This window comes from Pseudomonas sp. Marseille-Q8238, from assembly GCF_965111915.1.
This window is the reverse complement of sequence record NZ_CBCOPI010000001.1, coordinates 572,107-802,792: the sequence shown is the minus strand read 5'-3', so window position 1 is coordinate 802,792 and position 230,686 is coordinate 572,107. Positions and strand designations below refer to the sequence as shown.

At 61.5% G+C, this 230,686-nt stretch carries 202 protein-coding genes, 7 tRNA genes, 3 rRNA genes, 1 pseudogene and 2 riboswitches (1 of these 215 cut by a window edge); of the genes and pseudogenes, 89 read left to right on the top strand and 124 right to left on the bottom strand.

Annotated features, from left to right (window positions below):
* Positions 1–14, bottom strand: the start of a protein-coding gene (locus ACWPW0_RS03535) for a GNAT family N-acetyltransferase (protein ID WP_454254448.1). 556 nt of this gene lie to the left of the window's left edge; 14 of the gene's 570 nt are visible here — the first part of the coding sequence; it begins with the start codon at positions 12–14; the stop codon falls past the left edge of the window.
* A gap of 68 nt (positions 15–82) precedes the next feature.
* Here ACWPW0_RS03535 and ACWPW0_RS03530 point away from each other — a divergent pair, with 68 nt between their 5' ends.
* The 3 genes from ACWPW0_RS03530 (at position 83) to ACWPW0_RS03520 (ending at position 2,885) form a co-directional block, all read left to right on the top strand.
* Positions 83–1,000 carry a histone deacetylase family protein gene (locus ACWPW0_RS03530; protein ID WP_454254447.1) on the top strand — a complete coding sequence of 306 codons (918 nt, stop codon included), beginning with the start codon at positions 83–85 and terminating at the stop codon, positions 998–1,000.
* 72 nt (positions 1,001–1,072) lie between these two features.
* On the top strand, positions 1,073–1,561 hold the full coding sequence (locus ACWPW0_RS03525; protein ID WP_454254446.1) for a TM2 domain-containing protein: 489 nt from the start codon (positions 1,073–1,075) through the stop codon (positions 1,559–1,561).
* Between the two features lie 79 nt (positions 1,562–1,640).
* Complete coding sequence (locus ACWPW0_RS03520) at positions 1,641–2,885, top strand: TIGR03862 family flavoprotein (RefSeq protein WP_454254445.1); 1,245 nt, start codon at positions 1,641–1,643, stop codon at positions 2,883–2,885.
* Between the two features lie 200 nt (positions 2,886–3,085).
* Here ACWPW0_RS03520 and ACWPW0_RS03515 read toward each other — a convergent pair whose 3' ends face one another.
* Positions 3,086–4,525, bottom strand: coding sequence for a TolC family outer membrane protein (locus ACWPW0_RS03515; RefSeq protein ID WP_447589039.1), 1,440 nt, complete (start codon positions 4,523–4,525; stop codon positions 3,086–3,088).
* Between the two features lie 208 nt (positions 4,526–4,733).
* Positions 4,734–4,840, top strand: a riboswitch (TPP riboswitch).
* Positions 4,841–5,096: 256 nt separating this feature from the next.
* Between ACWPW0_RS03515 and thiC the strand changes: the two genes are divergently transcribed.
* Both thiC and ACWPW0_RS03505 read left to right on the top strand, forming a co-directional pair.
* Positions 5,097–6,992: a phosphomethylpyrimidine synthase ThiC gene (gene thiC, locus ACWPW0_RS03510; protein ID WP_454254444.1), complete on the top strand. Its 1,896-nt coding sequence runs from the start codon at positions 5,097–5,099 to the stop codon at positions 6,990–6,992.
* Between the two features lie 169 nt (positions 6,993–7,161).
* A complete protein-coding gene (locus ACWPW0_RS03505) occupies positions 7,162–8,802 on the top strand; it encodes an autotransporter outer membrane beta-barrel domain-containing protein (protein ID WP_454254443.1) in 1,641 nt (546 codons plus the stop codon).
* A gap of 216 nt (positions 8,803–9,018) precedes the next feature.
* On the opposite strand, the gene ACWPW0_RS03500 is transcribed toward ACWPW0_RS03505, so the two are convergent.
* A complete protein-coding gene (locus tag ACWPW0_RS03500; protein ID WP_454254442.1) occupies positions 9,019–9,702 on the bottom strand; it encodes a response regulator transcription factor in 684 nt (227 codons plus the stop codon).
* A 352-nt stretch (positions 9,703–10,054) separates the two neighbouring features.
* Here ACWPW0_RS03500 and ACWPW0_RS03495 point away from each other — a divergent pair, with 352 nt between their 5' ends.
* From ACWPW0_RS03495 to cytX, 4 genes are all read left to right on the top strand, one after another.
* Entirely contained in the window at positions 10,055–11,989 is a 1,935-nt protein-coding gene (locus tag ACWPW0_RS03495) for a sensor histidine kinase (protein WP_454254441.1), read from the top strand.
* Positions 11,990–12,093: 104 nt separating this feature from the next.
* A complete protein-coding gene (locus ACWPW0_RS03490; protein ID WP_454254440.1) occupies positions 12,094–13,932 on the top strand; it encodes a ShlB/FhaC/HecB family hemolysin secretion/activation protein in 1,839 nt (612 codons plus the stop codon).
* An 11-nt stretch (positions 13,933–13,943) separates the two neighbouring features.
* Entirely contained in the window at positions 13,944–19,691 is a 5,748-nt protein-coding gene (locus ACWPW0_RS03485; RefSeq protein WP_454254439.1) for a hemagglutinin repeat-containing protein, read from the top strand.
* Between the two features lie 212 nt (positions 19,692–19,903).
* Positions 19,904–21,196 (top strand): putative hydroxymethylpyrimidine transporter CytX, encoded by a 1,293-nt coding sequence (gene cytX, locus ACWPW0_RS03480; RefSeq protein WP_454254438.1) that lies wholly within the window; start codon positions 19,904–19,906, stop codon positions 21,194–21,196.
* Positions 21,197–21,226: 30 nt separating this feature from the next.
* Here the strand turns inward: cytX and ACWPW0_RS03475 are convergent, their stop codons facing one another.
* Positions 21,227–21,973: an RsiV family protein gene (locus tag ACWPW0_RS03475; RefSeq protein ID WP_454254437.1), complete on the bottom strand. Its 747-nt coding sequence runs from the start codon at positions 21,971–21,973 to the stop codon at positions 21,227–21,229.
* Positions 21,974–22,155: 182 nt separating this feature from the next.
* On the opposite strand from ACWPW0_RS03475, the gene ACWPW0_RS03470 reads away from it, so the two are divergent.
* The 7 genes from ACWPW0_RS03470 to ACWPW0_RS03440 all read left to right on the top strand — a co-directional run bounded on the left by ACWPW0_RS03470 (position 22,156) and on the right by ACWPW0_RS03440 (position 28,302).
* Complete coding sequence (locus ACWPW0_RS03470) at positions 22,156–22,773, top strand: NUDIX domain-containing protein (RefSeq protein WP_454254436.1); 618 nt, start codon at positions 22,156–22,158, stop codon at positions 22,771–22,773.
* A complete protein-coding gene (locus ACWPW0_RS03465) occupies positions 22,764–23,216 on the top strand; it encodes a DUF1249 domain-containing protein (RefSeq protein WP_454254435.1) in 453 nt (150 codons plus the stop codon). Before ACWPW0_RS03470 ends, ACWPW0_RS03465 begins: the two co-directional genes overlap by 10 nt.
* Before the next feature lie 141 nt (positions 23,217–23,357).
* Positions 23,358–24,173 (top strand): 3',5'-cyclic-AMP phosphodiesterase, encoded by an 816-nt coding sequence (cpdA, locus tag ACWPW0_RS03460; protein ID WP_454254434.1) that lies wholly within the window; start codon positions 23,358–23,360, stop codon positions 24,171–24,173.
* 168 nt (positions 24,174–24,341) lie between these two features.
* Positions 24,342–26,414, top strand: a complete 2,073-nt coding sequence (gene tssI, locus ACWPW0_RS03455) for a type VI secretion system tip protein TssI/VgrG (protein ID WP_454254433.1) — start codon at positions 24,342–24,344, stop codon at positions 26,412–26,414.
* Positions 26,415–26,501: 87 nt separating this feature from the next.
* Positions 26,502–27,242, top strand: a complete 741-nt coding sequence (locus ACWPW0_RS03450; RefSeq protein ID WP_454254432.1) for a DUF4123 domain-containing protein — start codon at positions 26,502–26,504, stop codon at positions 27,240–27,242.
* 26 nt (positions 27,243–27,268) lie between these two features.
* Entirely contained in the window at positions 27,269–27,775 is a 507-nt protein-coding gene (locus tag ACWPW0_RS03445; protein ID WP_454254431.1) for a DUF3304 domain-containing protein, read from the top strand.
* Positions 27,760–28,302 carry a DUF3304 domain-containing protein gene (locus tag ACWPW0_RS03440; protein ID WP_454254430.1) on the top strand — a complete coding sequence of 181 codons (543 nt, stop codon included), beginning with the start codon at positions 27,760–27,762 and terminating at the stop codon, positions 28,300–28,302. The genes ACWPW0_RS03445 and ACWPW0_RS03440 overlap by 16 nt, the downstream gene beginning before the upstream one ends.
* Positions 28,303–28,325: 23 nt before the next feature.
* Here the strand turns inward: ACWPW0_RS03440 and ACWPW0_RS03435 are convergent, their stop codons facing one another.
* Entirely contained in the window at positions 28,326–28,592 is a 267-nt protein-coding gene (locus tag ACWPW0_RS03435) for a hypothetical protein (protein ID WP_454254429.1), read from the bottom strand.
* A gap of 339 nt (positions 28,593–28,931) precedes the next feature.
* Here ACWPW0_RS03435 and ACWPW0_RS03430 point away from each other — a divergent pair, with 339 nt between their 5' ends.
* The 10 genes from ACWPW0_RS03430 (at position 28,932) to ubiM (ending at position 40,966) form a co-directional block, all read left to right on the top strand.
* Positions 28,932–31,007, top strand: coding sequence for a T6SS phospholipase effector Tle1-like catalytic domain-containing protein (locus ACWPW0_RS03430; protein WP_454254428.1), 2,076 nt, complete (start codon positions 28,932–28,934; stop codon positions 31,005–31,007).
* Positions 31,008–31,163: 156 nt separating this feature from the next.
* Positions 31,164–31,769, top strand: coding sequence for a YqiA/YcfP family alpha/beta fold hydrolase (locus ACWPW0_RS03425; RefSeq protein ID WP_454254427.1), 606 nt, complete (start codon positions 31,164–31,166; stop codon positions 31,767–31,769).
* Positions 31,770–31,835: 66 nt separating this feature from the next.
* Positions 31,836–33,734, top strand: coding sequence for a DNA topoisomerase IV subunit B (gene parE / locus ACWPW0_RS03420; protein WP_454254426.1), 1,899 nt, complete (start codon positions 31,836–31,838; stop codon positions 33,732–33,734).
* The gene (locus tag ACWPW0_RS03415; protein ID WP_454254425.1) at positions 33,731–34,732 is read left to right on the top strand and encodes an esterase-like activity of phytase family protein; all 1,002 of its coding nucleotides are present in this window, start codon (positions 33,731–33,733) and stop codon (positions 34,730–34,732) included. Before parE ends, ACWPW0_RS03415 begins: the two co-directional genes overlap by 4 nt.
* Complete coding sequence (locus ACWPW0_RS03410) at positions 34,729–35,259, top strand: retropepsin-like aspartic protease family protein (RefSeq protein ID WP_454254424.1); 531 nt, start codon at positions 34,729–34,731, stop codon at positions 35,257–35,259. Before ACWPW0_RS03415 ends, ACWPW0_RS03410 begins: the two co-directional genes overlap by 4 nt.
* A 13-nt stretch (positions 35,260–35,272) precedes the next feature.
* Positions 35,273–37,531, top strand: coding sequence for a DNA topoisomerase IV subunit A (gene parC / locus ACWPW0_RS03405; RefSeq protein WP_447589002.1), 2,259 nt, complete (start codon positions 35,273–35,275; stop codon positions 37,529–37,531).
* A gap of 213 nt (positions 37,532–37,744) precedes the next feature.
* A complete protein-coding gene (locus tag ACWPW0_RS03400) occupies positions 37,745–38,446 on the top strand; it encodes a PqiC family protein (protein WP_447589000.1) in 702 nt (233 codons plus the stop codon).
* 52 nt (positions 38,447–38,498) lie between these two features.
* Positions 38,499–38,741 (top strand): exodeoxyribonuclease VII small subunit, encoded by a 243-nt coding sequence (locus tag ACWPW0_RS03395; RefSeq protein WP_447588998.1) that lies wholly within the window; start codon positions 38,499–38,501, stop codon positions 38,739–38,741.
* Positions 38,738–39,625: a (2E,6E)-farnesyl diphosphate synthase gene (ispA, locus tag ACWPW0_RS03390; protein WP_454254423.1), complete on the top strand. Its 888-nt coding sequence runs from the start codon at positions 38,738–38,740 to the stop codon at positions 39,623–39,625. The genes ACWPW0_RS03395 and ispA overlap by 4 nt, the downstream gene beginning before the upstream one ends.
* 162 nt (positions 39,626–39,787) lie before the next feature.
* Positions 39,788–40,966 (top strand): 5-demethoxyubiquinol-8 5-hydroxylase UbiM, encoded by a 1,179-nt coding sequence (gene ubiM, locus ACWPW0_RS03385; RefSeq protein WP_454254422.1) that lies wholly within the window; start codon positions 39,788–39,790, stop codon positions 40,964–40,966.
* Positions 40,967–41,150: 184 nt separating this feature from the next.
* Here the strand turns inward: ubiM and ACWPW0_RS03380 are convergent, their stop codons facing one another.
* Positions 41,151–42,092, bottom strand: coding sequence for a LysR family transcriptional regulator (locus ACWPW0_RS03380; RefSeq protein ID WP_454254421.1), 942 nt, complete (start codon positions 42,090–42,092; stop codon positions 41,151–41,153).
* Positions 42,093–42,250: 158 nt separating this feature from the next.
* Here ACWPW0_RS03380 and ACWPW0_RS03375 point away from each other — a divergent pair, with 158 nt between their 5' ends.
* The 3 genes from ACWPW0_RS03375 to ACWPW0_RS03365 are packed head-to-tail and all read left to right on the top strand — an operon-like array spanning position 42,251 to position 47,671.
* Entirely contained in the window at positions 42,251–43,951 is a 1,701-nt protein-coding gene (locus ACWPW0_RS03375) for an AMP-binding protein (RefSeq protein ID WP_454254420.1), read from the top strand.
* Positions 43,948–44,385 carry a hypothetical protein gene (locus tag ACWPW0_RS03370; protein ID WP_454254419.1) on the top strand — a complete coding sequence of 146 codons (438 nt, stop codon included), beginning with the start codon at positions 43,948–43,950 and terminating at the stop codon, positions 44,383–44,385. Before ACWPW0_RS03375 ends, ACWPW0_RS03370 begins: the two co-directional genes overlap by 4 nt.
* Positions 44,386–44,389: 4 nt before the next feature.
* Positions 44,390–47,671 (top strand): carboxyl transferase domain-containing protein, encoded by a 3,282-nt coding sequence (locus tag ACWPW0_RS03365; RefSeq protein WP_454254418.1) that lies wholly within the window; start codon positions 44,390–44,392, stop codon positions 47,669–47,671.
* Between the two features lie 143 nt (positions 47,672–47,814).
* Here ACWPW0_RS03365 and ACWPW0_RS03360 read toward each other — a convergent pair whose 3' ends face one another.
* Positions 47,815–48,762, bottom strand: coding sequence for an MrcB family domain-containing protein (locus ACWPW0_RS03360; protein ID WP_454254417.1), 948 nt, complete (start codon positions 48,760–48,762; stop codon positions 47,815–47,817).
* Positions 48,763–49,222: 460 nt separating this feature from the next.
* Here ACWPW0_RS03360 and dxs point away from each other — a divergent pair, with 460 nt between their 5' ends.
* Positions 49,223–51,118 carry a 1-deoxy-D-xylulose-5-phosphate synthase gene (dxs, locus tag ACWPW0_RS03355; RefSeq protein ID WP_454254416.1) on the top strand — a complete coding sequence of 632 codons (1,896 nt, stop codon included), beginning with the start codon at positions 49,223–49,225 and terminating at the stop codon, positions 51,116–51,118.
* Positions 51,119–51,299: 181 nt separating this feature from the next.
* Here dxs and ACWPW0_RS03350 read toward each other — a convergent pair whose 3' ends face one another.
* The 12 genes from ACWPW0_RS03350 to nrdR form a co-directional block, all read right to left on the bottom strand.
* Positions 51,300–51,719: an MFS transporter gene (locus ACWPW0_RS03350; protein WP_447588981.1), complete on the bottom strand. Its 420-nt coding sequence runs from the start codon at positions 51,717–51,719 to the stop codon at positions 51,300–51,302.
* Positions 51,716–52,327, bottom strand: a complete 612-nt coding sequence (gene ribA / locus ACWPW0_RS03345) for a GTP cyclohydrolase II (protein WP_447588979.1) — start codon at positions 52,325–52,327, stop codon at positions 51,716–51,718. The genes ACWPW0_RS03350 and ribA overlap by 4 nt, the downstream gene beginning before the upstream one ends.
* A 121-nt stretch (positions 52,328–52,448) precedes the next feature.
* Positions 52,449–53,102 carry a retropepsin-like aspartic protease family protein gene (locus tag ACWPW0_RS03340; protein WP_447588977.1) on the bottom strand — a complete coding sequence of 218 codons (654 nt, stop codon included), beginning with the start codon at positions 53,100–53,102 and terminating at the stop codon, positions 52,449–52,451.
* Between the two features lie 166 nt (positions 53,103–53,268).
* Positions 53,269–53,766, bottom strand: a complete 498-nt coding sequence (locus ACWPW0_RS03335; protein WP_454254415.1) for a phosphatidylglycerophosphatase A family protein — start codon at positions 53,764–53,766, stop codon at positions 53,269–53,271.
* A complete protein-coding gene (gene thiL / locus ACWPW0_RS03330) occupies positions 53,759–54,724 on the bottom strand; it encodes a thiamine-phosphate kinase (protein WP_454256689.1) in 966 nt (321 codons plus the stop codon). The genes ACWPW0_RS03335 and thiL overlap by 8 nt, the downstream gene beginning before the upstream one ends.
* 99 nt (positions 54,725–54,823) lie before the next feature.
* Complete coding sequence (gene nusB, locus ACWPW0_RS03325; RefSeq protein WP_447588973.1) at positions 54,824–55,309, bottom strand: transcription antitermination factor NusB; 486 nt, start codon at positions 55,307–55,309, stop codon at positions 54,824–54,826.
* The gene (ribH, locus tag ACWPW0_RS03320) at positions 55,306–55,782 is read right to left on the bottom strand and encodes a 6,7-dimethyl-8-ribityllumazine synthase (RefSeq protein ID WP_447588971.1); all 477 of its coding nucleotides are present in this window, start codon (positions 55,780–55,782) and stop codon (positions 55,306–55,308) included. The genes nusB and ribH overlap by 4 nt, the downstream gene beginning before the upstream one ends.
* 232 nt (positions 55,783–56,014) lie before the next feature.
* Positions 56,015–57,094, bottom strand: coding sequence for a bifunctional 3,4-dihydroxy-2-butanone-4-phosphate synthase/GTP cyclohydrolase II (gene ribBA / locus ACWPW0_RS03315; protein WP_447588969.1), 1,080 nt, complete (start codon positions 57,092–57,094; stop codon positions 56,015–56,017).
* Between the two features lie 13 nt (positions 57,095–57,107).
* Positions 57,108–57,770, bottom strand: coding sequence for a riboflavin synthase (locus ACWPW0_RS03310; RefSeq protein ID WP_454254414.1), 663 nt, complete (start codon positions 57,768–57,770; stop codon positions 57,108–57,110).
* A 25-nt stretch (positions 57,771–57,795) separates the two neighbouring features.
* On the bottom strand, positions 57,796–58,257 hold the full coding sequence (locus ACWPW0_RS03305) for a 6,7-dimethyl-8-ribityllumazine synthase (RefSeq protein ID WP_454254413.1): 462 nt from the start codon (positions 58,255–58,257) through the stop codon (positions 57,796–57,798).
* 90 nt (positions 58,258–58,347) lie between these two features.
* Positions 58,348–58,502: riboswitch (FMN riboswitch) on the bottom strand.
* A gap of 90 nt (positions 58,503–58,592) precedes the next feature.
* On the bottom strand, positions 58,593–59,723 hold the full coding sequence (ribD, locus tag ACWPW0_RS03300) for a bifunctional diaminohydroxyphosphoribosylaminopyrimidine deaminase/5-amino-6-(5-phosphoribosylamino)uracil reductase RibD (protein ID WP_454254412.1): 1,131 nt from the start codon (positions 59,721–59,723) through the stop codon (positions 58,593–58,595).
* Entirely contained in the window at positions 59,720–60,184 is a 465-nt protein-coding gene (nrdR, locus tag ACWPW0_RS03295; protein ID WP_192331693.1) for a transcriptional regulator NrdR, read from the bottom strand. The genes ribD and nrdR overlap by 4 nt, the downstream gene beginning before the upstream one ends.
* A 192-nt stretch (positions 60,185–60,376) precedes the next feature.
* On the opposite strand from nrdR, the gene ACWPW0_RS03290 reads away from it, so the two are divergent.
* The 4 genes from ACWPW0_RS03290 (at position 60,377) to ACWPW0_RS03275 (ending at position 63,107) form a co-directional block, all read left to right on the top strand.
* A complete protein-coding gene (locus ACWPW0_RS03290; RefSeq protein ID WP_454254411.1) occupies positions 60,377–60,814 on the top strand; it encodes a YbaY family lipoprotein in 438 nt (145 codons plus the stop codon).
* Positions 60,811–61,479, top strand: coding sequence for a class I SAM-dependent methyltransferase (locus ACWPW0_RS03285; RefSeq protein ID WP_447588962.1), 669 nt, complete (start codon positions 60,811–60,813; stop codon positions 61,477–61,479). Before ACWPW0_RS03290 ends, ACWPW0_RS03285 begins: the two co-directional genes overlap by 4 nt.
* Before the next feature lie 185 nt (positions 61,480–61,664).
* Positions 61,665–62,537 carry a thioredoxin gene (gene trxA, locus ACWPW0_RS03280; RefSeq protein WP_454254410.1) on the top strand — a complete coding sequence of 291 codons (873 nt, stop codon included), beginning with the start codon at positions 61,665–61,667 and terminating at the stop codon, positions 62,535–62,537.
* Positions 62,538–62,669: 132 nt separating this feature from the next.
* Entirely contained in the window at positions 62,670–63,107 is a 438-nt protein-coding gene (locus tag ACWPW0_RS03275) for an acyl-CoA thioesterase (RefSeq protein ID WP_447588959.1), read from the top strand.
* Here the strand turns inward: ACWPW0_RS03275 and ACWPW0_RS03270 are convergent.
* Positions 63,095–63,460: a hypothetical protein gene (locus ACWPW0_RS03270; RefSeq protein WP_454254409.1), complete on the bottom strand. Its 366-nt coding sequence runs from the start codon at positions 63,458–63,460 to the stop codon at positions 63,095–63,097. The genes ACWPW0_RS03275 and ACWPW0_RS03270 overlap by 13 nt on opposite strands.
* A gap of 127 nt (positions 63,461–63,587) precedes the next feature.
* Here ACWPW0_RS03270 and ACWPW0_RS03265 point away from each other — a divergent pair, with 127 nt between their 5' ends.
* The 5 genes from ACWPW0_RS03265 to ACWPW0_RS03245 all read left to right on the top strand — a co-directional run bounded on the left by ACWPW0_RS03265 (position 63,588) and on the right by ACWPW0_RS03245 (position 67,747).
* Positions 63,588–64,175, top strand: a complete 588-nt coding sequence (locus ACWPW0_RS03265) for a DUF2796 domain-containing protein (RefSeq protein ID WP_454254408.1) — start codon at positions 63,588–63,590, stop codon at positions 64,173–64,175.
* 125 nt (positions 64,176–64,300) lie between these two features.
* The gene (locus ACWPW0_RS03260; RefSeq protein ID WP_454254407.1) at positions 64,301–65,008 is read left to right on the top strand and encodes an ABC transporter ATP-binding protein; all 708 of its coding nucleotides are present in this window, start codon (positions 64,301–64,303) and stop codon (positions 65,006–65,008) included.
* A gap of 1 nt (position 65,009) precedes the next feature.
* The gene (locus ACWPW0_RS03255; RefSeq protein WP_454254406.1) at positions 65,010–66,272 is read left to right on the top strand and encodes an ABC transporter permease; all 1,263 of its coding nucleotides are present in this window, start codon (positions 65,010–65,012) and stop codon (positions 66,270–66,272) included.
* 9 nt (positions 66,273–66,281) lie between these two features.
* Positions 66,282–66,794: a DUF3299 domain-containing protein gene (locus tag ACWPW0_RS03250; protein WP_454254405.1), complete on the top strand. Its 513-nt coding sequence runs from the start codon at positions 66,282–66,284 to the stop codon at positions 66,792–66,794.
* A 257-nt stretch (positions 66,795–67,051) separates the two neighbouring features.
* Positions 67,052–67,747, top strand: coding sequence for an OmpW/AlkL family protein (locus ACWPW0_RS03245; RefSeq protein ID WP_447588948.1), 696 nt, complete (start codon positions 67,052–67,054; stop codon positions 67,745–67,747).
* A 107-nt stretch (positions 67,748–67,854) separates the two neighbouring features.
* Here the strand turns inward: ACWPW0_RS03245 and ACWPW0_RS03240 are convergent, their stop codons facing one another.
* From ACWPW0_RS03240 to ACWPW0_RS03220, 5 genes are all read right to left on the bottom strand, one after another.
* Positions 67,855–68,805 (bottom strand): NAD-dependent epimerase/dehydratase family protein, encoded by a 951-nt coding sequence (locus ACWPW0_RS03240; protein WP_454254404.1) that lies wholly within the window; start codon positions 68,803–68,805, stop codon positions 67,855–67,857.
* On the bottom strand, positions 68,798–69,682 hold the full coding sequence (locus tag ACWPW0_RS03235; RefSeq protein ID WP_447588944.1) for a sugar nucleotide-binding protein: 885 nt from the start codon (positions 69,680–69,682) through the stop codon (positions 68,798–68,800). The genes ACWPW0_RS03240 and ACWPW0_RS03235 overlap by 8 nt, the downstream gene beginning before the upstream one ends.
* 142 nt (positions 69,683–69,824) lie before the next feature.
* The gene (locus tag ACWPW0_RS03230) at positions 69,825–71,174 is read right to left on the bottom strand and encodes a DUF1329 domain-containing protein (protein ID WP_454256688.1); all 1,350 of its coding nucleotides are present in this window, start codon (positions 71,172–71,174) and stop codon (positions 69,825–69,827) included.
* Between the two features lie 29 nt (positions 71,175–71,203).
* A complete protein-coding gene (locus tag ACWPW0_RS03225; RefSeq protein WP_454254403.1) occupies positions 71,204–73,018 on the bottom strand; it encodes a DUF1302 domain-containing protein in 1,815 nt (604 codons plus the stop codon).
* 126 nt (positions 73,019–73,144) lie between these two features.
* Positions 73,145–73,816 carry a TetR/AcrR family transcriptional regulator gene (locus ACWPW0_RS03220; RefSeq protein WP_447588941.1) on the bottom strand — a complete coding sequence of 224 codons (672 nt, stop codon included), beginning with the start codon at positions 73,814–73,816 and terminating at the stop codon, positions 73,145–73,147.
* Positions 73,817–73,902: 86 nt separating this feature from the next.
* Between ACWPW0_RS03220 and ACWPW0_RS03215 the strand changes: the two genes are divergently transcribed.
* From ACWPW0_RS03215 to ACWPW0_RS03185, 7 genes are all read left to right on the top strand, one after another.
* Positions 73,903–75,492, top strand: a complete 1,590-nt coding sequence (locus ACWPW0_RS03215; RefSeq protein WP_454254402.1) for a xylulokinase — start codon at positions 73,903–73,905, stop codon at positions 75,490–75,492.
* On the top strand, positions 75,489–76,121 hold the full coding sequence (locus ACWPW0_RS03210) for a class II aldolase/adducin family protein (RefSeq protein WP_454254401.1): 633 nt from the start codon (positions 75,489–75,491) through the stop codon (positions 76,119–76,121). The genes ACWPW0_RS03215 and ACWPW0_RS03210 overlap by 4 nt, the downstream gene beginning before the upstream one ends.
* Before the next feature lie 16 nt (positions 76,122–76,137).
* The gene (locus ACWPW0_RS03205) at positions 76,138–77,601 is read left to right on the top strand and encodes an aspartate aminotransferase family protein (RefSeq protein ID WP_447588936.1); all 1,464 of its coding nucleotides are present in this window, start codon (positions 76,138–76,140) and stop codon (positions 77,599–77,601) included.
* Positions 77,602–77,604: 3 nt separating this feature from the next.
* The gene (locus ACWPW0_RS03200; protein WP_454254400.1) at positions 77,605–78,216 is read left to right on the top strand and encodes a hypothetical protein; all 612 of its coding nucleotides are present in this window, start codon (positions 77,605–77,607) and stop codon (positions 78,214–78,216) included.
* A 237-nt stretch (positions 78,217–78,453) separates the two neighbouring features.
* The gene (locus ACWPW0_RS03195) at positions 78,454–79,488 is read left to right on the top strand and encodes an AraC family transcriptional regulator (RefSeq protein ID WP_447588933.1); all 1,035 of its coding nucleotides are present in this window, start codon (positions 78,454–78,456) and stop codon (positions 79,486–79,488) included.
* Positions 79,489–79,675: 187 nt separating this feature from the next.
* On the top strand, positions 79,676–81,058 hold the full coding sequence (locus tag ACWPW0_RS03190; RefSeq protein WP_454254399.1) for a flavin-containing monooxygenase: 1,383 nt from the start codon (positions 79,676–79,678) through the stop codon (positions 81,056–81,058).
* Positions 81,059–81,083: 25 nt separating this feature from the next.
* Positions 81,084–81,932, top strand: a complete 849-nt coding sequence (locus ACWPW0_RS03185; RefSeq protein WP_454254398.1) for an SDR family NAD(P)-dependent oxidoreductase — start codon at positions 81,084–81,086, stop codon at positions 81,930–81,932.
* An 88-nt stretch (positions 81,933–82,020) separates the two neighbouring features.
* Here the strand turns inward: ACWPW0_RS03185 and ACWPW0_RS03180 are convergent, their stop codons facing one another.
* The 8 genes from ACWPW0_RS03180 to ACWPW0_RS03145 form a co-directional block, all read right to left on the bottom strand.
* Positions 82,021–83,511: an aldehyde dehydrogenase gene (locus ACWPW0_RS03180; protein ID WP_454254397.1), complete on the bottom strand. Its 1,491-nt coding sequence runs from the start codon at positions 83,509–83,511 to the stop codon at positions 82,021–82,023.
* Positions 83,512–83,678: 167 nt separating this feature from the next.
* The gene (gene argE, locus ACWPW0_RS03175) at positions 83,679–84,842 is read right to left on the bottom strand and encodes an acetylornithine deacetylase (RefSeq protein WP_454254396.1); all 1,164 of its coding nucleotides are present in this window, start codon (positions 84,840–84,842) and stop codon (positions 83,679–83,681) included.
* Positions 84,835–85,512 carry a DUF1028 domain-containing protein gene (locus tag ACWPW0_RS03170; protein WP_447588924.1) on the bottom strand — a complete coding sequence of 226 codons (678 nt, stop codon included), beginning with the start codon at positions 85,510–85,512 and terminating at the stop codon, positions 84,835–84,837. Before ACWPW0_RS03170 ends, argE begins: the two co-directional genes overlap by 8 nt.
* Positions 85,513–86,362: 850 nt before the next feature.
* The gene (locus ACWPW0_RS03165; RefSeq protein WP_454254395.1) at positions 86,363–87,997 is read right to left on the bottom strand and encodes a GMC family oxidoreductase; all 1,635 of its coding nucleotides are present in this window, start codon (positions 87,995–87,997) and stop codon (positions 86,363–86,365) included.
* Positions 87,994–89,391 (bottom strand): purine-cytosine permease family protein, encoded by a 1,398-nt coding sequence (locus tag ACWPW0_RS03160; protein ID WP_454254394.1) that lies wholly within the window; start codon positions 89,389–89,391, stop codon positions 87,994–87,996. The genes ACWPW0_RS03165 and ACWPW0_RS03160 overlap by 4 nt, the downstream gene beginning before the upstream one ends.
* A 132-nt stretch (positions 89,392–89,523) precedes the next feature.
* The gene (locus ACWPW0_RS03155) at positions 89,524–89,955 is read right to left on the bottom strand and encodes a RidA family protein (protein WP_447588918.1); all 432 of its coding nucleotides are present in this window, start codon (positions 89,953–89,955) and stop codon (positions 89,524–89,526) included.
* Positions 89,956–90,009: 54 nt separating this feature from the next.
* On the bottom strand, positions 90,010–91,338 hold the full coding sequence (locus ACWPW0_RS03150; RefSeq protein WP_454254393.1) for a flavin-containing monooxygenase: 1,329 nt from the start codon (positions 91,336–91,338) through the stop codon (positions 90,010–90,012).
* Between the two features lie 471 nt (positions 91,339–91,809).
* On the bottom strand, positions 91,810–92,709 hold the full coding sequence (locus tag ACWPW0_RS03145) for a LysR family transcriptional regulator (RefSeq protein WP_447588916.1): 900 nt from the start codon (positions 92,707–92,709) through the stop codon (positions 91,810–91,812).
* A 168-nt stretch (positions 92,710–92,877) separates the two neighbouring features.
* On the opposite strand from ACWPW0_RS03145, the gene ACWPW0_RS03140 reads away from it, so the two are divergent.
* The 5 genes from ACWPW0_RS03140 to ACWPW0_RS03120 all read left to right on the top strand — a co-directional run bounded on the left by ACWPW0_RS03140 (position 92,878) and on the right by ACWPW0_RS03120 (position 98,368).
* Positions 92,878–93,678, top strand: a complete 801-nt coding sequence (locus ACWPW0_RS03140) for a carbon-nitrogen hydrolase family protein (protein ID WP_454254392.1) — start codon at positions 92,878–92,880, stop codon at positions 93,676–93,678.
* A gap of 354 nt (positions 93,679–94,032) precedes the next feature.
* The gene (locus tag ACWPW0_RS03135; RefSeq protein ID WP_447588913.1) at positions 94,033–95,406 is read left to right on the top strand and encodes an aspartate aminotransferase family protein; all 1,374 of its coding nucleotides are present in this window, start codon (positions 94,033–94,035) and stop codon (positions 95,404–95,406) included.
* A 258-nt stretch (positions 95,407–95,664) separates the two neighbouring features.
* Positions 95,665–96,651, top strand: coding sequence for an ABC transporter substrate-binding protein (locus ACWPW0_RS03130; RefSeq protein WP_447588912.1), 987 nt, complete (start codon positions 95,665–95,667; stop codon positions 96,649–96,651).
* Positions 96,652–96,743: 92 nt separating this feature from the next.
* Entirely contained in the window at positions 96,744–97,547 is an 804-nt protein-coding gene (locus ACWPW0_RS03125) for an ABC transporter permease (protein ID WP_447588911.1), read from the top strand.
* On the top strand, positions 97,535–98,368 hold the full coding sequence (locus ACWPW0_RS03120) for an ABC transporter ATP-binding protein (protein WP_447588909.1): 834 nt from the start codon (positions 97,535–97,537) through the stop codon (positions 98,366–98,368). Before ACWPW0_RS03125 ends, ACWPW0_RS03120 begins: the two co-directional genes overlap by 13 nt.
* A gap of 280 nt (positions 98,369–98,648) precedes the next feature.
* On the opposite strand, the gene ACWPW0_RS03115 is transcribed toward ACWPW0_RS03120, so the two are convergent.
* Positions 98,649–99,005: a DUF1937 family protein gene (locus ACWPW0_RS03115; RefSeq protein ID WP_454254391.1), complete on the bottom strand. Its 357-nt coding sequence runs from the start codon at positions 99,003–99,005 to the stop codon at positions 98,649–98,651.
* Positions 99,006–99,065: 60 nt separating this feature from the next.
* Positions 99,066–100,298 carry an ethanolamine utilization protein EutH gene (gene eutH, locus ACWPW0_RS03110; protein WP_447588906.1) on the bottom strand — a complete coding sequence of 411 codons (1,233 nt, stop codon included), beginning with the start codon at positions 100,296–100,298 and terminating at the stop codon, positions 99,066–99,068.
* A gap of 477 nt (positions 100,299–100,775) precedes the next feature.
* Here eutH and ACWPW0_RS03105 point away from each other — a divergent pair, with 477 nt between their 5' ends.
* A complete protein-coding gene (locus ACWPW0_RS03105; RefSeq protein WP_447588904.1) occupies positions 100,776–101,555 on the top strand; it encodes a DeoR/GlpR family DNA-binding transcription regulator in 780 nt (259 codons plus the stop codon).
* Between the two features lie 41 nt (positions 101,556–101,596).
* Here ACWPW0_RS03105 and ACWPW0_RS03100 read toward each other — a convergent pair whose 3' ends face one another.
* The 5 genes and pseudogenes from ACWPW0_RS03100 to ACWPW0_RS03080 form a co-directional block, all read right to left on the bottom strand.
* Entirely contained in the window at positions 101,597–102,928 is a 1,332-nt protein-coding gene (locus ACWPW0_RS03100) for a methyl-accepting chemotaxis protein (RefSeq protein WP_454256687.1), read from the bottom strand.
* Between the two features lie 66 nt (positions 102,929–102,994).
* A pseudogene (locus ACWPW0_RS03095) lies at positions 102,995–103,342 on the bottom strand (cache domain-containing protein); the annotation flags it as partial.
* A 638-nt stretch (positions 103,343–103,980) separates the two neighbouring features.
* Entirely contained in the window at positions 103,981–105,396 is a 1,416-nt protein-coding gene (locus ACWPW0_RS03090) for an FGGY-family carbohydrate kinase (protein WP_447588900.1), read from the bottom strand.
* Positions 105,397–105,424: 28 nt separating this feature from the next.
* Complete coding sequence (locus tag ACWPW0_RS03085) at positions 105,425–106,663, bottom strand: NAD(P)/FAD-dependent oxidoreductase (protein WP_454254390.1); 1,239 nt, start codon at positions 106,661–106,663, stop codon at positions 105,425–105,427.
* Positions 106,650–108,059, bottom strand: a complete 1,410-nt coding sequence (locus tag ACWPW0_RS03080; protein ID WP_454254389.1) for an FAD-dependent oxidoreductase — start codon at positions 108,057–108,059, stop codon at positions 106,650–106,652. Before ACWPW0_RS03080 ends, ACWPW0_RS03085 begins: the two co-directional genes overlap by 14 nt.
* A gap of 710 nt (positions 108,060–108,769) precedes the next feature.
* Here ACWPW0_RS03080 and ACWPW0_RS03075 point away from each other — a divergent pair.
* Positions 108,770–110,383, top strand: a complete 1,614-nt coding sequence (locus tag ACWPW0_RS03075) for an NADP-dependent glyceraldehyde-3-phosphate dehydrogenase (RefSeq protein WP_454254388.1) — start codon at positions 108,770–108,772, stop codon at positions 110,381–110,383.
* Positions 110,384–110,449: 66 nt separating this feature from the next.
* Here ACWPW0_RS03075 and ACWPW0_RS03070 read toward each other — a convergent pair whose 3' ends face one another.
* Positions 110,450–110,953 (bottom strand): single-stranded DNA-binding protein, encoded by a 504-nt coding sequence (locus ACWPW0_RS03070; RefSeq protein ID WP_173203066.1) that lies wholly within the window; start codon positions 110,951–110,953, stop codon positions 110,450–110,452.
* 9 nt (positions 110,954–110,962) lie between these two features.
* Positions 110,963–112,357, bottom strand: a complete 1,395-nt coding sequence (locus ACWPW0_RS03065) for an MFS transporter (RefSeq protein WP_447588893.1) — start codon at positions 112,355–112,357, stop codon at positions 110,963–110,965.
* A 135-nt stretch (positions 112,358–112,492) separates the two neighbouring features.
* On the opposite strand from ACWPW0_RS03065, the gene uvrA reads away from it, so the two are divergent.
* Positions 112,493–115,348 (top strand): excinuclease ABC subunit UvrA, encoded by a 2,856-nt coding sequence (uvrA, locus tag ACWPW0_RS03060; RefSeq protein ID WP_454254387.1) that lies wholly within the window; start codon positions 112,493–112,495, stop codon positions 115,346–115,348.
* A gap of 107 nt (positions 115,349–115,455) precedes the next feature.
* Here the strand turns inward: uvrA and ACWPW0_RS03055 are convergent, their stop codons facing one another.
* Positions 115,456–118,530 (bottom strand): MexW/MexI family multidrug efflux RND transporter permease subunit, encoded by a 3,075-nt coding sequence (locus ACWPW0_RS03055; protein ID WP_454254386.1) that lies wholly within the window; start codon positions 118,528–118,530, stop codon positions 115,456–115,458.
* Complete coding sequence (locus tag ACWPW0_RS03050; protein ID WP_454254385.1) at positions 118,517–119,626, bottom strand: efflux RND transporter periplasmic adaptor subunit; 1,110 nt, start codon at positions 119,624–119,626, stop codon at positions 118,517–118,519. The genes ACWPW0_RS03055 and ACWPW0_RS03050 overlap by 14 nt, the downstream gene beginning before the upstream one ends.
* A 252-nt stretch (positions 119,627–119,878) precedes the next feature.
* On the opposite strand from ACWPW0_RS03050, the gene soxR reads away from it, so the two are divergent.
* Positions 119,879–120,340 carry a redox-sensitive transcriptional activator SoxR gene (soxR, locus tag ACWPW0_RS03045; RefSeq protein ID WP_454254384.1) on the top strand — a complete coding sequence of 154 codons (462 nt, stop codon included), beginning with the start codon at positions 119,879–119,881 and terminating at the stop codon, positions 120,338–120,340.
* A gap of 114 nt (positions 120,341–120,454) precedes the next feature.
* Here the strand turns inward: soxR and ACWPW0_RS03040 are convergent, their stop codons facing one another.
* The 55 genes from ACWPW0_RS03040 to tyrS form a co-directional block, all read right to left on the bottom strand.
* Positions 120,455–121,894, bottom strand: coding sequence for a catalase (locus ACWPW0_RS03040; RefSeq protein ID WP_454254383.1), 1,440 nt, complete (start codon positions 121,892–121,894; stop codon positions 120,455–120,457).
* 173 nt (positions 121,895–122,067) lie between these two features.
* Positions 122,068–122,454, bottom strand: coding sequence for a 50S ribosomal protein L17 (gene rplQ, locus ACWPW0_RS03035; RefSeq protein WP_160082900.1), 387 nt, complete (start codon positions 122,452–122,454; stop codon positions 122,068–122,070).
* A 43-nt stretch (positions 122,455–122,497) separates the two neighbouring features.
* Positions 122,498–123,499: a DNA-directed RNA polymerase subunit alpha gene (locus ACWPW0_RS03030; RefSeq protein WP_447588881.1), complete on the bottom strand. Its 1,002-nt coding sequence runs from the start codon at positions 123,497–123,499 to the stop codon at positions 122,498–122,500.
* Positions 123,500–123,521: 22 nt separating this feature from the next.
* Positions 123,522–124,142 (bottom strand): 30S ribosomal protein S4, encoded by a 621-nt coding sequence (gene rpsD, locus ACWPW0_RS03025; protein ID WP_447588879.1) that lies wholly within the window; start codon positions 124,140–124,142, stop codon positions 123,522–123,524.
* Between the two features lie 16 nt (positions 124,143–124,158).
* Entirely contained in the window at positions 124,159–124,548 is a 390-nt protein-coding gene (gene rpsK, locus ACWPW0_RS03020; protein ID WP_021702690.1) for a 30S ribosomal protein S11, read from the bottom strand.
* A gap of 30 nt (positions 124,549–124,578) precedes the next feature.
* A complete protein-coding gene (rpsM, locus tag ACWPW0_RS03015; RefSeq protein ID WP_447588877.1) occupies positions 124,579–124,935 on the bottom strand; it encodes a 30S ribosomal protein S13 in 357 nt (118 codons plus the stop codon).
* 133 nt (positions 124,936–125,068) lie between these two features.
* The gene (gene rpmJ / locus ACWPW0_RS03010) at positions 125,069–125,185 is read right to left on the bottom strand and encodes a 50S ribosomal protein L36 (RefSeq protein WP_101497939.1); all 117 of its coding nucleotides are present in this window, start codon (positions 125,183–125,185) and stop codon (positions 125,069–125,071) included.
* A gap of 31 nt (positions 125,186–125,216) precedes the next feature.
* Complete coding sequence (gene secY, locus ACWPW0_RS03005; protein ID WP_447588875.1) at positions 125,217–126,545, bottom strand: preprotein translocase subunit SecY; 1,329 nt, start codon at positions 126,543–126,545, stop codon at positions 125,217–125,219.
* Positions 126,546–126,980, bottom strand: coding sequence for a 50S ribosomal protein L15 (gene rplO / locus ACWPW0_RS03000; protein ID WP_160082916.1), 435 nt, complete (start codon positions 126,978–126,980; stop codon positions 126,546–126,548).
* 3 nt (positions 126,981–126,983) lie between these two features.
* Complete coding sequence (gene rpmD / locus ACWPW0_RS02995) at positions 126,984–127,160, bottom strand: 50S ribosomal protein L30 (protein ID WP_008089798.1); 177 nt, start codon at positions 127,158–127,160, stop codon at positions 126,984–126,986.
* Positions 127,161–127,162: 2 nt separating this feature from the next.
* Positions 127,163–127,690, bottom strand: a complete 528-nt coding sequence (gene rpsE / locus ACWPW0_RS02990; protein ID WP_447588872.1) for a 30S ribosomal protein S5 — start codon at positions 127,688–127,690, stop codon at positions 127,163–127,165.
* A gap of 3 nt (positions 127,691–127,693) precedes the next feature.
* Positions 127,694–128,044 carry a 50S ribosomal protein L18 gene (rplR, locus tag ACWPW0_RS02985; protein ID WP_447588870.1) on the bottom strand — a complete coding sequence of 117 codons (351 nt, stop codon included), beginning with the start codon at positions 128,042–128,044 and terminating at the stop codon, positions 127,694–127,696.
* A 10-nt stretch (positions 128,045–128,054) separates the two neighbouring features.
* Positions 128,055–128,588, bottom strand: coding sequence for a 50S ribosomal protein L6 (gene rplF / locus ACWPW0_RS02980; protein ID WP_447588868.1), 534 nt, complete (start codon positions 128,586–128,588; stop codon positions 128,055–128,057).
* 12 nt (positions 128,589–128,600) lie between these two features.
* Complete coding sequence (gene rpsH, locus ACWPW0_RS02975; RefSeq protein WP_437884582.1) at positions 128,601–128,993, bottom strand: 30S ribosomal protein S8; 393 nt, start codon at positions 128,991–128,993, stop codon at positions 128,601–128,603.
* 181 nt (positions 128,994–129,174) lie between these two features.
* On the bottom strand, positions 129,175–129,480 hold the full coding sequence (rpsN, locus tag ACWPW0_RS02970) for a 30S ribosomal protein S14 (protein WP_447588866.1): 306 nt from the start codon (positions 129,478–129,480) through the stop codon (positions 129,175–129,177).
* A gap of 13 nt (positions 129,481–129,493) precedes the next feature.
* Positions 129,494–130,033, bottom strand: a complete 540-nt coding sequence (gene rplE / locus ACWPW0_RS02965) for a 50S ribosomal protein L5 (RefSeq protein ID WP_447588864.1) — start codon at positions 130,031–130,033, stop codon at positions 129,494–129,496.
* 19 nt (positions 130,034–130,052) lie between these two features.
* A complete protein-coding gene (gene rplX, locus ACWPW0_RS02960) occupies positions 130,053–130,367 on the bottom strand; it encodes a 50S ribosomal protein L24 (protein WP_447588862.1) in 315 nt (104 codons plus the stop codon).
* An 11-nt stretch (positions 130,368–130,378) separates the two neighbouring features.
* Entirely contained in the window at positions 130,379–130,747 is a 369-nt protein-coding gene (rplN, locus tag ACWPW0_RS02955) for a 50S ribosomal protein L14 (RefSeq protein ID WP_003289207.1), read from the bottom strand.
* Between the two features lie 22 nt (positions 130,748–130,769).
* The gene (gene rpsQ / locus ACWPW0_RS02950; RefSeq protein ID WP_447588860.1) at positions 130,770–131,036 is read right to left on the bottom strand and encodes a 30S ribosomal protein S17; all 267 of its coding nucleotides are present in this window, start codon (positions 131,034–131,036) and stop codon (positions 130,770–130,772) included.
* A 2-nt stretch (positions 131,037–131,038) separates the two neighbouring features.
* Positions 131,039–131,230, bottom strand: a complete 192-nt coding sequence (gene rpmC, locus ACWPW0_RS02945; RefSeq protein ID WP_016490538.1) for a 50S ribosomal protein L29 — start codon at positions 131,228–131,230, stop codon at positions 131,039–131,041.
* On the bottom strand, positions 131,230–131,643 hold the full coding sequence (gene rplP, locus ACWPW0_RS02940) for a 50S ribosomal protein L16 (RefSeq protein WP_160082936.1): 414 nt from the start codon (positions 131,641–131,643) through the stop codon (positions 131,230–131,232). The genes rpmC and rplP overlap by 1 nt, the downstream gene beginning before the upstream one ends.
* A gap of 12 nt (positions 131,644–131,655) precedes the next feature.
* A complete protein-coding gene (rpsC, locus tag ACWPW0_RS02935) occupies positions 131,656–132,342 on the bottom strand; it encodes a 30S ribosomal protein S3 (protein WP_160082938.1) in 687 nt (228 codons plus the stop codon).
* A 13-nt stretch (positions 132,343–132,355) separates the two neighbouring features.
* Positions 132,356–132,688 carry a 50S ribosomal protein L22 gene (gene rplV / locus ACWPW0_RS02930; RefSeq protein ID WP_002555485.1) on the bottom strand — a complete coding sequence of 111 codons (333 nt, stop codon included), beginning with the start codon at positions 132,686–132,688 and terminating at the stop codon, positions 132,356–132,358.
* 13 nt (positions 132,689–132,701) lie between these two features.
* The gene (gene rpsS, locus ACWPW0_RS02925; protein WP_010486981.1) at positions 132,702–132,977 is read right to left on the bottom strand and encodes a 30S ribosomal protein S19; all 276 of its coding nucleotides are present in this window, start codon (positions 132,975–132,977) and stop codon (positions 132,702–132,704) included.
* A 16-nt stretch (positions 132,978–132,993) separates the two neighbouring features.
* A complete protein-coding gene (rplB, locus tag ACWPW0_RS02920) occupies positions 132,994–133,818 on the bottom strand; it encodes a 50S ribosomal protein L2 (protein ID WP_447588855.1) in 825 nt (274 codons plus the stop codon).
* 14 nt (positions 133,819–133,832) lie between these two features.
* Complete coding sequence (gene rplW, locus ACWPW0_RS02915) at positions 133,833–134,132, bottom strand: 50S ribosomal protein L23 (protein ID WP_447588853.1); 300 nt, start codon at positions 134,130–134,132, stop codon at positions 133,833–133,835.
* Positions 134,129–134,731, bottom strand: coding sequence for a 50S ribosomal protein L4 (rplD, locus tag ACWPW0_RS02910; protein WP_447588851.1), 603 nt, complete (start codon positions 134,729–134,731; stop codon positions 134,129–134,131). Before rplD ends, rplW begins: the two co-directional genes overlap by 4 nt.
* Positions 134,732–134,745: 14 nt before the next feature.
* The gene (gene rplC / locus ACWPW0_RS02905) at positions 134,746–135,381 is read right to left on the bottom strand and encodes a 50S ribosomal protein L3 (protein WP_447588849.1); all 636 of its coding nucleotides are present in this window, start codon (positions 135,379–135,381) and stop codon (positions 134,746–134,748) included.
* An 83-nt stretch (positions 135,382–135,464) separates the two neighbouring features.
* The gene (gene rpsJ / locus ACWPW0_RS02900; protein ID WP_003186070.1) at positions 135,465–135,776 is read right to left on the bottom strand and encodes a 30S ribosomal protein S10; all 312 of its coding nucleotides are present in this window, start codon (positions 135,774–135,776) and stop codon (positions 135,465–135,467) included.
* A gap of 152 nt (positions 135,777–135,928) precedes the next feature.
* Entirely contained in the window at positions 135,929–137,122 is a 1,194-nt protein-coding gene (tuf, locus tag ACWPW0_RS02895; protein WP_447588830.1) for an elongation factor Tu, read from the bottom strand.
* A 30-nt stretch (positions 137,123–137,152) separates the two neighbouring features.
* Positions 137,153–139,255, bottom strand: coding sequence for an elongation factor G (fusA, locus tag ACWPW0_RS02890; RefSeq protein WP_447588846.1), 2,103 nt, complete (start codon positions 139,253–139,255; stop codon positions 137,153–137,155).
* Positions 139,256–139,285: 30 nt separating this feature from the next.
* Entirely contained in the window at positions 139,286–139,756 is a 471-nt protein-coding gene (gene rpsG, locus ACWPW0_RS02885; RefSeq protein ID WP_003246741.1) for a 30S ribosomal protein S7, read from the bottom strand.
* A gap of 104 nt (positions 139,757–139,860) precedes the next feature.
* Positions 139,861–140,232 (bottom strand): 30S ribosomal protein S12, encoded by a 372-nt coding sequence (gene rpsL / locus ACWPW0_RS02880; RefSeq protein WP_021217014.1) that lies wholly within the window; start codon positions 140,230–140,232, stop codon positions 139,861–139,863.
* 156 nt (positions 140,233–140,388) lie between these two features.
* Entirely contained in the window at positions 140,389–144,585 is a 4,197-nt protein-coding gene (gene rpoC, locus ACWPW0_RS02875; protein WP_454254382.1) for a DNA-directed RNA polymerase subunit beta', read from the bottom strand.
* 65 nt (positions 144,586–144,650) lie between these two features.
* Positions 144,651–148,724, bottom strand: a complete 4,074-nt coding sequence (gene rpoB, locus ACWPW0_RS02870) for a DNA-directed RNA polymerase subunit beta (protein WP_447588840.1) — start codon at positions 148,722–148,724, stop codon at positions 144,651–144,653.
* A gap of 218 nt (positions 148,725–148,942) precedes the next feature.
* Positions 148,943–149,308 carry a 50S ribosomal protein L7/L12 gene (gene rplL, locus ACWPW0_RS02865; protein ID WP_447588839.1) on the bottom strand — a complete coding sequence of 122 codons (366 nt, stop codon included), beginning with the start codon at positions 149,306–149,308 and terminating at the stop codon, positions 148,943–148,945.
* A 79-nt stretch (positions 149,309–149,387) separates the two neighbouring features.
* A complete protein-coding gene (rplJ, locus tag ACWPW0_RS02860; RefSeq protein WP_192331643.1) occupies positions 149,388–149,888 on the bottom strand; it encodes a 50S ribosomal protein L10 in 501 nt (166 codons plus the stop codon).
* Between the two features lie 212 nt (positions 149,889–150,100).
* Complete coding sequence (gene rplA, locus ACWPW0_RS02855) at positions 150,101–150,796, bottom strand: 50S ribosomal protein L1 (protein ID WP_447588837.1); 696 nt, start codon at positions 150,794–150,796, stop codon at positions 150,101–150,103.
* Positions 150,796–151,227 carry a 50S ribosomal protein L11 gene (gene rplK, locus ACWPW0_RS02850; RefSeq protein ID WP_447588835.1) on the bottom strand — a complete coding sequence of 144 codons (432 nt, stop codon included), beginning with the start codon at positions 151,225–151,227 and terminating at the stop codon, positions 150,796–150,798. Before rplK ends, rplA begins: the two co-directional genes overlap by 1 nt.
* Positions 151,228–151,344: 117 nt before the next feature.
* Positions 151,345–151,878, bottom strand: a complete 534-nt coding sequence (nusG, locus tag ACWPW0_RS02845) for a transcription termination/antitermination protein NusG (protein ID WP_447588833.1) — start codon at positions 151,876–151,878, stop codon at positions 151,345–151,347.
* Positions 151,879–151,887: 9 nt separating this feature from the next.
* Entirely contained in the window at positions 151,888–152,256 is a 369-nt protein-coding gene (gene secE / locus ACWPW0_RS02840; RefSeq protein ID WP_447588832.1) for a preprotein translocase subunit SecE, read from the bottom strand.
* Positions 152,257–152,306: 50 nt separating this feature from the next.
* Positions 152,307–152,382, bottom strand: a tRNA-Trp gene (locus tag ACWPW0_RS02835).
* Positions 152,383–152,435: 53 nt separating this feature from the next.
* Entirely contained in the window at positions 152,436–153,629 is a 1,194-nt protein-coding gene (gene tuf, locus ACWPW0_RS02830; RefSeq protein ID WP_447588830.1) for an elongation factor Tu, read from the bottom strand.
* Between the two features lie 85 nt (positions 153,630–153,714).
* Positions 153,715–153,790, bottom strand: a tRNA-Thr gene (locus ACWPW0_RS02825).
* A 26-nt stretch (positions 153,791–153,816) separates the two neighbouring features.
* Positions 153,817–153,890, bottom strand: a tRNA-Gly gene (locus ACWPW0_RS02820).
* 24 nt (positions 153,891–153,914) lie between these two features.
* Positions 153,915–153,999 (bottom strand) — tRNA-Tyr (locus ACWPW0_RS02815).
* A gap of 143 nt (positions 154,000–154,142) precedes the next feature.
* Positions 154,143–154,820, bottom strand: a complete 678-nt coding sequence (locus ACWPW0_RS02810; protein ID WP_447588828.1) for an SPOR domain-containing protein — start codon at positions 154,818–154,820, stop codon at positions 154,143–154,145.
* Between the two features lie 8 nt (positions 154,821–154,828).
* Positions 154,829–155,581: a pantothenate kinase gene (locus tag ACWPW0_RS02805; protein ID WP_454254381.1), complete on the bottom strand. Its 753-nt coding sequence runs from the start codon at positions 155,579–155,581 to the stop codon at positions 154,829–154,831.
* A complete protein-coding gene (gene birA / locus ACWPW0_RS02800; protein WP_454254380.1) occupies positions 155,571–156,533 on the bottom strand; it encodes a bifunctional biotin--[acetyl-CoA-carboxylase] ligase/biotin operon repressor BirA in 963 nt (320 codons plus the stop codon). The genes ACWPW0_RS02805 and birA overlap by 11 nt, the downstream gene beginning before the upstream one ends.
* A gap of 136 nt (positions 156,534–156,669) precedes the next feature.
* A 5S ribosomal RNA gene (rrf, locus tag ACWPW0_RS02795) occupies positions 156,670–156,785 on the bottom strand.
* 142 nt (positions 156,786–156,927) lie between these two features.
* A 23S ribosomal RNA gene (locus ACWPW0_RS02790) occupies positions 156,928–159,819 on the bottom strand.
* A 246-nt stretch (positions 159,820–160,065) separates the two neighbouring features.
* Positions 160,066–160,141 (bottom strand) — tRNA-Ala (locus ACWPW0_RS02785).
* Positions 160,142–160,172: 31 nt separating this feature from the next.
* A tRNA-Ile gene (locus ACWPW0_RS02780) sits at positions 160,173–160,249 on the bottom strand.
* A gap of 93 nt (positions 160,250–160,342) precedes the next feature.
* A 16S ribosomal RNA gene (locus tag ACWPW0_RS02775) occupies positions 160,343–161,879 on the bottom strand.
* Together the 16S, 23S and 5S rRNA genes with 2 tRNA genes alongside form the textbook arrangement of a ribosomal RNA operon.
* 530 nt (positions 161,880–162,409) lie before the next feature.
* Positions 162,410–163,627, bottom strand: coding sequence for a tyrosine--tRNA ligase (gene tyrS, locus ACWPW0_RS02770; RefSeq protein ID WP_454254379.1), 1,218 nt, complete (start codon positions 163,625–163,627; stop codon positions 162,410–162,412).
* Between the two features lie 181 nt (positions 163,628–163,808).
* Between tyrS and ACWPW0_RS02765 the strand changes: the two genes are divergently transcribed.
* Positions 163,809–165,239: a peptidoglycan DD-metalloendopeptidase family protein gene (locus tag ACWPW0_RS02765; protein WP_454254378.1), complete on the top strand. Its 1,431-nt coding sequence runs from the start codon at positions 163,809–163,811 to the stop codon at positions 165,237–165,239.
* A 4-nt stretch (positions 165,240–165,243) separates the two neighbouring features.
* Entirely contained in the window at positions 165,244–166,338 is a 1,095-nt protein-coding gene (locus ACWPW0_RS02760; RefSeq protein ID WP_454254377.1) for an anhydro-N-acetylmuramic acid kinase, read from the top strand.
* Between the two features lie 77 nt (positions 166,339–166,415).
* Here the strand turns inward: ACWPW0_RS02760 and erpA are convergent, their stop codons facing one another.
* Entirely contained in the window at positions 166,416–166,766 is a 351-nt protein-coding gene (gene erpA, locus ACWPW0_RS02755) for an iron-sulfur cluster insertion protein ErpA (protein ID WP_447588820.1), read from the bottom strand.
* A gap of 89 nt (positions 166,767–166,855) precedes the next feature.
* Complete coding sequence (gene argC, locus ACWPW0_RS02750; protein ID WP_454254376.1) at positions 166,856–167,890, bottom strand: N-acetyl-gamma-glutamyl-phosphate reductase; 1,035 nt, start codon at positions 167,888–167,890, stop codon at positions 166,856–166,858.
* Between the two features lie 136 nt (positions 167,891–168,026).
* Between argC and hemJ the strand changes: the two genes are divergently transcribed.
* The 4 genes from hemJ to ACWPW0_RS02730 are packed head-to-tail and all read left to right on the top strand — an operon-like array spanning position 168,027 to position 171,285.
* Positions 168,027–168,452 (top strand): protoporphyrinogen oxidase HemJ, encoded by a 426-nt coding sequence (hemJ, locus tag ACWPW0_RS02745; protein ID WP_447588816.1) that lies wholly within the window; start codon positions 168,027–168,029, stop codon positions 168,450–168,452.
* Positions 168,453–168,487: 35 nt separating this feature from the next.
* The gene (locus tag ACWPW0_RS02740; RefSeq protein WP_447588815.1) at positions 168,488–169,450 is read left to right on the top strand and encodes an NAD(P)H-dependent flavin oxidoreductase; all 963 of its coding nucleotides are present in this window, start codon (positions 168,488–168,490) and stop codon (positions 169,448–169,450) included.
* Between the two features lie 53 nt (positions 169,451–169,503).
* Entirely contained in the window at positions 169,504–170,478 is a 975-nt protein-coding gene (locus tag ACWPW0_RS02735) for a DUF805 domain-containing protein (protein WP_454254375.1), read from the top strand.
* Positions 170,479–170,496: 18 nt separating this feature from the next.
* Complete coding sequence (locus tag ACWPW0_RS02730) at positions 170,497–171,285, top strand: SDR family NAD(P)-dependent oxidoreductase (protein WP_454254374.1); 789 nt, start codon at positions 170,497–170,499, stop codon at positions 171,283–171,285.
* Positions 171,286–171,324: 39 nt separating this feature from the next.
* On the opposite strand, the gene ACWPW0_RS02725 is transcribed toward ACWPW0_RS02730, so the two are convergent.
* The gene (locus tag ACWPW0_RS02725; RefSeq protein WP_454254373.1) at positions 171,325–172,806 is read right to left on the bottom strand and encodes an AAA family ATPase; all 1,482 of its coding nucleotides are present in this window, start codon (positions 172,804–172,806) and stop codon (positions 171,325–171,327) included.
* A gap of 87 nt (positions 172,807–172,893) precedes the next feature.
* On the opposite strand from ACWPW0_RS02725, the gene ACWPW0_RS02720 reads away from it, so the two are divergent.
* Both ACWPW0_RS02720 and coq7 read left to right on the top strand, forming a co-directional pair.
* Positions 172,894–173,232: a histidine triad nucleotide-binding protein gene (locus ACWPW0_RS02720; protein ID WP_447588810.1), complete on the top strand. Its 339-nt coding sequence runs from the start codon at positions 172,894–172,896 to the stop codon at positions 173,230–173,232.
* 111 nt (positions 173,233–173,343) lie between these two features.
* On the top strand, positions 173,344–173,991 hold the full coding sequence (gene coq7 / locus ACWPW0_RS02715; protein WP_447588808.1) for a 2-polyprenyl-3-methyl-6-methoxy-1,4-benzoquinone monooxygenase: 648 nt from the start codon (positions 173,344–173,346) through the stop codon (positions 173,989–173,991).
* 142 nt (positions 173,992–174,133) lie between these two features.
* Here the strand turns inward: coq7 and ACWPW0_RS02710 are convergent, their stop codons facing one another.
* Positions 174,134–174,565, bottom strand: coding sequence for an OsmC family protein (locus ACWPW0_RS02710; protein WP_454254372.1), 432 nt, complete (start codon positions 174,563–174,565; stop codon positions 174,134–174,136).
* Between the two features lie 223 nt (positions 174,566–174,788).
* Between ACWPW0_RS02710 and crp the strand changes: the two genes are divergently transcribed.
* A complete protein-coding gene (gene crp / locus ACWPW0_RS02705; RefSeq protein WP_447588804.1) occupies positions 174,789–175,433 on the top strand; it encodes a cAMP-activated global transcriptional regulator CRP in 645 nt (214 codons plus the stop codon).
* 52 nt (positions 175,434–175,485) lie between these two features.
* Here crp and trpC read toward each other — a convergent pair whose 3' ends face one another.
* From trpC to rpe, 14 genes are all read right to left on the bottom strand, one after another.
* Positions 175,486–176,322 carry an indole-3-glycerol phosphate synthase TrpC gene (trpC, locus tag ACWPW0_RS02700; protein ID WP_454254371.1) on the bottom strand — a complete coding sequence of 279 codons (837 nt, stop codon included), beginning with the start codon at positions 176,320–176,322 and terminating at the stop codon, positions 175,486–175,488.
* Positions 176,319–177,368 carry an anthranilate phosphoribosyltransferase gene (gene trpD / locus ACWPW0_RS02695; protein WP_447588800.1) on the bottom strand — a complete coding sequence of 350 codons (1,050 nt, stop codon included), beginning with the start codon at positions 177,366–177,368 and terminating at the stop codon, positions 176,319–176,321. The genes trpC and trpD overlap by 4 nt, the downstream gene beginning before the upstream one ends.
* Complete coding sequence (locus ACWPW0_RS02690) at positions 177,368–177,961, bottom strand: aminodeoxychorismate/anthranilate synthase component II (protein ID WP_454254370.1); 594 nt, start codon at positions 177,959–177,961, stop codon at positions 177,368–177,370. The genes trpD and ACWPW0_RS02690 overlap by 1 nt, the downstream gene beginning before the upstream one ends.
* A gap of 328 nt (positions 177,962–178,289) precedes the next feature.
* Entirely contained in the window at positions 178,290–179,660 is a 1,371-nt protein-coding gene (gene pelG, locus ACWPW0_RS02685) for an exopolysaccharide Pel transporter PelG (RefSeq protein WP_454254369.1), read from the bottom strand.
* Positions 179,660–181,180 carry a GT4 family glycosyltransferase PelF gene (gene pelF, locus ACWPW0_RS02680; protein ID WP_454254368.1) on the bottom strand — a complete coding sequence of 507 codons (1,521 nt, stop codon included), beginning with the start codon at positions 181,178–181,180 and terminating at the stop codon, positions 179,660–179,662. The genes pelG and pelF overlap by 1 nt, the downstream gene beginning before the upstream one ends.
* On the bottom strand, positions 181,177–182,166 hold the full coding sequence (locus ACWPW0_RS02675) for a HEAT repeat domain-containing protein (protein ID WP_454254367.1): 990 nt from the start codon (positions 182,164–182,166) through the stop codon (positions 181,177–181,179). Before ACWPW0_RS02675 ends, pelF begins: the two co-directional genes overlap by 4 nt.
* Positions 182,144–183,514, bottom strand: coding sequence for a PelD GGDEF domain-containing protein (locus ACWPW0_RS02670; RefSeq protein ID WP_454254366.1), 1,371 nt, complete (start codon positions 183,512–183,514; stop codon positions 182,144–182,146). Before ACWPW0_RS02670 ends, ACWPW0_RS02675 begins: the two co-directional genes overlap by 23 nt.
* 5 nt (positions 183,515–183,519) lie before the next feature.
* Positions 183,520–184,041 carry a penicillin-binding protein activator LpoB gene (locus ACWPW0_RS02665; protein ID WP_447588790.1) on the bottom strand — a complete coding sequence of 174 codons (522 nt, stop codon included), beginning with the start codon at positions 184,039–184,041 and terminating at the stop codon, positions 183,520–183,522.
* A gap of 26 nt (positions 184,042–184,067) precedes the next feature.
* Positions 184,068–187,676, bottom strand: coding sequence for a tetratricopeptide repeat protein (locus ACWPW0_RS02660; protein WP_454254365.1), 3,609 nt, complete (start codon positions 187,674–187,676; stop codon positions 184,068–184,070).
* Positions 187,654–190,383, bottom strand: a complete 2,730-nt coding sequence (locus ACWPW0_RS02655) for an endo alpha-1,4 polygalactosaminidase (protein WP_454256686.1) — start codon at positions 190,381–190,383, stop codon at positions 187,654–187,656. Before ACWPW0_RS02655 ends, ACWPW0_RS02660 begins: the two co-directional genes overlap by 23 nt.
* 46 nt (positions 190,384–190,429) lie before the next feature.
* Entirely contained in the window at positions 190,430–191,404 is a 975-nt protein-coding gene (locus tag ACWPW0_RS02650; protein WP_454254364.1) for an NAD-dependent epimerase/dehydratase family protein, read from the bottom strand.
* A 202-nt stretch (positions 191,405–191,606) separates the two neighbouring features.
* Positions 191,607–193,097 carry an anthranilate synthase component I gene (trpE, locus tag ACWPW0_RS02645; RefSeq protein ID WP_447588787.1) on the bottom strand — a complete coding sequence of 497 codons (1,491 nt, stop codon included), beginning with the start codon at positions 193,095–193,097 and terminating at the stop codon, positions 191,607–191,609.
* A gap of 94 nt (positions 193,098–193,191) precedes the next feature.
* Complete coding sequence (locus ACWPW0_RS02640) at positions 193,192–193,983, bottom strand: phosphoglycolate phosphatase (RefSeq protein ID WP_454256685.1); 792 nt, start codon at positions 193,981–193,983, stop codon at positions 193,192–193,194.
* Between the two features lie 44 nt (positions 193,984–194,027).
* On the bottom strand, positions 194,028–194,702 hold the full coding sequence (gene rpe / locus ACWPW0_RS02635; RefSeq protein WP_447588785.1) for a ribulose-phosphate 3-epimerase: 675 nt from the start codon (positions 194,700–194,702) through the stop codon (positions 194,028–194,030).
* A 222-nt stretch (positions 194,703–194,924) separates the two neighbouring features.
* On the opposite strand from rpe, the gene ACWPW0_RS02630 reads away from it, so the two are divergent.
* Positions 194,925–195,878, top strand: coding sequence for an alpha/beta hydrolase family protein (locus ACWPW0_RS02630; protein ID WP_454254363.1), 954 nt, complete (start codon positions 194,925–194,927; stop codon positions 195,876–195,878).
* A 66-nt stretch (positions 195,879–195,944) separates the two neighbouring features.
* On the opposite strand, the gene ACWPW0_RS02625 is transcribed toward ACWPW0_RS02630, so the two are convergent.
* Genes ACWPW0_RS02625 through ACWPW0_RS02615 form a run of 3 tightly spaced genes read right to left on the bottom strand, consistent with a single transcriptional unit; the run spans position 195,945 to position 198,421 of the window.
* Complete coding sequence (locus ACWPW0_RS02625) at positions 195,945–196,712, bottom strand: TerB family tellurite resistance protein (protein ID WP_454254362.1); 768 nt, start codon at positions 196,710–196,712, stop codon at positions 195,945–195,947.
* A complete protein-coding gene (gene murU / locus ACWPW0_RS02620) occupies positions 196,713–197,399 on the bottom strand; it encodes an N-acetylmuramate alpha-1-phosphate uridylyltransferase MurU (protein WP_454254361.1) in 687 nt (228 codons plus the stop codon). It abuts the gene before it with no gap.
* On the bottom strand, positions 197,396–198,421 hold the full coding sequence (locus ACWPW0_RS02615; protein WP_454254360.1) for an aminoglycoside phosphotransferase family protein: 1,026 nt from the start codon (positions 198,419–198,421) through the stop codon (positions 197,396–197,398). Before ACWPW0_RS02615 ends, murU begins: the two co-directional genes overlap by 4 nt.
* Before the next feature lie 127 nt (positions 198,422–198,548).
* On the opposite strand from ACWPW0_RS02615, the gene ACWPW0_RS02610 reads away from it, so the two are divergent.
* From ACWPW0_RS02610 to ACWPW0_RS02545, 14 genes are all read left to right on the top strand, one after another.
* The gene (locus ACWPW0_RS02610; RefSeq protein WP_454254359.1) at positions 198,549–201,359 is read left to right on the top strand and encodes an LPS-assembly protein LptD; all 2,811 of its coding nucleotides are present in this window, start codon (positions 198,549–198,551) and stop codon (positions 201,357–201,359) included.
* The gene (locus ACWPW0_RS02605) at positions 201,340–202,632 is read left to right on the top strand and encodes a peptidylprolyl isomerase (protein WP_447588773.1); all 1,293 of its coding nucleotides are present in this window, start codon (positions 201,340–201,342) and stop codon (positions 202,630–202,632) included. The genes ACWPW0_RS02610 and ACWPW0_RS02605 overlap by 20 nt, the downstream gene beginning before the upstream one ends.
* A 125-nt stretch (positions 202,633–202,757) precedes the next feature.
* Entirely contained in the window at positions 202,758–203,756 is a 999-nt protein-coding gene (gene pdxA / locus ACWPW0_RS02600; RefSeq protein WP_454254358.1) for a 4-hydroxythreonine-4-phosphate dehydrogenase PdxA, read from the top strand.
* A gap of 102 nt (positions 203,757–203,858) precedes the next feature.
* Positions 203,859–204,659, top strand: coding sequence for a 16S rRNA (adenine(1518)-N(6)/adenine(1519)-N(6))-dimethyltransferase RsmA (gene rsmA, locus ACWPW0_RS02595; protein WP_447588770.1), 801 nt, complete (start codon positions 203,859–203,861; stop codon positions 204,657–204,659).
* Positions 204,660–204,686: 27 nt separating this feature from the next.
* Positions 204,687–205,067, top strand: a complete 381-nt coding sequence (gene apaG, locus ACWPW0_RS02590) for a Co2+/Mg2+ efflux protein ApaG (RefSeq protein WP_454254357.1) — start codon at positions 204,687–204,689, stop codon at positions 205,065–205,067.
* Positions 205,067–205,885 carry a symmetrical bis(5'-nucleosyl)-tetraphosphatase gene (locus ACWPW0_RS02585; protein ID WP_447588766.1) on the top strand — a complete coding sequence of 273 codons (819 nt, stop codon included), beginning with the start codon at positions 205,067–205,069 and terminating at the stop codon, positions 205,883–205,885. The genes apaG and ACWPW0_RS02585 overlap by 1 nt, the downstream gene beginning before the upstream one ends.
* Positions 205,886–205,999: 114 nt before the next feature.
* Positions 206,000–206,329 carry a thiosulfate sulfurtransferase GlpE gene (glpE, locus tag ACWPW0_RS02580; protein ID WP_447588764.1) on the top strand — a complete coding sequence of 110 codons (330 nt, stop codon included), beginning with the start codon at positions 206,000–206,002 and terminating at the stop codon, positions 206,327–206,329.
* 463 nt (positions 206,330–206,792) lie between these two features.
* Positions 206,793–208,715 (top strand): PrkA family serine protein kinase, encoded by a 1,923-nt coding sequence (locus ACWPW0_RS02575; protein WP_454254356.1) that lies wholly within the window; start codon positions 206,793–206,795, stop codon positions 208,713–208,715.
* Positions 208,716–208,818: 103 nt separating this feature from the next.
* Complete coding sequence (locus ACWPW0_RS02570; RefSeq protein WP_447588760.1) at positions 208,819–210,090, top strand: YeaH/YhbH family protein; 1,272 nt, start codon at positions 208,819–208,821, stop codon at positions 210,088–210,090.
* Between the two features lie 10 nt (positions 210,091–210,100).
* The gene (locus ACWPW0_RS02565) at positions 210,101–211,660 is read left to right on the top strand and encodes a SpoVR family protein (RefSeq protein ID WP_447588759.1); all 1,560 of its coding nucleotides are present in this window, start codon (positions 210,101–210,103) and stop codon (positions 211,658–211,660) included.
* Between the two features lie 122 nt (positions 211,661–211,782).
* Positions 211,783–213,009, top strand: a complete 1,227-nt coding sequence (locus ACWPW0_RS02560) for a multifunctional CCA addition/repair protein (protein WP_447588757.1) — start codon at positions 211,783–211,785, stop codon at positions 213,007–213,009.
* Positions 213,010–213,180: 171 nt separating this feature from the next.
* On the top strand, positions 213,181–213,678 hold the full coding sequence (locus ACWPW0_RS02555; protein WP_447595521.1) for a YfiR family protein: 498 nt from the start codon (positions 213,181–213,183) through the stop codon (positions 213,676–213,678).
* A complete protein-coding gene (locus ACWPW0_RS02550) occupies positions 213,675–214,934 on the top strand; it encodes a diguanylate cyclase domain-containing protein (RefSeq protein ID WP_454254355.1) in 1,260 nt (419 codons plus the stop codon). Before ACWPW0_RS02555 ends, ACWPW0_RS02550 begins: the two co-directional genes overlap by 4 nt.
* A 16-nt stretch (positions 214,935–214,950) precedes the next feature.
* A complete protein-coding gene (locus ACWPW0_RS02545; protein ID WP_454254354.1) occupies positions 214,951–215,439 on the top strand; it encodes an OmpA family protein in 489 nt (162 codons plus the stop codon).
* Between the two features lie 134 nt (positions 215,440–215,573).
* Here ACWPW0_RS02545 and folK read toward each other — a convergent pair whose 3' ends face one another.
* Positions 215,574–216,101, bottom strand: coding sequence for a 2-amino-4-hydroxy-6-hydroxymethyldihydropteridine diphosphokinase (gene folK / locus ACWPW0_RS02540; protein ID WP_454254353.1), 528 nt, complete (start codon positions 216,099–216,101; stop codon positions 215,574–215,576).
* Positions 216,098–216,451, bottom strand: coding sequence for a dihydroneopterin aldolase (gene folB / locus ACWPW0_RS02535; RefSeq protein ID WP_454254352.1), 354 nt, complete (start codon positions 216,449–216,451; stop codon positions 216,098–216,100). Before folB ends, folK begins: the two co-directional genes overlap by 4 nt.
* 75 nt (positions 216,452–216,526) lie before the next feature.
* Here folB and plsY point away from each other — a divergent pair, with 75 nt between their 5' ends.
* Positions 216,527–217,096, top strand: coding sequence for a glycerol-3-phosphate 1-O-acyltransferase PlsY (gene plsY, locus ACWPW0_RS02530; protein ID WP_447588747.1), 570 nt, complete (start codon positions 216,527–216,529; stop codon positions 217,094–217,096).
* 20 nt (positions 217,097–217,116) lie between these two features.
* On the opposite strand, the gene tsaD is transcribed toward plsY, so the two are convergent.
* Positions 217,117–218,142 carry a tRNA (adenosine(37)-N6)-threonylcarbamoyltransferase complex transferase subunit TsaD gene (gene tsaD, locus ACWPW0_RS02525; protein ID WP_447588745.1) on the bottom strand — a complete coding sequence of 342 codons (1,026 nt, stop codon included), beginning with the start codon at positions 218,140–218,142 and terminating at the stop codon, positions 217,117–217,119.
* Positions 218,143–218,345: 203 nt separating this feature from the next.
* On the opposite strand from tsaD, the gene rpsU reads away from it, so the two are divergent.
* The 9 genes from rpsU (at position 218,346) to ACWPW0_RS02480 (ending at position 229,064) form a co-directional block, all read left to right on the top strand.
* Entirely contained in the window at positions 218,346–218,561 is a 216-nt protein-coding gene (gene rpsU / locus ACWPW0_RS02520) for a 30S ribosomal protein S21 (protein WP_021702507.1), read from the top strand.
* Positions 218,562–218,728: 167 nt separating this feature from the next.
* The gene (gene dnaG / locus ACWPW0_RS02515) at positions 218,729–220,696 is read left to right on the top strand and encodes a DNA primase (RefSeq protein WP_454254351.1); all 1,968 of its coding nucleotides are present in this window, start codon (positions 218,729–218,731) and stop codon (positions 220,694–220,696) included.
* A gap of 67 nt (positions 220,697–220,763) precedes the next feature.
* Positions 220,764–222,608 (top strand): RNA polymerase sigma factor RpoD, encoded by a 1,845-nt coding sequence (gene rpoD, locus ACWPW0_RS02510; RefSeq protein WP_447588740.1) that lies wholly within the window; start codon positions 220,764–220,766, stop codon positions 222,606–222,608.
* Between the two features lie 95 nt (positions 222,609–222,703).
* Positions 222,704–226,063, top strand: coding sequence for a bifunctional diguanylate cyclase/phosphodiesterase (locus ACWPW0_RS02505; RefSeq protein ID WP_454254350.1), 3,360 nt, complete (start codon positions 222,704–222,706; stop codon positions 226,061–226,063).
* Positions 226,064–226,078: 15 nt separating this feature from the next.
* A tRNA-Ile gene (locus tag ACWPW0_RS02500) sits at positions 226,079–226,155 on the top strand.
* 138 nt (positions 226,156–226,293) lie between these two features.
* The gene (locus ACWPW0_RS02495) at positions 226,294–227,358 is read left to right on the top strand and encodes a tyrosine-type recombinase/integrase (protein WP_454254349.1); all 1,065 of its coding nucleotides are present in this window, start codon (positions 226,294–226,296) and stop codon (positions 227,356–227,358) included.
* Between the two features lie 169 nt (positions 227,359–227,527).
* A complete protein-coding gene (locus ACWPW0_RS02490) occupies positions 227,528–227,650 on the top strand; it encodes a hypothetical protein (protein WP_454254348.1) in 123 nt (40 codons plus the stop codon).
* A gap of 300 nt (positions 227,651–227,950) precedes the next feature.
* Positions 227,951–228,781 carry a hypothetical protein gene (locus ACWPW0_RS02485; RefSeq protein WP_454254347.1) on the top strand — a complete coding sequence of 277 codons (831 nt, stop codon included), beginning with the start codon at positions 227,951–227,953 and terminating at the stop codon, positions 228,779–228,781.
* 16 nt (positions 228,782–228,797) lie between these two features.
* Complete coding sequence (locus ACWPW0_RS02480) at positions 228,798–229,064, top strand: HigA family addiction module antitoxin (protein ID WP_454254346.1); 267 nt, start codon at positions 228,798–228,800, stop codon at positions 229,062–229,064.
* Between the two features lie 399 nt (positions 229,065–229,463).
* Here ACWPW0_RS02480 and ACWPW0_RS02475 read toward each other — a convergent pair whose 3' ends face one another.
* Entirely contained in the window at positions 229,464–230,528 is a 1,065-nt protein-coding gene (locus tag ACWPW0_RS02475) for a type IV secretion system protein (RefSeq protein WP_454254345.1), read from the bottom strand.
* Positions 230,529–230,686: the final 158 nt, after the last annotated feature.

Here is a 230,686-nt window from a genome sequence, read left to right as displayed (position 1 = left end):
ACGATGGGTTCCACGTGCGCTCCTTGAGCCCTGAGTCAGGCGCACAGCATACTGCCTGCCGTGTTATCGCGAGAGCCGCCCGATGCCCCTGCCGCTGGTCTATCACGACGACTACAGCCCGCCCTTCCCCGCCGGCCATCGTTTCCCGATGGAGAAATTCCGTCTATTGCGCGACCACTTGATCGACAGCGGCCTAACCACCGATGCCACGCTGCTGCGCCCGGCGCTGTGCCCAGCCGACGTGCTGGCACTGGCGCACTGCCCGGACTATATCGCGCGTTTTCTCGGCGGCGACCTCAGTCCAGATGAGCTGCGCCGGCTCGGCCTGCCCTGGAGCGAAGCGCTGGCCCGGCGCACCATTCGCGCCGTCGGCGGCTCGCTGCTGACAGCCGAACTGGCCTTGCAACATGGCATTGCCTGTCACCTCGCTGGCGGCACCCATCATGCCCACTACGACCATGCTTCGGGCTTTTGCATCTTCAACGACCTGGCGGTGATTGCCCTCCACCTGCTGGAAAGTGGCAAGGCCGGGCGCGTGCTGATCTTCGACTGCGACGTACACCAGGGCGATGGCACCGCACGTATCCTCGACGGCATCGCCGATGCCGTGACCGTGTCGCTGCACTGCGAGCAGAATTTCCCCGCCCGCAAGGCGCATAGCGATTGGGACATTGCCCTGCCCAAGGGCATGGGTGACCACGACTACCTCAAGGTGGTCAACGACAGCCTGGGTTATCTGCTGGCGCTGTATCAGCCGGATATCGTGCTCTATGACGCCGGTGTCGACGTGCACCGCAACGACGCCCTTGGCTACCTGAACCTCAGCGATGCTGGCATTGCCGCACGCGACGAGGCGGTGTTCGACCACTGCCTGAGCCGTGACATTCCCGTACTCGGTGTGATTGGAGGCGGTTACGACAAGGACCGTGCTGCCCTCGCCCGGCGCCATGGCATCCTGCACCACAGCGCTGCCCGAGCCCTGGCCCGTGTCACCGGTTGACCCGCCGCACACGACTATCTGGCCATCCATCACCGTTGCTAGAATCGCCCGCCCACCGCCCGGACCGATTCAATGCACGCGCAGCCTTATCAACCTCCGACATCGAGCGGCGTTGCCGAATGCGTGTATTGCCGCTACTGCGCCGGCCCGCTGACACCGGTGGACAATCAGTGCCCGCAGTGCGGCGCCAAACAGAACCTCAACGCCAAGAACAGGGTACTTGCCGGCCTGCTCGCCCTGTTTCTCGGTGGCCTGGGGATTCACCGCTTCTACCTGGGGCAATGGTGGGGCGTGTTCTACCTGCTGTTCTACTGGACTGGCATTCCCTCCATCGCCAGCTTCATCGAGGCCATTGTGTTCCTCTGCCGAGACCAGGCGACCTGGCTGACCAAATACGGCAACGTCAAGCACAGCAGCCTGTTCAACGTGTTTCTCGGCGTTCTGATGAGCCTCATTCTCGCTACCACCGCCCTCGCTGCCTATGCCACTTATGTTGCCTATGTCACTTACCAACAGCGCCTTGATCCACTGCTGTTGCAGCCCCTGGAAAGAACGTACTGACCACAGGCTGGGAGTTCGCCCCCGCTCCGCGCCGTGGCTCGTATAGAATTCTCCACCTCGCTTCCAACCAGATCGCCCCATGACTGCATCCACGCCACGCCCACCCTATTCGGTTGCCGTTATCGGCGGCGGCCCCGCCGGGCTGATGGCGGCCGAGGTTCTCGCCCAGGCGGGGGTACAGGTCGACCTGTACGACGCCATGCCCTCGGTGGGGCGCAAGTTCCTCCTGGCGGGCGTTGGCGGCATGAATATCACCCATTCCGAAGCCAAGCCCGCCTTCGTCAACCGTTACCGCGAACGCCGTGAAGACGTCGGGCGACTGCTCGACGGCTTCGATGCCGACGCCTTGCGGCAATGGATTCACGACCTGGGTATCGACACCTTCGTTGGCAGTTCGGGGCGCGTATTCCCAAAGGACATGAAGGCTGCTCCGCTGCTGCGTGCCTGGCTCAAGCGCCTGCGCGACAGCGGGGTGCAAATCCATACCCGACAGCGCTGGCTGGGCTGGAACGGCCAGGGCGGATTGCGCCTGCATGGTCCCGCAGGCGAACACAGCATCGAGCCCGACGCCACCGTCCTGGCTCTGGGCGGCGGCAGTTGGGCACGCTTGGGCTCGGACGCTGCCTGGGTACCGCTGCTGGCCGAGCGCGGGGTTACCCTGGCGCCATTGCAGGCCGCCAACTGCGGTTTCGATGGCGCCAGCTGGAGCGCGCTGCTGCAGGAAAAGTTTGCCGGCGCACCACTGAAGAACATCACCCTGCGTCTCGCCCAGGAGCCCGCTCGCCGTGGCGAGTTCATCCTCACCCGCAGCGGCGTGGAAGGCAGCCTGGTGTACGCGCTGTCCGCCGAGATCCGCGAGCAGATCAACCAGAGTGGCCGTGCCACGGTATGGCTGGACCTGCAACCTGATCGTACCCAGGACAAGGTCGAGGCCGCGCTGGCCAAGCCGCGCGGCAGCCGCTCCATGGCCAAGCACCTGCATGGCCAGCTGGGTATCGACGGGGTCAAGGCCGCCTTGCTGCGTGAGCTGACCAGCGCCGAGCAGTTCGCCGATCCGACCCGGCTTGCTGCCGCGATCAAGGCCCTGCCCCTGACGTTGCTGAGCCCACGGCCGCTGGACGAAGCCATCAGCACAGCGGGCGGCGTAGCGTTCGAGGCGCTGGATACACACCTGATGCTGAACGCCGCACCCGGCGTGTTCTGCGCCGGCGAGATGCTCGACTGGGAGGCTCCCACGGGCGGTTATCTGCTCACCGCCTGCTTCGCCAGCGGCCGTGCCGCCGGGCTGGGGGCACTGCACTGGCTGCAGAGTCTGCGAGTCTAAAAGCGGCTCCCAAGCGGCTCGGGATTTTGCCGGGGCTTGTTCTGGCCCATATTTGTTGGGCATCGGTGGGCTGAAGCGGAGCGCCGCGCGGGCACCCTGCGCACGGCAACCGTGAACCCGCTAACCGGCCTCGACGCTCAACCTGCAAAGGCAACAGGCACAAAAAAGCCCGGCAATCGCCGGGCTTTTTCTCAAGCACCTCAGTACGTGGTGCGATTCTTCAGCTGGGCCTCGGCTGCACGGGCCAGGTCCGGCGGCAGGAAGTCCTGGTCTGGGTTGTAGTCGGGCTTGAGGAACGCCGACAGCGCATCCAGATCGGTCGGGGCCAGGGTGCCTGCTGCCTGTTTCAGGCGCAGGTTGTTGAGGATGTAGTCATAACGTGCGTTGTTGTAGTTGCGCACCGAGCTGTACAGCTGGCGCTGCGCATCCAGCACATCGACGATGTTGCGCGTACCCACCTGGTAGCCGATTTCAGTAGCTTCCAACGCACTCTGGTTGGAGATGATCGACTGCTTGCGCGCTTGCACGGTTTCCACGTCGGTGTTGACCGCACGGTGCAGGTTGCGGGTATTTTCCACCACCTGGCGACGCAGGCTTTCGCGCTGCTGCTCGGTCTGGCTCAGGCGCTGGTAGGACTCGCGCACCTGTGAGCTGGTCAGGCCGCCGCTGAAGATCGGAATGCTCAGTTGCACGCCGATGGTGGTCTGCTCGACGTCGCTACCGTAGCGCGTCGGATTACCGGCATTGTTACTGAAACCCAGTGCATCGTTGTCGCCGCGCTGGTACTGGGCAATCGCATCGACCGTCGGCGCGTGGCCGGCCTTGCGCTGACGCAGGGTCTCCTCGGCCGCATCCACCGCGTAGTTGCTGGCTTGCAGGTTGAGGTTCTGCTGGGCGGCGGTATCGACCCAGGCCTTGGCGTCGTTCGGCACCGGCGCGAGGATTGGCAGGGTGTGCAGGATGCCCTCGATGGAAGCGTGTTCGCGGTTGGTCAAGGTGACCAGCGCCTGGAAGGCATCCTCGACGCTGCGTTGCGCGATGATCCGGTTGGCACGGGCGGTATCGAAACCGGCCTGCGCCTCGAGCACGTCGGTCTTGTCCGACAGGCCGACGTCGAAACGCTCGTTGGCCTGGTCCAGCTGACGCTTGAACGCTGCTTCCTCGGCCTTGGTCGAGGCCAGGTTGTCCTGGGCGCGAAGCACGGCGAAGTAGGTTTCGGCGCTCTGCAGGATCAGGTTCTGCTCGGTCGCGGACAACTCCAGACCAGCCTGTTCACCGACCGCCTTGGCTGCCTGGTACTGGAACCAGCGATCCGCGCGGAACAGCGGCTGGCTGAGCGTAGCGCGGTAAGACAGGCCGCTGCGCGAGAAGGTCGCCGACGGCTCGTCGAGCTTGGTGCGGGTGTCGTTCAGGTCGGCACCGCCGCTGATGTTCGGCAGCAGCCCGGCACGCGCCTGGGGCACGATCTCGATGCGCGCCTGGTAATCGGCGCGGGAAGCGGCCAGATCGGCGTTGTTCTGCACGGCTTCGTTATAGATGGTGACCAGACCGGTTTTACCGGATTGGGCGGCATCTTCCGCCCAGGCCATCCCGGCGGTGGCGGCAGCTACTGCGAGGGTCAGAGAGAGTCTGCGTAGCATGATCAATCCTAGATACGGAGGGAATCGGGCAAGGCTAAGGGGGTGGCCTGCGGCGGTCAAGATGACATTCATCAGACAACAGCCTAGCTTGCAACATGCTTTGTTGCCTGGCTGCAACAATAGCGGTGCCGGGCTTGCCGCCGAATGGCCGGAACAGCCGTTTGACGGCAACGTTGGTGTTCTGCTGCCCGCTTGATTAGACTGGCTACCGTTCTTGTCGGGGTGCCCAGAATCGTGGGCTGAGATCGGATAGTTCCGGATCCCGTTGAACCTGATCAGGTTAAGGCCTGCGTAGGGAACAAGAGGTATCCGCCGCTGCGTCAGCAGAACGGATTTCCCCCACACCGCATTCGTGGTGTGCCCGCGCCCAGGCTGTCCGATCGTGCCGGCGCTCTATCAGGCCGTTGAAAACCAGCTGCGTTGCCAGCGCTTTTTGCCTTGCGCTGACCGCCTTGCCTACGTTCTTCAACGACCTGCCGTGCGACTCCTGCATGCTCCGACAGCCACGGCGTGGCGTTGCTTCATCACGCGCCTATCAGGTTCTCCCCGACATCCAGCCGAGGAGCCACCGATGAGCGTCAAACAACAACAGCATCTGAGCCAGAATTTAAGTGAATCGGCCCAGGTCGATCAGCAGTCGATCCAGCCCCTGCCGCGTTCGCAGAAAATCTATGTGCAGGGCTCGCGTGCGGATATCCGCGTGCCGATGCGCGAAATCAGCCTGGATGTCACGCCCACCGCTTTCGGCGGCGAGATCAACGCGCCGGTCACCGTCTACGACACCTCCGGCCCCTATACCGACCCGGACGTCACCATCGACGTCCGCAAGGGCCTGGCGGACGTACGCAGCGCCTGGATCGACGACCGTGGCGACACCGAGCGCCTCGATGGCCTGTCCTCCGAGTTCGGCCAACGCCGCCTGGCCGACGCCGAGCTGACCAAGATGCGCTTCGCCCATGTGCGCAACCCACGCCGCGCCAAGGCCGGCAAGAATGTCAGCCAGATGCACTACGCCCGCCAGGGCATCATCACTCCGGAGATGGAATACGTCGCCATCCGCGAGAACATGAAGCTAGCCGAGCACCGCGCCGCCGGCCTGCTCGACGCGCAACATGCCGGGCACAGCTTCGGCGCCAGCATCCCCAAGGAAATCACGCCCGAGTTCGTCCGCGAGGAAATCGCCCGCGGCCGCGCCATCATCCCGGCCAACATCAACCACGTGGAGCTGGAGCCGATGATCATCGGCCGCAACTTCCTGGTGAAGATCAACGGCAATATCGGCAACTCGGCGCTGGGCTCCTCCATCGAGGAAGAAGTGGCCAAGCTGACCTGGGGCATCCGCTGGGGCTCGGACACGGTCATGGACCTGTCAACCGGCAAGCACATCCATGAAACCCGCGAGTGGATCATCCGTAACTCGCCGGTGCCGATCGGTACAGTGCCGATCTACCAGGCGCTGGAAAAGGTCAATGGCGTGGCCGAAGACCTGACCTGGGAGCTGTTCCGCGACACCCTGATCGAACAGGCCGAGCAGGGCGTGGACTACTTCACCATCCACGCCGGCGTGCTGCTGCGCTATGTGCCGCTGACCGCCAAGCGGGTCACCGGCATCGTCAGCCGTGGCGGCTCGATCATGGCCAAGTGGTGCCTGGCGCATCATCAGGAAAACTTCCTGTACACGCATTTCGACGAAATCTGCGAAATCATGAAGGCCTACGACGTCAGCTTCTCGCTGGGTGATGGCCTGCGCCCGGGCTCGATTGCCGACGCCAACGACGCCGCGCAGTTCGGCGAGCTGGAAACCCTCGGCGAGCTGACCAAGATCGCCTGGAAACACGACGTGCAATGCATGATCGAAGGCCCCGGCCACGTGCCGATGCAGTTGATCAAGGAAAACATGGACAAGCAGCTGGAGTGCTGCGACGAGGCGCCGTTCTACACCCTCGGGCCTCTGACCACCGACATCGCGCCAGGCTATGACCACATCACCTCGGGCATCGGCGCGGCGATGATCGGCTGGTTCGGCTGCGCCATGCTCTGCTACGTCACGCCCAAGGAGCACCTCGGCCTGCCGAACAAGGATGACGTCAAGACCGGCATCATCACCTACAAGATCGCCGCGCACGCCGCCGACCTTGCCAAGGGACACCCCGGTGCGCAGATTCGCGACAACGCGCTGTCCAAGGCGCGCTTCGAGTTCCGCTGGGAAGACCAGTTCAACCTCGGCCTCGACCCGGACACCGCGCGCAGCTACCACGACGAGACGCTGCCCAAGGACTCGGCCAAGGTGGCGCACTTCTGCTCCATGTGCGGGCCGAAGTTCTGCTCGATGAAGATCACCCAGGAAGTGCGCGACTACGCCAAGGAAAACGGCCTGACCGACGAGCAGAAGGCCATCGAGGCCGGCTTTGCCGAACAGTCCGAGCGCTTCAAGGATGAAGGTGCGGTGATCTACCGTCAGGTCTGACAAGCCGCTTGCCCCTGTTCCCGCTCATAGTGGCGGGAGCAGGGCGCGCTAACGTTTGGCGCCCCTTCGCGGTTCGCTCAGGTTTGCTCAGTTTTAGCCCGCCTCGCACAAGGTAGCGTATGGCCATCATTCGGCTGTCCGCCCTCCTTACTCCTGCGAGTTCTACTTCATGTTCTCCACCTTTTCGTTCAAGAAATGCGCATTGGCCTGTGCCCTGAGCACCGCCGTGCTGCAATCGGCCTTCGCTACTCCGGCCTTTTACACCTTCAGCATCGATGACTCCAACGCCACCACCGGCAGCTGGACACGACCCAGTGGGCAGGCCGGTACCTACAACTACGCGGCTGTCTATTTCACGCCGACGCTGGACGTCACTAACCTGAAGTTCGGTCAGAGCGAAGCGGGCGTCGATACGGTCATGTACATCTACAAAGGTGTGTTCGATCCCAATCAGCCTACAGGCTTCCTTGGGTACAACGACGACACCCTTGAGTCCGCGCACCAGGCGATCCTGGGCAGTGGCACCACCATCATGTGCGGCCAGGAAAATTACTGTCCGCAAGTCACTCAGACGGTCACCGCAGGTGAGGTCTACAGCATCGTAATCAGCACCTACTCACCTGGGGCCAACCTGACCAGTGGCGGCGTACTGAACATGACCTTCTACACCACCGGCGATGGTGTTTTCTACTCCGCACCTCCAGTAGTACCGGCAGCGGGCGGGGTATTCGATTCAGCCAACCAGCTGAGCAACAGCCCGGCGCTCAGCGCTGCTCGCGTCATCGATGCCACGCCCGAACTGCTGGCCCTGTTCGCCGGCCTGAATCCTCAGCAACGCTCCGATGCTGCGAGCCAGAGTCTGCCGCTGGTGCTCGGTGCGACCACCAGCGCCATCAGCAACAGCCTGTCAATGATCAACAACGTCATCCAGGCACGCCAGGACAGCACCAGCGGCCTATCGTCCGGTGATGTGACGCTGGGCGGCGAACACTTCTGGATCAAGAGCTTCGGTTCCTGGGCCAGCCAGGACGCTCGTAACGGGGTGTCCGGTTTCGATGCCGACAGCAAGGGCATAGCCTTGGGGCTCGATGCCGCGGTATCGGAAAACACCCGCCTGGGCCTGGCCTTCGCCTATGCCAAGACCGATGTCGACGGCGACTCGCGCGTCGCACCGCAGAGCGCGCAGATCGACACCTACCAGTTGATCGGGTACGGCACCTACTCGCTGAGCGCTGATACCCGATTGAATGTCCAGGTCGACGTCGGCCAGAACCGTACCGAAGGCCGCCGCCAGATCAACTTTACCGGCGACACAGCCAAGGCCGATTACGACGGCTACAACGTGCACCTCGGCCTGGGCATTGATCACAGCCTGCGTCTGACCGAACAACTGACGTTCGTGCCGTCGGCGCGGGTTGACTACACCTGGATCACCGAGGACGGCTACCGGGAAAAGGGTGCTGGCCTGCTCAACCTGGAAGTCGACGACCGCGACAGCGAAGCCCTGGTCTTCAGCCTGGACGGCAAGCTCGATTACCGCCTGACCAACGCCACGGTCCTGAGCGCCAACCTCGGTGCCGGTTACGACGCAATCAACGAGTCTGCCTCGATGACCTCCACTTATGCAGGAGCGCCGGGCGCGGCCTTCCGCACCGACGGCCTGGACCTCGAGCCCTGGCTGGCTCGTGCCGGGCTTGGCCTGAGCCATACCCTGAACAACGGCACCGAAGTCAGCCTGCGCTATGACGCCGAGGCGCACAGTGGCTTCATCAACCAGGGCGCGCAAGTCAAGGCACGCTGGGCGTTCTGATTCTCTGGTGCAGCAGAGCCGGGCGCGCCCTTGGGCGTAGCCCGGCTTTTTGCCTGGTGGGCAGATGATCGCTCTGCAAACAACTCTCTCGCAGGCACGCGATGGAACGGCGACCAGCCGCTCACCCAGCAAGCGCTCATACAAGCCTGAAAGGTGCCGATGAAAAGGCCGCCGCTGACACGGCATGGCCGGCAACGGCAAGGTCGTGAAACAGGCTCAGGCCTGGACCTGCGCCTCGGCATAGAAGCAGTACCCACTGTTACGCAGGGTATTCACCGGCAATTCCTGGGCACTGGCCTCCAGCACCTTGCGCCGCAGCCGACGCATCTGCGTATCCAGCCGGCGCTGGTCGTAGCTCAGGTAATCGCCGCCAAGGGCCTGAATGATCTGCTTGCGGCTGATGCTCTGCCCCGGGTTTTCCATAAGGCAGTGCAGCACCAGCAGATCCTGCTGGGACAGGGCAATGGTCGGGCCATTGGGGACCTGCAAACGCCGCGGACCCAGTTCAAGGCGCCAGGAAACGGCTTGACCACTCAACTGCAGCCGGCGACAAAGCGCCTCCAGGGTGGCAGTCAGCTCGGCGAGGTCACAGCCCTTGCCCAGATAATGATCGGCCCCGATGCCCAGCCCTTCGATCTTGTCCGGCGTGGTGCTGCGCGCACTGAAGACAACGATGCCGAGGCTGTCACCGGCCTGGCGCAAACGCTGGATCAGGGCAAGCCCACTGCCATCCGGCAAACCAACATCGATCACCGCCAGCCGATGGTGACCCGGCACGAAGGCACGCTCGAACTCAGCCAACGAAGCCACGAAGGTTACGTTGTAGCCGATCTCGCCGAGAAACTCGGCGAGCTCCGCACCAAGAACCGGGTCGTCTTCAAGGAAAATCAAATCGATCATGGGGTCTGTTCCCGTTTCGTTCACGGCCGTGACGGCGCCTTCTCTAGCGTGAGGCAAGGCACGAGACACGACGTCTGGTAGCCCAAATGAGCCGTCGAGCAACGCCGTATCGCGCTAGAACAGGCCCAGCCCCAGGGCTGCACGTAACGCGGTTCGAGAACGAAACGGGGGCAGGCCCTTGCCAAACTCATTCAGTGGCGGCTTTCATAGCCCTCTCGCGCCGGCTTTTCAAGCCCAGGCTCTTACACATCGGTTGGTAATGCGCCCACTCCCTCCCCTACTGCTACTGCTCCTTTTGTTGCTGCCACTGTCTGCCTCGGCGACTTCGCTGCACCTGGACGCCAGGCACACAATGATCGATACGGCCGGTCATCTCGACGTACTGGAGGACCCCGAGGCTCGACTGGATGCAGCGCAGGCAAATGCAGCCGATGGCTGGCATCGACTACCGAATAGCCTGAATGCCGGGTATACCCCGATTACCCAGTGGTTGCGCCTCAGGGTGCAAGTCGACAAACCCGTGCCAGGCGGCTGGATGTTGCGACTGAGCAATGCCCTGCTGGACGACGTGGAGGTCTATGCCGAGTTAACCCCCGGCGAGTGGCAGCTACTGGGCCACAGTGGCGAAAATGTCTCACGCGATCAGTGGCCGGTCGGCTATCGCAGCGCGGTCATTCCCTTCGCACCTGAAACGACCGGCCAGCATGTGCTGCTGGTGCGCCTGCAAAGCAAGAACGCCATGGTCACGCGTCTGGAGGTCTGGCAACGCCTGGCATTCGACAACCACTCACGGCGCGAGGGGTTGTTTTTCGGCCTGCACTTCGGCTTCTACCTGCTGCTGATCGGCCTGCACGCGATCTTCTGGCTGGCCACACGGACCCCCATGAGCGGCCTGCTGCTTCTCTACCTCGGCCTGAGCGTATTGAACGAGGTATTGAGCCTTGGACTGGTCCAGCAGATCACCGGTCTGCCCGTATTCTGGAGCGACCGCCTGCTGGGTATGGGGTTCGCCATCAATCTGTTGTTCGCCTTTCGCATGTCCGTCAGACAGCTGGGAATGCCGACGCTTTATCCGCTGACCACCCGCTGGCTGGACCGCGTGATGCAGAGCGTGGCAGGCGCCTGCCTGGTTCTGGCACTGGCCGGCTACTACGCCTGGAGCGTGATGCCGGTGCAGTTGATGGCCCTGCTGTTGATCGTCGGGTTCACCAGCCTGTGCACCTCCCTGCTGTGGCGTGGCTATCGGCATGCCCGATTTTTCGCCCTGGCGTTCGGGGTGTACTACCTTGGCGTACTGATTGGCTTCCTGCGCAACCTTGGCTACATCCCGGTCAATGCCTGGACCGAATACACCTCCGCCCTGGGCACCATGCTGCACATGATTCTGTTGAGCCTGTGGCTGATCGGCCGCTATGAACGCAAGCGACGCATTCGCGAACGCTGGCAGGCCAACCTGGCGGCCAACCTGGCCCACGAACACAGCCTGCACCTGGCGCGCAAAGTGGAACAACGTACGACCGATCTACGCCAGGAGATCCAGCGTCGGGAATTGCTGGAGCAGGAGTTGCGCAATGCGCTGGAGCTCGAGCAGCGGGTGCGCACCGAGCAGCATGATTTCGTCGCCATGGTTTCCCACGAGTTCCGCACCCCGCTGGCGATCATCACCACGTTGTCCCAGCGCCTTGAGCAGAGCCTACCGGCGCAGGGGCCGAGAAATGCCGAACGCTGCCAGCAGATCCGCGACGCAGCCTCGCGTTTGCTGGCGCTGGTAGACGAATACCTGAGCGATGACCGCATGAGTGAGTCCCAGGTCGAGCTCAAATATGCCCCCTGTGATTTGCCGGCACTGCTGGGGGAACTGAGCGGTGACTTCGCCCCTGGTCGCATCCGCTGCAACCTGAGCCAGGCCCCGCAACAGCTGGTAACCGATATAGGCCTGCTGCATATCGCCCTGCGCAACCTGCTGGCCAATGCCGATCGCCACACGCCCGCCGGCGAGGCGGTGGAGGTCGATGTACACGAAGCAGGGCAAACCCTGCTCATCGACATCCGTAATGTCTCTGCCAGCATCCCCGCGCATGAGCGGGAGCAGGTATTCCGTAAGTATTTCCGAGGCCAGAGCGCGCGCCACGCACCCGGCGCCGGGCTCGGCCTCTACCTGGTCAAACGCATCTCGCAGCTGCTGGGCGGTGATATCACCCTGTTGAGTGCAGAAGGTGAACAAGGGGTGTGCTTCAGGCTGCGTCTACCGCAAACACCGTCCCTGCCGGACACAAAAGCCGACTAATTCACTAGGTTATCGCTTAGATTTGCTCAGTCCTCTGGACCGAAAGCTCAATAGACTCGATTGCACAATGCCATCACCCGTGCAGTTGAGTGACTGGAGCTTTCATGCCCGAGATCGTCCCCCCTGTTTCCGCCAGCGCTCTGCCCAAGGGGCGCGACGTTTCAAGCCTGGCACGCCCGGCCAGAACCAAGCCAGCAACCATCCGCACCACCATGGCAATGCCCGGCCTGACGACCAGCCGCCTGGCAAGCCTCTGCCTGCTGATCTTCTTCGGACACCTGGGCACCGCCCAGGCGCAAACCCCCAGTGATGTGGAAGCGGCAGCCCGCCAGGCCGAGCGCCTGCAAAACGAGATGAACCAGCGCATCCAGCAGCAGCGCCTGCAGGACCTGCAGTCAGACCAGCCGCCCACGCGCCTGCAGGTTCAGCCGCCTCAGCCCCGCCCTCGTGAATCTGGTCAGTGCCGGGATATCAACAACGTCGTGATCCTGCACGCCGAGCTGCTGAGCGAACGCGTTCGGCGCGACCTGCAGAATGCCTACCAGGGCCGCTGCCTGGGCGTCTCGGAAATCGAACAACTGCTGGCCGATGTGACCGCCGCCTATATGTCCCGCGGCTACGTGGCGGCACGCGTCTACCTTCCCGGCCAGGACCTGAGCCAGGGCACCCTGACCGTCGAGGTCGAGGAAGGCCAGCTCGAACGTATCGACATCAACGACGGCGGCAAGCGCTCCATCTCGCCAGGCAACGTGGTCCCCGGCAAGGTCGGCGAACCGCTCAACCTGCGCGATCTGGAACAGGCGCTGGACCAGATCAACCGCCTGGCCTCGAACAACGCGACCATGGAAATCCTGCCGGGCAGCGAGCCGGGCGACAGCGTGGTGCGCTTCAACAACAACCCGAGCCGCCCCTATCACCTGAACCTGACCTACGACAACAACGGACAGAAGGCCACCGGGCGCAACCAGCTCGGCGTCAACCTGGGGCTGGACAACCCGCTGGGTTTCAATGACTTCCTCAGCCTGACCCATCGCCGTGCCCAGCCTTACCGCAGCGGCCAGCGCGCCTCCTATTTCAACAACCTCAGCTATGTACTGCCCTGGGGCTACAACACCTTCAGCCTGAGTGCATCCGACTCCGAATATGCCAGCCAACTGAAGGCCCCGAGCGGTGCCAAGCTGCGCACCAACGGTGACTCGCAGACCTATACGCTGCAGATGGATCGCGTGCTCTGGCGTGGCCAGTCGAGCCAATGGAACCTCTCCGGCGGCCTGACCCAGAAAGAGCAGGACAACTACCTCGAAGATATCCTGCTGCAGGTCAGCAGCCGTCGGCTCAGCGTCTTCGACCTCGACTCCAACTACACCACCCGCCTGTTTGGCGGCGCCTTCAGCCTGAACCTGGGGCTTGCCCGTGGCCTGCACCTGTTCGGCTCGCTCAAGGATGCCTCCAACCTGCCTGACTGGGCCCCGCGTGCGCAGTTCACCAAATACAAGTATGGCGCCGGCTTCTACCGCCCCTTCCAGGCGCTCGGCCAGGAGCTGAGCTTCAACAGCCAGTTGAGCGGCCAGTACGCCCTCGACGTGCTGTACGGCTCGGAGCGGATGTCCCTTGGCAGCCCCTACACCGTGCGCGGTTTCAACGAAGAATCCATCGCCGGGGATCACGGCTACTACTGGCGCAACGAACTGGCCCTGACCCGCTCCTTCAGCCTGCCCAACGGGCGCCCGGCATTGCTGCGGCCTTTCGTCGGCATCGACTACGGCAAGGCCTGGAACCGCGAGGACGAATCGGCTGGCCACCTCACCAGCGCCTCCCTCGGTATCGGCCTGATGACCGGCCCGGTCAACCTCAACCTGACCCTCGCCCACCCCATCGACTCCCCGAAGTATGAAAGCGACCAGGGCGACACCCTGGCCTTCAGCCTCGGCCTTTCCCTCTGACGGAGGATGACATGAACCACATCTATCGCATCGTCTGGAACAGGGTCCGCCACGCCTTCATGGTGGTAGCGGAAAATACGCGGCGCAGCGGCTCTGGCGCAGGCCGGGGCGCCGGTGGTCCGATTGGCTCGGTCGGCGTCTTCGTGCTGAGCGCGCTCGGCGCGGCAGTCTTCGTCAATACAGCGCAGGCTGGCGGAGTCGAAGTCGCCAGTGGCAACACCCAGGTCTTCCAGGCGCCGAACGGCGTGCAGGTGATCGACATCGCCACCGCCAATGGCGCCGGGGTTTCACACAACCGCTACCTCAACTACAACGTCGACCCCAGCGGGCAGATCCTCAACAACAACTCCGCGCTGACCCGCGCTGGCGCCCTGCAGTCGCAACTCGGCGGGCAGATCGTGCCCAACGTCAACCTGACCAATGAAGCTCGCGTCATCCTCAACGAGGTGGTCGGAACCAATCGCTCCACCCTCGCCGGCTACACCGAGGTGGTCGGCGGCAAGGCCGACGTCATCGTCGCCAACCCTTACGGCATCACCTGTTCCGGCTGCGGCTTCATCAATACGGATCGCGCCACGCTGACTACCGGTGTCCCGATCATCGGCAGCAACGGCAGTGTCGCCGGCTTCCAGGTCCGCCAGGGTGACATCCTGGTCGAAGGCAATGGCCTCGACGGACGCAACCAGAAAGTCCTCGACCTGGTCGCCCGCTCAGTGAAGATCGACGGCCAGATCAACGCCCAGGACCTGCAGATCGCCGCCGGCAGCAACGACTACGACTACGCCAACCGCAGCGCCAGCGCCACGGCACCCACCGGCGACACGCCGCTGTATGCCATCGACTCCACGGCACTGGGCGGCATGTATGCCAACCGCATACAGTTACTCGCCACCGAGAACGGCGTGGGCGTGCGCATGCGCGGTGAAGCCGCCGCCAGCGCCGATGACTTCATGCTCAGCGCCTCGGGCAAGATCGAGATCAACACCCGTATCAGCGCCGAACGCGACCTCAAGGTGAATACGGTCGCCAGCGCCGGCATCGAGGCCAACGCGGCAAGCCTGAGCAGCCGCCGCGACCTGGAAATGCGCGGTGGTAGCGTCACCCTCAGCGACAGCGAATTGAGCAGCGGCACCAGCAGCCAGGCTGGCGCGCTGACGGTCAATGCCACCAATGGCGACCTGAAGCTGAATCGCAGCCAGGCGCACAGCGCCGGCACCCTCGGCCTGCAAGCATCGAAGAAGATCACCAGCGACGCTCAGAGCGAGATCAAGAGCGTCGGCGACTTCACTCTCAAGGCCGGCACCGCCGTCGACCATGCCGGCAAACTGCTTGGCGCGGCCAAGGGCAAGGTCGAGGCTGGCACCAGCGTGACCAACAGCAACGTGATCCACGCGGCCGATACGCTGCAGGTCAATGCCGTCAACATCATCAACACCGACACCGCCGGGATGTCCTCGCTGGCCGACCTCAAGCTTGATGCCAGCACCGGTATCGACAATGCTGGCGCGCTCTATGCCGGCCAGCACATGGACCTGAAGGCCGGTAATACCCTGCGCAATCGTTCCACCGGCACGCTGGACAGCAATGACACGCTGTCTGCCACCGCCGCGAATCTGATCAACAACGGTGCCATCGTCAGCCTGGGCGACATGCACCTCAAGGCCAGCCAGTCCTTCACCAACGAAACACTCTGGAGCGGCGGCACGCTGACCAAGAAGGATGGCTCACCAAGCTATGGCAGCGTGATCAGCGAGGACAAGATCGCCAATGAAGGCGCCTTCGACAACGGCATGAATGCCTGGATGTACGACGAATCCTTCCAGTACAACGAAGAGCTGGTCGGCTTGACCATGGCGCAACTTCAGGCCCTGCAGAAGGCGCAGATCATCGCCAGTGGCGCCGGTAGCACACTGACCATCGACTATGGTGCCAGCGGTTTGAACCGGGTCGGGGTGATCTCCGCGCCGACCGTGGAAATCAAAGGCACCGGCACCTTCACCAACGAGGAACTGGCGCTCTACCACTACGAGAAGGTGCTGCGCTGGATCAGGATCGATGACGAAGCCAGTGGCGACGACACCTTCATCGCCTGGGCGCGCACCCGCCCCGATGCAGCCTATGCCCCAACGGGCGACCCGGATGACGACAGCTACAACTGGGACAACTGGGAGCCAGGCTCCCTCAGCGGCTGGACCCGGACCCGCCGCATCGACGGCGATAGCTGGCCCACTGTGCTGGCCGACGAGGCCCGCGAAATGGCGGTGGCCGGCGGCACGCTCAAGAACGCCAGCGTCATCGCACGCAGCGGCGCGGGCATCTTCGCCACCAGTCTGACCTTTGAGGGCGGCACCCTGGTCAACGCCGGCTCGCCCTGGCCGGATGATCAGGACAAGGCACGCCTGGATGGCCAGATTGGAGCATCGGTCAACGCACCGAACATCAACCTGCCGGGCAACCCCAACGGCTACTTCGTGCCCAGCAAGAACCCGGGGGCCAAGTACCTGGTGGAGACCAACCCGATCTTCGCCGTCGGCTCGAACTTCGTGGGCTCGGATTATCTGGCCCAGCGCTACGGCTTCAACCCGGACACCGTGCAGACCCGCCTCGGCGATGCCAACTACGAGGCCTACCTGATCCGCCAGCAGTTGATCCAACAGACCGGCAACAACGTGATCGCAGGCTATGACAACGAAGCCGACCAGATGCAGCGCCTAATGGACCAGGCCTACACCCAGGGCCAGGCACTCGGCCTGATCTTCGGCCAGGCCCCGAGCGCCGAACAACTGGCCGCGCTGACCGAAGACATCGTCTGGATGGAAGAAACCGTGGTCAACGGCCAGAGCGTGCTTGCTCCTCGGGTCTACCTGGCCGCCAGCACCGTGGCCGCGCTCGACAGCGGGGCGGTAATCGCCGCTCGTGATACGCGTATCAGCGGCGAAGGCCTGAGCAACACCGGCGGTACCATTTCCGGTAGCGGCAGTCTCACTGTCAACACCCGTGACGACATCACCAACACCAGCGGCACGATCAAGGGGGGCGATGTAAGCCTGACCTCCAGCGAGGGCAGCATCCGCAACGAAACCCTGGCCATCGGCACGGGCGACGCCACCACCTACACCACGGCCATCGGCAAGACCGGCAGCATCGAGTCAACCGGCAACCTGAACCTGGATGCGGCACGCAATATCGAAGTGATCGGCGCCGATGTCAGCGCCAAGGGCAATGTATCGCTGAATGCCGGCGGCGATATCGTCGTCGACACCATCGTCGACAAGAACACCAGCACCAGCTACACCGAGAGTAGCGGCTTCCTCAGTTCCAGCAGCACCCGAACCTCGGTCGGCACCGAAACCAACGTCGGCTCGCGCTTGAATATCCAAGGGGACCTGACAACCCGTAGTGGTGGCGATACCACGATCGCCGGTAGCCAGGTCGATGTCGGCGGCAATATGGATGCCGAGGCAGAGGGCAGTTTCAATGTCGTCGCACGCCAGGACAAACTGACCGTCGACACCCAGACCAAGACCTCCGGCCTCGGTGTCGGTGGTGGCCTTTACGGCACGCAGAAAACCACCACCAACGACTTCACCGGAACCAACGCGGGCTCCACGCTCAACGTGGGCGGCAATGCCAATGTTCGGGCGGGCGAACAGATCGTTCTGCAAGGCTCGGATGCCAACATTGCCGGTAACGCCAACCTCGATGGCCGGGAAGGCATCAGCGTACTCGATGGTCTGGACGAGCGACGCACGAGCCAGGTGGTAGAGACCACGACCTTCCTCAAGGTGGACGGTTCCGGTGGAGCATCGACAGGTACCAGCGCCGCCGCCAACGTGCAGGGCGCGAGTGCTAGTGCGGAAGCCAGCGCCAGCTCCAGCGCCAACCTGAAACTGATGGAAACCAGCAAGACGGTGACCAACAGCGGCAGTAACACCAGCGTGGCCTCCAACCTCAACGTCGGTGGCAACCTGCAGATGCAGAGCGATCGCAGCGTGACGGTACAAGGCTCCAATGTTGCCGCTGGCGGCGACCTCGATGTCCAGGCTCGGGATATCCAGGTCCTCACCGGACGCAACGAGAGCTGGAGCGAAAGCCAGACCGACCGCACTTCACTCGGTATCTACACCGACTCCAAAGCCAGTGCCGGCGCTTCCGCCACGGCCAACAGCAATGGCTCCGGTAACGTACAGACGAACGTCAAGGCAGAAGTCACCGCGACCGCCGGCGTTCGCACCGAGAACGAGCAGTCCTCCAGCTATGACCTGACCAACACCGCCTCCACCCTCAAGTCCGGCGGCAACATGAACCTGCAGGCCAAGGACACGGCAACCTTCCAGGGTGCCCAGGTGTCCTCCGGCGGCGACATGAACATCGACGCCAAGGACATCAAGAACGTCGCGGCACAGGACATCAGCACCCGCAGCGACAGCGCCTCTACCCATACCGCTGGCGTTTATGTCGGCGGCAGCGCCGAAGCCAGTGCCAAGGCCGGGGTCGATGAGAATGGCCAAGCCAGTGCATCGGCCGGCGCCAGCGCCGAAGCCAGTGCCGGCCTGCGTCAGAGCACCGAGAAGAGCGACAGCAAGAGCACGTCGATCACCCAGGTCACCAATACCTTCTCTTCCGGTGGCAACTTCACCCGCACGGCGCAGAACACCATCGTCGACCAGGGCACCCAGGTCGATGCCGGTGGCAACATCACCCAGTCTGCTCGCGAGATCCGCGACGAAGCCGTGTCCAACCAGAGTTATTCGAGCGACAGCTCGTACAGCCATGACGCGCGCGTTGGTGCGTACGTGGGCGCCGAAGCCAAGGCCAGCACGGACGAAGGCGCCAGTGCCGGCACCGGCTATGGCGCCAAGGCCTCGGTAGAGGGCTCGGCGAAGAATGCGGCCTCGCAGTCCAGCACGGCCGTGACCAGTGGTTTCAAGGCCGGCGGCAGCATCTCGTCCGCCTCCACCGAGCAGACCACCCTGGTTGGTACCCGTTTCGAAGCCGGCGAGGACATCAACATCCAGGCCGGCTCCCTCGACGTTCAGGCGGCGCGCAATACCAGCAGCAGTTCGAGCAGCAGCAAATCGTTGGATGCCGAGGTGAAGGTCGGCACCGACGGCGGCAGCGTCAAGGCCAACTATGGTCAGGAAAATGCCAACGAGTCAGCCTCGGACGCCAGCGCCGCAAGCTTGAATGCGGGTGGAAAGCTCACCATCAAAACCACTGGCGATGCGCGCTTCGAAGGCACCGAGTTGTCCAGCGGTGGCGATACACGCATCGACGCGGGTGGCAATGTCGACTTCCAGGCAGCGCGCAGCGAATCGAGCAGTTCGTCGAGCAACCTCTCGGCCAACGCCAGCTTCTCGAAGAGCGAGGAAGGCGACAAGAACGGTGAAGCCGGCCTGGCGGGCGGTATCAGCCAAGGCAAGAGCAGTCAGGTGCAAGGCGGGACGATCAACGCCGGGGGCGCGGTACAGATATCCTCCGGTGGTAACACCAACCTTGAGGGCACGCAGGTACGCTCGGAAGGTGATACCCGTATCGGCGCCGGTGGCAAGGTCAACCTGGGTTCAGCAACCAGCACCTCGTCAGAGTTCGGTGTTCAGGCCGGCGTCTCGGCTACTGCATCGAGCAGCAAGAAGGATGGCGATCAGGGCAGCAGCTCGGTCTCCGGCGCCGTTCAAGGTGGTGCAAGCCGCAGCAGCCAGGGCAGCACGATTCAGTCGGGTGGCAAGACCAGCATCGAAGAGGGACGGCGCAACTGAGGCACGGCTGCTCGATCGAGCAATCGTTTGCAAACCGGCGCGGGCGCTAAGCCCGCGCCGGGGCTGTCATCGATAGGGTGTAGCGCGCCGCCTCTTTTTGTAGGAACCTCCCATGCAGCAGCCTGCTGGCGTGTGATCTTGCGCAGCGGCAAGGCGTCTTTCTGCTTCCTGCAGGCCATTCGGCCATCATCCATTCGACGAGTCTCCCCTCCATGCCCCTTCCTTCCGGCACCTATGCCCCCGGCGTCGCTATTGCGACTGCCCAGCGTGTGTTTGGCGCGCGCGATATGTTCTCCCTGTGGTTCTCCCTCGGCGTAGGGTTGATGGTGCTGCAACTTGGCAGCCTGCTGGCGCCCGGACTGGGGCTGGCGGGCGGGATCGGCGCGATTGTGCTCGGCACTGCGGTTGGTGTGCTGCTGCTCGGTGCCGTGGCTGTGATCGGCACCGATACCGGACTGTCGTCGATGTCCGCCCTGAAGCTCAGTCTGGGTGGTCAGGGCGCCGTACTGCCGGCACTGCTCAACCTGCTGCAACTGGTCGGCTGGGGCGCCTTCGAGATCATCGTCATGCGCGATGCCGCCAGCCTGCTGGCCGGCAAGGTATTCACCGAAGGCAGCGCACTGACCAGCCCCTGGCTGTGGACCCTGTTCTTTGGTGGCCTGGCAACAGTATTGGCCGTCACCGGCCCGCTGACCTTCGTCCGCCGCGTATTGCGCAAATGGGGTATCTGGCTGCTGCTGGGCGCCTGTAGCTGGCTGACCTGGAACCTGCTCGACAAGGCTGACCTGGGCGCGTTGTGGGCCCGCGCGGGTGACGGCACGCTGCCCTTCGCCCTGGGCTTCGACATTGCCATCGCCATGCCGCTGTCCTGGCTGCCGCTGATCGCCGACTACTCACGTTTCGGCAAAGCCGCCGGTCGTGTGTTCGCCGGCACGGCAGTGGGCTTTTTCTGCGGCAACGTCTGGCTGATGAGCCTGGGCGTTGCGTATACCCTGGCGTTCGCGCCGAGCGGCGAGATGAATGCCCTGTTGCTGGCACTCGCCGGCGCGGGGCTGGGCATTCCGCTGCTGCTGATCCTGCTCGACGAATCGGAAAACGCCTTCGCCGACATCCACTCCGCAGCGGTTTCCAGCGGCACGCTGGTCGCGCTGAAGGTCGAGCACCTGGCACTGGGCATTGGCGCGCTGTGCACGCTCATCGCGCTGTTCGCGCCCTTGGCCGAGTACCAGAACTTCCTGCTGCTGATCGGCTCGGTGTTTGCCCCATTGTTCGGCGTGGTGCTGGTCGATCACTTCATCCTGCGTCGTCGCCGCGCCGAGCGCGCGCCACGCGTCGGGCTGCGCTGGGACACGCTGATCGCCTGGTTCTGCGGAGCCGCGGCCTATCACCTGCTGGCTCAGTTAGCCCCGGAAATCGGCGCTACCCTGCCGGCTCTGTTGCTCGCTGGTGGTTTGCAGTTCGTACTCGGCAAGCTGCTAGGAACGACAGCGGCTCTGCAGGTGTAGTTGGTGGGCTAAAGCGAAACGTCAACAACCCTAGCCGCGCCCCGGAAAGTAGTAAGGCTTGAGAATGCCATTGAGGCGCGAGTAGGGAATCTTCACTTCCGGGTGACCCAGCGAATAGGGCGCGATGCGGTCAACGTCATACTTGAGCAGCACCGTGCCGTAGAGCAGGCCGATATTGGCGGTGCGTTCAAAAGGCCAGGTCTTCTGGAACTCACTGTCATCGGCATATCCACGCGTCGCCAGCCAGGCCTGATGAGCCAGACGTGCGGCGTCCCAGAAGGCCGTTTCCTCGCCTGGCACGAGCATGTCCTGCAATGTCAGGACTTTTTTCAACTGCCGATCGTAATTGATGAAGGCACGCCCCGGAACGCCATGCGCGCCTCCGGTAAAGCGGTAACTGGACAGCTCGATTATCACCAACCGGTCATGTTGCTCGATTATCTTGGCCTGCAGATAACTGGTCCAGCCAGGCTGGGCCGTAGCGAGGAAGTCACGTTCGTGAATCTGTAGCGACTTGGCCACCGGGTCACCCGGCAGCTCGCGGGTCAACTCCAACAGATCATGCTCGATGCGCGCAGCCAGCAGCGGATCATCCTTGGGCAGTTGCAGGTCGATATTCACCAACGCACAATCGGCACCTGTACAGCCGGGAGCACGATGTTCCCAGCGCTGATGCGTGGAAGCCATCGACTGCGACCCTTCGGGCTTGAACAGTCCCTGACAGGCGCCTAAGGTCAGGGGAAGCGCGGCGAGGCAGATGAGTTTCAGAAGACGCATGCGGTTTCCTTGTCGTGCGATGCAAGCTGGCAGTTTCGACTATTCGGACTGGGGAGCGTTCCCGCGCCACAGTCTGACAACTTCCATTTTCCCTGTCTGCGGCGAATCCTCCAAGGAGGCTGCGCCCGGTAACTCAGCGCGCTAGGATGGCGCCCATAACGTTCATCCGAGAGTGCACCTGCATGCCTGAAGCCTTTACCCCCGGCACCGACGACGTCGAGATCATCACGCGCGAAACCTGCTTCAAGGGCTTCTATAAGCTCGACCGCCTGCAACTGCGCCATCGCCAGTTCTCCGGGGCCATGGGCCCGCAACTGAGCCGCGAGCTGTTCGTGCGCCATGACGCCGTCTGCGTGCTGCCTTACGACCCACAGCGCGATTGCGTGGTCCTGATCGAACAATTCCGCGTGGGCGCGCTAGGCAAGGTCGCCAACCCCTGGTTGATCGAACTGGTCGCCGGCCTGATCGACAAGGACGAACAGCCCGAGGAAGTCGCTCGCCGCGAAGCGGTCGAAGAGGCGGACCTCAACCTTGGCGCACTGTGGCCGATCACCCGTTACTTTCCCTCTCCCGGTGGCTCCGATGAGCACGTACACCTGTTTCTTGGCCGCTGTGACAGCCAGGGAGCTGGTGGTGTACATGGCCTGGCTGAGGAAGGTGAAGACATCCGGGTCCGTGTCTGGCCCCTGGAAGACGCCTTGCAGGCCATCCGCGACGGGCGCATCAACAACGCGGCCAGCATCATCGCCCTGCAATGGCTGGCGCTGAACAGAACAGAAGTGCGGGGACTGTGGTCATGAATCTGCTGCGCGAGCGCTATCGGGTCGATCTGATCGAACTGCAGGCCGCTTGCGAGGCCAACTATGCACGCCTGCTGCGCCTGCTGCCGGATATGCGTGTGTCTGCCGGCGAGCGACGTGTAGCCCTGAGCCAGGGTGACATGCTGCTGGGCGTGCTGGTCATCCGTGTGCTGGAAACCTGTCCCTACACCACCACCGTGCAAGTGAGCCAGGAGCACAGCCTGCCCTGGCTCCCGGTGCCGCGCCTGGAAGTGCGCGTGTACCACGACGCACGCATGGCCGAGGTGGTGAGCGCGGAGAACGCCCGCCGCCTGCGCAGCATCTACGCCTATCCGAATGCGGCCATGCACCAGCCGGATGAGAAGACCCAGCTCAATCTGTTCCTCGGAGAATGGCTCAGCCATTGCCTGGCCTGCGGACACGAAATGGCCAGCGTTCTGTAAGGGCTTTCACGCCATTTCAGATGCCTCTCCGGGACTCGATGCACAACCGTACACGGCAAATGTGACCTGTTCACGGTTAGCGGGTTTACCGAATCCCGTTCCAGCCACCATAATCCTGAGAACCCGCTCAGGAGTCGCACTTTGTCGCGCCCCTCTCATCCCGCCAGCGATTCATCAGTGCTGGTTGTTCAGCTATCCGACAGCCATCTGTTTGCCGAAGAGAACGGCAAACTGCTTGGCATGGATACCTGTGACAGCCTGCAACGTGTCATCGAGCGCGTGCAGGAAGAGCAGCCACATATCGACCTGATGCTGGCCAGCGGCGACCTCTCCCAGGATGGCTCGCTGGCGTCCTATGAACGCTTTCGCCAACTGACCACCTCGGTCGCCCAGCGATCGCGCTGGTTCCCCGGTAATCATGACGAAGTACCGGCCATGCGCCAGGCCTGTAGCGGTAGCGACCTGCTCGAGCCGGTGCTGGATATCGGCAACTGGAGAATCACCCTGCTCGACTCCTCGATTCCCGGTGCAGTCCCCGGCTACCTCGACGATCAGCAACTGGCCCTGCTTGAGAATGCGCTCAGCGAAGCACCACAGCGCCACCACCTGGTGTGCTTCCACCACCACCCAGTCTCCATCGGCTGCGCGTGGATGGAGCCCATTGGCATCCGCAACCCAAACGCGTTGTTTGCCGTAATCAACCGTTTCCCACAGGTCAAGGCCGTGCTCTGGGGCCATGTGCACCAGGAGTTCGACCAACTGCGCAACAACGTACGCCTGCTCGCGTCCCCCTCGACCTGCGTGCAGTTCGCCCCCGGCAGCGAAGAGTTTCAGGTCGATACCACGGCCCCCGGCTACCGTTGGCTGCGCCTGCATGACGATGGCCGCCTGGAGACTGGCGTATCGCGGGTCACCGGCATCGACTTTGTCGTCGACTACAGCATCAAGGGTTACTGAGCACTCTTGCGCGCGGGCAACCCCGTCACTCATTACTGCCCGTGATCACTCAAGGCCAGCACCGAATAAGCGTGACGAAGGTCTTGCCCCCACCGTTTCCACCTTGATCCGCGCCGACAACCTGTGCACCCTGTGGGCCAGCCTCGACTCAAGGACGGAGACAACGGCATGCTGGGAAGCAACCACCCCCGCTTTACGCTGGTATTCGACAATCAGCCCCATGACCTGCAGGTACTCGCCTTCAATGGTCACGAAGCGCTCAATCAGCCCTATCGTTTCGACATAGAGCTGGTCAGCGAACGTCCCGATCTCGACTTGAGCAGCCTGCTCAGCCAAACCGCATTCCTCTCTCTAGGGCCTGATACAGCTGGCATTCATGGTTTGATCCATAGCGCCACACAAGGCGAGTGCGGTAATCGCCTGACCCACTATCACCTGAGTCTGCAGCCCAAACTGGCCTGGCTTGCATACCGCACCAACCAGCGAATCTTTCAGCACCTGACCGTGCAGCAGATCATCAGCCAGGTACTCGAAGAGCATGGCATCCTGGCAGGGAATTATCGTTTCCAGCTCAGCGCAGCCTATCCCGAGCGCGACTATTGCGTGCAATACGACGAGAGCGACCTGCATTTCATCCAGCGCCTGTGCGAGGAAGAAGGCATCCACTATCACTTCCAGCACAGCCGGAGTGATCACGCGCTGGTGTTCGCTGACGATCAGACCGCCTTTCCACGCCTGACACCCGTCGCTTACCAACAAGACTCCGGCATGGTGGCCGACAAATCGGTAATCAAACGCTTCAGCGTCCGTCTGCAAACCCGCACCAGCCGAGTTACGCGCCGCGATTACAACTTCGAAAAGCCGCGCCTGCTCCTGCAGGCCGAGCAAAAGGTCACAGCACAACCCAACCTCGAAGACTACGACTACCCCGGTCGTTTCACTGACCGCGCCCGCGGCAAACACCTTGCCCAGCGCAGCCTGGAACGGCATCAGGCCGACTACCAACTGGCCGAGGGCTTTAGCGATCATGCCGAACTTGCCAGCGGTCACTTTCTTGATTTGCAGGCGCATCCGCGTGACGAATGGAACCAGTTGTGGCTGCTCACCAACATCCGCCACGAGGGCAAGCAACCGCAGGTATTGGAAGAGTTCGGCAGCTCACAGAAAAGCGCCAAAAATCTCGGCGATGACTTCCAGCAGGGCTACCGAAACCACTTTACCGCCACCCCATGGGATGTGCTTTACCGCCCAGCACTGGAGCATCCCAAGCCTCGTGTTCTCGGCAGTCAAAGCGCCGTGGTCACTGGCCCGAAGGGTGAAGAAATCCACTGCGACCCCTATGGTCGCATCAAGGTGCAATTTCACTGGGACCGCGAAGGCCAGGCCAACGACAAGACCAGTTGCTGGTTGCGGGTATCCAGCAGTTGGGCGGGGGATCGTTACGGCGGCATCGCCATCCCCCGAGTCGGCATGGAAGTGTTGGTGACCTTTCTCGAGGGAGATCCAGACCAACCCCTGGTGACGGGCTGCCTTTACCATGCGGAGCACGTCGTGCCTTATGGCCTGCCGGCCAACAAGACCCGCAGTGTCTTCAAGACCCTCAGTTCGCCTGGTGGCGGCGGTTACAACGAGCTGCGCATCGAAGACCGCAAGGGCGCCGAGCAGATCTACCTGCATGCTCAGCGCGACTGGGATGAAAACATCGAGCACGACCAGAAAATCCGCGTCGGCCACGAGCGTCACGACACGGTCGAAGCCAATAGCTACAGCGAATTCAAAGCCGAAGAACACCGCACCACGCACGGCGACCGGAAAACCGAGGTGCGCGCCGACGACCACCTGACCATCGCGACCAACCAGCACACCAAGCTGGGTAATGCGCAACTGGTTGAGGCCGGTAGAGAAATCCATCTCAAGGCCGGCGAGAAGGTCGTCATCGAGGCTGGTATCGAGCTGACCCTCAAGGCAGGCGGTAGCTTCATCAAACTCGACCCCAGCGGGATCACACTGATCGGGCCACACGTCCGCATCAATAGCGGTGGCGCACCAGGCAAGGGCAGTGGCATCAACATCAAACCACCCTTGCAACCTGGACTAGCGGCACAAGACAGAGCGGGTGAGCTTCTCAAGCAGGCATCGCAGATGCCTCTCAGCGCCTGCACAGACAAGCCACAACAGGCGGTATGCGAAGAATGCCTGTTGATTGCCCAGAGAAAAGTACAAGCCCTGGTTCCACGCTGAGCCGGCCCGCCACTCAAGGATGAGAACATGTACCCAACGCCAACCGCGTGGCTGCTCTACTTATGCGAGCAGGCCCGCGCTGAACGCTTGCCCCATCTCGACATACTGATCAACTCCACAGGTCTGGACTCCTCAACTCTGGAGGAACTTGCCGAACTGGTTCCCCAGCCCCAATACGCCAACCTGCTGGACGGTACACCTGAGCAGGCGCTGCAAGGCCCACGCCTGATTCGCCTGGCGTATGAAGAAAGCAGTCACTACGACTGGCTGCACACCTTGATCGAAACTACCTATGGCGATTTCAGGGTGCTCGCGCTGCTGAGCCCCTGGCCTTTCGATGACCTGAGCCAGCATCTGTGCACATGTACCCAGGCCGAATGGAACCAGGGAGAAGACGGTGGCCTGCTGCGCTACTGGGAGCCCCGCTTGCTACGCCCCATCAGTGAAGCACTTACCCCCGAACAAAGCCGCTGGTTTCATCGAGCCGTCATTAATTGGTACTGGCTAGATCGGGACAACAAAACAGAGCAACTGACCGGTTGGCTCGACCGCTCCACACAGCCACAACCAACACAAGCGTTTATGCTAAGTAACGAGCAAGTCGCCGAACTGATTGCCTGGACAGAAGCGGAAGACTTTCGCATGGGTACCGGCATCAAGCCGCAGGACTGTGGCCTGGGCAGCCGAGAGATGCTGGCCCGCCACCTTTTCCACGCCCAGCGCGACGCCGATCGAGCATCGATTTACGACAGCGAGCAGCGCAGGGCGCATATCAGGCAATGGCTGCTTAGCAACTCCAATGTCGCGCCACAGGCCCCTCAAGCATGAACGGTCTGGCACCATGCAGACACAGCATGTGCGCCCTGCTCCTGCTGACCCTGACAGGCTGCACACCGAGCAAATCCTACACGCTCCCAGCCCCCATCAAGGGCTACAACCACACCTCTGCCGGCATCAACCACTTCAGCGTCAACGGAGCTGGAGGGCCGAATATCGGACCACATCAGGGCGGAGGAAAACAAAGTTGCTGTGGTGAGCTCCCTCGCCAATGGCGGCCTGGGCTCAAGGTACTGGTGAAATGGGAAAAAGACTCGGATCCATATGCTTATGGAAAATGGCCCGAGCCGATGTTCTCCGAGGCCTGGAGCAAGCGCATGGAGGAGCATCGCAGCCGCTACACCCATCATCAGGCAACCGTAGACGTTCCCTATTACGACCAGAACGTTTGCTCCATCAAAGCTCATTTCCTGCCCTGCGACCAAGTGCAGGTCAATACCACCTGCCTAACCCCGGAACATCCGGACTACCCCTACAAGGAATTATTTTCCATCAAGGAGCCAAAGGAGTGCCCTTCGCCATGACACACGGAATAGTGCCAATTACTTGCCTGCTCGCCTGCCTGCTTGTCCTGACAGGCTGCACACCAAGCAAACCCTACATGCTTCCCGCCCCCGTCATGGGCTACAACCACACCTCTGCCGGCATCAACCACTTCAGCGTTGATGGGGCGGGCGGGCCCAATGTCGGCCCATTTAGTGGAGGGGGAGCGCAAACCTGCTGCGGCATGCTTCCACGCGAGTGGCGACCAGGCCTCAAAGTCGTAGTGAAGTGGGAGAAGGACCCTCTCCCTTATGAGTCTCGCGACTGGCCAGAACCCATATTTTCCGAGGCATGGAGTAAGCGTATGGAGGAACACCGCAGCCGCTACACCTATCACCAGGCCATCGTTGAAATCCCTTACTACGAAAAAAGCTGCGGCATCCAAACTCATTTCCTGCCCTGCGACCAGGTGCAGGTCAACACAATCTGCATGACCCCAACCCACCCGGACTACCCCTACAAGGAACTGTTTTCTATCAAGGAGCCAAAGGAGTGCCCTGCGCCATGACACAAGGACGTGACACCCCAGCCTCAACTGAAATAGCCCCAACTTTTACCCAGACAGGGTTCCCGAAAACCGATACGGCGATCCTGGCCAACCTCGACAAACGGAAACGTGACGAGCGTAGCGCCCAGGCCTGCGCGCGCCAGCAAGCCCACCAGCAGGGCAAAGCGCCCGATCCTCAAACCTGTCACCGGTCGCTGCATCTGTCCTTGTTCTTCGACGGCACCAACAATAACCGTGAAGCCGATCTCCGCGAGCCGCGCAGCACCAGCAATATCGCCAGGCTCTACCATGCATCCATCGATCACACTGTAAAAAGTCTGGAGAGCAATGAAAACGCGCCCCCCAAAACGCCCTCAGTAGAAAGTCACTTCCGCTATTACTGCCCCGGCGTCGGCACCGTATTCCCCGACATTGGTGAATACACCCCCTGCCAGTTTGGTCTGATAGGAGCCAACAACGGCGAGTTCAGAATCAACTGGGGGATTACCCGGCTTGTAGACATGCTCCAGAGAGTGCTTACGGGATTACCACTCGATGATCCCCAAACACTGGATCTTGTCAAACAGATGGGCACCCATTGGTGGCTGACCGAAGCCTTCAGCAACGGCCGGCGCAATCGTGAAAATACTATGCGCCCCTTGATGAACGAGCTGGAAAGCAAGTTGCTGGAGCGCAAGGTCCAGGGGAAAAAGCCGGAGCTGCTCTCTATTCGCCTGTATGTCTACGGTTTTTCCCGGGGTGCTGCCCAGGCACGCGCCTTCTGCAACTGGCTGCTGGAACTGGTGCGCCAGCCGGATGCCAGCGGAACAGCTCCCTATCGGTTTGCCGGCCTACCAATCTCCATCGAATTCCTCGGGCTGTTCGACACCGTGGCCGCCGTCGGTCTGGCCGACAGCGTTCCCTTTGCCGCCGGGCACATGGCCTGGGCCGGTGGCACCATGCGCCTGCCGGACGAAGACACGCGCCTTCCCGACGACCAGCGCTTCCTCAAGCGTTGCGTGCACCTGGTGTCGGCTCATGAGCAGCGTGCCAGCTTCCCTCTGGACTCAATCCGTCGGCGCGAACGCAAAGCCGACGGCAGCCTCGACATGGACAGGCCATCCCGCTACCGCGGCAACACCATCGAGTACGTTTATCCCGGCATGCACTCGGATATCGGCGGCGGTTATCCAGCAGGCGATCAGGGCAAGGCCATGCGCTCACGCGACTTGCTATCCCAGGTTACCCTGCACCATATGTACAAGGAGGCGTTTGATGCTGGAGCTCCCTTACAGGTACTGCCCGACGCGCTCACAGGCGAACTATTAGCACTTGAGCCCCTGCTAGAAATAAACGACGAGTTCAAAGCCGAATTCAACATCTCCGAACAAATCATCACCCGCTTCAACGCCTGGCAAGCACACGCCAGCAAGACCAGCAAGAAACTTCCTCTCGAAGCCGTCGTCCGTAACGAAACCGAGTTGATTACCGGTTGGCGCATTGCGCGCTACCACGGCGGCGTCAAGAAAACCGGGTTTTACGGGAATATCACCAGTGATGACGAGCCCAAGAACATCTGGAAAGCCAAGGAAAGACTTCACGAACACAGACACGACGAACTGGCCCGCCAGCGCAAAGGCGAGGAGTTCGTAACATGCCAAACGCGTCTGGAAGCCAATCGTGCAGTGAGCCCGGGGGACTGCAAGGGCTATACCAAAACCACGATCAAAGGGATCGTCACCTTCGACAATGACCTGCAGTTGATCGGCGGACTGCCGGCCTACAAGGCACTCAATCTCGAAAAGGCCTATGAGCCCATGCTCGACAAACGCCAGCTGGAAGGTGCCGCCGCCGAGTTTTCGCGCGACTATCTCGGCCAATGGGGCCCCGTCCGCGATGAGATCTCTATCACTGAGGCCGTGATCAATGCCTTTTCGGGGATCGTGTACCTGATCAACGAGGAAGATGAAGCCGAGCAGTTCAAAAGCATCCACACCAACGGCACGGCCTGCCACAAGGCCCTGTTCACCGAGAATGGGGCGATCCTGCCAGGGCAGGAACTGCTCGTCGGGCTGTTCGATGATCACGTCCATGACTCCCGCGCCTGGTTCATGAACAGTTCCCCAATGGGGGCGCGGGAAACCTGGACCGACTATTTCCGCTATCGCCTGGTGCACTTCGACAACGAGTCGAACAAGAGCATGACCCCGCTGCTAACCGCAAGCCGAGTGGTTGGCTTGGCGATTGCCGTCAGCAGCATTGGCCTCTCGGTCAAGCGCCGCGACCCACGCTACCTGCTGGGTCTGATACTCCCGACCGTGGCGGTGCCAGTGATTCGCGGCAAGCTGCCCATGCCCGGCCAGCCGCTTCAACCCAGCACACCGTTGATCAGCGCCTTCGACCCATTGACTGGCATTGCCTACCCCATGATGAGCGGGATCGAGAAACTGCGGACCTACACACGTGAACCCGGCAATGCGCTGCAGGCAATCGATGCGATGCCCGCCCCGCAGCCGCTGACCGCCCAAACCGCCAACACACCGGAGCTGCAAGCCATTTTCAAGGCCCATCAGGCCGCAGAAGCAGAGGCGGCCCAGGCCAAACCACCCAGCCTGTTCAATACCGTTTCCGGGCAACTCGCCTCGGCAACCCAGTCATCTGCCACAGCGCCCGGTTGGTTGGAGCAAGCAGGGAACGCCATCGGCAAACATATCGAAACCAGTTGAAGACCCACGCCGGCCGGAAATCTGGGCTCCCCCCTTTCCGGCCGCCGTGCTTATCGGAGCAAGGCTGCAGAGCCACCACTACAACACCGCCGATAACAGTCCGCATCACTCCCCAGCTTGCAGCCTGGCGCTGCGAGCTAGTAGCCTCCCCACCCCATGACCAGCATCCTTTATATCCACGGCCTCAACAGCTCGCCCGCCTCCACCAAGGCCAGCCAGTTGATTCGCGCCGTCCAGCACGCGGACCTGAGCGCACAGTTGCGTGTTCCGGCCCTGCATCATCATCCACGCCAGGCCATCGAGCAGTTGCAGGCCGGCATTGCCGAACTGGGCCGGCCGCTGCTGGTAGGCAGCTCCCTGGGTGGCTATTACGCCACCTACCTGGCACAACAGCATGGCCTCGATGCCCTGCTGATCAACCCGGCCGTTACGCCGCACAAGCGTTTCGACGGTCACCTCGGCCCGCAGACCAACCATTACACGGGTGAAACCTGGCAGCTCACCCACGATCATGTGCAGGCCCTCGCCGAACTGGAAGTTGCCCCGCCGCGTGATCCCCAGCGGTACCATGTGTGGCTGCAGACGGCTGACGAGACCCTCGACTACCGCCACGCACAGGCTTACTACGCAGGCTGCACGCTGGATATCCGTGAAGGTGGCGACCACAGCTACCAGGGTTTTGCCGAGCGCCTCCCGGAAATACTGTCCCTGGCTGGCTTTGCCCCGGCAATCTGGCAAGATTTCGACTTTTCTACCCTTTGAGTCCGCGCTGCACGCCTTCGCGCCTGCCTGCCCGCGTCCTGACCAACTGACTTAGCAAGAGACCCCATGGCCCAGCAGAACACCTACAACGCCGATGCCATCGAAGTCCTCTCCGGCCTCGACCCGGTGCGCAAGCGCCCGGGCATGTACACCGACACCTCGCGGCCCAACCACCTGGCCCAGGAAGTCATCGACAACAGCGTCGACGAAGCCCTCGCCGGGCACGCCAAGTCGGTGCAGGTGATCCTGCATGAAGACAACTCGCTGGAAGTGCTCGACGACGGCCGTGGCATGCCGGTGGACATCCACCCCGAAGAGGGCGTGCCCGGTGTCGAGCTGATCCTCACCAAGCTGCACGCGGGCGGCAAGTTCTCCAACAAGAACTACCAATTCTCCGGCGGCCTGCACGGTGTGGGCATCAGCGTGGTCAACGCCCTGTCGACCCGCGTGGTGGTCACGGTCAAGCGTGATGGCAACGAATACCAGATGAGCTTCGCCGACGGCTTCAAAGCCACCGACCTGGCCGTGGTGGGCACAGTCGGCAAGCGCAACACCGGCACCAGCGTGCACTTCTGGCCGGACGCCAAGTACTTCGACTCGTACAAATTCTCGGTCAGCCGCCTCAAGCACGTGCTCAAGGCCAAGGCCGTGCTGTGCCCCGGCCTGGAGGTGACCTTCACCGACAAGGCCAGCGGCGAGACCGTGCAATGGCACTACGAGGACGGCCTGCGCTCCTACCTGGCCGACTCGGTCAGCGAATACCTGCGCCTGCCCGAAGAACCCTTCGTCGGCAGCCTGGCCGGCAACAAGGAAGCGGTGGACTGGGCTCTGCTGTGGCTGCCCGAAGGCGGCGAGAGCGTGCAGGAAAGCTACGTCAACCTGATCCCCACCGCGCAGGGCGGCACCCATGTAAATGGACTGCGCCAGGGCCTGCTGGATGCCATGCGCGAGTTCTGCGAATTCCGCAACCTGTTGCCGCGCGGGGTCAAGCTGGCACCGGAGGACGTCTGGGAACGCATCGCCTTCGTCCTCTCGATGAAGATGCAGGAGCCGCAATTCTCCGGGCAGACCAAGGAGCGTCTGTCATCGCGCGAGGCGGCAGCCTTTGTCGCCGGCGTGGTCAAGGATGCCTTCAGCCTGTGGCTCAACGCCCACCCGGAAACCGGCCTGGCCCTGGCCGAGTTGGCGATCAGCAACGCCGGCCGCCGCCTCAAGGCCGGCAAGAAGGTCGAGCGCAAGAAGATCACCCAGGGACCGGCACTGCCCGGCAAGCTGGCTGACTGCGCCGGCCAGGACCCGATGCGTTCGGAACTGTTCCTGGTCGAAGGTAACTCCGCCGGCGGCTCGGCCAAGCAGGCGCGCGACAAGGAGTTCCAGGCGATCATGCCGTTGCGCGGCAAGATCCTGAACACCTGGGAAGTCGACGGTGGCGAAGTGCTCGCCAGCCAGGAAGTCCACGATATCGCCGTAGCCATCGGCATCGATCCCGGCTCCAACGACCTGACCCAGTTGCGCTACGGCAAGATCTGCATCCTCGCCGACGCCGACTCCGACGGCCTGCACATCGCCACCCTGCTCTGCGCCCTGTTCGTGCGCCACTTCCGCCCACTGGTGGACGCCGGCCACGTCTATGTCGCCATGCCGCCGCTGTACCGTATCGACCTGGGCAAGGACATCTTCTATGCCCTGGACGACGCCGAACGCGACGGCATTCTTGATCGTCTGGTCGCGGAAAAACGCCGCGGCAAGCCACAGGTCACCCGCTTCAAGGGCCTGGGTGAAATGAACCCGCCACAACTGCGCGAAACCACCATGGACCCCAACACCCGGCGCCTGGTGCAACTGACCCTGGAAGACTTCGAGGGCACGCGCGAGATGATGGACATGCTGCTGGCGAAGAAACGCGCCGGCGACCGCAAGAGCTGGCTGGAATCCAAAGGCAACCTGGCCGAGGTTCTGGCATGAGGTTAGGGTCTGCTCCCCTGGCCACCACGCTGCTGGGACTGCTGCTGAGCACCGCCCTGCAGGCCGCCGAAACGCCACTGGTCGAACTCAAACTGGTAGCCGAGCACCCGGTGAATGGTATGAGCAATGGCCACCTCTCCGGCCTCGCCCGGTGCGCCGATGAATGGCTGGCCGTCTCCGACCGCGACGATAATCGCCTGTATCGTCTGCAGGAACAGGAAGGCGCCTGGCTGGCCGAGGCAGAAACCTTCGAGGCCCCGCCCCCGCCACCCAGCGGCCTGCCCTGGGGCCTGCGCATGCGCACCTGGGCTGCCGGCCTGGTCCGTGGCGGCGATCTGGACTTCGAAGGTCTGACCTGCGACAGCGCCGGCAACCGCTACCTGGTCAGCGAAGCTCACGCCGCGGTCCTGCAGATCACCCCCGGCGGAACGGCCGACTGGCTCAACCTGCCAGCGAGCCTGATACGCCAGGCGCGGGCCAGTGGCATGCTGCTGCACTTCAACGCCCTGCTCGAAGGGATTGCCGTCGACCCTGCAGGCGAGCGCCTGTGGCTGGCCGCCGAGCGCGAACGGCGCGGGCTGCTGGTGCTGCACAAGAAGAACAACAGCTGGCGCTGCGCCGGCAGTTGCGTGCTGCTGTCCCAGGCGGGCCAGGAGCCATCGCTGAGCCAGCCGGATCGCGGCATCAGCCTGCCGCGTGATTTTGCCGATGTTAGTTACTTCAACGAAAAACTCTTCACCCTGGAGCGTGGCGCCTACCGCATCTGCCGCCGCAACCTGGCTGACGGCAAACTGGAGAAGTGCTGGTCATTCGCCGCCGAGGCGCTCACCGACGCCCGCCGCTATCCGGTCGCCTACGGCATGGCCGAAGCGCTCTGGCTGGACGACAAGGCGGCGTGGATTGGCCTGGATAACGGTGGAAAAGCCCGAGGCGACGGTGAAAACCGTCCGATCGTCTGGCACTTCGCCGCGCCCAAGGGCGGCTGGAACGCGCCGTGAGCGAGCAGCAACCTGCCGGCAAACGCGCCGGGCGAGTGATGTTGATCCTCGCCTGGGGCGCCGGCCTGCTGCTGGCCACGCATTTCTTCGGCAAGTGGGAAGATCGGCAGAACAACCCCAACCAGCAGCCACAGTCCGTGCATGGCGGCGACTACATCGAAGTGCGCCTGGCCAGCGGCCGCGGTGGCCATTACCTGCTCGACGGGCAAATCAACGGCGAGACCGTGACCTTCCTGCTGGACACCGGCGCCAGCGCCGTGGCGATTCCTGCCGAGCTGGCCAAACGGCTTAACCTCAAGCCCGGCTCTCCCGTTACCCTGAGCACGGCCAATGGCCTGTCCGCCGGTTTTCGTACGCGCCTGAGCAGCGTGCAGCTCGGCGATATCCACTTGCGCGACGTGGCCGCGCTGATCGCCCCCGGCATGGACGGCGACCAGGTACTGCTCGGCATGAGCGCCCTCAAGCAACTCGAATTCACTCAAAAGGGCGGCACCCTGGTGCTGCGCCAATCGACTTCTCTGAAATGACCATGAGGCACGCATGAGCGATTCCCTCGATTTGAGCCTGGAAGGCGTGGAACGACGTTCCCTCGCCGATTTCACCGAGCAGGCTTATCTCAACTACTCCATGTACGTGATCATGGACCGCGCGTTGCCGCATATCGGCGACGGCCTCAAGCCGGTGCAGCGGCGGATCATCTACGCCATGAGCGAGCTGGGCCTGGACGCCGACTCCAAGCACAAGAAATCGGCACGTACCGTCGGTGACGTACTCGGTAAATTCCACCCCCATGGCGACAGCGCCTGCTACGAAGCCATGGTGCTGATGGCCCAGCCGTTCAGCTATCGCTACACACTGGTCGACGGCCAGGGCAACTGGGGTGCGCCGGACGACCCCAAGTCCTTTGCCGCCATGCGCTACACCGAGGCGCGCCTGTCGCGCTATTCGGAAGTGCTGCTCAGCGAGCTGGGCCAGGGCACCGTCGACTGGGTGCCGAACTTCGACGGCACCCTCGATGAGCCAGCGACCCTGCCGGCGCGCCTGCCCAACCTTTTGCTGAACGGCACCACCGGCATCGCCGTGGGCATGGCCACCGACGTACCGCCGCACAACCTGCGAGAAGTCGCCGCCGCCTGCGTACGCCTGCTGGACGAGCCGAACGCCACCGTCGAGCAACTGTGCGAGCACGTCCTCGGCCCGGACTACCCGACCGAAGCGGAAGTCATCACCCCGCGCGCCGACTTGCTGAAGATCTACGAGACCGGCCGTGGCTCGGTGCGTATGCGCGCCGTGTACCGCGTCGAGGATGGCGACATCGTGGTCACCGCCCTGCCACATCAGGTCTCCGGGGCCAAGGTGCTGGAGCAGATCGCCGCGCAGATGCAGGCGAAAAAGCTGCCGATGGTCGCCGACCTGCGCGACGAGTCGGACCATGAGCACCCGTGCCGCATCGTCATCATCCCGCGCTCCAACCGTGTGGATGCCGACGAGTTGATGCAGCACCTGTTCGCCACCACCGAGCTGGAATCCAGCTACCGGGTCAACACCAACGTCATCGGCCTGGACGGCAAGCCGCAGGTCAAGGATCTGCGCACCCTGCTGACGGAATGGCTGCAGTACCGCGTCGGCACCGTGCGCCGCCGCCTGCAGTTCCGCCTGGACAAGGTGGAACGCCGCCTGCACCTGTTGGAAGGTTTGCTCACCGCGTTCCTCAACCTCGATGAAGTGATCCACATCATCCGCACCGAGGACTCGCCGAAGCCGGTGCTGATGGAGCGCTTCGGCCTCACCGACATCCAGGCCGACTACATCCTCGACACCCGCCTGCGCCAGCTCGCGCGCCTCGAGGAAATGAAGATCCGTGGCGAGCAGGACGAACTGGCCAAGGAGCGCACCAAGCTGCTGGCCCTGCTCGGCAGCGAAGCCAAGCTGAAGAAACTGGTACGCCAGGAAATCCTCGACGATGCCGAGAAGTACGGCGACGCACGCCGCTCACCGATCGTCGCCCGCGCCGAGGCCAAGGCACTTTCCGAAACCGAGCTGATGCCGACCGAGCCGGTCACCGTGGTGCTCTCGGAAAAAGGCTGGGTGCGCTGTGCCAAAGGCCACGACATCGACGCCACCGGCCTGTCGTACAAGGCCGGCGACGGTTTCAAGACCGCCGCGCCGGGCCGCTCGAACCAGTACGCGGTGTTCATCGACTCCACCGGACGCAGCTACTCGCTGGCGGCGCATTCGTTGCCGTCCGCCCGTGGCCAGGGCGAACCGCTCACCGGTCGCCTGCAACCGCCACCGGGCGCAACCTTCGACTGCGTCCTGCTGCCGGACGACAACGCGCTGTACGTGATCGCTTCGGATGCCGGCTACGGCTTCGTGGTCAAGGGCGAGGACCTGCAGGCCAAGAACAAGGCCGGCAAGGCCCTGCTCAGCCTGCCCGCCGGCGCCCTGGTGGTGCCGCCCAAACCGTTGGCCAATCGCGAGGAAGACTGGCTGGCCGCGGTGACCACCGAGGGCCGTCTGCTGCTGTTCAAGGTCGCCGACCTGCCACAACTGGGCAAAGGCAAGGGCAACAAGATCATCGGCATCCCCGGTGACCGTGTCGCCAGCCGCGAGGAATACCTCACCGACCTGGCCGTGCTACCGACCGGCGCCACCCTGGTGCTGCAAGCGGGCAAACGCACGCTGTCGCTCAAGCCGGATGACCTGGAACACTACAAGGGCGAACGCGGCCGGCGCGGCAACAAGCTGCCACGTGGCTTCCAGCGCGTCGATGCACTGCTGGTGGAAACCCCGAGCTGACAGGCATCTGTGGGCGCGCAAGGCTGCCAGGCTGTGCGCGCCGATCCTGTATGACTCGAGACCCATCAGCATTGCGAAAACCGCACCTCGAGCCCCGTAGGGCGCTTCGGACTGGAGTCCGAGGGCGCTTTGACGGATGATAGGCGGCCGCGGGCTCGACGCCCGCGCCGTGTATCAATACCGGCCGTTTGCCGGGACCACAAGGGTGAAAAAATGAGTGTGTTGCGCCTCCCCGTTGCTCTGCTGCTGACCGGCCTGCTGGGTCTGGCTGGCTGTACGGCGCACAAAGCGATTCCGCTGTACCAGCTCGACGGCGGCAGCCCGAGCGTACCGAAGCAGAGTCAAGGCCTGGCCGTATTGCTCGGCCCCGTCTCCATTGCCGATTACCTGCAACGTGAAGCCTTCCTCCAGCGCCAGGCCGACGGCAGCCTGGTGCCCGCTGACGATGCCCGCTGGGCCGGCAGCCTGGCGTCGGACATCGACCAGGTCCTGTTGCGCCAACTGGCCTCGCGCCTGGACAGCCAACGCCTGGTATTGGCACCAGCCAATGCCGGCTTCACCCCCGATGTTCAAGTGCTGCTGACCATCAGCCGCCTGGATTCCGGCCCCAATCACCCCGCCGTACTGGAAGCCCAGTGGCGCCTGCTCGACCGTAGCGGCAAGCTGCGTGACAGCCGCCTGCTGCGCCTGGAACAGGCCCATACCGGCAGCCCGGCCGAACAGGTACGCGCGCAGAGCGTGCTGCTGCGGCAACTGGTCGAGCAACTGGCCACGGCCATTGAGCCTCTGCGCAACCAGCCCATCGCCGAAGCGCCAAAGCCGGCTCCCGCGCCCGTCCGACCGCCCAAGCCCCAGGCGCCACAGCCGCCCCTGCTCGAGCCGGTTCGCAGCAACAACGAAGTGCTGCGCTTCTAAGCCATCCCCGTCCCTCGCGGCACTGAGTGCCGCGCCTCACGAGATCATTGCCATGGCCCGCAAGAAAGCCGCCATCGACTTCGAACAATCCCTCGCCGACCTGCAGCAACTGGTCGAGCGCCTGGAAGGCGGCGAACTGTCGCTGGAAGACTCGCTGACTGCCTTCGAGCAGGGCATTCGCCTGACCCGTGACTGCCAGGCCTCCCTGGCCCAGGCCGAGCAGAAAGTGCAGATTCTCCTGGAACGCGACGGCGAACTGGAGGAAGCCCCCTTCGACGCGGACCAACAGGCATGATTGCGGCCTACCAGCAACGTTGCCAGGCACGTGTCGACGCCACCCTGGAAACCCTCTTCGAAGCCCCGCGCAGTGAACTCGCCCGCATTTACCAGGCCATGCGCTACAGCGTGGTCAACGGCGGCAAACGGGTTCGCCCGCTGCTGGTCTACGCCGCCTGCGAAGCACTGGACGGCGACCTGGACCACGCCGACGGCGCAGCCTGCGCAGTTGAGCTGATCCACGCCTACTCGCTGGTGCACGACGACCTGCCCGCCATGGACGACGACGACCTGCGTCGCGGCCAGCCGACCACCCACAAGGCCTTCGACGAAGCCTGCGCGATCCTCGCCGGCGACGGCTTGCAAAGCCTGGCCTTCGACGTGCTCGCCGGTAACCGCCACAACCCGCCCCAGGCCGACCTGCGCCTGTCCATGGTCATGAGCCTGGCACGTGCTGCCGGCCCCGCAGGCATGGTCGGTGGCCAGGCCATCGACCTGGAGTCGGTCGGCCATCCGCTCGACAAACCGGCCCTGGAAGTCATGCACCGGCACAAGACCGGCGCCCTGATCGAAGCCAGCGTGCGCCTCGGCGCCCTGGCCAGCGGCAAGGCCGATGAGGCCTCGCTGCAAGCGCTGCAGCACTATGCACAGGCCATCGGCCTGGCATTCCAGGTGCAGGACGACATCCTCGACGTGGAAAGCGACACCGCCACGCTGGGCAAGACCCAGGGCAAGGACCAGGCCCACGACAAACCCACCTACCCGGCCCTGCTCGGCCTCGATGCTGCCAAGGCCTATGCCCTGGAACTGCTCGACCAGGCGCTCCAGGCACTCACCCCGTTTGGCACCAGCGCCGAGCCGCTGCGCGAGCTGGCGCGGTATATCGTCGAACGGCGCAACTGAGCCTGCAGCCCATCAAGCCTCAAAAGCCCCCGGTGCGCATGGCGCACCCTACGGCTTGAACTGCAAGTGCCTGGTACCGCCACGCAACATGATCTCGGGCAATAACCCACGCCTGCCTACACCCTAGACTCCGGCCATCGTCCAAGGCAGGAGTGCCATTGCATGAATGTGGATATCGCCATCGTCGGCGCGGGCCCGGCGGGTCTGTGCCTGGCCCGTTCGCTGTCCGGGCACGGACTGTCCATCGCGCTGATCGAACGCCAGGCACGTGCGGAGCTGGCCGAACCGGCATTCGATGGCCGTGAGATCGCCCTGACCCATGCCTCTCAGCACATCCTCCAGCACCTCGGGCTGTGGCAGCGCTTCGCAGCGGACGACATGGCTCCGCTGCGCGATGCGCAAGTCCTCAACGGCCCGTCGCTGTTCGCCCTGCGTTTCCAGGCCGAACAGGTCGGCCAGCAGCGCCTTGGCTATCTGGTGGCGAACCAGGCGATCCGCCGCGCCGCCTATCAGGCCGTGGCCGAATGCGACGATGTGCAGTGGCTCGACGAGGCCCAGATCGACGACCTGCACACCGACAGCAGCGGCGCCAGCCTGCGCCTGAAGGATGGCCGCGAACTGCGTACCCGCCTGCTGGTGGCAGCCGACAGCCGTTTCTCGGAAACCCGCCGACGCCTGGGTATCGGTGCGCGCATGCAGGACTTCGGCAAGAGCATGCTGGTCTGTCGCATGCGCCATGAACGCTCGCACCGGCAAACCGCCTGGGAATGGTTCGGCCACGGCCAGACCCTGGCCCTGCTGCCCCTCAACGACAACTGCTGCTCGGCGGTACTGACCCTGCCGCCGCGCGAGATCGACGCCCTGCAGGCACTCGACGAAGACGCCTTCGCCCGCGAGATGGAGCGCCGCTTCGACCAGCGCCTGGGGGCGATGCAACTGATCAGCAGCCGTCACGCCTATCCGCTGATTGGCGTGCGCGCCGAGCGCCTGTGCGCAGCCCGTAGCGCGCTGATCGGCGACGCGGCCATCGGCATGCACCCGGTCACCGCCCATGGCTTCAACCTCGGTTTGCAAAGCCAGCAGCGCCTGGCTGCTGCGGTGCTGGAAGCCCACTGTGCAGAGCGAGATATCGGCGCACCCGACCTGCTAAGGCGCTATGCCCGTGCCCAGAGCCTGGCCAGTTGGCCGTTGTACCAGGCCACCCGCCTGCTGGTCGGCTTGTACACCGACGACCGCCCGCCAGCCCGCCTGCTGCGCAGTGCCGGTCTACGCCTGGCACAAGGCATGACCCCGCTGCGTGGCGCCATCGCCCGACATCTGACGGCCACGCCCGCGCGCTAATCCGAGATCTGGCCACCGTAAGAGAGGTCGAGGCATCGCAACGGTGGGCTAAAGCCCACCCTACGCGTAGGCTCAGGCTTTGTAGGGTGGGCTTTAGCCCACCAACCGGTACGTCATGACACGAAAAAGTCGAATGCCCGCAGTAGCCTCGGTCCGGCCATCCATGCCGAAACGTCAACAGACCCTAGTGCTGGAAAGCCTGCCCGTCCCGACGCGTCGCAGCCAACTGTATTAACTGGCCACGCAACCACCGATTGCCCGCCTCGCTCTCGGCTTCGCGCGACCAGTACAGGTTGAGGGTCACCGGCGGCAGTTCCAGCGGCAGCTCCAGCAACCGGTTGGGTAGGCCGACGTTGACCAGCTCGGCGTACTGCCGGGTCATGGTCAGCAACCGCTCGCTCTGCGCCACCAGCAGTGCCGCCGACAGGTAGTGCTGGCAGCGCTGGCGCACATCGCGCACCAGGCCCAGGTGCCCCAGGGCCAGGTCCTCCACGCAGATGCCACGTCGGCGCGACGTCACCGCGACGTGTTCGGCGGCCAGGTAGCGCTGCACCGTCAGTTCTCCCGTGAAGGCCGGGCCGGCCACCACGCAGAGCGGGTCCTGGCGCAGCATCTGCTGGCGCAATTCGGCATCGGTCGGGCGGGCGATCTCGATGGCCAGGTCGATACGCCCCGCCAGCAGCTCGCGTTTCAGCTCAGCCCAATGCACGCTGCTGCTGCGCACCTCCAGTTGCGGCGCAACTTGATGCAGGTGCGCGATCAGCATGGGCAGCACCACCGGTTCCATCTGTTCCGGCATGTTCAGGGCGAAGCTGCGTCGATCACGCAACGGATCGAAATGCTGGCCCCGGCTGACACTGCGCAGCAAGCCGCTCAGGGCATCCTCGATACCGGGCGCCAACTGGCGCGCCAACGGCGTCGGCGCCACGCCACGGCCCTCACGCACGAACAACGGATCATCCAGTTGCTCACGCAGGCGGCCCAGCGCATGGCTCACCGCAGACTGGCTGAGGCTGAGGATTACGGCGGCCCGCGTGAGGTTGCGCTCGCGGTAGATCACATCGAACACGCGGAACAGGTTCAGGTCGATACGCCCCAGCGCCGACCATTCATGCTGTTGATTCATGGTTATGCACCTTTAGCGAGAATGCCCACAGCCTAGCAGGCACGCCCGCTACAGGAACCATGCATACAATTCATGGATAGCGATGAATAAGCATCAGTTCTACGCCCCGTTCGCGGCTGCCTAAGATGGCGCCAGACAAGAACAACAGGGTCTCGCTCATGAACCAAGCCACCTACCTTGACCAGTTGGCCGCGCTACAGGCCGCTGCCTGGCCTGTCGGCGTGCCACGCGACGCGCACTACCCGCACGGTCAACAGCCCCTCAGCGAATACCTGCGGAGCTGGGCACGCCTGCAACCGGAGGCCCCTGCCCTGGACTTCTACGGCCACAGCCTCAGCTATGCCGAACTGGACCGCCTCTCCGACCGCTGCGCAGCCCTGTTCACTGAGCTTGGCGTAGCCCCTGGCGACCGCATTGCACTGTTCATGCCCAACTGCCCGCAGTTGCATATCGCCTTCTACGCGATCCTCAAGATCGGCGCCGTGTATGCCCCGGTCAGCCCGCTGTCCAAGGCCCTGGAGCTGAGCTACCAGCTCAAGGACAGCGGCGCACAGGTGGTCTTCTGCTTCGACCAGCTGCTGCCGGTGGTGCGCGCGGTGCGCGAGGAGTGCCAACTGACCCAGGTACTCGCCACCAGCCTGTCCGAGCTGCGCCCGACCACCCCGAGCATCCCGGTGCCGGACCTGTTGCTGGCGCCGAAAGTCAGCGGCGAGGACTTCATCGACTTCTACCCGGCGCTGGACGCCTGCCAGGCGCCCACGCCGCAGTACCATCCGCGACTCGACGACATCGCCGCGCTGAACTACACCGGCGGCACCACCGGCCTGCCCAAAGGCTGCGTGCACACCCATGGCGACATGCTCTACACCTGCGCCAGCTTCCTGCCCGTGGCGCTCGACCTGCAGCGCGACAGTGTGATGCTCAACTTCCTGCCGGAGTTCTGGATCGCCGGGGAAAACGCCGGCCTGCTGTTCCCGATCTTCAGTGGCGGCCGCCTGGTGCTGCTGGCGCGCTGGGATGCCACGGCATTCATGAGCGCCGTGCAGCATTACCGGGTCACCCACTGTGGCCTGCTGGTCGACAGTGCCGCCGAGGTGCTCGACCACCCGCAAGTCGCCGACTACGACCTGCGCTCGCTGCGCCGCACCGGCAGCATTTCCTTCATCAAGAAGCTGACCCGCGACTACCGCGCACGCTGGCGCGAGCTCACCGGCTGCACCCTGTTCGAATTCAGCTTCGGCATGACCGAAACCCACACCTGCGACACCTTCACCTATGGCATGCAGGAGGATGACTTCGACCTCACCAGCGCACCGACCTTCGTCGGCCTGCCGGTACCGGGCACCGAGTTCAAGGTCTGCGACTTCAACACCGGCGAGCTGCTGCCGCTGGGCAGCGAAGGCGAGTTGTGCGTGCGCACGCCATCGCTGCTGCACGGTTACTGGCAACGTCCGGAGGAATCCGCCGCCGTTCTCAAGGACGGCTGGCTGCACACCGGCGACCTCGGCCAGATCACCGAGCAGGGCTTCATCCGCTACCTCGGCCGGCGCAAGGAAATGCTCAAGGTCAACGGCATGAGCGTATTCCCCAGCGAGCTGGAAGCCATGCTCGGTCAACACCCCGCCCTGCTCGCCAGCGCCGTGATCGGCCGCACTGATGCCACCAGCGGTCAGCGCCCGGTGGCCTTCGTCGTGCTCAAGCCGGGCAGCGGCGAAAGCGCCGACAGCCTGCTCGCCTGGTGCAAAGAGGCCATGGCCAGCTACAAGGTACCGGAGATCCGCGTGGTCGAATCCCTGCCCATGACCGCCACCGGCAAGGTCAAGAAGAACGAACTCGAGCAGGAGCTGGAACGCGTATGAACGCTGCTCTGGACGCCCAGACTCTGAGCCTGGTCAAACAGACGGCCCCAGCACTCAAGGCACAGACCGCGGCCATCAACCAGCAGGTTTACGCCAACCTGGCGGCCGAGCATCCCGCGGCCCACGAGCTGTTGCGCCAGGCGAATTTCCCGCCGCTGGCCGCCATCGTGGCCAGCTACGCCGCGAGCCTCGACAACCTCGAGCCCTTCCTGCGCCATGCGCCGAAGATCGCCCGCGTGCACCAGCGCATCGACCTGCAGGACGTGCACTTCGACATGCTCGGCAAGGCCCTGCAAGACGCCCTGCACAGCGTGCTCGGCACCAGCGTGGCGAAAGACGCCCTGCTCGCCTGGGGCGCCGCCTACCACCACCTGGCCGCCATCCTGATCCGTCTGCAGCGCGAACTGCCGCCGCTGCCTACCACGAGTGAGTGACACCATGTTCCAAGCCCTGCTGATCGCCAACCGTGGCGAAATCGCCATCCGTATCGCCCGTGCCTGTGCCGACCTGGATATCCGTTCGGTCGCCGTCTTCGCCGAGGACGACGCCGCCAGCCTGCACACACGCAAGGCCGACCTCGCCATACCGCTCAAAGGCCGTGGCGTGCCGGCCTACCTGGACATGGACCAGCTGATCGCGATTGCCGTCGCACAGGGTTGCGACGCGATCCACCCTGGCTACGGCTTTCTCGCCGAGAACGCCGAGTTCGCCCGTCGCTGCGCCACGGCCGGCATCCGCTTCGTCGGCCCGGCACCCGAGGTGCTCGAGCTGTTTGGCGACAAGGCCGCCGCCCGCGCATTGGCCGAACGCTGCGAAGTGCCGTTGGTCGCCGGCCTCAACCAGGCGGTGACGCTGGAGCAGGCCCGCGACTTTCTGAACAGCCTCGGTGCCGGGGGAGCAGTGATGCTCAAGGCCCTGGCCGGCGGCGGCGGACGCGGCATGCGCGCGGTGTTCAGCGAGGCCGAACTGGCCGAAGCCTACGCCCGCTGCCAGTCCGAAGCGCAGGCGGCGTTCGGCAACGGCGCGCTGTATGTCGAGCAACTGGTCAGCCAGGCACGGCACATCGAAGTGCAGGTGCTGGGCGACGGCAGTGGCGCGGTCAGCCACCTGTGGGAGCGTGACTGCAGCCTGCAACGGCGCAACCAGAAACTCATCGAGATCGCTCCCAGCCCCGGCCTGGCTGCCGACGTGCGTGAGGCGATCATCGCCTGCGCGCTGAAACTGGCCGGCGAGGTGAACTACCAGGGCATCGGCACCTTCGAATTCCTCCTCGACGAGGGCCAGGCCGGGCGCTTCTATTTCATGGAAGCCAACCCGCGGGTGCAGGTGGAACACACCGTCACCGAGCAGGTCACCGGGGTCGATCTGCTGCAAACGCAACTGCGCCTGATCGCCGGGGCGTCCCTGGCCGAGCTGGGCCTGAGCCAGGCACCTGCTCTCGATGGCTATGCCGTGCAACTGCGCATCAACCTGGAAACCCAGCTCGCCGACGGCAGCACCCGCCCGGCGGTTGGCACCCTGAGCGCCTACGAGCCGCCGAGTGGCCCCGGCCTGCGCGTCGATGGCTACGGCTACGCCGGCTACCCGGTCAGCCCCAGCTACGACTCGCTGCTGGCCAAGCTGATCGCCCATGGCAGCGACTACCCAGCCGCCCTGCGCCGGGTCTATCGCGCCGCCTGTGAATTCCGCCTGGAAGGAGTGGCCAACAACCTGCACCTGCTGCAGAACCTGCTGCGCCGCAATGAGGTGCAGAGCAACCAGGTCAGCACCCGTTTCGTCGAAACCCACCTGACCGACCTGCTCGCGCCCCAGCAGCAGGCGCATCCTCACCACTACTTCAACAACACCGCGGCCAGCACCAGCGCCCAGCGCCAGCAGGTCGATGCCCCGGCCGGCACCCTGGCGCTGAACACGCCGAGCACCGGCGTGGTGGTGTGCCTCGAGGTGGCCGAGGGCGACAGTGTCGCCGCTGGCCAGGATGTCGCCGTATTGGAAGCGATGAAGATGGAGTTCGTGGTCAAGGCCACGCAGAGCGGCATCGTCCGCGCCATCGCCGTACAGCCGGGCGACGCCCTGGGCGAAGGCCAGGCGTTGCTGTTCATCGAGCCCGCCGAGGTCAGCGCCGCAGATGGCCAGGACGAACAGAGCCTGGACCTGGCGCACATCCGCGCCGACCTCGCCGAAGTACTGGAACGCCATGACCGCCTGACCGATGCGCGCCGCCCGCAGGCCGTGGCCAAGCGCCGCAAGACCGGCCAGCGCACCACCCGCGAGAACCTCGCCGACCTGCTCGACGAAGGCAGCTTCATCGAATACGGCGCCATGGCCCTGGCCGCCCAGCGTCGTCGCCGCTCGCCGGAAGAACTGCTGGAGTTGAGCCCGGCCGACGGCCTGGTGGCCGGCATCGGCACGGTCAACGCCGGGCAGTTCGGCAAGGAGCAGGCGCGTTGCATGACCATCGCCTACGACTACACGGTATTCGCCGGCACGCAGGGCGTGATCAACCACAAGAAGACCGACCGCATGCTCGGCCTGGCCGAACAGTGGCGCCTGCCGCTGGTGCTGTTCGCCGAGGGCGGCGGCGGTCGCCCGGGCGATACCGACTTCGTCGGCGTGGCCGGGCTCGATTGCCACACCTTCGTCGGCCTGGCCAGGCTGTCCGGCCTGGTCCCTACAATAGGGATTGTCTCGGGCCGCTGCTTCGCCGGCAACGCCGCGCTGCTGGGCTGCTGCGACGTGATCATCGCCGCCAAGGACGCCACCCTCGGCATGGCCGGCCCGGCGATGATCGAAGGTGGCGGCCTGGGCAGCTTCACGCCCGAGCAGGTCGGTCCGGTATCGGTGCAAGGCCCCAACGGGGTGATTGACGTACTGGTCGAGGATGAGACCGAAGCCGTGGCCGTGGCCAAGCAATACCTGTCCTACTTCCAGGGCCCGCTGAGCGACTGGCAATGCGCCGACCAGCGTGAGCTGCGCCACCTGATCCCGGAAAACCGCCTGCGCGTCTACGACATCCGCCAGGTCATCGAAACCCTGGCCGACAACGGCAGCGTGCTGGAACTGCGTCGCCAGTTCGCACCGGGGCTGATCACCGCCTTCATCCGCATCGAAGGCAAGCCGTTCGGCCTGATCGCCAACAACCCAGGCCACCTGGGCGGCGCTATCGACGCAGTATCCGGCGACAAGGCCGCACGCTTCATGCAACTGTGCGACGCCTTCGATATCCCAATGCTCTCGCTGTGCGACACCCCCGGCTTCATGGTCGGTCCGGAGGCGGAGAAGCAGGGCACGGTGCGCCACGTCTCACGCATGTTCGTCGCCGCCGCCAGCCTCAGCGTGCCGTTCTTCACCGTGGTGCTGCGCAAGGGCTACGGCCTCGGCGCCCAGGCCATGGCCGCCGGCAGCTTTCACTCGCCGCTGTTCACCATCGCCTGGCCCAGCGGCGAGTTCGGCGCCATGGGCCTGGAGGGCGCGGTGCGCCTGGGCTTCGCCAAGGAGCTGGAAGCCCAGCCGGATGAGGCGGCCAAGCAGGCGCTGTTCGCCAAGCTGGTGGCCAAGGCCTACGAAAACGGCAAAGGGCTGAACATGGCCAGCTACCTGGAGATCGACGCGGTGATCGACCCGCTGGAAACCCGTGCCTGGCTGCTGCGCGGCCTGAATGCGGTGCCCAAGGCACCCGCGCGGGAAGGCAAGAAACGGCCGTTTGTCGATACGTGGTAAGTTTTAGCGTCCACATAGACAACCCTTCCCCACGTTAGGGGAAGGGCGACGTCGATACGGCATTAAGTTTTCCTATAACGACTGAGACCTGACTAAGCGACGCACTCTAGCTCGAGAGTGAAACGAGCGACTTACGCACATGGTTAAGCCACCACATACACTGCCTTAAACTCCTCTACTCGACCTACAAACTCTGTTTTGTGGATCATCCGATGACAGTTCGAGCAGAGAACTGTGAAGTCTTTTCTAGGATCCAAACCTATTTTTCTACCTTTCAGGGTGCTTACTGGTGTCAGGTGATGAGCTTCAATAAAACCCTTGCCAAGCGCACCATATTTCTTCTCAAAATCAAATCCGCAAGACCTGCACACATAGCCTTGTAATTCCTTTACTTTCTTTGCGAGCTTTTGATTTCTCTCAATACGCTTATGCTCGCGGAGCTCAGTACATTCCTCAATACTCAAGTACTCCTCATCATCCTCAGCTATCACAGAGGATTGCTGCGAGCTTTGATTTATGACAAGCGCCAGATACAGATCAATAAATTCATTAAGCTGAGCCTCCAACTCCGAGTTACTTGGCAATGCGCCAACCTGATAATACCTAGAGTAGATAGCACCACTCTCATACAACTCACCAAGACTCATTTTACGAACAGACTTCAGATCTATTGGGCCGATCACTAGGGCAGGCGACTCATACGGAACCTTAGCCACATAATTAACCGCTTTAACTTTTAAAGCATTTTTTACTGAGCTTCCGTACTGCCGCTTAATATCAGTCACTCCCTGATTTAGCGAGAGATACAAGCCACTGCCATCCTCACAAAATAGATAAACCAAATAGAATCCCTTTTGTGGAGTATCTGTTACTGTTTTATCAAGAATTGCTACCCACGGAACACTGGTCCACACACCTTTCCCTGCACTACCTTTTACTAAAAATCGATCATAGGAACCGAGATAGCTATTTATAATTTTCGGGAGTCCCGTGCGTATAAATTCGGCTAGAGGATTTCCTGCAAATGAGTTGGACTCCTTCTCTGCTACGTATTCAGATAGGATTTTTTCTAGCGCTTGTTTCAGGTTCACCAATAACTCCCTTTGGAGGGTTAACTATAAATAGGCGCTAGTGCGCCTTTAAACACACCACGGAGCGCGCCACACTTCTCCGCAGAGCTGGTGCGAGACTTGTTAATCAGGGCGTCACAATAGGAAGGGATATTCGGCACCTAGCTCTGCAATTCCTTTTGCCAGGCTACTGGCATGCTGCTGAGCGTAATAGCGTGCACAGCCCAATACAACGGTGTAATGGCCACTTGCTACAAAGCAAGTGGCACGCTGACTGAAACCGCCGATGGAAAGCAGTGAGCCGGGGTACGCTGGCCGGCGCTACATATTGTCGCGGGCCAGCTACAGCGCCTAAGTGCGGTAGGGTTACCCGCCGCCGCACACGTGCCGCCGCCCCCATCGGCGAAGCCAGGGGTGGATAAATACCGGGCAGAAAATAGGGTAAACTCCCGCATCTTTTATACCTATAACGATTCGCCTGATGCCCACGACGTTCCACGAGATACCCCGCGAACGCCCAGTCACGCCGCTGCTGGACCAGGCCGACACGCCGATCGGTCTGCGCCGCCTGGCGGAAACCGAGCTGGAAACCCTCGCCGACGAACTGCGCCAGTACCTGCTGTACAGCGTGGGGCAGAGCGGCGGGCATTTCGGTGCCGGCCTCGGTGTGATCGAGCTGACGATTGCCTTGCACTACGTCTTCGATACCCCGGACGATCGCCTGGTGTGGGACGTCGGCCATCAGGCCTACCCGCACAAGATCCTCACCGGCCGCCGCGAGCGCATGGCCAGCCTGCGCCAGAAGGACGGCCTGGCCGCCTTCCCGCGGCGCAGCGAGAGCGAGTACGACACCTTCGGCGTCGGCCACTCCAGCACCAGCATCAGCGCCGCCCTGGGCATGGCCATCGCCGCGCGCATGACCGGCAGCAAGCGCAAAAGCGTGGCGGTGATCGGCGACGGTGCGCTGACCGCCGGCATGGCCTTCGAGGCACTGAACCACGCCTCCGACGTCAAGGCCAACATGCTCGTGGTGCTCAACGACAACGACATGTCGATCTCCAAGAATGTCGGCGGCCTGTCCAACTACCTGGCCAAGATCCTCTCCAGCCGCACCTACGCCAACATGCGCGAGGGCAGCAAGAAGGTCCTGTCCAAGCTGCCGGGCGCCTGGGAAATCGCACGCAAGACTGAAGAACACGCCAAGGGCATGCTGGTCTCCGGGACGCTGTTCGAGGAGCTGGGCTGGAACTACATCGGCCCCATCGACGGCCATGACCTGCCCACCCTGCTGGCCACGCTGCGCAACATGCGCGACCTGGAAGGCCCGCAGTTCCTGCATGTGATCACCAAGAAGGGCAAGGGCTTCGCCCCGGCCGAGGCCGACCCGATCGGCTACCACGCGATCACCAAGCTGGAGCCGATCAACGCGCCTGCCGCGCCGAAGCAAGACGCCGGGCCGAAATACTCGGCGGTGTTCGGCCAGTGGCTGTGCGACACGGCCGCCGTCGACCCGCGCCTGGTCGGCATCACCCCAGCGATGAAGGAAGGCTCCGACCTCGTGGCCTTCAGCGAACAGTACCCGGATCGCTATTTCGATGTAGCCATTGCCGAGCAGCACGCGGTGACCCTGGCTGCCGGCATGGCCTGCGACGGCGTCAAGCCAGTGGTAGCGATCTACTCCACCTTCCTGCAACGTGCCTACGACCAACTGATCCACGACGTGGCCGTGCAGCACCTCGACGTGCTGTTCGCCATCGACCGTGCCGGCCTGGTCGGCGAAGATGGCCCGACCCACGCCGGCAGCTTCGACCTCTCCTACCTGCGCTGCATCCCCGGCATGCTGGTGATGACGCCGAGCGACGAGAACGAATTGCGCCGCATGCTCACCACCGGCTATCTGTTCGATGGCCCGGCGGCAGTGCGCTATCCGCGTGGCAGCGGCCCGAATGCCACGCTGGAGCCCGGCCTGCAGCCGCTGGAGATCGGCAAGGGCGTGGTACGTCGCGAAGGCAAGCGCGTCGCCCTGCTGGTGTTCGGCGTGCAACTGGCCGATGCGCTCAAGGTTGGCGAAACGCTGGATGCGACGGTAGTCGACATGCGCTTCGTCAAACCACTGGACGAAGCACTGGTGCGCGACCTGGCGGGGCGTCACGAACTACTGGTGACCATCGAGGAAAACGCCATCATGGGCGGCGCGGGCAGCGCAGTCAGCGAGTTCCTCGCCGAGCAGAACCTGCTCACGCCAACCCTCCACCTCGGCCTGCCCGACAGCTATGTGGAGCACGCCAAGCCGGCACAGATGCTGGCCGAGTGCGGCCTCAATGAAGCCGGTATCGAGCAGGCAATCCGCCAGCGCCTGGCACTGCTGAAAGGCTGAATACAGGCGGTGCGCGTCCTGCGCACCGCCCTGCTATCGACAAAAAGAACGCTTGAGACTGCTCTGCGGGCGCCGGATTTGCGCCTGCGCGCATCCGGACATGAAGCCAGCACACGCACGCCTGGGCGTTCCCGGCAGTACGAATACCGGATCGTGCGTTGGGCCCATCAAACCATGAAGATCAGTCGGCGAAGGGCGGCACGCGGTACAGGCAAAGAATGATCACGCTGGTCAGCGCCAGGAGGAACAGGGCGACCGCATTGAGGCCACTGAACAGCGCTACGGCAGCGATCCAGGCCGGCAGGCCGGCGGCCAGAAAGCCCACCCGTCGGCGACGTGCCAGCTCGATCCAGGCGGCGGGCTCTTCTGGCGTACCCAACACCTTCGGCATGCCGATCAACGCGCGCTTGTAGGCGGAAAAGATCGGCAGGGTGACAAACATCGAGGCAATACCCGCGATGAAGAAGGGTACCTCCAGCACAGGGAATACCTTGGCCTGACTGCCGAACACCAGACTCAACACGAACAGCGGAGCAAGACTCAGCGCCAGGTAGCGCCACCACTCCAGAGCGAGCCGGCGACGCACCTCGGCGCGGGTCATTCGGCCTCTTCCTGATGCAGGGCGCCGAGCATGTGCCCGAGCTTGCCGGCCTTGGTCGCCAGGTATTTGCTGTTGTGCGGGTTGAGGCCGAACTGCAGCGGCATGCGCTCGGCGACGCGAATACCGAAGCCCTCGAGAGCGTTGACCTTGCGCGGGTTGTTGGTCATCAGGCGGATGGCGCTGATGCCGAGGTGATCGAGCATCGGCAGGCAGATCGAGTAATCACGCTGGTCGGCAGCGAAGCCCAGACGTTCGTTGGCTTCGACCGTATCGGCACCACCGTCCTGCAGCTCGTAGGCGCGAATCTTGTTCAGCAGGCCGATGCCACGCCCTTCCTGACGCAGGTACAGCAGCACACCGCGCCCCTCATTGGAGATGGCCCGCAGCGCCGCCTCCAGCTGTGCGCCACAATCGCAGCGCTGGCTGAACAGCGCATCACCGGTCAGGCATTCGGAATGCAAGCGCCCCAGTACGGGCTCGCCATCCGCGACATCACCGAGGGTCAGCGCCACATGTTCCTTGCCGGTCTCCTCATCGAGGAAGCCATGCATGGTGAACACGCCGAAAGGCGTAGGCAGTTTGGAGGCGGCGACGAAGACAACGGACACCGGATGCTCCTGTAGAGTTGTCGGCGGGAAAGAACGGCATTGTATCAGCAGCATCTGCTAGCAGCGCAGCGTGAATTGTGGCGCATAACCATCGAGCCCCTCGATTGAAGGCCTCGCGTGTTTAAAGCTTGGACTCCAGCAGCAGCACGCCATTGTCCTCGCGCCAGCGCACCTGATTCAGAAAGCTCATGCCCAGCAATACCTCACTGGGCGCATTGCCTTCGAGAACCGCCGCTTCGACGCCCAGCACTTCGATGGCGCCGACCTTGACGCTGTCGAGCTTGACCCGCCAGGCCTTGACGTTACCGCCGGCGGTGCTGGCGATCAGCGGGCGCCCGGTGGCACGGTAGTCGATACCGAGGCGACGGGCCTGATCTTCGTTCATCGCCACCGATGTGGCGCCGGTATCGACCAGAAACTGCACCGGATGACCGGACAACGAACCCGCCACCCAATAATGCCCGCCATTGGCCCGGCTGATGCTGACCGTGACCTTCTGCGGCGTGCTGCTGCCGCTCTGCCGGTATTCACGGGACAGGCTGTAGCTGCGCTCGACGCCATCGACACGCAGCACGGCACCCTTGCTGTTGGCGCTGACGACTTCGACACCACCCGGCCCGACCTGACCGGCACGAACCAGTTTGCGCTGACCCTCGACCAGCAACACTGCCGCATCGGGGAACAGACCGACCACCTGGACCTGGGTCTCCTCTGCCTGCACCACGCCGGCAAACACCAGCAACAGGCTGGCCACGAACAACTCAAGGCGACGCATCGACATGCTCCATGTGTCTATCGAAGAGGTAAGGCACGTCCAGCTGCAACGTAACGGCCAACGTTCATCAGTATTGGCAAAGCCCATCAGCCAGGGCAATCCTGGCAACGCAGTAATGCGATAGCGGTCCGGCTATAAGGCCTGCCACCTCATCCAAAGCCTGCTCTCAGGTCAACCAAATCACCTGCAGCCAGACAAGCAGCTGCATGGTCAGCCAGGCGAACACACCGGCCAGTACATCGTCGAGCATGATGCCGACACCACCATGCACGTGCCGGTCGATCCAGCGGATCGGCCAGGGCTTGAGAATGTCGAAGAAACGGAAAACCAGGAAGCCGATCAGCAACCAGTACCAGCCCTCGGGCACCAGCCACAGGGTGATCCACATGCCGACCATCTCGTCCCAGACGATGCCTTCGTGGTCATGCACGCCCATGTCCTCGGCCACCTTGCCGCACAGCCAGAAGCCGAACAGCATGGTGATGCCGAGCATCAGCCAGTACCCCCAGTCCGGCAGCATCTGCCACAACGGGATAAAGGGAATCGCCACCAGCGAGCCCCAGGTGCCCGGCGCCTTCGGCAAGGTGCCGGAGCCGAAGCCGAATGCCAGGAAATGCCAGGGATTACGCCAGACCTGGGGCTGAACCTTTACTGCGTCAGTCATCCGTGTTTCCGAAATGTTGATAGCCCGTGCGGGGTGGAGTGATGAGCTGGCCATTGCCATCCACGAGCTGTACGCCCTGCCCGTCCAACACTCGACCAATCACCTGCATTGCAGGCCACTGGGCCTGAACAGCCACAAGGTGCTCCTCGGGCAGGGTAAATGCCAGTACGTAATCGTCGCCACCAGCCAGCGCACAATCGGTCGCAGCCTCGCCGGCAAACAGGCGTAGCGCGGTGGATAGCGGGATTTGCTCTCGCTCGATCTGCAGAGCGACAGCGGATGCCAGGGCAACATGCCCGCAGTCGGCGAGCAGGCCATCGGAGATATCCAGCGCTGCCGTGGCCTTGCCACGCAGCAACTCGCCCAACTCCAGCTGAGGAAGCGGCGACCAGTACTGTCGCAGCAGCGGCTCAGCCTGATCCGCCGGCGCCTCACGCTGCCCCAGCACCAGCGGCAAGGCACCGGCGGCATCGCCCAATACGCCACCGACGCAGAGCAGGTCGCCAGGTCGGGCGCCGCTACGGGTCAATGCCTGGCCAACGGGCACACGACCGAAAACGGTCAGAGTCAGGCTCAATGGACCACGGGTGGTGTCACCACCGACCAGCGCCATCCGGCAGGTTTGCGCCATCTGCGACAAGCCGGCGGCGAATGCGTGCAGCCACGCCGACTCAGCAGTGTCCAGCGTGAGCGCCAGGGTAAATGCCAGTGGCGTCGCCCCCATGGCCGCCAGATCGCTGGCAGCCACCGCCAGCGCACGCTGACCGAGCAGGAAGGGATCACAGGAAAGGGGGAAGTGCACACCGACAACCAGGGTATCGGTAGAAACGGCGAGTTGCTCGCCAGCAGGAATGTTCAGCAGGGCACAGTCATCGCCAATGCCCAGGGCGACCGCTTCGCCCGCCTGCGCGCACGGCGCGGCGGCGAAGAAACGGCGGATCAGCTCGAACTCACCCACCGTAACAACCCAGCAACGCCCCATCTGTGACGGGGCGTATCCAGCAGGTCGGCTGGTGCGCGCGGCGCACCCTACGCAAGCGCTGCCGGCTCATGCCCGTTAGCGCCTGTGTGCGTTGACTTCGGCGGCACGCAGGCGCGGTGCCAGCTTGTCCAGCACACCGTTGACGAACTTGTGTCCGTCGGTGGCGCCGAACACCTTGGCCAGCTCGATGCCTTCGTTGATCACCACGCGGTACGGCACATCGACCCGGTTGAGCAGTTCCCAGGTGGACAGGCGCAGGATCGCCAGTTCAACAGGGTCCAGTTCTTCCAGCGCACGGTCCAGGCACGGCACGATGGCCTCGTCGATCTCGGTCTTGCGCTGTGGCACGCCATGCAGGATCTCGCGGAAGTAGGCACCGTCGACACCGCTGAAATCGTTGTCGACACGGAACTGCGCCTCGATTTCGTTGAGTGACTGCCCAGCCATGTGCCACTGATACAGGGCCTGCATGGCCAGGCTGCGCGCGACGCGACGCGTGGCGATCTTGCCCTTGGCTTTGGGCTGCGGGGCGTCCTGGCTGTCGTCGTGATTAAGGCTCACTTGGCCTCCAACTGCGCCAGCAGACTGACCATTTCCAGGGCGGACAGCGCAGCTTCGGCGCCCTTGTTACCAGCCTTGGTGCCGGAACGCTCGATGGCCTGCTCAATGGAGTCGACCGTCAGCACGCCGAAGGACACCGGCACGCCGTATTCCATGGAAACCTGGGCCAGGCCCTTGGTGCACTCGCCAGCCACGTATTCGAAGTGCGGGGTGCCGCCACGAATCACTGCGCCCAGGGCGATGAGAGCCGCGTATTCGCCACGCTGGGCGACTTTCTGAGCAACCAGGGGAATTTCGAAGGCACCCGGCGCGCGAATGATGGTGATGTCACTCTCGCTCACGCCATGGCGTACCAGGGCGTCGACCGCGCCGCTGACCAGGCTTTCTACAACGAAGCTGTTGAAGCGGCCAACCACCAGGGCGTAGCGGCCTTTGGGGGCGATGAAAGTACCTTCGATGGTCTGCAGGGTCATGGCGAGTCTCAGTCTGTATAAAGAGCCGGAATGCCACCGGCACTCCGTTGTTGAAAATTAGCCCACTACGAGCTTGTGGTCCTGCTCAAAGGCTGCGAGCTAGAGCCGGACTAGGCGGAAATGGCCGAGGGACCGGACTGGGCCCGCACTCGGGTTTACATACGGTAAATGAGCATCCCGAGGCCATTTCCAACGACGTACGGCCGACGCGCAGTAGTCTTTGGGCTGGGCCCTACTCAGCGGGCAGGTATTCTACTACTTCCAGGTCAAAGCCGGATATCGCGTTGAACTTCATCGGCGAGCTCATCAGGCGCATCTTGCGCACACCGAGGTCACGCAGGATCTGCGAACCGGCACCGACCGTGCTGTAAGTCGACGGATTGGCCGGTTGCTGCCGTCCGACCAGGGCCAGCAGCTCAGGGCCGGTCAGCGGATTACCCAGCAGCAGCACCACGCCGCTACCCGCCTTGGCCACCTCGGCCATCGCCGCGCGCAGGCTCCAACGGCCTGGCTGATTGACCAGGAACAGGTCGCGCAGCGGGTCCATGTTGTGCACGCGCACCAGGGTTGGCTCCTCGGGGCAGACCTTGCCCAGGGTCAGCGCCATGTGCGCGGTGTCTTCCACGCCGTCGCGGTAGGTCACCAGGTTGAACTGGCCCAGCTCGGTGTCCAACGGCTGCTCGCTGATGCGCTCGACCGTGCGCTCATGGATCAGGCGGTAGTGGATCAGGTCGGCGATGGTGCCGATCTTGATGCCGTGCTGCTGGGCGAACTCTTCCAGCTCCGGGCGACGGGACATGGTGCCGTCGTCGTTCATGATTTCGCAGATCACCCCGCTCGGCTCGAAACCGCCCATGCGCGCCAGGTCGCAGGCCGCTTCGGTGTGGCCGGCACGCGCCAGTACGCCACCCGGCTGGGCCATCAACGGAAAGATATGGCCCGGGCTGACGATATCGTTGGCGACGGCGCTCTTCGAGGCCGCGGCCTGCACGGTGCGGGCACGGTCGGCGGCAGAAATGCCAGTGGTGACGCCTTCGGCGGCCTCGATGGAGACAGTGAACTTGGTGCCGAAACCGGAGCCATTGCGCGGTGCCATCAGCGGCAGCTTGAGCAGCTCGCAACGCTCTTTGGTCATCGGCATGCAGATCAGGCCACGGGCAAAGCGCGCCATGAAGTTGATGTGTTCGGCGGTCACGCATTCGGAGGCGATGATCAGGTCACCTTCGTTCTCGCGGTCCTCGTCATCCATGAGGATGACCATCTTGCCGGCACGGATGTCTTCGACCAGTTCTTCAATGCTGTTCAGGGCCATGATGGCAATTCCTTCAATTCTTCAGGTAGCCGTGTTCGGCCAGAAAGCTTTCACTGATGCCGGAAGCGGCGGGCTCGGCAGCCTTGTCGCCGAGCAGCAGGCGCTCCAGGTAGCGAGCCAGCAGGTCGACTTCGAGATTGACCTGCCGACCGGGGCGGTAGTCATCCATGATGGTCTCGACCAGGGTGTGCGGCACGATGGTCAGCTCGAACTCGGCGCCATTCACCGCGTTTACCGTGAGGCTGGTGCCGTCGACGGTGATCGAGCCCTTGAGCGCAATGTACTTGGCCAGCTCACGCGGCGCACGAATGCGGAACTGGATGGCGCGGGCATTTTCTTCACGCGCAACGACCTCGCCGACACCGTCGACGTGGCCACTGACCAGGTGACCACCGAGGCGACTGGTCGGCGTCAGGGCCTTCTCCAGGTTGACCCGGCTACCGGACTTGAGGTCGACGAAGGCCGTACGGGTCAGGGTTTCCCGACTGACATCGGCCCAGAAACCGTCACCCGGCAACTCAACGGCGGTCAGGCAGACGCCATTGACCGCGATGCTGTCGCCCAGCACGACATCGCCCAGATCGAGCTTGCCGGTCTTGACGTAGACACGCACGTCGCCACCCTTGGGGGTAATGGCGGCAATGCTGCCGATGGATGCGATGATTCCAGTGAACATGGGAGCTCCTTACACCAATGCGGCTTCAGACCGGCAATTCTACGAGCTTGCGCAGGGTATCGGCGCAGGTACGTGCCGCCTCCGCGCCCTTGACCCGAAAATGCTCGAGGAAGAACGTCTGGTGCTCTTCCCCGGCATGGAAATGATGGGGCGTCAGTACCGCCGAAAACACCGGCACGTCGGTATCCAGCTGCACCTGCATCAGGCCTTCGACCACGGCCTGGGCAACGAACTCGTGACGGTAGATACCACCATCGACCACCAGGCCAGCGGCGACGATCCCGGCATAACGACCACTGCGGGCCAGGCGTTTGGCGTGCAGCGGAATCTCGAAGGCCCCGGCGACTTCGAAGCAGTCGATGTCGCTCTGGGCATAGCCCTGGCGCTGCATCTCTTCGATAAAGGCATTGCGTGACTGGTCGACGATATCGCGGTGCCAACAGGCCTGCACGAAGGCGACCCGGCGCACGGAGGAGGAAATGGACATGTTTGCGAACTCCTGTTTATGGCTAAAACAGGGCAATCTGGATCGATAGGGATTTTCGCGGGCGCAGACGGACGGCGCCCTGGAAGGGAATCCCGCTCTCTCTTCATCCGGACTATGACCGTCGGCCCCGGAATCACACCGGGTCTGCTGACCTCGCGCGGCTGGTGCCGTAGCGAGCGCTCGCGGGCTAGACGCTGTGCGCCATTACCGCCGGTGGGGAATTACACCCCGCCCTGAGAACGTTGCAGCCATTTGCAGGCTGCGGCTGGCTTTTTACCACAATTGGCGGGATGAAACAGCTGCAAGCGGCGCAGACCGATCATTCACCATCCTGATTATTGAGGCGCAGGCACTGCCGTAATGCGCCAGTCATCTCCCACGGCCCGCATGTCGACGATGCGCAGCGCTGGCGCTTCGGCCATGCGCGCCAGTGGCCAGTCCAGCAACGGACGCGCGCTGGAGCCGAGGAACTTGGCGGCAACGAACAGCTGGTATTCATCGACCAAACCAGCCCGGGCAAACGCCCCGGCCAACCGAGGGCCGGCCTCGACCAGCACCTCATTGGCACCGCGCCCGGCCAGCTCGGCCAGCAACTTGCGCAGGTCGACATGGCCGTTGCTGCCCGGTACGGCGAGCAATTCGTGGCCATCTTCGAGGAAGCGATCACGTGCCGAGGCGGCCGCGCACGTGGCGACCAGCGCGGCGCCCGCCTGGTAGAACGGCGCCGACAACGGCACCCGCAGGCGGCCGTCGACCAACACGCGCAGCGGTGGACGCGTCAGCGCCAATGCGGTCAACTCCGCGCCGAGGCCCAACTCATCGGGACGCACGGTCAGCCGCGCCTGGTCCGCCAGCACCGTGTCGGCGCCGGTCAGGATCACACTGGCCTGCGCCCGCAGGCGCTGCACCGCCGAACGGGCCTCAGGGCCGGTTATCCACTGGCTCTCGCCATTGGCCATCGCCGTACGGCCGTCCAGGCTCATCGCCAGTTTGACCCGTACGAACGGCAGCCCCTGCTCCATGCGTTTGATGAAGCCAGCATTCAAGCTGCGGGCTTCTACCTCCAGCACGCCACTGCTGACCGCGATGCCCGTTTGCATCAGGCGTAGCAGGCCACGGCCGGACACCTCGGGATTCGGGTCCTGCATGGCCGCCACCACCCGCGAGACGCCGGCGGCGACCAGCGCATCGGCGCAGGGCGGCGTACGCCCATGATGGCTGCAGGGTTCCAGGGTGACATAGGCCGTCGCGCCACGAGCCTTGTCACCCGCCTGGCGCAGGGCATGCACCTCGGCGTGCGGCTCGCCAGCGCGGGCGTGCCAGCCTTCGCCGACGATCTGCCCGTCGCGCACGATGACGCAACCGACACGCGGATTGGGATGAGTGGAGTACAAACCCTTGCGCGCCAGTTCGAGCGCGCGGGCCATGAAATGCTGGTCAGGTAACGTCGCCTGGCCGCCGCTCATGCTTTCGACGGCTCGCGGGAGATACGCTCTATTTCCTCACGGAACTCGTTGAGGTCCTGGAAGCGCCGGTACACGGAGGCGAAGCGGATATAGGCGACTTCGTCGAGCTTCTGCAACTCGGTCATCACCAGTTCGCCCAGCACCAGCGACTTCACTTCGCGCTCACCGGTGGCGCGCAGCTTCTGCTTGATGTGGGCAATGGCCTCTTCCAGGCGCTCGATGCTGACCGGGCGCTTTTCCAGCGCACGCTGCATGCCGGCCCGCAGCTTTTCTTCGTCGAAGGGCTGGCGGCTGCCGTCCTGCTTGATCAGGCGTGGCATCACCAGTTCGGCGGTTTCGAAGGTGGTGAAACGCTCACCACAGGCCAGGCACTCGCGACGGCGACGCACCTGCTCGCCCTCGGCGACCAGGCGCGAATCGATGACCTTGGTGTCGTTGGCAGCGCAAAAAGGACAATGCATGACAGGAAGACGCCCGGGAAATGGTGGCTCATGGTAGCGCAACACACCCAGGCCAGGACAAGCCAGCGCTTATGCCCGCACAAACAGCGGCTCATGCGCTGACCTGCAGGCCCCGCCGGCGCTTTCCTTTGCATTTGTCCCGCCGCTGCTGGGAAAATCGGACGCATTGCCCTCACCTGTACTGGTAGCCCGATGACCCTGCGTCTGCTCACCCTTTTCGGCCTGATCACCTTGCTCACGGCCTGTTCCTCCGAATCGCCAAGGCCAGACCCTGCCGAACCGGTAAAATCGATCAAGATCCCTGAGCAGGCACCTGCGGCATTCCTCCATGAACTGCAGGGCAAACTGCTCGGTGTGCCAGCCAAGGCCGATGTCGAACTGGCGCTGCTCGTGGTGGATGAGCGCGGTCGCCCGCAGCGCCTGCTGTCGAGCCAGAAACTGGTCGGTTCCGGCAACGCCCTGCCGTTTCGCCTGGACTTCAACCCGGCCTCGTTCCCAACCAATCAGAAGGTCGAGCTGCGCGGGCGCGCCAGCCAGTCCGGTCGTTTGATTCTGCACCTGCCATCGCGCCTGATTCAGAGCGCCGACTCGCAAGCGGTGGGTGACTTGCAGCTCGTGCCGGCACCGTGAACGCCCCCGTTGCCCTGCAAGACGCCCTGAGCCAGTTGCTTGGCGATGCCCGCCTGGTTGCCGAAACCCTGCCCGGTACCGACCTGAAACTGTGGCTGATCGATGCGGCGAACATGGACCGCAGCTTCAGCCCGGAAGAAACCCGGCGTATTCTCGAAGAGCCGCCCTATTGGTGCTTCTGCTGGGCCAGCGGCCTGGTGCTGGCGCGCTGGTTGGCCGAACGCCCGAACTGGGTACGCGGCAAGCGCGTGCTGGACTTCGGGGCGGGTTCCGGCGTGGCAGCGATCGCCGCGGCCAAGGCCGGTGCCGCCGAGGTGGTGGCCTGCGACCTCGACCCGCTGGCGCTCGACGCCTGCCGCGCCAATGCCGCGTTGAACGGTGTAGAGCTGAACTATTCGGCGGACTTCTTCGCCGAGGCCGACCGCTTCGACCTGATCATCGTCGCCGATGTGCTCTACGACCGCGCCAACCTGCCGCTGCTCGACCAGTTCCTCAGCCGTGGGCGCCAGGCGCTGGTCGCCGACTCGCGCGTGCGCGACTTCCAGCACCCGCTGTACCAGCGCCTCGACATGCTCGATGCCTGCACCTGGCCGGACCTGGCCGAGCCAGCCGAGTTTCGCCACGTCAGCCTGTATCATGCGCAACGCCTTGCACAGCAGGCGTAGCTCTGTTGCCCACCCTTGCGGGCAACAGGAGTGCCCCCACGGGATACCAAGCCGGCCAGATCATCGGCAATGTCAGACATAGCCCAGACGTAATCCAGGCACAGTAAGCGCCCCTGCCCTTGTATCGTGGACAGCACGCCCGCATTAAACAGAACATTCGCACTTCGCTATTGCAGAGACCGACCATGAGCGATTCCCCGTACATCTTCGATATTTCCGGCACCGCCAGCTTCGAACAGCTGGTGATCGAGAACTCCTTCCACAAACCGGTGCTGGTGGATTTCTGGGCCGAATGGTGCGCACCGTGCAAAGCGCTGATGCCGCTGCTGGCGAAGATCACCGAGGAATACCGCGGCGAATTGCTGCTGGCCAAGGTCAACTGCGACATCGAGCAGGACATCGTTGCCCGCTTCGGTATCCGCAGCCTGCCGACCGTGGTGCTGTTCAAGGACGGTCAGCCGGTCGACGGCTTTGCCGGCGCCCAGCCCGAGTCGGCAATCCGTGAACTGCTCAAGCCTCATGTCGCCGAACCCGCGCCCGAAGCGGCCGACCCGTTCGAGAGCGCCCAGGCGCTGTTCGCCGAAGGGCGTATTGCCGAAGCCGAAGCCGTACTGAAACAGATCCTCAGCGAAAACAACGAGAACGCCGCAGCGCTGATTCTCTATGCCCGCTGCCTGGCCGAGCGCGGTGAACTGGGTGAAGCGGAAGTCGTGCTGGGCGCGGTCAAGGGCGATGAACACAAACAGGCCCTGGCTGGCGCCAAGGCGCAACTGACCTTCTTGCGCCAGGCCAATGACCTGCCGGATAGCGCCGAGCTGAAAAGCCGCCTGGCGCAAAACCCGGATGACGACGAAGCGCTGTACCAACTGGCCGTGCAGCAACTGGCGCGCCAGCAGTACGAAGCAGCACTGGACGGCCTGCTCAAGCTGTTCGTGCGCAACCGCAGCCATGCCGAAGGCATCGCCCACAAGACCCTGCTGCAGGTGTTCGACCTGCTCGGCAACGACCACCCGCTGGTAACCCTGTACCGGCGCAAGCTGTACCAGGCGATCTACTGAGCCCCTGCAGAAGGCTCACAGGCGCGCGCCGAGCGCACCACGAGCCTCGTACGGAACCCCGGTGCACACAGCGCCCACGACATGATCAACCTCGCTGGCCGAGGCTGAAACGGATAGAAGGACAGACCCAGGATGGATAACCCTTTCAAACTGCTGCTACGCGTGCGTTACGGCGAGTGCGACGGCCAGCAAGTGGTATTCAATGCCCGTTACGGCGATTACGTCGATGTAGCCGCCACCGAGTTCTATCGTGCATTGTTCGGCAGCTACCAGAGCCTGCTCGATCGTGGGCTGGACAGTCAGGTGGTGCGCATGACCATCGACTGGCGCTCACCTGCACGCTTCGATGATGTGCTGGAGCTGCTGGTACGCACCACGCGGCTGGGCACCACGTCCTACACGTTGGGCGTCGATATCGTTGGGCGCGATGACGGCCGGGCGATTGCCCAGGCCGAGGTGACCTATGTGATGGTGCAGACCGCCGACTACAGCAAGACGCCGATCCCCGAGGACATCCGCGCCCTGCTGCACCAGGGCGCGCCTGGCGTGCGGGTCGATCAGGCCGGCTGACCGATCCAGCGGTACAGCGGCGCCTGCTCGCCGCTTTCCAGTTTCACCTGCGAGCTGTGGCGCAAGCGCACCATCAGACGCTTGCCCGCTGCCTCACCACCCGCCAGGGCGGCCAATGCGGCCAGCAATTGCGGCCCGTCCATTTCTCCAGCCTGTTGCAGCAACTCCTGGGCGACCTGCCACAAGGCATCCTGCGGGCTGGCCACAGCTGGTGACTCGCGGCGTACCGGGGCAGCGGCATCCACCTGTTCGGCAACCGGCAGGTGCGCCGCCAACTGCGCCCAATCCTGCGCATCCAGTTCCACGGTCAGGTCTACCGGCCAATCACCTACCCGCCCTTTGATTCTTACCATCGTCCCGCCCTCGCTTTGCGTGGCGCAATGCTGCCACGCCGGGAAGGTGCCGCCAAACGGCGCTAGCACTCCCCTGCAAAAACTTGTTATAACATAACTATAAATTCAACCCTCGGAGTGCTTCACCATGCGCCGTACCCTGCACGCTCTGCCTCTCGCCCTGGCCTTCACTCTGCTGCCGCTGGCAGTCGCCCAGGCCCACGACCACTCGGATGAGGAGCATGGCAGCCTCGGCAAGCATGAGCACGGCGTCGCCTCACTGAACGTCGCGCTGGACGGCAACATCCTGGAAATCCAGCTGGAAAGCCCGGCCATGAATATCGTCGGCTTCGAGCACGCCGCCACCAGCGAGACCGACAAGACCACCGTGGCAGCCGCCCGCGCCCGTCTGGGCAAACCACTGGACCTGTTCGCCCTGCCAGCCGCCGCCGGTTGCAGCGTGACCGAGGTCGAACTGAAGAGCCCGCTGTTCGGCGACAAGGCCCATGCGCACGCCGACGCGGATCACGCGCACAAGGAGCATGCGCATGAGCACAGCGACATCGACGCGGATTACCGCCTCACCTGCAGCGCGCCAGACAAATTGCAGGCACTCGATCTGACCAACCTGTTCCGCCAGTTCCCGGCCACCGAGAAAGTCGCCGTGCAACTGATCGGCCGCAGCGGCCAGCAAGGTGCCGAGTTGAACAAAGCCAAGCCCAGCCTGAGCTTCTGAAGACCTGCCCTGGGTGCTCTGTCCATAGCGGACAGAGCACCCTGTAACACACGGGAGCTGCGTGTCGTCCCACGCTCACCGACAAACGCCTTATCCTGTCGACCTTTCCTGATTCCCGGTCCGCCATGCCCACAGCACTGATCGAACTCACCGACCTCGGCTTCGCCTGGCCCGGCCAGGCAGAACTGCTGGATATTCCCGCCTTCACCTTGCAGCCAGGGGAAAGCCTGTTCCTCAAAGGCCCCAGTGGCAGCGGCAAGACCACCCTGCTCGGCCTGCTTGGCGGCGTACAGAAGCCCAACCGTGGTCAGGTGCGGTTGCTTGGCAGCGACCTGGCGACCCTGTCCGCCGGTGCCCGCGACCGTTTCCGCGTCGACCATACCGGTTACATCTTCCAGCAGTTCAACCTGCTGCCTTTCCTGTCTGTGCGCGAGAACGTCGAGTTGCCCTGTCGCTTCTCGAAAAGCCGCGCACAACGCGCCAGCCAACGGTACGGCAGCGTCGACCAGGCCGCCGCCAGCCTGCTTGCCCACCTCGGCCTCAAGGCCGAGTTGCTCGACCGCCGTGCCGACTCGCTGTCCATCGGCCAGCAGCAGCGGGTGGCCGCCGCGCGCGCGCTGATCGGCCAGCCGGAACTGGTCATCGCCGACGAACCCACCTCGGCTCTGGATGCCGATGCCCGCGAAGCCTTCCTTCAGTTGCTGTTCGCCGAATGCCGCGAGGCCGGCGCCAGCCTGCTGTTCGTCAGCCACGACCAGAGCCTGGCCCCGCTGTTCGATCGCAGCCTGTCGCTCGCCGACCTCAACCGCGCCGCGCGCCCGCAGGAGCTCTGACATGTATCTGCTGCGTCTGGCCCTGGCCAGCCTGAACAACCGCCGCTTCACCGCACTGCTCACCGTATTCGCCATCGCCCTCTCGGTCTGCCTGCTGTTGGCCGTCGAGCGCGTACGCACCGAAGCCCGCGCCAGCTTCGCCAGCACCATCAGCGGCACCGACCTGATCGTCGGCGCGCGCTCCGGCTCGGTAAACCTGCTGCTGTACTCGGTGTTCCGCATTGGCAACGCCACCAACAACATCCGCTGGGACAGCTTCGAACACCTGGCCCAGCACCCGCAGGTGAAGTGGGCAATCCCCATCTCGCTCGGCGACTCGCACCGTGGCTACCGCGTCATGGGCACCAATGCCGACTACTTCGAGCATTACCGTTATGGCCGCAGCCAGCCGTTGCAACTGGCCGAGGGCAAGGCCTTTGGCGACCTCTTCGAGGTGGTGCTCGGCGCCGAAGTAGCCGACGCGCTGCACTACAAGCTGGGCGACAAGATCGTCCTCGCCCACGGTGTCGCGACCGTCAGCCTGCAACAACACGATGACAAACCCTTCGTGGTCAGCGGCATCCTCGCGCGCACCGGCACGCCGGTAGACCGCACCCTGCATATTTCCCTGGAGGGCATGGAGGCATTGCACGTCGACTGGCAGAACGGCGTGCCGGCGCGGGGCGCTGGCAAGGTGTCGGCCGAACAGGCGCGTGAGATGCACCTGCAGCCGAAAGCCATTACCGCCATGCTGCTCGGCCTGAAGAGCAAGATCGCCACCTTCGCCGTGCAACGTGAAGTCAATGAATACCGTGGAGAACCATTGTTGGCGGTGCTGCCCGGCGTTGCCCTGCAGGAGCTGTGGAGCCTGATGGGCACGGCGGAAAAAGCATTGTTCGTGGTGTCGTTGTTCGTCGTGCTGACCGGGTTGATCGGCATGCTCACGGCGATTCTCACCAGCCTCAACGAGCGGCGCCGGGAAATGGCCATCCTGCGTTCGGTGGGCGCGCGGCCCTGGCATGTCGCCAGCCTGCTGATCCTCGAGGCTTTCGCCCTGGCTTTGTTCGGCGCGCTGCTCGGCCTGTTGCTGCTTTACCTCGGCATCGCCCTCAGCCAGGGTTATGTGCAGGCCAATTACGGCCTGTACCTGCCACTGGCGCTACCGAGTGGCTATGAGTGGACGCTGCTCGGCGGTATTCTGGGCGCCGCCCTGCTGATGGGCAGCGTGCCGGCCTGGCGTGCCTATCGGCAGTCCCTGTCCGATGGATTGTCGATCCGCCTGTGAGGTCGTTTCATGCGCCGTTGTCTGTTCGCGCTGCTGTTGCTGTGCTCCCAGCCCCTATGGGCCGCCGAAGCCCGTGAGCTGACCTGGAGCGCGCTGATCCCGCCCGACGCCCCGCCGGTGGTGATGCAACAGGCACCGATCCACGACCTCTCGCAACTGGCCGATGCCCTGTCGGCGGAGAATGGACCGCCTGCGGTGCAGCAATCCCCTGCCGCCCCGGTGGTCAAGACGCTCGACGGGCAGCAGGTCAAGCTACCGGGCTACATCGTGCCGCTGGACGTCACCGAAGAAGGCCGGGTCGTCGAGTTCCTGCTGGTGCCCTACTTCGGCGCCTGCATCCATGTGCCGCCACCGCCATCGAACCAGATCGTGCACGTCACCAGCGAACTCGGCGTGCAGATGGACGCGCTCTACCAGCCGTTCTGGATCGAAGGTCCGCTGCAGGTTGGCCAGGTCAGCAGCGAGCTGGCCGAAGCCGGCTATCAGATGGCCGCCGAGAAGATCTATCCGTACGAAATGTAGGAGCCCGTCCAGAACAGCAACCTGCCTGGCAGTGATCGCAGCTAGCGCCGAGCCCGCCCCAGGACGCGTGCATCTGTCAGGCGCTACACCCCTGTCACCCGCTCGAAATGACAAGAGCATGACGCAGGCGCCGCTCCTCCTGCGTCAGACTGCCGCACCCGGAAGTCGCATAACCTTGAGCTGAGTCAACGCTCACGCCCATCAGGCTGGCTGACAATTGCTCCAGCCAACGACATTCCCATCTGATGGAGCACACCATGCACAAGCCACTGCTGACGGCATCCCTACTCGCCCTGGCCATTGCCGCCCCGATGGCCAACGCCTTCGAAGCTGGCGACATCATCGTTCGCGCCGGCGCCATCACCGTGAACACCCACGAAGACACGTCGGGCGTGAAGGTTGACCGCGGCATCCTGTCGGGTGCCGATCTCGGCGGCAAGACCTCGCTGAGCAACGATACGCAGTTGGGCCTGAACTTCGCCTACATGCTGACCAACCATGTTGGCATCGAGCTGCTCGCAGCCAGCCCCTTCGAACATGACGTGAAAGTCAACGGAACGGGCATGGGCGGCATCGCCGACGGCAAACTGGGTAGCCTCAAGCACCTGCCGCCGACCCTGAGCCTGGTGTACTACCCGCTCGACAACAAGTCGGTCTTCCAGCCCTACGTCGGCGCCGGCATCAACTACACCTGGTTCTTCGACGAGAGCGTCAGCTCCGACTTCAAAGCGCGTGGCTACGAGAACTTCCGCGTGAAGAACTCCTGGGGCTGGGCCGCACAGGTCGGCGCGGACTACATGCTCACCGATAACCTGCTGCTGAACGCCCAGGTGCGCTACATCAACATCGACACCCAGGCCTACATCGACCATCCGGGTCTGGGCATTCGCGCCAAAGTCGATGTCGACGTTGATCCGTTCGTCTACATGGTCGGCCTCGGCTACAAGTTCTGATCCACCGAGCAACGCCCTTCTTCCTCCCCCTCCTTTCCTGAGGGAGAAGGCGCCACGCAAAAAAGCCCCGCATTGCGGGGCTTTTTCATGGCGGGAGCATCATTACCTTACCGACCGAGCAGACCGGCCAGCCCCTGCTCCAATGGCGTGGCAGCGGTGTAGTCGAACCGCGCGCGCAACAGGGCATTGTCGGCACGCGAATGTCGGATATCACCCGCCCGTGCCGATGCATGACTGATCGCCGGCAACTGCCCCAGCACCGAACGGATGGCCGCCAGCAACTGGTTCAGGCTCACGGCCTGGTTGTGCCCGACATTCACTGCACCCACTTCGACCTGTTTCTGCGTCAGGCCCTGCACCAGCAGCGGCACCAGGTCGGCCACGTAGAAGAAGTCGCGGGTCTGCTCGCCATCGCCGAAAACGGTGATCGGCGCGCCCGCCTGGGCCCGCTCGGTGAAGATGCTGATCACCCCCGAGTAGGGCGAGGACGGGTCCTGGCGCGGGCCGAAGATATTGAAGAAACGGAAGATCGCCGGCTCCAGGCCATGCTGGCGACGGTAGAAGTCCAGGTAGTACTCGCTGGACAGCTTGTCGGCGGCATAGGGCGTCAGCGGAGCCTTGGGCGTGTCTTCGTGCACGGCGACACCTTCGCCATTGTTGCCGTATACCGCCGCGCTGGAGGCAAAGACCACCCGGCGTACGCCAGCGCTGCGCATGGCTTCGCAGAGGTTCAGCGTGCCGATGAAATTGCTCTGGTGTGTGCCCACCGGATCATCCACCGAGGCCTGCACCGAGGCCACCGCCGCCAGGTGCGCCACCGCCTGGCATCCAACCACGGCGCGCTGCACCAGCGCCGCGTCGGCAACATCGCCCTCAATCAGTTCCAGGCGTGGATCGTCCACGGCCAGGTTGCTGCGCTTGCCGGTGGACAGGTTGTCCAGCACGCGTACCGGGTAGCCCGCGGCGAGCAACGCATCGGCCAGGTGCGAGCCGATGAAACCGGCACCGCCGGTGATCAGGATGGGAGCGATAGCAGAGGTGGCGGCAATCTCAGACATGGCGGTAGTAACGATCCAGAAGAGCCGGCAAGCCAGCACGCCAGGCGCGCGGCTTGATGCCGAAGGTATGAAGGATTTTCTTGCAGGCCAATACCGCGTGTTGCGGTTCGTCGGCGGCGTCCGGACGGGCCGCGTGAGCCTGCGCGGTAATCTCCTGAACCCGCAGCGGCTGCAGCGGGCGCGCCTCGCTGATGATCGCTTGGCTCAGCGCCAGCGGCGTGGTCGCCTCGTGGGCACCGTAATGGTAGGTCCCCCACAACGGGATCTGGCAGTCGAGTTGCTGCAACACCGCGATGATCACCCGGGCGGCATCGTCGACCAGGGTCGGGTTACCACGCCGGTCATCGGCCATGAACAGCTCCTGTTCCCGCTCAGCCAACCGCAGAAAACGCCCGAGTACGCCATCGGCGCTGTCGTCCAGCAACCAGCCGAAACGCAGCAGCACATGCCGTGGGCAGGTTGCCCGCACACTCTGCTCGATGCGCCGCAACGCCTGACCGCGCAGGCTCAGGGGTACGGGCTCGTCCTTCTCACTGTAGGCGGTCGCGCGCGAGCCGTCGAAAACCCGGTAGCTGGACGGCTGAATGAGCATGATGTTGTGGTGTTGGCACAGCTCGGCCAGGCGCTCGACTGCCCGCTCCTGTTGGGTGAAGCGTGCCTCGTCGACGGTTTCGGCCTGGAGCCAGTCAAAGTAGTAGGCCAGGTTGACCAGCGCCGCCGGGCGCGTGTCATCGAGCAACTGTGTCAGGCTGGCGGCGTCCCAGCCGCCCTCGGGCGGACGCGGGGCGAGAAACCCGATGTCTTCTTCTGCCCCCTGGCGCACCAGCGCCTGACCCAGGGCATTACCCCCACCCAGCAATAACAGCCGCATTCGCATAGTTCAGAACTAGACCCGAAAGACCGAGACGAATATCCCAGCCACCCTGGTGGCGGGACGAAAGGGGCCATTCTGCGGGTTTCGTACCGAGCAGTCACTAGGAGCGCGTGCCTTCCCGGCCACGCGCCCCGCTGGCGACGCCCTACTGAGTGCCCTTGCGGCGCAGGCTGGCTGGCGTCCAGTAGCTGTCTGGCGGTGGTGTCAGGTGGAACTGACGCGGCGCCTTCTCGTTGTTGCGCAGGCCAATCACCGTGTAACTGCGGGCCACCAGGTCGTGGTAGACGATGTTCACCGGGGTGATGGTCGGTACGTCGTAGGCATTCTTGGTGAAGGCCAGGTTGACGTGCCACAGCTCACCGCGGGCATCGTAGTTTTCCACCATCAGGGCGTACCAGCTGTCCTCGTCCAGGTAGAAGCGACGCTTGGCGTGCACATGGCGCTGCCCTTGGCGCAGCGTCGCCTCGACCACCCAGACCCGGTGCATTTCCCAGCGTGTCAGGTCGCTGTTGAGGTGACCGGCCTTGACCAGTTCGGCGATGGGACGCCCCGGCTTTTCCATGGCGTAGTTGTGATACGGCACCAGCAGCTCGCGCTTGCCGATCAGCTTCCAGTCGTAGCGATCGGTGGCGCCGTTGTACATGTCGGTGTCATCGGCGTAGATGCCATCGATCGGCGTGTCGTAGGCCAGCGTCGGCGCACGGCGTACACGGCGGATACCGGGGCTGTAGATCCAGGCCTGACGCGGCTCAATCACCTGGTTGATGGTTTCGTGGATCAGCAGCTTGCGCCCCACATCACGTGCCGGCGGCAACAGCTCGCTGGCGAAGTAGTAGAGGGTGTTCTTCAGGCTGTCGGCATTCTTCTGCGGGCTGTAGTAGTTGGACAGCAGTTGCAGGCGCTCGCGCAGCAGCGAGTAACTGCCGCCGGTGGTGACCTGTGCCGTGGCCGCCACTTCGTCGATATAGCGACCCTGCCAGCGCGCGATGTGGTTCCAGATTGCTTCGCGGCCATCAGCCGGAATCGGGAAGGGAATGCCCGCATAGGCGTGTTCCAGGCCGTTGCCACCGTCACTCAATACGGCCTTCTCGGCATTGATACGGGTGTTGCTGTAGATGTCCTGCGGCGCGGCGAAGCTGCGGTGGCTGGGATAGACCGGCAGCTTGAAGCTCTGCGGATAGGCATGCAGCAATGCCTGCACGCCGGGGCTCAGATTCGCCTCGTCGGCAGCGGCGTTCTGCGCATCGACCACCCGCAGCGGCTTCTCGCCAGCAAAGGGATCGACATGGAAGCTACCTGGGCCGGCATAGCCGGGCGGCACCTGGGTCAGGCCACCGGTCCACTCGGGGATACCCTTGGCGGCGTTGCCCTGGCGCTCGGCGCCGAACGGGGTGAGCACGCTGTCCAACTGGGCCGCCTGTTCGGCACTGACCCGGGCCTGTGCCGTCAGGGGCAGCAGCAGCCCGAGGGAGAGCAAGACGAAACTGACACGCATGGTTGTTCTGGTCATTGTTGTTCCTGCCGTCAGAAGGAATACGAAACGTTGAATGCAAGGTGGTCACGGTCGATCAACGAGTTGTCCTTACGCGCGCCCCAGAACGCCGTGTAGGCCAGCTTGCCGGCCAGTTGCTGGCCGTACTTGGCACCCAGTTCCACGGTTGCCGACTTGCGCCCCTCGACGAAATTCTCGTTAAGCGCCGGTGACGTGCCCGATACGTCCTGGCGGAAAGTCAGTCCTGGAAGCAGGTCGAAGTTGGGCACCACATCCTTGATCACCCCGGAAAAGTTGACCGTGTACCCCCAGGCGAAAGGGTCCAGGTAGGCGTAGTTGGGGGTATCCAGCAGACTGCCCGGGATGTAGTTGAACGCGGCCTCACCCAGCAGGATCAGGTCATCCATGCCGAGCGTCGGGCCAAAGGTATGGATGGTCGAGACCGAACCGGTGTACAGCTCGTGACGCTTGTACAGATCGATACTGCGGCGGCCATCCAGCGCCGAGGCGTCACCGAACACGCCCAGATCGATGGGCGCCCCACTGCCGCCGCCTGCTTCGAGTGCCGACTGGGCCATGGTTTCCAGCTCATAGGTCATGGCCGGTTCCAACGGCGCATTGGGCCGATAGGTCAGCTCGCCAGCCACGCTGGTGTTGCCGATGGTGCCGGACACGCTCAGGCCAAACAGGCGAATGTCTTCGGGGTAGACGAAGTCGTAGTAGGTGCTGTCGAGCAGAGCCAGGCCGTCACTCAGTGCCGTCAGATCCGGATCACCCAACAGTTGCGCCAGGCCGCAGATATCGGCATAGCGTCCCCCCGTGCCACCACCGGAACAGGCGCCGTACTTACCTTTCTGCACACGCAGGAACGGCACCTTGCTGTGGTAGTTGAGGTAGTAGAGGCTGAATTCGGTGTTGTTCCAGTCCTCGACCAGGTAACGCAGCGCCATACCGAACTGGCCGTCGTCACGGGCATCGTGATGGCGGCCGTAGCGCGCACCGGCCACGATGCCGTCGACACCATTGAGCCCTGGTAGCAGCTCGGCAGGCAGGCCGAGGCCATCGGCGACATTACGCAGGTCAACCAGCACGCCGTTGCTGCCACGGCCGAAGTAATCCTGGTTGTTGAGGAATGCGCCCGTAGGCTGCAGCTCGTGGCCCTTCCACTCCAGGCCGTAGAAGGCCTCGACATTGAGCGACTGGGTCAGGCCGAGTTGCGCCGAGATCATATTGGTCGGCAGCAGCGCGTCCTTGAAACTGGCGTTGGGCAATACCACCCGGCCGATATCCACCGGGTTGATCACGTTGAGGCCGTCGGCATAGAAAATGCCCTCGCCCCAGTTGATCACCTGGCGGCCCAGACGCAGGCTGACCGGCATCTCGCCCAGGTAACGGTTGGTGTAGAGGTAGGCATCGAGCAGGCGCGCGCGATGCCCGGCGCGGTCCTTGAGGTCCGACGGATAGCGCCGGTCGCTGTCGGTGTTGTGCGTGTCGAACCCGTCCCCCGTGGGGTTGTGGTCCATGATCTGCGTGTCGTACCAGGCCGTGCCACGGATGAACAGGCCGTCCTCTTCGGTGCGCACATGCAGCTCGGAGGTCAGTTTGAATTCGTTGGAAACGAACCCCTTGTCGTAGTACTCGCTGCCATCGTTGTTGTTGATGAACACGTTCTCGCCACCCCGCGTGATGCGTTCGGGCGAAGCGGTTCGGTACACCGAGGTGAACTCGGCGACACTCTCCAGCGATGTGGTGACATGCGGTCCGGTATCGATCTCGAACGCCTGGCTGTGCATGCTGCAAAGCCCGATTCCGATTGCCAGCGCGATTTTGTTTTTGTTATGCGACATGCTGCATCTCCCTAGCAGTGATGGAACGAAACTAGCTGACTTGGGCAAACCTCCATGGGGCCAATACGGCCAAAAAACGACGCCGTAAGGGTCCGTGTAACAAATCGTAAAAGCCGTTAGGCGCACTCAGCGCGCCTGGCGGGAAAACGCCTCCAGGCTGCTGGCATAAATGAACTGCAGGGTGCGTTTGAGCTGCGCCACACGGCGCTGGCGCTCCTCTGGCGGCAGGCTCAGGGCCAGCTTGGTCACCGAACTCCCTCCCTCGCACAACACCAGCGCCAGACCCTCGGCCTGCTCCGCATCCACCGTCGGGTGGCCACTGCGAATCGCCGTGGCCACCAAGGCCGCCGTGGCCAGGGTGTCGGCACGGTTCAGCTCACGCAGCTCCGGCGCGGCGGCCACGCATCCCCAGACCTCGACGAAGCCCGGATGGCTGACCTGGATCTCCACCATCAGGTCGATCAGGCGTTCGATCAGCAGGCCGGCATCGGCGCTGTTGGTGGGGTCGACGATCCGCTGCAGATCGGCTTCCAGGCGCTCGCTCACGCTGCTGGTGTAGCGCTGCCAGACCTCCTGGACGATGGCCAGCTTGGTCGGGAAATACAGGTACAGCGAGGCGATCGGCAGCTCGGCTTCCCGGGCGATTTCGCGCATCGACACCGCCTCGTATCCCCGCGCGGCAATCAGTTCCAGCGCCACCCGCAGGATCGCCTCGAAGCGTGCCTGGCTACGCTCCTGTTTCGGTTCCCTGGGTTTGCGCGGCTTCGGTGGAGCACTTGACAAAGTTTTATTGACCACAGCATCCTCGAAAACATGAGCAATGCTTATGTTTTAGCGCAACCGGGAAATAATGGGAAGTACCCGATGACAACGAGACAACAACAATGAGTCATGGCGAGCGCCTGGTATTGGCCGTCGACCTCGGCACCTCGGGCTGCAAGAGCGCCCTGGTCGGGCTCGATGGCCGGGTGCATGCTTTCGCGTTCCGCGCCGTACCCACCCAGGTACTGCCCGGCGCCGGTGCCGAGCAATGCCCGGAGGACTGGTGGCAGGCGTTTCTCGACAGCGCCGCCGATGTGCTGCACAGCAGCGGCCTGCCGCGCAGTGATATCGCGGCGATTGCCTGCTCCTGCCAGGGCGAAGGCACCCTCGCGGTGGACCGTGACGGCACGCCCCTGACCCGCGCCCTGCTGTGGATGGACATGCGCGGCCAGCACGCCGTACGCCGCCAGGTCGGTGGCCGGCTGCCCCGTGTGGCCGGCTACGACCCGCTCAAACTGTGGCGCTGGCTGCGCCTGACCGGCGGTGCACCGGCGCTGTCCGGCAAGGACCCGTTCGGCCATATCGCCTTCATCCGCGAGACGATGCCCGAGGTCTACGCCCGCACTGACAAATTTCTCAACGTCCTCGACTTCATGAACCTGCGCCTGACCGGGCGCGTCGTCTCCACAGTCGATTCGGCGCTGACCACCTGGGTCACCGACAACCGCAACCCGGCGGCTATCACGTACGACGCGGGCCTGCTCGGCCTGGCCGGGCTGGAGCAGGCGCAGTTGCCCGAACTGGTGCGTTGCAGCGACGTGATCGGCACCCTGCGCCCGGCAGTCGCCGAGCAACTCGGCCTGCCGCCGGACATTCCGGTGGTCGCCGGCTCGGTGGACACCAGCGCTGCCGCGCTGGGCTCCGGCGCGGTGGCCGACCATGCCCTGCACCTGTACGTCGGCACCTCGTCATGGGTCGGCGCCCACGTGCAGCACAAGAAGACCGACGTACGCCGGCAGATTGCCGCCCTACCCTGCGCACTGTCCGACCGTTACCTGATGATGGCCATGCAGTCCGCCGCTGGCGCCAACCTCAGCTTCCTGCGCGACCGCCTGCTGTTCGCCCGCGATGCCCTGCTGCAGGACGAAGCGCGGCCGGACGTCTACCGCATCCTCGACGAGGTTGCCGCCAGCGTGCCGGCCGGCGCGCGCGGACTGCTCTATCTGCCCTGGCTGATGGGCGAACGCAGCCCGGTGGACGACGCCAATCTGCGCGCCGGCCTGCTCAACCTGTCGCTGGATCATGCCCGCGAAGACATGGTGCGGGCCTTCCTCGAAGGTGTGGCGCTGAACACCCGCTGGATGCTGGAGTCGGTACAGCGCTACCTCGGCACACCGGCCCGGGAAATCGTCCTGGTCGGCGGCGGCGGCCAGTCGGATGTGTGGTGCCGCATCTTCGCCGATGTCCTGCGCCTGACCGTTCACCAGCCCGAACAGCCGATCCAGGCCAACGTCCGTGGCGCCGCCTTCATCGCCGGTGTGGGTATCGGTGCCATGGAGTTTCGCGACATTCCGCAGAAGGTGGTCATCCGCCGCTCGTTCGAGCCCGGCGCCGACACCGAAGCCTGCTACGACGCCAGCTACGCCACCTTCCGCGCCGCGCACAAGGCGCTGGCGCCCTTCTACGCCAACCTGCATGGAGCCCGCTCATGAGTCCTCTCGAACGCCAGGCCTGCGAGGCCGTGGTGCGCACCGCCGTGGCCCTGGCCGACCAGGGTTTCCTGGCCGGCGTCGGCGGCAACCTGGCCCTGCGCATCGATGCCCGGCATTTTGCCGTGACCCCCTCCGCCAGCGATTACTACGCCATGACGCCCGAGGACATCTGCATCCTGCGCCTGGACACCCTTGAGCAACTGACCGGCAACGGCAAGCCCTCGGTGGAAAGCGGCCTGCATGCTCGGGTGCTGAAAACCCGACCTGACTGCAACGCCAGCGTGCACACCCACCAGCCCGTGGCGAGCGCCTTCACCCTGCTCGACCGGCCCCTGCCGGTCACCAGCCCGGCCGCCCGCCAGGCCATCGGTGGCGAGGTGCCGATGTGCGCCTATGCGCCCTCGGGCACCCGATGGCTGACCGCCAATGTGGGCAAGCGCGTGCAGGCCCGCCTCAACGCCTACCTGATGCGCAACCACGGCGCCGTATGCCTCGGCGCCACCCTGGAAGACGCCTGCCACGTGGTACGCCTGCTCGAGCAGGAAGCCATCGCCTGGTTCCGCCAGGCCCTGGCCGCACAACCGCACAACCCCCTGCACCAGCAGGCCCTGAACGCCCTGACCGCCTAAGAAGAAGAGAGCCCGCATGAACGCTTCCACCTCCGACGTCACCACCTCCGGCATCTCCCACTGGCCGGACACGGACGTCATCGATGCCCGCCTCAAGACGCTGATCAAACAACCGATCCGCCCGATTCGTCGCGAGCACATGGACAAGGTGCTCGGTTATTTCGAGCAACGTTGCCAGGCTTCCAAACGCCTCTCCGAGCAGGCCGCCAGCGTGATTCCCGGCGGCGTGCAGCACAACCTGGCCTTCAACTACCCCTTCCCCCTGGCCATGAAAAGCGCCATTGGCGCGCACCTGGAAGACATCGACGGCAATCGCTACATCGACTTCCTCCAGGCTGGCGGCCCGACCCTGCTGGGCAGCAACGACCCGGTGGTGCAGGAAAAGGTCATGCAGGTGCTGCGTGAGTGCGGCCCGGTCACCGGCCTGCTGCACGAGTACGAGGTCAAGCTCGCCGAGCTGGTGTGCCGCTATGTGCCGTCGGTGGAGATGTTCCGCATGCTGGCCTCCGGCACCGAGTCGGTCATGGGTGCCATCCGCCTGGCCCGCGCCTACACCGGCAGGAAATGGGTGATCAAGATCGGCGGCGCCTACCACGGCTGGAGCGACCAACTGGTCTACGGCATGCGCATTCCCGGTACCGGCCGGCGCGAGGCGGTGGGCATTCCGCGGGGCGCCACCAGCCACACCCAGGAAAGCTTTCCCAACGACCTCGCGGCGATTCGTCGACGCCTGCAACTCAACCGCCTGCGCGGCGGCACCGCGGCGATCATGGTCGAGCCGCTCGGCCCGGAAAGCGGCACCCGCCCGGCGCACAAGGACTTCAACGCCAACCTGCGCAAGCTCTGCGACGAGTTCGGCGCCCTGCTGATTTTCGATGAGGTGGTCAGTGGCTTCCGCTCCGGCATGAGCGGTGCCCAGGGCTACTTCGGCGTGATGCCGGACCTGACCATCTTCGGCAAATGCATCACCGGCGGTTACCCCATGGCCGGCGGTATCGGCGGGCGCCGCGAGGTGATGATGCTGCTGGCCGGCGGCATTGGCGGCAAGCAGAGCAAGCGCGCGTTCGTTGGCGGCACCCTGACGGCCAACCCACTGTCCTGCGTGGCCGGTTACTACAGCCTGCTGGAAATGGCCAAGCGCAACGCCCCGGCACTCGCGGGCCGCGCCGGCGACCGCCTGACCGCAGGGCTGAGCGGCATCGTCGAACGCCTTGGCCTGCCCTACGTGGTCTACAACCAGGGCTCGGTGGTGCACCTGCAGACCTCGGGCGTGCTGCTGCTCAACGTGCGCAACCCGATCCAGTTGCTGCGCGAGGTCAACCCACGCAAGCACATGATGGAAGAGATGGGCGCCGCCTACATGGCCCACGGGCTGGTGACCCTGGCCGGCAGCCGGCTGTACACCAGCGCCATGGACACCGACGAACTCGTCGACGAAGCCCTGAACCGCTTCGAAGATGTCTTCAAGCTGGCGGTCTGAATCATGCGCGACGCTCTTATTCAGGCCGCCTCGCGGCTGCGGGACAAACACTTCCTCAATGGCGCCGGCGATGCCCTTTCGCTGCTGCAACCGGGTAGCGCTCGCCTGTGGTTGCTGGAGCACGGAGGACAGGTCCGCGAGGTCGCACTCGACAACCCTGGCGAAGGGCTGGCCGCCCTGCATGCCGAGGTCTACCGCCTGCGCGGCGATGTCGGCGCGGTGGCCAACCTGAGCCCACGCTGGAGCCTGCAACTGGGCGGGCTGAACGAGGCCATGCCCTCGGTATTCGACGAGCAGGCGCGGCACATCGGCCGCTCCTGGGCGCCGTCCACGGCAGCCCGTTTGCCGGCGTTACTGGCCGCTGGCGGCAATGCCGGTCTGGTCGACGGACGCCTGCTGGCGGTGGGGGTGACGCGCAATCGCATGCTGTTCAACGCCGAGCTGTTCGAGAAATGCGCCATGGCCTATGTGCTCGCACGCCTCGGTGGTGGCAAGGTGAAGCAGGTACCCTGGTGGGTGAACCTGATCGCCAACCGGCGCCTGCTCAAGGACGAAGCCCGTGCCGCTGCCAGCCATGCAGCCGGTCAGGCGGCCGCGGAGCTGGGCGCTTACTGACAGAGACACCGACCACGAGCGGAGCAGGTGCTGCGCTCGAAAACAATAAGAACCTGTTTACGGTCTTTTGAATTAGGGCCAGACAAGGCAAAAGTTACCGGAAAAGCGCAGTTTACATAGCGTAAATGAGCATTTTGAGGTCATTTTTAACGCCGTATGGCCGACAGTCAGAAGACCGTGGACAGGTTCCAATAAGGCGCATGACGCCCCCTACGACCTCCTGCCAGGAGCGTGCCCATGAAACCCATTGCCGATCCGCGTTATTCGGAAGCCTCAGCCCCACCGCAGATCTCCCGCTCGGTGCTGCTGCATGTCGCCAGCCTCGGCCGCGACCCGGCCATGCTCTGCCGGGGCCTGGGCTTCGAACCCGATGACCTGAAGAAGCCGGACTATCGCCTGTCGTTCCGCCAGAGCCACCTGCTGGTACGTCGTGCTTTGCAAACGCTGGGCGACACGGGCCTGGGCCTGGCGGTTGGCAGCAAGCAGACCGCCGTGTCCTGGGGCCTGGTGGGCATGGGCATGCTGGCCAGCCCCACGCTCGGCCACGCGCTGGAACTGGCCCTGCGCTACCAGCGCCATACCGGTGCCTTGCTCGACTACGAACTGGAAATCGGCGCGCGTCACAGCGGCACCATCGCCACGCCACGCTTCTATGAGCCGCAGGTCTCGGTGTTCTATGTGGAAGAGGCGTTCTCCAGTGCCGTCGGCATCGTCCGTCACCTCAGCGGCAGCGACTTCACCCCGCACCGGGTCGAACTGGAATACCCGCGCCCGCCGCACTGGCAACGCTACGCCGCGATCTTCAACTGCCCGGTGGAGTTCGCCGCCGGGCGCAACTGCCTGAGTTTCGACACCGCCTGGCTGGAGCAGCCACTGGCGACCCGTGACGAATACGCCGCGGCGGAAATCGCCTGCCTGCTGGACAGTGCGCGCTGGGAAGAACACACCCTGCCCGACCTGATCGAAACCATTCAGCGCGAAGTGCGCAACAACCTGTGCAACCCACCGGCACTGGCCGAGCTGGCGCACCAGCTCAACCTTGGCGAGCGCACCCTGCGCCGACGCATCGGCGAGGCCGGATTGTCCTACCACGGCATCATCGACTCACTGCGCCGGGCAAAGGCCCTGGCCCTGCTCAGTCACCGGCACAACCGGCTGATCGATGTGGCCACCGAAACCGGCTTCAGTGATGTGCGCAATTTCCGCCGTGCGTTCAAACGCTGGACCGGCGTGGCACCGCGCGAAGCTCGCCAGCAAATCCCCCCGGCCTGACCCGCCGGGTGCGCCAGGCGCGCCGGGAACATCGCCAAGGCAAGCGGTGCGCACGGCGTTTCTCCTGCATGCGGCCCACACCACCGCACTGTCCATTCAGGCCCCCTTTCGTGGCCATTTCGCCCCTGCCTGGCTCATCTGCACCTCGCTAACGTGAAGCCATCACAACAGCCAGGCGGAGAAAGCCGTGAGCGACAATAACAATACCTTTCACGACTGCGGCGACAGCGTCTGCATCATCGGCGCCGGCCCCGGCGGCCTGTGCATGGCCCGCGCCCTCAAGCGCCAGGGCCTGAGCTACGAACAGTTCGAGCGCCACAGCGACGTGGGCGGCGTGTGGGACCTCGATAACCCCGGCACGCCGATGTACGAGTCGGCGCACTTCATCTCCTCGCGTGACCTCTCCGGGTTTCTCGACTTCCCGATGCCCAAACACTTCCCGGACTACCCAAGCAACCGGCAGATCCTCGAATACGTGCGCGCCTTCGCCCAGGCCTTCGACCTCTATGGGCCCATTCGCTTCAACACAGGCGTCGAGCAGGTATTCAAACGCGAAGACGGCCGCTGGCTGGTGACCCTCGCCGGTGGCGAGCAACGCTGCTACCGCGCCGTGGTGTGTGCCACTGGCTGCAACTGGGACCCGAACATGCCAGCCATCGAAGGCCAGTTCACCGGCGAGATTCGCCACTCGGTCACCTTTCGCAAGGCCGACGAATTCAAGGGCAAACGCGTGATGATCGTCGGGGCTGGCAACTCCGGGGCGGACATCGCCTGCGACGCCGCGACCCACGCCGACAAGGCCTTCATCAGCCTGCGCCGGGGGTATCACTTCATTCCCAAGCACCTGTTCGGCCTGCCTGCCGACGAGGTCAGCGAGAAAGGCCCGCAGTTGCCGATCTGGCTGGTACGCCCACTGTTCAGCCTGATCCTGCGGGTGCTCAACGGCGACGTGACACGCTTCGGCCTGCCCAAGCCGGACCACAAGCTGTTCGAAAGCCACCCGCTGATGAACACCCAGCTGCTGCACTACCTCCAGCACGGCGACATCCAGGCGCGTCCCGATGTGTCGCATTACGACGGTAACGAGGTGGTATTCAAGGATGGCCGCCGCGAAACCCTCGATCTGGTGATCTACGCCACCGGCTACAAGTGGAGCTGCAAATACGCCGCCGATTACTTCGAATGGAAAGGTGGGCGCCCACAGCTGTACCTGTCGATCTTCAGCCGCCAGCACCACAACCTGTTCGGCATCGGCTACCTGGAAACCAACTCCAGCGCCTACAAGCTGTTCGACAACGAAGCGCATGCCATCGCCTGCTACCTGCGTGACCAGTTGCAGAACCCGCAACGGGCCAGGGACTTCGAGCACCTGATCGCCCACGACGACCCGGACCTCACCGGCGGCATCAACTTCATCAAGTCGCAGCGCCACGAGGTGTACCTGGAGGTGCACGCACTCAAGGAGCAACTGCGCAAACTGCGCCAGCGCTTCGCCTGGGGCGACCTGGATGACGGCTACTACACCGCCCTGCGCCAACCGAGCGCCACACCAGTAGCCCAGCCTGTCTGATAACCCTGCCCACGGAGAGTCGCTCATGAACGAAGTGGCAGTGGTAACCGGCGCCGCCGGCGGCATCGGCCAGGTGATCTGCGCACGCCTGCTGCAACGCGGCATGCGGGTGGTGATGGTGGATATCCAGGCAGAGCGCTTGCAACAAGTAGCGGCCAAGCTCGGCGAGGGCGCCACGCCCTTCGCCGCCGACCTCACCGACCAGCAGGCACTGGGCCGGCTGATGGCCTTTATCGAGGTGGAGTTCGGCCACCTCGACATTCTCATCAACAATGCCGCGGTCACCCGCGTCGAGCCGTTCGACACGCGCTCGGTGGACAGCATCGTCGGCGAGCTAAACATCAACCTGATCTCGCCCCTGGTCCTGACCCGCCTGGCGATTCCGCTGCTCAAGCGCTCAACCGATGCCCGCGTGATCACCACCGTGTCGCTGGGCGGCATCTTTCCCATGCCCGAGTCGCCGATCTACAGCGCGTCGAAGTTCGGCCTGCGCGGCGCCATGCTCTCCATCGGCCTGGACCTGGCGGACAAGGGCATCAAGGTCGGATCGATCCTGCCGGCGGCCACCGAAACCCCGATGCTGCAACAGGAGGCCATCGACGGTGGCAACGCCCTGCAGTTCATCGATCCGCCGCAACCGCCCGAGGCCGTTGCCGACCAGGTGCTGCTGATGCTCGACCATCCCTGCCTGGAGCGCACACCCAAGGCCAGTGAATCCTGGCTGTCCAAGCTGGCCATGCTGTTTCCCAACCTGCTGCCACGCGCCATCGGCCTGTTTCGCAAGCGCGGCGAAAAAGGCATGCAGCGCTATCTGGATTCCCTCGGTCAACGCGGCTTGGCCCACCGGGTGGACGGACAGTGGCGGCTGAAATGAACAAACGCCCGATGGCGGCCAGGCGCATCGGGCGTTAGGTGCAGGCAGTGCGGTCGCCGCCGGCTCAGGGCCCGGCGGCGCGCATTTTTCAGCGCAACTGGAACCAGGTGGTTTTCAGTTGGGTGTACTTGTCGAACGAATGCAGGGACAGGTCGCGACCGAAGCCCGACTGCTTGCCACCGCCGAACGGCACCGTGACATCCAGGGCATCCACGGTATTCACCGACACCGTACCGACCTTCAGCGCCCGCGCAACACGGTGGGCGCGATTGAGGTCATCACTCCACACCGAGGCCGCCAGGCCATAGATGCTGTCGTTGGCCAGGCGGATCGCCTCTTCCTCGGTATCGAAGGTGCTGATGGCCAGCACCGGGCCGAACACTTCCTCACGGGCCAGGGTCATGTCGCTGCGCACATCGGCAAAAATGGTCGGCTCGATGAAGTTGTCCGAACCGTTGATGGTGATGCGCCGACCACCGGTCAGCAACTGCGCCCCCTCGACCTGAGCCCGGGCCACGGCCTCCATGATGCGGTCAGCCTGATTGGCATCGACGATGGCGCCGGTGCGGCTGTTCGGGTTCAGCGGGTCACCCGGCATCCAGTCGCGGGCCTTGGCCACCAGGCGCTCGATGAACTCATCGCGAATGGAACGCTGCACGAACAGGCGCGAGTTGGCCGAACACACCTCGCCCTGGTTGAAGAAGATGCCGAAGGCGGCCTTCTCGGCAGCCAGGTCCAGGTCGCGGCAGTCCTCGAATATCAGGTTCGGGCTCTTGCCGCCGCACTCCAGCCACACCTGTTTCAGGTTCGACTGCGCCGAGTACTGCATGAAGTATTTGCCCACCTGGGTGGAGCCGGTGAACACCAGGCAATCGACATCCGGGTGCAGGCCCAGGGCCTTGCCGGCATGCTCGCCCAGGCCCGGCACCACGTTCAGCACGCCTTCCGGAATGCCGGCTTCCAGCGCCAGCTCGGCCAGGCGCAAGGCGCTGAACGGCGACTGCTCGGCGGGCTTCAAGACCACGCTGTTGCCGGCGGCCAGGGCCGGAGCCAGCTTCCACGCGGCCATGTCGAGGGGGAAGTTCCACGGCACCACGGCGGCGACCACACCCAGGGCTTCACGGGTGATGGTGGCCAGTGCATTGGCGGCGGTCGGAGCGACCTGGTCGTAGACCTTGTCCAGCGCCTCGCCGTACCAGGCAAACACGTGGGCGGCGCCAGGCACGTCGATGTTGTAGGCATCCATCACCGGCTTGCCCATGTTCAGCGATTCCAGCAGTGCCAGTTGCTCACGGTCCGCCAGCATCAGCTCGGACAGTTTCAGCAGGACCTTCTTGCGCTCGACCGGCGCCATGCGCGCCCAGGGGCCTTCGTTGAAGGCCTGGCGGGCGCTGTGCACCGCCAGGTTCACATCGGCCTCGCCACAAGCGGCCACACGTGCCAGCAGCTGGTTGGTCGCAGGGTTGATGGCGTCGAAGGTCTGGCCGGAAACGGCAGCCACTTTACGGCCCCCGATCAGCGCCTTGTCAGGGAAAACTTGCCGAGAAGCTCGTTGCTGCCAATAGCCAAGATCGAACACGCTGCACTCCTAGGTGGGCCGTTTGCGCAGCCCTGTTGTTTTTCGGATGAGGGGGATGGTGCGTCACTCTCGCCGGGAGGCAAATTAGTAAAAATATGCTCCGACGATATGAAAAAGCTCAGTAGCAGGCTCATGCCCCGGCCACGCTGGCCGGGGCATGGGAAAACTCAGCGAGGTTCTGCCAGGTAGTCGGCCAGGCGCGCGAGCATGGCATCGCAGCCAGCCAGTTGCTCCAGGGAGACGAACTCGTCGGGCTTGTGCCCCTGGCCCATGCTGCCCGGCCCGCAGACCACGGTGGGAATGCCGGCCTGGTCGAACAGCCCGCCCTCGGTGCCGAAGGCCACGGTGCCGAAATCGCTCGAGCCGCTGAGCAGGGCCACCAGCTGGGCGGCTTCGCTGTCGGGCGCGGTCGCCAGGCCGGGGTAGGCGCTGAGCGGACGCAGGCGAATTGCAGTATCGGTTTGCACCGCCTGCATCTTCGGCAGCAGCTCGACCTCGGCATAGGTCTGCAATTCGTCGGCCACGACCTGGGCATCGAAGCCAGGCAGGGCACGCACCTCGAAATCGAACTCACACTCGGCCGGGACGATGTTGAGGGCGCGACCGCCCTTGATGACACCCGTCTGCACCGTCGAGAACGGCGGGTCGAAACGCTGATCATGCAGCGCCGGCTGGGCCAGCCGGGCGCCGATCACACCCAATCGGCCAATGAGCTGCGCGGCGTATTCGATGGCGTTCACGCCATAGGGCGCGTAGGCCGAATGACAGGCCGCACCCTGCACCTGGCAGCGCATGGCCAGCTTGCCCTTGTGGCCCAGCACCGGCTTGAGCTCAGTGGGTTCACCGATCAGGCACAGGCGCGGTTTGTGCGGGCGCTTTTCCAGCTCCGCGAGCATCGAACGCACCCCCAGGCAACCCACCTCCTCGTCATAGGAGAACGCCAGGTGCACCGGCATGTTCAGTGGCTGCTGGAGAAAACGCGGCACAGCCGCCAGCACCGAGGCGATGAAACCTTTCATGTCGGCGGTACCCCGGCCGTACAGGCGCCCGTCCTGCTCCGTCAGCTGGAAGGGATCGACGGTCCAGGCCTGGCCGTCCACCGGCACCACGTCCGTATGCCCGGACAGCACGACGCCACCGCGATCAGTAGGGCCGATGGTGGCGAACAGGTTGGCCTTGGTGCCTTCGTCGTTATGGAAGAGTTTGCTCTCCACCCCGAGTCCGCTCAGGTAGTGCTGGATGAACTGGATCAATTCCAGGTTGGAATCCCGGCTGACCGTGGCGAAGCCGATCAGCCGCTCCAGTAGTGCGCGGCTGGTCACCTTACTCATCGCCCGGAACCCCGTAGCTCGGCGCAGCAGTGGGGTCGAGGGCACGGGTCAGGTAATCCTGCATCTGCGGGCGATAGGCCTGCCACAGGCCGTCCAGCTTACCGATGGGGTCTTCGTCGGCCCAATCGACGCGCAGGTCGATGATAGGCCAGGTCAGGTCACCGAACACCTTGAGCGCCGCCGAATGCACGGGGCCAGCCTCGCCACCCGCCGCCATCGCCGCGTGCATGGCGGCCAGCAAACGGTCGGCCAACAGGCCCGGAGCTGCCTCGAAGGCCTGCACCATGGCGTCGATGACCTGGGTATCGGTCAGCAGGTTGCCGGCTGCCACGCACTGCTCACCCGCCACGGCGTTGTGCACACCCAGCGACTCCTTGCCGCTGAAGAAGGCAGTCTGGCCATTGGCGTCGATGACCGTCACCTGGCGATACTGGCTCCAACCATTCGAGCTCAACGCCCGCTGCAAGGCCGCCGCCGGATCGAGCGACTCCTTCTCCAGCAGGTCGAGGATCTGCGGGCCAAGGGCCGGCAGGGTGATGTTCTGGGTCGACACCGCGCCCACACCGGCACGCACCCACGGGCAACGTGCACCGACCGCGATGCTGGAAGAGCTGATGGCAATACCGAGCTGACCGGTCTCGGGGCAGCGTCCGACGACGGAGAATGTCATGCCATGCTCCTTGCGCAAGCCCGGTTCATGAAGCGTACGCGGAGGGAGACCTCGCGGTCGGCGTGGCGGGAGTCGCGGTACTGTTCGCCCGTTCTGATCATTACTCAAAGCCCATACAGGTTCATTGGATGTGGAGGCATTTTGTTCACATCATCCGGGCCAGCGAAACGAGGTTTTTTGTAGTGCTTGGTTATGTAAAAGCTGTGTCGTGGGCTGGAACTATCGGCTAGCAAAGATCAGGGGGCGCTGTGCCGGTTACACAGGCCAGGGAATAAGCCGAGAGACTTCGTTTGTGCCGACTTGGTGCAAAGGCTTCCGGGATGGAGGGTTGGGCTTTTAGCTGAGTGCTCAGGCTGGTTGCCCAGTGGGCCCGGGCTTCTGTCGCCTGAGAGCCCGCCAAGTCTAAACAAGTCAAACAGCAAAGAATTATCAGGCGCGCACAGGTGCCCCTTCAGCAGGGCGAACGGAATCGGCGTGGGGAGGGTTGAGCGGCAGAATGCCGCGAGAGCTGCGCCGGGCCATGGATGGCCCGGCGCAGCGTGCCCTCGGAGCGACGATGGAGTGAGCGAACCCGAAGCGAAGCGCAGGGCCGAATGCAGGGGCGAGCGTTTTTGCTTACTTTCCGGGGCCGGCCATCCGGTGTTTGGAAAAAGTGAGTCGGCCGGGTGGCCGAAACCCAGAAGCCTGAGCCCACTGGGCAATCAGTCAGAACTCCCAGCCCCAAAGCCCCCATCGAGATAGCTTGTCGTCATGGGACGTAGTGCCGCAAGAAACGACGGACAGGAAAGCCCGGCGATGGCTGCGCGTCCTGGCCTCGATTACAAGACCAGAACCACAGCCCCACAGCGTATCAACGAACCGGATCAGCCAGCTTGCGCGCATCCGCCTGGGCAGCCCCGGCATCACGCAGGATAAGATCCGCCACCTTCTCGCCGATCATGATGCACGGCGCATTGGTGTTACCACTGATCAGCGTCGGCATGATCGACGCATCGGCCACCCGCAGGCCCTTGATGCCACGGACCTTCAGCTCGAGGTCGACCACGCTCATGTCGTCGACGCCCATCTTGCAGGTGCCCACCGGGTGGAACACCGTCGCCGCGTAATCACGGATATAGGTGCGCAGTTGCTCGTCGGTCTGCACCGCCTTGCCCGGCAGCATTTCGGTTCCGCGAATGCCATCGAACTCGCTGCTGGCGAGAATCTTGCGCGCCAGCTTCAAGCCTTCGACCAGCACGTCGCCATCGGTCGAGTCGGCGAGGAAGTTGAAGTCGATCTCCAACTGGCCGCCACGCTTGAGGCGTACCTCGCCGATGCTCTTGGGACGCAGCACGCAGGTGTGCACCGCGTAACCATGGCCCCACTCGAACAGCCGGCCACGGTGGCTGCGGTAGCCGGGCACGAAGTGGAACTGCACGTCCGGCAGCGTGGTGGCCAACGGCGTCTTGGCGAACCCGCCCGCCTCGACATAGTTGGTGGTCAGCCAGCCCTTCTTGCCGAACAGGTAGCGGAACGGCGCCAGCAGTACGCTCGGCAGCGAGCCCAGCGAGAAGCCCAGCGTCAGCGGGCTTTTCGAGCGGATGGTGATCAGGCCATCGAGGTGGTCCTGCAGGTTCTTGCCGACACCTGGCAGGTCGTGGCGAACCTTCACGCCCACCGCTTCCAGCTCGGCCTTCGGACCGATGCCCGAGGCCAGCAGCAGTTGCGGCGAACCCAGCGAACCGGCGCAGAGGATGACTTCACGGCGCGCATTCAGCGCCTTGGTCATGCCGTCGGTGCGAATCATCACACCCTTGGCAACGTCGCCCTCCAGCAGCAGCGACTCCACCGAGCAGTGAGTGATCACCGTCAGGTTCGGCCGGTTCAGCACCGGCGCGACGAAGGCGCGATAGCTCGACAGGCGCTTCGCATCCTTCTGCGTGACGTTGTAGATGCCACTGCCTTCCAGCTCGTCGCCGTTGAAATCATCGTTGCGCTTGATGCCAACGCGCTCGGCGGCCTTCACGAACAGCCGCGAGACCGGGTTGGGATCGCGCGGCACGTCGACGAACAGCTCGCCTGCCGTACCGTGCAGACGCGGGTTCTGGCCGAGGCGATTGTTCTCCGACTTCTTGAAGTACGGCAGCACATCGTTCCAGCCCCAGCCGGTGCAACCCGCCTCGGCCCAGCGGTCGTAGTCGCTGGCATGACCACGGATGTAGATCATGCTGTTCATCGAGCTGGAGCCGCCCAGGGCCTTGCCCCGGGGCGTGTGCAGTTCGCGACCGCCAAGGTTCTTCTGCGGCGCGGAGAAGAAGTTCCAGCTGTAGGTCTTGCTCTTGTACAACGTGATAGTACCGGCCGGCGTCTGGATACGCGGGCTGCGGTCGTCCCCGCCCGCCTCGATGAGGCAGACGGCGACGTTCGGGTTGGCACTCAGGCGATTGGCCAGGACACAGCCCGCTGAGCCGGCCCCGACGATCACATAGTCAAAATCAGACATCATGCACTTCTCTCTACAGACCGCAGCTGAGCGGAGCTGCGGCGCCGGCTGGCGAAGTAATAGACCGGGGAGACGATGGCCAGGCCCACGATCCAGGAAATATCGGCACCGTCCATGGCCGCGGCGACCGCGCCGGTGTACAGCTCGGTCGACATGAACGGAATCTGCACCAGGATACCCAGGGCGTAGCAGGTAACCGCTGTCCAGTTGACGTACCCGTAGATGCCACCATCACGGCGGAAGAACGACGGCACATCATAGTTGCCATGGGCGATCAGGTAGTAGTCGACCAGGTTGATCGCGGTCCACGGCACCAGCACGTACAGCAGCAACAGGATGAAGTTGGTGTAGTTGACCATGAAGTCATCCTGGCCAAGCAGCGCCAGGGTCAAGGAGATGGAGAACAACGCCAGGGCAGTGATCGCCCGCGACAGCGCACCAGCGGACCACTTCGGCACCAGGGTCTGGCCGACGGTGATCGCCGAAAGCGTACCGCAGTACAGGTTCATCGAGTTGGTTGCGGCAATGCCCAGGGAGAACACCACGACCACCAGCGAAGCGATGCTGCCGGTCATGGCGGTCAGCCCTTCGATCACGTCGCCATCGAAGCTCAGGCCGATGACCACACCCAGCGTCATGGGCAGGAAGGAACCCAGGCAGCAACCCCAGTAGCTGGCGAAGAACGCCGGGCGGGCACCGGTATCCGCCGGCATGTAGCGCGAGTAATCCGATACATAGGGGGCATACGCCAGTTGCCACAGCGCAGCAACGGAGATCGCGCCGAGGAAGCCCGGGATGTTGAATTCATTGCGCTGCATGAAGTCGGCCGGCAGGCCATGCACCCCGATGACCCAGATGAAGCTGAGCAACAGCACGGCACCCGAGACGAAGGTCATGAGGCGCGTGTAGGCGTGGATCAGCCGGTAGCCGAAGATCGTCGCCACCACGCTAATGATGCCGACCAGCACGATGCCCTCGTTGGTACTGAGCATCGGATAGCGGCTATGCAGGGACTGCCCGCCGAGCACCAGGTTGGAGGCGAAGAAGCCGAGGTACATGATCACCACGAGTGCGACCACCAGCAGCGACCCGTAGGAGCCGAACTGGCCGCGCGTCTGCACCATTTGCGGTACGCCCAGCTGCGGGCCTTGCGCCGAGTGCAGGGCCATGAAGACGCCGCCAACCAGGTTGCCGATCACCAGCGCCAGCATGGCCGCCATGAACGGCAGGTTGAAGATGGTAACGGCGAGCGCGCCGGTCACCACGGTCAACAGCATGATGTTGGAGCCGAACCAGATAGTGAACAGGTCGCGATAGCGACCGTGGCGCTGATCCGCCGGGATGGGCTGGATCGTGCTTATTTCTATGGATGCCGGGGTAGAGTCATTCTTGTTCATGATTTTTTGTGCACTCTAGTGTCGCGCGGGCTCTTCGTCCCGGCGTTGTTTACTGGCATTGACGCAAGGCTTGAATCAACTGCCGAACAACCTGCTCGAGGCCGGGGCGCCGACAACGACGCCCCCTTCTCGTCAGGCCTGGGTCGGCTGCCAATCGTCAGGGATTACTGCAATCACATCGATTTCCATCAACCATTGCGGCTGGCCAAGCGCCGAAACCACAAGACCCGTGGAGATCGGGAACACACCCTTCAACCATTTGCCCACTTCCCGGTAGACGTCTTCGCGGTAGCGCGGATCGATCAGGTAGGTGGTGGTCTTGACGATGTGGGACAGGTCGCTGCCGGCCTCCTCCAGCAGTTGTTTGACGTTCTTCATCGCCTGTTCGGTCTGGGCACGCGCATCGCCCAGGCCAACCAGACGGCCGTCGAAATCGGTCCCGACCTGGCCACGCACATAGACGGTGTTGCCGGCGCGAACCGCCTGGCACAGGTCATTGTCGAGCGTCTGATTGGGGTACGTATCTTTGGTGTTGAACATACGGATGCGGGTATGAGTAGGCATCAACTTACTTCCACTATTCGAGTTTCGTGAACGGGCGAATGAGGTCTTGCACCATCAGGATTCGGCGGACGATCCGCCTTGCACCTGGCGCTGCCTGGCATCGCGGTAGTCGAGGTACTTGAGCTGCGTGGCGATGTGGTCGGCAATGTGCTTGGCATCGTGCCAAACACCCCAGATGAAGGTGGAGCCGCGGCGCGAGAGCCATGGCAAACCGAGGAAATAAACGCCCGGCTCGCTGGACACGCCGCGCTGGTGCTTCGGCTTGCCGTTGGCATCGAACGCATTGACCTGCAGCCAGCTGAAGTCGACGGCATAGCCGGTGGCCCAGATGATCGAGGTGATACCGGCTTCGGCCAGGTCGAGCTCGAGAATCGGGTTGGTCACACAGTCCGGCTCGGGGAAGGTGCGGCGGGCTTCGGGCTCTTCCGGCAGGTCGAGGCCGTTGCGTGCGATGTAGGCATCGGCGGCATCGAGCAGCGACAGGTAGTTCTCGTCACCCCGGGCGAGGTTGTCGGCGAGGTCGGTCTGGAAGGTCACCTTGCCGTCCTGGAACGCCTTGGTCAGGCCGACGAGGTTGACGCCCTGGTGGGCCAGGCCACGGAAGTCGACCGTATGGCCGCCACGGGCACCGCTCACGGCGATGGTCACGTGTTCCTTGCCCGGTTGCGCCGCTTCGGCATCCCACTCGCCCAGCACACCCAACCACCAGCAGAAATCACGGTTGCGGTAAGCGCGCGGCGGACGATCATGCGGGCCGACCGACAGGTAGACCTTACGGCCGGAACGCTGCAGCTCGTCGGCGATCTGCACGCCCGACGAACCGGCACCGACGACCAGCACCGCGCCTTCCGGCAGTTGCTGCGGGTTGCGGTAGGCAGCCGAGTGGATCTGCGTGATGTTCTCGTCTTTAGGCGCAATCGGCGGGATCACCGGACGCTGGAAAGGTCCGGTGGCGGTGACCACGCGGTTGGCCTGGATCACCCCTTCGGAGGTTTCAATGGTGAAGCCTGGGCGGTCGGTATTGCGCACCACTTTCTTCACTTCCACACCCGTGCGGATCGGTGCGTTGAACTTCTTGGCATAGGCTTCGAAATAGGCGGCAACCTGGTCTTTCGGAGCGAACGCATCAGGATCGAGTCCTTCGAATTCCAGGCCTGGGAAACGGTCGTGCCAGGCCGGGCCATTGGCGACCAGCGAATCCCAACGCCCCGTGCGCCAGCCTTCGGCGATACGGTTGCGCTCCAGTACCAGGTGCGGCACGCCGAGTTTGCTCAGGTGCTCGCTGATCGCGACGCCGGCTTGGCCAGCGCCAACCACCAGCGTATCGATTTCGACGGTTTTGTCAGTGTGCGTGTGCAAAGCGCTTTGATTCAGGTCGGTCATGACTTGCCTGCTCTGGATCTAATCATTGTTGTTCCACAGGTGCGGCTATGTGGGTGAGGGTTGGCCGCATTCTGTTCAGAGCAGAGGGGTTCACGAAATTATGTTTTTTGTAGTCACTGGACAGGAAAAAGCTGCCAGCCCCTGAAGTCGGGGCCTTACGGGGCAGAAGCTCCGGCTATAGGCTTTTTAGCTTCAGGCTCTACATATTTAATGGGGGCACCGTGCGCGCCAGGCATCCCCGGTGCGCAAACCCAGGGTCTGTTGCCGTTTCGCTTTAACTCATCGGCTCAGCAGAACATCCAGTCCCGGCCCAACCTTCCAGGCAGGCCGCTTTGAGGCAGTTGCGGACGTTCGGCCTTTGCGTTTCATGACGCGCCGATTGGTGGGCTTCAGCCCACCAATTGCAGCGTCCGCTTGCGCCTCGATCCGGCCACCCATCAGAAAACGGCAACAGCCTCCTGCAGCCTCGCCCTACGGCAACTCTTCCTTGCAGTAATCGACGAACAGCTGAGCCTGCTTGGTCAGTTGCGCCCGCTTGAGCCAGCCGGCGACCAGGCCGGAGCCCGTGACGTCCTCGTCGATATCGACACACACGACCTGCTGGCCGTCGTAGGTGATGTTGGAGTGCGGCCGAGTAACCAGTACGGAAAACCCGAAGCCCTGGCCGACCATGCCGCGGACCATCTCGATGGACGGCGAACTGAAGACGATGTTGGGGGTCAGCCCCAGCTCGCTGAAGATGCTCACGAAGTAGGTGCGACTGGGCAGCACATCCAGCAGGATCATTGGTTCCAGTGCCAGGTCGCGCAGCGAGACTCGCTCCTGGGCGGCGAAACGATGCCCCTCCGGCAACAGCGCATAGGGCCGCTGCGGCGGCATCAAGGGTTCGGTCTCGATGGTGCCGTCGAGGTCATGCTCGTAGAAGATCGCCAGGTCGAAGCGGCCGCCGGTCAGGCCCTGCACCAGCTCCTTCTGCTCGCCATCGTGCAGGCGGATTTCCACCCCCGGATAGCGCTCGCGAAAGCCGGCGATCAGGCGCGGCAGGTACAACGGCGCGACCGTCTCGAAGCAACCGATATCGATCTGCCCCGCCACCACATCATTGTCGGCCAGGGCGTTCTGTTCGAACTCATGGGCCATGCGCAGCAGTTCCTGCGCCTTGCGATAGAAACGCGCACCACTGGGGGTGAGCGAAACCCCCTGGGCGTGGTGACGGATGAACAACTGCACACCAAAGCTTTCTTCCAGTCCTTTGACCGCCATGGAGATCGAGGGCTGGGCGATATACAACTTGCGCGACGCCTCGGCGACGCTGCCACACTCCACGGTGGTGACGAAATACTTCAATTGACGCAGGGTATAGGAAGCCACGCAAACCTCCGGGCAATCTTATTAAGCGCCCACCATAGCCCCAGTGGCACGGCGGCGAACAAGCATTTTGCGAGGCAGTGAGCATATTTTTGTTGGTTCTGGGCTGCCCGCGAAATGCGTAACCTGCCTGCAAGAGCCGTGCACGATTCACCTCAGGAGACCTCATTCATGCGCCTGGCCCTCTGGCAAACCCAAGGCTTTCCCGCCGACATCGACGCCAACCTGGCGGCCCTCGACACCCAGCTGCGCGCGGCGGCCGCGGGCGGTGCGCAACTGTTGCTGTGCCCTGAATTATGGCTCGGCGGCTACCAGGTGCCAGAGGCCATGGCCGAACTCGCCGAGGCGATGGACGGTCCGGCGGCGCAACGCATTGCCGCCCTCTGCCGCACCCACGGCGTGGCCGTCTGCTATGGCTATGCCGAGCGCAATCCGAGCGGGGGCAAGCCCTACAACTCGGCGCAGGTCATCGATGCCAACGGCCAGCGCGTGACCAACTACCGCAAGCTGCATCTGTTCGGCACCATGGAGCGCGAGCTGTTCAGCCCTGGCGAACAGCTGGAAGCACCGGTCGAGCTGAACGGCTGGCGCATCGCCCTGCTGATCTGCTTCGACGTGGAGTTCCCCGAGATCGTCCGCAGCCATGCCCTGGCCGGCGCCGATCTGGTGCTGATCCCCACCGCCTTGACCCCGGAGTACCGCGCGGTACCGGAACTGATCGTGCCGACCCGTGCACTGGAAAATCAGTTGTTCGTCGCCTACTGCAACCACAGCGGCGTGGAGAACGGCCTGGCCTTCCTCGGCGGTTCCTGCGTGGCTTCGCCAGACGGCCTGCGCCTGGGCGCAGTGGCCAATGGTGACGCCCTGCTCCTGGTCGACCTGGACCGTTCGCGCCGCACAGAGTGGCGGGAAACCTTTCCTTATATGCAATGGCGACGCCCAGAGCTGTACGGCGCACTGACCAACGGTTGAAAACGGCGCGCGCACCGCACTGATACGGTGCGCGAAATCCGCCCTCCCCTGCATTCGCTACCCGCCACTCCCTCCTGCCTCCAACCGCACCTCTCGATAGCAACGCCAGCCCCCACGCACCCTGCGCCCGAACCTGCGCCAGGCGCGTGCACAAGCCCCTGCAAGCGCACCATCGAGCGCGCACGAAAAGCTGGCACAACGCCCTGTTTCGGGGCGCTCGTAAGCATCTTTTTCGTATGTCCCGATGACATTTTTAATAATTTCCCTAACCCCACCTTGGGGGCACCATCGGTCACAACAAGCCACAGGGACCCGCCAAAAGGCCGGGCCCCGATGACCATCAGGAGCCCTGCGATGACGGCCTCGACGCACACCACCAAGGACTACCAGGCGCTGGATGCGGCACACCACATCCATGCTTTCCTCGACCAGAAGGCGCTCAACGAGAAGGGGGCACTGGTGATCGCCAAGGGCCAGGGCCTCAACCTGTGGGACACCGACGGCAAGCGCTACCTGGACGGCATGTCCGGCCTCTGGTGCACCGCGCTGGGCTATGGTCGCGCCGACCTCAACGCCGCCGCCACCCGCCAGCTGGAAGAGCTGCCGTACTACAACCTGTTTTTCCACACCACCCATCCACGGGTGATCGAACTGTCCGAGCTGCTGTTCAGCCTGCTGCCCGCGCACTACAGCCACGCCATCTATACCAACTCCGGCTCCGAAGCCAACGAGGTGCTGATCCGTGCCGTACGCCGCTACTGGCAAGTGGTCGGCAAGCCGCAGAAGAAGGTCATGATCGGCCGCTGGAACGGCTACCACGGCTCTACCCTGGGTAGCACTGCTCTCGGCGGCATGGGCTTCATGCACGAGATGGGCGGCATGCTGCCGGACTTCGCCCATATCGGTGAGCCGTACTACTTCGCCGAGGGCGGCGACCTGAGCGAAGAAGCCTTCGGTCTCAAGGCGGCGCGTGAGCTGGAAAGCAAGATTCTCGAACTGGGCGCCGACAACGTCGCCGCCTTCGTCGCCGAACCCTTCCAGGGCGCCGGCGGCATGATCTTCCCGCCGGCCAGCTACTGGGCCGAAGTGCAACGCATCTGCCGCCAGTACGACGTGCTGCTGTGCGCCGACGAAGTGATCGGCGGCTTCGGCCGCACCGGCGAGTGGTTCGCCCACCAGCACTTCGGCTTCGAACCGGACACCCTGACCATCGCCAAGGGCCTGACCTCCGGCTACATCCCCATGGGCGGCCTGGTACTGTCCAAACGCATCGCCGATGCGCTGGTGCAGGAAGGCGGCGTCTTCGCCCATGGCCTGACCTACGCCGGCCACCCGGTCGCAGCCGCCGTGGCCATCGCCAACCTCACCGCCTTGCGTGATGAAGGGATCGTCAGCCAGGTGAAGAACGACACCGGCCCTTACCTGCAGAAGCTGCTGCGCGAGACCTTTGCCGACCACCCGCTGATCGGCGATGTGCAAGGCACCGGCCTGGTCGCCGCGCTGCAGTTCGCCGAAGACAAGGCCAGCCGCAAACGCTTCGCCAACGAAAACGACATCGCCTGGCATTGCCGCACCGTCGGCTTCGACGAAGGCCTGATCATTCGTTCCACCCTGGGGCGGATGATCATGGCGCCGGCGCTGGTCGCCAGCCACGCCGAGCTGGATGAACTGGTGGAGAAAACCCGCCGCGCGGTGGACCGCACCGGGCACGAACTGAAACTGCTGTAGGCCACCGGACCGAGGCCACACCGTTAAAGAGGTAACCGGACAACCCGCTTCAACCACCTTGCAAGAGGTGGCTGCAAGAACCTGTTCGACGACTCGCGCGCCAACGCGACGGACAGTTTCTCACCGGAATCACCCCAAAGAGGGTGACAACGAACCCGGTCCGGCCACCAGGCCGGACCGCGCAACACGCTTGGGCCACTGGCCAAATCCTGCCCCACGGTAAATCAGAACTAAGCCAACAGGCTGTGGGAGTGCTTCATGAACAAGTCCTTGCGCCACCGTATCGTCCGCGCTTTCGCCTGCACCGCACTGGCCACCGGCATGGCTGCCACGGCTCAGGCCGGCACCCTGTCCATCGGTCATACCACCTGGGTCGGCTACGGCACCCTGTACCTGGCCCGCGACCTGGGCTACTTCAAGGAACAGGGTCTGGACGTCGACTTCACCGTGATCGAGGAAGCGTCCATGTACATGGCCGCCCAGGCGTCCGGCAAGCTGTCCGGCTCGGCCTCGACCATCGATGAAATCCTCAAGTACCGCTCCAAGGGCTTCTGCTTCAAGGCCGTGGCCGCGCTGGACGAGTCCCACGGTGGCGACGGCATCGTGGTGAGCAAGGACATCGCCGACATCAAGGGCCTGAAAGGCAAGGCGGTCGCGGTCAACGAAGGTTCGGTCTCGCAGTTCTGGCTGTCCTACCTGCTCAAGCAGGCAGGCATGAGCATGGCCGATATCGAAGTGCAGAACATGACCGCCGACGATGCTGCGTCGGCGTTCATCGCCGGCCGCGTGCCCGCCGCCGTGACCTGGGAGCCGAACCTGACCATGGTCCGCCAGAAAGGGGCCGGCAAGGTCCTGGTCGACAGCAGCACCACGCCAGGGGTGATCGTCGACGTGGTGGCCCTCAACTGCTCGGTGATCGAGCAGCAGCCAGAGGACGTCAAGGCACTGGTCCGTGGCCTGTACAAGGCCGTCGAATACACCAAGGCCCATCCCCAGGAGGCCTACGCAATCATGGCCAAGGGCGTTGGCGGCTACCTGTCCAAGCCTGAAGACCTGGCCGAGGCGGCCAAGGGCGTGAAGTTCTACGACCAGGCCATGAGCGAGAAGCTGCTCGGCACACCCGGCAAGACCGGTGACATCGCCGCCATCATCAGCCTGGCCAACGAGACCTGGAGCGTGCTGCAAGGCAAGCCGTATGACGTGAAGTACGAAGAGCTGGTGGATACCTCCTTCGTCACGCCGTAACCCTCCATAACGACCTGCGCGCGACCGGGCATTGCCTCCCGGTTGCACGCGGGCCTGCCCTCCTGAATTCGCGCAACAAACGAGGTGGCAACATGGCCACGAAGAAATCCTGGGCGCAGCATTGCCTGACGCCCAAAGTCGAGCTGCCACGCAAGCTGGTGCTCGGTGCCGGCGCGTTGTGCTGGCTGCTGGTCATCGGCCTGTGGGCCGGTCTGTCCTATGGCGGCGTGGTGCCGTCGATGTTCCTGCCGACGCCGGGCGATGTGCTCGATGCAGCCTCGCGCCTGTACAACGACGGCACGCTCGGCAAGCACGTGCTGGCGAGCATCGAAGTCGTGCTGATCGGCTTTTTGGTGTCATCGTTGGTGTCGGTGCCGCTGGGCCTGCTGATGGGCAGTTTCCGTATCGTCCAGGCGTTCCTCGAACCCTTGGTCAACTTCATCCGCTACCTGCCGGTCACCTCCTTCGTGCCGCTGTTCATTCTGTGGATCGGCATCGGTCTGGAGCAGCGCGTGTCGGTGATCATCTTCGGCGTGTTCTTCCAGCAACTGGTGATGATCGCCGACGTCTCCAAGGGCGTATCGAAAGACCTGATCAACGCCAGCTACACCCTCGGCGCCAGCCGCCGCGACGTGGTCCTGCACGTGCTCGGCCCGGCCTCGCTGCCGGGTATTCTCGACACCCTGCGGGTGACCATGGGCTGGGCCTGGACCTACCTGGTGGTGGCCGAGCTGGTCGCCGCCTCAAGCGGCCTGGGCTACATCAGCCTCAAGGCCATGCGGGGCTTCCAGGTCGACGTGATCTTCCTCGCCATCGCCATCATCGGCCTGCTCGGGCTGATCACCGATCAACTGTTCCGTCTGCTTCGCTTGAGGATTGCCGCATGGGCGCACTAGCCAAGAAACCCTACGTCATGCCGGCGCTCAGCGAGTACGCCGACGTCGCCGCGCGCCTGCGCGTGGACAATGTAAGCCTGCGCTACCAGTCGCCCAAGGGCGAGACCTTCACCGCCCTGGACAAGGTGTCCTTCGAGGTGCCGGACCAGCAGTTCGCGGTGATCGTCGGCCCGTCCGGCTGCGGCAAGTCGAGCCTGCTCTACCTCACCGCCGGCCTCAACGAGCCGACCGAAGGCGACATCTACGTCGGCGGGCAGAAGGTCGAAGGCCCCGGTGCCGACCGCGGCATGGTGTTCCAGGGCTACACCCTGTTTCCCTGGCTGACGGTACGGCAGAACATCGAGTTCGGCCTCAAGCGCCGCAGCCTGCCGCAGGACGAGATCCGCACCATCGTCGAGTTCTACCTGGCCGAAGTCGGCCTGGCCAAGTTCGCCGAGCATTACCCCAAGCAGTTGTCCGGCGGCATGATGCAGCGCGTGGCCATCGCCCGCGCTCTGGCCAACGACCCGCAGATCCTGCTGATGGACGAGCCCTTCGGCGCCCTCGACAGCCAGACCCGCCTGCAGATGCAGCAACTGCTGCTGCAGGTATGGGGCAACAGCAAGAAGACCGTGGTGTTCGTCACCCACGATATCGACGAAGCGATCCTGCTCGCCGACCGCATCTACGTGATGGGCGCCCGGCCAGGGCGGATCAAGGAAATCCTCGACGTGCCGATCGAACGGCCACGTAACCTGGATGTGGTCATGGAGCCGGAATTCATCCGCATGAAACGCCATATCCTCGGCCTGCTGCACGATGACCTGGAGGCGGTGCATTGAGCGTCGACCAGCCGGTTCTGGCGGGCTGAAGCGGAGCGCCGCCCGGCCCATCCTGCATGTGGGTCTTCGTAGGGTGGACAGCGCAAAGCTTGTCCACCACGGCGCAACACCCAGACGCTCAAGGATGAACCACCCTACAAAATCTCAGCAGCCGTTTCAGGCGGCGCAAAAAGAAACACCCTGCGAAAGCATGGCCTTCGCAGGGTGTGTTCGACCTTCTCTGCAATCCCTTCCCCCAACGCGGTTGCCGACACCGTATGCGAGGAGGGCGGGACAACGATCAGACGAACTCGGCTTTGACCTCGGACCACAGGCTGACGCGGCGGTCCTTGTTCTTGAAGAACTCGATCTCGCGCTTGATGCCGGAGCTCAAGTCCCAGCCCGGCAGGTCGAGAATGATCAGCTCTTCCATCACGTCCATGAACACCGCGTCCACCGGTGCCCAGAGTTTGCCGATGGCGGCGCTGTCCTTGCCGACGAAGGCCTGGTTGATGGGATGCGACATGGAAACCTGGCTGAAGACCGCATTGCCCGACTCGACGATTGCGGCGGCCACCTCATTGCACGCGATGAAACGCTCGTGCACCACCTCGGCATCGGCATGGCTGTAGGGGCAGGCCAGAAAAATCTTACGCATTGCTAAACCTCGTTTCTTGCTTTGCAGGTGGGGGCCGTGCGGCCCCCGGGATAGGAACCGTCAGGCCGTGCGCAGCGCCGGATCACTCACCTCAGTCTCCGCCTCGGCCGCCTCGTAGCGATTGGCCGCCGGCACGGAGATCTTGATCGCGATCAGCACCGCAAGCAGGCCACCGAAGAACTTGCTCAGCAGGATCGGCATGATCAGCGTCGGCTGGAAGTTCGCGGTGAAGGCCAGGTGGTCGCCGATGGTGGCCTGGGCACAGACGCCCATCGCCACGCACAGCACCTTGTCGCGCGCATTCATGTTCTTGAACATGTGGTACACGGCGATGATGTTGGCCAGCACCATCACGAAGGCCGCCGCGCCTACCGGCGACAGGCCCAGGTGACGGCCCAGCACCGCCATTGGCTTCTTGCAGTAGCGGTTGAACAGGTAGCAGATGGGGAAGGTACCGGCGAGCATGATGCCGATGTAGCCGGCGATTTCGATGGCGCGGAACAGCTCCTTCTCGTCGGCGAACATCGGGTCGAAGCCCCAGACGCCGAAGGTCTTGCTGAAGAAACCGGTGAAGTGCTCGACGATGGCGAAAGCCAGGATGATCTTGATGAACGCGTCCATGGCCTTACCGAAGATCAGGAAGCCGGTCACCATCATCGTTGCGCGATAGCGCAGGCCCGCCGCGAGCAGGAAGCAGAACACGAACAGCGGCGCGAGAATCTTCAGCGCGCTGACGAAATCCAGCCCCAGGTAATGCACCGCCTCGGCGTTGGTCGAAACGATCTCGCGCACCGGCAGGTTGAAGAACGAGATCATCATCAGCGCCGCCAGCACGGCGAACGGAATGCTGATCAGACCCGCCATCGCCCCCAGGGCCAGGTACTTGTGGTCCTTGCGCTCGAGCATGGTCAGGCCGACCGGGATCAGGTAGACGATGGTCGCACCGGAGGTGTAGCCGACGATCATCGCGGCGATCCACATGTCGCGGTTGGCGGTCAGCGCATCAGCCAGCTGATAGCCGCCCATGTCGACCGCGATGATCGACAGTGCCGCAATGGAGACATCCGAGCCCATGGCCGCGAAATACGGGCCGAGGACGAACGAGATCAGCTTCGACAGGTAAGGGATCGAAATCATGATCCCGGCCTGGGCCAGGAACACCGGCCCGATCGAATGAATCCCATTGATGAATTCCTTGCCCAGCCCGCTCTCTGGCTTCATCACCGAAGCGAACGCGCCTACCACTGCACCGATCATTATCAGATAGATAACGAAGTTCCCGAACTCTGCCATCACATTCCCCCTGGTTGTATCTGAAACCAAGTCTTGTTGTTAAAAGCGCCTCTCTGCGAAAGGCGTGCTCTTGGTGTTGGATGCGGCCGGCGCAAGCCCGCCCTTCTATTGCCCCAGCCCGGCGACGGCGCCTGCGCACCAGCCGCCTGCCTTATGCACCTCGGGCCTGTTACCGGCCTTCGAGGCTAAGAGTCTTTGAGCCACGCCACTAAACAACCAATATGTGTGCCATATTGAGGTTTTAATGTTGATTTGACTGTTAATCCCACTTAATTTGGTCGACTATCAATGGTAATCTTGCTGCAACACTTGCTCTTCCTGGCGATTTCGCGAGGGATAACATCCTGAAAAACCTCACGATCAGGCCTTACTATCAGGGCGTTGCACGGGCATAAGCCACAGAAAGCACGACAAAGGTGTGGCCCGGTAACACGCACGCGCTTTTTTGTGGCATTCAGGTAACGAAGAGGCAACGACATGCGCCCAAACGAGAGAAGACAACACATTCTTGAACTGCTGCGCCAGCGCGAGCGCATCTCGGTCGACGAACTGGCGCGCCTGCTCGGCACCTCGCAGGAAACCATCCGCCGCGACCTTGCCGAGCTGGCAGAAAACGGCCAGGTCACCAAGTTCCACGGCGGCGCCTCACTGCCGCCCAGCGGCGAGCATGAGAACGCCTTCCAGACCCGCATGAACGAGTTCGCCAGCGAGAAGCGCGCCGTCGCCCGCTATGCCGCCGGCCTGTATTCGCCCGGCGACAGCCTGCTGATCGACACTGGCACCACCACCCTGTTCTTCGCCCGCGAGCTGGCGCGCCTCAACCGCATCACGGTGATCACCAACTCCCTGCAGATCGCCGCGAGCATTGGCGCCAGCGGCAACCGGGTGTTCATGATCGGTGGCGAGTACCGTCCCGAGTCGGCGCAGAACACCGGCCCATTGGCCATGGAGCAGATCGCCCGTTTCAACGCCGAGCATGCGGTAGTGACCATCGGCGCACTGAGCCCGGATGGCGCCTTCGACTTCTCCATCGAAGAAGCCGAAATCGCCCGCGCGATGATCGCCCGCACCCGCTACCTGACGGTCATCGCCGACTCATCCAAGCTCGGCCGCCGCGCCCTGTTCCAGGTCTTCCCGCTGGAGCGCATCGACCGCCTGATCATCGACCGCAAGCCCATGGGCGAGCTGGCCGAAGCCCTGGCGGCGGCCCATGTCGAGGTGCATGAGGCCCCGGCCCTGTCGCGCGGCGACTGGTAACGGCTGACGCCGGGCCGCAACCATGCGGCCCGGCACAGTGCCTACTGCGAACGGCTCATGGCACTCAGGCGTTGCGACAATGCCTGCATGCCCTGGCTGAGGTCGTTCAAGGTTGCCGCATCGCGCGCACTCTCCTCACCCGCGCCATGGATGCGTACCGCCAGCTCGTGGATTTCCTGGGTCACGTGGCTCTGCTCCTGTGCTGCCACGGCAATCTGCTGGGCACGCTGGACGATATCCTCGAAGCCCACGATGGTCTCGCTCAGCGAGGCATCCAGTGACCTCGCCTGCTGCGCGACGGTACGCGTGCGCTCCTCGCCGGCGACCATGGTGTTGACCGCATGCACCGAGGCCTGGCGCAGCTCGCCGATCATCCCGTGGATCTGGTCGGCCGAAGCCTGGGTGCGTCCCGCCAGGGTCCGCACCTCATCGGCGACCACCGCGAAACCCCGCCCCTGCTCGCCGGCCCGCGCCGCCTCGATGGCCGCATTCAGCGCCAGCAGGTTGGTCTGCGAAGAGATCGACGAGATCACGTCCAGCACACCACTGACCGACTCGATGTCGTTGCCCAGGTTGGCGATGGCCTGGGCCACGCTGCCGATGTTCTGGTTCAGGGATTCGATGGTCAGGGTGTTCTCTTCCAGGTGTTCCTGGCTCTCGCGCGCGGTAACCAGCGACTCGCCGGCGGTGGTCGAGCAATCGCTGGTATTGCGTGCCACCTCCTGGGCGCTGGAGGCCATTTCGGTAACCGCCGTGGCCAGCAGGCTGTTGTTCTCGCGCTGCTGGTCGGCGCGCACGGCCATTACGCCCGCCAGGCGCGACACATCCGCCGCCTGCTGCAGCAGCCGCTGGGACTCTTCGCCGATATCCGCCAGCATGCCGCGCAGGCTGCCGGCATAGAGGTTGACGGCCTGGCGCAGGTGACCGATCTCGTCGGGCCGGCTGACATGCAATTCGCTGCCATGACCGCCACTGGCATTGCCCAGGTTCTGGATCTGCCGGGTGGTTTCGTTGAGTTGCGCCAGCAGGGTACGGCCGGCGAACCAGGCCAGCGCGAAGATCAACGCCAGGCAGGGAATCAGGATCAGCAGAATGTCGCGGGTCAGCGTACCCGCAATGCCCGTGACCGCCTCCTGCGGCGTGACCAGGCCGATCACCCAGCCCGTAGTCGGCTCGCGCACCAGGCTGACGAAGGCCGGCGTGCCGAACAGTTCGTCGTGCGCCACCTGCAGCACACGGCTGCTTGCAGCACTGTGCCGCCAGTCGGACACCGCCTGGAACCAGGGGTGCACGCGTACCAGCCCCGTCTCGTCAGCGGCTGATGGAAAGGCCGGCGTACCCGGGAAATACAGCACGTTGCCGGCCGCATCCATCGCGAAGGCATAGCCCCCGGTGACGTTGCCGTTCTCCTTGAGAAAGTCCGCCACGCCATCGAGCGCCAGGTCCAGCGTGGCGACCCCGGCAAAGTGCCCATCACGCTGATAGGCAACCGAGCAGGTCACCATCAGCACCTTGCTGACCGGGTCCTGGTAGACATCGGACCAACCGCACTGGCCCCGCGGCGCCTGGCGCCCCTTGTTGTACCAATCGAGCGTCTGGTAGGCCGGAGCCTCGGGGTCGTTGTTCTCATCGGAATAGACCAGCTTGCCCTGGCCATTGCGCGACCAGTAAAGACTGCGCAGATCGACGCCGGGGGTGAACGCACCCGGCTCGGGCCACAGACCGCCACCGGCTACCGACGCGTCACCACTGGCATCGATGATCGGCTCCAGGTTTTCCTTCGCCATCCGGGTATCGGTGGGCAGCGTCTCGCCCAGGCTGGCGATGGCCGCGGTGCGGCCGGCCATCGCCGTCAACTTGATCGACAACTGGCGCGAGATGGCGATGGCCGATTGTTCGGTGCTGCGGGTGGCAGATTCCACCAGCTTGGGTTCACCGCCAACGACCATGACGGCGTAGATCAGCGCTGAAGTGATCAGCAAGGTAAGCACGATCCCGAGCGTGAGTCGGGAAATGATGGTGACCGGCATTGCGGCTCCTATGGATTGGCCTCGTATTCACATCACATGGCATGGGCATACGGGCAAGCCCATGACAGACAGCGGCCCGACGGATTGCCCGCCAGGCCGGTATAGTTTGCCCGGAATTCTCAGGAAAGACTGGCTCAATATGGCGTGCTAGAGGCCTCCAAGGGGAAAACCCAAGAGGCCTGGCAACACAGCTACCGACCCGCGTCGCTCGCCCTTGGCGACAACGCAGAACAGCTGCGTGCCGCCTGCCCCAAGTGCTGCACGAAAAGTCGTCGAGCGACGGCTAGGCGAGGCAAAAACGGGGGAGGACGCGGAGTTTACGAGCTGTAAATGAGCATTCCGAACCCGTTTCTAAACGACGCATCACCGATACGCAGGCACTTCTCGCACAGCACCTAGCGCCAGCTACGACAGCGCTTCACCGCATCGGCAAAAGTCTCACGCCACTGCAGTGCCACGTCGGCCGACACCTTGGGCCGGAACTCGGTACTGGTATTGCGCGGCGGTTTCAGCTCCAGGCCCAGCCCCCGTGCGGCCAACGATGCACAGCCGAACGCGGTCAGCTCATCGAAGCGCTGGGTGACGATGCAGCGCTGCAGGGCATCGGCCAGGAACTGGGCGAAATACGGGCTGCGCGCCAGGCCGCCGTCGATGGACAGGCGATCGGTCACGTTGAGGAATCCATCCATCGCGGCGATGACTTCCGCACTGCGCAACGCCACCCCTTCGAGCAACGCCTGGCAGAGATCCTCCTTGCGTGTACTGCTGTTCATGCCCAGCCACATACCCGCGGCGCTGCGGTCCCAGTGCGGGCACGCCAGGCCGGACAACGCCGGCACGAACGCCAACTTGCGCGAGATCGCCGGCGGCTCGTCGAAGGCCGCCAGTTCGGAGAAGTCGCTGAACAGCCCCAGACGCCCAGCCCACTCCACCGCCGAGCTGGCGTCATAGACGCCGCCATCCATCGCGTATTGCGGCTTGCCATCAATCTGCCAGGCGATGGTCGCCAACAGCCCCTTGTCCGGCGCGCGGATGATCTGCTCACCACTCAGCGTCAGCGCGAATGCACCGGTGCCGAAGGTGATCTTCGCTTCGCCGGGATTACGACAGCCATGGCCATACAACGCGGCCTGCTGGTCGACGATGGCGGCCGTGACCGGCGTCGCACCGACCTCACCGAAGAAGCCCACGGTGTCGCGGATTTCCGGCAGCGTTTCCAGCGGTACGCCAAACAGGGCACACAGCTCCGGGTCCCACTGGCCGGTCGCCAGGTTCATCAGCGAGGTACGCGAAGCCGTGGTGACATCGGTGGCGAACACCCCGGTCAGGCGGTCGAGAAAGTAGGCATCGGTGGTGCCCATGCGCAGCCGTCCGGCCTGATGTGCCTGCTGGGCAGCCGGCAGGTTTTCGAGAATCCAGGCCAGTTTGGCGGCGGAAAAATAGGGGTCCAGCGGCAGGCCGGCGCGCTCCAGGGTCAGGCTTTCGCCCCCCTGCTCGCGCAGCGTTTCGATGCGCGCAGCGGTGCGGTTGTCCTGCCAGACGATGACCGGCGACAGCGGCTCGCCACTGCGCGCATCCCAGGCCAGGCAGCTTTCGCCCTGGTTGGCCAGGCCGATGGCGTCGACCTTGCCGGTCGCTTCCAGGCAGCGCTGCAGGTTGTTCAGCAGCTCCAGCGGGTCATGCTCGACCCAGCCCGGTTGCGGGTGATGCTGCTGATGACGCAGAGCGAGCTGGATGTCGGCACTGCCATTGGAGGTCACGACCAGTACGCGGGTGCTGGTGGTGCCTTGATCTAACGCGGCGATTCGCATGGGGGTCTCCTGTTGGCAGAGTCTGTGCTCAATGGCCAACGAAATCGACTTCGAGGTGCTGGGTACCGGCGGGAATCGGCAGGCCGGCAAGGGGAATCAGCAGGCGCCGCTCGGGCAGGCAGGATTGCGCGCGCGACCAGATTTCCTGGCCATCGGCACGCACCACCAGGCGCCCGGAGGTGGCTTCATTCACCCGCAGTTGCAAGTGCTCCAGCCCTTGCGGGCCCGACGGTGCCAGGCGTTGCGGCACGCAGAGCTTGAGCCCGCCCTTGCAGCGAATCTCCATGGACAAGCCACTGGCCGGCAACTCGCCACGCAGGTCACGAGCCAGCAGGCGGGCGATCTTGCGGCCCTCGCGGTACGACCAGCCGGCAGTCTCGATCGGCCGCAGCAGGTTGCCAGCGGCGAAATAGGCCGGGTCGGAACAACGCCCATATTGGTCGATGGTCGGTCCGCCACTCAGCGGGTCGACACGCAGATCACTCACGCGCGCCAGGCTCGATTCCGGCACGAAACGCCCGGTCAGCAGTACGCCATCGCAGTCGAAGCGCTGAATGCTGCCATCGGCCATCCGTACACTGGCCGCTTCCACGCGCCCGGTGCCGTGCACCTCGAGCAGCTCCGCGCCGAAGTGCATCGGCACGCCACACAGGCGCGGGAACAGCGACAGCGGCCAACGCGCCGTGGCGCGGGCATTGCGCTCGATCATCGCCACTGGGCGAATACCGGCACGGCGGCAACTGAGCACCGAGGACAGGCTGACCAGCTCGGTCCCGACGATAAGCGGACGCTCGAAGGGTTTCAGGTGCTCCAGGTACAAATAGGACTGCAAGGCACCGGTGTTGATAACGCCGACAGGCCGATCTCCCCCCACCAGCCGGGCCGAGCGTGGCATCTCACGCGCGCCTGTGGCGATCAGCACGCGCCGCGCCTGGATCTGCGCCACGCCAGCCGGGCTGACCAGGTCGAGGCGACCGGCCGTACGCAGCCGGGTCACCGTGTGCCGGACACGGATCTCGACACCGGCGCGCTGCGCCTCCTGCACATTGCGCCGCGCATAGGCGGGACCGCTGAGAATCCGCCCGTACTCCCAAAAACCAAAGGGGGGATGGCTGCAGTGGCGGGGAATACCGCCGGCTTCCGGCTCGCGCTCGATCACCAGCACGCGCTCCACGCCCTGGCGGCGCAGTTCGATGGCGGCGGAAAGCCCCGCCGGCCCGGCGCCGATGATCACGACGTCTACATGTTCGATCTCAACGCTGGTCATGGCAGGCCCCTGTGGCAAGCGGAATGGCCAGATGACCGGCACTCAATTCGGCAACGCGTGCGCCGCAATAAAATCCCTGGCAACGCCCCATGCAGGCCCGCGTGCGACGCTTGAGGCCGCCCAGGTCACCGGCCGGCAACGGCCCCTGCAGCGCGTTCTCGATTTCACGCTGGGTGACCATTTCGCAGTGGCAGACGATCTCGCCATAGCCGGGCCGCTGGTAGTCGCGCGGCAGGTGCTCGGCCAGGTTGGGCATCTGCGGCCAGCGCAGGTCAGCCGGGGCAATCGCCCGGTGGCTGCGGCCATAGAGCCTGAAGACATGACGGGCAATCCCCAGGGCAGCGGTCAGGCCGGTGGAGCGAATCCCGCCAACGCTGATCCAGTTGCGCTCGGCCATCTGCCGCACGCGGTATTCCTTCTTGTCGCTGGCCGGGCGCAAACCGGCGTAGGTCGCGGTGATCGGCATGCCGTCCAGCCCCGGGATGCGCGCCACGGCGGCCTCCACCAGTTGTGCAAGGGTATCGCCATCGAGACCGGCATGCAGGCGATCATCCTGCTCCTCGGCAGTCGGCCCGACCAGCAGGTTGCCGAAGATGGTGCGGGTCAGCACGATGCCCTTGGTGCGCTCGTTCGGCACCGGCAGGATGATGGTATTGAGCAAGCGTGCAGCGGCCTTGTCGAACACCACGAACTGGCCCTTGCGCGGGTGAATGCTGAAGCTGCTTTCGCCCAGCAGTTGCTCTTCGAGGCGATCACCGAACAGGCCCGCGCAGTTGATGACCGTGGTTGCTCGTACTGAACCAGCGGTGGTCTGCAGGTCCCAGGCCTGGCCATCGAAGTGGCCGCCCTCGACCTGCGCGCCGAAGCGCGCCTCGGCACCGGCCAGCAGGGCCTGCTGCAGATAGCCCAATGGCGCCGACCAGGGGTCGATGAGGAACTCGCCGGGGACTTCCACGGCCGCCAGCGCATCCGCAGAAAGCCCCGGCTCCAGAGCCCGAATCTCTCGGCGTTCGATCAGGCGCACATCGGCCACGCCATTGTCGTGGGCCTGCTGCACGATGCCGGCCAGCCGGGCCAGGTCTTCCTCGCTCCAGGCCACGACCATCGCGCCGGTGCGCAACAGCGGCAGGTTCATCTTCTTATGAATTTCCAGGTACTCGTGGTACCCCTCCTGCATGCACGCCAGTTCCAGGCTGCCAGTGGGGGCATCGAACCCGGTATGCAGAATCGCGCTGTTGCCTTTGCTGGCCCCGGCCAGAATATCGGGGCTCTTCTCCAGTAGGAGGACCTTCGCCCCCTCCAGCGTGAAGCGTCGCGCCATGGCGCAACCGACTACGCCGCCGCCCACGACGGCTACGTCGTAGGTCTGGCTGGCGTTCGAGATCAGATCATTCATTACATTGCCCGTTTACTCAGGTCTTGCTGACCTTTATGCCCCACAAAGGCAGCATTTGGCATGCCAATACTGAGGTAAAATGTTTGTTTGTGGATATAACAAACATTATTCAGTCATAAAAATCCCATTAATCGCACTTAATCCACAGAATGTTTTCCAGCGTTAGCCGAGCACTGCCAGATGACAATGGCCCGAGACAGGACGCGAAAGGCGCCAGCGCCGTGGCAGCCGGAAAATCAATCGGGCAGCCTGTAAACACCCTCGGTTATCTCCCGCGCCCAGCTAGGCAGCACCTCTCGCTACCGTGCGCCCCATGACGGCACAAAGTGCTACTTTTTTACTCAGGGTAATCTCGCGCACCTGAATTCTTCGTAAGCATGCCGGTGCCTGTCGGTATTTTTCCGAGGTTTTCAGATAGACCCGCCACAGTGCATAGCAGCTAGAAACCACTATCCCACTAATTATCCACAAAATAACGCCCGTATAGGCAGATAAAAACACATAAACCAACATAAAAATAACGAGATGGCATACATGCTGCGTTGTTGATGGCACCGCGCAGCACCCGGTCCGCCGCTTGCCAGCCCTGCCCTTGACACCACCAGAGTGACTGACGGGCAACTGCAGCCGTGCTCTACTCGGGTGACCACGCGCGCCTCGACCTGATCGTCAGCCTGCAGGCCGTGCCTGCGCAGCCCCGGAGAGCACAGATGAACACCCTCACCCTGTTTCCTACCGCCCACGACATTCCCGAGCAGTATCGACTGGCCGGCCCGACCGAACAGCGCGAGTACCTGCTCAACGGTGAACTGCGCATCTGGAACGGCCCACTGGCCAGCGTGCGCAGCCCGATCTTCCTGCGTGACGGCGATAGCCTGCGCCAGACGATTCTCGGCAGCACCCCGCAGATGGATGCCGCAACAGCCCTGCAAGCTCTGGATGCAGCCGTGGCTGCGTATGACAACGGCCGCGGTCAGTGGCCGAACCTGCGCGTCGGTGAGCGTATCCAGCATGTGGAAACCTTTCTGGCCCGCATGCGCCAGCAGCGCAGCGCGGTGGTCAACCTACTGATGTGGGAGATCGGCAAGAACCTCAAGGATGCCGAGAAAGAGTTCGACCGGACCTGCGACTACATCGTCGACACCATCAATGCCCTCAAGACCCTGGACCGTCGCTCCAGCCGCTTCGAGCTCGAGCAGGACACCCTCGGCCAGATCCGCCGGGTGCCGCTGGGCGTGGCCCTGTGCATGGGCCCCTACAATTACCCGCTCAACGAGACCTTCACCACCCTGATCCCGGCGCTGATCATGGGCAACACCGTGGTCTTCAAACCGGCCAAGTTCGGTGTACTGCTGATTCGCCCGCTGCTCGAAGCCTTCCGCGACAGCTTCCCGGCTGGCGTGATCAACGTCATCTATGGCAGTGGCCGCGAAACCGTTGGCGCGCTGATGGCGTCCGGCAAGGTCGATATCTTCGCCTTCATCGGCACCAACAAGGGCGCCAGCGACCTGAAGAAGCTGCATCCACGCCCGCATCGCCTACGCGCCGTGCTCGGCCTCGACGCCAAGAACCCCGGCATCGTGCTGCCGGATGCCGACCTCGACAATGCGGTCAGCGAAGCCGTCACCGGCGCCCTGTCGTTCAATGGCCAGCGCTGCACGGCGCTGAAGATCCTGTTCGTCCATGAGGATGTGGTTGACGACTTCCTGACGGCCTTCAACCGCAAGGTCGGCGCACTCAAGGCCGGCATGCCCTGGGAGCCCGGCGTGGCGCTGACACCGCTGCCGGAACCCGGCAAGACCGGCTACCTGCAGGAGCTGGTCAACGATGCCCTGGCCAAGGGCGCGCAGGTGGTCAACGAAGGCGGCGGCCAGGTCTACGAGAGCTTCTTCCAGCCGGCAGTGCTGTACCCGGTCACGCCGCAGATGCGTGTCTACCAGGAGGAGCAGTTCGGCCCGGTGATCCCGGTGGTGCCTTATCGCGATATCGACAGCGTGATCGACTATGTCCTGCAGTCCGACTTCGGCCAGCAACTGAGCCTCTTCGGGCGCGATCCGGAGCAGATCGGCCGGCTGGTCGACGTGTTCGCCAACCAGGTCGGGCGTATCAACATCAACGCCCAGTGCCAGCGCGGCCCGGACACCTACCCGTTCAATGGCCGCAAGAACTCCGCCGAGGGCACGCTCTCGGTGCATGACGCCCTGCGCGTGTTCTCCATCCGCACCCTGGTGGCCACCCGCTTCCAGGACAGCAACAAGGAACTGATCAGCGAGATCATCCGCAACCGCCACTCCAGCTTCCTGACCACCGACTACATTTTCTGAAGCCCCAATGAAAAACCCCCGAGGCACTGGCCTCGGGGGTTTTGGGGTCACGCACCAGCTGGGACGTCAGAACGGGATGTCGTCGTCGAAGCTGTCGTAGTCAGGTGCCGGCTGCTGCTGGGCGGCTGGCTGCGGAGCCGGGCGCTGCTGCGGGGCCGACTGTTGCGGCGCCGGACGCGACTGCTGCTGACGCGGCGCGTACTCGCCACCGCCTTCGCTATTGCCACCACGGCCGCCCAGCAGTTGCAGGGTGCCATTCATGTCGACCACGATCTCGGTGGTGTAGCGCTTGACGCCGTCCTTCTCCCACTCGCGAGTCTGCAGGCGCCCCTCGATGTAGCACTGGCCGCCCTTGCGCAGGTACTCGCCGGCGATCTCGGCCAGCTTGCCGAAGAACACGATGCGGTGCCATTCGGTACGGTCCTGCTGCTGACCGGTCTGCTTGTCTTTCCAGCTATCGGTAGTGGCCAGGGTGATGTTGGTCACCGCATTGCCATTGGGCAGATAACGGGTTTCCGGATCGCCGCCGACGTTACCGATCAGAATGACTTTGTTTACCCCACGGGCCATTTCGTTCTCCTAAGCTGAATGCGTAACCGGCGCCTCTTCGAGTTCCCGCTCGAGCAACGCACGATCCAATTGTTGGGTGTCCACTTTGATGTACAGCGCCGCTTCTTCGGCCACCACCACGGCATCGCTGACACCGGGGATGGATAGCAGGCGCTCTGCCAGTCCACTGTCCGCCAGCGCTGTTGGGCTGAGCGGCCGGCGCAGACTGGTTACGTAGGGCGGCTCGTGCATAGTAGCAGCTATAAAAACCCAGAAAAGGGCGAGCACTGCACATCCGACGAAGACCGCGCCCAGGCTGCCGTGCTGGTACAGCCAGCCGCCGAGGATGCCGCCCAGCGCCGCGCCAAGGAACTGGCTGGTGGAGTACACGCCCATGGCCGTGCCCTTGCCGCCCGCCGGCGAAACCTTGCTGATCAGTGAGGGCAGCGAGGCCTCCAGCAGGTTGAACGCGGTGAAGAACACCACGATGCCGAACACCAGGGCACGCAGGCCGTGACCGAACAGCCAGAAGAACAGTTCGCACAGCAGCAGCACCAGCACCGCGCCGGTCAGCACGCGCTTCATGCGGCGCTTCTTCTCGGCATAGATGATGAACGGCACCATGCCGAAGAAACCGATCAGCAGCGCACTGAGGTACACCCACCAGTGCTCTTCCTTGACCAGCCCGCCCTGCTCCACCAGTGCCAGCGGCAAGGCAACGAAGCTGGCCATGAGAATGGCGTGCAGCACGAAGATGCCGGCATTCAGGCGCAGCAACTCGACGTTGCGCAAGGTCGGCAGCAGCGCCTGGCGCGCCACGCCGGACTCGCGGTGCTGCAAGGCACGCGGCGCACGCGGCACCAGGGTGGCGATGATCAGGATGCCGAGCAGCGCCATGCCGGTGGTGGCCCAGAACAATCCCGCCAAACCATAGGCACGAGTCAGCAGCGGGCCGACCACCATGGCCACGGCGAACGACAGGCCGATACTCATGCCGATCATGGCCATGGCCTTGGTCCGGTGTTGCTCACGGGTGAGGTCGGAGAGCAGCGCCATCACTGCGGCGGAAATCGCCCCGGCGCCTTGCAGCACCCGGCCGGCGATCACGCCCCAGATCGAGTCGGCGTTGGCCGCCAGCGCCGCACCGGCGGCAAAGATCAGCAGGCCGACATAAATAACCGGCAGGCGGCCAATACGGTCGGAAAGAATGCCGAATGGAATCTGCAAGACCGCCTGGGTCAGGCCATAGGCACCGATGGCGAGGCCGATCAGCGCCGGGGTGGCACCCGCCAGGTCCATACCATAGGTCGCCAGCACCGGCAGCACCATGAACATGCCGAGCATGCGGAAAGCAAACACCAGGGCGAGACCACCCGCCGCACGGGTCTCACCCGCGCTCATGCGCTCGCTATGCGAATCATGCATCGTCAAAACCTGAAGCAACTAAAACCGGCGGCGATTCTAGCAGTCCAACCCCCGACGGCACAGCAGCGTCGCTTTGCCGCACACCCGCCGCGAGCCGTATACTCGTTGGTTTTCCGCCCGCCATGCGAGGCCGTCTTGGACAAGATCCTGATTCGTGGGGCTAGAACCCATAACCTGAAGAACATCGACCTGACATTGCCCCGCGACAAACTGATCGTGATCACCGGTCTGTCCGGCTCCGGCAAGTCGTCCCTGGCCTTCGACACGCTCTACGCCGAGGGCCAGCGCCGCTACGTCGAATCGCTGTCGGCCTACGCGCGGCAGTTCCTGTCGATGATGGAAAAGCCTGACGTCGACACCATCGAGGGCCTGTCGCCGGCGATCTCCATCGAGCAGAAGTCGACCTCGCACAACCCACGTTCGACCGTCGGCACCATCACCGAAATCTACGACTACCTGCGCCTGCTCTACGCCCGCGTCGGTATTCCGCGCTGCCCGGACCACGACCTGCCGCTGGAAGCGCAGACCGTCAGCCAGATGGTCGACCAGGTGCTGGCCCTGCCCGAAGGCAGCAAGCTGATGCTGCTCGCGCCAGTGATCCGCGAACGCAAGGGCGAGCACCTCTCGGTGTTCGAGGAACTGCGCGCGCAAGGTTTCGTCCGGGCACGGGTCAACGGCAAGCTCTACGAACTGGACGAGCTGCCCAAGCTGGATAAACAGAAGAAGCACTCCATCGACGTGGTGGTGGACCGTTTCAAGGTGCGCAGCGACCTGCAGCAACGCCTGGCCGAATCCTTCGAGACCGCGCTCAAGCTGGCCGATGGTCTGGCCCTGGTCGCGCCGCTCCCCGACGAAGATGACAAGAAGCCGGGCGAACCGGATGAGGACATCATCTTCTCCGCGCGCTTCGCCTGCCCGGTGTGCGGCCATTCGATCAGCGAGCTGGAACCCAAGCTGTTCTCCTTCAACAACCCGGCCGGCGCCTGCCCGACCTGTGACGGCCTGGGCGTTAAGCAGTTCTTCGACACCCGCCGCCTGGTCAATGGCGAGCTGACCCTGGCCGAAGGCGCGATACGCGGCTGGGATCGACGCAACGTCTATTACTTCCAGATGCTTGGCTCGCTGGCCGCGCACTATGGCTTCAGCCTGGAAGTGCCTTTCGGCCAACTGGAGGCGAGCACCCAACAGGTGCTGCTGAGCGGCAGCGGTAAAGAGAACGTCGAGTTCCGTTACCTCAATGACCGCGGCGACATCGTCAAGCGCGCGCACCCGTTCGAAGGCATCGTGCCCAACCTGGAGCGGCGCTACCGCGAGACCGAGTCGGTCAGCGTGCGCGAGGAGCTGGCCAAGTTCCTCAGCACCCAGCCGTGCCCGGACTGCCGTGGCACACGCCTGCGCCGTGAAGCGCGCCACGTGTGGGTCGGCGACAAGACCCTGCCGGCGGTCACCGGTCTGCCGATTGGCGATGCCACCGATTATTTCGGCGGCCTCAGCCTCACCGGTCGACGCGGCGAGATCGCCGACAAGATCCTCAAGGAAATTCGCGAGCGCCTGCAGTTCCTGGTCAACGTCGGCCTCGACTACCTGACCCTCGACCGCAGCGCCGACACCCTGTCTGGCGGCGAGGCGCAGCGTATCCGCCTGGCCAGCCAGATCGGCGCCGGCCTGGTGGGCGTCATGTACATCCTCGACGAACCGAGCATCGGCCTGCACCAGCGCGACAACGAGCGCCTGCTCGGCACCCTGCGCCACCTGCGCGACATCGGTAACACGGTGATCGTGGTCGAGCACGACGAAGACGCCATCCGCATGGCCGACTACGTGGTCGATATCGGCCCTGGTGCCGGCGTACACGGTGGCCGCATCGTCGCCGAAGGCACCGCCGCCGAAGTCATGGCCCACCCGAACTCGCTGACCGGCAAGTACCTCTCCGGCCGCGAGAAAATCCGCTATCCGGCGCAGCGCACGCCACGCAACAAGAAGCTGTCGCTGAAGATCAAGGGCGCGCGCGGCAACAACCTGTGCAACGTTGATCTGGACATTCCAATCGGCCTGCTCACCTGCGTCACCGGCGTGTCCGGCTCGGGCAAGTCGACGCTGATCAACAACACCCTGTTCCCGCTCGCCGCCACCGCGCTGAACGGCTCGACCACCCTGGAAGCCGCCGCCCACGACAGCATCGACGGCCTGCAGTACCTGGACAAGGTGGTCGACATCGACCAGAGCCCGATCGGCCGCACGCCACGCTCGAACCCGGCAACCTACACCGGCCTGTTCACCCCGATCCGCGAGTTGTTCGCCGGCGTACCCGAATCGCGCTCGCGTGGTTACGGCGCCGGGCGCTTCTCCTTCAACGTCAAGGGCGGACGCTGCGAAGCCTGCCAGGGCGACGGCCTGATCAAGGTGGAGATGCACTTCCTGCCGGACATCTACGTGCCGTGCGACGTGTGCAAGAGCAAGCGCTACAACCGCGAAACCCTGGAGATCAAGTACAAGGGCAAGAGCATCCACGAGGTGCTGGAGATGACCATCGAGGAAGCCCGCGAGTTCTTCGACGCGGTGCCGGCGCTGGCGCGCAAGCTGCAGACGCTGATGGACGTCGGCCTGTCGTACATCAAGCTGGGCCAGTCGGCGACCACCCTCTCGGGCGGTGAGGCGCAGCGGGTCAAGCTGAGCCGCGAGCTGTCCAAGCGCGACACCGGCAAGACCCTGTACATCCTCGACGAACCAACCACCGGCCTGCACTTCGCCGACATCCAGCAACTGCTCGACGTGCTGCACCGCCTGCGCGACCACGGCAACACCGTGGTGGTGATCGAGCACAACCTGGACGTGATCAAGACCGCCGACTGGCTGATCGATCTCGGCCCCGAGGGCGGTTCCAAGGGCGGCATGATCATCGCCACCGGTACGCCGGAAGACGTGGCCGAGATGGCCCAGTCGCACACCGGCTACTTCCTCAAGCCACTGCTGCTCAGGGATCGAACCTGAACGCGACCCACGATTACCGTCCCGGTGATCGTGGGCAGGCTCTCCCAGGATAAAAGGCGCTGGAGCAACCCGCGCCTCATCCCCGTATCGAACCGCAAAAACAAGCCTCAGGCCTCTGCCTCGGCCAGTTGCCGGCTGCGCGCCGTCATTGCCGTTTGCGCATGATTGCGCGCCAGCAAGGTGTACAGGGTCGGCAGCACGAACAGGGTGAACAGCGTGCCGATCAGCATGCCGGATACGATCACCAGGCCAAGGCCGAAGCGGCTGCTGGCTCCTGCCCCGCTGGCGAACAGCAACGGCACCAGGCCGAATACCATTGCTGCCGTGGTCATCAACACCGGACGCAGGCGAATCTGCGCCGCACGCAATATCGCCGCCTGACGCGACAGCCCCTCATGAGCCTGCAGTTCGTTGGCGAACTCGACCATTAAAATGCCGTGCTTGCTGATCAGGCCGATCAGCGTCACCAGGCCGATCTGTGTGTAGATGTTCAAGCTGGCCCAGCCCAGCGCCAGCGGCAACAAGGCGCCACAGATCGACAGCGGCACAGTGATGAGGATGATCAGCGGATCGACCAGGCTCTCGTACTGCGCCGCCAGCACCAGGTAGATGATCACCAGCGCCGCGAGGAAAGCGAACACCAGCGCGCTGCCCTCCTGCATGTACTGACGCGCATCGGACTGCCAGTCATGGCTGAAGCCTGCCGGCAGGTTCCGTGCGAGGTCATCCAGAAACGCCACGCCCTCGCCCAGCGACACCCCCGGCGCGGGGATGGCCTGCAGGGTCGCCGCGTTCTGCTGGTTGAACTGGGTCAGCCGGTTAGGCTCGACCTGCACCGACACCTGCACCAGCGCCGACAACGGCACCAGCGTCTGGTCCTGGCTGCGCACGTACTGGCTGGCCAGCGCCTGCGGCGTAAGACGCTGCTCGCGCAGGCTTTGCGGGATCACGTCATAGGCACGCCCCTGCATGCCGAAGCGGTTCAGGTAGTTCTCCCCCACCAGCACCGCCAGGGATTCGCCTATGTCCTGCATGCGAATGCCCAGGCTGTTGGCCTTGGCCCGGTCGATCCGCACCTGAACGACCGGGTTGTTGTAGTCCAGGTCACTGTCGACCACGCTGAACAGCCCACTGGCCCGCGCTCGTTGCTTGATGTCCTCCATGCTCTGGTAGAGCTGCGGGTAATCCTGCGCGCTGCGCAGCACCATCTGCACCGGCAGGCCACCGGTGGAACCAGGCAACGCCGCCAACTGGAAAGCGAAAATGCTGCTGCCCTCGATATCGCCAACGGCCTGCTGCAACTCGGCCTGAATCGCCGAGGCCGGCCGCTCGCGCGCGGTCCATGTCGACAGGTTGATGCCGCCGAAGCTCGAGCTGGGGCCATCGGTACCATTGATGATCCAGGTGCTCTCGGTCTCCGCAATGCTCCGGTAGACCTCATCCAGCCGTCTGCCGAAATGCTCCGCGTAATCGAGGTTGGCGTGCTGCGGCGACTTGATTGCCGTCAGTATGTTGGCCTGGTCCTCACTCGGCGCCAGTTCACGTTGCGGCAACTGGTAGAGCAGCGGCAGGCTGAGGAAGACCAGCAGTGCCAGGCCGATGCTTACGCTGCGATGCCGCAGCGAGAGATCCAGCAAGCGCCCATAGCGCCGGGTCAGGCCGCCGAAGAACCACTCCGCGGCATGGGCCATGCGCCCTTCGCTTTGCTTGGCCGGCAGCAGGAAAGAGCTCATCACCGGCGACAAGGTCAGTGCCACCACGCCCGACACCACCACTGCGCCCGCCAGGGTCAGGGCGAACTCCTTGAACAGGGCGCCGGTCAGCCCGCCCATCAGGCCGATGGGCGCGTAGACCGCCGCCAGGGTCAGGGTCATCGCGATCACCGGCCCAGCCACCTCACGCGCGCCGATCAGTGCTGCGGCGACCGGCGACTTGCCCTCTTCGATATGCCGGTGCACGTTCTCCACCACCACGATGGCATCGTCCACCACCAGGCCAATGGCCAGAACCATCGCCAATAAGGTCAGCAGGTTGACGCTGAAGCCGAACGCCAGCATCAACCCAGCCGCCCCGAGCATCGACAGGGGAATGGTCGCCACCGGAATCAGCACGCTGCGCAACGAGCCCAGGCACAGGTAGATCACCAGCACGACGATCACCAGGGCCTCCAGCAACGTCTTCATCACCTCGTCGATCGACGCCTGGATAAACCGCGCCGTCTCGAATGCCAGCTGCACCTGCACACCCGGCGGCAGGGTTTTCTCGATCTCCGGCAACGCCTGGCGAATACCCTCCACGATCACCAGCGGGTTGCCACCCGGCGTGGGGAACAAGCCAAGGTGCACTGCCGGCACACCATCCATGTAGGCGCTGGTTTCCGTGGCCGCCGCCCCCAGCTCCACGGTGCCGATGTCCCGCAGCCGTACCAGGCCATGGCCATCGTTGCGGACCACCAGGTCACGAAACTCCTCGACACTGGTCAGATCGGTGTTGATCCGCACATTGGAAACCACGTACTGCCCTTTCACCTTGCCCGGCGCCGCCTGGTAATTGTTGCGCCGCACCGCCTCGGCCACATCGCTGGCGGTCAGGCCATGTCCGGCCAGGCGATCACTGTCCAGCCACAGGCGCATGGCCAATTGCTGCCCGCCGAACACCTCTACCTTGGCCACGCCCTCGATACTGGAAAACACCGGTTCCACGACGCGCTTCAGGTACTCGGTCAAGGCCGGCGTGGCCAGGCTGTCGCTGGAGAAGCCGACATACGCCACGGCCGTGGAGTCGCCCGCAGAGCGTTCGATCACCGGGTCATAAGCCTGCTCGGGCAGCTTGTAGCGAACCTGGTTGACCTTGGCCATCACCTCGGTCAGCGCCTGGGTCGAGTCACGGTTCAGTTGCATGCGCAGCGTCACCAGGCTGCGCCCCTGTACGGTGGCCGTGGTGAGGTAATCGATCCCCTCCACGGACGACACGGCCTGGGTAATCGGCTGCGTCACGAACCCCTGCATCAATTCGGAAGAAGCGCCCGGATACTCCGTGGACACGGTAATGGTCGAGCTTTCCAGCATCGGGTACTGGCGGATCGGCAACTGGCTCAGCGCCAGGATGCCGAACAGCAGGATCAGGGTACTGACGACCAGGGCAAGTACCGGCCGGCGGACAAACAGATCAGTGAACTTCATCGTTCGCCTCTGCGCCTGTAGCGGGCTGGGCCAGGCTGTCGACCGTCGCCTGCAACGCCATGCCGTCACTCAGCTTGATCTGCCCGGAAGTCACTACCTGATCGGCCTCACTCACGCCACTGTCGATTTCCACTCGACCGCCATAACGCTCTCCGACGTGAACGGCGACCCGCCTGGCCACCCATCCGTGCGCGTCGGTCGGCTGGGCAAGGAACACACTTTCACCGTAGGCGGTATAGGTCACCGCCGTTTCAGGCACCGTAAGCACCGAACGGTGTTCCCCCTGCGTGACGCGCACCCGGGCGTACATACCGCCCCGCAGCAGCCCCTGCATGTTGTTCAACCGGGCCTGCACCTGCACCATCCGCGAGGCAGTGATCATCGGGTCGATCGCGCTCAGCTCCGCGCGGAACACCTGCCCGGGGTAGGCGTCGACCAGCACCTCGACCGCCTGACCGACAGCAAGGCCGGGGCTGGCCTGTTCATCCAGCGCAAAGTTCACATTCAGCGTGCGCACATCCGCCAGGCTTGCCACTGCGTCGGCAGGATTGAGGTACTGCCCCTGATGCACGCGGCGGATGCCGATGACGCCGTCGAACGGCGCACGGATGGCTTTCTGCTCGATCAGCGCCTGGGTGTGACGCAGGGCACCCAAGGCCATCTCGCGCGCAGCCTGGGCGTTGTCGAGCTGCTCATGGGATACCGCGTTGGTGGTAATGAGCTTGCGCATGCGGGCATGCAGGATTTCGGCATTGCGCAGTTGTGCCTGCGCGCGAATCAGCTCCGCCCGCTCAGGCGCATCATTCAGTTGCACCAACAGCTGTCCGGCACTGACTGCCTGCCCTGACTCGAAGGCGATGCGCGTGACCCGCCCTCCGCTTTCGGCAGCGACCTGCACCTGGCGCACCGCTTCCAGCTCGCCGATGCCAGCCACACGTCGGGATACCTCGCTGCGCGTAACCGGCGCCAGGGCGACCTTGGTGGGCGGATAAGTCATAGCCGCCGCCTGCTTGGAAGCAGATGCCAGCCGCACCCCGGCGCCAATTGCCAGCAGTACAAAGAGACCGAGCAGGCCAAGGAGTAGACGATTTCTCATGGCTGCCTCCGCATCGTTAGGACGATCGAACCCGGCGACGCCCACCCACCGAACTCTCGCCACACACCTGTACCTGGGTCGAGAATGACCGACCAATCCCCACACGCCTTCAACGCTACAGCCCACCGCATAACTCATGGCTCCCGACAGTTCACCTACTCCAAGCGACGAGCAGGTGACCGAGCTGACAGATACTTGCCAGGCCCAGCGGCAGGCACTATAAAACCTCAACTAAACTTGAGGTCAACAGCCATGCCAGGGGATTCCAGCAGCGACTCCGTCCGCTCGCTCAGCATTGGAGAAGTCGCCAAACGCAGTGGTGTACCGATCTCTACCCTGCACTTCTATGAAGCCAAAGGTCTGATCGAAGGCTCGCGCAGTGCCGGCAACCAGCGCCGCTTTCCCGCGACCGTCCTGCGCTACATCGCTATCATCAAAGTGGCACAACGCACGGGGATTCCGCTGGAGGAAATCCGCCAGACCCTGGGGCCGTACGTCCCCGGCAGAAAGCTCAGTGCCGCGCAGTGGAAAGCACTGTCCTCCCAATGGCGGGCCCTGCTCGACGAACGCATCCAGCGCCTGACGCGCCTGCGCGATGAGCTGGATAACTGCATTGGTTGTGGTTGCCTGTCGCTGGAGCAATGCCCGCTGCGCAACCCCGGAGACGTGCTGGGCCAACAGGGACCAGGCCCACAGATTCTGGAACGCCCGTAGGCGAAGAAGGCCGGCATGTTGCTGAATGGCATCCACAGGATGGGGATGCCGAGAAACAGAAAACCCCGATGACGCAACTACGCGTCACCGGGGTGGCTCAGGCTTGCAGGAAAATCAGAGACCGAGGCCTTTGGCCACGCCAGCCCCATAAGCCGGATCAGCCTTGCGGAAATGCTCCAGCTGGCGACGCTGGACATCTTCGCTGACCGAACTCATCGCACCGACAATGTTGTCGATCAGCAGGGCCTTCTGCTCATCGCTCATCAGCCGGAACAACGCACCGGCATGGCTGTAGTAATCGCCATCCTCACGATGATCGTAACGATCTGCAGCGCCACTCAACGGCAGGGCCGGTTCGCGGTACTCGGGAGCCTGCTTGGGCGCCTGGTCATAGCTGTTCGGCTCATAGTTCGGCGCAGCACCATTGTTACCATCGAAACGCATCGCCCCATCACGCTGGTAATTGTGCACCGGGCTCAGTGGCGCGTTCACCGGCAACTGCTGGTGGTTGGTACCTACACGATAGCGATGGGCATCGGCGTAGGCGAAGACACGACCTTGCAGCATCCGGTCCGGAGAGAGGCCCACGCCGGGAATCATGTTGCTCGGCGCAAAGGCCGCCTGCTCGACTTCCGCGAAGTAGTTCAGCGGATTGCGATTGAGTTCCAGCTCACCCACTTCGATCAACGGGTACTCCTTCTGCGACCAGGTCTTGGTTACGTCGAAAGGGTTCTCGTGGTGCGCGGCCGCCTGCGCCTCGGTCATGATCTGTATGCAGACCCGCCATTTCGGGAAGTCACCGCGCTCGATCGCACCGAACAGATCGCGCTGGGCGTAATCCGGGTCCGTCCCCGCCAGGCGTGCCGCTTCCGCAGGCGGCAGATTCTTGATGCCCTGCTTGGTCTTGTAGTGCCACTTCACCCAATGCCGCTCGCCCTGGGCATTGATCAGGCTATAGGTATGGCTGCCGAAGCCGTGCATGTGCCGGTAGCCATCCGGGATCCCGCGATCCGAGAACAGGATGGTCACCTGGTGCAACGCCTCAGGTGAGTGCGACCAGAAGTCCCACATCATCTGCGGACTTTTCAGGTTGCTCTGCGGCAGGCGCTTCTGGGTATGAATGAAGTCGGGGAACTTCAGCGGATCGCGGATGAAGAACACCGGGGTGTTATTGCCAACGATGTCCCAGTTGCCTTCCTCGGTATAGAACTTCAGAGCAAAGCCACGTGGATCACGCTCGGTATCAGCCGAGCCCCGCTCACCACCAACCGTGGAAAAACGCAGAAATACCGGGGTCTGCTTACCCACCCGCGCGAACAGTTTGGCGCTGGTGTAGGCCGTGATATCGCGGTTCACGGTAAAGGTGCCATAAGCCCCCGAACCCTTGGCATGCACACGACGCTCAGGAATCACTTCCCGGTTGAAGTGGGCAAGCTTTTCCACCAGGTGGAAATCATCCAACAACAGCGGACCACGCGGGCCGGCACTGCGGGAATTCTGGTTATCGGCAACCGGGGCGCCACTGGCAGTTGTCAGGATCGTCTTCTGGCTCATCGGCTTTCTCCATCTTCAGGCTTGGACATACCGTTGCTACGGCTTGAAGAGAGTATTAGCGAGAACCACTCAATCGACAAATATATAGATTTCAGTATATCGATAGCTTTTTACTAATCTAACAGGCACAAAAAACCGGGCACCAGGCCCGGTTCTTCGCAGACGGTTACGTCTTATTCGGCATCTACAGCTGCGCCGCCGACCGGACGGTCAACCAGCTCAACGTAGGCCATCGGTGCGTTGTCACCAGCGCGGAAACCGCACTTGAGGATACGCAGATAGCCGCCTTGACGGGTGGCGTAACGCTTGCCCAGATCGTTGAACAGTTTGCCAACGATGGCTTTCGAACGAGTACGGTCGAAGGCCAGACGACGGTTGGCAACGCTGTCTTCCTTGGCCAGGGTGATCAGCGGCTCGGCAACGCGGCGCAGTTCCTTGGCTTTCGGCAGGGTGGTTTTGATCAGCTCGTGTTCGAACAGCGACACCGCCATGTTCTGGAACATGGCCTTGCGGTGTGCGCTGGTGCGGCTCAGGTGACGGCCACTTTTACGATGACGCATGGTTAAATTCCTTACCAAACTTCAAGTTCGGTGATCGTGACGATCAGGCAGTCGCCTTATCGTCTTTCTTCAGGCTTGCCGGCGGCCAGTTATCGAGGCGCATGCCGAGGGACAGACCACGGGAGGCCAGGACGTCCTTGATCTCGGTCAGGGACTTCTTGCCCAGGTTCGGAGTCTTCAACAGCTCTACTTCGGTACGCTGGATCAGGTCGCCGATGTAGTAGATGTTCTCCGCCTTCAGGCAGTTGGCCGAACGAACGGTCAGTTCAAGATCGTCAACCGGACGCAGCAGGATCGGATCGATCTCGTCTTCCTGCTCAACCACAACCGGCTCGCTATCACCCTTGAGGTCGACGAACGCGGCCAGCTGCTGTTGCAGGATGGTCGCGGCACGACGGATAGCCTCTTCAGGATCCAGAGTACCGTTGGTCTCCAGGTCGATGACCAGCTTGTCCAGGTTGGTGCGCTGCTCAACACGGGCGTTCTCGACGACATAAGCAACACGGCGCACCGGGCTGAACGAGGAGTCCAGCTGCAGGCGGCCGATGCTACGGCTTTCGTCTTCGTCGCTCTGACGAGCGTCAGCCGGCTCGTAGCCACGGCCACGACGCACGGTGAGTTTCATGTTCAGAGCGCCGTTAGCCGCCAGGTTGGCGATAACGTGATCGCCGTTGACGATCTCGACATCGTGATCCAGCTGAATATCGGCAGCAGTGACCACACCCGAGCCCTTCTTGGCCAGAGTCAGGGTGACTTCGTCACGACCGTGCAGCTTGATTGCCAGACCTTTCAGGTTCAGCAGGATTTCAATGACGTCTTCCTGCACACCTTCGATGGCGCTGTACTCATGGAGTACACCGTCAATCTCGGCCTCGACTACTGCACAGCCAGGCATGGAGGACAACAGGATGCGACGCAGCGCGTTGCCCAGGGTATGGCCAAAACCACGCTCGAGAGGCTCGAGGGTGATCTTGGCACGGGTCGGACTGACCACCTGCACATCGATATGGCGGGGGGTCAGGAACTCATTTACCGAAATCTGCATGGATGCACCTATTTTCTAGCCCTTACTTGGAGTAGAGCTCGACAATCAGGCTTTCGTTGATGTCGGCGGACAGATCACTGCGAGCCGGAACGCTTTTGAACACGCCCGATTTCTTCTCAGTGTCAACTTCCACCCACTCAACGCGACCGCGCTGGGCGCAAAGCTCGAGAGCTTGCACGATGCGCAGCTGGTTCTTTGCCTTTTCGCGAACGGCTACGACGTCACCAGCTTTGACCTGGTAGGACGGAACGTTCACGGTCGAACCGTTTACGGTGATCGCTTTGTGCGATACCAGCTGACGGGATTCGGCACGAGTAGCGCCAAAGCCCATACGGTAAATCACGTTATCCAGGCGGCACTCGAGCAGTTGCAGGAGGTTTTCGCCGGTAGCGCCCTTACGGCTGGCAGCCAGCTTGTAGTAACCGCTGAACTGACGTTCCAGAACACCGTAGATACGACGAACTTTCTGCTTCTCGCGCAGCTGGGTACCGTAGTCGGACTGACGACCACGGCGAGCGCCGTGCTGGCCAGGAGCCGCTTCGATGTTGCATTTGGATTCAAGCGCGCGCACACCACTCTTCAGGAAGAGATCGGTGCCTTCACGACGAGACAGTTTGCATTTGGGACCAATGTAACGAGCCATTCTTCACTGTCTCCTATTACACGCGACGCTTCTTCGGCGGACGGCACCCGTTGTGCGGGATTGGCGTCACGTCGGTGATGCTGGCGATTTTGTAGCCGCAGGCGTTCAGAGCGCGCACAGCGGATTCGCGACCAGGACCTGGGCCCTTGACGTTCACGTCGAGGTTCTTCAGGCCATATTCCAGGGCTGCTTGACCAGCACGCTCGGCAGCCACCTGGGCAGCGAACGGGGTGCTCTTACGGGAGCCGCGGAAACCCGAACCACCGGAGGTAGCCCAGGACAGGGCATTACCTTGACGGTCGGTGATGGTAACGATGGTGTTGTTGAAAGACGCGTGGATATGGGCGATCCCATCAACCACTGTCTTTTTGACTTTCTTACGAGTACGAGCAGCAGGCTTAGCCATGACTTATTTCCTGTCGATTCGCGGGCGCAATTACTTGCGGATCGGCTTACGCGGGCCCTTACGGGTGCGCGCGTTGGTCTTGGTGCGCTGACCACGGACCGGGAGGCCGCGGCGATGACGCAGACCGCGATAGCAGCCCAGGTCCATCAGACGCTTGATTTTCATGTTGATTTCGCGGCGCAGGTCACCTTCAGTGGTGAGCTTGGATACTTCGCCACGCAGCTGCTCGATCTGCTCGTCAGAGAGATCCTTGATCTTTACCGCCGGGTTGACGCCGGTTACTGCGCAGATTTTGTGCGCAGTCGTGCGACCAACACCGTAGATGTAGGTCAGCGAGATAACAGTGTGCTTGTTATCTGGAATGTTGACGCCTGCAATACGGGCCATTCAGTGAAACTCCAATTGACAGCTACCCACGCCCTGGAAGCCAAGAAATAGGGCGCGCGATATTAACGCTGTAATAACAAAGAATCAACCCGGCAGCGCACTAGCTGCCGGGCTCATTACGCGTGGTTCACACTCAGCCTTGGCGCTGCTTGTGACGCGGTTCCGCGCTGCAGATCACGCGAATAACACCTTCGCGGCGGATGATCTTGCAGTTACGGCACAGCTTTTTGACCGATGCACGAACTTTCATCAGTAACTCCTAGAACCTTACGGGAACATGATCAGCGGAGCATGCCGCCGCCATAGCCCTTCAGGTTGGCTTTCTTCATCAGGGATTCGTACTGGTGCGAAACGAGGTGAGATTGCACTTGAGACATAAAGTCCATCACAACCACGACCACGATCAGCAACGAGGTCCCGCCAAGGTGAAACGGTACGTTGGCTGCAACCTGCAGAAACTGCGGCAGCAGACAAACAGCCGTCATGTACAGGGCACCGAACATGGTCAAACGAGTCAGTACGCCATCGATATAGCGTGCCGACTGCTCGCCTGGACGAATACCCGGAATAAAGGCACCGGACTTCTTCAGGTTTTCCGCTACGTCTTTCGGGTTGAACATCAGCGCCGTATAGAAGAAGCAGAAGAAGATGATCCCTGCACTAAACAGCAAGATGTACAACGGCTGGCTCGGAGCCAACGCCTGCGCGACGTCCTGCATCCAGCCCATGCCTTCGCTTTGGCCGAACCAGGTTCCCAGCGAAGCCGGGAACAGCAGCAGACTGCTGGCAAAGATGGCCGGGATAACACCCGCCATGTTCACCTTCAACGGCAAGTGGCTGGTCTGCGCAGCGAAAACCTTGCGGCCCTGCTGACGCTTGGCGTAATGCACAGCAATACGACGCTGGCCACGCTCGATGAACACCACGAAACCGATGATCGCAACAGCCAGGAGCGCAATACCTATCAACGCGAAGATATTGATATCGCCCTGACGCGCAGACTCGAACGATTGCCCGATGGCACTCGGCAGACCGGCAACGATACCAGCGAAGATCAGCATGGAGATGCCGTTACCGACACCCCGCTCAGTGATCTGCTCGCCCAGCCACATCATGAACATTGCGCCGGCCACGAAGGTCGACACCGCCACGAAGTGGAAGCCGAAATCAACCGAGAAGGCCACACCCTGACTGGCCAGGCCGACGGACATGCCGACAGCCTGAACAAAAGCCAGCACCAGGGTGCCGTAGCGGGTGTACTGGCTGATCTTGCGACGGCCAGCTTCCCCTTCCTTCTTCAACTGCTCCAGCTGCGGGCTGACGGCCGTCATCAGCTGCATGATGATCGATGCCGAGATGTACGGCATGATCCCCAGTGCAAAGATGCTCATCCGCTCCAGCGCGCCACCGGAAAACATGTTGAACAGGCTAAGAATGGTCCCCTCATTCTGTCGGAACAGATCCGCCAGCCGGTCAGGGTTTATCCCGGGAACCGGAATATGCGCACCGATCCGATAGACGATGATCGCCAGGAACAGAAAACGCAGCCGAGCCCAGAGCTCGGACAACCCGCCATTGCTGAGCGCAGAGAGAGCACCTTGCTTAGCCATTTAGTCCTCGAACTTACCGCCAGCTGCTTCGATGGCCGCACGCGCACCTTTGGTGGCGGCGATACCTTTCAGGGTGACCGCACGAGTAACTTCACCGGACAGCATGACTTTCACACGCCGTACGTTTTGGTTAATCAGATTGGCATCCTTCAGCGATTGCACAGTTACGACATCGCCTTCCACCTTGGCCAGCTCGGACGTGCGCACTTCAGCGCGATCCATGGCTTTCAGGGAAACGAAGCCGAACTTCGGCAAACGACGATGCAGCGGCTGCTGGCCACCCTCGAAGCCCGGAGCAATGGTGCCACCGGAACGGGAGGTTTGACCTTTGTGGCCGCGGCCACCGGTCTTGCCCAAGCCGCTACCGATACCACGACCCGGACGATGTTTCTCGCGACGGGAACCCGGCGCTGGACTCAGATCATTGAGTTTCATCGATTAACCCTCGACGCGCAGCATGTAGTACGCCTTGTTGATCATCCCGCGATTCTCGGGAGTATCCTGGACTTCTACAGTGTGACCGATGCGACGCAGACCCAGACCCTTAACGCACAGTTTGTGGTTAGGGATACGGCCCGACACGCTTTTGATCAGTGTTACTTTGACGGTAGCCATGATCAGATGATCTCCTCAACACTCTTGCCGCGCTTGGCAGCAATCGACTCAGGAGACTGCATGGCTTTCAAGCCTTTGAATGTGGCATGAACCACGTTCACCGGGTTGGTAGAGCCATAGCACTTGGCCAGAACGTTCTGCACACCAGCCACTTCCAGCACGGCACGCATGGCGCCGCCGGCGATGATACCGGTACCTTCCGAAGCCGGCTGCATGAAGATGCGCGAGGCACCGTGCACGGCTTTCATCGGGTACTGCAGAGTAGTGCCGTTCAGGTCGACCTGAATCATGTTACGACGCGCAGCTTCCATCGCTTTCTGAATGGCAGCAGGTACTTCGCGCGACTTGCCACGACCGAAGCCAACACGACCCTTACCATCACCTACCACGGTCAACGCGGTGAAGGTGAAGATACGGCCGCCTTTGACGGTCTTGGCAACGCGGTTAACCTGAACCAGCTTCTCGATGTAGCCTTCGTCGCGGCTGTCGTCGCGATTATCGCGATCGCGTCTTTGCTCGTGATTTGCCATAACTTAGAACTCCAGCCCGCCTTCACGAGCAGCATCAGCCAGCGCTTTCACACGGCCGTGGTACTTGAAGCCAGAACGATCGAACGCAACCTGGGTAACGCCAGCGGCTTTCGCACGCTCGGCAACCAGTTGGCCTACCTTTTTGGCCGCGTCAACGTTGCCGGAGGCACCATCACGCAGTTCTTTGTCCAAGGTCGAGGCACTTGCCAGAACCTTGCCGCCGTCGGCCGAAATGACCTGGGCGTAGATGTGCTGGGAAGAGCGATACACACACAGGCGTACGGTTTCCAGCTCGCGCATTTTCAGGCGTGCCTTGCGAGCGCGACGCAGACGAGTTTCTTTCTTTACGCTCATTTGCTATGCCCTACTTCTTCTTAGCTTCTTTACGACGGACGACTTCGTCAGCGTAACGCACACCCTTGCCTTTATAAGGCTCTGGCGGACGGAAGTCGCGGATCTCAGCAGCCACCTGACCAACCAGTTGTTTGTCGATGCCCTTGATCAGGATATCGGTCTGGCTAGGGGTTTCAGCAGTGATGCCTTGCGGCAGTTCGTAATCCACCGGATGCGAGAAGCCAAGAGCAAGGTTCAGCACCTGACCTTTGGCCTGGGCTTTGTAACCCACGCCGACCAGTTGCAGCTTGCGCTCGAAGCCCTGGCTTACGCCAATGACCATATTGTTGACCAGCGCACGGGTGGTACCGGCCATGGCACGATTCTGCTGATCACCGTTACGGGCAGCAAAACGCAGTTCACCAGCTTCCTGGGTCACTTCCACGGAGGCGTGTACGTTCAGTTCGAGAGCGCCCTTGGCACCCTTGACCGAGAGCTGCTGACCAGCGAGTTTGACCTCGACACCTGCCGGCAGCTTTACGGGGTTCTTAGCAACGCGAGACATGCTTATCCCCCCTTAGAACACAGTGCAAAGCACTTCGCCGCCGACACCGGCAGCGCGCGCAGCGCGATCCGTCATCACACCTTTGTTGGTGGAGACGATGGATACACCGAGACCGCCACGAACTTTCGGCAGTTGCTCGACGGGCTTGTACTGACGCAGACCAGGACGGCTGACGCGCTTCACTTCCTCGATGACCGGACGGCCTTCGAAGTACTTCAGCTCGATGGACAGCTGCGGCTTGGCGTCGCTGCTGATCTGATAACCCGCAATATAACCTTCGTCTTTCAGAACTTTGGCTACAGCCACCTTCAGCTTGGAAGACGGCATGCTTACGACGGACTTTTCAGCCATCTGGGCATTACGGATACGAGTTAGCATGTCCGCTAACGGGTCCTGCATACTCATGGGCTAGATGCTCCTAAACAAAAAGAACAGCCTCTCGGCTGGAACCATCCCAGAACCGGCAAAAAGAATGCCTGGCTCGGGAGAGCCGGACATTCTAGAGACCGATCAAAAATGAATCAAGCCCCAAAGGGGCTTGATTCAAAGAAAGACAAAGCCGGCACTAGGCCGGCTTTGTTGTTTCTTACCAGCTGGCCTTGACCAGACCCGGTACATCACCGCGCATTGCTGCTTCACGCAGCTTGTTACGGCCGAGGCCGAACTTGCGGTAAACACCGTGCGGACGGCCAGTGATGCGGCAACGGTTACGCAGGCGGCTGGCGCTCGCGTCACGCGGTTGCTTTTGCAGGGCTACCTGGGCTTCCCAACGCTGCTCCCCAGTGGAGTTAGGGTTGGCGATGACAGCCTTCAGCTCGGCACGCTTCTTGGCGTACTTGGCGACCGTTTGCTGACGCTTCAGCTCACGGTTTTTCATGCTCATTTTAGCCATGTTCCAACTCCAATCAGTTGCGGAACGGGAATTTGAAAGCACGCAGCAGAGCGCGACCTTCATCATCCGTACGGGCAGTAGTAGTCAGGGTGATATCCAGACCACGCAGCGCATCGATCTTGTCGTAATCGATTTCCGGGAAAATGATCTGCTCTTTGACGCCCATGCTGTAGTTGCCACGACCATCGAAGGACTTGGCATTCAGGCCGCGGAAGTCACGCACGCGCGGCAGGGAGATCGCGAGCAGGCGATCCAGGAATTCGTACATACGATCGCCACGCAGTGTCACCTTGACACCGATCGGCCAACCTTCACGCACCTTGAAGCCAGCAACAGATTTGCGGGCGAAAGTAACGACAGGCTTTTGACCGGTGATTTTTTCCAGGTCGGCAACAGCGTGCTCGATGACCTTCTTGTCACCGATCGCTTCACCAAGACCCATGTTCAGGGTGATCTTGGTAACACGCGGAACTTCCATCACGTTGCCCAGCGTCAGTTCTTCCTTCAGCTTGGGAGCGATTTCTTTCCGGTAAATCTCTTTCAGTCGTGCCATGGTGTTCTACCTATGATTCTCAAGCGCCAACCGGCTTCTGGGTGGACTTGAAGACACGAATTTTTTTGCCGTCTTCGACCTTGAAGCCAACGCGGTCAGCCTTGTTGGTTTCGCCGTTGAAGATGGCGACGTTAGAGACGTGCAGAGGCGCCTCTTTCTCGACGATACCGCCTTGAACGCCCGACATCGGGTTCGGCTTGGTATGACGCTTGACCAGGTTGATCCCACCAACGACCAGACGGTCGTCAGCGAGTACCTTCAGCACCTTACCGCGCTTACCTTTGTCCTTGCCGGCGATCACGATGATCTCGTCGTCACGACGAATCTTTTGCATGTCGGATCTCCTTAGAGCACTTCAGGGGCGAGCGAGACGATCTTCATGAACTTCTCAGAACGAAGCTCGCGAGTCACCGGGCCAAAGATACGGGTACCGATCGGCTCTTGCTTGTTGTTCAGCAGAACAGCAGCGTTACCGTCGAAGCGAATGATCGAGCCGTCAGGGCGACGCACGCCGTGACGAGTGCGGACTACGACAGCAGTCATCACTTGGCCTTTCTTCACCTTACCGCGCGGAATTGCTTCCTTGACGGTGACCTTGATGATGTCGCCAATACCGGCATAACGACGGTGCGAACCACCAAGAACCTTGATGCACATAACGCGACGAGCGCCGCTGTTATCAGCGACGTCGAGCATGGATTGAGTCTGAATCATATATTTCTCCGACCCCTAGTCCTTAGACTTCCACGGCACGTTCGACGACTTCGACCAGTGCCCAAGTTTTGGTCTTGGCCAGCGGACGGGTCTCACGGATAGTGACCTTGTCGCCGATCTTGCACTGGTTGGTTTCGTCGTGGGCGTGCAGCTTGGTCGAACGCTTCACGTATTTACCGTAGATCGGGTGCTTAACGCGACGCTCGATAAGAACGGTAATGGTCTTGTCCATCTTGTCGCTGACGACGCGGCCAGTCAGCGTGCGGACGGTTTTCTCAGCTTCAGCCATGATTACTTACCTGCCTGCTGGTTGAGCACAGTCTTCACGCGAGCAATGTCGCGCTTCACTTGCGAGAGCAGGTGAGACTGCCCCAACTGACCAGTAGCTTTCTGCATACGCAGATTGAACTGGTCGCGCAGCAGACCGAGCAGTTGCTCGTTCAGCTGCTGAACCGATTTTTCACGAAGTTCATTCGCTTTCATCACATCACCGTCCGCTTAACAAAGGAGGTGGCGAGGGGCAGCTTTGCAGCAGCCAGGGCGAATGCCTCACGCGCCAGCTCTTCTGGAACACCTTCGATCTCGTACAGCACCTTGCCCGGCTGGATCTGTGCTACCCAGTACTCGACGCCACCCTTACCTTTACCCATACGAACTTCGAGGGGCTTTTTGGTAACTGGCTTGTCCGGGAATACACGGATCCAGATTTTACCGCCACGCTTAACGTGACGAGTCAGGGCACGACGGGCCGATTCGATCTGACGAGCAGTCAGGCGACCACGTGCAACAGCTTTCAGGGCGAATTCGCCGAAGCTGACTTTGCTACCGCGCTGAGCCAGACCACGGTTGTGGCCAGTCATCTGCTTGCGGAATTTTGTACGCTTTGGTTGCAGCATTTTGCGTACTCCTTACTTGGCAGCTTTTTTACGAGGAGCAGGTGCTTGAGGTTTCAGCTCTTCTTTGAGGCCACCGATGACCTCGCCTTTGAAGATCCAAACCTTTACACCGATCACACCGTAAGTGGTGTGAGCTTCGTAAGTGGCGTAATCGATATCGGCACGCAGGGTGTGCAGCGGCACACGACCTTCGCGATACCATTCGGTACGGGCGATTTCTGCACCGCCAAGACGACCGCTCACCTGGATCTTGATGCCCTTGGCACCAATACGCATGGCGTTTTGTACGGCACGTTTCATGGCGCGGCGGAACATCACACGACGCTCCAGCTGCTGAGCAACGCTCTGCGCTACCAACAGACCGTCGAGCTCCGGCTTGCGGATCTCTTCGATGTTGATGTGCACCGGCACACCCATTTGCTTGGTCAGGTCCTGACGCAGCTTCTCAACATCTTCACCTTTCTTGCCGATCACGATGCCGGGACGAGCGGTGTGGATGGTGATGCGTGCAGTCTGAGCCGGACGAGCGATGTCGATACGGCTTACGGACGCGCTTTTTAGTTTGTCTTGGAGGTACTCACGAACCTTCAGGTCGGCAAACAGGTAATCAGCGTATTGACGCTTGTCTGCGTACCAAACGGAGGTGTGCTCCTTGACGATTCCCAGGCGAATGCCAGTGGGATGTACTTTCTGACCCATCTGATCGACTCCGTTACTTGTCCGCAACCTTGACAGTGATATGGCAAGACCGCTTGACGATGCGATCAGCGCGGCCTTTGGCACGCGGCATGATGCGCTTCAGCGAACGCCCTTCGTTGACGAAAACAGTGCTGACCTTCAGGTCATCAACGTCTGCGCCTTCGTTGTGCTCGGCGTTGGCTACAGCCGACTCCAGCACTTTTTTCAGGATCTCGGCGGCTTTCTTACTGCTGAAAGCCAACAGGTTGAGCGCTTCGCCCACCTTCTTCCCGCGGATCTGGTCGGCGACCAAGCGGGCTTTCTGGGCGGAGATTCGAGCGCCCGACAACTTAGCGGCTACTTCCATCTTTCCTTACCCCTTAACGCTTGGCTTTCTTGTCCGCCACGTGCCCACGATAAGTGCGGGTACCAGCGAACTCGCCGAGTTTGTGGCCGACCATGTCTTCGTTCACGAGGACCGGGACATGTTGACGACCGTTATGCACAGCAATGGTCAGACCGACCATTTGCGGCAGGATCATGGAGCGACGCGACCAGGTTTTAACCGGCTTGCGATCGTTCTTTTCCACCGCCACTTCGATCTTCTTCAGTAGGTGAAGATCGATAAAAGGACCTTTTTTCAGAGAACGCGGCACTGTCGTATCCCTCTAGTTACTTGCGACGACGGACGATCATGTTGTCGGTGCGTTTGTTACCACGAGTCTTCGCGCCCTTAGTCGGGAAGCCCCATGGAGACACCGGATGACGGCCACCAGAGGTACGACCTTCACCACCACCGTGTGGGTGGTCTACCGGGTTCATCGCCACGCCGCGAACGGTCGGGCGAACACCGCGCCAGCGCTTGGCACCCGCTTTACCCAGCGAACGCAGGCTGTGCTCGGAGTTCGAGACTTCGCCCAGGGTCGCACGGCACTCAGCCAGTACTTTACGCATCTCGCCGGAGCGCAGACGCAGGGTGACGTAAGCGCCTTCACGAGCAACCAACTGAGCCGAAGCACCAGCCGAACGCGCGATCTGAGCACCTTTACCTGGTTTCAGCTCGATACCATGAACGGTCGAACCTACCGGGATGTTGCGCAGCGACATGCTGTTACCAGCCTTGATCGGCGCAGCAGCACCAGCGACCAGTTGATCACCAGCGCTCACACCTTTCGGCGCGATGATGTAACGACGCTCGCCGTCTGCATATTTCAGCAGCGCGATGTGCGCGGTACGGTTCGGGTCATATTCGATACGCTCGACAGTGGCTGGGATGCCATCTTTGTCATTGCGACGAAAATCGACCAGACGGTAATGCTGCTTGTGACCACCACCGATATGACGAGTAGTGATACGACCGTTGTTGTTACGGCCGCCAGTCTTCGACTTCTTCTCGAGCAGCGGAGCATAAGGAGCGCCTTTGTGCAGCTCCTGATTGACCACCTTGACCACGAAACGGCGGCCAGCGGAAGTCGGTTTGCATTTAACGATTGCCATGATGCACCCCTACCTTACTCAGCACTGCTGGCGAAATCGATATCCTGGCCCGGCTGAAGAGCGATGTACGCCTTCTTCCAGTCGTTACGCTTGCCCAGACCGCGAGCGGTGCGCTTGCTTTTACCGAGAACGTTCACGGTATTAACAGCAGCCACTTTCACGTTGAACAGGCTTTCGACGGCCTTCTTGATTTCCAGCTTGGTTGCATCAGTGGCAACCTTGAAAACGAATTGGCTCTTGCCGTCCGCCAGCACAGTGGCTTTCTCGGAGACATGCGGGCCAACCAGCACTTTGAATACGCGTTCCTGGTTCATCCCAGCAGCTCCTCGAATTTCTTCACGGCGGACACGGTGATCAACACCTTGTCGTAGGCGATCAGGCTGACCGGATCCGAACCTTGAACGTCACGTACGTCGACGTGCGGCAGGTTGCGCGCAGCCAGGTACAGGTTCTGATCAACAGCGTCGGACACGATCAGAACGTCGTTCAGACCCAGGCCATTCAGCTTGTTCAGGAGAACCTTGGTTTTCGGTGCATCAACAGCGAAGTCTTCAACGACAACCAGACGATCAGCACGAACCAGCTCGGAGAGAATCGAGCGCAGAGCGGCGCGATACATCTTCTTATTGAGCTTCTGATCATGGTTCTGCGGACGCGCAGCGAAAGTCACGCCACCGCCACGCCAGATCGGACCACGCGTGGTACCGGCACGAGCACGACCAGTACCTTTCTGACGCCACGGACGCTTACCGCCACCAGCCACGTCGGAACGGGTCTTCTGCTGCTTGCTACCCTGACGACCACCAGCCATGTAAGCGACAACGGCCTGGTGAACCAGGGTCTCGTTGTAATCGCTACCGAAGGTGACTTCGGAGACTTCGATCGCCTGAGCGTTATTTACATTCAATTGCATCTCAGCATCTCCCCTTAACCGCGAGCCTTGACAGCCGGACGCACAACCAGGTTGCCGCCAGTAGCGCCAGGAACAGCACCTTTGACGAGCAGCAGATTGCGTTCAACGTCGACGCGCACAACTTCCAGGGACTGCACGGTCACGCGCTCAGCGCCCAGGTGACCGGACATTTTCTTGCCCTTGAATACACGACCAGGAGTCTGGCACTGGCCAATGGAGCCCGGGACGCGGTGGGAGACGGAGTTGCCGTGGGTATTGTCTTGACCACGGAAGTTCCAGCGCTTGATGGTACCGGCAAAGCCTTTACCCTTGGATTCACCGGTGACATCCACCAGTTGACCAGCCTGGAACAACTCAGCAGTGATCTGATCGCCAGCCTGGTATTCGCCTTCTTCAAGACGGAATTCCCAGACACCACGACCAGCAGCGACTTTTGCCTTGGCAAAATGACCTGCTTGCGCCTTGGTCACGCGGGAAGCACGACGCTCACCAACGGTAACCTGCACAGCGCGATAGCCATCGCTCTCTTCATTTTTGAACTGAGTGACGCGATTCGGCTCGATCTCAATGACCGTGACCGGAATGGAGACACCTTCTTCGGTGAAAATGCGGGTCATGCCGCACTTACGCCCGACTACACCAATAGTCATGTTGTAAACCTCATGAGTGTACGGGGCTTTCACCCGCTATGGCCGCCCATTTCAGAGCGTTACACGACTAAAACCCCAAGGTTTTAGCCGAGGCTGATCTGCACTTCCACGCCAGCCGCAAGATCAAGCTTCATCAGCGCATCGACGGTTTTGTCGGTCGGCTGAACGATGTCCAGCACACGCTTATGAGTGCGAATCTCATACTGATCGCGCGCGTCTTTGTTGACGTGCGGAGAGACCAGTACAGTGAAACGCTCCTTGCGAGTAGGCAGAGGAATAGGACCACGCACCTGAGCACCAGTACGTTTCGCGGTTTCCACGATTTCCTGGGTAGATTGATCGATCAGGCGATGGTCAAAAGCCTTCAACCGAATACGGATTTGTTGGTTTTGCATTTTGACCTCAGACTCTAACTCTGCTATCCCCAACGGACGGACTACGCCCGTTAAAAGGAGGCGTGATTGTACGGATGCACCCCTAAGGTGTCAACGTCCGCACAGAAAACAGAAAAGGCCCCGAAGGGCCTTTTCTTTACCGCGATCTTCGATTACTCGACGATCTTGGCAACAACACCAGCACCAACGGTACGGCCGCCTTCGCGAATCGCGAAACGCAGACCATCTTCCATGGCGATCGGCTTGATCAGGGTGACAACCATTTTCACGTTGTCGCCCGGCATTACCATCTCAACGCCTTCTGGCAGTTCGCACGAACCAGTTACGTCAGTGGTACGGAAGTAGAACTGCGGACGGTAGCCCTTGAAGAACGGAGTGTGACGACCGCCTTCTTCTTTGGACAGGACGTACACTTCAGCTTCGAACTTGGTGTGCGGCTTGATGGTGCCCGGCTTGGCCAGAACCTGACCACGCTCGACGTCATCACGCTTGGTGCCGCGCAGCAGGACGCCGCAGTTCTCGCCAGCACGACCTTCGTCGAGCAGTTTGCGGAACATTTCAACGCCGGTGCAGGTGGTCTTGGTGGTGTCACGCAGACCAACGATTTCGATTTCTTCCTGGATCTTGACGATACCGCGCTCGACACGACCGGTAACTACAGTACCGCGGCCGGAGATCGAGAATACGTCTTCGATCGGCATCAGGAACGGACGGTCGATAGCACGAACCGGCTCAGGGATGTAGACATCCAGAGTCTCAACCAGCTTCTTGACGGCACTGGTGCCCAGCTCGTTGTCGTCCTGGCCGTTCAGAGCCATCAGCGCGGAACCGATGATGATCGGAGTGTCGTCGCCCGGGAAGTCGTAAGTGCTCAGCAGGTCACGAACTTCCATCTCGACCAGTTCCAGCAGCTCAGCGTCATCCACCATGTCAGCCTTGTTCAGGAAGACCACGATGTACGGAACACCTACCTGACGGGACAGCAGGATGTGCTCGCGAGTCTGCGGCATCGGGCCGTCAGCAGCGGAGCAAACCAGGATCGCGCCGTCCATCTGGGCAGCACCGGTGATCATGTTCTTCACATAGTCAGCGTGACCCGGGCAGTCAACGTGCGCGTAGTGACGTACGGACGAGTCGTACTCTACGTGCGCAGTGTTGATGGTGATGCCGCGCGCTTTTTCTTCAGGGGCGCTATCGATCTTGTCGAAGTCGACCTTGGCGCTACCGAATACTTCGGAGCACACGCGAGTCAGAGCAGCGGTCAGGGTAGTTTTACCGTGGTCAACGTGACCGATGGTGCCTACGTTGACGTGCGGTTTGTTACGTTCAAACTTTTCTTTAGCCACGACAGTGAACCTCTTGCCTAAAGGACTGAATCAGCCTTGTTTTTTAACGAGTGCTTCGACGATGTTCGACGGAGCTTCGGAGTATTTGGAAAATTCCATGGAGTAGCTCGCACGCCCTTGGGACATGGAGCGAACGTCGGTCGCATAACCGAACATCTCACCCAGCGGAACTTCGGCGCGGATGATCTTACCGGAAACCGAATCTTCCATGCCCTGAATCAGGCCACGACGACGGTTCAGGTCACCCATCACATCGCCCATGTAGTCTTCAGGAGTTACCACCTCGACCTTCATGATCGGCTCAAGCACCACGCCACCGCCCTTCTGGGCCAGTTGCTTGGTTGCCATGGAAGCAGCGATCTTGAACGCCATTTCGTTGGAGTCGACATCGTGGTAGGAACCATCGAACACGGTCGCCTTCAGGCCGATCAGCGGATAGCCGGCAACAACGCCGTTCTTCATCTGCTCTTCGACACCCTTCTGGATGGCCGGGATGTATTCCTTCGGAACCACACCACCAACGACTTCGTTGGTGAACACCAAGCCTTCCTGACCTTCGTCAGCCGGTGAGAAGCGAATCCAGCAGTGACCGAACTGACCGCGACCACCGGACTGGCGAACGAACTTGCCTTCGATTTCGCAGCTCTTGGTGATCTTTTCACGGTAAGAAACTTGCGGTTTACCGATGTTGGCCTCAACGTTGAACTCACGACGCATACGGTCAACGATGATGTCCAGGTGCAGCTCACCCATACCACCAATGATGGTCTGGCCGGTTTCTTCGTCGGTCTTGACGCGGAACGATGGATCTTCCTGAGCCAGACGACTCAGAGCGATACCCATTTTTTCCTGGTCAGCCTTGGTCTTCGGCTCAACGGCTACGTGAATAACCGGCTCCGGGAAGTCCATACGCTCGAGGACGATCTGCTTGTTCAGGTCGCACAGGGTGTCACCGGTAGTGACGTCCTTCATGCCGATCAGAGCAGCGATGTCGCCCGCACGTACTTCCTTGATCTCGTCACGCTGGTTAGCGTGCATCTGAACCATACGGCCCACACGCTCTTTCTTACCCTTGACCGAGTTGATCACGGAGTCGCCGGAAGCCAGCACACCGGAATAAACACGAACGAAGGTCAGCGTACCCACGAAAGGGTCGGTAGCGATTTTGAAGGCCAGAGCAGCGAAAGGCTCGTCATCGGAGCTGATACGCTGATCGTGAACTTCGTCGTCGTCCGGAGAAACACCCTTGATGGCCTCGACTTCGTCGGGAGCCGGCAGGTAGTCGATCACGGCGTCGAGAACCAGGGGAACACCCTTGTTCTTGAACGAAGTACCGCAAACGGCAGGAACGATTTCGTTAGCCAGGGTACGCAGACGCAGACCGAGCTTGATCTCTTCGACCGACAGCTCACCCTCTTCCAGGTACTTGTTCATCAGCTCTTCGTTGGCCTCGGCAGCAGCCTCAACCATGTTCGAGCGATATTCTTCGGCCTGATCGAGCAGCTCCGCAGGAATTTCTTCCTCGCGATAGGTCATGCCCTTGTCGTCGTCGTTCCAGTAGATCGCCTTCATCTTGACCAGATCGATCTGGCCAACGAAGTTCTCTTCTGCACCGATAGCCAGTTGAACTGGAACCGGAGTGTGACCCAGACGCTTTTTGATTTGCTCGACTACGCGCAGGAAGTTGGCACCTTGACGGTCCATCTTGTTCACGTAAACGACGCGCGGAACCTTGTACTTGTTGGCTTGACGCCAAACGGTTTCCGACTGCGGCTCAACGCCCGAAGTACCACAGAACACAACGACGGCACCGTCGAGTACGCGCAGCGAGCGCTCTACTTCGATGGTGAAGTCAACGTGACCGGGGGTATCGATGACGTTTACGCGGTAGTTGTCGAACTGACCACGGGAACCCTTCCAGAAAGTGGTGACAGCAGCAGAGGTAATGGTGATACCCCGCTCCTGCTCCTGCACCATCCAGTCGGTGGTCGCGGCGCCGTCATGCACCTCGCCCAGCTTGTGGTTGACACCCGTGTAAAACAGGATGCGCTCCGTAGTAGTGGTCTTACCGGCGTCCACGTGGGCGCAGATACCAATATTACGGTAGCGATTGATCGGTGTGGTACGAGCCATAAAGCCCTCGCGAATATAGAAGCGCTGAAATTAGAAGCGGTAGTGCGAGAAAGCCTTGTTGGCTTCTGCCATGCGATGCACGTCTTCGCGCTTCTTAACTGCGGCACCTTTGCCTTCAGCAGCATCCAGCAGCTCACCAGCCAGGCGCAGTGCCATGGATTTTTCGCCACGCTTGCGGGCGTAATCCACCAGCCAGCGCATGGCCAGAGCGTTACGACGGGACGGACGAACTTCGACCGGAACCTGGTAAGTCGCGCCGCCCACACGGCGGGACTTCACTTCGACCAGCGGAGCGATGGCGTCGAGAGCTTTCTCGAAGATCTCCAGGGGATCGCTGTTCTTGCGTGCTTTGACGGTATCCAGGGCACCGTAAACGATGCGCTCGGCTACGGCCTTTTTGCCGCTTTCCATCACGTGGTTCATGAATTTGGCGAGAATCTGCGACCCGTACTTCGGATCGTCGAGAATCTCACGCTTAGCTGCTACACGACGTCTTGGCATGATAAGCCCTCAAACGGTCTTCAGGTTAGCCCGGGACCATAACCATCTGGTTACGCCCGACCTTACTCTTATCGACTCAATAAATAGAAAAATCGCGGCACGAATTACTTCGGACGCTTGGTACCGTACTTCGAGCGACCCTGCTTACGGTCTTTAACGCCGGTGGTATCCAGCGAACCGCGAACAGTGTGGTAGCGCACACCCGGAAGGTCTTTTACACGACCGCCACGGATCAGCACGACGCTGTGCTCTTGCAGGTTGTGACCTTCACCACCGATGTAGGAAGTGACTTCAAAACCGTTGGTCAGACGAACACGGCACACTTTACGCAGTGCAGAGTTCGGTTTTTTCGGCGTAGTGGTATACACACGGGTGCACACGCCACGACGTTGCGGGCAGTTCTGCAGCGCAGGAACGTCGGATTTCTCGACGATACGCTTGCGCGGCTGACGTACCAGCTGGTTGATAGTTGCCATCTACTAGCTCCACTGTTGTCTTTCGACGCTATTTATTACAACAAAAGCAAAATGGCAGAGCACGACGCCCTGCCAAATTTAGGGGTGCATGAGTCTAAAGAGACTCACCTTCCCCGTCAAGGCAACCCCGGGCGATCACTCGCCCGGGACCTGCACTTAATTGCTGGAGTTCAACGCTTCGGTCAGTGCGGCTTCCACCTCACTGGCGCTGACACGTACCGGCTTGTCGACTTCACGGCGACGCTTGCGCTCACTGTGATAAGCCAGACCGGTACCGGCCGGGATCAGACGACCCACCACCACGTTCTCTTTCAGGCCACGCAGGTAATCACGCTTGCCGGTCACGGCCGCTTCGGTCAGAACTCGCGTGGTTTCCTGGAAGGAAGCCGCCGAGATGAACGATTCGGTAGACAGCGACGCCTTGGTGATACCCAGCAGCACGCGGTCGAACTTGGCGATGAACTTGTCATCACTGGCCAAACGCTCGTTCTCGCCCAGAACATGAGTCAGCTCCATCTGGTCGCCCTTGATGAAACTGGAATCACCGGATTCGGTGACCTCAACCTTACGCAGCATCTGACGCAGAATGGTCTCGATGTGCTTGTCGTTGATCTTCACGCCCTGCAGACGGTAAACGTCCTGGATTTCATTGACGATGTACTTGGCCAGCGCACTGACGCCCAGCAAACGCAGGATGTCATGCGGATCGCTCGGACCGTCGGAGATGACCTCACCCTTGTTGACCTGCTCACCTTCGAACACGTTCAGGTGGCGCCACTTCGGAATCAGCTCCTCGTAAGGATCGCTACCATCAGTCGGGGTGATAACCAGACGGCGCTTGCCTTTGGTTTCTTTACCGAACGCGATGGTGCCGCTGATCTCGGCCAGGATCGACGCCTCTTTCGGACGACGGGCTTCGAACAGGTCGGCAACACGCGGCAGACCACCGGTGATGTCGCGGGTCTTCGACGTTTCCTGCGGGATACGGGCGATAACATCACCGACACCGATCTGCGCACCATCCGCCACGCCGACCAGGGCGTTGGCAGGCAGGAAGTACTGAGCCGGCACGTCAGTACCTGGCAGCAGCAGCTCCTTGCCACTCGCGTCGACCATCTTGATGGCCGGACGAATTTCCTTGCCAGCAGCCGGACGATCTTTCGGGTCCAGGACCTCGATGTTGGTCAGACCCGTCAGCTCGTCGGTCTGACGCTTGATGGTGATACCTTCCTCCATGCCGACGAAGGTCACGGTACCCTTCATTTCGGTCACGATCGGGTGGGTGTGCGGGTCCCACTTGGCGACGATGGCGCCAGCTTCGACCTTGTCACCTTCCTTCACGGAAATCACAGCACCGTACGGCAGCTTGTAGCGCTCACGCTCACGACCAAACTCGTCGGCCACAGCCAGCTCACCGGAACGCGAAACCGCGACCAGGTTGCCGTCGGCACGCTCGACATGCTTGAGGTTGTGCAGGCGGATCGCACCACCATTCTTCACCTGGACGCTGTCAGCGGCCGAGGTACGCGATGCCGCACCACCAATGTGGAACGTACGCATGGTCAGCTGGGTACCCGGCTCACCGATGGACTGAGCAGCGATAACGCCAACCGCCTCACCGATGTTGACCTGATGCCCGCGAGCCAGGTCGCGGCCATAGCACTTGGCGCAGATGCCGTAGCGGGTTTCGCAGCTGATCGGCGAACGCACGACGACTTCGTCGATGCTGGCACGCTCGATGAACTCAACCCACTGCTCGTCAACCAGCGTACCGGCTGGAACGATAACGTCGTCGGTGCCCGGCTTGAACACGTCCTTGGCGATCACTCGACCCAACACGCGCTCACCCAGCGGCTCGACCACGTCGCCACCCTCGATGTGCGGTGTCATCAGCAGACCGTGCTCGGTGCCGCAGTCGATCTCGGTCACTACCAGATCCTGCGCCACGTCGACCAGGCGACGAGTCAGGTAACCGGAGTTCGCGGTCTTCAGTGCGGTATCCGCCAGACCTTTACGCGCACCGTGCGTGGAGATGAAGTACTGCAGTACGTTCAGGCCCTCACGGAAGTTCGCGGTGATCGGCGTCTCGATGATGGAGCCGTCGGGCTTGGCCATCAGACCACGCATACCGGCCAACTGACGAATCTGGGCGGCGCTACCACGCGCACCGGAGTCAGCCATCATGTACATGGAGTTGAAGGACTCCTGGTCAACGGTCGCACCTTCGCGATCGACAACCTTCTCTTTCGAGAGGTTGGCCATCATCGCCTTGGACACTTCATCGTTGGCCTTGGACCAAAGGTCGATCACCTTGTTGTACTTCTCGCCCTGGGTTACCAGGCCGGAGGCGTACTGCGATTCGATCTCCTTCACTTCCTCGGTAGCGGCATCGATGATGCGCGCCTTCTCGTCCGGGATGACGAAGTCGTTCACGCCGATCGACACACCAGAGATGGTCGAGTAGGCGAAACCGGTGTACATCAGTTGGTCAGCGAAGATGACGGTGTCCTTCAGGCCTACAGTGCGGTAGCACTGGTTGATCAGCTTGGAGATCGCCTTCTTCTTCATCGGCTGGTTGACCACGTCATACGACAGGCCGGCCGGCACGATCTGGAACAGCAGCGCACGGCCGACAGTGGTGTCGACAATGCGGGTGTTCTTGGTGATGCTGCCATCACGGTCTTTGATGACTTCGTTGATACGCACTTTGACACGCGCATGCAACGAGGCCTCGCCACCGCGGAAGACCCGGTCGACTTCCTGCAGGTCGGCGAATACGCGACCTTCGCCTTTGGCGTTAACGGCATCACGGGTCATGTAATACAGACCCAGAACCACGTCCTGCGAAGGAACGATGATCGGCTCACCGTTGGCAGGCGACAGGATGTTGTTGGTCGACATCATCAGCGCACGCGCTTCGAGCTGGGCTTCCAGCGTCAGCGGTACGTGAACGGCCATCTGGTCACCGTCGAAGTCGGCGTTGTACGCGGCGCAGACCAGCGGGTGCAACTGGATCGCTTTACCTTCGATCAGTACCGGCTCGAACGCCTGGATACCCAGACGGTGCAGGGTCGGTGCGCGGTTGAGCAGTACGGGGTGTTCGCGGATGACTTCGGCGAGAACGTCCCAGACTTCTGGCAGTTCGCGCTCGACCATCTTCTTGGCGGCCTTGATGGTGGTCGCCATACCGCGCATTTCCAGCTTGCCGAAAATGAACGGTTTGAACAGCTCCAGAGCCATCTTCTTCGGCAGACCGCACTGGTGCAGGCGCAGGGTCGGGCCCACGGTAATAACGGAACGACCGGAGTAGTCCACGCGCTTACCAAGCAGGTTCTGACGGAAGCGACCTTGCTTACCTTTGATCATGTCGGCCAGCGATTTCAGCGGACGCTTGTTCGAGCCAGTGATGGCGCGACCGCGACGACCGTTGTCGAGCAGGGCGTCGACGGCTTCCTGCAGCATGCGCTTTTCGTTGCGCACGATAATGTCCGGCGCCGACAGATCGAGCAGGCGCTTCAGACGGTTGTTACGGTTGATCACGCGGCGATACAGATCGTTGAGATCCGAGGTCGCGAAGCGGCCACCATCCAGCGGAACCAGCGGACGCAGATCCGGCGGCAGAACCGGCAGAACGGTCAGGACCATCCACTCAGGATGGTTGCCGGAGTCCTTGAAGGCTTCCATCAGCTTCAGGCGCTTGGACAGCTTCTTGATCTTGGTTTCCGAGTTGGTCTGCGGAATTTCTTCACGCAGGCGGCCAATCTCGTGGTCCAGGTCAATGGCGTTGAGCAGCTCGCGAACAGCCTCGGCGCCCATACGCGCGTCGAAGTCGTCACCGAACTCTTCGAGGGCTTCGAAGTACTGCTCGTCGTTCAGCAGTTGCCCCTTCTCAAGGGTGGTCATGCCCGGATCGATCACCACGTAGCTCTCGAAATAGAGCACGCGCTCGATGTCACGCAGGGTCATGTCCAGCAGCAGGCCGATACGGCTCGGCAGGGACTTCAGGAACCAGATGTGGGCGACCGGCGAAGCCAGCTCGATGTGCGCCATGCGCTCACGACGAACCTTGGCCAACGCGACTTCAACGCCGCACTTCTCGCAGATCACACCACGGTGCTTCAGGCGCTTGTACTTACCGCACAGGCACTCGTAGTCCTTGACCGGGCCAAAGATCTTGGCGCAGAACAGGCCGTCACGCTCTGGCTTGAAGGTACGGTAGTTGATGGTTTCCGGCTTTTTCACTTCACCGAAAGACCAGGAACGAATCATCTCAGGCGAAGCCAGGCCGATACGGATCGCATCGAACTCTTCAACCTGACCCTGGTTTTTCAACAGATTCAGCAAGTCTTTCAAGGCCTTTCCTCCTCACGGACCAGCGGCGACCCGACCTTGGCCGGGTGCCACATAGGCGGTGCGTGTTATTCGGTTTCCAGTTCGATGTCGATACCGAGCGAGCGGATCTCTTTGATCAACACGTTGAAGGACTCCGGCATGCCGGGCTCCATACGGTGATCGCCGTCCACGATGTTCTTGTACATCTTGGTCCGGCCGTTCACGTCGTCCGACTTCACGGTCAGCATTTCCTGCAGGGTGTAGGCGGCGCCATAGGCTTCCAGCGCCCAGACCTCCATCTCCCCGAAACGCTGGCCACCGAACTGCGCCTTACCACCCAGCGGCTGCTGAGTAACCAGGCTGTAAGAACCGGTGGAACGCGCGTGCATCTTGTCGTCGACCAAGTGGTTCAGTTTGAGCATGTACATGTAGCCGACAGTAGTCGGGCGCTCAAACTGGTTGCCGGTACGGCCGTCGGTCAGGCGCATCTGGCCGCTTTCTGGCAGGTCCGCCAGCTTCAGCATGGCCTTGATTTCGCTTTCCTTGGCACCGTCGAACACCGGAGTGGCCATCGGCACACCGCCACGCAGGTTCTTCGCCAGATCGAGGATTTCCTGGTCGCCCAGCTCGTCCAGATTCTCCTGACGCCCGCCGATTTCGTTGTAGATTTCGTGCAGGAACTTGCGCAGTTCGGCGACCTTGCGCTGCTCTTCGAGCATGCGGTTGATCTTCTCGCCCAGGCCTTTGGCTGCGAGGCCCAGGTGGGTTTCGAGGATCTGGCCGACGTTCATACGCGACGGTACGCCCAGCGGGTTGAGGACGATGTCGACCGGAGTGCCATTGGCATCGTGCGGCATGTCTTCGACCGGCATGATCACCGAGACCACACCCTTGTTACCGTGACGACCGGCCATCTTGTCGCCCGGCTGGATGCGGCGCTTGATGGCCAAGTAGACCTTGACGATCTTCAGTACGCCCGGCGCCAGGTCATCACCTTGCTGCAGCTTGCGCTTCTTGTCTTCGAACTTGTCGTCGAGCAGCTGGCGGCGGTCGGAAATGTAGGCCTGGGCCTTTTCCAATTGCTCGTTCAGCGCGTCGTCAGCCATGCGCAGCTTGAACCACTGACCGCGCTCGAGGCCGTCGAGGTACTCGTCGGTGATCTCGGCGCCTTTCTTCAGGCCCGCACCACCTTCAGCCTTGGCGCCGACCAGGGCGGCACGCAGACGCTCGAAGGTTGCACCTTCGACGATGCGGAACTCTTCGTTGAGGTCCTTGCGGATCTCGTCGAGTTGCATCTTCTCGATCGACAGAGCGCGGGAGTCACGCTCGACACCATCACGGGTGAAGACCTGGACGTCGATGACGGTACCCTTGGTACCAGTCGGCACGCGCAGGGAGGTGTCTTTAACGTCGCTGGCCTTCTCACCGAAGATAGCGCGCAGCAGTTTCTCTTCCGGCGTCAGTTGGGTCTCGCCCTTCGGGGTGACCTTACCAACCAGGATGTCGCCAGCGCCGACTTCAGCACCCACATAAACGATACCGGCTTCGTCCAGCTTGTTCAGCGCAGCCTCACCCACGTTCGGGATGTCTGCGGTGATTTCCTCTGGGCCAAGCTTGGTGTCACGGGCAACGCAGGTCAGCTCCTGGATGTGGATCGTGGTGAAACGATCTTCCTGGACAACGCGCTCGGACAGACAGATGGAGTCTTCGAAGTTGAAGCCGTTCCACGGCATGAACGCCACGCGCATGTTCTGACCCAGCGCCAGCTCACCCATATCGGTGGACGGGCCGTCGGCCAGGATGTCGCTGCGCGAAACCTTGTCACCCTTGCTCACCAGCGGGCGCTGGTTGATGCAGGTGTTCTGGTTCGAGCGGGTGTATTTGGTCAGGTTGTAGATATCGACACCGGCTTCACCGGTTTCGACTTCATCGTTGTTCACCCGGACCACGATACGGCTGGCGTCGACGGAGTCGATCACGCCACCACGACGAGCCACGACGCAAACGCCGGAGTCACGGGCAACGTTGCGCTCCATGCCGGTACCGACCAGCGGCTTGTCAGCACGCAGTGTCGGTACAGCCTGACGCTGCATGTTGGAACCCATGAGTGCACGGTTGGCATCGTCGTGCTCGAGGAACGGGATCAGCGAGGCAGCGACGGAAACGACCTGCTTCGGCGACACGTCCATCAGCGTGACGTCTTCCGGCGCCTTGACGGTGAACTCGTTCAGGTGACGCACGGCAACCAGTTCATCGACCAGAATGCCTTTGTCGTTCATGGTCGCCGAAGCCTGGGCGATCACGTGATCGGCCTCTTCAATGGCGGACAGGAAGACGATTTCGTCGGTCACCAGACCAGCCTTCACCACACGGTACGGGCTCTCAAGGAAACCGTATTGGTTGGTGCGCGCATAGGCAGCCAGGGAGTTGATCAGACCGATGTTCGGACCTTCTGGCGTCTCGATCGGGCACACACGGCCGTAGTGGGTCGGGTGTACGTCACGGACTTCGAAGCCAGCACGCTCACGGGTCAGACCACCTGGGCCGAGTGCGGAGACACGGCGCTTGTGGGTGATCTCGGACAGCGGGTTGTTCTGGTCCATGAACTGCGAGAGCTGGCTGGAACCGAAGAACTCTTTAACGGCAGCCGCAACCGGCTTGGCGTTGATCAGGTCTTGCGGCATCAGGCCTTCGCTTTCGGCCATCGACAGACGTTCCTTGACCGCACGCTCGACGCGCACCAGGCCAACACGGAATTGGTTCTCGGCCATCTCGCCGACGCAACGGACGCGACGGTTACCCAGGTGGTCGATGTCATCGACGATGCCTTTGCCGTTACGGATGTCGACCAGGGTCTTGAGCACGTCGACGATGTCTTCTTTGCTCAGTACACCGGAACCTTCGATCTCGGTACGACCGATACGACGGTTGAACTTCATCCGGCCTACGGCCGACAGGTCATAACGCTCGGCGCTGAAGAACAGGTTGTTGAACAGCGTCTCGGCGGCATCCTTGGTTGGCGGCTCGCCAGGACGCATCATGCGATAGATCTCGACCAGCGCTTCCAGCTGATTGCTGGTGGAGTCGATCTTCAGCGTGTCGGAGATGAACGGACCGCAATCGATGTCGTTGGTGTACAGGGTCTCGATACGGACGACCTGGGCCTTGACGATTTTCGCCAGCAGCTCGGTGGTCAGCTCGGTGTTGCACTCGGCAACGATCTCACCGGTAGCCGGATGCACAATGGCCTTGGCAGTGGTGCGGCCCAGCACATAGTCGAGCGGGACTTCCAGCTCTTTGATACCGGCCTTGTCGATCTGGTTGATGTGGCGCGCGGTAATACGACGGCCCTGCTCAACGATGACCTTGCCTTTCTCGTCCAGGATGTCGAACGCGGCGATTTCACCACGCAGGCGCTGCGGCACCAGCTCCAGGTTGAGGGACTCGCCCTTCACGTGGAAGACGTTGGTGGCGTAGAAGGCGCTCAGCACTTCTTCCGTGCTGTAGCCCAGCGCGCGCAGCAGAACCGATGCCGGTAGCTTGCGGCGACGGTCGATACGCACGAAAACGGCGTCCTTCGGGTCGAACTCGAAGTCCAGCCAGGAGCCACGGTAAGGAATGATGCGCGCCGAGTACAGCAGCTTGCCCGAGCTGTGGGTCTTGCCGCGGTCGTGGTCGAAGAACACGCCCGGCGAGCGGTGCAACTGGGAAACGATGACACGCTCGGTACCGTTGATGATGAAGGTACCGTTCTCGGTCATCAGGGGGATTTCCCCCATGTAGACTTCTTGTTCCTTGATGTCCTTGATCGCTTTGTTCGACGACTCTTTGTCGAAAATGATCAGACGGACCTTGACCCGCAGCGGTACCGCGAACGTCACGCCACGCAGCACGCACTCTTTGACGTCGAATGCCGGCTCGCCCAGGCGATAGCCGACATACTCCAGAGCAGCATTGCCGGAATAGCTGATGATCGGGAACACAGACTTGAAGGCCGCATGCAGGCCGACGTCGCGGAACTGCTCCTTGCTTGCTCCCGCCTGCAGGAATTCGCGGTACGAATCCAACTGGATGGCCAGGAGATACGGCACATCCATCACGTCCGGCAACTTGCTAAAGTCCTTGCGGATACGTTTTTTCTCAGTGTATGAGTAAGCCATCAGCGTTCCCCAGCTTGGTCACCTGCTTGTTTGGCTGCACCCGACGGGAACAGCCAGAAAATCTTGCAAACCCTCGGTTTGCACCGCCCTCGAGCGGGATTTTCACGTTATCGACAGTCACCTGCGGCAACTGCCCATAACGGAAAAAGGCCGGTGGCAAAAGCCACCAGCCGACAGCCTGTTGCTTAACGCGCGGGCTGTAGACGCAAGGTCGTCGCTTACTTGAGCTCGACTTTGGCGCCAGCTTCTTCCAGCTTCTTCTTGGCGTCTTCGGCCGCTTCCTTGCTCAGAGCTTCGGCAACGACTTGAGGAGCGGTGTCAACTTTCTCTTTGGCTTCTTTCAGACCCAGACCGGTCAGTTCGCGAACAGCCTTGATCACGTTGACTTTCTTCTCGCCGGCTTCGACCAGAACAACGTTGAACTCGGTTTGCTCTTCGACAACAGCGGCGGCAGCAGCCGGGCCAGCAGCAGCGACAGCAGCGGTAACACCGAAGGTTTCTTCCATCGCTTTGATCAGCTCAACAACTTCCAGAACGGTTTTCTGGCCGATGGCTTCGATGATTTGCTCGTTAGTCAGAGACATGACTATAAATTCCTGTATTGGGGTGACAGCCTACGCAGCCATCAAATTAAACATGTGATTTGAAAGTGCTTTCGATGCCTTAGGCAGCGGCAGCTTCTTTCTGGTCGCGAACGGCCGCCAGAGTACGAGCCAGCTTGCTGGTGGCGCCTTGGATGACGCTCATCAGTCGTGCAATAGCTTCGTCGCGAGTTGGCAGCGAAGCCAACACGTCGATCTGGTTTGCTGCGAGGAACTTGCCCTCGAACGCAGCTGCCTTGATCTCGAACTTGTCGTTACCTTTAGCAAACTCTTTGAACAGACGAGCGGCAGCGCCCGGGTGCTCATTGGAGAAAGCGATCAAGGTAGGGCCAGTGAACGAGTCGTTGAGGACGCTGTATTCAGTGTCTGCAACGGCACGCTTGAGCAGGGTGTTACGCACAACGCGTACGTATACACCAGCTTCACGAGCCTCTTTACGGAGTCCGGTCATAGCGCCTACTGTCACACCACGGGCATCAGCCACAACAGCGGACAGGGCAGCTTTGGCAGCCTCGTTGACTTCAGCGACGATGGCCTTCTTGTCTTCGAGTTTAATTGCCACGGGTAAAACTCCTGCTTGTTACCGTTTCATCCAGCCAAGGCCGGATGTCGTTTTGGTGTCTGATTCGGTAAGGAACCGGGAGCACCATCTGCGTAGGCTTGTGGAGATTGCTCTCCTGGTTTAAGACTTGCGCCGCCTACGGTCTTGGATAGCCCCCGCCAGGCAGGGACCCCAATCTTTCACCCGGCAGATTGCTCCACCGGTCACATGTCTTACGCGTCGAGCGAAGCTTGGTCGATAACCAGACCTGGGCCCATGGTGGTGCTCAGGGTTACGCGCTTGACGTAGATGCCTTTCGAAGTGGACGGCTTCAGACGCTTGAGATCCGACAGCAGGGCTTCCACGTTCTGCTTCAGCTGGACAGCTTCGAAGCCGACCTTGCCAACGGAGGTGTGGATGATGCCGTTCTTGTCAGTACGGAAACGCACCTGACCAGCCTTGGCGTTCTTCACGGCAGTGGCCACGTCCGGAGTTACGGTACCGACTTTCGGGTTCGGCATCAGACCGCGCGGACCGAGAACCTGACCCAGCTGACCCACAACACGCATCGCATCCGGGGAGGCGATAACAACGTCATAGTTCAGGTCACCGGCTTTCATTTCGGCAGCCAGCTCATCCATACCAACTTTGTCAGCACCAGCGGCCAGAGCAGCTTCAACGCCAGGCCCCTGAGTGAATACTGCAACGCGAACGGTTTTACCGGTGCCGTTTGGCAGCACGGTAGCGCCACGCACGACCTGGTCGGATTTACGCGGATCAACACCCAGGTTGATGGCGATATCGAACGACTCGGTGAACTTGACGGCAGACAGCTCGGCCAACAACTTGGCGGCATCTTCAAAACCGTATTGCTTGCCGGCTTCGATTTTCTCGGCGATTGCCTTTTGACGCTTGGTCAGCTTAGCCATTACACACCCTCCACGTTGAGGCCCATGCTACGAGCGGAGCCGGCGATGGTACGCACGGCCGCCTCCAGGTCAGCTGCAGTCAGATCGGCCTGTTTGGTCTTGGCGATCTCTTCCAGCTGAGCACGGGTAACGGTGCCCACTTTGACAGTGTTCGGACGAGCGGAACCACTGGTCAGGCCCGCAGCCTTCTTCAGCAGAACAGCAGCCGGGGTGCTTTTTGTTTCAAAGGTGAAGCTGCGATCACTGTAAACAGTGATGATCACAGGAGTCGGCAGACCTGGCTCTTGGCCTTGGGTCTTGGCGTTGAACGCCTTGCAGAATTCCATGATGTTCACGCCATGCTGACCCAGAGCCGGGCCTACGGGTGGCGATGGGTTGGCCTGACCGGCCTTAACTTGCAGCTTGATATAAGCCGTGATTTTCTTAGCCATGAGCTACTCCAGTTACGGGTTCGAACGCCAAATGGCTCCCCGGTTAATAACGCCTTTATCCCAGTGACGACAAAACCCCGCAGCTAACCGCTGCGGGGTACGGGATGCATTGTTCAGCTAGACCTTCTCGACTTGACTGAACTCCAGCTCCACCGGTGTGGAGCGACCGAAAATAAGCACGGCCACATGGATCCGGCTCTTCTCGTAGTTAACTTCCTCAACAACACCATTGAAGTCCGCAAACGGACCATCAACAACGCGAACGGTTTCACCCGGCTCGAACAACGTCTTCGGCTTGGGCTTGTCGCCGCTATCGGCAACACGACGCAGAATCGCATCAGCTTCTTTTTCGGTAATCGGAGCCGGCTTATCGGCAGTACCACCGATAAAGCCCATTACGCGAGGCGTGTTCTTGATCAAGTGCCAAGTCGCCTCGGTCATCTCCATCTGAACCAGCACATAGCCCGGAAAGAATTTGCGCTCACTTTTGCGCTTTTGGCCATTCCGCATCTCGACTACTTCTTCAGTAGGGACCAGAATTTCGCCAAAATCATCTTCCATGCCAGCCAGCTTGACACGCTCGACCAACGAGCGCATGACATGCTTCTCGTAACCCGAGTAAGCATGCACAACGTACCAACGCTTAGCCACGGGACACCCTTAACCGACAATCAACGAAACAAGCCAACCCAGGAGGGAGTCAAGCCCCCAAAGAACCAACGCCATGACCAACACTACCGCTACAACGATCAGCGTGGTTTGCGTGGTTTCCTGACGACTTGGCCATACAACCTTGCGAATCTCAGTACGCGCTTCTTTAGCCAGAACAGAGAAAGAACGACCTTTCCCAGTCTGCAGCGCAATGAAACCCGCCAACACAGCAAGCACCAGCAATGCCAGCACACGATACAGGAGCGGCTCAGCCGAGTAATACTGATTGCCGACCACACCAACTACAACCAGAGCGACAACAACGAGCCACTTTAGCGAGTCAAAGCGTGAGTCTTTAGCTTCAGCCTTGGCATTCATGAGAAGAACCCTGTAATCAAAGAAATGCCAGATCCACATCTTTAGGAATCTGGCAGGCCAGGAGGGAATCGAACCCCCAACCTGCGGTTTTGGAGACCGCCGCTCTGCCAATTGAGCTACTGGCCTAAACTGAAGTCAGGCCGACCATTATGCCGGCCTAACTGGATCAGATCAACCGATTACTCGACGATCTTGGCAACAACACCAGCACCAACGGTACGACCGCCTTCGCGAATCGCGAAACGCAGACCATCTTCCATGGCGATCGGCTTGATCAGGGTGACAACCATTTTCACGTTGTCGCCCGGCATTACCATCTCAACGCCTTCTGGCAGTTCGCACGAACCAGTTACGTCAGTGGTACGGAAGTAGAACTGCGGACGGTAGCCCTTGAAGAACGGAGTGTGACGACCGCCTTCTTCTTTGGACAGGACGTACACTTCAGCTTCGAACTTGGTGTGCGGCTTGATGGTGCCCGGCTTGGCCAGAACCTGACCACGCTCGACGTCATCACGCTTGGTACCGCGCAGCAGGACGCCGCAGTTCTCGCCAGCACGACCTTCGTCGAGCAGTTTGCGGAACATTTCAACGCCGGTGCAGGTGGTCTTGGTGGTGTCACGCAGACCAACGATTTCGATTTCTTCCTGGATCTTGACGATACCGCGCTCTACGCGACCGGTAACTACAGTACCGCGGCCGGAGATCGAGAATACGTCTTCGATCGGCATCAGGAACGGACGGTCGATAGCACGAACCGGCTCAGGGATGTAGACATCCAGAGTCTCAACCAGCTTCTTGACGGCACTGGTGCCCAGCTCGTTGTCGTCCTGGCCGTTCAGAGCCATCAGCGCGGAACCGATGATGATCGGAGTGTCGTCGCCCGGGAAGTCGTAGGTGCTCAGCAGGTCACGAACTTCCATCTCGACCAGTTCCAGCAGCTCGGCGTCATCCACCATGTCGGCCTTGTTCAGGAAGACCACGATGTACGGAACACCTACCTGACGGGACAGCAGGATGTGCTCGCGAGTCTGCGGCATCGGGCCGTCAGCGGCGGAGCAAACCAGGATCGCGCCATCCATCTGGGCAGCACCGGTGATCATGTTCTTCACATAGTCAGCGTGACCCGGGCAGTCAACGTGCGCGTAGTGACGTACGGACGAGTCGTACTCTACGTGCGCAGTGTTGATGGTGATGCCGCGCGCTTTTTCTTCAGGGGCGCTATCGATCTTGTCGAAGTCGACCTTGGCGCTACCGAATACTTCGGAGCACACGCGAGTCAGAGCAGCGGTCAGGGTAGTTTTACCGTGGTCAACGTGACCGATGGTGCCTACGTTGACGTGCGGTTTGTTACGTTCAAACTTTTCCTTAGCCATCTTGACCGTCTCCCATCAATGAATTGAGCGAGTCACGCCGCCATTAAAACAAAGGCAGATATCTGCATATCTGCCTTTGTTGAAGTGGAGCTCATGAGCGGATTTGAACCGCTGACCTCACCCTTACCAAGGGTGTGCTCTACCAGCTGAGCTACATGAGCGTTACACAATGCAGGAACAACAAACATGGAGCGGGTAGCGGGAATCGAACCCGCATCATCAGCTTGGAAGGCTGAGGTTCTACCACTGAACTATACCCGCGGAGCTTGTGGCTCACGCTAAATCTGGTGGAGGGAGAAGGATTCGAACCTTCGAAGTCGATGACGTCAGATTTACAGTCTGATCCCTTTGGCCGCTCGGGAATCCCTCCATAAGGAGGCGGCATTCTCATTATCTGCCACCCTACTGTCAAGCATTTTCTCATTAAAAACCTGAGCTTAGCTGCATTGCCAGTAACTTCGCATACTCACCCAAAAGTGACCACCCTGCGAAGCGGGCGCCATTCTATGCAAACTATCGCGCGGTTGCAACGCCTTCACAGGGCATTAATTGATGTTGTAGCTCCTTGAAGTCAGCCGCCAGCTGCTGCAGTAGAACATCGTCAGCCAGCCGACGGCTTTCCGGAGCTATGCGCACCCAGAAACTACGCTGCGCACGCTGCAATTCACGCAACAAGGGCTCGTAACCAGCATCACGCAAACGCTGCATGACGCTTTGCGCCGAGTCACTCCGAGGGAAGATACCCAGCGATATTCCATTAGCCAGATCGCCCTGGGTAATGATGTAGCTATCGATCTTGCGCGCCTGCAATTCCTTAAGTTGGCGTAGCGAAGCCTGACGAGAGGCAAGGGGAGCCAGATAAACCCAATAATCCATGCCAGCAGCGGCATCGACCGAATGAACCTCAGCCCGAATATCCAAGGACATCAGCCGCTGCTCAACCTGGCGAGCTGCCGACTCCTGCTGGAAGCTGCCAAGGAACAGACAAGTCTGTGTAGACGACGGCAACGCCCCCCCCTCATCGCGCCTCACACGCTGCTTATCCGCCTCACTCAGCAATTGGATCCCTTGTTGCGAGCCTCGATACATGGATATCGGCGCAACCTCTTTCGCTCGCAGAGGGGCCTGCTGCTGATGCCACACGTAATAGAAGAGGTTAAGGACCAGCAAAAGAAGAAACAGCCAGCGCATGAGAAACCTCAGGACAAGGGGCAGGCCGCAGCCAACCCGACGAACACCAGATCAGGCACAAGATGAGCACCAGGAAGCATCTCGCTCACTAGCGAAGCATCCCCTCCGGTCAAATAGACAGTGAATGCGTCTCCCCAATGCTCTCGCGCCAACTCCAATTGAGTCAGCACGAACCCACGCAACATCAAAGAGCAACCTCGCTCGACCGCCTCTACAGTGGAGCGTCCTGGCAACAGATTACTTAAGGCCTGCTCAGCAGCCACATCGTCATAGCGAATTTTTCGCGTATGCGTTCGCAACTGGTTGCGCATGAGCGGCACCCCGGGACAGATATAGCCTCCCAGATGCTCACCTCCTGCCGTCACGAAATCAGACGTAACGGCCGTCCCAAGATCCAAAACGAGACATGCCCTACCGCACAGTTGATAAGCCCCCACAAGCGCGAGCCAGCGGTCCAATCCCAATCGCGCATAATCGCTGTAGCCATTGCTCACGCCACAGAGGATTTGCGCAGCCTTTGCCTGTAGCACCGGGACAGAAAAAGCCTGCTCAATGCGCAAGGCCAGCTCCGTCGTCTCCTCATCACTGCGCACACTTACCAGGCGACACGCAGATACAACGAGGCCAGCTATATCACCCAGCGCCACAAAGAGCTCATCTGCAGAGCCGACTACACCACCGAGCACGCGGCCATTTCTCGCCTCCGCAACGATCAATCGCCACTTAATAAGGCTGTTGCCACAGTCCAACTCAAGAATCATCACGCAACCTCAGGCTTAGCTCTCCGCCACTAAAGTGACGCTCCTCCCCGGCAACCCGCATGCGCAAAGCCCCTTGCCGATCCACCCCGAGAACAACACCATCAATACGCTGCGGCCCAGCAAGTAAACTCACTTCAGCCCCCTGCCAGAGATGGCAAGCCTCCCACTCCTGGAGCAGACCAGAAAAACCCTTCTCGCGATGCAGCTCAAGATAGCGCTGCATCCAATGACTCAAACTCAAAGCCAACGCTGTACGATCAATAAGCTGCCCCGTATGCCCCCGCAGCGAAGCCCAGGGCTGATCGATATCCGCAACCGCACCAGTCATATTGACATTGATACCTATGCCGATAACGACCTGACAGATACTTGAAGGATCGCCAGCGAGTTCGATCAATATTCCAGCGATCTTTCGCCCATCGAGCAACAGATCATTCGGCCATTTCACCCCCACAGCCTCGCAACCAAACTCGAGCAGTACCCGGCGCACAGCAAGCCCAACCGTCAGACTCAAACCCTCAATGGGATAAACGCCACCATCGAGCCGAAGACCCAGACTGTAGTAAAGATTGGCACCATAAGGACTGACCCAAGCGCGACCACGCCTCCCGCGGCCACTACTCTGCTTTTCCGCAACGACTAACAAGGGAGCATCAGCCCCTGCACTTAGCAGCCGTAATGCCTCTGCATTGGTCGAGCCCACAGACTCCGCAAGGACAACTTTCCATCCATACGGGGCAAGGCTCTCGCTGAGATCACCAGCGCGCAATAGCGAAATGGGGGACGACAAGCGGTAACCACGCCCACGCACGCGAAAGATGGCAACGCCAAACTCTGCCTCCAGCCCCTGCAAGCGCTTCCAAACACCAGCCCGACTCAGGCCAATCGCACGGCCCAAGCTCTCACCAGAATGAAATTCGCCATCCTGTAATAGCTGCAGGAGCTTTTGCATGACAGTCTCGACCCAAAAAGAGGCTGGCATCATAGCGATGCATACCAGACTTGCCTAGAAATCAGCGTGCTCTTTTTCCGTCGCGCAAAGCCAAACCCCCAACCCGATTACTCGGATTGGGGGTTTGGGGATAGGAGCTTGACGATGACCTACTCTCACATGGGGAAACCCCACACTACCATCGGCGATGCGTCGTTTCACTACTGAGTTCGGGATGGGATCAGGTGGTTCCAACGCTCTATGGTCGTCAAGCAATTCGGTTGCTGTATCGGTGTTTAGTCGCTACAGCGAATTGGGTATGTGATGTGGTGGTATTGCGTGTTCAGGCAAATTTTCGGTTTGTTTGTCGACTTCAACCATCGAGCACACAAACAGCAAATTGTTTGGGTGTTATATGGTCAAGCCTCACGGGCAATTAGTATTGGTTAGCTCAACGCCTCACAGCGCTTACACACCCAACCTATCAACGTCGTAGTCTTCGACGGCCCTTTAGGGAGCTCAAGGCTCCAGTGAGATCTCATCTTGAGGCAAGTTTCCCGCTTAGATGCTTTCAGCGGTTATCTTTTCCGAACATAGCTACCCGGCAATGCCACTGGCGTGACAACCGGAACACCAGAGGTTCGTCCACTCCGGTCCTCTCGTACTAGGAGCAGCCCCTCTCAAATCTCAAACGTCCACGGCAGATAGGGACCGAACTGTCTCACGACGTTCTAAACCCAGCTCGCGTACCACTTTAAATGGCGAACAGCCATACCCTTGGGACCGGCTTCAGCCCCAGGATGTGATGAGCCGACATCGAGGTGCCAAACACCGCCGTCGATATGAACTCTTGGGCGGTATCAGCCTGTTATCCCCGGAGTACCTTTTATCCGTTGAGCGATGGCCCTTCCATACAGAACCACCGGATCACTAAGACCTACTTTCGTACCTGCTCGACGTGTCTGTCTCGCAGTCAAGCGCGCTTTTGCCTTTATACTCTACGACCGATTTCCGACCGGTCTGAGCGCACCTTCGTACTCCTCCGTTACTCTTTAGGAGGAGACCGCCCCAGTCAAACTACCCACCATACACTGTCCTCGATCCGGATAACGGACCAGAGTTAGAACCTCAAAGTTGCCAGGGTGGTATTTCAAGGTTGGCTCCACGCAAACTGGCGTTCACGCTTCAAAGCCTCCCACCTATCCTACACAAGCAAATTCAAAGTCCAGTGCAAAGCTATAGTAAAGGTTCACGGGGTCTTTCCGTCTAGCCGCGGATACACTGCATCTTCACAGCGATTTCAATTTCACTGAGTCTCGGGTGGAGACAGCGCCGCCATCGTTACGCCATTCGTGCAGGTCGGAACTTACCCGACAAGGAATTTCGCTACCTTAGGACCGTTATAGTTACGGCCGCCGTTTACCGGGGCTTCGATCAAGAGCTTCGCTTGCGCTAACCCCATCAATTAACCTTCCGGCACCGGGCAGGCGTCACACCCTATACGTCCACTTTCGTGTTTGCAGAGTGCTGTGTTTTTAATAAACAGTCGCAGCGGCCTGGTATCTTCGACCGGCATGAGCTTACGGAGCAAGTCCTTCACCCTCACCGGCGCACCTTCTCCCGAAGTTACGGTGCCATTTTGCCTAGTTCCTTCACCCGAGTTCTCTCAAGCGCCTTGGTATTCTCTACCCAACCACCTGTGTCGGTTTGGGGTACGGTTCCTAGTTACCTGAAGCTTAGAGGCTTTTCCTGGAAGCATGGCATCAACCACTTCACGCTCTAAAAGAGCGCTCGTCATCAGCTCTCGGCATTAAGACCCCGGATTTACCTAAGATCTCTGCCTACCACCTTAAACACGGACAACCAACGCCGTGCTGGCCTAGCCTTCTCCGTCCCCCCATCGCAGTAACTAGAAGTACAGGAATATTAACCTGTTTCCCATCGACTACGCATTTCTGCCTCGCCTTAGGGACCGACTAACCCTGCGTCGATTAACGTTGCGCAGGAAACCTTGGTCTTTCGGCGTGCGAGTTTTTCACTCGCATTGTCGTTACTCATGTCAGCATTCGCACTTCTGATACCTCCAGCCAGCTTCTCAACTGACCTTCACAGGCTTACAGAACGCTCCTCTACCGCATCACTTACGTGATACCCGTAGCTTCGGTGTATGGTTTGAGCCCCGTTACATCTTCCGCGCAGGCCGACTCGACTAGTGAGCTATTACGCTTTCTTTAAAGGGTGGCTGCTTCTAAGCCAACCTCCTAGCTGTCTAAGCCTTCCCACATCGTTTCCCACTTAACCATAACTTTGGGACCTTAGCTGACGGTCTGGGTTGTTTCCCTTTTCACGACGGACGTTAGCACCCGCCGTGTGTCTCCCATGCTCGGCACTTGTAGGTATTCGGAGTTTGCATCGGTTTGGTAAGTCGGGATGACCCCCTAGCCGAAACAGTGCTCTACCCCCTACAGTGATACATGAGGCGCTACCTAAATAGCTTTCGAGGAGAACCAGCTATCTCCGAGCTTGATTAGCCTTTCACTCCGATCCACAGGTCATCCGCTAACTTTTCAACGGTAGTCGGTTCGGTCCTCCAGTTAGTGTTACCCAACCTTCAACCTGCCCATGGATAGATCGCCCGGTTTCGGGTCTATACCCAGCGACTAAACGCCCTATTAAGACTCGCTTTCGCTACGCCTCCCCTATTCGGTTAAGCTTGCCACTGAATATAAGTCGCTGACCCATTATACAAAAGGTACGCAGTCACCCAACAAAGTAGGCTCCCACTGCTTGTACGCATACGGTTTCAGGATCTATTTCACTCCCCTCTCCGGGGTTCTTTTCGCCTTTCCCTCACGGTACTAGTTCACTATCGGTCAGTCAGTAGTATTTAGCCTTGGAGGATGGTCCCCCCATATTCAGACAAAGTTTCTCGTGCTCCGTCCTACTCGATTTCATTGATAAGAGATTTTCGCGTACAGGGCTATCACCCACTATGGCCGCACTTTCCAGAGCGTTCCGCTAATCTCAAATCAACTTAAGGGCTAGTCCCCGTTCGCTCGCCACTACTAAGGGAATCTCGGTTGATTTCTTTTCCTCAGGGTACTTAGATGTTTCAGTTCCCCTGGTTCGCCTCTTGCACCTATGTATTCAGTACAAGATAACCATCTTATGATGGCTGGGTTCCCCCATTCAGAGATCTCCGGATCAAAGTCTGTTTGCCGACTCCCCGAAGCTTTTCGCAGGCTACCACGTCTTTCATCGCCTCTGACTGCCAAGGCATCCACCGTATGCGCTTCTTCACTTGACCATATAACCCCAAGCAATCTGGTTACTGTCTCAAACGTGAAGACGACATTCGCCGAAAATTTGCAATATAGAGAACACGCAAATTTTACCTTGACTTGAATAACTACCAGTGAAAGTAATTATCCAGTCTACTTCTATCACATACCCAAATTTTTAAAGAACAGTTCTGGCGCAAAGACCAGAACTCAACACCCCAACCCCTACGGGCAGATGCTCAGTTCTGAGCTTTCAACGATTATCGAGTTAATGGTGGAGCCAAGGAGGATCGAACTCCTGACCTCCTGCGTGCAAAGCAGGCGCTCTCCCAGCTGAGCTATGGCCCCATTTACGGACTTGGCCACATCCCTTGACAATTGGTGGGTCTGGGCAGATTCGAACTGCCGACCTCACCCTTATCAGGGGTGCGCTCTAACCAACTGAGCTACAGACCCAATCGTCTAACTCTCGGGTGTAAACCCAATCGCTTTTCGCAAGTGAATCAAGCAATTCGTGTGGGAGCTTATGATAAAGCTGATGTCGTCGATTAAGGAGGTGATCCAGCCGCAGGTTCCCCTACGGCTACCTTGTTACGACTTCACCCCAGTCATGAATCACTCCGTGGTAACCGTCCCCCTTGCGGTTAGACTAGCTACTTCTGGAGCAACCCACTCCCATGGTGTGACGGGCGGTGTGTACAAGGCCCGGGAACGTATTCACCGTGACATTCTGATTCACGATTACTAGCGATTCCGACTTCACGCAGTCGAGTTGCAGACTGCGATCCGGACTACGATCGGTTTTATGGGATTAGCTCCACCTCGCGGCTTGGCAACCCTTTGTACCGACCATTGTAGCACGTGTGTAGCCCTGGCCGTAAGGGCCATGATGACTTGACGTCATCCCCACCTTCCTCCGGTTTGTCACCGGCAGTCTCCTTAGAGTGCCCACCATAACGTGCTGGTAACTAAGGACAAGGGTTGCGCTCGTTACGGGACTTAACCCAACATCTCACGACACGAGCTGACGACAGCCATGCAGCACCTGTGTCTGAGTTCCCGAAGGCACCAATCTATCTCTAGAAAGTTCTCAGCATGTCAAGGCCAGGTAAGGTTCTTCGCGTTGCTTCGAATTAAACCACATGCTCCACCGCTTGTGCGGGCCCCCGTCAATTCATTTGAGTTTTAACCTTGCGGCCGTACTCCCCAGGCGGTCGACTTAATGCGTTAGCTGCGCCACTAAGATCTCAAGGATCCCAACGGCTAGTCGACATCGTTTACGGCGTGGACTACCAGGGTATCTAATCCTGTTTGCTCCCCACGCTTTCGCACCTCAGTGTCAGTATCAGTCCAGGTAGTCGCCTTCGCCACTGGTGTTCCTTCCTATATCTACGCATTTCACCGCTACACAGGAAATTCCACTACCCTCTACCGTACTCTAGCTCAGTAGTTTTGGATGCAGTTCCCAGGTTGAGCCCAGGGCTTTCACATTCAACTTGCTGAACCACCTACGCGCGCTTTACGCCCAGTAATTCCGATTAACGCTTGCACCCTTCGTATTACCGCGGCTGCTGGCACGAAGTTAGCCGGTGCTTATTCTGTCGGTAACGTCAAAATTGCAACGTATTAGGTTACAACCCTTCCTCCCAACTTAAAGTGCTTTACAATCCGAAGACCTTCTTCACACACGCGGCATGGCTGGATCAGGCTTTCGCCCATTGTCCAATATTCCCCACTGCTGCCTCCCGTAGGAGTCTGGACCGTGTCTCAGTTCCAGTGTGACTGATCATCCTCTCAGACCAGTTACGGATCGTCGCCTTGGTGAGCCTTTACCCCACCAACTAGCTAATCCGACCTAGGCTCATCTGATAGCGCAAGGCCCGAAGGTCCCCTGCTTTCTCCCGTAGGACGTATGCGGTATTAGCGTTCCTTTCGGAACGTTATCCCCCACTACCAGGCAGATTCCTAGGCATTACTCACCCGTCCGCCGCTAAATCAGAGAGCAAGCTCTCTTCATCCGCTCGACTTGCATGTGTTAGGCCTGCCGCCAGCGTTCAATCTGAGCCATGATCAAACTCTTCAGTTCAATACTGCTTGGGTTTTGAGAAAACCCTAAACTTGGCTCAGCAATCGCAAATAAACTCTCGAATTCACGAGTGTTACTTGTGTTGCTGACAATCATTTGACTATCAGTCTTACATCACAAGCACCCACACGAATTGCTTGATTCAAGTTGTTAAAGAGCGTTTCGATCAAGCCTTTCGTCTCAACCGAGGCCGCGCATTCTACAGCAGCCTTTCAATCTGTCAAGCTGTTTTTGAAGAATTTTTCGTTTCTTCTCAACCGCCTGCGCTTCGGATCAGCAGAGCTTCTCGTCAGCGGGAGGCGCATTCTACAGCGTTACAAACCGCTGTCAACACCTCCTTTCCAGCATCTTCAGTCGCTCCCGACTGAAGCGCTGACAGGTCTAAACCACCACCTTGTCAGCCCGGCGCATTCTACTTGAATCCGCCACCGTTGCAACCTTTATTTTCGTCTAACTTCTTGTTTATCAAGGAGTTTTTCGATCCGACTGCACCGGAAGTGGTGCGCATTATAGGGGACCAAAATTTAACGTCAACCCTTAAATGCCGCTTTTTCAGCTTTTAGCGTGATACGCGCAAAAGCCTTCTTCCCAGCCTGACATACATGACTAGCACCCACCTTAAATACAAAGGTGCGATCAACCACTTCACCATCTATACGCACACTGCCAGCGCCCAGCAAATCACGAGCGCCCGCCGCATTCTTGACCAAGCCAGCCTTATTAAGGACGGACGAAACAAGCATGTCTTCATTAGTGAGCAGCTCGACCTCGGGCAGATTCTCTGGCAGCTCACCCTCCTTCATGCGATTGCCAGCAGAGCGATGCGCACTAGCCGCAGCCTCTTCACCATGGAAACGGGCAACCAGCTCTTCGGCAAGCTTGATCTTGATGTCACGCGGATTGGCACCCTGCGCCACATCCAGCTTGAATTGCTCGATCTCAGCCATCGGCCGGAAGCTCAGCAGCTCAAAGTAACGCCACATCAATGCATCCGGCATTGAGACGAGCTTGTTGTACATCACCCCAGGGGCTTCCTGGATACCTATATAGTTGCCCAAAGACTTGGACATCTTCTTCACGCCATCCAAGCCTTCCAGCAACGGCATGGTCACTACGCACTGGGACGCCTGGCCATATGCCCGCTGCAGCTCACGCCCCATGAGCAGGTTGAATTTTTGGTCGGTCCCACCAAGCTCGACATCTGCCCGCAACGCTACCGAGTCGTAGCCCTGCACCAACGGATAGAGGAACTCATGGATGGCTATGGGCTGGTTGCCGGTATAGCGCTTATCGAAGTCATCGCGCTCGAGCATGCGCGCAACGGTGTACTGCGAAGCCAGGCGAATGAAATCTGCCGGCGTCAGATGGTCCATCCAGGTCGAGTTGAAGGCCACCTCGGTCTTAGCCGGGTCAAGAATCTTGAAAACCTGGGTCTTGTAGGTTTCCGCATTCTCCAGCACCTGCTCACGGGTCAATGGCGGGCGGGTAGCGCTTTTGCCGCTGGGATCACCGATCATCCCGGTGAAGTCGCCAATCAGGAAAATCACCTGGTGTCCCAGATCCTGAAACTGACGCAGCTTATTAATAAGCACAGTGTGGCCCAGGTGCAGATCAGGCGCGGTCGGATCGAAGCCAGCCTTGATGCGCAGGGGCTGACCACGCTTGAGCTTCTCTACCAGCTCCGCCTCAACCAGGATTTCTTCCGCGCCGCGCTTGATCAGCGCCAGCTGCTCTTCAACAGACTTCATGACAGGACTCTTTAGACGCTCGGAAACAAAAGGGAACCAACCATACAAGATCACTGACCAATTACAAGTTTTGCGCCTCAGGTCTGCCACTTGGCCGATACAGAATCTGTAGGGTTGCCTATAGATAATTTTGATTATATTTTAGACAGTTAATGCATTCTTCCAAGAAACACCTTAAGCCATGACGCCATCCGCCCCCAAAGCCCCACCTCTATACCCCAAAAGCCACCTGCTGGCTGCCAGTGGTGTAGCGGCTCTGCTGAGCCTGGCCTTGCTGGTGTTCCCGTCACGCGAAGTCGAGGCGAAGAAGACCTACCTGAACCTGGATCTTGAGAGCAGTACCGAGCAACTGCTACAAGAAAAGGATGATCTGCGACCTGAGCAGATCCTCGGTAATCAGGACAACTCGCCCTTTTCCGGCAGCCTGAACCTGACCGAGCCCCAGAAGAGCGCTAACCAGAGCGCCGACCAGCAAGATTCCCTGTCTACCACTGAACCACCCTCTGATCCCCTGTTCAAGACTGTCACCGTAGGCAATGGCGATACCCTCTCGACAGTGTTCTCACGCGTAGGCCTGACAGCCACTGATCTGCATGAAGCACTCGGTGCCAATAAAGAAGCGAAGCAGTTCAGCCGCCTGAAAATCGGACAGGTGCTCGACTTCAAGCTGACGCCAGAAGGCAAACTGGACACATTGAGCAGCAAGCTCAGCGACCTAGAAAGCATCTCTCTGAGCAAAAACGACAGCGGCTACAGCTTCAAGCGCGACCGAGTCAAACCCGAAGTGCGGACCTCGTACGCACACGGCGTCATCAAAAGCTCTCTCTTTCTCTCGGCCAAACGCGCAGGCCTCTCGCACAGCCTGACCATGGACCTGGCCAACGTGTTTGGCTATGACATCGACTTCGCGCTCGATATTCGCGAGGGTGACGAGTTCGAAGTGATTTATGAAGAACACGTCGTCAACGGCAAGCAGGTTGGTAACGGTGACATCCTCGCCGCACGCTTCACCAACCGCGGCAAGCCCTACACCGCCGTGCGCTACACCAGCAAGCAGGGGGCGACCAGCTATTACAACGCTGACGGCAACAGCATGCGCAAGGCGTTCATCCGTACACCGGTAGACTTCGCCCGCATCAGCTCGCGCTTCTCCGTAGGTCGCAAACACCCGATCCTGAACAAGATTCGCGCCCATAAAGGTGTCGATTATGCAGCGCCACGCGGCACGCCAATCAAAGCCGCCGGCGATGGCAAGATCATCGTTGCCGGGCGTCGCGGCGGCTATGGCAATGCAGTGATCCTCCAGCACGGCAGCAGCTACCGTACGCTATACGGGCACATGCAAGGCTTTGCCAAGGGTATCCGTACCGGCGGCACGGTCAAGCAAGGACAGGTCATTGGCTATATCGGGACCACTGGCCTGTCCACCGGGCCGCACCTGCATTACGAGTTCCAGGTTAACGGTGTTCACGTTGACCCATTGAGCCAGAAACTGCCGATGGCCGACCCGATCGCCAAGACCGAAAAGCAGCGATTCATGCAATTGAGCAAGCCACTGATGGCGCGCATGGACCAGGAAAAAGCAACCCTGCTGGCTCTGGACAAGCGCTGATCACATGCAGCACTACCTGGGCTTGATGTCCGGCACCAGCCTTGATGGACTGGACATCGCCCTGATTCGCCAGGATGGGCAGAAGACCACGCTGCTCGCCACTCACTACGTACCGATGCCCGACAGCCTACGTGCGCAGATGCTTGGCTTGTGCGCGTCAGGCCCGGACGAACTGGCACGCGCCGCTGAAGCGGAAAACAGCTGGGTCGCACTGGCAGCCTCCGGTATCGACACCCTGCTCAGCGCCCAAGGCCTGAAACCTGATGCCATCCGCGCTATTGGTAGCCATGGCCAAACTGTCAGGCATGAGCCGGTACGCGGCTTTACCATCCAGATCGGCAACCCCGCCCTGCTCGTCGAGTTGACCGGCATCCCGGTGGTCAGCGACTTTCGCCGGCGGGATCTAGCCGCCGGCGGCCAGGGCGCGCCATTGGTTCCTGCCTTCCATGAAGCCCTGTTCGATGATGGCCAGCAGCGTCGGGCCGTGTTGAATATCGGCGGCTTCAGCAATTTGAGCCTGATAACCCCGGGGCAACCGGTGCACGGCTTTGACTGCGGCCCTGGCAATGTACTGCTGGATGCCTGGATCAATCGACAGCAAGGCGAACGCTATGACCGCAATGGCGCCTGGGCAGCCAGCGGCCAAGTCAGTGAAGCCCTGCTAGAGCGGTTGCTGAGCGATCACTACTTCCAGACCCAAGGCCCGAAAAGCACGGGGCGAGAGCTGTTCAACCTGCCCTGGCTCGAAAGCCACCTAAATGCGCTCCCCCCTATCGCCCCGGCAGATATCCAGAGAACACTTCTGGAGCTCACAGCCCGCAGCATCATTGATGCCCTGCAAGGCGCCCAGCAAGGAACCGCTGACCTGCTCGTATGCGGGGGCGGCGCGCATAACAGCACCCTGATGAATCGCTTGCAGGCGCTGCTCCCCGAGTGCCAGGTCAGCAGCACCGCCGCATTCGGTATCGCACCGGACTGGATCGAGGCCATGGCTTTTGCCTGGCTGGCTCATTGCTGCCTGGAAGGCATTCCCGCCAACCGCCCCAGCGTAACCGGCGCGAGGGGACTGAGAGTGCTTGGCGCGATCTATCCTGCCTAACCTCATATCCGCCATTCGGCAGAATGGTGGCTCATAAAAAAGCCGCGCAATTGCGCGGCTTTTTTATGACGGAACGATCAGATAGAGAAGGAAGAGCCGCAGCCACAGGTCGTCGTGGCATTGGGATTCTTGATGACGAAACGCGAGCCCTCCAGGCCCTCCTGATAATCCACCTCGGCACCTGCCAGATACTGGAAACTCATCGGATCAACCACCAGGCTGACGCCTTCGCGCTCAACGATAGTGTCGTCATCGGCCACATCCTCATCGAAGGTGAAGCCGTACTGAAACCCCGAACAACCGCCGCCAGTGACGAATACGCGCAGTTTCAGTCGAGGGTTGCCCTCTTCATCAACCAGATTCTTCACTTTGGTCGCCGCGCCCTGCGTGAATTGCAGCGGAGTGGGGGTGAAGGTCTCAACGCTCATCTTGCGAACTCCCGGCGCCAGGCGCCTTTTTACATACTGCCAGGCGGCAGATTATCCGCTTACCCTAGCAAATCGGTCAACTAATCGACTTACGGCATCAGCGCGGCATGGGACAACCCCAGACGCTCATCCAGACCAAAGAGGATGTTCAGGTTCTGTACCGCCTGCCCTGAAGCGCCTTTGACCAGGTTGTCGATGGCCGACAGCACCACCACCAACTCCCCGCCCTGCGGGCGATGCACGGCAATACGGCAAACGTTGGCGCCACGCACACTGCGGGTTTCCGGGTGGCTGCCCGCCGGCATCACATCAACGAAAGGCTCATTGGCATAGCGTTGCTCGAACAAGGCCTGGAGATCGACGCCCCGGTCCACGACCGTGGCGTACAGGGTCGCATGGATGCCGCGGATCATTGGCGCCAGGTGGGGAACGAAGGTCAGTCCCACCGGACCACCGGCCGCGCGGCACAAGCCCTGGGTGATTTCCGGCAGGTGGCGGTGTCCCTTCACCGCATAGGCCATCATGCTTTCGCTGGTCTCACACAGCAGCGAGCCAACCTTGGCCCCACGTCCTGCGCCGCTGACACCCGACGCACAGTTGGCGATCAAACGGCTTGGATCGGCTACTCCCGCCTCGAGCAGTGGCAGCAGGCCCAATTGGGTCGCAGTCGGGTAGCACCCAGGCACCGCGATCAGCCGCGCCGTCTTGATAGCCTCGCGATTGACTTCCGGCAGACCGTACACAGCCTCAGGCAGCAGCTCCGGCGCGCCGTGTGGCTGACCGTACCACTGCGCCCACTCCTCGGCATCCTGCAGGCGGAAGTCGGCCGACAGGTCGATCACGCGGGTTCCGGCAGCCAGCAGCTCGCCAGCCAGGGCATGCGCGACGCCATGCGGCGTCGCGAAGAACACCACGTCGCAGGCACCCAGCGTGGCCACGTCCGGCATGCTGAACGCCAAGTTATCGTAGTGCCCGCGCAGGTTCGGATACATGTCCGCCACCTTCACCCCGGTCTCGGAGCGCGAAGTGATGACCACAACGTCTGCCTGGGGGTGCTGGGCCAACAGACGCAGCAGCTCGACACCGGTATACCCCGTGCCACCGACGATACCCACCTTGACCATCACATAACCCTCGACACGAATCCGGAAAAGTCCCAGATGATAAGGCCAGCCGCACGCGCGGCCAACCTCGGACGTGACGCAGACACGGCGCTTTCACTACTATCGCAGGCACAATCTGCGCTGTAGGAAGGTTTCAATGCTTTATCTCTGGGTCAAAGCCCTGCACATCATTGCCATGGTCTGCTGGTTCGCGGGACTGTTCTATCTGCCACGCCTGTTCGTTTACCACGCCATGAGTGAGGATCAGACCAGCCGCGAACGTTTCTGCCTGATGGAGCGCAAGCTGTACCGCGGCATCATGCTGCCGTCGATGCTGCTCACGCTTGCCCTCGGTATATGGCTGCTTTACCTGTCACCCGGCTGGCTGAAGATGGGCTGGCTGCATGCCAAGTTGCTGCTGGTCGTGCTGCTGGTCGGTTATCACCACATGTGCGGTGCACAGTTGAAGCGCTTTGCGCGGGGCGAGAACAGCCGAAGCCATGTGTTCTATCGCTGGTTCAACGAAGTTCCGGTACTGTTCCTGCTAATCATTGTCATCCTGGTGGTGGTCAAGCCTTTCTGACTTCCGCCCCAACGCTAATAACAAGAGGAAACGCCATGTCCCTGCCCGCCCAGTTCGATCAACGCCTGCGCCTGCCAGTGGTCGCCGCACCGATGTTCCTGGTGTCGACCCCACAACTCGTGCTGGCCTGCAGCAACAATGGCGTGGTCGGCAGCTTCCCGGCACTGAACCAGCGGGATAGCGGCGGCTTCAAGGCATGGCTGGAAGAAATCGAAGCGGGCCTGGCACCTGATGCTGCGCCTTATGCCGTCAACCTGATCGTACACGGCAGCAACCCGCGCCTGCAGGCTGACCTGGCGATCTGCGTGGAACACAAGGTGCCGCTGGTGATCACCAGCCTCGGAGCCGTCAAGGAAGTCGTGGACGCCGTGCACAGTTATGGCGGCCTGGTCTTCCATGACGTGACCACCCGGCGTCATGCCGAGAAGGCCGCCGAAGCTGGCGTCGATGGCCTGATTGCCGTGGCGGCAGGTGCCGGTGGCCATGCTGGCACGTGGAGTCCGTTTGCCCTGGTCGCGGAAATTCGCCAGTTCTTCGACAAGACCGTGCTGCTGGCCGGCTGCCTCAACAGCGGCCAGGAGATTCTCGCGGCTCAGTTGCTCGGTGCCGATCTGGCTTACCTTGGCAGCCGCTTCATTGCCACGCGGGAAAGCAATGCCAGTCAGGCTTACAAGGATATGGTGCTGAATGCCCGGGCAGCCGACATCATCCACACGCCCGCCGTTTCCGGAGTGCCGGCCAGCTTCATGCGCCAAAGCCTGGAGCAGGCGGGTTACGACCTCAACCGCCTGCAGGACAAGAGTGCGGTCAACTACGGCGAGAAACTCAAACCGGTCGACGATGAAGCCAAGGCGTGGAAAACCGTCTGGTCGGCCGGACAAGGCGTCGGCGGCATCAGCGATCTACCCAGCGTCAGCGAACTGATTGCCCGCCTGGACCAGGAGTACCGTGCAGCCCTGGCCAAGGCTGGGCAAATCGGCCAGCGCTGGCCGGGTTGATCCGACTCATTTCCATTCACTCCATCTAATCCTCACCTACACAGGGAAGTCCCATGCCGACATCTCGCTTCAAGATCGTCTTCAACGGCCAGTTGATGCCGAACGCCTCACTGGAAGAGACCAAGGAAAAACTAGCCAACCTGTTCAAGAGCGACCCAGAGAAAATCGAAGGGCTGTTCAACGGCAGCCCGGTGACGCTCAAACGCAACCTGAAGGAAGAGGAAGCCGACAAGTACCTCGCCGTGTTGCACAAGGCCGGTGCCCAGGCACGCAAGGAAACCGACCTGAGCGAAAGCCTCAGCCTGGTGAGCATCGACTCGGGCGAAGCGCACGCTGCCGATCAACCGCAGATGCGCTGCCCGAAATGCGACCACGAACAGGTCAAGGCGCCAGTCTGCGCCGCCTGCGGGATCGTCATCGAGAAGTTCATCGCCCGCCAGGCTGCGCAGGCGGAGGCGGCCCCCACCAACGAAGGTGTCTCGCCCTACAGCACGCCCAAGGCTCAAGTGGCCACCACCAGTCATCAATATGGAGAGCTGCGCCCATTTGGCGTGACGGGCCGTATTGGCCGCGTGCGCTACCTGGCCTGGAGCGCCGTGCTGATGTTCGCAGCCGTCGCCCTGTACCTGATTTCCGCCCTGTTCCTCGCATTGGTGCCGTGGCTTGGCGGCCTGCTGATCACAGCTGTGGTCATCGGCGCGTTGGTCGTGAGTGTCCAGATTGGTGTGCAACGCCTGCATGACATGGGCTGGTCCGGCTGGCTCTGGCTGCTGAACCTGGTCCCGCTGGTCGGCAGCGTGTTCGCCATTCTGATGCTGGTGGTCCCGGGCAATCAGGATGCCAACCAATACGGCGCACCGCCGCCACCGAACAGCACCGCAGTCAAGGTTCTGGCGTTCGGCTGGCTGGTGATTCCCGTATTCATCGGCATCCTCGCGGCCATCGCCGTGCCGGCTTACCAGGACTACGTAGAGCGCGCTCAGCAGTCCCAAAGCCAATACACCCAGCCGGAATCCGACGATCAATAGCCCCGAGCGAGGCGCCCCATGACCACCTACGCCCTCATCACCGGCGCCTCCAGCGGTCTCGGCCTGGCCTTGGCCGAGGCTCTGGCCCGGCGGGGGCGCAACCTGATTCTGGTCGCGCGCCAACGCGATGCCCTGGAAAGCATCGCCTGCGAGCTTACTCAGCGCTTTGGCGTCGAGGCGCTGTATCGAGTCTGCGACCTAGCCGAGCCGATGCAGATCAGCGGCCTGATACAGGAACTGGAGCAGGGCGAACGCCAGGTCGACCTGCTGGTGAACAATGCCGGCATTGGCTCGGCCGGACTGTTTGTCGAGCAGGATTGGTCGCGCGAGCAGGAGCTGATCGAACTCAACATCCTCGCCCTGAGCCGCCTGTGCCATGACCTGGGTTATCACATGGTCAAGCAGGGCCGTGGCCAGATCCTCAATGTCGCCTCGGTGGCCGCCTTCCAGCCCGGCCCGCTGATGAGCAACTACTTCGCCAGCAAGGCCTACGTGCTGCATTTCTCCGAAGGGCTGCGCAACGAGCTGGCACCCCATGGAGTGAAGGTATCCGTGCTCTGCCCCGGCCCCATCGCCACGCCGTTCTTCCGCCACAGCCAGATCAGGTCGAGCGGCCTGGAGCGCCGGCAATTACTGGCCAATCCGGAAGAAGTCGCCTTGTTGGCCGTTCAAGGTCTCGAGCGCAACCGCGCGATCATCATTCCCGGCTGGCGCAATCGGCTGGTACCGCTGTTGATCCGCCTGATGCCACGCGCGCTGTCACAACGACTCGCCATGCGTATGATCAAACCCACGTTGCCGCGCTGATATCTGGCTGCAATGCTGTAGCGCATCAAGGTGCGCCCCTTAGCCCGCGCTCACCGTGCGATTACTCGCCCAGGCTCGCAGGGCTGCCAGGTCTTCGGCCATGACCACCGACAAAGGCGCCGTACTCTGGATGTTTTGCAGAAGCAGTGTTTGATCCACGGACTGCTGACGAGCCTGCGCGGCATACAGGGCACTGACCACCGCCTGCTCAATTTCAGCCCCGGAAAATCCATCGCAGGCCGCTGCCAGCTCTGCCAGATCGAACGACGCCACCTCCAACTCACGACGACGCAGATGAATGGCGAAGATCTCCGCTCGCACCTCCGCGCCCGGCAAGTCGACAAAGAACAGCTCGTCGAAACGGCCCTTGCGTATCAGCTCCGGCGGTAGACGATGGATCGCATTGGCGGTAGCGACCATGAACACCGGCGCCTTGCGCTCGGCCATCCAGGTCAACAGTGTGCCCAGTACTCGCTGGCTGACACCACCGTCGTGCTCTCCGGTGGACAGCCCCTTCTCCACCTCGTCCATCCACAGCACACAGGGCGCCATCTGTTCGGCCAGAGACAAGGCCTCGCGCAGGTTGCGCTCGGTCTCGCCGAAGAACTTGTTGTACAGGCTGGCAAAGTCCAACCGCAGCAGCGGCAGCCCCCATAGTCCGGCCACGGCCTTGGCAGCCAGGCTCTTGCCGCCGCCCTGGACACCGACCAGCATCATGCCCTTGGGCATATCCGTGCCGGTGCCATTGAGGAAAATGTCCTGGCGCTCGCCCAGCCAGCGCTTGAGGTTGTGTAGACCCCCGACCTCGGCAAATTGAGCGGTGTCGTATTCGAAGCTGAGCACCCCGTCGAGATCGAGCAGCTTGAACTTGGTCTTGTTCAGCTCCGGCAGGTCTTCCTGGGTGATCGCGCCGTCATCGCAGATGACATTGCGCGCCAAGGCACGCGCTTCGGCATGGCTGGCCCCACGCAGGTTCTTCACCACCTGTTGCAGCGTGCGGTTGTCGGTACGCACGCGAGCACCACGATTGAGCTCGCTCCAGCGCGTCGCCTCTTCGCGAACAATCGCCAACAGCTCTTCCTCGGTCGGCAACGCGAGGGTAAACCGCGCCGCATAGCGCTGCACTTCCGGCGGCAGTTTTATCGCATGGGAAACCAGCACCAGCGTCGGTTTGTGGCCGCCTTCATTCATGGCGATTTCCTTGAGCAGGCGCACCAGCTTCGGGTTATCGCTCAGAAAGGGGTGCAGGTCGCACATGACATAGAGGCTGGGCTGCGGATCATGCTTGATCAGCTTGAGCGCCACCTCGGCGTCGAAGGTTTCCCCTGCGCCAACAGCCTCGCCCCCAAAACCCAGGCGTTGCAGCCCTTCCGTGACGGCCCAGGTGAACAGGCCAAGCCCACGCTTGATCGCCAGGCTGGTCAGGGTTTCCAGCACCCGTTTTTCATCCCACGACTCGATCACCACCAGTTTGACCCTGGAGTCCAGCACCAGCCCCAGATCGCGAATATCGTTTTTCACCAGCGCTCCTTGTGCCCAGCCAGGCTGACTGGTGTAGGTCGTCATCGTTACACTCGCAGAGGAGCGAAAGTGGCAGGAGTAAAACGCGTGGACTGTCTGTTCTGCAAGATCATTGCCGGGGAAATACCCGCGCGAACATTCTACGAAGACGACCAAGTCCTGGCATTCCACGATATCGCGCCGCAGGCGCCCGTGCATTTCCTGGTGATTCCAAAACGCCACATCGCCAGGCTGACGGATCTGACCGAAGCCGACCGTGCGTTGGCCGGACACATCCTGTTCACGGCCCAGCGCCTGGCAGGCGAACTGAACTGCGAGGACGGTTTCCGTGTAGCCATGAACTGCAACGACCTCGGCGGGCAAACGGTCTATCACATCCATATGCATGTACTCGGCCAGCGTCAGATGAACTGGCCGCCGGGCTAAGCCTCCAGCAATCCTGACCTGGGACGTCCTCCTGAAACCTGTTGTCGCCGGTCATTTTTCTGCCGGATGGATCAGGTAAACTGCTTGCCACACGCTTTCGTGGAGATGGCCATGAACAATGAACGCCAGTTTTCCCCCGTCGATCGCCTTCTGTTGCAGGCCGATGCCGCATTACGCACCTTGCTCCCATTCAGCGGTGCTCCCACTCGCCCCTCGCCCGCCATCGTGCAGAATGAGGCGCAGCTCAATGACGACGAAACCCGTCATGTCGCCGGCCTGATGCGCATCAACCATACCGGTGAAGTCTGCGCCCAGGCGCTGTATCAGGGGCAGGCCCTGACCGCCAAGTTGCCGGAAGTACGCAAGGCCATGGAGCATGCGGCGGACGAGGAAGTCGATCACCTGGCCTGGTGCGAACAACGCATCCGCGAACTGGGCAGTCACCCCAGCGTGCTCAACCCGTTGTTCTACGGTTTGTCCTTCGGGGTCGGTGCGGTAGCCGGGCTGATCAGCGACAAGGTCAGCCTGGGCTTCGTCGCTGCCACGGAAGACCAGGTGGTCAAGCACCTGGACGAGCACCTCGAACAGATTCCGCAGGAAGACCGCAAATCCCGCGCCATTCTCGAACAGATGCGCGAGGACGAGGAACATCACGCCACCAGCGCCATCGAGGCTGGCGGCCTGCGCTTCCCGGCACCGATCAAGTTCGGCATGAGCCTGCTGTCCAAGGTCATGACCAAAAGCACCTACCGCATTTGAACCACTACCGATGAAAAAGGGCGCCCGATGGCGCCCTTTTTCGTTGTTCTCATGCAGTTGAGGCGTGCCCAGAAAGCCGCGCCCTATGCAGAGTAAAAGCGCTGACTGCCAGGATTTGCGCGGCCTTCGTGAAGGCCGAGTGTCAGGCCGTGGCGCCCAACTCGACAATTTCGTAATCGTGGGTGATCTCGACGCCGGCACGGCCGAGCATGATCGATGCCGAGCAGTACTTCTCCGCCGACAACTCGACCGCACGCTTGACCTGAGCTTCCTTGAGACCACGGCCCTTGACCACGAAATGCAGGTGGATCTTGGTGAACACCTTGGGGTCTTCATCGGCACGCTCGGCCTCGAGGAAGGCCTCGCAGCTCTCCACCGGCTGACGCGACTTCTTGAGAATGCTGACCACATCGAAGTTGCTGCAGCCACCCAGGCCGATCAGCACCATTTCCATGGGTCGCACGCCCAGGTTACGCCCGCCGTTTTCCGCCGGGCCATCCATGACAACCACATGGCCGCTGCCCGACTCGCCCAGGAACATCGCTTCGCCAGCCCATTGAATGCGCGCTTTCATCGCCAGGACTCCACTGCCAGAAAAAGGGCGCGCAGTTTATCACAGCCCCCGAACGGCCCGAGTTGTCGCAGTAATGGGTGTCAATGTTAGGTTGGTCGCAAAATCACATTGCTGCTGCTCACGGTCTGTTAAGCTGCATGCGGATTGCTGGCACACTCGTTCGCATAACTAGAAATCGCCTGCTGGACAAAGGCTTACTCTTTTTTCTTTTCGGGATTCGGGCATGGTCGCTATTACCCTTACACCTAAAATCAAGAACCTCGACAAGCTTCTCGCACACTGCCACCGTCGCCGCTACACCGCCAAAAGCACGATCATTTACGCAGGTGATCGCTGTGAAACCCTGTTTTTCATCATCAAGGGCTCGGTCACCATCCTGATCGAGGACGATGATGGACGCGAGATGATCATCGCCTACCTCAACTCCGGGGACTTCTTCGGCGAGATGGGTCTGTTCGAGAAGGAAGGCAGCGAGAAGGAACGCAGCGCCTGGGTTCGCGCCAAGACCGAGTGCGAGGTGGCCGAGCTCAGCTATGCCAAGTTCCGCGAGCTGACCCAGCAGGACCCCGAGATTCTCTACACACTCGGCAGCCAGATGGCTGATCGCCTGCGCAACACCACCCGCAAGGTCGGTGACCTGGCCTTCCTCGATGTAACCGGTCGCGTGGCCCGCACCCTGCTTGACCTGTGCAAGCAACCGGATGCCATGACTCACCCGGACGGCATGCAGATCAAGATCACCCGCCAGGAAATCGGCCGTATTGTCGGCTGCTCGCGCGAGATGGTCGGCCGTGTTCTCAAGAGTCTTGAAGAGCAGGGCCTGGTCTATGTGAAGGGAAAGACCATGGTGGTGTTCGGCACCCGCTGAACTGGCACCATGAAAAAGGCCGGCATCAGCCGGCCTTTTTCGTTTCTACGGTTCAGTTCGGGTCTACGGTCACGCCAGCACGCCCTTTCTCGGGAAAGAACAGGCGCTGCAACTCGGTCCCAGGCTCCTCGGCGCGCATGAAGGCCTCGCCCACCAGGAACGCATGAACATTGCTGATCTCCATCAGCTCGACGTCGGCACGATTGAGAATGCCGCTCTCGGTAACCACTAGGCGATCACGGGGAATGCGCGGCAACAGGTCGAGCGTGACCTCTAGGCTGACCTCGAAGCTGTGCAGATTGCGGTTGTTGATGCCAACCAGCGGTGTATCCAGGGTTTTCAGCGCACGCTCCAGCTCATCGCCATCGTGAACCTCCACCAGCACATCGAGGCCGACGTCTTTGGCGGTAGCAGCCAGTTCGGCCATGCGCACATCGTCCAGCGCCGACACGATCAGTAGCACGCAGTCAGCGCCCAGCGCGCGCGCTTCGACGATCTGATAGGGATCGACCATGAAATCCTTGCGAATTACCGGCAAGCCACAGGCAGACCGCGCCTGCTGCAGGTACTCATCCGCGCCCTGGAAGTAATCGACATCCGTGAGCACCGACAGACAGGCTGCGCCACCACGCTCGTAGCTCTGCGCGATTTCCGCCGGTACGAAATGCTCACGCAGCACGCCCTTGCTCGGCGACGCCTTCTTGATCTCGGCGATTACCGCCGGTTCCTTGCGTCCAGCCCGCTCGAGCAGGGCCTTGGCGAAGCCGCGCGGGGCATCTGCCACACGCGCCAGTTTCTCAAGCTCGGCCAGGCTGGTCCGCGCACGTCGCTCTGCCACTTCCTCGGCCTTACGGGCCAGGATTTTCTCCAGCACGGTAGGGACACTCACGCTTCATTCTCCTGCTTGAACACGGCGGTAAAGGACACCAACTCGTCGAGTTTCTCCCATGCCAGCCCGGTATGCAGCGCGTCATGCGCAAGGTGCACACCTTCGCGCAGGCTGGTCGCATGGTCCGCGGCATACAGCGCCGCACCCGCGTTTAGGGCAATCATCTCAGCGGCCTTCTGACCATTCTCGGTGCGGCGTTTACCGAGCGCATCGCGGATCAGCGCCAGCGACTCGGCGGCGCTGTCCACGGTCAACCCGATCAGGCTCTGGCTCTTGATGCCAAAATCCTCAGGTTGTACTTCGTACTCGCTGATCACCCCATCCTTCAGTTCGGCGATATGTGTCGGCGCAGCCAGGCTGAGCTCGTCCAGGCCATCACGCGAATGCACCACCAGGATATGTTCACTGCCCAGGCGCTTGAGCACCTCAGCCAGCGGGCGACAAAGCGCCTGGCTGAATACGCCGACCACCTGATGCCGGACGCCGGCCGGGTTGGTCAGCGGGCCGAGCATGTTGAACAGGGTGCGCAGCCCCAGATCACGACGCGGCACGGCGGCGTACTTCATGGCCTTGTGATGGACCTGGGCGAACATGAAACCAACGCCGACCGACTCGATGCAGCGTTTGACCTGCTCGGGCTTGAGGTCCAGATAAATGCCGGCTGCTTCCAGCAGGTCGGCGCTGCCGCTCTTGCCGGAGACCGCCCGGTTGCCATGCTTGGCCACCTTGCCACCGGCGGCTGCAACCACGAAGGCTGCCGCCGAGGACACATTGAAGATGTTGGCACCATCGCCACCGGTGCCGACCACGTCGACCACCCTGCTCAGGTTGTCGAGTTGCACCTGATCGGCCAGCTCACGCATCACCGCGACAGCCCCGACGATTTCGTCGATGGTCTCGCTCTTCATGCGCATGCCCATGAGGAACGCGCCGATCTGTGCATCGGTGCATTGTCCGGTCATGATCTCGCGCATCACGTCCTGCATTTCCTCGGTGCTCAGGTCGAGTTGGTTAACCACTCGATTGAGGGCTTCCTTGATATTCATCAGCGCACCCCACCGGTCTGCTTGAGGAAATTGGCGAACAGCTCATGGCCCTGCTCGGTCAGGATCGACTCCGGGTGAAACTGCACACCCTCGACGTTGAGGGTCTTGTGGCGCAGGCCCATGATTTCATCGATGCTGCCATCTTCATGCTGAGTCCAGGCAGTGATTTCCAGGCACGCCGGCAACGTCTCGCGCTTGACCACCAGCGAGTGGTAGCGGGTAACCGTCAGTGGATGATTCAGGCCGGCGAAGACACCCTTGTCTTCATGGAATACGGGGCTGGTCTTGCCGTGCATTACCTGGCGCGCGCGCACCACGTCACCGCCATAGGCCTGGCCGATGCTCTGGTGGCCCAGGCATACACCGAGAACCGGCAGCTTGCCGGCGAAGTGCAGGATCGCTTCGATGGAGATGCCCGCCTCGGTCGGCGTACAAGGGCCCGGCGAGACGACGATGCGATCGGGCTTGAGCGCCTCGATCTCGGCGATGCTCAGCTCATCATTGCGGATCACATGCACGTCGGCACCAAGTTCACCGAGGTACTGCACCACGTTGTAGGTAAAGGAGTCGTAATTATCGATCATCAACAGCATTTTCTAGCCCTTTGATTGACTGCAGGTCATGCAGAGTCCTCGATGGGGAAGCCCGCCTGGCTTGAACGTGAAACGATGGGAAGTACAGGCAGGATCAGAGGCAACGCGACGCATCCGGGCAGGCCGGAAGCAGAGTCAGACGCGCCAACGCCAGCGGGCGTGGGCTTTGACGATGCGCATCAAGAGGGTGCTGCTGAATGTCACGGGGATGTCTCACATAACGATGGCGGCACAGTAGCCCAGGCATGCCCCCGTGCGCAACATCGTGCGCCAGCCTGCGCGGTTAAATCGCAGGCTGGCGCTGCTGTTGAGCCCGGCGCCTGCCCCTTCAGCGCGCCAGCATGAAGGTCTCGTATTCGAGGTCTTCCAGGGAACGAGACAGGCGGTGCAGACCGAGCAACACGCAAATCAGCAACGACAGGGTGAACCCGTAGCCGAAATAACTGGGGCCCAGGTACTGGCTCAGGATGGTCAGCGCGGCGTTGAGCACCACGAACAGCACGCACAGCTCAAGCACGATGGCGCGCTTGTCGAGGTAGAAAAACACGTTGAGCAACGCCATGAACACCACCTGGATGCTCACCCCCACCAGGTCGACATAGAACAACGGCAGGTAATAGGCGGAGATTCCCAGCCATTGCAGTAGCTGCGGCGCCAGCAGGAACAACAGGATGACCGTCAGCCCCTGCACCTTGCAGATCTCCAGCAAGCCCTGGCGGATCGACAGAATCATCTGCTCCTTGAGCAAGCCGATGTGCTTGAGCGTTTCGCCCCCGCGAATCGCGGCATAGAGGCGCTCGTACCATTCGGCGAAGTCGGTCTCGATGCGCACCAGAAACACCGCCATGCCCGGAATGATTGCCAGGTAGGCGAGGAAGATCGGCAGGTCATAGAGAATCGATGCGCGCAACGGCCCGACCACGGCACTCGAAGTGGCCGGGTTGAACCAGAAGATGAACTTGTCGATCCAGATACCCAGGTTGTAGCAAAGCCCGGTAGCCAGCAGGCTGACGAAGATCTTCCGGCGGTCGAGGAAGTCGAAAGCCACCAGGCACTTGGCCGGGTACTCGCGCAGGATGTCGTAGAGAAACAGGAACAGCAGGCTGGAATGGCCGATCAGCAAAGCCAGTAGCAAGCCTTCCATCTGCAGGAAACGTAACAGGAACGCGCTGAGAACCATCAGCGAATAACCCGCCAGCATGACCAACAGGATGCGGTTATAGGCCTTCATGCCCGACAGGAAGATGATCACCATCCACAGGTTGCACAACACCACGAAGTTGGACATGACCAACAATCGATAGGCAAAGGACTCGTCGAACAACAGCCCCAGCAGCAGGATCGACAACACACCCGAAGCCAGCGTCACGATCAGCAGAATGCCCACCAGGTTGGGCAGGATCAGGTCACGCTGGTTCTCGAACAGACGATCGGAAATGAAACGGGTGAAGAACAGCTGCAAACCGCCGGTGAATATCAGCGAGATGGCCATCAGGTACGTCACGCTGACAAGGAACTGGTGGACCAGGACCTTCGGCACCACCACGCCCAGGCTGAGTACGCCGATCAGCATCACGCTGATAATCGACAGCACCCAAGGGCCGGAACTGATCAGCCCCGCATAGAGATAGGCACGCAAGGTCGCGGTGTAGGAGTCTCGCGAAAGGATCTTGCGCAGTTCAAAACCAATGCCGGCCATTACACACTCTCCATGGCGTCCAGATACAGACGACGGTAACGCTCAAGCATCAGGGTTTCGGTGTAGAAGCGGTTGACCCGTTGCAGCCCGGTCGCCTGGGCCGCCTGCCAGCGTGCCGGGTTGCGTAGCAGCCCCAAAATTGCCCGGGCACTGGCTTGCGGGTCGGCGATAGCCACCACTTCACCCGCCTTGCCCAACGCGCGGTCCTCATCCGTGCCACCCTCGATCAACTCCCGGCACGAGCCGACATCACTGCTCACCACCGGCGTACCGGCGGCCCAGGCCTCGAGAATCACCAAGGGCTGCGCCTCGCTGATCGAGGTGAGCACCATCAAGCCCAGCTGTGGCAGCACCTCGTCGATCTTGCGAAAACCGAGGAACTTGACCTTGTCTTCCAGCCCCAGGCTACTCACCAGACTGCGGCACTCGCCGGCATAGTCCGGGTCTTCCTCGTCCGGCCCGACGATCCAGGCCTCCGCATCAGGCATGCTGCTGACCACGCCGCGCATGGCGCGGATGAAGGTCTTCACGTCCTTGATGGGCACCACGCGGCCGACCAGGCCCACGATAGGCGGGATACCCGCGGGTCTTTTTTCCAGGGCATTGACCCAGACCTCCATCGCGATGCCATTGGGTACGACCCGCGTGCGCGTCGGCTCCGCACCATCGACGATCTGCCGACGACGATTGCCCTCGTACAGGGCGATGATCGGATCGGACGAACGATAGGCAAGCAGGCCGATGCGCTCGAAGAAGCGGATCCACAGGCGCCGGATATAGCTGACTTCCGTATCCAGACCGGTGCTCAACGCCTCGTCCGGATTCTCGGCAATCCAGTTGGCCTGGGCCAGATCGATCTTGCGCTCCTTGGTGTAGATACCGTGCTCACTGAGCAGGAAGGAACAGTTCCAGCGCCGCTTGAGAATGCTGCCAAGCAGGCCGGCATAGCCGGTCGAGATTGCGTGCAGCATGCGCGCGCGCGGCATGCGTTGCGCTACCTCGACCAGCATCAGCAGAGGTGCCTGCATGGTACGCAGGGTCCAGAAATAATTGATGAACGAAGGGTCACTGCAGTGCCGCTCATAGCCATCGGTAATGGATTCCCAGCTCGCTTTGCTGTGCAGAACGTCATCCAGACTGATCCGTCCTTGTGCCAGGGCCTCCAGCAACGCATCACCCTCTTCGACACTGGGCTCCTCCGGGTGATGAAGAAACCGGTGCATCGCGCTCAACTCTGGCGTCGAGCCCTTGTCCGCTGCCCTCGACACCACAGCGCCAGGCAGCCATGAGCTCTCGAGAAAATGCTCTTCGATGTGCAGCACATTGGCAGGAATCGCATAGTGCCGCGCACCGTAGGCTTCGCGCTGACCGCCGATGAACAGAACGCTGAAGGTCAGCTCCGGCAACCCGAGGATCAACTGATTGACCCAACTGGAAACACCGCCACGAACATAAGGCCAAGTGCCTTCAAGCAGAAGGCAGACATCCGCTACCGGAGCGGCAGAAGAGGTATTACTCATAACCAGTATCTCGCCAGTGCCGCAAAAGGCGGACGCTTGAGCATGTCGCTGGGCAGCCCAGCCAGGTGTTTCGGCACATCGGCGAAGCGCCGCTGGCAGAAGGCGATTTCAGCCCTGAAGGGCAGTAGTTGCAGTGATGACACCCCGGCCTGCTCGGCTTGCTTCAAATAAGCGTCGGCACCCGCCAGGTCGCCCTGCTCCAAAGCAATACGTCCGGCCAGCAGGTACAGCTCGTTACCTACACCAAGCGCCAATGCCTGGTCTGCGTGCTCACGCGCCTGGTGCAACACGTGATCGAGCACGCTGCCCTGCGCCAGCCCCAGATAGGCCAACTCCCAGAACCAGCGAGCCAGGCTGGCATGCAGCGAAGGCCGCTGGGCAGCGGATACGGTTTCAAGGCTCGCCAGGGCTGCTTCGATGCGCTGGTTGATCCGGCTTTCCTGCTGGTCGAGCATCGAGTACGCCAGCAGGCGTACATCATCGGACGGATCGCGCAACGCCACTTTCAGAATCGGAATCGAATCCTTGCCCTGCATACGACGGGTAGCGAACAGCGCGGTAATGCGCTTGTCCTGGCTAGGCGCATGGCGCAGGACATCCTGCAGGCCACCATCGCTGAACATCAGGTCCTGGCGTTTTTCCAGCGGCCGGAAGGGTAAATCCGGCACACCTTGGGCATGCCATACCTGCTCGACGCGTTTACGCGGCATGTACAGCGCCGGGAATACCGAGGCGGCAACGCCCACAGCACCGAGAATGGGCACGAAGAAGGACAAACAGAAAATGAACAGCGGACTCCAGGGCAACGGAAACTTGTAGCGCTGGGGCAACAGCAACCAGACCCCGGCACTGAGTAACAGGCTGCCAATGCCATGGCTGATGGCATACAGCATTGCTGCCTGGCCAACAGGCACACCGGCGAACAGCGATGCCCAGCTGCTCAGCTCGAAAAGGAACGCGCCACTAAATAGCCACTTGCTGATCATGCAAGGCACACCCGTTGAAGAGAAAATGACGCAATGCTTCGCGGTCGGTATTGGCATCGAGCGCATAACTGTGGGTACGAACACCCAGTGCTTCCAGCGTCTGCTCGTGACCGTAGTGCTCGGCTAGCAGTCCCTGCAGCCGTTCGCGGTAGCCCTGGGCGCCGTCTTCGGAGGTCAGTGGCAGCAGCACCAGCACACAGTGACTACCACGGGCATTGCGCTGGCGCAGTTGCAGGTCCAGCCCTCGCTGGCTGTCGGTGATCAGACGCAGGAGGCCAGTGCTGTTCCCGCCATCCTCAAGTTCGAATGCAAAGAGATAAGCCGGCAAGTCATGGTCACGCGCATCCAGCAGGGAGCGTTTGAGATTCTGCGAGAAGAGCTGCGCGTCGGCGCTGTCCAGCTTCAAGGCAACCGGATCGCTATGCAACAGGTCGGCAATATGCCCGGCGAGGATGGCCATCAGGCTCAATGTGCGTTCATTGAAGGCAAAGAACGGCATCTGCTGGATTGCTAGAACACCCAGGATGCGCTCTTCGGTATCTATCAGCGGCACACAGGCCAAGAACTCGGAGTGTCGAAGGTTCTCGCCGCGCTCGACCAGTTCCTCGCGCACACTCACCAACTCACCGCGTTCAAGGCATAGCCGCACCAGCAGGTCATCCATGTCGAACGCCCTTATCTCACCCAGAGCGCTCAAGGGTTTACCTTGCAACTTTCCGTCAGCCCCCATGCGATACAGGCCAGCGACGCGCAGCGAACCGTATTGAGTGAACACGCTGAGAATAGGGTCGGCCAAGGCTGCCAAGGCATCGTCTTCCCGTGGCAGATCACGCAACTGCTCACGCAACCCCAGCAACGAACTGCGCAGGCTCTGATCGTTGCCCGCCACCCGCTGCTCCAGACGGTCATGGGAAATGCGCAGGATGTGGTGGGCCCGGGTGAACTCATCGAGGCGCAGCTGCCGGTAATCATTGGCCAGATCCAGGCGCTGCAGACGGCGCTCCCAGATGTCGCGAAACTCACCCACCAGCATGCCGCAGAGCAATACGCCGACCACGAACGAAGCGGGAATCTCGTGATAGGGCGTACCTGCGTCCAGGCGGTAGACGAACAGCATCAGGACCAGCAGGGCCGCACTAGCGAGGCCGCGAATGAAGCCATAGCGCATGCCCATCAACAAGGGCGCCAGCACCATCCACGGGAACGAACCCTGAATCAGCAGAGGGTCCTGCGGCACGAGGACATACCCCAAGCCGATGGCGAGCCCGGTGAGCCCGATGGTTTCCAGCCAAGACACCTTGCCGCTGGCGCGCGGCGCCAGGGTAAAGTCCTTGTGGGCAGATTCCATGGCCATTATTGCAGTCGCAGATCGCTAGCCAGCTTACGCAGAACCTTCTGCGCGGTGCCGGAGAGGCTTTCACGCGACCAGCCAGCACGCGCGCCGCTGTTGCTCCAGAGCACGCGCCCGGTAGACAGCTCAACGACCTGCAGGCTGATGCCGACCGCAGGCTCGCCGTCCAGGCCATTCTTGTACTGCCACTCCTCGACGCTGCCGGTCACGACATAGTCCAGTTTCTGCTGGCGCGCCCAGGTCAACGCCGCGGTCTGACGCTCGCGGTCATCCAGCATGGGAAGGGCATCACCACTCGGGCTGGCCGGATACACGCGTGGGCGCAAGCCCTTCTCAGCCAGCACGCTGAGCAGGATCTGCTCACTGCGCTCACCGGCCTGCGGCGCTTGCGAATAGTTCACCAGAGGCACCAATCCCCACTGCGCATCGCGTCGCAGCTCAGGGCTGTTTTCGCGCGTAAAGCTGGAGCAGCCCACCATGAGTACAGCAGCGACCAGCATGGCCGCGTTGCGGATGGATAACATGTTCATTCCTCTTGTTGATCCCTTCTTCAGCGTCCGAAACGAGCGCTATAAGTCACACCGAGCACACCCCCGGCCTCGCCATCCCCTCCTTGCGGAGCGGATTGATAACCCAGCGTGAAGGCCAGTTCGTCATCACCCAGCACCTCCATGCCGACGCCCACGTTGAGGCCGTAGTTGAGCGTGCTCTCGGTCCATTGCCAGCCAGCCAGCAGATCGACCAGCCAGGTGTACTGCGGCTTCTCCCGGTTCAAGGCTCCGGGGAATCCCCGTCGCAACGTCGTGCCCACGTAGACCTGCCCATAGCGCCGCTGCAACAGATCCGAGGCCTGCGCCTCTTCGATGCGCAATGGCCCACCCAGCGGCTCGATGAAGTCGTCACCGTTGTTGTTGACCACCACACGAGAGGCCAGAAGGCTCTCCGGTAATGCACCGCTCAGGCGATTGGTCTGGTAATCGACCCCGCTGCGTACCAGCCAGGTCGGCCCCTCGAAAAACAAGGCGTGGGTGAGCTCGACATTCAGCGCTTCACCCTTGCCCAGGCTGTCACCCTGGCGGGTGGAGAAACGCCGGTGGGCCAATGACCAACTGAGCTGGTCGCGCGCCGTGATGCCATGCCGCCCGGCGATACTCACACCGTCGCGCATGCCGAGCGCGCGCATCAGGCCGGTCTCTTCGGTTTCACGGTGCCAATCCAGTCCTACCTCGAGTTCATCTCGTGATGTCACCTGCCAGGTGCGCGTCAGGCCCAGGCCGTGACGGTCCTTGTCATCGCGCAGGCTACTGTCCAGGGTCAGGCCAACCGAACCATCCGCCAACTCACGCTGCAGCAATAGCCGAGCATTGCGCTCGATACCCAGGACCGACGAATCGAGACTGCGCGCCGAATAACGCCCCTGCCCCAGATTCAAGTCCGCGTACCAGTCATCGCCCAGGTACCGCGCGACCTCCAGGTGAGGGCCTGCGAAGTCGAGACCGCCATAGTCGTTCCTGACCCACCCCAACTGAATGCCCTGCGGCGTGCGCTGATGCATCTCGACAGTCTGGCGCAGCAGTTGCTGCTGAATGGCCAATGGTTGCTCACCGCCCACGGCACTGAGGCCTTCACCCATGGCTTCGCCGCGATGACCGAGACGGCTCAACACCTCCACCCGCTGCGCGGCATCCAGCTGCTCGCTTGCGAGCAGCTGTTGCAGGGTGGACCGATTGTTCTGACGGAGAGCGTCCTGAAGCTGCTCGTACTGACTGACCTTAAGGCCACGTCCACGAGCCCACGCCAGCCACTCATTCTTCAGACCGTCCTGGTTGGTCGCACCAAGGTGTTCGACAAGCTGATCGAACCACACCTGCAACATCGCACCGGACTGCCCGCGAGTCAGCTCGGCTTGCTGGCGCGCATACAAAGGAGAGCGCATGCCGGCTAGCAAGCGCAGGTAGGTCGCATACTGCTCCGGCCCTCCCGCGGCCAGCCCGTTCTTGATCTTGGGCATCAAGTAGCGACGCAGGCGCAGGGCAGAGTCTTCGCGACCCGATACCTCCAAGGCATCGGCATAGGCCGCCTGCACCAGCCAGTCCTGTGGATTAGTCGCCAAGTACAGGCGATACCAGCGCAACGCCTCTTCGCCCCGGTTGAGCAGCAGGTTGGCACTGGCAAACGGCAGCCAGAACCGGCTGTCCGCGCGCGCGCTCTGCCGCCAGGTCTGCAGCAGCACGGGGAGTTCCTCCCGGCGGCCATGGCTGACGTAGAACCACAGCAAGCGCTCGCGGAACAGGTTGTCCCGAGGGAACCTGGCCAACCCGGTGCGATAAAGCTGTTCGGCCTGTTCGAAGTCGCCGTCATGGTCTGCCAGGGCACCGCGCGCAGCCAATACATCAGGCTCGTTGCCGGTGGCTGGCACAGTCGCGGCATCGGCCAGCAGTGAACGAATCACGGTCCAATCCTGCAACTGCTCAGCCAGCTGCAGCGCATTGACCAGCTTGCGAACGTTACGGGTGCGCTGCCAGTTGTCGACCATCAGGGCCAACGCTTTTTCAGGTTGCTGCACTCGATACAGGGCTATCAGTTGATCTTCTTCGGCAGCGAGCAGCGGCTGCTTCAACGCCAGTATCTGCTCGAAGGCAATCTGCACCTCGTCGTCCAGCTCCAGCTCCCAGGCCAGCGCACCTCGCAAGCGCCAGTACTCGACGCTCGTGACTGCTTTGCTATCGATGGCCGTGAGCACGTTCCACGCGCTTTGCGGGTCGAACAGATTCCAGTGGTTCTCCGCCCAGTCCAACCGCTGCGCCAACGTGAGCGGATGACGCGCTGCCATCTGCGCCCACACCCGCGTCTCGGCCTGCAACTGCTGGGTGTTTTCCAGGTTCTGCTGCAACCGTTGCCATGCCAGCAGGTGCTGCGGGTAGCTGAGCAGGTAGGTGCGCAGCCAGCGCTCGGCTTGCTCCGGCGTACCGCGTGATTCATGGGCATAGATAAGCGCATCAAGCTCTACATCCGTCATGCGTCGCTGTTGGCTGATCTGCGCCAGCAATGGAATCGAGTGCTCGAAATCGAACATCATCGATGCCAAGCGCCATGCATGCTCACGCAATGCCGGGTCCTCACCGAGTTGCAGCAAGGTGGTCCAGTATTCCAAGGCGCTCTGCGGACGCCCTGTCCATTCACTCAGTTGAGCCATGTCTCTGAGCAGCTCAGGATCTTGCGGGCGTAGCGGCAACAACTGCCGACCAATGGCCCACGCTCGCTCGATATTGCCGCTGGCCAGCTGCAGGTGAAAATCCAGGTTCAAGGCAGCCGGGTCACCTGGGCGCAAACTTAGCCAACGATCCAGAAAAGCCGTCGCCAGATCGAAGCGCAACGCGCCTTGGGCCGCGTGTACACCGGATTCCAGCCAGGCAATATCAGCAGGGTTACCTGCCAGCTCCTGCAGATGCAGGGCGAGCAGCTCAGCCGCCTGGCCAGCATGATCGGCCGCCAGCAGACTCTTGAATGCCTGCTCAAGATGTTCGCGCCGCAGCGCTTCCTGTTCAGGTAGCTCCGCCAGGTCGAGGTACAGCGGCGCCGCCTGCTCAGGATGACCAGCTGCCAGGTACCAACGCGCAGCCTCTTCCAACCATTTGCCACGCTGCTCGGGCTCACGCGCCGCCAACTTCGCATAGGTTTGCGCAGCCACCAGCGGCGCATTCAACGCCAATGCATGCTCAGCCAGACGACTCAGCAAGGGTGTCGGCAGGCTGTCTTTATCCAACGCGCCGAGGCGCTCAACCAGCGCATGCGTGCGCTCCGCGGGAATACCTGCTGGCTCTGCCAAGGCCTCCAGCACATCGAGTTCAACATCATAGAAAGGCATGCCTGGCAGCTCGCCGCTTTTCACTTCCGCCAGGTAGTGACGGGCCTTCACGAAGTCGCCCAGTTTGATCAGCAATTCAATGAGCCGGATGCGCAGCTCGTTGTTTTCCGGGTGGGCCTGCAATAGCAGCTCGGCATAGTTCGCCGACACCGCATCGGGTTGCTTGCCATCAGGCATGAAGACATCTTCACCTTTGAAGGTAAGCGCGAGCAGACCCAGCGCAGCCACGGCCGCAACGATCAGCGCCCACGGCCCGAGCAGGCGCGATTCACTTGCAGATGAGTTGGCCATCGTCCACCTGCTTCATGGGTAATTCGAAATACCAAAGCCCCTTCTCACCCCTGCCACGCACAGTCCGCCCAGCCACCGTCACCTGGCATGGCGCGGCGGCGCGCACACTGAAGTGCAACGGCATCTCGCCATGGAAAGAGAAACGCACCTCGCGGTCATCCAGGTAACGCCAACCGGTCAATGGCAGGTTGGCCTCCTCCAATGCCGGTCGCGGGTCACGGTCGGCACGCAGGGCCAATACGGCACTTGCCGCGCTGAGGTGGACATAGCGCCCCTGAGGTAGATCGCGCACACCGGCGATCCCTTGCGAGCGGCCCAGATCGGGCCAACCCAACGCCGGGTCCAGGCGCAACGTGCGCAACCCATCCAGCCCGCGTACCTGCCAACGGCCATCGGCGCGCCGAGCCAGGCTGGACTGATACAGGCCGTGCATGCGCGGAATGTAGTCGCTCATCCACAGCGAGATGGGCTTCTGCGCTTCCATCGCTCGGTAGATGTCATCCATGACCTTCAGCGACGCCTGCTTGGTCGCCGAGTAAAAGTGGTAGTAGAGATGCAGGCCACGCAGGCGCCGCGGTTTTTCCGTGAGCTCGAAGGTCTCGATGACGCCCCGGAAACCGTAGTACGGCCCCTGCCACAGGTTGGTGTAGACGTTCTCGTTGATGATCGGCGCGTAGTACTGAATACCACCGTCAGTGGGTCGAATCAGCGGCGACAGTCGGGTCAACGAGGAAAAGGCATTGGTCAGCGCAGTATTACCGCCATTCACATTGGCCAGGCCACTGTCATAGGCCAGCTTGACTGTGGCGCCACTGGGCAGCGCATCGCCCGGCCAGAACACCATTTTTACCGGCTTATCCGGAGTGGTCAGTCGACTGTTAATGTAATCCCTTGAGCCAACGATCTCCCGGGTAAAATCGATGCTGTCGTACCCGGGAATAGCCATTTTGTAGCCGTACTGGGCCTCGAAATTCTCCCGTTTGCTGGCCAGCTCAGGCTGCAGGAAGAATGGGTGACTGAACGTATGCGTGGCCACCTCGACCTTGGGGTCAGCAAATATCTTGCGTGCAATAGGCTCCAGCTCGGGAGCCAGATAGGGATACATGCCTTTCGGACCGACCTCCCCTTCGATCACAGACACCGAGGTGAGAAATGGATGAGGCCGAATAAACTCCGACAGCACCAGATTTCCCGAATAAGGGGAGCCGGTCACTTCGGCGCGCGAAACGAAGCCATCGCCATCAATATGTACGGTGGCGATACGCCGGCCATTCTCCGTGGTCGCATCCGGGCGTGGCTGGGCGGGTAACCGCAGGGCCCGCTGGATAAAGGCAAAGGGATCGAGCATCCAGCGGTTATGTTCCTGGCTTTCCTCGATAACGTAAGGCTCCAGGGCAATACCTCCCCATTCGCCAATGGCTGCCACAGTAAACACCTGGCCATCGCTATCGGTCAGGTTGAGCACCGCCTGCGGGCCACCGTCAATCACGGCCAACCTGGACAGCTCGCGCAAACGCACCTTGAACGGCGCCTCGAAGTTGCCGAACAAGGTTTTGTCATATGTCACATCCTTCACCGGCCCCTTGAACGGCCCGGTGCTGCGGCGCAATCCCAGTCGCGTCAGGCTGCTGTCGTTTTCCATGGGCAACCCGCGAATGATGGCCAGCGGCACCCGCTCATCAAGACGCTGGCTAATCCAGCTGTCGAACGTTTCACTGGCTGCCGGCGGGCCGGCCGTCATCCAGGTGATCACACCGGCGTACAAGCCGCTAAACGAATGGCGCGGCAACGTGGCATCAGCGGGAAGATAGTCGACCCGATACCCCATGTACTCCAGCAGACCGCCCAGGTAGGTCTGGGCCGGATTCTGGCTGAGGTCACCCTCCGCCGGGTCATAGAGCACAGCAATACGGCGCGGCTGTACCTCAATGCTGCTGATACCCAGATAGTCCAGATCCGGCTGGGTAACGAAGGGGATGAATCCCTCCTTCTGTAACCTGGCTGCCAGCTGACGTGCCTCTTCGCGACGCTCGGCTGGCAGGTAGTCGATGGCAACCAGCGGAATACCTTGAGCTCGCAGTGGCGCTAGCTTGCCTTGCAGCCACTCACGATCACTGGCCGATACCTCTGTGTATGCCTTGCTACCCGCATCCCAGCCTTGGTAAATGGACTCGACGGCCACTGCAGCGGCCACGCCCTGAAGTTCGGGTAGCACGTCAAAGCCGCGATTGAAGAACAGCTTGAGGCTGGGCTCTTGCTGCTTGAGCTCACGTAGCAAGGTCGCCAGCGCCTGACGCTGCGGCTCACGCTGCTCCTCGGGCAGCAGCAGGAAGCTGTCGAGCGTATCGAGGAACAGACCGACATAGCCCTGGCCGCGCAGTTCGGCGGCACGCTTGAAAATATGGTTACGCCACGCTGCCGACGTCAGGTCCATGACCTGGCTGTTCCAGGCCTCGTTGCGCACACTGCTGACTGCCTGCTCCAGCGTACCGCTCTCGCCATCGAGTTCTCCGATGGAAAGATAGGCAAAAGGCTCGCTGCCCTGCTCCCGCAGGAACTTCACATCAGCCGGACTCGCGTGCCCGGGTTCAAGCACCACCCAATCGAACTGAGCCAGCTCTGGCAGCGGTGGCTGTGCGGCGTACCATAGCGCGACGCTGCCCGGCTGATGCTCATCAGCGGCTTGAACGCTTCCGGGCAGAGCCATCAGCGTACTCAGCGATAACACCAGCAGGCGCCACATCGAAGACCTACTACTCATCGTGCTTCCCTACGACCTGCGAGCAGCGGGCTACGACAGACGCACCCAGCAACTCACGTAATCCATTCTGAATGGGGGTAGCCCCCTTCAACTCGAACCGTTCGAGCAAACGCCGGTTATCCGCCAGCGAATGGCGAATGTCCCCAGCGCGAGGCTCGGCATGACTGACAGGAGGCAAACCACCCAGCACATCGCCAATCACCGCCAGCAGTTGGTTAAGACTAGTCGAACGATTCAACCCCACATTCACGGCATCAGCACAAACGTGCTCGGCTTCCAGTGCCTGAACCAGTATCGCCACCAGATCCGCTACATAGACGAAATCACGTGTCTGTTCGCCATCCCCGAAAATGCTGATCGGCAGGCCTTTGCGAGCCCGTTCGGCAAAAATGCTGATCACCCCGGAGTACGGCGATGAGGGATCCTGCCGGGGGCCGAAGATATTGAAGAAGCGGAAAACGGCGGGCTCCAGCCCATGCTGGCGACGATAGAAATCGAACAGTTGCTCACTGGCCAGCTTGTCGATGGCATAGGGGGTGAGCGGACACAGCCGCGTATCTTCAGCAATCGCACGCCCCTCACCCGACTGTCCATACACAGCCGCACTCGAAGCAAATACCGCGCGCCTCACCGCATACGCACGCATGGCCTCGCAAACATTCAAGGTGCCGACGAAGTTGCTGCGATGAGTACCCAGTGGGTCATCGACAGACGCCTGGACCGATGCGACCGCAGCCAGGTGAGCAACGGCCTTGCACCCGCGCACGGCCTCGGCGACCTGATCGGCATCAGCGACATCACCAATCAACAGTTTCAGACGAGGATGCGCAGCCGGCAGATTTACCAGCCGCCCAGTAGAGAGGTTATCGAGCACACGCACGGCGTGGCCACGATCAAGCAACGCAACAACGAGGTGAGAGCCAATAAAGCCGGCTCCCCCCGTTATGAGGATTGGAGTATCACGCACAGGAGGTCACCCTTGACCATGACAACAGTCCGATTTTCTCAGCGAATTAGTCGCTGGAAGGCCTGAGTCAAACCAACTTCAACTAGGTTTTAACCCTAGGAGGTTAATTACCTAGTAGCAAGGGGCCATCCTGTCCGTTCGTCATAATTTTGCCAATTTTTTGGCAAAACAGAATCTCAAATCACAAAACGCCAAAAAAACATCACTTCGCTTGCGACGCCAAACTCACCGCTCGGAACATGGCGCGACGCTTGTTGAGCGTTTCTTCCCACTCCAGCGCCGGCTGCGAGTCCGCGACGATGCCGGCACCAGCCTGCACATGCAGCTCACCGTCCTTGATCACCGCGGTACGGATGGCAATGGCGGTGTCCATGTTGCCATTCCATGCCAGGTAACCTACCGCCCCCCCATAGACGCCGCGCTTGACCGGCTCCAGCTCGTCGATGATTTCCATGGCGCGCACCTTCGGCGCCCCGGACAGGGTTCCCGCCGGCAGAATGGCACGCAGCGCGTCCATCGCACTGAGCCCTTCCTTCAGGTGGCCGGTGACGTTGGAAACGATGTGCATGACGTTGGAGTAACGCTCGATAACCATCTTCTCGGTGAGTTTGACCGAGCCGGTAGTGGAGACACGGCCGACGTCGTTACGCCCGAGGTCGATCAGCATCAGGTGCTCGGCAAGCTCCTTGGCGTCGGACAGCAGATCTTCTTCCAGAGCCAGGTCGGCCTCTTCTGTGGCGCCGCGCGGACGGGTACCGGCAATAGGGCGTACGGTGATCAGGTTGTCCTCGACACGCACCAGCACTTCCGGCGAGCTGCCGACCACGTGGAAGTCGCCGAAGTTGAAGAAGTACATATACGGCGTCGGGTTGATGCAACGCAGTGCGCGATAGAGGTCGATAGGCGCCGCCTGGAACGGGATCGACATGCGCTGGGAAATCACCACCTGCATGCAGTCACCAGCAAGGATGTACTCCTTGATCGCCTGGACTGCGTTCTCGTAGTCATCCCGCTTGAAGCTGGAGACGAAGTCCGGCTCCGCACCGATCGGCGCGCTGAGGTCGACCCCCAGGCGCGGCGTAATCGGCTGACGCAGTTGCTCCAGCAAGGCCCGCAGACGCGCCTGCCCTTGCTCGAACGCCTGCTCGACGCTTGGGTCGGCGAGCACGATGGCGTGCATCTTGCCCGCCAGGTTATCGAACACCACCACCGCATCGGAGACCATCAGCAGGATGTCCGGTGTACCCAATGGGTCATGGGTGGGGCAGTGCGCCAGTTTCTTCTCGACGTAGCGCACACTGTCATAGCCGAAGTAGCCAACCAGGCCACCGTTGAAGCGTGGCAGCCCCTGCAGGGTCGGCACGTTGTAGCGGGCCTTGAACTGCTCGACGAAGTCCAACGGGTCAGCGCACTCATGGCGCTCTACTTCGACACCATCGACAGCGATGCTGACAACGTGACCATAGGCACGCAGTACGGTGCGGGCCTGCAGCCCGATGATCGAGAATCGCCCCCATTTTTCGCCCCCCTGCACGGATTCGAGCAGGTAGGTGTTCGGCGCATCGGCCAGCTTCAGGTAAATCGACAGCGGGGTGTCGAAGTCAGCCAGGGTTTCGAATGCAAGCGGAATGCGGTTGTAGCCGTCAGCGGCCAAACGCAGGAAGGCTTCGCGGGAAAGAGTTTCGCGGGTCATGATGGATCAGCCTCGTGGCGGAAAGCCCGATGGCTTTCCGAAAAGCAACATAATGGAATACGCAGCAAACGCCGGCGCGGCCGGCAAAAATCGATCAGGTACGCCAGCGCCAGCGGGCCAGGGCCTTGAGGATTTTCATGTTGACTCGGTTGAGCCAGTGTTTGCGAGGCACCACCACGGCATGATCTCTCGACTGAGGGTGTTCGGAGGCGTTGGCCGACATTAGCGTAGCGCCTGCCTCCAGGCAACCGCCGGGCAACAGCTGACGCAGGTCATCGAGCACCAGCGCCGGCGCCTCTTCGGCAATTGGCCGGCCATGGTTGTAGCCATAGCTCAGGGCAATACAGGGAACGTCCGCTGCGCGGGCGGCCAACACATCATTGCGTGAGTCGCCAACGAACAAGGCATCCTGCGGCTCGACACCCGCCAGGCGCATGACATACAGCAACGCCGCAGGGTCTGGTTTTTGCTGTGGCAAGGTGTCGCCACCGATGATCCAGCGGAAATAGCGCCCCAGCTTCATCTGATCCAGCAACGGCGCAACGAAGCGCTCCGGCTTATTGGTGATCAGCGCCAGTTCGACATCATTCTTGCTCAGCCACTTGAGCGCCGCTGTCACCCCCGGGTATGTACGGGTCAAAGCGTGCTCGTTGGCATAAGCCTCGTTGAACAACTCCAGCGCCTGCTCGGTCTCGCCTTCGTCGATAGAGGCATGCTCCAGGTCACCGGCCAGGGCGCGGCGCACCAGCACGCGTGCGCCATTGCCAACCCACAGACGCACCTGCTCGGCGCCCGCCGCAGGGCGTCCCAGAGCGCGCAACATCTGGTCGATGGCAGCCGCCAGATCCGGCACGGAATCGACCAGCGTCCCATCCAGATCGAACATCACCAGGCGTGGCAGGCGACCCTCGAACAGCGTATGCAGGACCGTCACGCACGCACCTGGGCCAGCTCGGCACGCATCGCATCGATCACGGTCTTGTAGTCGGGCTGATTGAAAATCGCCGAACCCGCGACAAAGGTATCGGCGCCCGCCGCCGCAATTTCACGGATATTGCTGACGTTCACGCCGCCATCGATCTCCAGGCGGATATCACGACCACTGGCATCGATCAGCGCCCGCGCCTCACGCAGCTTGTCGAGGGTCGAGGGGATGAACTTCTGCCCTCCGAAGCCCGGATTGACGCTCATCAGCAAGATCATGTCGACCTTGTCCATCACGTATTTCAGCACGTCCAACGGCGTGGCCGGATTGAATACCAGGCCGGCCTTGGCGCCACCGTCACGAATCAGCTGCAGGGAACGGTCAACATGGATCGAGGCATCCGGGTGAAAGGTGACGTAGGTAGCGCCGGCGTCGATGAAGTCGCCGATGATACGGTCCACCGGGGTCACCATCAGGTGCGCATCAATCGGTGCCGTCACGCCGTACTTGCGCAGGGCGGCACACACCATTGGGCCGATGGTCAGGTTGGGGACGTAGTGGTTGTCCATGACATCGAAGTGAACGATGTCGGCGCCGGCGGCGAGGACGTTGTCCACTTCCTCACCCAGGCGGGCGAAATCGGCGGACAGGATCGACGGGGCGATGGCGAAGGGTTGCATGGAAAGCCTCGGAGCAGGATCACGGTGGCGCGAATTGTAGCCTGACTGCGCGGCCAAGGCTGTTGTCATGCGTCAGTAATCGACTCCGACCTTGGTCGTGCGACTCACCACGGAGCTGTCGCCATTGCTTCGTTAAGTCCATTCAAGCCATGGCTCCGACCACCTGACAAATCGCCAGGCAACGCTTAGTCTGCTGACGTCAATAGCCAGCCGAGCCGTCCGATGCCACATTCTCTACGCCCACTGCTTCTGGCCTTGAGCCTCGGCCTGGCCCTACCCGCGCTCGGCGAGGACACCCCAGCCGCCCCCACAGATAACGCACCGGCCCCTGCCGACAACACCGGCCAAGGTGAGCGACCAGCGCTGGAGGAGCGCAGCGCCGAAGGCGCGATGGCACTCGAACGACGCCTGCCAGCAACAGAGCAACAACTGCTGGGCGCCGAGGATGAAACCTTTCTTGCCCTGTGGAAACCAGCCAATGTCGGCGACGCGACCGGGGTCGTCATCCTGATCCCGGCAACTGGAGAGCATGCCGACTGGCCCAACGTAATCGGCCCTCTGCGCAGCAAACTAACGGATGCCGGCTGGAGCAGCCTGAGCCTTACGTTGCCCGATCCGGCACCAGCGCTCGACACGACACCACCAACCGATACACGCGCCCCCGACGGCAACGACGGACCCAGCACGACGGCAAACACAGGCACAGCGCCCGCCACCTCCGACAACCCGCAGTCATCCGTGAAAGACCCTGCCACGCGCATCCTGGCTCGCATCGAGGCAGGCATCGCCTTTGCCGAGCAGCAGCAGGCCAAAGAAATCGTCTTGCTCGGCCACGGTGATGGCGCTTACTGGGCCGCCCGCTTTCTCGCCGAACGCAAGCCCGTCAAGGTCAAACACCTGCTGGTTATTGCCGCACAGGTACCGACAGGCGCCAAACCTTCACTGGAAGAACTGATCCCTGGCCTGAGGTTGAGCACCGGCGATCTCTATTACAAGGAACAGAATGCCGACCGCAGCGCCGCCAGCCGACGCCTGCAGGCCAGCAAGCGCCTGCAACACCCAACCTATATTCAGGTAGGACTGACCGCACTACCGGGCAACCAGGATGCCGAACAGGAACAGCTGTATCGCCGGGCTCGCGGCTGGCTGGACAAGGTTCTGCCTGCGGCCAAGTAAATCAGCCCGCTGACTTCTTCACAGCGCGTTGAGTGCCGCATCATGCGCAAGACAGTAACGCTCTAGTTAGCGAAACCCACGCTGACTGCGCACCAGATCATAAGCCTGGTGCAGCTCACGCGTGCGCTCTGTAGCGGCGCGAATCTGCGCTGGCGTGGCACCTGCGCCTGCTTGTTTGTCAGGATGGTGCTGACTGAGCAGGCGACGATAGGCGCGCTTGATTTCCAGTGGCTCACTACTGGCCTTGACCCCGAGCAGGCGCAGCGCAGCCTGGTACCCCGAAACACTGGGTTCAACGCCACGCCGAGCCGGCCGATACTCCTCGGCCAAGGTGTCGAGCCGCTCACGACTCCAGCCCAGCCAGCGCCCCCATTGTTGAATCAGGGCTCGCTCCGCCTCACCCACCCGGCCATCAGCCCAGGCCATCCGCCAGCAGGCTCGCAACACTACCTCTGCCCGCTCAGGACGCTGACGCAGCCCCTGGAGAAGCCGCGCCAGGTTACCCCGCTCTTGCTTGCCCTGATTGAACGCGATCATGGCCCGTTGCCGCGCCCCCTCATCCAACGCCAGGCGCTGCATCTCGTGACGCGCCAACTGAATATGCGACTCCAACACCCGCCCATCGCTCTTGGCCAGGCGACCGAACAGAGTGAACAGCAACTCATCGTCATCCACCTGGGGCACGGGACGCAGCACAGCCCAGATGCCGCGCCAGGATTGCAGTTTGAGTCGGCGATCGAGCACCTGGCCGAGCAACCCGCCGAGCAACGCGCCAGGAATACTCGCCACCGCCCAACCGGCAGCAGCCCCAACCACGGTCGCCGGCCACAGCATCTAACCGCGCTCCGCCAACAGACGTTCGACTTCGGCCAGGCGCTCATGAGTGCCGACATCAACCCAGCGCCCGGCAAAATGCTCGCCCGTAACCTGTCCAGCTGCCATCGCCTGGCGCAACAGCGGAGCGAGCTTGAATGCGCCCGGCTTGCAGGTGGCGAACAGCTGCGGGTGCAGCACCGCCACACCGCTATAGGTGAGTGCGTGCCGTATCGAGGTCGAGTCAGCGGCGACAGCATCCCGGACCTGTCCATCCTGCAGGCAAAAATCGCCCTGAAGATGATGCGCGGGATTATCCACCAGCAGCAGATGAGCCAACCCTTCGAGCGGTTTTCTCAGGCTGGCGAAATCGACGTCCGTCCAGATATCCCCATTGACCACCAGAAACGGCGCTTCGCCCAGCAGGGGCAGCGCCTGGAAAATCCCACCGCCGGTTTCCAGCGGCTCGCCTTCGGCGGAATAGCGAATGCTCAGGCCGAACCGCTTGCCATCACCCAGGTAGTCCTCGATCTGCTGACCCAGCCAGGCATGGTTGACAACCAATTCGCGAAAGCCAGCAGCCGCCAGGGCCCGCACATGGAACTCGATCAATGGCACACCACCGACGCAGACCAAGGGCTTGGGCGTATGCAGGGTCAAGGGGCGCAGGCGCTCGCCCTTGCCCGCAGCAAGAATCATAGCCTTCATGCGGACTGCGCCTGCACGCGCGGGAGACTGGCCAGCAGTTGCCCCAGCACAGCCAGCTCCGGACGGCGCGCCAATACGGCTTCTATATAAGCGAAGAAGCGCGGCACATCGGCAACGTATTTGGGTTTACCGTCACGGTGGCAGATGCGCGCGAAGATCCCGATGACCTTGAGATGACGCTGCACACCCATCAGATCGCTATCGCGGTAAAACGCCTCGAATGTCAGCGGCACGGCAATACTGGCCGCACCCGCAAGCTGCCAATAACGCTGCAACCAGCCCTGAACACGCGCCTCCGGCCAACTGATGAAGGCATCCTTGAACAGCGAGGTGACGTCATAGGTTACCGGGCCATAGACCGCATCCTGGAAATCCAGCACACCCGGATTGGGCTCACTGAGCATCAGGTTGCGCGGCATGTAGTCGCGATGCACCAGCACCCGCTGCTGGTTCAGAGCGCTGCTTACCAGCACATCGCACACCTGCCGCCACTGCTCCTGCTGTTCAGCACTCAAACTCATGCCAAGGTGATGCTGCACGTACCACTCGGGAAACAACTGTAGCTCCCGTCGCAACAACGCGTCGTCATACACCGGCAAACCCTGGTCAAGCGGCAGACGCTGGAATGCCAGTAAAGCCTGCAAGGCCTGTTCGAACAAGGCATCGGCATTGTCGGCAACCAGCACCTCCAGCCAGGTCTGCCGCCCCAGATCGTCGAGCAGCAGAAAACCACGTTCCAGGTCGGCAGCAAGGACCTCCGGCACATGTATACCGGCCTCAGCCAGCAGGCCGGCAACCTTGACGAAAGGCCGGCAATCCTCCTGCGGCGGCGGGGCGTCCATCAGAATCAGGCTACGCTCTGCCCCCTCCCATCGGAAATAACGACGGAAACTGGCATCGCTACTGGCCGGGCTCAACCACCCCGACGGCACCGCTCCCCAGCCCCGTTGGGCGAACAAGGCTGGCAAACATTGATCCAGCCAGTCTTGCAGGAGCTGGAGGCGTACATCTTGATCAGGCATTACAAGGGTCTCCGACGGCGCTAGCCGTTGCGCGGGTCATGCTTTATTATCCAGCATCTTTTTCAGCCCATCGAGAGGCGTGCGGCCCCCGCGGGCCGATGGCGCGCAGGAAGCCCGGACTAACAAGATGGCAGTGAAACTCCCAGTGTTCCGTAAAAAATTCCCGCTCCTGGTTACCGGCAGTTTGCTGGCCATGCAGCCTTTCGCCACCCCGTTCGTGAGTGCAGCCGAGCAGTTTGACTGCCAGGCCTCGGCCGCAGGCGGCTGGGCATGCAGTCCTAACGCCAAGGCTAACACCCAGGTGCCGCGTCCGCAGCACAGCGGCTCATCCGTCAGCGCCACCTCTGGCGGCGCAGCACAACCGGCTGCTGCTGGCTCAGTAGCGGCGGCTGCCGAAAAACCAGCGAAAAACACGCTGGTAACCAGCAGCAAAGGCAAGGGATTGAGCAGCCGCAGTGCGGACTACAGCCACCTTGACTGGGTACCGCGCGAGCAGCTCAATGCCGCGCAGCTGGCCGAAGTCGGTCCGTACTGCGCCGGCTCCTATGTTGAGCCGCTGCGCCCAGGCATGGATGACAACACGCCAATGGACGAGTCGCCGACCTTCGTCTCGGCCAAGGCTTCGCGCTACGCCCAAGAGACGGAAACCGCCACCCTGGCCGGTGATGTAGTGATTCGTCAGTCGGGGATGCAGATCGAGGCTGACGAAGCCAACCTGCACCAGGCCGAAAACCGTGGTGACCTGGTTGGTAATGTGCGCCTACGCGACAAGGGCACCCTGATTGTCGGTGACCGCGCCGAGATCCAGCTCGACAATGGCGAAGCCAAGATCGAGAACGCCGAATACGTGATGCACAAAAGCCACGTCCGCGGCAGCGCCCAATACGCCAAGCGTGAAGACAGCGCGATCATCCGTCTCAAGGACGGTACCTATACCCGCTGCGAACCGGGCAGCAATGCCTGGCACCTCAAGGGCAACAACATCAAGCTCAACCCGGCTACCGGGTTCGGTACCGCGACCAACGTCACCCTGCGCGTGAAAGACATACCGGTGTTCTACACGCCATATATCTATTTCCCGATCGATGACCGTCGCCAGTCCGGCTTCCTCACACCAAGCATCAGCTCGTCGAGCGATACCGGCTTCCTGCTGGCCACCCCGTACTATTTCAACCTCGCGCCCAACTATGACGCGACGCTGTACCCGACCATGATGACCAAGCGTGGTCTGCTGCTCGAAGGGCAGTTCCGCTACCTGACCAAGAGCGGTGAAGGCCAGATCGGCGCCGGCTACCTGGACGATCAGCAAGACGAACGCAAGCTGCAGTCCGAGTATAAAGACCAGCGCTGGATGTACACCTGGCAGCACAAGGAAGGCCTGGACTCGCGCCTGCTTGCAGAGGTCGACTATACCGACATCAGCGACCCGTACTATTTCCAGGATCTGGACAACAATCTGGAAGTCGGCAATACGACCTATGTCAACCAGCGCGGCACCCTCACTTATCGCGGAGAAACCTATACCGCGCGCCTGAATGCTCATGCATATGAAATGGCCACCATCGGCGATATCACGCCGTACAATCGTTTGCCGCAAATCACCCTGGAAGGTGTACTCCCCTTCCAGCCGGGCGGTTTGAGCTTCGCCTACAACACCGAGTTTGTCCGTTTCGACCGTAGCCTGCGCAAGGGTGATTTCAGTGATGAAAACGGTGCTCTTACCCCATGGTATGACACCCGCATCCAAGGCCTAGCCCGCGCCAATGGCGACCGTATTCATCTGGAACCTAGCGTCAGCCTGCCACTTAACTGGACCTGGGGCTTCGTAACACCGACGATCAAATACCTGCAGACGAACTACGATCTCAGCCTCGACCAGCAAGGCAAGAACGATATCGCGACCGCTACGCCGGGCAGTTTCCTCGCAGAACAAAAATACGGCAGCCAAAATCGCGGCCTTGGCATGTTCAGCGTGGATAGTGGCCTGTACTTCGACCGCAACAGCCAGTGGTTCGGTAAAGATTATCGACAAACACTCGAACCGCGCCTGTTCTACCTCTATGTCCCCGAGGAAGACCAAAGCGATATCCCAGTATTCGATACCGGCGAGAACTCGTTCAGCTATGCTTCGCTGTTCCGCGACAACCGCTTCTCCGGCAAAGACCGCATCGGTGATGAAAATCGCCTATCTGTGGGCCTGACCAGCCGCTGGATCGAGTCGAACGGATTCGAACGCCAACGCATCCGCCTCGGACAAGCCTTCTACTTTGAAGACCGCAAGGTTCAGATGCCAGGCATCGATTACAAGACTCGCTCCGATGCGCAAGCCAACGTATCCCCTTATGCACTGGAGTACCTGCTGCGTTTCAACCGAGACTGGCGTGTATCGTCCGACTTCAACTGGGATCCGGACAGCGGCAGTACTCGCTCCGGCAGCGTGATGTTCCACTACCAACCTGAAGACAATCCGAACAAGATCGTCAACGCAGGCTACCGCTATCGCAACGACGCCGTACGCTACGACCAATCCACGGGTAACTGGGTAGTCGGGGGTGGGGACTTTGGCACACCAGGCACACCGGGCTACATCAAGGACTACTACAAGATCGAGCAGCATGACCTTTCCGTCATCTGGCCGGTCGTACCCCAGTGGAGCGCCATTGCGCGCTGGCAGTTCGACTACAACCGCAACCGTACACTTGAAGCCTTTGGCGGCTTCGAATACGACAGCTGCTGCTGGAAACTGCGCCTGATCAACCGCTACTGGGTCGACTATGACGAGTACAGCCTCTACCCGGACGACAACAACAAGCCTGATCGTGGGATCTTCCTGCAGATCGTGCTCAAAGGGCTCGGCGGCGTAGTCGGCAATAAAGCGGAAAGTTTCCTCGACCAAGGCATTCAAGGTTATCGTCAACGTGAAGATCAAGCTTTCTGATTGCGTGCGCCCACTGCTGTTGGGCGCAGTTTTTCTCGGTTCTGCAGTACAGGCCGACGTACAACCACTCAACCGCGTAGTCGCCATCGTCGATAACGATGTGATCATGCAAAGTCAGCTCGACCAACGCGTACGCGAAGTCGAGCAGACCATCGCCAAGCGCGGCGCCGAGCTGCCGCCAATCGAAGTGCTCAACCAGCAGGTACTGGAGCGTCTGATCACCGAGAATCTGCAACTGCAGATTGGTGAGCGCTCGGGGATTCGTATCTCCGACGAAGAGCTGAACCAGGCCATGGAAAGCATTGCCCAGCGCAACAACATGACGCTCAGCCAATTCGGCCAGGCGCTGGCCAATGACGGCCTGTCGCTCGACGATGCCCGTGACCAGATTCGCCGTGAAATGGTCATCAGCCGTGTCCGCCAGCGCCGGGTTGCCGAGCGCATTCAGGTTACGGATCAGGAAGTGCAGAATTTCCTCGCCTCCGACCTGGGCAAGATGCAGCTTTCCGAAGAATTCCACCTGGCCAGCATCCTGATTCCGCTGAACGAAGGCTCGTCACCGGAAGCCATTCAGACTGCCGAGAAACAGGTGCAGGACGTTTACCAGAAACTACAGGCTGGCGCCGACTTTGCCCAATTGGCCATTGCCCGCTCCGCGAGTGAAACGGCCCTGGAAGGCGGTGACATCGGCTGGCGTAAAGCAGCCCAGTTGCCTCCACCGTTCGACGCCATGATCAGCGCCCTGCCGATTGGAGGCGTGACCGAGCCGATTCGTACCCCCGGCGGTTTCATGATCCTCAAGCTGCTCGAGAAACGCGGTGGTGAGACACTGGTTCGTGATGAGGTGCATGTACGCCACATCCTGATCAAACCCAGCGAGATCCGTAGCGAAGACGAAACCCGTCGCCTGGCCGAGCGCCTGTACCAGCGCATCGTCTCCGGCGAAGACTTCGCCGAACTGGCGAAGAGCTTCTCGGAAGACCCGGGCTCCGCACTCAACGGCGGCGACCTCGGCTGGATCGACCCGAACTCACTGGTTCCCGAGTTCCGAGACGTGATGGCTAAATCGCCCAGCGGTGAACTGTCCAAACCCTTCCAAAGCCCCTATGGCTGGCATGTTCTGGAAGTACTCGGCCGTCGCGCCACCGACAGCAGCGCACAGTACCGCGAGCAACAGGCCCTGAGCGCCCTGCGCAACCGCAAGTACGATGAAGAGCTGCAAACCTGGCTGCGTCAGATTCGTGACGAGGCCTACGTCGAGATCAAACTCTGATCGGCTAGCGCCACACCACACAGCCCGGCCGATGCGACCTGCACAGCCGGGCTTTTTTTTCGCCAGCCGCACGTCAAAGCCCTAAACTGCTGTCCCAAGATCGTGCCTTGCCCAGAGAGCAAACCATGACCACTCCCCGCCTCTTTGCCCTGACACCCGGCGAACCCGCCGGCATCGGCCCGGACCTGGCCCTGCTGCTGGCCAGGCAGCCACAGCCGTACCCGGTGGTGGCCATTGCCAGTCTCGACCTGCTACGCCAGCGCGCCAAGCAGTTGAGCTTGAACATCAGCCTGATCGCCGTTGCTCCGGGCGCCTGGCCCGTTGCACCAACCCCGGCGGGCAGCCTGTATGTCTGGGATACGCCATTGAGTGCACCGGTCGTCCCTGGCCAGCTCGACGCAGCCAATGCCGCCTATGTCCTGAACACCCTGACCCGCGCCGGCCAGGGCTGCCTGGACGGGCATTTTGCTGGGATGATTACCGCTCCCGTGCACAAGGGCGTAATCAATGAGGGCGGTGTCGCCTTCTCCGGGCACACCGAGTTTCTGGCCGAGCTGACCCACACCGAACAGGTCGTCATGATGCTGGCGACGCGCGGCCTGCGTGTAGCGCTGGTGACCACGCACCTGCCCCTCAAGGATGTCGCCGCAGCGATCACCGCCGAACGCCTCAGCCGGGTGACCCGCATCCTGCACGCCGACCTGCGCGACAAGTTCGGTATCGCCACGCCACGTATTCTGGTCTGCGGGCTCAATCCTCACGCCGGAGAAGGTGGCCACCTGGGTCGCGAAGAGATCGAGGTGATCGAGCCCACCCTGGAGCGCCTGCGCGCCGAAGGCATCGACCTGATCGGCCCACTGCCCGCGGACACGTTGTTCACGCCCAAGCACCTCGAACATTGTGACGCCGTGCTGGCGATGTACCACGACCAGGGCTTGCCCGTGCTCAAGTACAAGGGGTTCGGCGCCGCAGTGAATGTCACCCTGGGGCTGCCGATCATTCGCACCTCGGTCGATCACGGCACAGCCCTGGACCTGGCCGGCAGTGGCAAGGTCGATACCGGCAGCCTACAGGTTGCCCTGGAAACAGCCTACGAAATGGCCAACAGCCAGCCGCCGCGCTGAAGCGACGGCTGCCGAGCCCGGCCGCAGCTGGTAAGCTGCCGGCCTATTTTTCGCTTTTTGCGCTTGCCTGACGCTTGCAGCCTGAAGCCTGGAGCTGCCTTCATGTCCGATTACCAACACCGTGCGCGCAAGCGCTTCGGCCAGAACTTCTTGCACGATGCCGGCGTTATCCACCGTATCCTGCGCGCCATTCACGCCCGCGAGGGCGAACGCCTGCTGGAAATCGGCCCGGGTCAGGGCGCGCTCACCGAGGGCCTGCTCAACAGCGGCGCGCAGCTCGACGTGATCGAACTCGACCTCGACCTGATCCCCATCCTGCAAGCCAAGTTCGGCCACGAACCACGCTTTCGCCTGAACCAGGGCGACGCGCTCAAGTTCGACTTCAGCCGCCTGCAGGCCGAGCCTGGCAGCCTACGGGTGGTCGGCAACCTGCCTTACAACATCTCCACACCGCTGATCTTCCATCTGCTGGATAACGCCGCACTGATCCGCGACATGCACTTCATGCTGCAGAAGGAAGTCGTCGAGCGCCTGGCGGCCAAGCCTGGTGGGGGCGACTGGGGGCGGCTGTCGATCATGGTGCAGTACCACTGCCGCGTGGAACACCTCTTCAACGTCGGCCCCGGCGCGTTCAATCCGCCACCGAAAGTCGACTCGGCCATCGTCCGCCTGGTGCCGCATGAGGTTCTACCGCATCCCGCGCAGGATCACCGCCTGCTCGAGCGCGTCGTGCGCGAAGCCTTCAACCAGCGCCGCAAGACCCTGCGCAATACGCTCAAAGGGGTACTCAGCAGCGCTGAGATCGAAGCGGCTGAGGTCGATGGCGGCCTGCGCCCCGAACAGCTCGATCTGGCAGCCTTCGTGCGCCTGGCCGACCAGTTGGCCAAGCAGCCCAAGAGCTGACCCATTTCTTTGCCTGTCGAGTACTTCATGCCTGATTCCCGCTACCAGATCGACGTCAAGGTCGCCACACGCTACCTCTCCGAGCAATCGAACCCGGAACAGGACCGCTACGCCTTTGCCTACACCGTAACCATCCATAACGCTGGCGAGGTAGCCGCCAAGCTGCTCAGCCGCCATTGGGTAATCACCGACGGCGACGGCCGTGTGCAGGAAGTACGTGGCGCCGGCGTCGTCGGCCAGCAACCACATTTGCAGCCCGGCGAAAGCCACACCTACAGCAGCGGCACGGTCATGGCGACCCAGGTCGGCACCATGCAAGGCAGCTACCAGATGCTCGCCGACGACGGCAAACACTTCGACGCCACTATCGTGCCATTCCGCCTGGCCGTTCCCGGGGCCCTGCACTGATGACGACCTATGCAGTAGGTGACCTGCAAGGCTGCCTGGAGCCGCTCAAATGCCTGCTGGAGCGCGTGGCCTTCAACCCCACGCACGACCGCCTGTGGCTGGTCGGTGATCTGGTCAACCGCGGCCCGCAGTCACTGGAAACCCTGCGCTTTCTGTTTTCCATCCGTGAATCGCTGGTCTGCGTGCTCGGCAATCACGACCTGCACCTGCTCGCCGTGGCGCACAACATCGAACGCCTGAAGAAAAGCGACACGCTGCAAGAGATTCTCGACGCACCGGATCGCCATGACCTGCTCGACTGGCTGCGCTTGCAGAAGCTGCTGCATCACGATGCCCAGCGGGACATTGCTCTGGTGCATGCCGGCATACCGCCGCAATGGACCTTGCAGAAGGCCCTCAAGCGCGCGGGCGAGGTCGAGGAAGCCCTGCGTGACGACGCCCGCTTGCCGCTGTTTCTCGACGGCATGTACGGCAACGAGCCGACCAAATGGGACAGCGACCTGCACGGCGTCACCCGCCTGCGGGTGATCACCAACTATTTCACCCGCATGCGCTTCTGCACCGCAGACGGCAGCCTGGACCTGAAAAGCAAGGAAGGTGTCGACAGCGCCCCGCCCGGCTACGCGCCCTGGTTCAGCCATCCGCAGCGCAAGACCCGTGGCCAGAAAATCATCTTCGGCCATTGGGCGGCTCTGGAGGGGCGCTGCAACGAGCCCGGCCTGATCGCCCTGGATACCGGCTGTGTCTGGGGGGGCGCCATGACCCTGCTCAACGTCGACTCCGGCGAACAGTTGCGCTGCGAATGCCGCAAGGACTGACGCCGGCCGGCGCCATCGCATAGCCCGCCCTCAGGCACGCTGGTAAGCTGCGCGCCTTCGCACCGACCGCTTTCAGCCCCTTCGAAGCCTGAAGCACTGAAACCTGGAGCCACCATGACCGATTTCAAACGTATTCCTCCACAAGAAGCCCAGACCCTGCGCGAGCAAGGCGCTGTGGTCGTCGACATTCGTGACCCGCAGAGCTTCGCCAACGGCCATATCAGCGGCTCCCTGCTGCTGGACAATCACTCCCTGCCGGATTTCATCGCCAAGGCCGACTTCGACAAACCGTTGATCGTCAGCTGCTATCACGGCAACTCCAGCCAAAATGCGGCGGCCTACCTCGCTCACCAGGGTTTCAGCGAGGTATACAGCCTCGATGGCGGCTTCGAGCTGTGGCACAGCCAGTACCCAAATGAAGTAAGCCGTGGCGAAAGCGAATAAGACGTTACCGAAAGCAACCTGGCATACCGCGCGACGCTAACCCGAAGGCAGGCTGCCTTGAATGGCAGCCCATAAAAAATATTCACCGCGCAACCCCGCGCCGGCTCTAGGCCCGAGCCCTTTGCCGGTGATCCGCAATATCCCGACATCCTTGCCCCGCCCTTGAACTTGCTGAATCCGAACTACTCTTTAGCTTGAGGCCATCCAGTGGGAGAGCCGGCACACCGGTTCCGGGCCATCGGTAGCGTTTTTAACGAGCAGCGGGAGATCGCAGCGAGGCCAGGCAGGCACAGGGGTCACAGAGCGGCAGCACGCCCTGCCGCGCTTTACTGCCTGACCAGACATGCGATCGACAGCGATCCGTTAGGTGTTCTGGGGAGAGTTCCAACGGCTGCTACGTCAGCCGCCCGCGCACCCGCCCGTATGGCTCATGCCGGCTCCATGCAGCGAGCGAGGTGTAGTCATGAGTATATTCAGCCACTTTCAGCAACGTTTTGAGGCGACCCGCCAGGAAGAGTATTCCCTCCAGGAATATCTCGACCTGTGCAAGGCGGACCGCAGTGCCTATGCCTCGGCGGCCGAGCGCCTGCTGATGGCGATCGGCGAGCCGGAGCTGATCGACACCTCGAGCAATTCCCGGCTATCACGCATCTTCTCCAACAAGGTGATCCGCCGTTATCCGGCCTTTGCCGACTTCCATGGCATGGAGGAATGCATCGATCAGATCGTCGCCTACTTCCGCCATGCCGCCCAGGGCCTGGAAGAGAAGAAACAGATCCTCTACCTGCTCGGCCCGGTGGGCGGCGGCAAGTCCTCGCTGGCGGAAAAGCTGAAACAGCTGATGGAGAAGGTGCCCTTCTACGCGATCAAGGGCTCCCCGGTATTCGAGTCACCGCTCGGCCTGTTCAATGCGGCGGAAGACGGCACCATTCTCGAAGAAGACTTCGGTATTCCGCAGCGCTACCTCAACAGCATCATGTCGCCCTGGGCGAGCAAGCGCCTGGCCGAGTTCGGTGGCGACATCAGCCAGTTCCGCGTGGTCAAGCTGTACCCCTCGATCCTCAACCAGATCGCCGTGGCCAAGACCGAGCCGGGCGACGAGAACAACCAGGACATCTCCGCCCTGGTCGGCAAGGTGGATATCCGCAAGCTTGAGGAGTTTCCGCAGAACGATGCCGACGCCTATAGCTACTCGGGCGCCCTGTGCCGCGCCAACCAGGGCCTGATGGAGTTCGTCGAGATGTTCAAGGCGCCGATCAAGGTGCTGCACCCACTGCTTACCGCGACCCAGGAAGGCAACTACAACAGCACCGAAGGCCTCGGCGCGATTCCCTACAGCGGCATCCTGCTGGCCCACTCCAACGAGTCGGAATGGCACAGCTTCCGCAACAACAAGAACAACGAGGCCTTCATCGACCGCATCTATATCGTCAAGGTGCCGTACTGCCTGCGCGTCACCGACGAGGTGAAGATCTACGACAAGCTGCTGATCAACAGTTCGCTGGCCAACGCCCACTGTGCGCCGGACACCCTGAAGATGCTCGCCCAGTTCTCCACCCTGTCCCGCCTGAAGGAGCCGGAGAACTCCAACGTCTACTCGAAGATGCGCGTCTACGACGGCGAAAACCTCAAGGACACCGACCCCAAGGCCAAGTCGATCCAGGAATACCGCGACAGTGCCGGCGTCGACGAGGGCATGACCGGCCTGTCGACCCGTTTCGCCTTCAAGATCCTGTCCAAGGTCTTCAACTTCGACCCGCACGAAATCGCCGCCAACCCGGTACACCTGCTCTACGTGCTGGAGCAGCAGATCGAACAGGAACAGTTCCCCGCCGAGGTTCGCGAGCGTTACCTGCGCTTTATCAAGGAATACTTGGCGCCGCGCTACATCGAGTTCATCGGCAAGGAAATCCAGACCGCCTACCTCGAGTCCTACAGCGAATACGGGCAGAACATCTTCGACCGCTACGTGCTGTATGCCGACTTCTGGATCCAGGACCAGGAATACCGCGACCCGGAAACCGGCGAAATACTCAACCGCGTAGCCCTCAACGAGGAACTGGAGAAAATCGAAAAGCCGGCCGGCATCAGCAACCCGAAGGATTTCCGCAACGAGATCGTCAACTTCGTGTTGCGCGCCCGGGCCAACAACAACGGCAAGAACCCGACCTGGCTGAGCTACGAAAAGCTGCGGGTGGTAATCGAGAAGAAAATGTTCTCCAACACCGAAGACCTGCTGCCCGTCATCAGCTTCAACGCCAAGGCCAGCAAGGAGGACCAGCAGAAACACAACGACTTCGTCACCCGAATGGTCGAGCGCGGCTACACCGAGAAGCAGGTTCGCCTGCTGTCCGAGTGGTACCTGCGGGTACGCAAATCGCAGTAACGGCAGCCACCGCGCCGGAACTCAGGCAGTGGGCAGGAGCGGCCTCCGGGTCCGTTCCGCCTGCCGCCTGTGTCTGGCAACGTGACGCTGGCCCGGAGGGCCTATGAGCTACGTGATCGACCGACGTCTGAACGGCAAGAACAAGAGCACGGTGAACCGCCAGCGGTTCCTGCGGCGTTACCGCGACCACATCAAGAAGGCCGTGGAGGAGGCCGTCAGCCGCCGCTCCATCACCGACATGGAGCACGGCGAACAGATCAGCATTCCCGGCCGCGATATCGACGAACCGGTGCTGCACCACGGACGCGGCGGCAGGCAGACCACCGTCCACCCCGGCAACAAGGAGTTCACCACCGGCGAGCGCATTCCCCGTCCACAAGGCGGTGGTGGCGGCAAGGGCAGTGGCAAGGCCAGCAACTCCGGTGACGGCATGGATGAGTTCGTCTTCCAGATCACCCAGGAAGAATTCCTCGACTTCATGTTCGAAGACCTGGAGCTGCCCAACCTGATCAAACGCCACCTGACCGGCAGCGATACCTTCAAGACCGTGCGTGCCGGCATCAGCAGCGAAGGCAATCCGTCGCGCATCAACATCATCCGCACCCTGCGCTCGGCCCATGCACGGCGCATCGCCCTCTCCGGCAGCAGCCGCGCCAGGCTCAAACTGGCCCAGGTCGAACTGGAACGCCTCAAACGCGAGGAGCCGGACAACTTCGGCGATATTCAGGAAATAGAAGCGGAAATCGGCAAGCTGCGCGCCCGCATCAATCGCGTGCCGTTCCTCGATACTTTCGACCTCAAGTACAACCTGCTGACCAAGCAACCCAATCCCAGCTCCAAGGCCGTGATGTTCTGCCTGATGGACGTGTCCGGCTCGATGACCCAGGCCACCAAGGACATCGCCAAGCGCTTCTTCATCCTCCTGTACCTGTTCCTCAAGCGTAACTACGAAAAGATCGAGGTGGTGTTCATCCGCCACCACACCAGCGCCAAGGAAGTCGACGAGGAGGAGTTCTTCTATTCGCGGGAAACGGGCGGCACCATCGTCTCCAGCGCGCTGAAAATGATGCAGGAGATCATGGAGGCGCGTTATCCGGTCAACGAGTGGAACATCTACGCCGCACAGGCCTCGGACGGCGACAACTGGAACGATGACTCGCCGCTGTGCCGCGACATCCTGGTCAACAAGATCATGCCGTTCGTGCAGTACTTCACCTACGTCGAGATCACCCCGCGCGAGCACCAGGCGCTGTGGTTCGAGTACGAGCAGGTTGGCGAGGCCTATGCCGACACCTTCGCCCAGCAGCAACTGGTCTCGGCCGCGGACATCTACCCGGTGTTCCGTGAGCTGTTCCAGCGCCGACTCGTGAATTGAGGGCAGAGCGATGAGCACCCGCGACAAGAAACGCCAGCCGATCTCCACCGGCTCGGAGTGGACCTTCGAGCTGATCCGCACCTACGACCGCGAGATCGCGCGCATTGCCGAACGCTATGCACTGGACACCTACCCCAACCAGATCGAAGTGATCACCGCCGAACAGATGATGGATGCCTATGCCTCGGTCGGCATGCCCCTGGGCTATCACCACTGGTCCTATGGCAAACATTTCCTCAGCACCGAGAAGAACTACACCCGCGGGCAGATGGGCCTGGCCTACGAGATCGTCATCAACTCCGACCCGTGCATCGCCTACCTGATGGAAGAGAACACCATGTGCATGCAGGCGCTGGTGATCGCCCATGCCTGCTATGGCCACAACAGCTTCTTCAAGGGCAACTACCTGTTCCGCACCTGGACCGACGCCAGTTCGATCATCGACTACCTGGTGTTCGCCAAGCAGTACATCATGCAGTGCGAGGAACGCCACGGTATCGATGCCGTGGAGGACCTGCTCGACTCCTGCCATGCGCTGATGAACTACGGCGTCGACCGCTACAAACGCCCCTACCCGATCTCCGCCGAAGAAGAACGTCGTCGGCAGAAAGACCGCGAGGAACACCTGCAGAAACAGATCAACGACCTCTGGCGCACCATCCCCAGGAACGCCAGCAAGCACGCCGAGCAGGACAGCAAGCGCTGGCCTGCCGAGCCGCAGGAAAACATCCTCTACTTCCTGGAGAAACACGCGCCGCTGCTGGAGCCCTGGCAGCGCGAGGTGATCCGCATCGTGCGCAAGATCGCCCAATACTTCTACCCGCAACGCCAGACCCAGGTGATGAACGAAGGCTGGGCCACCTTCTGGCACTACACCCTGATGAACGACCTGTACGACGAAGGCCTGGTCACCGACGGCTTCATGCTCGAGTTCCTGCAGTCGCACACCAGCGTGATCTACCAGCCTGGCTTCGACAGCCCCTATTACAGCGGCATCAATCCCTACACCCTGGGCTTCGCCATCTACAGCGACATTCGCCGCATTTGCGAAAAACCAACCGAAGAGGACCGCCGCTGGTTTCCCGACATCGCCGGCAGCGACTGGCTGTCCACCCTCAAGTTCGCCATGCAGAACTTCAAGGATGAAAGCTTCATCCTGCAATTCCTCTCGCCCAAGGTAATCCGCGACCTGAAACTGTTCAGTGTGCTGGACGACGACCAGCGCGACGACATGCTGGTTCCGGCAATCCACGACGAGCCCGGTTACCAGACCATCCGCGAAACCCTGGCTGCGCAGTACAACCTGGGCAACCGCGAACCCAACGTGCAGATCTTCAGCGTCGACCGCCGCGGCGACCGTTCCCTGACCCTGCGTCACCAGCAGCACGACCGCAAACCGCTGGGCGAGTCCACCGACGAAGTGCTCAAACACCTGCACCGGTTGTGGGGCTTCGACATCCACCTGGAAAGCCGCCAGGGCGAGCAGATGATCAATGTCCAGCATGTGCCACCGAAGGGCGAGCCGGAAAACGAGTACCCGCACCTGGACCTGGCCATTCCGCCAATCTGACTGCATTACCGGGTGGAATTGACAATTCCACCCGGTATCAGCCGATTACCCCCTAGCCGGTGCCTGCCCGCAGGAAACCCGAGGCTTTTTCGCTTATCCTCCGCACCTACGGAGGATCATCCATGCAGATTTACAAGGTCGGCGGCGCTGTGCGTGATCGCCTGCTCGGGCTACCCGTCAGTGATACCGACTGGGTTGTGGTTGGCAGCAGCGCCGAGGCCATGCTCGCCAACGGTTTTCGCCCGGTGGGCGAGGACTTCCCGGTATTTCTGCACCCGCAAAGCGGCGAGGAATATGCGCTGGCGCGCACCGAGCGCAAATCCGGCAAGGGTTATGGCGGTTTCACCTTCCACGCCAGCCCGGACGTCACCCTCGAAGATGACCTGGTTCGCCGCGATCTGACCGTCAATGCCATGGCCGAGGATGACCACGGCCAGATCATCGATCCCTATGGCGGCCAGCGCGACCTGGAAGCCCGTGTGCTACGGCACGTTTCCCCGGCCTTCGCCGAAGACCCGCTGCGCGTGCTGCGCGTGGCCCGCTTCGCTGCGCGCTATGCGCCACTAGGGTTCAGCGTCGCGCCGGAGACGTTGAGCCTGATGCGCGAGTTGGCCGAGTCCGGCGAACTCAAGGCGCTGACAGCCGAGCGTGGCTGGAAAGAGATATCCCGCGCGCTGCTTGAACCCCGCCCGGATGTTTTCATCCAGGTCCTGCGCGACTGTGGCGCCCTGGCCGAGCTGCTACCGGAGGTCGACGCCCTGTTCGGCGTGCCGCAAACAGCCACCCACCATCCCGAAGTGGACACGGGCACGCACCTGCTCATGGTTTTGCAACAATGCGCCCTCCACCAGCAACCGCTGACCGTACGCTGGGCCTGCCTGCTGCACGACCTGGGCAAAGGCACCACACCGCAAACCGAATGGCCGCGGCATATCGCCCATGAAACCCGCGGTCTGAAACTGATACGCGCAGCCAACGAACGCTACAAGGCGCCCAGGGACTGCCAGGAGCTGGCGTTGCTGGTCGGTGAATACCACACCCATGGCCACCGGGCCTTGGAGCTACGCGCCTCGACGCTGTTCGAACTGTTGCAACGCTTCGATGTTTATCGCCGCCCGCAACGCTTCGAGGAGTTCATCGCAGCGTGCGAAATGGACGCACGCGGCCGACTCGGCTTCGAAACGCGCGAATACCCACAGGCGGACTATCTACGCGGCGCCATGCAGGCTGCGCGCGAAGTGGCGGTGCAGCCCCTGCTCGACAAAGGGCTGCAAGGTGCCGAGCTGGGCAAGGCACTCAACCAGGCGCGAATGGAGGCATTGAGCCATTATCGCAATACTGCGCGATAGCCAGGCCAAAACCCGCCTGTTAGGCTGCCGCTCGCACAATAGACGCCTGAAGGATTTGATGCGTTGTCCATAACTAGCAAGCAGACAGAACCCGGAGAGGTTACTTTGCATCCACCACGAAAGCTTTTGCTTTACCGGTACGGGCTGCTAGCCCTGGCCTTCGTGCTGCCCATGAGTTTCAGTGGCCCGTCCACTGCCGACACGGAAAACCCTGCGGAGTTGCGCACCAAGAGCGTTGCCCAGGTAGTGCAAGGCATTCTCAGCTATGCGCGCTGGCCGAATGATCCGCAGACCCTGCGCCTGTGCATTGTTGCGCCTACCCAATATACCGACTTGTTGTTGAGCGACCTGACCACACAGAGCCAGCGTCCCATCCACACGCGCAGACTGCTGGCTGACAGCTCGCAGCTGGAAAGCGACTGCGACGCGGTGTACGTGGGCGTACTCCCGACCAACGACCGCCAGGCGCTGTTCAGCCGCCTGCTCGGCAAGCCCATCCTCAGCATCAGTGAGACCGGTAACGAGTGCAATGAAGGCAGCCTGTTCTGCCTGGCCGTCGGCGACCGCCAGACCGCGTTCAAGATCAACCTCGACGCCGTAGCCCGCAGTGGCATCCGCGTTCACCCCAATGTGCTGCGACTCAACAAGCAGGGTGATGCCCAGCCATGAATCGCCGCAAACTGGCCGACCCGCCTTTGCGTCCAACGCTACAAAACCTGCTGAAAAGCGCGCACCTGCGCGTTGCCCTGCTCAGCATGCTGCTCACCGGACTGTCGCTGACTCTCGTCAGTTTGATTGCCCTCAGCGCCTACGCCGGCCATAACCTGAAGCTCGTCGCACGCTCCCTGGCCTATACCCTGGAAGCTGCGGTGGTCTTCAGCGACCGCGATGCGGTGAACGAAAGCATCAGCCTGATCACGGCCCAGGAAGACATCGCCCACCTGGTGGTAACAGGGCGCAACGACCTCGCATTGGTCGACTGGAATAATCAGCGCCACAGCCCGCTTGCCAGCCTCGAGCGCACCGTTGCCGACCTGATGCTGCCGCAGCCCCTGACGCAGCCCATTCTTCACCAGGGTCAACAGGTCGGCGAACTGACCCTCAGTGGCCAGGGCACCTTTCTGCTGCGTTTCCTCCTGACCGTGCTGCTTGGCATCCTCATTTGTCTGACCCTGGCCGCTTTGGGTGCCATCTACGGCTCGCGGCGCATGCGCCACACCATCGTCGCGCCCCTGCACGAGCTTTCCCGGGTCGCACGCGCGATTGCCCGCGACCGCACCTTCTCCCTGCGTGCGCCCGGCACACGCATCAGCGAGCTCAATGAGCTGGCCGAAGACTTCAATAGCCTGCTTGATGAGCTGGAATCCTGGCAGAGCCAGCTGGAGCGGGAAAATGCCTCCCTGGCCCATCAGGCCAGCCATGACGTACTCACCGGCCTGCCCAATCGCGCCCAGTTCGAGGCAAACCTGTTCCGTGCCGTACGCAGCGCACGTGAGCAAAAAGGGCGCCTCGCCGTCCTGTTCCTCGACAGCAACGGCTTCAAGCAGATCAATGATCAGCTCGGCCACGCCGCAGGCGATGCGGTACTGGTCAGCATTGCCCAGCGACTGGGCCAGCAACTGCGTGAAAGCGACCTGGTCGCACGCCTGGGTGGCGACGAATTCGTCGTGCTGATCGAGCCGATCCATCAGCCGGAAGATGCCATGCAAGTGGCCGACAAGATCCTGGCCAGCATGAAGAACGACATTTACCTGCCTGATGGCAATACAATTACCACCTCGCTCAGCGTCGGCATCGCACTCTATCCGGAACATGCCGACACCCCTAACGGATTGATTCACGTCGCGGACGTTGCCATGTACCACGCCAAGCGCAATCGGCTTGGGCGCCACGTGGCCCGCACGCACGAGCACAGCAAAACTTAACAAGGAGCCTTTTTCGATGTCGTCCCTACTGCGCAACACCTTCCTCGTCCTGGCGTCGATGTTTTTCCTGACCGCCTGCCAAACCCCACAGCAAACCGGCCTCAGCCCCCATCAGATTGCCGTTCTCAAGGAGCAGGGCTTCAAGTGGACGGATAACGGCTGGGAACTCGGGCTGTCGGGCAAAGTGCTGTTCGATACCGACTCGGAACGCGTTTCTGCAGAAAGTACGACAACGATCACCCGCATCACCAAAGCCCTGCTGGACGCCCAAATCACCCAGGTTGCACTGGAGGGGCATACCGACAACCAGGGCAGCGCGGCCTACAACCAGGAGCTGTCCCTGCGCCGGGCCAAGACCGTTAGCGTCGTGATGCTGAATGCCGGTATGCGCGAATCCGATATCACCCTGCGCGGCATGGGCCAGACCCGCCCGATCGCTGACAACAACACGGCGGAAGGCCGCAGCGAAAACCGTCGCGTGGCAATCATCGTCAGCGCTGACTGAGGCCACCTGCAGCACGAAAGCCTTGCGCTTTCGTGCATCACCGATGTGAAGTTTGCCGAGGCCCGTCGGATGGGTCGGTGAAGCGTGGCATCCGCGGCCTGACCCATCCACGAAAAGCCACTCGTCTCGCGCCCCTAGCCTGAAAGCCCCTGAAGCAGTTGATGCGGGGTCAGTTGCCTGCCCTGCCACTGAAACGCGACCGGCCACAATTCCTGCTCGATATGCACCTCGCTCCAGAGCTCGGCAAATGACTTGCCGACACCGGGATGCATACCCTGAGGCGCCAGCAGTGCCAACGGCCAGAGCACGAAGGCGTTCCTGAGAATTTCCGCACGCGGCAGAATCAACCCATCGAAGTTGCCGACCAGGTCGTCATACAGCAGCACGTCGATATCCAGGGGCAGGCCCTTGCGATTGGGCGCATAGCGGCCGTTGTCGGCCTCGATGAACTTGAGGCGACGGTCTAGCTCGGTCAAAGGCAGATCGGTCTGCGCACTGACCACCAGGTTATAGAACGGCCCACTCTTGATACCCACCGGCAGGCTCTCGAACACCGGCGAACACTGCACGTCCTGGAGAAAACCGGCCAAGGCATCCAGACCGGCCTGCAGATGCTGATCGCGGTCGATATTACTGCCCAGGCCAAGAAAGATACGGGTCATGGGTGGTCACGCTCGATTTCCACACCTACGCCTCGCGCAGCAGGATTGGCCCCCGGCTTGGTCACACGCAGCTTAAGCCAGGGCGCGCCAAACGTGACCAGCAGGCTTTCCGCCAGGCGCTCGGCAAAGGTCTCCACCAACTGGAACTGCGCGGCATCCGCAAACTGCCGCACATGCTGGTGCACCGCCGCGTAATCCAGTGCCAACTGCAGGTCATCGCCAGCCGCCGCCGGGCGGATATCCCAGGCGAATATCAGGTCCAGGCGCAGGCACTGACGGATGCCGCGCTCCCAATCGTAGGCACCGATCAACGTATCGACTTCCAGACCTTCGATGAAAACTTTGTCCACGCACATCTCTCCACAGCACGACAGGAGAGTCTCCCGCCGCTAGAATCGGAGCTCCCTCGCCCCGGAATGGACACCATGTTCTGGCTGCTGGTCCTGCTCGCCTACCTGCTTGGCTCGCTGTCCTTCGCCATCCTGCTCAGCAACCTGAGCGGCGGGCCAGACCCTCGCGCCAATGGTTCGGGCAACCCCGGCGCCACCAACATGCTGCGCGTGGCCGGCAAGAAGCTCGCCATCCTCACCCTGCTCGGCGATCTTCTCAAGGGCCTGCTGCCCATCGTGATCGCCAGCCTGGTCGGCTTCGATATCCAGCAACAGGCCTGGATCGGCCTTGCCGCAGTCATCGGCCACCTCTACCCCCTGTACTTTCGCTTCAAGGGTGGCAAGGGCGTGGCCACGGCGGCCGGCATGCTGCTGGGCCTGTACCCTCCCGCAGCACTGCTGGCGCTCGCTGCCTGGGCGCTGACCTTCCTTCTCACCCGCACCAGCTCGCTCGCCTCGCTGATCGCCACACCACTGACCCTGCCATTACTGGCCTGGCAACAACCGGAAGCATTGCTGCCGATGTGCGTACTCACCGGCTTGATCGTCTGGCGTCATCGGGGCAATTTACGCGACCTGTTCGCCGGGCGCGAACGGCATTTCTGAATGTGCACACTGAGCCAGCCTCATACAGCTGGCAACTGCTCCATCGGCCAGCGCGCCTGTACGCTGATCGCCGGGCCATCATGCTGACCGGCCAACAGGCGCTGGCAACCGGCGTAGGCGATCATCGCGCCGTTGTCGGTGCAGAAGCGCGGACGCGCATAGAACACCTGGCCCTTGAACTCGCCGAGCATCTTTTCCAGCGACAGGCGCAGTGACTGATTGGCACTGACGCCCCCCGCGATCACCAGGCTGTTCAGCCCGGTCTGCTTGAGCGCACGACGGCACTTGATGGTCAGCGTCTCGACCACCGCCTGCTGGAAGGCCAGCGCCACATCGGCACGTGTCTGCTCGCTGGCATCACCGGCGTCGCGGCACTGCGTCCAGGTATTGAGGGTGAAGGTCTTCAGGCCGCTGAAGCTGAAATCCAGCCCCGGGCGATCCGTCATCGGACGCGGGAAGGTGAAGCGTCCCGGCGTACCGATCTGCGCCAGACGGGCGATTTCCGGCCCACCGGGGTATGGCAGCCCCATCAGCTTGGCAGTTTTATCGAAGGCTTCACCGGCGGCATCGTCCAACGACTCGCCAAGCAGCTGATAGCGACCTATGCCATCCACACGCACCAGCTGCGTGTGCCCACCGGAAACCAGCAACGCGACAAAGGGGAATGCCGGCGGCTGTTCTTCCAGCATCGGCGCCAACAGGTGACCTTCCATGTGGTGCACGCCGAGCGCGGGAATGCCCCAGGCAAAAGCCAGCGCCTGCGCACAGGAGGCGCCCACCAGCAACGCACCGACCAGCCCGGGACCGGCGGTGTAGGCGATGCCTTCGATTTGCTCAGGCTTGACCTGGGCGGCATCCAGCACCTCGCGGATCAACGGCAGCATGCGCTTGACATGATCACGCGATGCCAGCTCCGGCACAACGCCGCCAAACACCCGGTGTTGCTCGATCTGACTGAACAACGCATCCGCCAACAACCCGCGCTCGCTGTCGTACAGCGCAACGCCGGTTTCATCGCAGGAAGTTTCCAAGCCCAGCACCAGCATGGGTTAGCGCCTTTAAAACAAGGGGAATTCGAAGGCGCGCATAATAAGCGGCACCTACCGGCCAGACCAGCGCTTTTCGATCAAGGGCTTTGCATTCTCTGGCATGAGGCGTTAATATCCGCAGCCCTTGAAAACCGACGTATTCCCGTGCCCTTTGCCGGATCGCGTCGTCCATTCGGTAAAACAGTGAAGGTACGACCTGGATGCCAGCCGTCAAAGTTAAAGAGAACGAACCCTTCGACGTAGCTCTGCGTCGCTTCAAACGCTCCTGCGAAAAAGCCGGTGTTCTGGCAGAAGTTCGCAGCCGCGAGTTCTATGAGAAGCCGACTACAGAGCGCAAGCGCAAGGCAGCTGCCGCTGTTAAGCGTCACGCCAAGAAAGTGCAGCGCGAACAGCGCCGCCGCGAGCGCCTGTACTGAGTTATCAGTCACGCCGCAGAGGTTTCCGCTTAGCCCGGCTCACGCCGGGCTTTGCATTTTCAGGCTACCGCCCGCCTCACGCCCCATCGACTCCGCTTCGCCCATGCGAATGATCGGAGTTTTTTCGTTTATGCTCCCGCCTCTGGCACCAGCACACTGACGAGTTCATGGCCGGCCTGATCCCGCAATCCTTCATCGATGACCTCCTCAACCGCACCGACATCGTCGAAGTGGTGAGCTCGCGCATCCAGATGAAAAAGGCCGGCAAGAACTACACCGCCTGCTGCCCGTTTCACAAGGAGAAGACACCCTCCTTCAGCGTCAGCCCGGACAAGCAGTTCTACTACTGCTTCGGCTGCGGCGCCGGCGGCAACGCCCTCGGCTTCATCATGGACCACGACAGCCTGGACTTCCCCCAAGCCGTCGAGGAGCTGGCCAAGCGCGCCGGCATGGATATCCCCCGCGAGGAAGGTGGCCGCCACAAGCCGCGCCAGCCGACCGATTCGCCGCTCTACCCACTGCTCACCTCCGCCAGCGACTACTATCGCCAGGCCCTGAAAAGCCACCCGACCCGCAAAGCGGCGGTCGACTACCTGAAAGGCCGCGGCCTGTCCGGCGAGATCGCCCGCGATTTCGGCCTGGGTTTCGCTCCGCCCGGCTGGGACCACCTACTCAAACATCTGGGCGGTGACAGCCTGCAGCAGAAGGCGATGATCGATGCAGGCCTGCTGATCGAGAACACCGAAACCGGCAAACGCTACGATCGCTTCCGCGACCGCGTGATCTTTCCCATCCGCGACAGCCGCGGCCGGGTCATTGCATTCGGCGGCCGCGTACTGGGCGATGACAAACCCAAGTACCTGAACTCGCCGGAAACCCCGGTCTTTCACAAAGGCCAGGAACTGTACGGCCTGTACGAAGCGCGCAAGAGCAACCGTGACCTCGACGAGATCATGGTCGTGGAAGGCTACATGGACGTCATCGCCCTGGCCCAGCAAGGCCTGCGCAACGCCGTCGCCACCCTCGGCACCGCGACCAGCGAAGAGCACCTCAAGCGCATCTTCCGCCTCGTCCCCAGCGTGCTGTTCTGCTTCGACGGCGACAGCGCCGGACGCAAGGCCGCCTGGCGCGCCCTGGAATCGACCCTGCCCAATCTGCAGGACGGCCGCCGCGCGCGCTTTCTGTTCCTGCCGGACGGCGAAGACCCGGACAGCCTGGTTCGCGCCGAAGGCACCGACGCCTTCCGCGCCCGCCTCAACCAGCACGCCCAACCACTGGCCGACTATTTCTTCCAGCAGCTCAGCGAAGAAGCAGACCCGCGCTCACTGGAAGGCAAGGCACACCTGGCCATGCTGGCTGCACCACTGATCGACAAGATCCCCGGCAACAACCTGCGCACCCTGATGCGCCAGCGCCTTGGCGAAATCACCGGCCTGAACGGCGACACACTGGCGCAGATGGCGCGCAGCACACCCAGCACCGAGAGCAGCAGCGAACCCCTGCACGCCGCGGATCACTACTACGACGCCCAGCCGGATTATGGCGATATTGCCGACTACGCCAACCATATCGAGCCGCCAGAGCCCGAGAGCCAACCGCAGAAAAACTGGAAGAAAGGCGACAGTAAAGGCTGGAACAAGGACAAGAACTGGAAAAAGGGTGGCCGCGACGACGCACCACGCGCACCGCGCAAGGCCGTCAGCGTCGAATCCCCCACACTCACCGCACTGCGCACCCTGCTGCACCACCCGTCACTGGCGCAGAAAGTCGAAGATGTCAGCCATTTCGCTGCAGAAGACGACACCTATGCCCAACTGCTCGTCGCCTTGCTCGGCGCCCTGCAAAAGGCGCCCGGCCTGCGCTCCCTGCAACTGATCGCCCGCTGGCACGGCACCGAACAGGGCCGCTTGCTCAAGGCACTGGCAGAAAAGGAATGGCTGATTTCGGCCGATAACCTTGAACAACAGTTTTTCGACACTATAACTAGCCTTGTCGCCCGCCAACGCGAGCGCAGCCTGGAACAACTGTTGCGCAAAGCACGTCAAAGTGAACTGAGTCCAGAGGAAAAAGAGCAGCTGCGCAGCCTGCTCAACCGCACCATCTCACCCGTTTCGCCTACCTCAACTGGCGCTTGAGGCACCGAACCGGGTATAATCCTCGGCTTGTTTTTAGCCCGCCAAGACCTTCAGTGGATAGGGTGTTATGTCCGGAAAAGCGCAACAGCAATCTCGTTTGAAAGAGTTGATCGCCCGTGGTCGTGAGCAGGGATACCTGACTTACGCGGAGGTCAATGACCACCTGCCCGAGGATATTTCAGATCCGGAGCAGGTAGAAGACATCATCCGCATGATCAACGACATGGGGATCAACGTATTCGAGAGTGCTCCGGATGCGGACGCCCTGCTGTTGGCAGAAGCCGACACCGACGAGGCCGCAGCTGAAGAAGCTGCCGCCGCGTTGGCCGCAGTGGAGACCGACATCGGCCGCACCACGGACCCGGTGCGCATGTACATGCGTGAAATGGGTACCGTCGAACTGCTGACCCGTGAAGGCGAAATCGAAATCGCCAAGCGCATCGAAGAAGGTATTCGTGAAGTCATGGGCGCTATTGCCCACTTCCCGGGCACCGTCGACAGCATCCTCGCCGAATACCAGCGCGTCACCACCGAAGGTGGTCGCCTGTCCGACGTCCTCAGCGGCTACATCGACCCCGATGACGGCAGCGTGCCGGCCGAAGAAGTACCTGTCGACCTGAAAACCGCGACCCCGGCTGCCGAAGCCGCCGAGGACGAGGAAGAAAGCGACGACAGCGAAGAGGAAGAAGAAGGCGACGGCGGTCCGGACCCGGAAGAGGCTCTGCGCCGCTTCACCGCGGTCTCCGAACAGCTGGAAAAAGCCCGCAAGGCGCTGAAGAAGCATGGCCGCAGCAGCAAACAGGCCATCGCCGAACTGCTCGCCCTGGCTGAGCTGTTCATGCCGATCAAGCTGATTCCGAAGCAGTTCGAAGCCCTGGTCGAGCGCGTTCGCGGCTCGCTGGAGCAAGTCCGCGCCCAGGAACGCGCCATCATGCAACTGTGTGTGCGTGATGCCCGTATGCCGCGCGCCGACTTCCTCAAGCTGTTCCCCGGCAACGAAGTCGACGAGAGCTGGGCCGCCGGCCTGGCCAAAGGCAAGGCCAAGTACGCCGAAGCCATTGGCGGCCTGCTGCCGGACATCCAGCGTTGCCAGCAGAAGCTTGCCGCCCTGGAAGCCGACACCAGCCTGACCATTGCCGAAATCAAGGACATCAACCGTCGCATGTCGATCGGCGAGGCCAAGGCCCGTCGCGCGAAGAAAGAGATGGTTGAAGCGAACTTGCGCCTGGTGATCTCGATCGCCAAGAAGTACACCAACCGCGGCCTGCAGTTCCTCGACCTGATCCAGGAAGGCAACATCGGCCTGATGAAGGCGGTGGACAAGTTCGAATACCGTCGCGGCTACAAGTTCTCGACCTACGCCACCTGGTGGATTCGCCAGGCGATCACTCGTTCCATTGCCGACCAGGCGCGGACCATCCGTATCCCGGTGCACATGATCGAGACGATCAACAAGCTCAACCGTATCTCCCGCCAGATGCTGCAGGAGATGGGCCGCGAACCGACCCCGGAAGAGCTCGGCGAGCGCATGGAAATGCCCGAGGACAAGATCCGCAAGGTACTGAAGATCGCCAAAGAGCCGATCTCCATGGAAACCCCGATCGGCGACGACGAAGACTCGCACCTGGGCGACTTCATCGAGGACAGCACCATGCAGTCCCCGATCGATGTAGCCACGGTGGAAAGCCTCAAGGAAGCGACTCGCGAAGTACTCTCCGGCCTCACTGCCCGTGAAGCCAAGGTCCTGCGCATGCGCTTCGGCATCGACATGAATACCGACCACACCCTCGAGGAAGTCGGCAAACAGTTCGATGTAACGCGCGAGCGGATTCGTCAGATCGAAGCCAAGGCGCTGCGCAAGCTGCGCCACCCGACGAGAAGCGAGCACCTGCGCTCCTTCCTCGACGAGTAAACAGAAACCCCCGGCCAAAACCGGGGGTTTTGTTTATCTGGCACCGCCACGAGCGCTACACTGCAATTTGTCCTCCGCCCCGGAAACCCGCCCCCATGGTGCGTTTGCTGGCCCTTCTGCTCTCCTGTCTGGCCTGCTGGGCAACCTCGGCGGCGGCGCTCGAACTCACCCCGGAAGAACAGGCCTGGCTGAAGCAACACCCAACTATTCGGCTTGGCGTGGATGCCACCTGGCCACCCTTCGAATTTCTGGATGAGCAAGGTCGTCATCAGGGCCTGGCCGCAGATTATGTGGCGCTGATCGAGAAGCGCCTGCACGTCCACCTGCAACATAATGCCGCCGAGGATTGGGGCCACGTGCTGGAACAGGCCAAGACCGGCCAGCTCGATCTGCTTCCCGGCGTCATGGCCACGCCACAACGGCAAGAGACACTGGCCTTCACCCGCCCTTATCTCGACTTCCCCATCGTCATCCTGTCGCACACTGGCGGACCACAACCGCGCAACCTGGACGACCTATATGGGCTGAAAGTCGCCGTGGTGGAAGACTACGCGCCCCACGAACTGCTACGCAGCCACCACCCCGATCTCAGCCTGCTACCACTGCCCAGCATCAGTGCCGCCCTGCAGGCCGTGGCTACCGGGCAGGCCGATGCCATGGTGGGCGACCTCGCCTCCAGCGTCTGGAGCCTGCGCCAGTTCAAGCTGGACGGCCTGTATATCAGCGGGGAAACGCCTTACCGCTATCAACTGGCAATGGCCGCGCCCAAGAGCCAGGCGGTGCTGATCGGCATCCTCGACAAGCTCTTCGCCGACCTCACCCCAGACGAAATAGCGGCCCTGCAAGAGCCCTGGGTTGGCGGCCTTAACGATGACCCGAGGCTGTGGCGGGAAATCCTCACCTTCGGCCTGCCCGCCCTGCTCGTCATCTTGCTGATCCTGGCCATCGTCCTGCGCACCAACTTCCGCCTGAGCCAGGAAGCCCAAGGACGCCGCGCCCTCGAAGAACAACTGCGCGAAAGCGAGCAGCACTACCGTGGCCTGGTGGAAAGCCTGAACGCCATCGCCTGGGAAATGAGCCTGGAGGACTACCGCTTCACCTACGTGTCGCCGCACGCCGAACGCCTGGCCGGCTACCCGCTCGAGGCCTGGCTGGAGCCGGGCTTCTGGCAGCGTTCCCTGCACCCGGACGATGCCAACATGGCACTCAACTATTGCATCAGTGAAAGCCAGGCCGGGCGCGATCACAGCCTCGACTACCGCATGCTCACCGCCGATGGGCGCGTGCTGTGGATTCGCGACATCGTGACCCTCATCCAACATGGCGACAAACAGATCCTGCGCGGCCTGATGATCGATATCAGCCAGACCAAACAGGCCGAGCACGCCCAGCGCCTCTCCGAACAGAAATTCGCCAAGGCCTTCCATGCCTCACCCGATGGACTGCTCATCACCCGCCTGCGTGACGGCCTGCTGATCGACGCCAACGAAGGCTTCTCGCGCATTACCGGCTATTCGCTGCAAAGCACGGTCGGCCAGACCTCCCTGAGCATCGGCCTGTGGACCAACCCGGATGATCGCCAGCGCATGATCGAACAGGTCCGCCAGCACGGCTCCGCCCATGACTTCCGCGCCTGGGTCAATCGCAAGGACGGCCCGCCGCGCCTGTGCGAGCTGTCCGCGCAGACGCTGCAGATCAACGACGACGCCTGCATGCTGACCATCGCCCGCGACATCACCGAGCGCCAGCACATGCAGGAACGCCTGCAACTGGCCGCGACCGTCTTCGAGAGCACCGCCGAAGGCGTGATGATCACCGACCTCAACCAACGCATCACCGCGGTCAACCGCGCCTTCAGCGAAATCACCGGCTACAGCGAAAGCGAAGCCCTGGGCCAATCGCCCCGCCTGCTTGCCTCCGGTGAACATGACAGCGCCTTTTACAGCACCATGTGGCAACAACTGCATAACGATGGCCACTGGCAAGGCGAGATCTGGAACCGACGCAAGAATGGCGAACTTTTCCCCGAATGGCTGACCATCAGCGCCGTGCGCGACCAGGGCGACGGGATCACCCATTTCGTCGGGGTCTTCGCCGATATCAGCACCCTCAAGCACGCCCAGGCGCGCCTCGACTACCAGGCCCATCATGACCCACTGACCGGCCTGCCCAACCGCATCCTCTTCGAGAGCCGGCTCAACGCCACCCTCACCGACGCACGCAATGACAACCGCAGCGGTGCCGTGCTGTTCCTCGACCTCGACCGCTTCAAGCACATCAACGACAGCCTCGGCCACCCGGTCGGCGACCTGCTGCTGAAGAGCATTGCCCAGCGCCTGCGCGAACAACTGCGCGATGGCGACACCGTCGCGCGCCTGGGCGGAGACGAATTCATCGTGCTGCTTCCCGGCCTGCCCGATGCCCAGCAGGTCAAACACGTCGCCACCAAGCTGCTGGGCTGCTTCAACGCGCCGTTCCAGGCCGACCAGCACGAGTTTTTCATCACGGCCAGCATCGGTATCAGCCTGTTCCCCGACGACGGCCACGATGTCGCCACCCTGGTGAAGAACGCCGACGCGGCCATGTACAGCTCCAAGGCCAAAGGGCGCAACCGGGTCGAGTTCTACACCCGCAGCCTGACCTTCCAGGCCACCGAGCGCATGACCCTGGAACATGAACTACGCCGCGCCATCAGCCGCGGCGAACTGAGCCTGCACTACCAACCCAAGCTGTGCCTGACCAACCGCGTACTGATCGGCGCCGAAGCGCTGCTGCGCTGGCACCACCCGACCTTCGGTGATATCCCGCCCGACCGTTTCATTCCCCTGGCCGAAGACAACGGCATGATCCTCAGCCTCGGTGACTGGGTGCTGCAGGAGTCCTGCCGGCAGATGCGCGAGTGGCAAGACCAGCACGCGCCGTTCGGACCACTCTCGGTCAACCTCTCCGGCAACCAGTTGCGTCAACCGCAACTGGCCGAGCGCATCGCCGCCACCCTGGCCGACTTCGGACTCGACGCCAGCTGCCTGCAACTGGAAATAACCGAGAGCTTCATCATGAACCAGGCCGAAGAAGCCCTGGGCATTCTCCACGCGCTCAAGAACCTCGGCCTGCAACTGGCCATGGACGACTTCGGCACCGGCTACTCCTCACTCAGTTACCTCAAGCGCCTGCCTCTGGACATCCTCAAGATCGACAAATCCTTCATCCGCGGCCTGCCCGAAGACACCAACGACGCCGCCATCACCCGCGCCATCATCGCCCTGGGCCGCAGCCTGCAACTGACCGTGATCGCCGAAGGCGTGGAGACCAGCGCCCAGGAAACCTTCCTCACCCGCGAAGGCTGCGCACAAATCCAGGGCTACAAAATCAGCCGCCCCCTCTCCGCCCACGCATTCGCCAACCACTTCCTCACACCGCTTCCGATTGGCAGCAGCGAAGAGGCGCCGGTATAATCCGCCCGCCTCTGAGGGCCTATAGCTCAGTTGGTTAGAGCAGAGGACTCATAATCCTTTGGTCCACGGTTCGAGTCCGTGTGGGCCCACCACCTTTAAAGCCGCGCACCGCGCGGCTTTTTCATGTCCGATACAAAAACAGCTAGACCAGTCCTATAGTCCAAAGGTACAAATTCGGTACAGTGCCGGTACAGTGTCGGTACAGCGGCACGCCTTTGGAGCAAGGAAAGATGGCCACCATCGTCAAAACGGAAGCCGGCACCTGGAAGGCTTTGGTACGCAAAACAGGCTGGCCAACCAACACCAAAACCTTCCGCACCAAGCGCGATGCCGAAGACTGGGCGCGCCGCACCGAAGACGAAATGGTCAGGGGCGTGTACATCCAGCGCAGAGGCTCCGAACGCATGACCTTGGAAATGGCCCTGAAACGCTACCTCAGCGAAATCAGCCCGACCAAGAAGCCAACCACCCAGCGCGCCGAAGCCACCAAAGCCCAACAGCTGATCAGCCACCTGGGCAAATACTCCATGGCCGCCCTCTCGGCCGAGATCATCGCCAGCTACCGTGATACGCGCCTGGCCTCGATCACCAATCGCGGCAAGCCCACCAGCAACAACACCGTGCGTCTGGAGCTGGCCTTGCTCAGCCACCTGTTTACCGTGGCCATCCAGGAATGGGGCCTGGGCCTTAGCTTCAACCCGGTGCTGAATATCCGCAAACCAAGCCCCGGCGAAGGCCGCGACCGACGCTTGTCTGCAGAAGAAGAACGCCGCCTGCTGACCGCCGTGAACAATCACAGCAACCCCATGCTTGGCTGGATCGTCCGCATCGCCCTGGAAACAGGCATGCGCTCATCCGAGATCACATCCCTGCGTAGGCATCAGGTCGATATGAAAAAGCGCGTGGTGCGCCTCTCAGACACCAAGAACGACAGCGCGCGCACCGTCCCACTCAGCAAATGGGCCACAGAGACCTTTCAGACAGCTCTGAACAACCCGATACGCCCGATTGACTGTGACCTGGTGTTCTTTGGCGAGCCGGGCAAAACCGGCAAGCGCGGCCCCTACGCCTTCACCAAGACCTGGGGGTTACTGAAAACCAAACTCGGCATGCCCGACCTGCGCTTCCACGATCTTCGTCATGAAGCCGTAAGCCGATTGGTCGAGGGTGGCCTATCCGACCAGGAGGTGTCCGCCATCAGCGGCCACAAGTCGATGCAGATGCTCAAGCGCTACACGCACCTCCGTGCGGAGGATCTTGTAAGCAAGCTGGACAGGCTGGTTCGCGAGCCTTAGCCCCCTCTGCACGCAGACTTGGCACGCTCCAGCTAGGCGGACACGTCCACCTAACTGAATCGCACCTCTACTAAAAAGCCATGCTCATCCAGGACTACCAGCTGTCAGTCAGTTTTTTAAAAAAATCTCAAAATAAATCCATGCTTAAGCCCCGCCAGAGGATAAGCACATGACCCGCAAAGAAAAAATAAATCACACAAACATCAATATATACAACATTGATAAATCAAACTTAACAACATCAACCAATCAAACTAAAAACATCAAACAAAACATCCAATCTGCGATTTGACATATACCTGTAAAAGATAAAAATACGGCCACCTACGCCCAACTACTGAAGGTGCGCTAATGTCTACGGAAGAATATCTTCTCTCACGCTTCGGCCCTTTAATGAGCCTTGCAAACATTGCTGAACTGCTCAACCGATCTGCGGACGGCCTGCGCGTCTCGCTGTACTCGGACACTGACCTATCTCGAAAACTAAAACCGACAATGGTTCGTATAGGCCGTCGGGTTTACTTTCGGACACTACAAGTTCAAGACGCTTTAGAGCTCTCTACCGCAGCAAGCGGCATCAGGGCCTAAGTGCATGTCTGACACTGTTATTATCAAGCGCAAAGTCAGAAGAGACTTCACTACGCTGCCTAATGATTTGATACGCGATAGCCGTATCTCATGGGGAGCCCTTGGCCTTCTGGTTTACATACTCTCGCTACCAGATGATTTCAGACTGCGCCTTTGCCATCTTGCTAAGCAGAAGTCTTGTGGCCGCGACGCGACCAGAGCCCGAGCAAAAGAACTAGAGAACGCTGGCTATCTGCTCATCACGCGAGAACGAGGTACACACGGCCGATTCAGCAGCACGCTGTGGGAGGTCTCCGATACCCCTACCCTCTCAGCAACTACACCACCACGTTCGGGTTTTCCGTACGCGGTGGAACCAGAAACGGAAAACCCGAATACGGTGCCTCCGTTTTCGGAAGACCCGACGCTACTAAATACAGATACAGAACAAGTACTAAGAGAAAAAAGAACTACTACTACAAAACCGTTTGAAGGCCTGCAATCACCCGCTCACGCTAACCTGGAGTACCCCGTAGGGATACCAGCCAGAGATATGCCGGCAGTAGACAAGGCTCTAGCGGCAATACCAATTGAGGACGCCCAAGCACTACTGGACGAGTTGGCAGGTGCATTGTCACAAGGAGGAGTCATCCGTACGACACCCATCCGATGGTTTTTTGGACTGCTGAAACGCTATGAGAAAGGCCAGTTTTCTCCGACCCATAAACAGCCTGCCAGAGACCGCCAAAAGCGTGATCAGGTAGCTGTGCCAGCCAGACCTATGGCAGCTAAAGAAGTAGCGATGGCACACTTGAAAGGCTTAAAGGTTGGACTTGGTCGCGGCCTTACCCAATGAATAGCTCCGGGGACGCATGGCTGCTCACCTTACGTACGCCGCGATGCGCACAATCTATGGCGGAGTTCATATGCCCATGCACAACCCGCCACACCTCGGCGAATCCTTACGGGAAGACATGCTTCCAGCACTAGGGCTAACAGCGGCAAGCCTGGCTAAACGCATAGGCTGCCCTCCCAGATCACTTGCAGCTGTCATGCTGTGCCAAGCACCAGTAAGCAACGAACTCGCTGCACAGCTCGAATTATCGGGCCTGGGCAAAGCCGACCACTGGATAGCCTAGCAAGCTGCTTATGATCTTTGGCGGGTGCAACAAAAAAGCCCTCGAAAATGAGAGCTTTCATGTAATTCACAAGCGGCCCAACTCGTAGCTAGATCGACCTAGTCTCATTGGGGCATCGAAGCTTGTTAAACAAGAGAAATGCCAACGCAACATAGAATGCAAAAACACTCAGCAGTTCGCTTAACGCCCCTCCCTTGACGACGTCAACACAAGCCTGCAAGACGGCTATCCACGTTACAAGCAAGCAAATACTCAGCAGAAAACAATTCGCTGTCTGTACAGCTATTCTTTCAGCGCCCAGTGCGGCACGAAAAAAACTGATGCTTTTATGCGCCAGAGCAGCCACTAAGAATGTTGCCGCCAAGGCGACGAAAAATGCAGACAAGACCATACTCCCACCTAGCTCCGTGACATTCTATTAAAACGCGATGCAGTTAACTGCCTATATGCCGCCATAGGAATACCTGCAGCCCTTGCAGTTTTACCTGGATTTTGGCTTGCCCACCTTGCATTACTTTCCTTTTGACGCCGAGCGGCGCGCATATCAGACAGAGTTTTCCCTGATGCAATATCTTTTGCACCAACCACCCCGCCCTTAGCCTTGCTGTAAACTGCGCCAGCTGCACCTAAAGTACTAATTGCGACACCGCCACCTAAAGCAGACGCGACAGAGTTAACCTGTGCAAGCAGGAGCGATCCGATAACACAAATAGCTGCTGCCGGTACAATATCACTTACTTGCGGATCAAGCTTTATTGCCGCTCCGCCTTCCAGAAGATACATTTCCAGCACAGCCATAACCAGCTTTATACACGCACCTGCAAGCACAACTACAAAACCATAATTTAACGCCTGCCCCAGCCAGCTCTCAAAAAATCGCTTTGTTGAATCGAACATTAGCAAAATTATAAATATCGGCCCTATGGCAAGCAGAATGGCCAACATAAATTTAGACAGACACAAGAGAAATGCCGCGTAAGCCGTCAGAGCTAAGCCAACAACCCAAACAGCAATAGCACAAAGGATCAATCCGATATGTGGAATAGTCGAAGCAGTACCTTTGGCCCAGAACGCAGCACCTAGCGAATACATCTGCGACATTAGGCCATCGAGATATGACGCAGATCCCGAACCAGCAGCCCCTTGAACGACAATCGCTGCAAGCGCCTCGGGAAAGCGCCAAATAAAATCGACTACCGCAGCATTGTAATAGCCTACGTTTAGAGCCAATCCAGTGATAATTGAAAGCCGCACCACTCGCCATGCAAAGTCTGTAACCGGCTCTTCAATCATACCTCGCATCATCATAAGTCCATGAATAATGAAGTAGAGCACCAACAACTGCGCAGTCACTGACCCAATCGAATCTATCACCCCAACCACAACGTCACTGACATAAACCCCCAGAGCAGTATCTAGCTCAGAGAATATTCGATTAAAAAAGCCAAACTCAGCATCATCCATTTCACTACCACCCCTTACGCTTGACGAATTCAGCAGATTCTCTGCCCATAGCCGCTGATACTTTTAAACATTCAGGGTCACTAGGCGCTTTTGTACAAAATTCCTCTAAATATTCTTGCTGGGTGTATGTCTTTCCATTCAAAACAATTTTGGACGGA

What these genes read in the sequence shown, in the direction of transcription:
- ACWPW0_RS03240 (WP_454254404.1), bottom strand. Translation starts at nt 68,805, where the DNA reads ATGTCTGAGATTGCCGCCACCTCTGCTATCGCTCCCATCCTGATCACC.
- rplO (WP_160082916.1), bottom strand. Translation starts at nt 126,980, where the DNA reads ATGAAACTCAATGATCTGAGTCCAGCGCCGGGTTCCCGTCGCGAGAAA.
- ACWPW0_RS02570 (WP_447588760.1), top strand. Translation starts at nt 208,819, where the DNA reads ATGAGCTACGTGATCGACCGACGTCTGAACGGCAAGAACAAGAGCACG.
- ACWPW0_RS02550 (WP_454254355.1), top strand. Translation starts at nt 213,675, where the DNA reads ATGAATCGCCGCAAACTGGCCGACCCGCCTTTGCGTCCAACGCTACAA.
- ACWPW0_RS03290 (WP_454254411.1), top strand. Translation starts at nt 60,377, where the DNA reads ATGACCCTGCGTCTGCTCACCCTTTTCGGCCTGATCACCTTGCTCACG.
- rplD (WP_447588851.1), bottom strand. Translation starts at nt 134,731, where the DNA reads ATGCAATTGAATGTAAATAACGCTCAGGCGATCGAAGTCTCCGAAGTC.
- dxs (WP_454254416.1), top strand. Translation starts at nt 49,223, where the DNA reads ATGCCCACGACGTTCCACGAGATACCCCGCGAACGCCCAGTCACGCCG.
- ACWPW0_RS03470 (WP_454254436.1), top strand. Translation starts at nt 22,156, where the DNA reads ATGCCTGAAGCCTTTACCCCCGGCACCGACGACGTCGAGATCATCACG.
- pdxA (WP_454254358.1), top strand. Translation starts at nt 202,758, where the DNA reads ATGACCACTCCCCGCCTCTTTGCCCTGACACCCGGCGAACCCGCCGGC.
- rplK (WP_447588835.1), bottom strand. Translation starts at nt 151,227, where the DNA reads ATGGCTAAGAAAATCACGGCTTATATCAAGCTGCAAGTTAAGGCCGGT.
- soxR (WP_454254384.1), top strand. Translation starts at nt 119,879, where the DNA reads ATGCCAGGGGATTCCAGCAGCGACTCCGTCCGCTCGCTCAGCATTGGA.
- ACWPW0_RS03235 (WP_447588944.1), bottom strand. Translation starts at nt 69,682, where the DNA reads ATGCGAATGCGGCTGTTATTGCTGGGTGGGGGTAATGCCCTGGGTCAG.
- nrdR (WP_192331693.1), bottom strand. Translation starts at nt 60,184, where the DNA reads ATGCATTGTCCTTTTTGCGCTGCCAACGACACCAAGGTCATCGATTCG.
- ACWPW0_RS03515 (WP_447589039.1), bottom strand. Translation starts at nt 4,525, where the DNA reads ATGCTACGCAGACTCTCTCTGACCCTCGCAGTAGCTGCCGCCACCGCC.
- trpE (WP_447588787.1), bottom strand. Translation starts at nt 193,097, where the DNA reads ATGACCCGCGAAACTCTTTCCCGCGAAGCCTTCCTGCGTTTGGCCGCT.
- ACWPW0_RS03090 (WP_447588900.1), bottom strand. Translation starts at nt 105,396, where the DNA reads ATGCGAATCGCCGCGTTAGATCAAGGCACCACCAGCACCCGCGTACTG.
- argC (WP_454254376.1), bottom strand. Translation starts at nt 167,890, where the DNA reads ATGGTCAAGGTGGGTATCGTCGGTGGCACGGGGTATACCGGTGTCGAG.
- ACWPW0_RS03195 (WP_447588933.1), top strand. Translation starts at nt 78,454, where the DNA reads ATGAAACCCATTGCCGATCCGCGTTATTCGGAAGCCTCAGCCCCACCG.
- ACWPW0_RS02485 (WP_454254347.1), top strand. Translation starts at nt 227,951, where the DNA reads ATGTCTGACACTGTTATTATCAAGCGCAAAGTCAGAAGAGACTTCACT.
- ACWPW0_RS02555 (WP_447595521.1), top strand. Translation starts at nt 213,181, where the DNA reads ATGAGTTTCAGTGGCCCGTCCACTGCCGACACGGAAAACCCTGCGGAG.
- rplV (WP_002555485.1), bottom strand. Translation starts at nt 132,688, where the DNA reads ATGGAAGTAGCCGCTAAGTTGTCGGGCGCTCGAATCTCCGCCCAGAAA.
- ACWPW0_RS03350 (WP_447588981.1), bottom strand. Translation starts at nt 51,719, where the DNA reads ATGACCCGCGCCGAGGTGCGTCGCCGGCTCGCTCTGGAGTGGTGGCGC.
- ACWPW0_RS03445 (WP_454254431.1), top strand. Translation starts at nt 27,269, where the DNA reads ATGTGCGCCCTGCTCCTGCTGACCCTGACAGGCTGCACACCGAGCAAA.
- rplE (WP_447588864.1), bottom strand. Translation starts at nt 130,033, where the DNA reads ATGGCACGACTGAAAGAGATTTACCGGAAAGAAATCGCTCCCAAGCTG.
- rpsM (WP_447588877.1), bottom strand. Translation starts at nt 124,935, where the DNA reads ATGGCCCGTATTGCAGGCGTCAACATTCCAGATAACAAGCACACTGTT.
- ACWPW0_RS03265 (WP_454254408.1), top strand. Translation starts at nt 63,588, where the DNA reads ATGCGCCGTACCCTGCACGCTCTGCCTCTCGCCCTGGCCTTCACTCTG.
- ACWPW0_RS03425 (WP_454254427.1), top strand. Translation starts at nt 31,164, where the DNA reads ATGACCAGCATCCTTTATATCCACGGCCTCAACAGCTCGCCCGCCTCC.
- ACWPW0_RS03395 (WP_447588998.1), top strand. Translation starts at nt 38,499, where the DNA reads ATGGCCCGCAAGAAAGCCGCCATCGACTTCGAACAATCCCTCGCCGAC.
- rpsQ (WP_447588860.1), bottom strand. Translation starts at nt 131,036, where the DNA reads ATGGCTGAAGCTGAGAAAACCGTCCGCACGCTGACTGGCCGCGTCGTC.
- rplL (WP_447588839.1), bottom strand. Translation starts at nt 149,308, where the DNA reads ATGTCTCTGACTAACGAGCAAATCATCGAAGCCATCGGCCAGAAAACC.
- ACWPW0_RS03500 (WP_454254442.1), bottom strand. Translation starts at nt 9,702, where the DNA reads ATGATCGATTTGATTTTCCTTGAAGACGACCCGGTTCTTGGTGCGGAG.
- ACWPW0_RS03260 (WP_454254407.1), top strand. Translation starts at nt 64,301, where the DNA reads ATGCCCACAGCACTGATCGAACTCACCGACCTCGGCTTCGCCTGGCCC.
- ribBA (WP_447588969.1), bottom strand. Translation starts at nt 57,094, where the DNA reads ATGGCCCTGAACAGCATTGAAGAACTGGTCGAAGACATCCGTGCCGGC.
- rpsD (WP_447588879.1), bottom strand. Translation starts at nt 124,142, where the DNA reads ATGGCTCGTTACATTGGTCCCAAATGCAAACTGTCTCGTCGTGAAGGC.
- fusA (WP_447588846.1), bottom strand. Translation starts at nt 139,255, where the DNA reads ATGGCTCGTACCACACCGATCAATCGCTACCGTAATATTGGTATCTGC.
- eutH (WP_447588906.1), bottom strand. Translation starts at nt 100,298, where the DNA reads ATGGCAGAGTTCGGGAACTTCGTTATCTATCTGATAATGATCGGTGCA.
- ACWPW0_RS03490 (WP_454254440.1), top strand. Translation starts at nt 12,094, where the DNA reads ATGCCCGAGATCGTCCCCCCTGTTTCCGCCAGCGCTCTGCCCAAGGGG.
- ACWPW0_RS03155 (WP_447588918.1), bottom strand. Translation starts at nt 89,955, where the DNA reads ATGCCTACTCATACCCGCATCCGTATGTTCAACACCAAAGATACGTAC.
- ACWPW0_RS03475 (WP_454254437.1), bottom strand. Translation starts at nt 21,973, where the DNA reads ATGCGTCTTCTGAAACTCATCTGCCTCGCCGCGCTTCCCCTGACCTTA.
- ACWPW0_RS03530 (WP_454254447.1), top strand. Translation starts at nt 83, where the DNA reads ATGCCCCTGCCGCTGGTCTATCACGACGACTACAGCCCGCCCTTCCCC.
- ACWPW0_RS03130 (WP_447588912.1), top strand. Translation starts at nt 95,665, where the DNA reads ATGAACAAGTCCTTGCGCCACCGTATCGTCCGCGCTTTCGCCTGCACC.
- rplW (WP_447588853.1), bottom strand. Translation starts at nt 134,132, where the DNA reads ATGAACCAGGAACGCGTATTCAAAGTGCTGGTTGGCCCGCATGTCTCC.
- ACWPW0_RS02710 (WP_454254372.1), bottom strand. Translation starts at nt 174,565, where the DNA reads ATGAAAGCGCGCATTCAATGGGCTGGCGAAGCGATGTTCCTGGGCGAG.
- rpmD (WP_008089798.1), bottom strand. Translation starts at nt 127,160, where the DNA reads ATGGCTACCGTCAAAGTAACACTGATCAAAAGCGTGTCGGGCCGTATC.
- ACWPW0_RS02490 (WP_454254348.1), top strand. Translation starts at nt 227,528, where the DNA reads ATGACCCGCAAAGAAAAAATAAATCACACAAACATCAATATATACAAC.
- rplF (WP_447588868.1), bottom strand. Translation starts at nt 128,588, where the DNA reads ATGTCTCGCGTTGCTAAGAACCCCGTAAAGCTGCCGGCAGGTGTCGAG.
- glpE (WP_447588764.1), top strand. Translation starts at nt 206,000, where the DNA reads ATGACCGATTTCAAACGTATTCCTCCACAAGAAGCCCAGACCCTGCGC.
- ACWPW0_RS03100 (WP_454256687.1), bottom strand. Translation starts at nt 102,928, where the DNA reads ATGGATGCGGCCGGCAACGTGCTGTATTTCCCGGGTACGCCGGCCTTT.
- ACWPW0_RS03435 (WP_454254429.1), bottom strand. Translation starts at nt 28,592, where the DNA reads ATGGTAGAGCCTGGCGATATTGCTGGTGCTGCGCGGCTCGCGGAGATC.
- parE (WP_454254426.1), top strand. Translation starts at nt 31,836, where the DNA reads ATGGCCCAGCAGAACACCTACAACGCCGATGCCATCGAAGTCCTCTCC.
- rpoB (WP_447588840.1), bottom strand. Translation starts at nt 148,724, where the DNA reads ATGGCTTACTCATACACTGAGAAAAAACGTATCCGCAAGGACTTTAGC.
- ACWPW0_RS03120 (WP_447588909.1), top strand. Translation starts at nt 97,535, where the DNA reads ATGGGCGCACTAGCCAAGAAACCCTACGTCATGCCGGCGCTCAGCGAG.
- ACWPW0_RS03215 (WP_454254402.1), top strand. Translation starts at nt 73,903, where the DNA reads ATGAGTCATGGCGAGCGCCTGGTATTGGCCGTCGACCTCGGCACCTCG.
- ACWPW0_RS03165 (WP_454254395.1), bottom strand. Translation starts at nt 87,997, where the DNA reads ATGATGTCTGATTTTGACTATGTGATCGTCGGGGCCGGCTCAGCGGGC.
- ACWPW0_RS02740 (WP_447588815.1), top strand. Translation starts at nt 168,488, where the DNA reads ATGTCCCTGCCCGCCCAGTTCGATCAACGCCTGCGCCTGCCAGTGGTC.
- ACWPW0_RS02670 (WP_454254366.1), bottom strand. Translation starts at nt 183,514, where the DNA reads ATGGAATCTGCCCACAAGGACTTTACCCTGGCGCCGCGCGCCAGCGGC.
- ACWPW0_RS03495 (WP_454254441.1), top strand. Translation starts at nt 10,055, where the DNA reads ATGATCGATACGGCCGGTCATCTCGACGTACTGGAGGACCCCGAGGCT.
- ACWPW0_RS03245 (WP_447588948.1), top strand. Translation starts at nt 67,052, where the DNA reads ATGCACAAGCCACTGCTGACGGCATCCCTACTCGCCCTGGCCATTGCC.
- crp (WP_447588804.1), top strand. Translation starts at nt 174,789, where the DNA reads ATGGTCGCTATTACCCTTACACCTAAAATCAAGAACCTCGACAAGCTT.
- ACWPW0_RS03400 (WP_447589000.1), top strand. Translation starts at nt 37,745, where the DNA reads ATGAGTGTGTTGCGCCTCCCCGTTGCTCTGCTGCTGACCGGCCTGCTG.
- ACWPW0_RS03200 (WP_454254400.1), top strand. Translation starts at nt 77,605, where the DNA reads ATGCGCGACGCTCTTATTCAGGCCGCCTCGCGGCTGCGGGACAAACAC.
- tyrS (WP_454254379.1), bottom strand. Translation starts at nt 163,627, where the DNA reads ATGAAGTCTGTTGAAGAGCAGCTGGCGCTGATCAAGCGCGGCGCGGAA.
- ACWPW0_RS02765 (WP_454254378.1), top strand. Translation starts at nt 163,809, where the DNA reads ATGACGCCATCCGCCCCCAAAGCCCCACCTCTATACCCCAAAAGCCAC.
- ACWPW0_RS03305 (WP_454254413.1), bottom strand. Translation starts at nt 58,257, where the DNA reads ATGTCCATTTCCTCCTCCGTGCGCCGGGTCGCCTTCGTGCAGGCCTGT.
- ACWPW0_RS03210 (WP_454254401.1), top strand. Translation starts at nt 75,489, where the DNA reads ATGAGTCCTCTCGAACGCCAGGCCTGCGAGGCCGTGGTGCGCACCGCC.
- ACWPW0_RS03225 (WP_454254403.1), bottom strand. Translation starts at nt 73,018, where the DNA reads ATGTCGCATAACAAAAACAAAATCGCGCTGGCAATCGGAATCGGGCTT.
- rpmC (WP_016490538.1), bottom strand. Translation starts at nt 131,230, where the DNA reads ATGAAAGCGAATGAACTTCGTGAAAAATCGGTTCAGCAGCTGAACGAG.
- ACWPW0_RS02730 (WP_454254374.1), top strand. Translation starts at nt 170,497, where the DNA reads ATGACCACCTACGCCCTCATCACCGGCGCCTCCAGCGGTCTCGGCCTG.
- rplR (WP_447588870.1), bottom strand. Translation starts at nt 128,044, where the DNA reads ATGAGCGTAAAGAAAGAAACTCGTCTGCGTCGCGCTCGCAAGGCACGC.
- rpe (WP_447588785.1), bottom strand. Translation starts at nt 194,702, where the DNA reads ATGCAACCCTTCGCCATCGCCCCGTCGATCCTGTCCGCCGATTTCGCC.
- ACWPW0_RS03085 (WP_454254390.1), bottom strand. Translation starts at nt 106,663, where the DNA reads ATGACCAGCGTTGAGATCGAACATGTAGACGTCGTGATCATCGGCGCC.
- ispA (WP_454254423.1), top strand. Translation starts at nt 38,738, where the DNA reads ATGATTGCGGCCTACCAGCAACGTTGCCAGGCACGTGTCGACGCCACC.
- ACWPW0_RS02655 (WP_454256686.1), bottom strand. Translation starts at nt 190,383, where the DNA reads ATGGCTCTGCCCGGAAGCGTTCAAGCCGCTGATGAGCATCAGCCGGGC.
- ACWPW0_RS03335 (WP_454254415.1), bottom strand. Translation starts at nt 53,766, where the DNA reads ATGACTGACGCAGTAAAGGTTCAGCCCCAGGTCTGGCGTAATCCCTGG.
- rpsJ (WP_003186070.1), bottom strand. Translation starts at nt 135,776, where the DNA reads ATGCAAAACCAACAAATCCGTATTCGGTTGAAGGCTTTTGACCATCGC.
- ACWPW0_RS03185 (WP_454254398.1), top strand. Translation starts at nt 81,084, where the DNA reads ATGAACGAAGTGGCAGTGGTAACCGGCGCCGCCGGCGGCATCGGCCAG.
- pelG (WP_454254369.1), bottom strand. Translation starts at nt 179,660, where the DNA reads ATGGCCGGCATTGGTTTTGAACTGCGCAAGATCCTTTCGCGAGACTCC.
- ACWPW0_RS03160 (WP_454254394.1), bottom strand. Translation starts at nt 89,391, where the DNA reads ATGAACAAGAATGACTCTACCCCGGCATCCATAGAAATAAGCACGATC.
- ACWPW0_RS02505 (WP_454254350.1), top strand. Translation starts at nt 222,704, where the DNA reads ATGGTGCGTTTGCTGGCCCTTCTGCTCTCCTGTCTGGCCTGCTGGGCA.
- ACWPW0_RS03170 (WP_447588924.1), bottom strand. Translation starts at nt 85,512, where the DNA reads ATGACATTCTCCGTCGTCGGACGCTGCCCCGAGACCGGTCAGCTCGGT.
- rpsN (WP_447588866.1), bottom strand. Translation starts at nt 129,480, where the DNA reads ATGGCTAAAATGAGCATGAAAAACCGTGAGCTGAAGCGTCAGCAAACG.
- ACWPW0_RS03520 (WP_454254445.1), top strand. Translation starts at nt 1,641, where the DNA reads ATGACTGCATCCACGCCACGCCCACCCTATTCGGTTGCCGTTATCGGC.
- trxA (WP_454254410.1), top strand. Translation starts at nt 61,665, where the DNA reads ATGAGCGATTCCCCGTACATCTTCGATATTTCCGGCACCGCCAGCTTC.
- rpsG (WP_003246741.1), bottom strand. Translation starts at nt 139,756, where the DNA reads ATGCCAAGACGTCGTGTAGCAGCTAAGCGTGAGATTCTCGACGATCCG.
- ACWPW0_RS03270 (WP_454254409.1), bottom strand. Translation starts at nt 63,460, where the DNA reads ATGGTAAGAATCAAAGGGCGGGTAGGTGATTGGCCGGTAGACCTGACC.
- argE (WP_454254396.1), bottom strand. Translation starts at nt 84,842, where the DNA reads ATGAGTAAGGTGACCAGCCGCGCACTACTGGAGCGGCTGATCGGCTTC.
- ACWPW0_RS03370 (WP_454254419.1), top strand. Translation starts at nt 43,948, where the DNA reads ATGAACGCTGCTCTGGACGCCCAGACTCTGAGCCTGGTCAAACAGACG.
- rplP (WP_160082936.1), bottom strand. Translation starts at nt 131,643, where the DNA reads ATGCTGCAACCAAAGCGTACAAAATTCCGCAAGCAGATGACTGGCCAC.
- rplQ (WP_160082900.1), bottom strand. Translation starts at nt 122,454, where the DNA reads ATGCGTCATCGTAAAAGTGGCCGTCACCTGAGCCGCACCAGCGCACAC.
- rsmA (WP_447588770.1), top strand. Translation starts at nt 203,859, where the DNA reads ATGTCCGATTACCAACACCGTGCGCGCAAGCGCTTCGGCCAGAACTTC.
- rplB (WP_447588855.1), bottom strand. Translation starts at nt 133,818, where the DNA reads ATGGCAATCGTTAAATGCAAACCGACTTCCGCTGGCCGCCGTTTCGTG.
- thiC (WP_454254444.1), top strand. Translation starts at nt 5,097, where the DNA reads ATGAGCGTCAAACAACAACAGCATCTGAGCCAGAATTTAAGTGAATCG.
- ACWPW0_RS03125 (WP_447588911.1), top strand. Translation starts at nt 96,744, where the DNA reads ATGGCCACGAAGAAATCCTGGGCGCAGCATTGCCTGACGCCCAAAGTC.
- hemJ (WP_447588816.1), top strand. Translation starts at nt 168,027, where the DNA reads ATGCTTTATCTCTGGGTCAAAGCCCTGCACATCATTGCCATGGTCTGC.
- ubiM (WP_454254422.1), top strand. Translation starts at nt 39,788, where the DNA reads ATGAATGTGGATATCGCCATCGTCGGCGCGGGCCCGGCGGGTCTGTGC.
- tsaD (WP_447588745.1), bottom strand. Translation starts at nt 218,142, where the DNA reads ATGCTGGTGCTGGGCTTGGAAACTTCCTGCGATGAAACCGGCGTTGCG.
- ACWPW0_RS03150 (WP_454254393.1), bottom strand. Translation starts at nt 91,338, where the DNA reads ATGACCGACCTGAATCAAAGCGCTTTGCACACGCACACTGACAAAACC.
- ACWPW0_RS03115 (WP_454254391.1), bottom strand. Translation starts at nt 99,005, where the DNA reads ATGCGTAAGATTTTTCTGGCCTGCCCCTACAGCCATGCCGATGCCGAG.
- ACWPW0_RS03030 (WP_447588881.1), bottom strand. Translation starts at nt 123,499, where the DNA reads ATGCAGATTTCGGTAAATGAGTTCCTGACCCCCCGCCATATCGATGTG.
- rpsE (WP_447588872.1), bottom strand. Translation starts at nt 127,690, where the DNA reads ATGGCAAATCACGAGCAAAGACGCGATCGCGATAATCGCGACGACAGC.
- ACWPW0_RS03380 (WP_454254421.1), bottom strand. Translation starts at nt 42,092, where the DNA reads ATGAATCAACAGCATGAATGGTCGGCGCTGGGGCGTATCGACCTGAAC.
- ACWPW0_RS03365 (WP_454254418.1), top strand. Translation starts at nt 44,390, where the DNA reads ATGTTCCAAGCCCTGCTGATCGCCAACCGTGGCGAAATCGCCATCCGT.
- ACWPW0_RS03070 (WP_173203066.1), bottom strand. Translation starts at nt 110,953, where the DNA reads ATGGCCCGTGGGGTAAACAAAGTCATTCTGATCGGTAACGTCGGCGGC.
- ACWPW0_RS02735 (WP_454254375.1), top strand. Translation starts at nt 169,504, where the DNA reads ATGCCGACATCTCGCTTCAAGATCGTCTTCAACGGCCAGTTGATGCCG.
- ACWPW0_RS02630 (WP_454254363.1), top strand. Translation starts at nt 194,925, where the DNA reads ATGCCACATTCTCTACGCCCACTGCTTCTGGCCTTGAGCCTCGGCCTG.
- tssI (WP_454254433.1), top strand. Translation starts at nt 24,342, where the DNA reads ATGCTGGGAAGCAACCACCCCCGCTTTACGCTGGTATTCGACAATCAG.
- ACWPW0_RS03415 (WP_454254425.1), top strand. Translation starts at nt 33,731, where the DNA reads ATGAGGTTAGGGTCTGCTCCCCTGGCCACCACGCTGCTGGGACTGCTG.
- secY (WP_447588875.1), bottom strand. Translation starts at nt 126,545, where the DNA reads ATGGCTAAGCAAGGTGCTCTCTCTGCGCTCAGCAATGGCGGGTTGTCC.
- rplX (WP_447588862.1), bottom strand. Translation starts at nt 130,367, where the DNA reads ATGCAAAAGATTCGTCGTGACGACGAGATCATCGTGATCGCCGGCAAG.
- rplA (WP_447588837.1), bottom strand. Translation starts at nt 150,796, where the DNA reads ATGGCTAAGCTGACCAAGCGTCAAAAGGCAATCGCCGAGAAAATCGAA.
- ribD (WP_454254412.1), bottom strand. Translation starts at nt 59,723, where the DNA reads ATGAGCGGCGGCCAGGCGACGTTACCTGACCAGCATTTCATGGCCCGC.
- ACWPW0_RS03375 (WP_454254420.1), top strand. Translation starts at nt 42,251, where the DNA reads ATGAACCAAGCCACCTACCTTGACCAGTTGGCCGCGCTACAGGCCGCT.
- ACWPW0_RS02690 (WP_454254370.1), bottom strand. Translation starts at nt 177,961, where the DNA reads ATGCTGTTGATGATCGATAATTACGACTCCTTTACCTACAACGTGGTG.
- apaG (WP_454254357.1), top strand. Translation starts at nt 204,687, where the DNA reads ATGCCTGATTCCCGCTACCAGATCGACGTCAAGGTCGCCACACGCTAC.
- plsY (WP_447588747.1), top strand. Translation starts at nt 216,527, where the DNA reads ATGTTCTGGCTGCTGGTCCTGCTCGCCTACCTGCTTGGCTCGCTGTCC.
- ACWPW0_RS02665 (WP_447588790.1), bottom strand. Translation starts at nt 184,041, where the DNA reads ATGTTATCCATCCGCAACGCGGCCATGCTGGTCGCTGCTGTACTCATG.
- rplC (WP_447588849.1), bottom strand. Translation starts at nt 135,381, where the DNA reads ATGACTATTGGTGTAGTCGGGCGTAAGTGCGGCATGACCCGCATTTTC.
- ACWPW0_RS03275 (WP_447588959.1), top strand. Translation starts at nt 62,670, where the DNA reads ATGGATAACCCTTTCAAACTGCTGCTACGCGTGCGTTACGGCGAGTGC.
- ACWPW0_RS02565 (WP_447588759.1), top strand. Translation starts at nt 210,101, where the DNA reads ATGAGCACCCGCGACAAGAAACGCCAGCCGATCTCCACCGGCTCGGAG.
- parC (WP_447589002.1), top strand. Translation starts at nt 35,273, where the DNA reads ATGAGCGATTCCCTCGATTTGAGCCTGGAAGGCGTGGAACGACGTTCC.
- ACWPW0_RS02610 (WP_454254359.1), top strand. Translation starts at nt 198,549, where the DNA reads ATGGCAGTGAAACTCCCAGTGTTCCGTAAAAAATTCCCGCTCCTGGTT.
- rpsH (WP_437884582.1), bottom strand. Translation starts at nt 128,993, where the DNA reads ATGAGTATGCAGGACCCGTTAGCGGACATGCTAACTCGTATCCGTAAT.
- ACWPW0_RS02560 (WP_447588757.1), top strand. Translation starts at nt 211,783, where the DNA reads ATGCAGATTTACAAGGTCGGCGGCGCTGTGCGTGATCGCCTGCTCGGG.
- rpsK (WP_021702690.1), bottom strand. Translation starts at nt 124,548, where the DNA reads ATGGCTAAGCCTGCTGCTCGTACTCGTAAGAAAGTCAAAAAGACAGTG.
- rpoD (WP_447588740.1), top strand. Translation starts at nt 220,764, where the DNA reads ATGTCCGGAAAAGCGCAACAGCAATCTCGTTTGAAAGAGTTGATCGCC.
- folK (WP_454254353.1), bottom strand. Translation starts at nt 216,101, where the DNA reads ATGACCCGTATCTTTCTTGGCCTGGGCAGTAATATCGACCGCGATCAG.
- ACWPW0_RS03230 (WP_454256688.1), bottom strand. Translation starts at nt 71,174, where the DNA reads ATGCGTGTCAGTTTCGTCTTGCTCTCCCTCGGGCTGCTGCTGCCCCTG.
- ACWPW0_RS03105 (WP_447588904.1), top strand. Translation starts at nt 100,776, where the DNA reads ATGCGCCCAAACGAGAGAAGACAACACATTCTTGAACTGCTGCGCCAG.
- birA (WP_454254380.1), bottom strand. Translation starts at nt 156,533, where the DNA reads ATGCAAAAGCTCCTGCAGCTATTACAGGATGGCGAATTTCATTCTGGT.
- rpsL (WP_021217014.1), bottom strand. Translation starts at nt 140,232, where the DNA reads ATGGCAACTATCAACCAGCTGGTACGTCAGCCGCGCAAGCGTATCGTC.
- ACWPW0_RS03340 (WP_447588977.1), bottom strand. Translation starts at nt 53,102, where the DNA reads ATGCGTCGCCTTGAGTTGTTCGTGGCCAGCCTGTTGCTGGTGTTTGCC.
- ACWPW0_RS03050 (WP_454254385.1), bottom strand. Translation starts at nt 119,626, where the DNA reads ATGAGAAATCGTCTACTCCTTGGCCTGCTCGGTCTCTTTGTACTGCTG.
- coq7 (WP_447588808.1), top strand. Translation starts at nt 173,344, where the DNA reads ATGAACAATGAACGCCAGTTTTCCCCCGTCGATCGCCTTCTGTTGCAG.
- ACWPW0_RS03055 (WP_454254386.1), bottom strand. Translation starts at nt 118,530, where the DNA reads ATGAAGTTCACTGATCTGTTTGTCCGCCGGCCGGTACTTGCCCTGGTC.
- ACWPW0_RS03505 (WP_454254443.1), top strand. Translation starts at nt 7,162, where the DNA reads ATGTTCTCCACCTTTTCGTTCAAGAAATGCGCATTGGCCTGTGCCCTG.
- ACWPW0_RS02495 (WP_454254349.1), top strand. Translation starts at nt 226,294, where the DNA reads ATGGCCACCATCGTCAAAACGGAAGCCGGCACCTGGAAGGCTTTGGTA.
- ACWPW0_RS02480 (WP_454254346.1), top strand. Translation starts at nt 228,798, where the DNA reads ATGGCTGCTCACCTTACGTACGCCGCGATGCGCACAATCTATGGCGGA.
- ACWPW0_RS03065 (WP_447588893.1), bottom strand. Translation starts at nt 112,357, where the DNA reads ATGCATGATTCGCATAGCGAGCGCATGAGCGCGGGTGAGACCCGTGCG.
- ACWPW0_RS03135 (WP_447588913.1), top strand. Translation starts at nt 94,033, where the DNA reads ATGACGGCCTCGACGCACACCACCAAGGACTACCAGGCGCTGGATGCG.
- ACWPW0_RS03140 (WP_454254392.1), top strand. Translation starts at nt 92,878, where the DNA reads ATGCGCCTGGCCCTCTGGCAAACCCAAGGCTTTCCCGCCGACATCGAC.
- ACWPW0_RS03250 (WP_454254405.1), top strand. Translation starts at nt 66,282, where the DNA reads ATGCGCCGTTGTCTGTTCGCGCTGCTGTTGCTGTGCTCCCAGCCCCTA.
- pelF (WP_454254368.1), bottom strand. Translation starts at nt 181,180, where the DNA reads ATGAGTAATACCTCTTCTGCCGCTCCGGTAGCGGATGTCTGCCTTCTG.
- ACWPW0_RS03485 (WP_454254439.1), top strand. Translation starts at nt 13,944, where the DNA reads ATGAACCACATCTATCGCATCGTCTGGAACAGGGTCCGCCACGCCTTC.
- ACWPW0_RS03310 (WP_454254414.1), bottom strand. Translation starts at nt 57,770, where the DNA reads ATGTTCACTGGAATCATCGCATCCATCGGCAGCATTGCCGCCATTACC.
- ACWPW0_RS02625 (WP_454254362.1), bottom strand. Translation starts at nt 196,712, where the DNA reads ATGCTGTGGCCGGCGACCGTGGTTGGGGCTGCTGCCGGTTGGGCGGTG.
- murU (WP_454254361.1), bottom strand. Translation starts at nt 197,399, where the DNA reads ATGAAGGCTATGATTCTTGCTGCGGGCAAGGGCGAGCGCCTGCGCCCC.
- ACWPW0_RS03040 (WP_454254383.1), bottom strand. Translation starts at nt 121,894, where the DNA reads ATGAGCCAGAAGACGATCCTGACAACTGCCAGTGGCGCCCCGGTTGCC.
- ACWPW0_RS03525 (WP_454254446.1), top strand. Translation starts at nt 1,073, where the DNA reads ATGCACGCGCAGCCTTATCAACCTCCGACATCGAGCGGCGTTGCCGAA.
- ACWPW0_RS03255 (WP_454254406.1), top strand. Translation starts at nt 65,010, where the DNA reads ATGTATCTGCTGCGTCTGGCCCTGGCCAGCCTGAACAACCGCCGCTTC.
- ACWPW0_RS02585 (WP_447588766.1), top strand. Translation starts at nt 205,067, where the DNA reads ATGACGACCTATGCAGTAGGTGACCTGCAAGGCTGCCTGGAGCCGCTC.
- ACWPW0_RS03205 (WP_447588936.1), top strand. Translation starts at nt 76,138, where the DNA reads ATGAACGCTTCCACCTCCGACGTCACCACCTCCGGCATCTCCCACTGG.
- ribH (WP_447588971.1), bottom strand. Translation starts at nt 55,782, where the DNA reads ATGACCCTGCAGACCATCGAAGGTACTTTCATCGCCCCCAAAGGCCGC.
- erpA (WP_447588820.1), bottom strand. Translation starts at nt 166,766, where the DNA reads ATGAGCGTTGAGACCTTCACCCCCACTCCGCTGCAATTCACGCAGGGC.
- cytX (WP_454254438.1), top strand. Translation starts at nt 19,904, where the DNA reads ATGCCCCTTCCTTCCGGCACCTATGCCCCCGGCGTCGCTATTGCGACT.
- tuf (WP_447588830.1), bottom strand. Translation starts at nt 153,629, where the DNA reads ATGGCTAAGGAAAAGTTTGAACGTAACAAACCGCACGTCAACGTAGGC.
- ACWPW0_RS02660 (WP_454254365.1), bottom strand. Translation starts at nt 187,676, where the DNA reads ATGGCCAACTCATCTGCAAGTGAATCGCGCCTGCTCGGGCCGTGGGCG.
- secE (WP_447588832.1), bottom strand. Translation starts at nt 152,256, where the DNA reads ATGAATGCCAAGGCTGAAGCTAAAGACTCACGCTTTGACTCGCTAAAG.
- ACWPW0_RS03080 (WP_454254389.1), bottom strand. Translation starts at nt 108,059, where the DNA reads ATGAATGATCTGATCTCGAACGCCAGCCAGACCTACGACGTAGCCGTC.
- ACWPW0_RS02545 (WP_454254354.1), top strand. Translation starts at nt 214,951, where the DNA reads ATGTCGTCCCTACTGCGCAACACCTTCCTCGTCCTGGCGTCGATGTTT.
- ACWPW0_RS02475 (WP_454254345.1), bottom strand. Translation starts at nt 230,528, where the DNA reads ATGGATGATGCTGAGTTTGGCTTTTTTAATCGAATATTCTCTGAGCTA.
- ACWPW0_RS02810 (WP_447588828.1), bottom strand. Translation starts at nt 154,820, where the DNA reads ATGCGCTGGCTGTTTCTTCTTTTGCTGGTCCTTAACCTCTTCTATTAC.
- rpsC (WP_160082938.1), bottom strand. Translation starts at nt 132,342, where the DNA reads ATGGGTCAGAAAGTACATCCCACTGGCATTCGCCTGGGAATCGTCAAG.
- ACWPW0_RS02675 (WP_454254367.1), bottom strand. Translation starts at nt 182,166, where the DNA reads ATGATCAGCAAGTGGCTATTTAGTGGCGCGTTCCTTTTCGAGCTGAGC.
- ACWPW0_RS02805 (WP_454254381.1), bottom strand. Translation starts at nt 155,581, where the DNA reads ATGATTCTTGAGTTGGACTGTGGCAACAGCCTTATTAAGTGGCGATTG.
- ACWPW0_RS03075 (WP_454254388.1), top strand. Translation starts at nt 108,770, where the DNA reads ATGAACACCCTCACCCTGTTTCCTACCGCCCACGACATTCCCGAGCAG.
- rpmJ (WP_101497939.1), bottom strand. Translation starts at nt 125,185, where the DNA reads ATGAAAGTTCGTGCATCGGTCAAAAAGCTGTGCCGTAACTGCAAGATC.
- rplN (WP_003289207.1), bottom strand. Translation starts at nt 130,747, where the DNA reads ATGATTCAGACTCAATCCATGCTCGACGTCGCTGATAACAGCGGCGCT.
- trpD (WP_447588800.1), bottom strand. Translation starts at nt 177,368, where the DNA reads ATGAATATCAAGGAAGCCCTCAATCGAGTGGTTAACCAACTCGACCTG.
- ACWPW0_RS02615 (WP_454254360.1), bottom strand. Translation starts at nt 198,421, where the DNA reads ATGCCTGATCAAGATGTACGCCTCCAGCTCCTGCAAGACTGGCTGGAT.
- ACWPW0_RS02640 (WP_454256685.1), bottom strand. Translation starts at nt 193,983, where the DNA reads ATGTTCGATCTGGATGGGACGCTGGTCGATTCCGTGCCGGATCTGGCG.
- ACWPW0_RS03430 (WP_454254428.1), top strand. Translation starts at nt 28,932, where the DNA reads ATGCGCCCCTTGATGAACGAGCTGGAAAGCAAGTTGCTGGAGCGCAAG.
- ACWPW0_RS02575 (WP_454254356.1), top strand. Translation starts at nt 206,793, where the DNA reads ATGAGTATATTCAGCCACTTTCAGCAACGTTTTGAGGCGACCCGCCAG.
- ACWPW0_RS02760 (WP_454254377.1), top strand. Translation starts at nt 165,244, where the DNA reads ATGCAGCACTACCTGGGCTTGATGTCCGGCACCAGCCTTGATGGACTG.
- dnaG (WP_454254351.1), top strand. Translation starts at nt 218,729, where the DNA reads ATGGCCGGCCTGATCCCGCAATCCTTCATCGATGACCTCCTCAACCGC.
- rpsU (WP_021702507.1), top strand. Translation starts at nt 218,346, where the DNA reads ATGCCAGCCGTCAAAGTTAAAGAGAACGAACCCTTCGACGTAGCTCTG.